The organism is Deefgea salmonis (assembly GCF_020531905.1).
In the GTDB taxonomy this organism is placed as follows: domain Bacteria; phylum Pseudomonadota; class Gammaproteobacteria; order Burkholderiales; family Chitinibacteraceae; genus Deefgea; species Deefgea salmonis.
The window spans coordinates 1-230,686 of the sequence record NZ_JAJAWG010000002.1 but is presented as its reverse complement, the minus strand read 5'-3'; the positions used below and the strand labels follow the sequence as shown (position 1 = coordinate 230,686).

The 230,686-nt window shown below is 47.7% G+C and carries 203 protein-coding genes, 2 tRNA genes and 2 pseudogenes (1 of these 207 cut by a window edge); 99 read left to right on the top strand and 108 right to left on the bottom strand.

All coding sequences use genetic code 11. The features are described 5' to 3' along the window. The 3 genes and pseudogenes from htpG to LG219_RS04755 all read left to right on the top strand — a co-directional run. Nucleotides 1–791, top strand: partial view of a molecular chaperone HtpG gene (htpG, locus tag LG219_RS04765; RefSeq protein WP_226763396.1) — the final stretch only. Its footprint begins 1,111 nt before the window's first position; only the last 791 of its 1,902 coding nucleotides appear in the window; the start codon falls outside the window, past its left edge; its stop codon occupies nucleotides 789–791. A gap of 728 nt (nucleotides 792–1,519) precedes the next feature. Then, nucleotides 1,520–1,615: pseudogene (locus LG219_RS15560) on the top strand (PEP-CTERM sorting domain-containing protein); the annotation flags it as partial. A 442-nt stretch (nucleotides 1,616–2,057) separates the two neighbouring features. Further along, complete coding sequence (locus LG219_RS04755; RefSeq protein ID WP_226763394.1) at nucleotides 2,058–2,564, top strand: FxDxF family PEP-CTERM protein; 507 nt, start codon at nucleotides 2,058–2,060, stop codon at nucleotides 2,562–2,564. Nucleotides 2,565–2,625: 61 nt separating this feature from the next. Here LG219_RS04755 and LG219_RS04750 read toward each other — a convergent pair whose 3' ends face one another. The 21 genes from LG219_RS04750 to LG219_RS04650 all read right to left on the bottom strand — a co-directional run bounded on the left by LG219_RS04750 (nucleotide 2,626) and on the right by LG219_RS04650 (nucleotide 27,894). Further along, nucleotides 2,626–3,915 carry a phenylacetate--CoA ligase family protein gene (locus tag LG219_RS04750; RefSeq protein WP_226763393.1) on the bottom strand — a complete coding sequence of 430 codons (1,290 nt, stop codon included), beginning with the start codon at nucleotides 3,913–3,915 and terminating at the stop codon, nucleotides 2,626–2,628. Between the two features lie 84 nt (nucleotides 3,916–3,999). Next, nucleotides 4,000–5,247, bottom strand: coding sequence for a UDP-N-acetyl-D-mannosamine dehydrogenase (wecC, locus tag LG219_RS04745; protein WP_226763392.1), 1,248 nt, complete (start codon nucleotides 5,245–5,247; stop codon nucleotides 4,000–4,002). Then, nucleotides 5,240–6,370 carry a non-hydrolyzing UDP-N-acetylglucosamine 2-epimerase gene (gene wecB, locus LG219_RS04740; protein ID WP_226763391.1) on the bottom strand — a complete coding sequence of 377 codons (1,131 nt, stop codon included), beginning with the start codon at nucleotides 6,368–6,370 and terminating at the stop codon, nucleotides 5,240–5,242. The genes wecC and wecB overlap by 8 nt, the downstream gene beginning before the upstream one ends. Continuing rightward, nucleotides 6,370–7,125, bottom strand: coding sequence for a WecB/TagA/CpsF family glycosyltransferase (locus LG219_RS04735; RefSeq protein ID WP_226763390.1), 756 nt, complete (start codon nucleotides 7,123–7,125; stop codon nucleotides 6,370–6,372). The genes wecB and LG219_RS04735 overlap by 1 nt, the downstream gene beginning before the upstream one ends. A gap of 7 nt (nucleotides 7,126–7,132) precedes the next feature. Further along, nucleotides 7,133–9,118 (bottom strand): heparinase II/III family protein, encoded by a 1,986-nt coding sequence (locus LG219_RS04730; RefSeq protein WP_226763389.1) that lies wholly within the window; start codon nucleotides 9,116–9,118, stop codon nucleotides 7,133–7,135. Further along, nucleotides 9,118–9,933 carry a glycosyltransferase family 4 protein gene (locus tag LG219_RS04725; protein ID WP_226763388.1) on the bottom strand — a complete coding sequence of 272 codons (816 nt, stop codon included), beginning with the start codon at nucleotides 9,931–9,933 and terminating at the stop codon, nucleotides 9,118–9,120. Before LG219_RS04725 ends, LG219_RS04730 begins: the two co-directional genes overlap by 1 nt. Before the next feature lie 247 nt (nucleotides 9,934–10,180). Beyond that, the gene (locus LG219_RS04720; protein WP_226763387.1) at nucleotides 10,181–11,506 is read right to left on the bottom strand and encodes a phenylacetate--CoA ligase family protein; all 1,326 of its coding nucleotides are present in this window, start codon (nucleotides 11,504–11,506) and stop codon (nucleotides 10,181–10,183) included. Nucleotides 11,507–11,675: 169 nt separating this feature from the next. After that, the gene (locus tag LG219_RS04715) at nucleotides 11,676–13,889 is read right to left on the bottom strand and encodes a heparinase II/III domain-containing protein (RefSeq protein ID WP_226763386.1); all 2,214 of its coding nucleotides are present in this window, start codon (nucleotides 13,887–13,889) and stop codon (nucleotides 11,676–11,678) included. Between the two features lie 17 nt (nucleotides 13,890–13,906). Continuing rightward, on the bottom strand, nucleotides 13,907–15,115 hold the full coding sequence (locus tag LG219_RS04710; protein ID WP_226763385.1) for a glycosyltransferase family 4 protein: 1,209 nt from the start codon (nucleotides 15,113–15,115) through the stop codon (nucleotides 13,907–13,909). After that, on the bottom strand, nucleotides 15,106–16,428 hold the full coding sequence (locus tag LG219_RS04705) for a flippase (RefSeq protein WP_226763384.1): 1,323 nt from the start codon (nucleotides 16,426–16,428) through the stop codon (nucleotides 15,106–15,108). Before LG219_RS04705 ends, LG219_RS04710 begins: the two co-directional genes overlap by 10 nt. Next, the gene (locus LG219_RS04700; protein ID WP_479431129.1) at nucleotides 16,422–17,438 is read right to left on the bottom strand and encodes a glycosyltransferase family 2 protein; all 1,017 of its coding nucleotides are present in this window, start codon (nucleotides 17,436–17,438) and stop codon (nucleotides 16,422–16,424) included. The genes LG219_RS04705 and LG219_RS04700 overlap by 7 nt, the downstream gene beginning before the upstream one ends. After that, on the bottom strand, nucleotides 17,428–18,111 hold the full coding sequence (locus LG219_RS04695) for a glycosyltransferase family 32 protein (protein WP_226763382.1): 684 nt from the start codon (nucleotides 18,109–18,111) through the stop codon (nucleotides 17,428–17,430). Before LG219_RS04695 ends, LG219_RS04700 begins: the two co-directional genes overlap by 11 nt. Nucleotides 18,112–18,114: 3 nt before the next feature. Then, on the bottom strand, nucleotides 18,115–19,635 hold the full coding sequence (locus LG219_RS04690) for a hypothetical protein (RefSeq protein ID WP_226763381.1): 1,521 nt from the start codon (nucleotides 19,633–19,635) through the stop codon (nucleotides 18,115–18,117). After that, the gene (gene epsI / locus LG219_RS04685; protein WP_226763380.1) at nucleotides 19,628–20,299 is read right to left on the bottom strand and encodes an exosortase-associated protein EpsI, B-type; all 672 of its coding nucleotides are present in this window, start codon (nucleotides 20,297–20,299) and stop codon (nucleotides 19,628–19,630) included. Before epsI ends, LG219_RS04690 begins: the two co-directional genes overlap by 8 nt. A gap of 13 nt (nucleotides 20,300–20,312) precedes the next feature. Next, nucleotides 20,313–21,197: an exosortase B gene (xrtB, locus tag LG219_RS04680; protein WP_226763379.1), complete on the bottom strand. Its 885-nt coding sequence runs from the start codon at nucleotides 21,195–21,197 to the stop codon at nucleotides 20,313–20,315. Then, the gene (gene epsG, locus LG219_RS04675) at nucleotides 21,194–22,060 is read right to left on the bottom strand and encodes a chain length determinant protein tyrosine kinase EpsG (RefSeq protein WP_226763378.1); all 867 of its coding nucleotides are present in this window, start codon (nucleotides 22,058–22,060) and stop codon (nucleotides 21,194–21,196) included. The genes xrtB and epsG overlap by 4 nt, the downstream gene beginning before the upstream one ends. Beyond that, on the bottom strand, nucleotides 22,057–23,430 hold the full coding sequence (epsF, locus tag LG219_RS04670; RefSeq protein ID WP_226763377.1) for a chain length determinant protein EpsF: 1,374 nt from the start codon (nucleotides 23,428–23,430) through the stop codon (nucleotides 22,057–22,059). The genes epsG and epsF overlap by 4 nt, the downstream gene beginning before the upstream one ends. 29 nt (nucleotides 23,431–23,459) lie before the next feature. Beyond that, nucleotides 23,460–24,251 carry an SLBB domain-containing protein gene (locus tag LG219_RS04665; RefSeq protein ID WP_226763376.1) on the bottom strand — a complete coding sequence of 264 codons (792 nt, stop codon included), beginning with the start codon at nucleotides 24,249–24,251 and terminating at the stop codon, nucleotides 23,460–23,462. Continuing rightward, entirely contained in the window at nucleotides 24,251–25,150 is a 900-nt protein-coding gene (locus LG219_RS04660; RefSeq protein ID WP_226763375.1) for an EpsD family peptidyl-prolyl cis-trans isomerase, read from the bottom strand. Before LG219_RS04660 ends, LG219_RS04665 begins: the two co-directional genes overlap by 1 nt. A 31-nt stretch (nucleotides 25,151–25,181) precedes the next feature. Then, a complete protein-coding gene (locus LG219_RS04655) occupies nucleotides 25,182–26,654 on the bottom strand; it encodes an undecaprenyl-phosphate glucose phosphotransferase (RefSeq protein WP_226763374.1) in 1,473 nt (490 codons plus the stop codon). 28 nt (nucleotides 26,655–26,682) lie between these two features. After that, a complete protein-coding gene (locus LG219_RS04650) occupies nucleotides 26,683–27,894 on the bottom strand; it encodes an outer membrane beta-barrel protein (RefSeq protein ID WP_226763373.1) in 1,212 nt (403 codons plus the stop codon). Between the two features lie 712 nt (nucleotides 27,895–28,606). Between LG219_RS04650 and LG219_RS15555 the strand changes: the two are divergent. Further along, nucleotides 28,607–28,687 (top strand): annotated as a pseudogene (locus tag LG219_RS15555) (PEP-CTERM sorting domain-containing protein); the annotation flags it as partial. A gap of 83 nt (nucleotides 28,688–28,770) precedes the next feature. On the opposite strand, the gene LG219_RS04640 reads toward LG219_RS15555, so the two are convergent. Beyond that, nucleotides 28,771–30,003 (bottom strand): DUF1615 domain-containing protein, encoded by a 1,233-nt coding sequence (locus LG219_RS04640; RefSeq protein WP_226763372.1) that lies wholly within the window; start codon nucleotides 30,001–30,003, stop codon nucleotides 28,771–28,773. A 355-nt stretch (nucleotides 30,004–30,358) separates the two neighbouring features. On the opposite strand from LG219_RS04640, the gene LG219_RS04635 reads away from it, so the two are divergent. The 7 genes from LG219_RS04635 (at nucleotide 30,359) to infA (ending at nucleotide 36,761) form a co-directional block, all read left to right on the top strand. Further along, complete coding sequence (locus tag LG219_RS04635; protein ID WP_226763371.1) at nucleotides 30,359–31,267, top strand: ribokinase; 909 nt, start codon at nucleotides 30,359–30,361, stop codon at nucleotides 31,265–31,267. Further along, nucleotides 31,264–31,662, top strand: a complete 399-nt coding sequence (gene rbsD / locus LG219_RS04630; RefSeq protein WP_226763370.1) for a D-ribose pyranase — start codon at nucleotides 31,264–31,266, stop codon at nucleotides 31,660–31,662. Before LG219_RS04635 ends, rbsD begins: the two co-directional genes overlap by 4 nt. An 8-nt stretch (nucleotides 31,663–31,670) precedes the next feature. Then, complete coding sequence (locus LG219_RS04625) at nucleotides 31,671–33,146, top strand: sugar ABC transporter ATP-binding protein (protein ID WP_226763369.1); 1,476 nt, start codon at nucleotides 31,671–31,673, stop codon at nucleotides 33,144–33,146. Beyond that, entirely contained in the window at nucleotides 33,143–34,081 is a 939-nt protein-coding gene (locus tag LG219_RS04620) for an ABC transporter permease (protein ID WP_226763368.1), read from the top strand. The genes LG219_RS04625 and LG219_RS04620 overlap by 4 nt, the downstream gene beginning before the upstream one ends. A 144-nt stretch (nucleotides 34,082–34,225) precedes the next feature. Beyond that, a complete protein-coding gene (gene rbsB, locus LG219_RS04615; protein WP_226763367.1) occupies nucleotides 34,226–35,158 on the top strand; it encodes a ribose ABC transporter substrate-binding protein RbsB in 933 nt (310 codons plus the stop codon). Nucleotides 35,159–35,216: 58 nt separating this feature from the next. Continuing rightward, on the top strand, nucleotides 35,217–36,257 hold the full coding sequence (locus tag LG219_RS04610) for a LacI family DNA-binding transcriptional regulator (protein ID WP_226763366.1): 1,041 nt from the start codon (nucleotides 35,217–35,219) through the stop codon (nucleotides 36,255–36,257). 240 nt (nucleotides 36,258–36,497) lie between these two features. Continuing rightward, the gene (infA, locus tag LG219_RS04605) at nucleotides 36,498–36,761 is read left to right on the top strand and encodes a translation initiation factor IF-1 (RefSeq protein ID WP_027469097.1); all 264 of its coding nucleotides are present in this window, start codon (nucleotides 36,498–36,500) and stop codon (nucleotides 36,759–36,761) included. A gap of 208 nt (nucleotides 36,762–36,969) precedes the next feature. Here the strand turns inward: infA and LG219_RS04600 are convergent, their stop codons facing one another. Next, nucleotides 36,970–38,577, bottom strand: a complete 1,608-nt coding sequence (locus tag LG219_RS04600; protein ID WP_226763365.1) for an ABC-F family ATPase — start codon at nucleotides 38,575–38,577, stop codon at nucleotides 36,970–36,972. 280 nt (nucleotides 38,578–38,857) lie between these two features. On the opposite strand from LG219_RS04600, the gene LG219_RS04595 reads away from it, so the two are divergent. The 4 genes from LG219_RS04595 to LG219_RS04580 all read left to right on the top strand — a co-directional run bounded on the left by LG219_RS04595 (nucleotide 38,858) and on the right by LG219_RS04580 (nucleotide 42,455). After that, nucleotides 38,858–40,372 carry a cyclic-di-GMP receptor FimW-related protein gene (locus tag LG219_RS04595; protein ID WP_226763364.1) on the top strand — a complete coding sequence of 505 codons (1,515 nt, stop codon included), beginning with the start codon at nucleotides 38,858–38,860 and terminating at the stop codon, nucleotides 40,370–40,372. A 64-nt stretch (nucleotides 40,373–40,436) separates the two neighbouring features. Continuing rightward, nucleotides 40,437–40,526, top strand: a tRNA-Ser gene (locus tag LG219_RS04590). 296 nt (nucleotides 40,527–40,822) lie between these two features. Continuing rightward, on the top strand, nucleotides 40,823–41,959 hold the full coding sequence (locus LG219_RS04585) for an ImmA/IrrE family metallo-endopeptidase (RefSeq protein ID WP_226763363.1): 1,137 nt from the start codon (nucleotides 40,823–40,825) through the stop codon (nucleotides 41,957–41,959). Next, nucleotides 41,931–42,455 carry a DUF4411 family protein gene (locus LG219_RS04580; protein WP_226763362.1) on the top strand — a complete coding sequence of 175 codons (525 nt, stop codon included), beginning with the start codon at nucleotides 41,931–41,933 and terminating at the stop codon, nucleotides 42,453–42,455. The genes LG219_RS04585 and LG219_RS04580 overlap by 29 nt, the downstream gene beginning before the upstream one ends. A gap of 136 nt (nucleotides 42,456–42,591) precedes the next feature. Here LG219_RS04580 and LG219_RS04575 read toward each other — a convergent pair whose 3' ends face one another. The 11 genes from LG219_RS04575 to LG219_RS04525 form a co-directional block, all read right to left on the bottom strand. Continuing rightward, entirely contained in the window at nucleotides 42,592–43,611 is a 1,020-nt protein-coding gene (locus tag LG219_RS04575; RefSeq protein WP_226763361.1) for a tyrosine-type recombinase/integrase, read from the bottom strand. Between the two features lie 47 nt (nucleotides 43,612–43,658). Beyond that, a complete protein-coding gene (locus tag LG219_RS04570) occupies nucleotides 43,659–43,904 on the bottom strand; it encodes a DUF4224 domain-containing protein (RefSeq protein WP_035853486.1) in 246 nt (81 codons plus the stop codon). Between the two features lie 84 nt (nucleotides 43,905–43,988). Next, nucleotides 43,989–45,299, bottom strand: coding sequence for a type II secretion system protein GspD (locus LG219_RS04565; RefSeq protein WP_226763360.1), 1,311 nt, complete (start codon nucleotides 45,297–45,299; stop codon nucleotides 43,989–43,991). After that, a complete protein-coding gene (locus LG219_RS04560) occupies nucleotides 45,296–46,363 on the bottom strand; it encodes a zonular occludens toxin domain-containing protein (RefSeq protein WP_226763359.1) in 1,068 nt (355 codons plus the stop codon). Before LG219_RS04560 ends, LG219_RS04565 begins: the two co-directional genes overlap by 4 nt. 4 nt (nucleotides 46,364–46,367) lie before the next feature. Next, nucleotides 46,368–46,682, bottom strand: coding sequence for a DUF2523 family protein (locus tag LG219_RS04555; RefSeq protein WP_226763358.1), 315 nt, complete (start codon nucleotides 46,680–46,682; stop codon nucleotides 46,368–46,370). A 7-nt stretch (nucleotides 46,683–46,689) separates the two neighbouring features. Next, on the bottom strand, nucleotides 46,690–48,252 hold the full coding sequence (locus LG219_RS04550; RefSeq protein WP_226763357.1) for a hypothetical protein: 1,563 nt from the start codon (nucleotides 48,250–48,252) through the stop codon (nucleotides 46,690–46,692). A gap of 399 nt (nucleotides 48,253–48,651) precedes the next feature. Continuing rightward, a complete protein-coding gene (locus LG219_RS04545) occupies nucleotides 48,652–48,894 on the bottom strand; it encodes a hypothetical protein (RefSeq protein WP_226763356.1) in 243 nt (80 codons plus the stop codon). Between the two features lie 48 nt (nucleotides 48,895–48,942). After that, nucleotides 48,943–49,170 (bottom strand): hypothetical protein, encoded by a 228-nt coding sequence (locus LG219_RS04540; protein ID WP_226763355.1) that lies wholly within the window; start codon nucleotides 49,168–49,170, stop codon nucleotides 48,943–48,945. A gap of 39 nt (nucleotides 49,171–49,209) precedes the next feature. After that, entirely contained in the window at nucleotides 49,210–51,021 is a 1,812-nt protein-coding gene (locus LG219_RS04535; RefSeq protein WP_226763354.1) for a replication endonuclease, read from the bottom strand. 1 nt (nucleotide 51,022) lies between these two features. Next, a complete protein-coding gene (locus tag LG219_RS04530; protein ID WP_226763353.1) occupies nucleotides 51,023–51,277 on the bottom strand; it encodes a hypothetical protein in 255 nt (84 codons plus the stop codon). Nucleotides 51,278–51,280: 3 nt separating this feature from the next. After that, nucleotides 51,281–51,598, bottom strand: coding sequence for a hypothetical protein (locus tag LG219_RS04525; RefSeq protein ID WP_226763352.1), 318 nt, complete (start codon nucleotides 51,596–51,598; stop codon nucleotides 51,281–51,283). 374 nt (nucleotides 51,599–51,972) lie between these two features. On the opposite strand from LG219_RS04525, the gene LG219_RS04520 reads away from it, so the two are divergent. Further along, complete coding sequence (locus LG219_RS04520; RefSeq protein WP_226763351.1) at nucleotides 51,973–52,581, top strand: hypothetical protein; 609 nt, start codon at nucleotides 51,973–51,975, stop codon at nucleotides 52,579–52,581. A 2-nt stretch (nucleotides 52,582–52,583) separates the two neighbouring features. Continuing rightward, entirely contained in the window at nucleotides 52,584–52,862 is a 279-nt protein-coding gene (locus LG219_RS04515) for a hypothetical protein (protein ID WP_226763350.1), read from the top strand. Between the two features lie 45 nt (nucleotides 52,863–52,907). Here the strand turns inward: LG219_RS04515 and LG219_RS15550 are convergent, their stop codons facing one another. Together LG219_RS15550 and LG219_RS04505 are read right to left on the bottom strand one after the other, a co-directional pair. Beyond that, complete coding sequence (locus LG219_RS15550; RefSeq protein ID WP_226763349.1) at nucleotides 52,908–53,135, bottom strand: EexN family lipoprotein; 228 nt, start codon at nucleotides 53,133–53,135, stop codon at nucleotides 52,908–52,910. Between the two features lie 353 nt (nucleotides 53,136–53,488). Further along, nucleotides 53,489–54,466 carry a hypothetical protein gene (locus tag LG219_RS04505; protein WP_226763348.1) on the bottom strand — a complete coding sequence of 326 codons (978 nt, stop codon included), beginning with the start codon at nucleotides 54,464–54,466 and terminating at the stop codon, nucleotides 53,489–53,491. Between the two features lie 281 nt (nucleotides 54,467–54,747). On the opposite strand from LG219_RS04505, the gene LG219_RS04500 reads away from it, so the two are divergent. From LG219_RS04500 to LG219_RS04455, 10 genes are all read left to right on the top strand, one after another. Beyond that, nucleotides 54,748–55,236, top strand: a complete 489-nt coding sequence (locus tag LG219_RS04500; RefSeq protein ID WP_226763347.1) for a toll/interleukin-1 receptor domain-containing protein — start codon at nucleotides 54,748–54,750, stop codon at nucleotides 55,234–55,236. 235 nt (nucleotides 55,237–55,471) lie between these two features. Further along, nucleotides 55,472–55,561 (top strand) — tRNA-Ser (locus LG219_RS04495). A 167-nt stretch (nucleotides 55,562–55,728) separates the two neighbouring features. After that, nucleotides 55,729–56,748: a methionine ABC transporter ATP-binding protein gene (locus LG219_RS04490; RefSeq protein WP_226763346.1), complete on the top strand. Its 1,020-nt coding sequence runs from the start codon at nucleotides 55,729–55,731 to the stop codon at nucleotides 56,746–56,748. Continuing rightward, on the top strand, nucleotides 56,742–57,410 hold the full coding sequence (locus tag LG219_RS04485) for a methionine ABC transporter permease (protein ID WP_226763345.1): 669 nt from the start codon (nucleotides 56,742–56,744) through the stop codon (nucleotides 57,408–57,410). The genes LG219_RS04490 and LG219_RS04485 overlap by 7 nt, the downstream gene beginning before the upstream one ends. Nucleotides 57,411–57,573: 163 nt before the next feature. Then, entirely contained in the window at nucleotides 57,574–58,350 is a 777-nt protein-coding gene (locus LG219_RS04480; RefSeq protein WP_226763344.1) for a MetQ/NlpA family ABC transporter substrate-binding protein, read from the top strand. Nucleotides 58,351–58,478: 128 nt separating this feature from the next. Beyond that, nucleotides 58,479–60,299 (top strand): adenylate/guanylate cyclase domain-containing protein, encoded by a 1,821-nt coding sequence (locus tag LG219_RS04475; RefSeq protein ID WP_226763343.1) that lies wholly within the window; start codon nucleotides 58,479–58,481, stop codon nucleotides 60,297–60,299. After that, nucleotides 60,296–60,811, top strand: a complete 516-nt coding sequence (locus LG219_RS04470; RefSeq protein ID WP_226763342.1) for an SH3 domain-containing protein — start codon at nucleotides 60,296–60,298, stop codon at nucleotides 60,809–60,811. The genes LG219_RS04475 and LG219_RS04470 overlap by 4 nt, the downstream gene beginning before the upstream one ends. After that, nucleotides 60,808–61,680 (top strand): M48 family metalloprotease, encoded by an 873-nt coding sequence (locus LG219_RS04465; RefSeq protein ID WP_226763341.1) that lies wholly within the window; start codon nucleotides 60,808–60,810, stop codon nucleotides 61,678–61,680. Before LG219_RS04470 ends, LG219_RS04465 begins: the two co-directional genes overlap by 4 nt. Before the next feature lie 187 nt (nucleotides 61,681–61,867). After that, nucleotides 61,868–63,175 carry a Xaa-Pro aminopeptidase gene (gene pepP / locus LG219_RS04460; RefSeq protein WP_226763340.1) on the top strand — a complete coding sequence of 436 codons (1,308 nt, stop codon included), beginning with the start codon at nucleotides 61,868–61,870 and terminating at the stop codon, nucleotides 63,173–63,175. A 126-nt stretch (nucleotides 63,176–63,301) separates the two neighbouring features. After that, nucleotides 63,302–64,471, top strand: a complete 1,170-nt coding sequence (locus LG219_RS04455) for an FAD-dependent monooxygenase (RefSeq protein WP_226763339.1) — start codon at nucleotides 63,302–63,304, stop codon at nucleotides 64,469–64,471. 240 nt (nucleotides 64,472–64,711) lie between these two features. Here LG219_RS04455 and metE read toward each other — a convergent pair whose 3' ends face one another. Then, on the bottom strand, nucleotides 64,712–67,081 hold the full coding sequence (metE, locus tag LG219_RS04450; RefSeq protein WP_226763338.1) for a 5-methyltetrahydropteroyltriglutamate--homocysteine S-methyltransferase: 2,370 nt from the start codon (nucleotides 67,079–67,081) through the stop codon (nucleotides 64,712–64,714). A 96-nt stretch (nucleotides 67,082–67,177) separates the two neighbouring features. Between metE and LG219_RS04445 the strand changes: the two genes are divergently transcribed. Together LG219_RS04445 and LG219_RS04440 are read left to right on the top strand one after the other, a co-directional pair. Next, nucleotides 67,178–68,098 (top strand): LysR family transcriptional regulator, encoded by a 921-nt coding sequence (locus tag LG219_RS04445; RefSeq protein ID WP_226763337.1) that lies wholly within the window; start codon nucleotides 67,178–67,180, stop codon nucleotides 68,096–68,098. A gap of 453 nt (nucleotides 68,099–68,551) precedes the next feature. Beyond that, entirely contained in the window at nucleotides 68,552–69,115 is a 564-nt protein-coding gene (locus LG219_RS04440; protein ID WP_226763336.1) for an ankyrin repeat domain-containing protein, read from the top strand. Nucleotides 69,116–69,383: 268 nt separating this feature from the next. Here the strand turns inward: LG219_RS04440 and LG219_RS15505 are convergent, their stop codons facing one another. Together LG219_RS15505 and LG219_RS04430 are read right to left on the bottom strand one after the other, a co-directional pair. After that, entirely contained in the window at nucleotides 69,384–70,061 is a 678-nt protein-coding gene (locus LG219_RS15505; RefSeq protein ID WP_226763335.1) for a 4'-phosphopantetheinyl transferase family protein, read from the bottom strand. A gap of 236 nt (nucleotides 70,062–70,297) precedes the next feature. Beyond that, nucleotides 70,298–73,870, bottom strand: coding sequence for a DUF748 domain-containing protein (locus LG219_RS04430; protein ID WP_226763334.1), 3,573 nt, complete (start codon nucleotides 73,868–73,870; stop codon nucleotides 70,298–70,300). A gap of 173 nt (nucleotides 73,871–74,043) precedes the next feature. Here LG219_RS04430 and LG219_RS04425 point away from each other — a divergent pair, with 173 nt between their 5' ends. From LG219_RS04425 to LG219_RS04405, 5 genes are all read left to right on the top strand, one after another. Beyond that, nucleotides 74,044–75,264, top strand: a complete 1,221-nt coding sequence (locus LG219_RS04425) for an STAS domain-containing protein (RefSeq protein ID WP_226763333.1) — start codon at nucleotides 74,044–74,046, stop codon at nucleotides 75,262–75,264. Nucleotides 75,265–75,338: 74 nt separating this feature from the next. Continuing rightward, a complete protein-coding gene (gene hslV / locus LG219_RS04420) occupies nucleotides 75,339–75,911 on the top strand; it encodes an ATP-dependent protease subunit HslV (protein ID WP_226763332.1) in 573 nt (190 codons plus the stop codon). Nucleotides 75,912–76,048: 137 nt separating this feature from the next. After that, a complete protein-coding gene (locus LG219_RS04415; RefSeq protein ID WP_226763331.1) occupies nucleotides 76,049–77,017 on the top strand; it encodes a biotin--[acetyl-CoA-carboxylase] ligase in 969 nt (322 codons plus the stop codon). Further along, on the top strand, nucleotides 77,014–77,760 hold the full coding sequence (locus LG219_RS04410; protein ID WP_226763330.1) for a type III pantothenate kinase: 747 nt from the start codon (nucleotides 77,014–77,016) through the stop codon (nucleotides 77,758–77,760). The genes LG219_RS04415 and LG219_RS04410 overlap by 4 nt, the downstream gene beginning before the upstream one ends. Next, the gene (locus LG219_RS04405; protein ID WP_226763329.1) at nucleotides 77,757–78,521 is read left to right on the top strand and encodes an SPOR domain-containing protein; all 765 of its coding nucleotides are present in this window, start codon (nucleotides 77,757–77,759) and stop codon (nucleotides 78,519–78,521) included. The genes LG219_RS04410 and LG219_RS04405 overlap by 4 nt, the downstream gene beginning before the upstream one ends. A gap of 119 nt (nucleotides 78,522–78,640) precedes the next feature. Here the strand turns inward: LG219_RS04405 and LG219_RS04400 are convergent, their stop codons facing one another. The 8 genes from LG219_RS04400 to thiS all read right to left on the bottom strand — a co-directional run bounded on the left by LG219_RS04400 (nucleotide 78,641) and on the right by thiS (nucleotide 85,092). Beyond that, nucleotides 78,641–79,471 carry a transglutaminase domain-containing protein gene (locus LG219_RS04400; RefSeq protein ID WP_226763328.1) on the bottom strand — a complete coding sequence of 277 codons (831 nt, stop codon included), beginning with the start codon at nucleotides 79,469–79,471 and terminating at the stop codon, nucleotides 78,641–78,643. Nucleotides 79,472–79,643: 172 nt separating this feature from the next. Beyond that, nucleotides 79,644–80,270 carry a hypothetical protein gene (locus LG219_RS04395; RefSeq protein WP_226763327.1) on the bottom strand — a complete coding sequence of 209 codons (627 nt, stop codon included), beginning with the start codon at nucleotides 80,268–80,270 and terminating at the stop codon, nucleotides 79,644–79,646. Beyond that, on the bottom strand, nucleotides 80,263–81,552 hold the full coding sequence (locus LG219_RS04390) for a flagella assembly protein FlgT middle domain-containing protein (protein ID WP_226763326.1): 1,290 nt from the start codon (nucleotides 81,550–81,552) through the stop codon (nucleotides 80,263–80,265). The genes LG219_RS04395 and LG219_RS04390 overlap by 8 nt, the downstream gene beginning before the upstream one ends. Continuing rightward, nucleotides 81,549–82,103 carry an LPP20 family lipoprotein gene (locus LG219_RS04385; RefSeq protein WP_226763325.1) on the bottom strand — a complete coding sequence of 185 codons (555 nt, stop codon included), beginning with the start codon at nucleotides 82,101–82,103 and terminating at the stop codon, nucleotides 81,549–81,551. The genes LG219_RS04390 and LG219_RS04385 overlap by 4 nt, the downstream gene beginning before the upstream one ends. A gap of 163 nt (nucleotides 82,104–82,266) precedes the next feature. Beyond that, a complete protein-coding gene (trmB, locus tag LG219_RS04380; protein WP_226763324.1) occupies nucleotides 82,267–82,989 on the bottom strand; it encodes a tRNA (guanosine(46)-N7)-methyltransferase TrmB in 723 nt (240 codons plus the stop codon). A gap of 108 nt (nucleotides 82,990–83,097) precedes the next feature. Continuing rightward, nucleotides 83,098–83,562 carry a GNAT family N-acetyltransferase gene (locus LG219_RS04375; RefSeq protein ID WP_226763323.1) on the bottom strand — a complete coding sequence of 155 codons (465 nt, stop codon included), beginning with the start codon at nucleotides 83,560–83,562 and terminating at the stop codon, nucleotides 83,098–83,100. A gap of 107 nt (nucleotides 83,563–83,669) precedes the next feature. Beyond that, nucleotides 83,670–84,461 carry a thiazole synthase gene (locus tag LG219_RS04370; RefSeq protein ID WP_226763322.1) on the bottom strand — a complete coding sequence of 264 codons (792 nt, stop codon included), beginning with the start codon at nucleotides 84,459–84,461 and terminating at the stop codon, nucleotides 83,670–83,672. Nucleotides 84,462–84,888: 427 nt separating this feature from the next. Next, nucleotides 84,889–85,092 (bottom strand): sulfur carrier protein ThiS, encoded by a 204-nt coding sequence (gene thiS, locus LG219_RS04365; RefSeq protein WP_226763321.1) that lies wholly within the window; start codon nucleotides 85,090–85,092, stop codon nucleotides 84,889–84,891. 222 nt (nucleotides 85,093–85,314) lie between these two features. Between thiS and LG219_RS04360 the strand changes: the two genes are divergently transcribed. Beyond that, nucleotides 85,315–85,659 carry a DUF4870 domain-containing protein gene (locus LG219_RS04360; RefSeq protein ID WP_226763320.1) on the top strand — a complete coding sequence of 115 codons (345 nt, stop codon included), beginning with the start codon at nucleotides 85,315–85,317 and terminating at the stop codon, nucleotides 85,657–85,659. Nucleotides 85,660–85,723: 64 nt separating this feature from the next. Here the strand turns inward: LG219_RS04360 and LG219_RS04355 are convergent, their stop codons facing one another. From LG219_RS04355 to LG219_RS04280, 17 genes are all read right to left on the bottom strand, one after another. After that, the gene (locus LG219_RS04355) at nucleotides 85,724–87,907 is read right to left on the bottom strand and encodes a RelA/SpoT family protein (protein ID WP_226763319.1); all 2,184 of its coding nucleotides are present in this window, start codon (nucleotides 87,905–87,907) and stop codon (nucleotides 85,724–85,726) included. Nucleotides 87,908–87,916: 9 nt separating this feature from the next. Then, complete coding sequence (rpoZ, locus tag LG219_RS04350; RefSeq protein WP_173533297.1) at nucleotides 87,917–88,126, bottom strand: DNA-directed RNA polymerase subunit omega; 210 nt, start codon at nucleotides 88,124–88,126, stop codon at nucleotides 87,917–87,919. A 70-nt stretch (nucleotides 88,127–88,196) separates the two neighbouring features. Continuing rightward, on the bottom strand, nucleotides 88,197–88,811 hold the full coding sequence (gmk, locus tag LG219_RS04345; protein WP_226763318.1) for a guanylate kinase: 615 nt from the start codon (nucleotides 88,809–88,811) through the stop codon (nucleotides 88,197–88,199). 225 nt (nucleotides 88,812–89,036) lie between these two features. Further along, nucleotides 89,037–89,249, bottom strand: coding sequence for a hypothetical protein (locus tag LG219_RS04340; protein WP_226763317.1), 213 nt, complete (start codon nucleotides 89,247–89,249; stop codon nucleotides 89,037–89,039). A gap of 17 nt (nucleotides 89,250–89,266) precedes the next feature. Then, nucleotides 89,267–89,923, bottom strand: a complete 657-nt coding sequence (locus tag LG219_RS04335) for a hypothetical protein (protein WP_226763316.1) — start codon at nucleotides 89,921–89,923, stop codon at nucleotides 89,267–89,269. Nucleotides 89,924–89,981: 58 nt separating this feature from the next. Further along, nucleotides 89,982–90,116, bottom strand: a complete 135-nt coding sequence (locus LG219_RS15385; RefSeq protein WP_255588046.1) for a hypothetical protein — start codon at nucleotides 90,114–90,116, stop codon at nucleotides 89,982–89,984. Between the two features lie 744 nt (nucleotides 90,117–90,860). Further along, a complete protein-coding gene (locus LG219_RS04330; protein ID WP_226763315.1) occupies nucleotides 90,861–92,729 on the bottom strand; it encodes a DUF927 domain-containing protein in 1,869 nt (622 codons plus the stop codon). Further along, nucleotides 92,729–93,823 carry a toprim domain-containing protein gene (locus LG219_RS04325; protein WP_226763314.1) on the bottom strand — a complete coding sequence of 365 codons (1,095 nt, stop codon included), beginning with the start codon at nucleotides 93,821–93,823 and terminating at the stop codon, nucleotides 92,729–92,731. The genes LG219_RS04330 and LG219_RS04325 overlap by 1 nt, the downstream gene beginning before the upstream one ends. Beyond that, nucleotides 93,816–94,121 carry a hypothetical protein gene (locus LG219_RS04320; protein ID WP_221022246.1) on the bottom strand — a complete coding sequence of 102 codons (306 nt, stop codon included), beginning with the start codon at nucleotides 94,119–94,121 and terminating at the stop codon, nucleotides 93,816–93,818. Before LG219_RS04320 ends, LG219_RS04325 begins: the two co-directional genes overlap by 8 nt. A 146-nt stretch (nucleotides 94,122–94,267) precedes the next feature. Beyond that, nucleotides 94,268–94,510 carry a hypothetical protein gene (locus LG219_RS04315; protein ID WP_226763313.1) on the bottom strand — a complete coding sequence of 81 codons (243 nt, stop codon included), beginning with the start codon at nucleotides 94,508–94,510 and terminating at the stop codon, nucleotides 94,268–94,270. Then, nucleotides 94,503–94,955: a hypothetical protein gene (locus tag LG219_RS04310; protein WP_226763312.1), complete on the bottom strand. Its 453-nt coding sequence runs from the start codon at nucleotides 94,953–94,955 to the stop codon at nucleotides 94,503–94,505. The genes LG219_RS04315 and LG219_RS04310 overlap by 8 nt, the downstream gene beginning before the upstream one ends. Then, nucleotides 94,952–95,767 carry a phage antirepressor N-terminal domain-containing protein gene (locus LG219_RS04305; protein ID WP_226763311.1) on the bottom strand — a complete coding sequence of 272 codons (816 nt, stop codon included), beginning with the start codon at nucleotides 95,765–95,767 and terminating at the stop codon, nucleotides 94,952–94,954. The genes LG219_RS04310 and LG219_RS04305 overlap by 4 nt, the downstream gene beginning before the upstream one ends. Then, the gene (locus LG219_RS04300; protein WP_226763310.1) at nucleotides 95,767–96,057 is read right to left on the bottom strand and encodes a helix-turn-helix transcriptional regulator; all 291 of its coding nucleotides are present in this window, start codon (nucleotides 96,055–96,057) and stop codon (nucleotides 95,767–95,769) included. The genes LG219_RS04305 and LG219_RS04300 overlap by 1 nt, the downstream gene beginning before the upstream one ends. 126 nt (nucleotides 96,058–96,183) lie before the next feature. Then, nucleotides 96,184–97,029, bottom strand: a complete 846-nt coding sequence (locus LG219_RS04295) for a DUF6387 family protein (RefSeq protein ID WP_226763309.1) — start codon at nucleotides 97,027–97,029, stop codon at nucleotides 96,184–96,186. A gap of 96 nt (nucleotides 97,030–97,125) precedes the next feature. Then, entirely contained in the window at nucleotides 97,126–97,692 is a 567-nt protein-coding gene (locus LG219_RS04290) for a tyrosine-type recombinase/integrase (RefSeq protein WP_226763308.1), read from the bottom strand. 15 nt (nucleotides 97,693–97,707) lie between these two features. After that, complete coding sequence (locus LG219_RS04285; RefSeq protein ID WP_226763307.1) at nucleotides 97,708–98,400, bottom strand: tyrosine-type recombinase/integrase; 693 nt, start codon at nucleotides 98,398–98,400, stop codon at nucleotides 97,708–97,710. Between the two features lie 193 nt (nucleotides 98,401–98,593). Beyond that, a complete protein-coding gene (locus LG219_RS04280) occupies nucleotides 98,594–99,448 on the bottom strand; it encodes a YicC/YloC family endoribonuclease (RefSeq protein WP_250647183.1) in 855 nt (284 codons plus the stop codon). A gap of 175 nt (nucleotides 99,449–99,623) precedes the next feature. Between LG219_RS04280 and LG219_RS04275 the strand changes: the two genes are divergently transcribed. From LG219_RS04275 to eco, 3 genes are all read left to right on the top strand, one after another. Beyond that, the gene (locus LG219_RS04275) at nucleotides 99,624–100,592 is read left to right on the top strand and encodes a serine/threonine protein kinase (RefSeq protein WP_226763305.1); all 969 of its coding nucleotides are present in this window, start codon (nucleotides 99,624–99,626) and stop codon (nucleotides 100,590–100,592) included. After that, nucleotides 100,589–101,497, top strand: a complete 909-nt coding sequence (locus LG219_RS04270; RefSeq protein WP_226763304.1) for a PP2C family protein-serine/threonine phosphatase — start codon at nucleotides 100,589–100,591, stop codon at nucleotides 101,495–101,497. Before LG219_RS04275 ends, LG219_RS04270 begins: the two co-directional genes overlap by 4 nt. A gap of 156 nt (nucleotides 101,498–101,653) precedes the next feature. After that, a complete protein-coding gene (gene eco, locus LG219_RS04265; RefSeq protein WP_226763303.1) occupies nucleotides 101,654–102,127 on the top strand; it encodes a serine protease inhibitor ecotin in 474 nt (157 codons plus the stop codon). A gap of 62 nt (nucleotides 102,128–102,189) precedes the next feature. Here eco and LG219_RS04260 read toward each other — a convergent pair whose 3' ends face one another. The 3 genes from LG219_RS04260 to LG219_RS04250 form a co-directional block, all read right to left on the bottom strand. Continuing rightward, nucleotides 102,190–103,407, bottom strand: a complete 1,218-nt coding sequence (locus tag LG219_RS04260) for an HD-GYP domain-containing protein (protein WP_226763302.1) — start codon at nucleotides 103,405–103,407, stop codon at nucleotides 102,190–102,192. A gap of 176 nt (nucleotides 103,408–103,583) precedes the next feature. After that, entirely contained in the window at nucleotides 103,584–104,276 is a 693-nt protein-coding gene (locus LG219_RS04255; protein ID WP_226763301.1) for a DUF1345 domain-containing protein, read from the bottom strand. Nucleotides 104,277–104,284: 8 nt separating this feature from the next. Then, nucleotides 104,285–104,752, bottom strand: coding sequence for an RrF2 family transcriptional regulator (locus LG219_RS04250; RefSeq protein WP_226763300.1), 468 nt, complete (start codon nucleotides 104,750–104,752; stop codon nucleotides 104,285–104,287). A 200-nt stretch (nucleotides 104,753–104,952) separates the two neighbouring features. Between LG219_RS04250 and LG219_RS04245 the strand changes: the two genes are divergently transcribed. The 7 genes from LG219_RS04245 (at nucleotide 104,953) to LG219_RS04215 (ending at nucleotide 113,361) form a co-directional block, all read left to right on the top strand. Next, complete coding sequence (locus LG219_RS04245; protein ID WP_226763299.1) at nucleotides 104,953–105,972, top strand: putative 2-aminoethylphosphonate ABC transporter substrate-binding protein; 1,020 nt, start codon at nucleotides 104,953–104,955, stop codon at nucleotides 105,970–105,972. A 258-nt stretch (nucleotides 105,973–106,230) separates the two neighbouring features. Next, complete coding sequence (locus LG219_RS04240) at nucleotides 106,231–107,331, top strand: putative 2-aminoethylphosphonate ABC transporter ATP-binding protein (protein ID WP_226763298.1); 1,101 nt, start codon at nucleotides 106,231–106,233, stop codon at nucleotides 107,329–107,331. After that, nucleotides 107,328–109,022, top strand: a complete 1,695-nt coding sequence (locus LG219_RS04235) for a putative 2-aminoethylphosphonate ABC transporter permease subunit (RefSeq protein ID WP_226763297.1) — start codon at nucleotides 107,328–107,330, stop codon at nucleotides 109,020–109,022. The genes LG219_RS04240 and LG219_RS04235 overlap by 4 nt, the downstream gene beginning before the upstream one ends. Nucleotides 109,023–109,433: 411 nt before the next feature. After that, nucleotides 109,434–110,567, top strand: a complete 1,134-nt coding sequence (locus LG219_RS04230) for a 2-aminoethylphosphonate--pyruvate transaminase (RefSeq protein ID WP_226763296.1) — start codon at nucleotides 109,434–109,436, stop codon at nucleotides 110,565–110,567. Between the two features lie 11 nt (nucleotides 110,568–110,578). Next, nucleotides 110,579–111,406, top strand: a complete 828-nt coding sequence (gene phnX, locus LG219_RS04225) for a phosphonoacetaldehyde hydrolase (protein WP_226763295.1) — start codon at nucleotides 110,579–110,581, stop codon at nucleotides 111,404–111,406. Further along, nucleotides 111,403–112,806 (top strand): FAD-dependent oxidoreductase, encoded by a 1,404-nt coding sequence (locus LG219_RS04220; protein WP_226763294.1) that lies wholly within the window; start codon nucleotides 111,403–111,405, stop codon nucleotides 112,804–112,806. Before phnX ends, LG219_RS04220 begins: the two co-directional genes overlap by 4 nt. A gap of 210 nt (nucleotides 112,807–113,016) precedes the next feature. Further along, complete coding sequence (locus LG219_RS04215) at nucleotides 113,017–113,361, top strand: hypothetical protein (RefSeq protein WP_226763293.1); 345 nt, start codon at nucleotides 113,017–113,019, stop codon at nucleotides 113,359–113,361. A gap of 3 nt (nucleotides 113,362–113,364) precedes the next feature. Here LG219_RS04215 and phnF read toward each other — a convergent pair whose 3' ends face one another. After that, nucleotides 113,365–114,075, bottom strand: a complete 711-nt coding sequence (gene phnF, locus LG219_RS04210) for a phosphonate metabolism transcriptional regulator PhnF (RefSeq protein ID WP_226763292.1) — start codon at nucleotides 114,073–114,075, stop codon at nucleotides 113,365–113,367. Nucleotides 114,076–114,391: 316 nt separating this feature from the next. Between phnF and hdeA the strand changes: the two genes are divergently transcribed. The 9 genes from hdeA to LG219_RS04165 all read left to right on the top strand — a co-directional run bounded on the left by hdeA (nucleotide 114,392) and on the right by LG219_RS04165 (nucleotide 124,829). Continuing rightward, nucleotides 114,392–114,724: an acid-activated periplasmic chaperone HdeA gene (gene hdeA, locus LG219_RS04205; protein ID WP_221022221.1), complete on the top strand. Its 333-nt coding sequence runs from the start codon at nucleotides 114,392–114,394 to the stop codon at nucleotides 114,722–114,724. A gap of 232 nt (nucleotides 114,725–114,956) precedes the next feature. Beyond that, nucleotides 114,957–115,889, top strand: a complete 933-nt coding sequence (locus tag LG219_RS04200; protein WP_226763291.1) for a LysR family transcriptional regulator — start codon at nucleotides 114,957–114,959, stop codon at nucleotides 115,887–115,889. A 578-nt stretch (nucleotides 115,890–116,467) separates the two neighbouring features. After that, the gene (locus LG219_RS04195; protein WP_226763290.1) at nucleotides 116,468–117,616 is read left to right on the top strand and encodes an ABC transporter substrate-binding protein; all 1,149 of its coding nucleotides are present in this window, start codon (nucleotides 116,468–116,470) and stop codon (nucleotides 117,614–117,616) included. A 124-nt stretch (nucleotides 117,617–117,740) separates the two neighbouring features. Continuing rightward, nucleotides 117,741–118,748 carry an ABC transporter ATP-binding protein gene (locus LG219_RS04190; RefSeq protein WP_226763289.1) on the top strand — a complete coding sequence of 336 codons (1,008 nt, stop codon included), beginning with the start codon at nucleotides 117,741–117,743 and terminating at the stop codon, nucleotides 118,746–118,748. Beyond that, entirely contained in the window at nucleotides 118,745–119,686 is a 942-nt protein-coding gene (locus tag LG219_RS04185; RefSeq protein ID WP_226763288.1) for an ABC transporter permease, read from the top strand. Before LG219_RS04190 ends, LG219_RS04185 begins: the two co-directional genes overlap by 4 nt. After that, nucleotides 119,676–120,503 (top strand): ABC transporter permease, encoded by an 828-nt coding sequence (locus LG219_RS04180; protein ID WP_226763287.1) that lies wholly within the window; start codon nucleotides 119,676–119,678, stop codon nucleotides 120,501–120,503. The genes LG219_RS04185 and LG219_RS04180 overlap by 11 nt, the downstream gene beginning before the upstream one ends. A gap of 41 nt (nucleotides 120,504–120,544) precedes the next feature. Continuing rightward, entirely contained in the window at nucleotides 120,545–121,969 is a 1,425-nt protein-coding gene (locus LG219_RS04175) for a gamma-aminobutyraldehyde dehydrogenase (RefSeq protein ID WP_226763286.1), read from the top strand. Nucleotides 121,970–122,101: 132 nt separating this feature from the next. Beyond that, nucleotides 122,102–123,388, top strand: a complete 1,287-nt coding sequence (gabT, locus tag LG219_RS04170; RefSeq protein WP_226763285.1) for a 4-aminobutyrate--2-oxoglutarate transaminase — start codon at nucleotides 122,102–122,104, stop codon at nucleotides 123,386–123,388. Then, nucleotides 123,375–124,829 (top strand): NAD-dependent succinate-semialdehyde dehydrogenase, encoded by a 1,455-nt coding sequence (locus LG219_RS04165; RefSeq protein WP_250647181.1) that lies wholly within the window; start codon nucleotides 123,375–123,377, stop codon nucleotides 124,827–124,829. The genes gabT and LG219_RS04165 overlap by 14 nt, the downstream gene beginning before the upstream one ends. 73 nt (nucleotides 124,830–124,902) lie before the next feature. On the opposite strand, the gene LG219_RS04160 is transcribed toward LG219_RS04165, so the two are convergent. From LG219_RS04160 to LG219_RS04150, 3 genes are all read right to left on the bottom strand, one after another. Continuing rightward, nucleotides 124,903–125,271 carry a DUF779 domain-containing protein gene (locus LG219_RS04160; protein ID WP_226763284.1) on the bottom strand — a complete coding sequence of 123 codons (369 nt, stop codon included), beginning with the start codon at nucleotides 125,269–125,271 and terminating at the stop codon, nucleotides 124,903–124,905. A 34-nt stretch (nucleotides 125,272–125,305) separates the two neighbouring features. Further along, nucleotides 125,306–126,502, bottom strand: coding sequence for an NO-inducible flavohemoprotein (gene hmpA, locus LG219_RS04155; protein WP_226763283.1), 1,197 nt, complete (start codon nucleotides 126,500–126,502; stop codon nucleotides 125,306–125,308). Between the two features lie 126 nt (nucleotides 126,503–126,628). After that, nucleotides 126,629–127,675: a sensor domain-containing diguanylate cyclase gene (locus LG219_RS04150; RefSeq protein ID WP_226763282.1), complete on the bottom strand. Its 1,047-nt coding sequence runs from the start codon at nucleotides 127,673–127,675 to the stop codon at nucleotides 126,629–126,631. Nucleotides 127,676–128,132: 457 nt separating this feature from the next. Here LG219_RS04150 and LG219_RS04145 point away from each other — a divergent pair, with 457 nt between their 5' ends. Then, nucleotides 128,133–130,340, top strand: coding sequence for an OsmC domain/YcaO domain-containing protein (locus LG219_RS04145; protein ID WP_226763281.1), 2,208 nt, complete (start codon nucleotides 128,133–128,135; stop codon nucleotides 130,338–130,340). A gap of 193 nt (nucleotides 130,341–130,533) precedes the next feature. On the opposite strand, the gene ssb is transcribed toward LG219_RS04145, so the two are convergent. The 3 genes from ssb to LG219_RS04130 form a co-directional block, all read right to left on the bottom strand. Then, nucleotides 130,534–131,049: a single-stranded DNA-binding protein gene (ssb, locus tag LG219_RS04140; RefSeq protein ID WP_226763280.1), complete on the bottom strand. Its 516-nt coding sequence runs from the start codon at nucleotides 131,047–131,049 to the stop codon at nucleotides 130,534–130,536. A gap of 58 nt (nucleotides 131,050–131,107) precedes the next feature. Further along, nucleotides 131,108–132,502, bottom strand: a complete 1,395-nt coding sequence (locus LG219_RS04135; RefSeq protein WP_226763279.1) for an MFS transporter — start codon at nucleotides 132,500–132,502, stop codon at nucleotides 131,108–131,110. Between the two features lie 391 nt (nucleotides 132,503–132,893). Continuing rightward, nucleotides 132,894–133,841, bottom strand: a complete 948-nt coding sequence (locus LG219_RS04130; protein ID WP_226763278.1) for a phosphotransferase — start codon at nucleotides 133,839–133,841, stop codon at nucleotides 132,894–132,896. Nucleotides 133,842–134,043: 202 nt separating this feature from the next. On the opposite strand from LG219_RS04130, the gene uvrA reads away from it, so the two are divergent. Continuing rightward, nucleotides 134,044–136,899 (top strand): excinuclease ABC subunit UvrA, encoded by a 2,856-nt coding sequence (gene uvrA, locus LG219_RS04125; protein ID WP_226763277.1) that lies wholly within the window; start codon nucleotides 134,044–134,046, stop codon nucleotides 136,897–136,899. Nucleotides 136,900–136,963: 64 nt separating this feature from the next. Here uvrA and LG219_RS04120 read toward each other — a convergent pair whose 3' ends face one another. The 3 genes from LG219_RS04120 to LG219_RS04110 form a co-directional block, all read right to left on the bottom strand. Further along, nucleotides 136,964–138,961, bottom strand: a complete 1,998-nt coding sequence (locus tag LG219_RS04120; RefSeq protein ID WP_226763276.1) for a type IV pilus assembly protein FimV — start codon at nucleotides 138,959–138,961, stop codon at nucleotides 136,964–136,966. A gap of 382 nt (nucleotides 138,962–139,343) precedes the next feature. Beyond that, a complete protein-coding gene (locus LG219_RS04115; protein WP_226763275.1) occupies nucleotides 139,344–140,480 on the bottom strand; it encodes a PilT/PilU family type 4a pilus ATPase in 1,137 nt (378 codons plus the stop codon). A gap of 12 nt (nucleotides 140,481–140,492) precedes the next feature. Next, on the bottom strand, nucleotides 140,493–141,536 hold the full coding sequence (locus LG219_RS04110) for a type IV pilus twitching motility protein PilT (protein WP_226763274.1): 1,044 nt from the start codon (nucleotides 141,534–141,536) through the stop codon (nucleotides 140,493–140,495). Between the two features lie 88 nt (nucleotides 141,537–141,624). On the opposite strand from LG219_RS04110, the gene LG219_RS04105 reads away from it, so the two are divergent. Genes LG219_RS04105 through LG219_RS04090 form a run of 4 tightly spaced genes read left to right on the top strand, consistent with a single transcriptional unit; the run spans nucleotide 141,625 to nucleotide 144,091 of the window. Continuing rightward, entirely contained in the window at nucleotides 141,625–142,320 is a 696-nt protein-coding gene (locus LG219_RS04105; protein WP_226763273.1) for a YggS family pyridoxal phosphate-dependent enzyme, read from the top strand. A gap of 49 nt (nucleotides 142,321–142,369) precedes the next feature. Further along, complete coding sequence (proC, locus tag LG219_RS04100) at nucleotides 142,370–143,185, top strand: pyrroline-5-carboxylate reductase (protein WP_226763272.1); 816 nt, start codon at nucleotides 142,370–142,372, stop codon at nucleotides 143,183–143,185. 25 nt (nucleotides 143,186–143,210) lie between these two features. Further along, nucleotides 143,211–143,798, top strand: coding sequence for a YggT family protein (locus LG219_RS04095; protein ID WP_226763271.1), 588 nt, complete (start codon nucleotides 143,211–143,213; stop codon nucleotides 143,796–143,798). Next, on the top strand, nucleotides 143,798–144,091 hold the full coding sequence (locus tag LG219_RS04090) for a DUF167 domain-containing protein (RefSeq protein WP_226763270.1): 294 nt from the start codon (nucleotides 143,798–143,800) through the stop codon (nucleotides 144,089–144,091). Before LG219_RS04095 ends, LG219_RS04090 begins: the two co-directional genes overlap by 1 nt. Before the next feature lies 1 nt (nucleotide 144,092). On the opposite strand, the gene LG219_RS04085 is transcribed toward LG219_RS04090, so the two are convergent. Continuing rightward, entirely contained in the window at nucleotides 144,093–144,506 is a 414-nt protein-coding gene (locus tag LG219_RS04085) for an FxsA family protein (RefSeq protein WP_226763269.1), read from the bottom strand. On the opposite strand from LG219_RS04085, the gene cutA reads away from it, so the two are divergent. Genes cutA through LG219_RS04070 form a run of 3 tightly spaced genes read left to right on the top strand, consistent with a single transcriptional unit; the run spans nucleotide 144,505 to nucleotide 146,876 of the window. Then, nucleotides 144,505–144,840: a divalent-cation tolerance protein CutA gene (gene cutA, locus LG219_RS04080; RefSeq protein WP_226763268.1), complete on the top strand. Its 336-nt coding sequence runs from the start codon at nucleotides 144,505–144,507 to the stop codon at nucleotides 144,838–144,840. The two genes, LG219_RS04085 and cutA, sit on opposite strands and share 2 nt — an antisense overlap. Further along, nucleotides 144,841–146,388 carry a protein-disulfide reductase DsbD gene (dsbD, locus tag LG219_RS04075; RefSeq protein ID WP_226763267.1) on the top strand — a complete coding sequence of 516 codons (1,548 nt, stop codon included), beginning with the start codon at nucleotides 144,841–144,843 and terminating at the stop codon, nucleotides 146,386–146,388. It begins immediately after the preceding gene. Beyond that, nucleotides 146,385–146,876, top strand: coding sequence for a TlpA family protein disulfide reductase (locus LG219_RS04070; protein ID WP_226763266.1), 492 nt, complete (start codon nucleotides 146,385–146,387; stop codon nucleotides 146,874–146,876). Before dsbD ends, LG219_RS04070 begins: the two co-directional genes overlap by 4 nt. 37 nt (nucleotides 146,877–146,913) lie before the next feature. Here LG219_RS04070 and LG219_RS04065 read toward each other — a convergent pair whose 3' ends face one another. Beyond that, nucleotides 146,914–147,219, bottom strand: coding sequence for an ArsR/SmtB family transcription factor (locus LG219_RS04065; RefSeq protein ID WP_226763265.1), 306 nt, complete (start codon nucleotides 147,217–147,219; stop codon nucleotides 146,914–146,916). 192 nt (nucleotides 147,220–147,411) lie between these two features. On the opposite strand from LG219_RS04065, the gene gpmI reads away from it, so the two are divergent. The 5 genes from gpmI to hemG all read left to right on the top strand — a co-directional run bounded on the left by gpmI (nucleotide 147,412) and on the right by hemG (nucleotide 155,790). Further along, the gene (gene gpmI, locus LG219_RS04060; protein WP_226763264.1) at nucleotides 147,412–148,944 is read left to right on the top strand and encodes a 2,3-bisphosphoglycerate-independent phosphoglycerate mutase; all 1,533 of its coding nucleotides are present in this window, start codon (nucleotides 147,412–147,414) and stop codon (nucleotides 148,942–148,944) included. A 120-nt stretch (nucleotides 148,945–149,064) separates the two neighbouring features. Continuing rightward, a complete protein-coding gene (locus LG219_RS04055; protein ID WP_226763263.1) occupies nucleotides 149,065–150,432 on the top strand; it encodes a murein hydrolase activator EnvC family protein in 1,368 nt (455 codons plus the stop codon). A 50-nt stretch (nucleotides 150,433–150,482) separates the two neighbouring features. After that, nucleotides 150,483–151,934, top strand: a complete 1,452-nt coding sequence (locus LG219_RS04050) for a S41 family peptidase (RefSeq protein ID WP_226763262.1) — start codon at nucleotides 150,483–150,485, stop codon at nucleotides 151,932–151,934. 549 nt (nucleotides 151,935–152,483) lie between these two features. Beyond that, complete coding sequence (locus LG219_RS04045; protein ID WP_226763261.1) at nucleotides 152,484–155,153, top strand: DUF2339 domain-containing protein; 2,670 nt, start codon at nucleotides 152,484–152,486, stop codon at nucleotides 155,151–155,153. A gap of 76 nt (nucleotides 155,154–155,229) precedes the next feature. Further along, the gene (gene hemG, locus LG219_RS04040) at nucleotides 155,230–155,790 is read left to right on the top strand and encodes a menaquinone-dependent protoporphyrinogen IX dehydrogenase (protein WP_226763260.1); all 561 of its coding nucleotides are present in this window, start codon (nucleotides 155,230–155,232) and stop codon (nucleotides 155,788–155,790) included. A 17-nt stretch (nucleotides 155,791–155,807) separates the two neighbouring features. Here the strand turns inward: hemG and LG219_RS04035 are convergent, their stop codons facing one another. Further along, nucleotides 155,808–156,551 (bottom strand): LOG family protein, encoded by a 744-nt coding sequence (locus tag LG219_RS04035; RefSeq protein ID WP_226763259.1) that lies wholly within the window; start codon nucleotides 156,549–156,551, stop codon nucleotides 155,808–155,810. 334 nt (nucleotides 156,552–156,885) lie between these two features. On the opposite strand from LG219_RS04035, the gene LG219_RS04030 reads away from it, so the two are divergent. The 3 genes from LG219_RS04030 to LG219_RS04020 all read left to right on the top strand — a co-directional run bounded on the left by LG219_RS04030 (nucleotide 156,886) and on the right by LG219_RS04020 (nucleotide 160,428). Continuing rightward, on the top strand, nucleotides 156,886–157,833 hold the full coding sequence (locus LG219_RS04030) for an HDOD domain-containing protein (protein WP_226763258.1): 948 nt from the start codon (nucleotides 156,886–156,888) through the stop codon (nucleotides 157,831–157,833). After that, nucleotides 157,820–159,895, top strand: a complete 2,076-nt coding sequence (locus tag LG219_RS04025) for a putative bifunctional diguanylate cyclase/phosphodiesterase (RefSeq protein ID WP_226763257.1) — start codon at nucleotides 157,820–157,822, stop codon at nucleotides 159,893–159,895. The genes LG219_RS04030 and LG219_RS04025 overlap by 14 nt, the downstream gene beginning before the upstream one ends. Before the next feature lie 134 nt (nucleotides 159,896–160,029). Next, complete coding sequence (locus LG219_RS04020; RefSeq protein ID WP_226763256.1) at nucleotides 160,030–160,428, top strand: YidB family protein; 399 nt, start codon at nucleotides 160,030–160,032, stop codon at nucleotides 160,426–160,428. Nucleotides 160,429–160,552: 124 nt separating this feature from the next. Here LG219_RS04020 and LG219_RS04015 read toward each other — a convergent pair whose 3' ends face one another. Next, a complete protein-coding gene (locus LG219_RS04015) occupies nucleotides 160,553–160,957 on the bottom strand; it encodes a GtrA family protein (protein WP_226763255.1) in 405 nt (134 codons plus the stop codon). A gap of 165 nt (nucleotides 160,958–161,122) precedes the next feature. After that, nucleotides 161,123–162,067, bottom strand: a complete 945-nt coding sequence (locus LG219_RS04010) for a glycosyltransferase family 2 protein (RefSeq protein ID WP_226763254.1) — start codon at nucleotides 162,065–162,067, stop codon at nucleotides 161,123–161,125. Between the two features lie 463 nt (nucleotides 162,068–162,530). Between LG219_RS04010 and LG219_RS04005 the strand changes: the two genes are divergently transcribed. Then, nucleotides 162,531–166,370: a phospholipid carrier-dependent glycosyltransferase gene (locus tag LG219_RS04005; protein WP_226763253.1), complete on the top strand. Its 3,840-nt coding sequence runs from the start codon at nucleotides 162,531–162,533 to the stop codon at nucleotides 166,368–166,370. A gap of 137 nt (nucleotides 166,371–166,507) precedes the next feature. Here the strand turns inward: LG219_RS04005 and LG219_RS04000 are convergent, their stop codons facing one another. After that, nucleotides 166,508–167,167: a LysE family translocator gene (locus LG219_RS04000; protein ID WP_226763252.1), complete on the bottom strand. Its 660-nt coding sequence runs from the start codon at nucleotides 167,165–167,167 to the stop codon at nucleotides 166,508–166,510. 259 nt (nucleotides 167,168–167,426) lie between these two features. Between LG219_RS04000 and LG219_RS03995 the strand changes: the two genes are divergently transcribed. Then, entirely contained in the window at nucleotides 167,427–167,726 is a 300-nt protein-coding gene (locus tag LG219_RS03995; RefSeq protein ID WP_226763251.1) for a YkgJ family cysteine cluster protein, read from the top strand. Between the two features lie 48 nt (nucleotides 167,727–167,774). Here LG219_RS03995 and LG219_RS03990 read toward each other — a convergent pair whose 3' ends face one another. Then, the gene (locus LG219_RS03990) at nucleotides 167,775–170,585 is read right to left on the bottom strand and encodes a M16 family metallopeptidase (RefSeq protein WP_226763250.1); all 2,811 of its coding nucleotides are present in this window, start codon (nucleotides 170,583–170,585) and stop codon (nucleotides 167,775–167,777) included. A gap of 303 nt (nucleotides 170,586–170,888) precedes the next feature. On the opposite strand from LG219_RS03990, the gene LG219_RS03985 reads away from it, so the two are divergent. From LG219_RS03985 to LG219_RS03975, 3 genes are all read left to right on the top strand, one after another. Beyond that, nucleotides 170,889–172,928, top strand: a complete 2,040-nt coding sequence (locus LG219_RS03985) for a site-specific recombinase (protein ID WP_226763249.1) — start codon at nucleotides 170,889–170,891, stop codon at nucleotides 172,926–172,928. Beyond that, a complete protein-coding gene (locus LG219_RS03980) occupies nucleotides 172,925–173,509 on the top strand; it encodes a 2OG-Fe(II) oxygenase (RefSeq protein WP_226763248.1) in 585 nt (194 codons plus the stop codon). The genes LG219_RS03985 and LG219_RS03980 overlap by 4 nt, the downstream gene beginning before the upstream one ends. 100 nt (nucleotides 173,510–173,609) lie before the next feature. Further along, nucleotides 173,610–174,080 carry an outer membrane lipoprotein gene (locus LG219_RS03975; RefSeq protein ID WP_226763247.1) on the top strand — a complete coding sequence of 157 codons (471 nt, stop codon included), beginning with the start codon at nucleotides 173,610–173,612 and terminating at the stop codon, nucleotides 174,078–174,080. Nucleotides 174,081–174,183: 103 nt separating this feature from the next. On the opposite strand, the gene metF is transcribed toward LG219_RS03975, so the two are convergent. Beyond that, nucleotides 174,184–175,020, bottom strand: a complete 837-nt coding sequence (gene metF, locus LG219_RS03970) for a methylenetetrahydrofolate reductase [NAD(P)H] (protein ID WP_226763246.1) — start codon at nucleotides 175,018–175,020, stop codon at nucleotides 174,184–174,186. Between the two features lie 233 nt (nucleotides 175,021–175,253). On the opposite strand from metF, the gene LG219_RS03960 reads away from it, so the two are divergent. Next, on the top strand, nucleotides 175,254–176,960 hold the full coding sequence (locus tag LG219_RS03960; protein ID WP_284691519.1) for a chitinase: 1,707 nt from the start codon (nucleotides 175,254–175,256) through the stop codon (nucleotides 176,958–176,960). A 106-nt stretch (nucleotides 176,961–177,066) separates the two neighbouring features. On the opposite strand, the gene LG219_RS03955 is transcribed toward LG219_RS03960, so the two are convergent. The 4 genes from LG219_RS03955 to LG219_RS03940 all read right to left on the bottom strand — a co-directional run bounded on the left by LG219_RS03955 (nucleotide 177,067) and on the right by LG219_RS03940 (nucleotide 183,822). Beyond that, nucleotides 177,067–178,209, bottom strand: a complete 1,143-nt coding sequence (locus LG219_RS03955; RefSeq protein WP_226763245.1) for an HD-GYP domain-containing protein — start codon at nucleotides 178,207–178,209, stop codon at nucleotides 177,067–177,069. Next, the gene (locus LG219_RS03950; RefSeq protein WP_226763244.1) at nucleotides 178,206–181,196 is read right to left on the bottom strand and encodes a hybrid sensor histidine kinase/response regulator; all 2,991 of its coding nucleotides are present in this window, start codon (nucleotides 181,194–181,196) and stop codon (nucleotides 178,206–178,208) included. Before LG219_RS03950 ends, LG219_RS03955 begins: the two co-directional genes overlap by 4 nt. Continuing rightward, a complete protein-coding gene (locus LG219_RS03945) occupies nucleotides 181,193–182,338 on the bottom strand; it encodes an FIST signal transduction protein (protein ID WP_226763243.1) in 1,146 nt (381 codons plus the stop codon). The genes LG219_RS03950 and LG219_RS03945 overlap by 4 nt, the downstream gene beginning before the upstream one ends. Nucleotides 182,339–182,586: 248 nt before the next feature. Then, nucleotides 182,587–183,822 (bottom strand): multifunctional CCA addition/repair protein, encoded by a 1,236-nt coding sequence (locus LG219_RS03940; RefSeq protein ID WP_226763242.1) that lies wholly within the window; start codon nucleotides 183,820–183,822, stop codon nucleotides 182,587–182,589. 93 nt (nucleotides 183,823–183,915) lie between these two features. Here LG219_RS03940 and cysK point away from each other — a divergent pair, with 93 nt between their 5' ends. Further along, nucleotides 183,916–184,848, top strand: coding sequence for a cysteine synthase A (gene cysK / locus LG219_RS03935; RefSeq protein WP_226763241.1), 933 nt, complete (start codon nucleotides 183,916–183,918; stop codon nucleotides 184,846–184,848). Between the two features lie 187 nt (nucleotides 184,849–185,035). Here cysK and LG219_RS03930 read toward each other — a convergent pair whose 3' ends face one another. From LG219_RS03930 to LG219_RS03920, 3 genes are all read right to left on the bottom strand, one after another. Next, a complete protein-coding gene (locus tag LG219_RS03930; protein WP_226763240.1) occupies nucleotides 185,036–187,225 on the bottom strand; it encodes a PAS domain S-box protein in 2,190 nt (729 codons plus the stop codon). Nucleotides 187,226–187,377: 152 nt separating this feature from the next. Then, nucleotides 187,378–188,904, bottom strand: a complete 1,527-nt coding sequence (ilvA, locus tag LG219_RS03925; RefSeq protein ID WP_226763239.1) for a threonine ammonia-lyase, biosynthetic — start codon at nucleotides 188,902–188,904, stop codon at nucleotides 187,378–187,380. 194 nt (nucleotides 188,905–189,098) lie between these two features. Further along, entirely contained in the window at nucleotides 189,099–190,670 is a 1,572-nt protein-coding gene (locus LG219_RS03920; RefSeq protein ID WP_226763238.1) for a response regulator, read from the bottom strand. Nucleotides 190,671–190,935: 265 nt separating this feature from the next. On the opposite strand from LG219_RS03920, the gene hslU reads away from it, so the two are divergent. Continuing rightward, nucleotides 190,936–192,258: an ATP-dependent protease ATPase subunit HslU gene (gene hslU, locus LG219_RS03915; protein WP_226763237.1), complete on the top strand. Its 1,323-nt coding sequence runs from the start codon at nucleotides 190,936–190,938 to the stop codon at nucleotides 192,256–192,258. Nucleotides 192,259–192,493: 235 nt separating this feature from the next. Here hslU and LG219_RS03910 read toward each other — a convergent pair whose 3' ends face one another. Then, on the bottom strand, nucleotides 192,494–193,438 hold the full coding sequence (locus LG219_RS03910; RefSeq protein ID WP_226763236.1) for a hypothetical protein: 945 nt from the start codon (nucleotides 193,436–193,438) through the stop codon (nucleotides 192,494–192,496). 320 nt (nucleotides 193,439–193,758) lie between these two features. Here LG219_RS03910 and nrdD point away from each other — a divergent pair, with 320 nt between their 5' ends. The 10 genes from nrdD (at nucleotide 193,759) to lnt (ending at nucleotide 205,712) form a co-directional block, all read left to right on the top strand. Further along, complete coding sequence (gene nrdD, locus LG219_RS03905) at nucleotides 193,759–195,912, top strand: anaerobic ribonucleoside-triphosphate reductase (protein ID WP_226763235.1); 2,154 nt, start codon at nucleotides 193,759–193,761, stop codon at nucleotides 195,910–195,912. Nucleotides 195,913–196,345: 433 nt separating this feature from the next. Further along, nucleotides 196,346–196,813, top strand: a complete 468-nt coding sequence (gene nrdG, locus LG219_RS03900; protein WP_226763234.1) for an anaerobic ribonucleoside-triphosphate reductase activating protein — start codon at nucleotides 196,346–196,348, stop codon at nucleotides 196,811–196,813. Between the two features lie 170 nt (nucleotides 196,814–196,983). Next, complete coding sequence (locus LG219_RS03895; protein ID WP_226763233.1) at nucleotides 196,984–197,511, top strand: REP-associated tyrosine transposase; 528 nt, start codon at nucleotides 196,984–196,986, stop codon at nucleotides 197,509–197,511. Nucleotides 197,512–197,753: 242 nt separating this feature from the next. Then, nucleotides 197,754–198,221, top strand: a complete 468-nt coding sequence (locus tag LG219_RS15380; RefSeq protein WP_284691518.1) for a pilin — start codon at nucleotides 197,754–197,756, stop codon at nucleotides 198,219–198,221. A gap of 663 nt (nucleotides 198,222–198,884) precedes the next feature. Next, complete coding sequence (locus LG219_RS03880; RefSeq protein ID WP_226763232.1) at nucleotides 198,885–199,262, top strand: hypothetical protein; 378 nt, start codon at nucleotides 198,885–198,887, stop codon at nucleotides 199,260–199,262. Between the two features lie 532 nt (nucleotides 199,263–199,794). After that, nucleotides 199,795–201,138 carry a tRNA (N6-isopentenyl adenosine(37)-C2)-methylthiotransferase MiaB gene (gene miaB, locus LG219_RS03875; RefSeq protein ID WP_226763231.1) on the top strand — a complete coding sequence of 448 codons (1,344 nt, stop codon included), beginning with the start codon at nucleotides 199,795–199,797 and terminating at the stop codon, nucleotides 201,136–201,138. Nucleotides 201,139–201,339: 201 nt separating this feature from the next. Next, on the top strand, nucleotides 201,340–202,302 hold the full coding sequence (locus tag LG219_RS03870) for a PhoH family protein (protein WP_226763230.1): 963 nt from the start codon (nucleotides 201,340–201,342) through the stop codon (nucleotides 202,300–202,302). 393 nt (nucleotides 202,303–202,695) lie between these two features. Beyond that, on the top strand, nucleotides 202,696–203,172 hold the full coding sequence (gene ybeY / locus LG219_RS03865) for an rRNA maturation RNase YbeY (protein ID WP_226763229.1): 477 nt from the start codon (nucleotides 202,696–202,698) through the stop codon (nucleotides 203,170–203,172). 62 nt (nucleotides 203,173–203,234) lie between these two features. Beyond that, nucleotides 203,235–204,083 (top strand): CorC family transporter, encoded by an 849-nt coding sequence (locus LG219_RS03860; RefSeq protein ID WP_226763228.1) that lies wholly within the window; start codon nucleotides 203,235–203,237, stop codon nucleotides 204,081–204,083. A gap of 165 nt (nucleotides 204,084–204,248) precedes the next feature. Next, on the top strand, nucleotides 204,249–205,712 hold the full coding sequence (gene lnt, locus LG219_RS03855; RefSeq protein ID WP_226763227.1) for an apolipoprotein N-acyltransferase: 1,464 nt from the start codon (nucleotides 204,249–204,251) through the stop codon (nucleotides 205,710–205,712). An 88-nt stretch (nucleotides 205,713–205,800) separates the two neighbouring features. Here the strand turns inward: lnt and LG219_RS03850 are convergent, their stop codons facing one another. Genes LG219_RS03850 through LG219_RS03835 form a run of 4 tightly spaced genes read right to left on the bottom strand, consistent with a single transcriptional unit; the run spans nucleotide 205,801 to nucleotide 207,659 of the window. Beyond that, nucleotides 205,801–206,358, bottom strand: a complete 558-nt coding sequence (locus LG219_RS03850) for an RDD family protein (protein ID WP_226763226.1) — start codon at nucleotides 206,356–206,358, stop codon at nucleotides 205,801–205,803. A 7-nt stretch (nucleotides 206,359–206,365) separates the two neighbouring features. Continuing rightward, on the bottom strand, nucleotides 206,366–206,749 hold the full coding sequence (locus LG219_RS03845; RefSeq protein ID WP_226763225.1) for a DUF3106 domain-containing protein: 384 nt from the start codon (nucleotides 206,747–206,749) through the stop codon (nucleotides 206,366–206,368). Then, nucleotides 206,746–207,096: a DUF3619 family protein gene (locus LG219_RS03840; RefSeq protein WP_226763224.1), complete on the bottom strand. Its 351-nt coding sequence runs from the start codon at nucleotides 207,094–207,096 to the stop codon at nucleotides 206,746–206,748. The genes LG219_RS03845 and LG219_RS03840 overlap by 4 nt, the downstream gene beginning before the upstream one ends. After that, nucleotides 207,093–207,659 (bottom strand): RNA polymerase sigma factor, encoded by a 567-nt coding sequence (locus tag LG219_RS03835; RefSeq protein ID WP_250647179.1) that lies wholly within the window; start codon nucleotides 207,657–207,659, stop codon nucleotides 207,093–207,095. Before LG219_RS03835 ends, LG219_RS03840 begins: the two co-directional genes overlap by 4 nt. A gap of 397 nt (nucleotides 207,660–208,056) precedes the next feature. Here LG219_RS03835 and ilvB point away from each other — a divergent pair, with 397 nt between their 5' ends. From ilvB to ilvC, 3 genes are all read left to right on the top strand, one after another. Next, nucleotides 208,057–209,817 (top strand): biosynthetic-type acetolactate synthase large subunit, encoded by a 1,761-nt coding sequence (ilvB, locus tag LG219_RS03830; RefSeq protein ID WP_226763222.1) that lies wholly within the window; start codon nucleotides 208,057–208,059, stop codon nucleotides 209,815–209,817. A 12-nt stretch (nucleotides 209,818–209,829) separates the two neighbouring features. After that, nucleotides 209,830–210,321: an acetolactate synthase small subunit gene (ilvN, locus tag LG219_RS03825; protein ID WP_027468347.1), complete on the top strand. Its 492-nt coding sequence runs from the start codon at nucleotides 209,830–209,832 to the stop codon at nucleotides 210,319–210,321. Between the two features lie 218 nt (nucleotides 210,322–210,539). Then, nucleotides 210,540–211,556: a ketol-acid reductoisomerase gene (gene ilvC, locus LG219_RS03820; RefSeq protein WP_226763221.1), complete on the top strand. Its 1,017-nt coding sequence runs from the start codon at nucleotides 210,540–210,542 to the stop codon at nucleotides 211,554–211,556. Nucleotides 211,557–211,932: 376 nt separating this feature from the next. On the opposite strand, the gene LG219_RS03815 is transcribed toward ilvC, so the two are convergent. Next, nucleotides 211,933–212,457, bottom strand: coding sequence for a hypothetical protein (locus LG219_RS03815; protein ID WP_226763220.1), 525 nt, complete (start codon nucleotides 212,455–212,457; stop codon nucleotides 211,933–211,935). A gap of 301 nt (nucleotides 212,458–212,758) precedes the next feature. Next, nucleotides 212,759–213,601 (bottom strand): archaetidylserine decarboxylase, encoded by an 843-nt coding sequence (gene asd / locus LG219_RS03810; RefSeq protein WP_226763219.1) that lies wholly within the window; start codon nucleotides 213,599–213,601, stop codon nucleotides 212,759–212,761. Nucleotides 213,602–213,716: 115 nt separating this feature from the next. On the opposite strand from asd, the gene pssA reads away from it, so the two are divergent. Both pssA and LG219_RS03800 read left to right on the top strand, forming a co-directional pair. Then, nucleotides 213,717–214,493: a CDP-diacylglycerol--serine O-phosphatidyltransferase gene (gene pssA / locus LG219_RS03805; protein WP_226763218.1), complete on the top strand. Its 777-nt coding sequence runs from the start codon at nucleotides 213,717–213,719 to the stop codon at nucleotides 214,491–214,493. Nucleotides 214,494–214,620: 127 nt separating this feature from the next. Next, nucleotides 214,621–216,423, top strand: a complete 1,803-nt coding sequence (locus tag LG219_RS03800; RefSeq protein WP_226763217.1) for a 2-isopropylmalate synthase — start codon at nucleotides 214,621–214,623, stop codon at nucleotides 216,421–216,423. A 371-nt stretch (nucleotides 216,424–216,794) separates the two neighbouring features. Here LG219_RS03800 and LG219_RS03795 read toward each other — a convergent pair whose 3' ends face one another. Both LG219_RS03795 and wrbA read right to left on the bottom strand, forming a co-directional pair. Next, entirely contained in the window at nucleotides 216,795–217,166 is a 372-nt protein-coding gene (locus LG219_RS03795; RefSeq protein ID WP_226763216.1) for a DUF2069 domain-containing protein, read from the bottom strand. Beyond that, on the bottom strand, nucleotides 217,163–217,765 hold the full coding sequence (gene wrbA, locus LG219_RS03790; RefSeq protein ID WP_226763215.1) for an NAD(P)H:quinone oxidoreductase: 603 nt from the start codon (nucleotides 217,763–217,765) through the stop codon (nucleotides 217,163–217,165). The genes LG219_RS03795 and wrbA overlap by 4 nt, the downstream gene beginning before the upstream one ends. Nucleotides 217,766–217,832: 67 nt before the next feature. Here wrbA and LG219_RS03785 point away from each other — a divergent pair, with 67 nt between their 5' ends. Beyond that, nucleotides 217,833–219,068: a YihY family inner membrane protein gene (locus LG219_RS03785; RefSeq protein WP_226763214.1), complete on the top strand. Its 1,236-nt coding sequence runs from the start codon at nucleotides 217,833–217,835 to the stop codon at nucleotides 219,066–219,068. Here the strand turns inward: LG219_RS03785 and aroB are convergent. The 7 genes from aroB to LG219_RS03750 form a co-directional block, all read right to left on the bottom strand. Beyond that, nucleotides 218,999–220,087: a 3-dehydroquinate synthase gene (gene aroB / locus LG219_RS03780; RefSeq protein WP_373314836.1), complete on the bottom strand. Its 1,089-nt coding sequence runs from the start codon at nucleotides 220,085–220,087 to the stop codon at nucleotides 218,999–219,001. The genes LG219_RS03785 and aroB overlap by 70 nt on opposite strands. Further along, on the bottom strand, nucleotides 220,087–220,602 hold the full coding sequence (locus LG219_RS03775) for a shikimate kinase (protein ID WP_226763212.1): 516 nt from the start codon (nucleotides 220,600–220,602) through the stop codon (nucleotides 220,087–220,089). Before LG219_RS03775 ends, aroB begins: the two co-directional genes overlap by 1 nt. A 67-nt stretch (nucleotides 220,603–220,669) precedes the next feature. Next, entirely contained in the window at nucleotides 220,670–222,754 is a 2,085-nt protein-coding gene (locus LG219_RS03770; RefSeq protein WP_226763211.1) for a type IV pilus secretin PilQ, read from the bottom strand. Beyond that, nucleotides 222,751–223,275 (bottom strand): pilus assembly protein PilP, encoded by a 525-nt coding sequence (locus LG219_RS03765; RefSeq protein ID WP_221022141.1) that lies wholly within the window; start codon nucleotides 223,273–223,275, stop codon nucleotides 222,751–222,753. Before LG219_RS03765 ends, LG219_RS03770 begins: the two co-directional genes overlap by 4 nt. 21 nt (nucleotides 223,276–223,296) lie before the next feature. Next, nucleotides 223,297–223,926 (bottom strand): type IV pilus inner membrane component PilO, encoded by a 630-nt coding sequence (locus tag LG219_RS03760; RefSeq protein WP_226763210.1) that lies wholly within the window; start codon nucleotides 223,924–223,926, stop codon nucleotides 223,297–223,299. Next, on the bottom strand, nucleotides 223,923–224,408 hold the full coding sequence (locus tag LG219_RS03755) for a PilN domain-containing protein (RefSeq protein ID WP_226763209.1): 486 nt from the start codon (nucleotides 224,406–224,408) through the stop codon (nucleotides 223,923–223,925). Before LG219_RS03755 ends, LG219_RS03760 begins: the two co-directional genes overlap by 4 nt. Nucleotides 224,409–224,509: 101 nt before the next feature. After that, the gene (locus LG219_RS03750; RefSeq protein ID WP_226763208.1) at nucleotides 224,510–225,583 is read right to left on the bottom strand and encodes a pilus assembly protein PilM; all 1,074 of its coding nucleotides are present in this window, start codon (nucleotides 225,581–225,583) and stop codon (nucleotides 224,510–224,512) included. Between the two features lie 143 nt (nucleotides 225,584–225,726). Here LG219_RS03750 and LG219_RS03745 point away from each other — a divergent pair, with 143 nt between their 5' ends. The 4 genes from LG219_RS03745 to LG219_RS03730 all read left to right on the top strand — a co-directional run bounded on the left by LG219_RS03745 (nucleotide 225,727) and on the right by LG219_RS03730 (nucleotide 230,493). After that, complete coding sequence (locus LG219_RS03745) at nucleotides 225,727–228,024, top strand: penicillin-binding protein 1A (protein WP_226763207.1); 2,298 nt, start codon at nucleotides 225,727–225,729, stop codon at nucleotides 228,022–228,024. A 253-nt stretch (nucleotides 228,025–228,277) separates the two neighbouring features. Next, nucleotides 228,278–228,886, top strand: a complete 609-nt coding sequence (locus LG219_RS03740; protein WP_226763206.1) for a nucleotidyltransferase domain-containing protein — start codon at nucleotides 228,278–228,280, stop codon at nucleotides 228,884–228,886. A 9-nt stretch (nucleotides 228,887–228,895) separates the two neighbouring features. Next, nucleotides 228,896–229,639 carry a flagellar brake protein gene (locus LG219_RS03735; RefSeq protein WP_226763205.1) on the top strand — a complete coding sequence of 248 codons (744 nt, stop codon included), beginning with the start codon at nucleotides 228,896–228,898 and terminating at the stop codon, nucleotides 229,637–229,639. Then, complete coding sequence (locus LG219_RS03730) at nucleotides 229,639–230,493, top strand: NAD(P)H-hydrate dehydratase (protein WP_226763204.1); 855 nt, start codon at nucleotides 229,639–229,641, stop codon at nucleotides 230,491–230,493. The genes LG219_RS03735 and LG219_RS03730 overlap by 1 nt, the downstream gene beginning before the upstream one ends. Nucleotides 230,494–230,686: the final 193 nt, after the last annotated feature.

Here is a 230,686-nt window from a genome sequence, read left to right as displayed (position 1 = left end):
CAGAACAAGCCAAATACGCTGCATTTTGGACTGAGTTTGGCAAAGTACTCAAAGAAGGCGTTGGTGAAGACCTTGGTAACAAAGAACGCATCGCCGCGCTCTGCCGTTTTGCTTCCACCCTCAATGACAATGCCGAGCAAACCGTATCGCTCGCTGACTACATCGGCCGCATGAAAGAAGGCCAAGAGCAGATCTACTTCATCACCGCCGATTCGTATGCCGCAGCGAAAAACAGCCCACATCTGGAAGTGTTCCGCAAAAAAGGCATCGAAGTCTTGCTATTGTCTGATCGCGTTGATGAATGGGCATTTAGCGGCTTAACCGAATTTGAAGGTAAAAAACTCCAGTCGGTCGCCAAAGGCGAGCTCGATTTAGAGCAATTTACCGACGAAGCCGAAAAGCAAGAGCAAGAAGCCGCTGCCACCGAGCTGAAAGACGTGATTGAGCAAATGAAAGCCGTGCTTGGCGATGCGGTCAAAGACATCCGCGTAACCCATCGCTTGACCGACAGCCCAGCTTGTTTGGTGGTTGAAAATCAAGACATGAGCGCGAACTTGGAGCGTTTGCTCAAATCAGCGGGGCAAGATGTAAAAGGCAGCAAGCCAATTTTGGAAGTCAATCCGACGCATCCATTGATCAACAAGCTCAAATCTGAAGTGGCCAGTGCGCAGTTTGGCGATTGGACTCAGCTGATTTTTGACCAAGCTTTATTGGCCGAAGGCGGTCAGCTCGAAGACCCTGCTTCATTCGTAAAACGCTTGAATGGCTTGATGCTGGCGATGCAAAACTAAACGCATGGATTTGTAGTTAACCAGCCCCAAAAAAACCGGCGAAATTCGCCGGTTTTTTTGTTATTACATCGACCCAAAACTAAAATCGTTCCACAAAAATAAATTACAAAAAATTTACTATTAATTTTATATTAATTAAAAATAACTTACACCATTGCTTTGACTTTGCGACAGTATGCGATTAGCATTTCATTTCAAGTAAATATTGTTAATAATCAATTAGTTAGAATATTAACATGTACTGATTTTAAAATCCTCAATGAGATTTGAATATGAAATTAATCCATATCGCAGCCGCAATCGTCATCAGTTCAGCAGTCAGCTTAAGTCAAGCCGCCACCCTCAATTTAACGCCTGCAGAACAAACCGTTGATCAGCAACTCGTGACGCTATTTAGCAGCAGCCACGATACGACAAACTTCACTAGCTATGGTTTTTTTAATATCGCACACACTGGGGACTATCAGCTGACGTTCAAAATTGACGGCGCGCCAGACTCAGGCAAGCTGATCAGTGCGCTTTCATTGATTACTCAAGTCAATTGGACAGGCACCAACCCCAATTTCACCTCTGCACCCCATCTGATTGCAACATTTCAAGATGCAATGATTGGTACTTCCTCTTGGGCTCGCACCTATAGCTTTAGCGCAATTGAAGATGCCAAATTTGCTTACAACACACAATTCACGTTCACCAATCCTAGCTTTAAGGGCGGAACGATGAGCGCGACAGTCACACCCGTGCCTGAGCCAGAAACGTATGCCTTAATGGGTTTGGGCTTGCTCGGGCTACTCGCTGCACGCCGTCGTCAACAAGCGCACTAACTAGCAGTACAACTCAACACAGCGCTAGCAATACGCTAGCGCTGTTTTTTATGCCGCAAACGATAGCCGCAGAAATATCAGTCATAATCAATCCAATTTGGCCAAAAGTAATTAAGCAACACCCTCAGATGAAAATAATTGCTCACGAATAAGGGATTGAAACTGGTAGGCGCTGGCTTGCCAACGAATGCAATGCTTTGCTAGCTGAGCAAATGCGACGAAGAGTCAAAAGTATTTCTCTTAACCACTTAACGCATTAATACACTACTGCTCATTCAATTGCGGCAAGTAATAAAAATGAAATCAATTGTACCCAAAATACAGGTATAAAAATAAATTCACACCGTACTGAACTAAACGCTTTGAGCTAAAGACATCACCAGTTAAAATGCCAACTATTAACATACTTTCAATTTAAGTAATCTATTATATAGGTATATAAATGAAAAAAATTAGCCATTTTGTATGCGCTGCAATCATTGGTCTTACTGCAATATCTAGCCAAGCAGCGGTCACAAAAGTGACATTAAATCAGGGTAGTGAGTTTAGTGCTGAGCAAAAAATCAATAAGAATTCTGGCGATGAATGGATCTATAACTCAATTAGCTTTAAAGTAACGGATCAATCGCCAATTTTGTTTAGCTTTTTTACTGAACAAAAAGCCAATAATGTTGGCAAAGGCACATTTGATTGGTTGTCGGTAAAACTACTGGAAGGCAGCAAAGTAATTAATACTCAATTCTTTGGAGCAACAGGGCAATTTTTATTTAGCAATACATTTTCAGCCAATAAAAACTATAAATTCCAATTTAATGGTATTAGCAGCAACTACACGGGTAATTTAAACTACACCGTTACTGCCGTGCCAGAGCCAGCCACCTATGCCTTAATGGGATTAGGACTAATTGGTCTACTCACTGCTCGCCGTCGTAGAATCAAAACTGCATAATTTTAATTGTAAAAACCCTGTTCAAATTGAGCAGGGCTTTTTTCATCACTCAGCAACAGCATCAATCGAAAATCACCAAGTTGATTTTTCCTGCTTGCGTGCGCTCTAACTTTTCTTTTACGACAATTTCAACATCAAACCACTCACCCCAAAGTGCTTTCTGCCGGTTCGTAATGAATTCGATTGCGCCATCAATATGTACATCCATTTTTAATACAACATACAGTATAATGCAGCCCGATTTGGGTTGCTTAATCTGAATTTGGCTAATATATTGCCAAGGAACATCGTCAACAATAAGGCTTGGTATTTTTAATCCGTTTTTAGCTATTAAATAATGCTGCTGTCTACCATCTATACGTATTTTATTGTCAGATGTTATTTTTACATAATCCTGCGTTTGATAACGAATTAAGGGCATAACCTCATTCCACAATGACGTACCAATAATTTGAGTACCTAACTCATCATCAATAAATTCATTCACGCTATACAACTCATCGAATGTATAACTCATACCATCATTTTCTTCATACGTTGAAAATGCCAAATTAGTTCTTTCTGACAAACCATAATTTGCAGATATTTCGCCTATATAAACATCTTTCATCATTTTCAATTGAGAATCTAACACCGGTTCTGATGCCAACAAAACAGCTTTGACTTTAATCTTTACGTTAATTGAGTCGAGTAAACAAGCAAGTTGATATATACAACTTGGATAACCATGAATAAAGTCAGGTTTAAACTTTAAAATACTCATGGCAATCTCATCTATATTATTTTCTGAAATATGCGTTGGAGATAGCATTAACCGACTACCTTGCATGAAGGTCGGTTTTTTACTGCTGGATCTTAAAGCATCTTGACCAATACGAACCGTCCTAGAAGACTCGACATTAAATCCAAACTTACCCCAGTAGTGCGAAAAGAAAGCTTTTTCAATATCTGCCGCTTTTTTATTGCGATAAACTTCAACACCAAACCCAGACGAACCACTTGATGATGATTTAGATAGAAATGATTTTGTATACTGTTTATTCACAAAATCATTTTTATGCGTAATCAAATCACTTTTAGAAATTATTGGAAATGATTTTAGCATCACAAAAGGATCGTTGTGTTCAATATCCGCCAATGAAATAGCAACATTGTTTTTATAGAAATTGACATCTCTTAAACAAACTAACAAAACGTGCTTCAACTGGGCCTCTACCAAGGCGCTGATCTGAATTTTATTATTAGAGGCCAAAATAGACTTAATCGAAAAATATTCTTTTGCATAAAGTAGGCGATCTGGAATATAGCACCGAGCTTCGTTATAAATATTTTTAAACACTTTGGCCAACATTTAATGCCTCGCAAATTTGCCCCGTTATATATTTTGCTACTATAGAGCAATCCAACTGAAAAGCGGCTGGATTGCTGGTATCAATTATTTATTCGACCAAAATCCACGGGTATCAATCACGATGCAACGTTGTAATTTCTCGGCACGAATGCGGCCAAAATGCTTATGATCAACCAACAGAATAATAATATCGGCTTGATCAATTGCAGTTTGTGTATCGACCAATTCAACCTTGCCTTGTAATTTCTTCGGCAAGGTATCAACGTGTGGCTCAACCGCCAAAATACGACCGACGCCTTTTGCTGCCAATTCAGCCACAATGCCGACCGAAGGGCTTTCACGTAGATCGTCAATATTAGCTTTAAACGCCAAGCCCAAGCACGCAATCACGGGCGCTTTAAACTTGCTCGCCGCCTCTACTACCTGTGTCACCACATAATGCGGTTTAAAGTCATTCACTTCGCGTGCAGTGCGAATAATGCGTGCTTCTTCTGGCGCTGAATCCACAATAAACCACGGATCAACGGCAATGCAATGACCGCCAACGCCTGGACCGGGTTGCAGGATGTTCACACGTGGATGACGGTTGGCTAGCTTAATCAATTCCCAAGGATTAATCGCCAATTTATCGCAAATAATTGACAGCTCATTCGCAAATGCAATATTGACATCGCGGAATGCGTTTTCAGTTAGCTTCGCCATTTCTGCGGTGCGGCAATCGGTCAGCAGGCATTCGCCTTTCACAAAAATATGGTACAAATCAGCCGCCATTTCTGCGGCACGCTGGGTCATACCGCCCACAATACGATCATTCTCAACCAGCTCACGCAGCACATGGCCTGGCAAAACACGCTCTGGGCAATACGCCACTTGCACATCCGCTTCTTCGCCAGCTTGTTGCGGAAAGCTTAAGTCTGGGCGTGCTTGGGCCAACCAGCCAGCCAGCTTCTCAGTAGCGCCAACGGGCGACGTCGACTCCAGAATCACCAAATTGCCCTTTTTTAAGAAAGGTGCAATGGCTTTACCAGCCGCCTCGATGTAGCTCAAATCAGGCTTAGTACCTTCGGTAAAAGGCGTAGGCACCGCAATCATAAAGGCATCAGCTTCTGATGGCGTAGTTTGCGCTACCAACAAGCCTTCATTCACCACGTGATGTACCAAACCATCTAAATCGGGCTCAACAATATGAATTTTCCCACGATTGATGGTATCAACCGCGTGTTGATTCACATCGACACCAATTACTTTAACGCCACGACTGGCAATCACAGTTGCCGTCGGCAAGCCGATATAACCCAAGCCGATCATTGCTACAGTTTGATACTTAGCCATGCTTAAAACTCCCAGTTGCAAGAATATCGTTAATTCGTTTTGCTGCTAAACCATCACCATATGGATTATGTGCGCGTGACATTTGCTCATACGCGGCAGGATTGTCGAGTAACTCGGTCGCTTCTTTCACAATCAGCGCTTGATTCGTACCCACTAACTTCACCGTACCGGCATCGACCGCCTCTGGGCGCTCGGTGGTATCGCGCATGACTAATACCGGCTTACCCAGAGATGGCGCTTCTTCTTGTACCCCACCACTATCGGTCAAAATCAAGTTGGCACGCGTCATCAAATATACAAACGGCAAGTAATCTTGTGGCTCAATCAAATGCACATTCGGCAAACCCGATAAAATACGGCGCACCGGCTCTTGTACATTTGGGTTCAAATGCATTGGATAAAGAATCTCTACATCCGGGCGTTGCGCCAACTCGGCCAATGCCGCGCAAATATTCTCAAACCCTTGACCAAAATTCTCACGGCGATGGCCGGTTACCAAGATCAGGCGTTTTGTCGCATCCAAGAATGGGAATTGCGCGGCTAATTCAGCATTTAATTCGCTATCGTTTTTAATCCGCGCCGCCACATCCAGCAAAGCATCAATCACCGTATTGCCCGTTACATGCACATGAGCGGGATTGACAGCTTCGCGCAGTAGATTATTTTTCGACGTTTCAGTCGGCGAAAAATGCACGGCACTAATCGCACCCGCAATTTTGCGATTCATTTCCTCTGGCCAAGGCGAGTAAATGTTGCCAGTACGTAGGCCAGCTTCTACATGACCAACAGGTATACGCTGGTAGAAGGCAGCCAGACTAGCCGCCATCGTGGTACTGGTATCGCCATGCACCAAGACAATGTCCGGCTGCCATTGGGCAAACACACCGCGCATGCCCAATAAAACTCGGCTGGTAATATCAGTCAAATCTTGCCCTTGCTGCATTAAATCCAAATCAAAATCAGGCTTAATCGCAAACAAAGCTAGGACTTGATCCAGCATTTGCCGATGCTGCGCGGTAACGCACACCTTGGCATCAAAACGCGCATCAGCCTGCAAAGCCGCCACCACGGGTGCCATCTTGATCGCCTCTGGGCGAGTGCCAAATACAACTAGAACTTTCATTATGATTTACCCATCGCTTTTGCAAAAACGGCCTTGCCCAATAAGACAAAGAAATACATATCTTCGATAAAGTAACGTTTAAACATTCGGCGCGGTTCTTGCAAAAAGCGATAAAACCATTCCAGCCCAGATTTTTGCATCCAAACAGGCGCCCGCTGCGTTTTACCCACCATGACATCAAACGTACCGCCCACGCCCATCGCAAACGGCACTTTCATTTGCGATTGATACTTACCTAAAAATTGCTCTTTCTTTGGCGAGCTAATCGCCACAAACAGCAAATCAGTTTTACTCAGGGTAATGGCATCCACAACAGACTGCTCCTCGCCTGCAGACCAATACCCATTGCGATAGCCAGCAATCTGTAGGTTCGGGTACTGAGCGGTAAATTTATCCACCACGCCTTTAACCACCGCCTCTTTGGCACCCAAAAAATAAACCCGCCAGCCCTGCTCGGCCGAATAGCGCATCAGCTCAACAAACAAATCAACGCCAGCCACCCGTCCTTTTAAAGGAATGCCCAATAATTTAGACGCCCAAACCACTGGCATACCATCGGCATTAATTAATGCACAATCATTAATAATTTGACGTAATTCGGGGTCTTTATCAGCCTTTACGACTTTATCTGCATTAATTACGACATGTTGATTCGGCATTCCCGATTCAATTAACTCACCAATTCGTACTAATGTTTCTTGCATGTTTAAGTTATCAACAGAACAACCTAAAATTTCTAAACGAGTATTTTTCATATAATAATTAACCAATTTCTAAAAATTCAATTTTAAATTCTGTAATCCAGATTGATTTACCTACATGGTTTGCAATACGACAATCTAAACGAGTCGCAGGCTGCTTTTCTCCATAACGCTCAGAAACCCATCCCGCAATTGGGCTCAATGCACCACGCTGAGCAATCAAAGAAAAATCAGCACCAGACACAGTGGCCACAATGTTAAATTTTGGCGAACGAATCGCCCATCCCGCATCAGCGCAAACGACCTCAAGATCTGGTGCATGCTGCCAATTGATAGAAATCGAGCAAGGCGAAGCGGCATCAATTTCATCAAACACCCGCACAATCTGCTCGGCATGTGAGTATTCAACACGTCGCAGATGAGCCACTTTGCTTTCCAATCGCTGATAACCATCCTGAGACGCACACCAAGTCGTCAAGCCATCACCAAATGTAAAATCATGCAGTACCGATTTGGCCTGCTTTACCCACATAAATTTACCGCCACTAACCGACTGATCTTGCCCGTTAATACAGACCGTATTGTGTGCCGCAGTACCGCGAAAATAATCACGCCATCCGCCTTCAGCGTGATAACTGTACGTACCTGAATCAACCAGCACCGGCATGCCGCCAACAGAAAGTAATATAGCTAAGGCATCAGCATGCCCATGAGCAGCGATACCCAGATAGCCTAATGGCCCCGAATCCAGTGTTAACTTAACCTCTGATGGCATACCCCAGTCAGAGCCAATCACTGCATACCCACCCTCAGCAAACAAGCGCGGTACGGCAAGCAGATTGGCATTGCGTTTAGGTTTTGATAAAGGAAAAGACAGCCACCATTTTGCCGCTGCTGAATGACAACCTAATGTCTGCCACGGCGCACACCCAAAAATTTCACCACAGACTTGCAATAAATGATCAAACGGTGATGTCGCTGAATCGCGCGCTAACTGCGTGACATAGCCATCATCCGCATCACCAATGCTAGGAACATTGCCAGCCACATCTCGCACAGCAGCAACCCACTCGCCCATTGCATACAAGCGCTCCCAATAGTCCGCAGAGAATGCATACGGCGTAGCCTCTACAGAGCGCCCAGCCCAGAACAAAAATTCAAACACAAATTGCTGGTAAGACATGGCTTGTTCGCGATTGACGCCATCAACGCCGTTTTGCAACAGTGCTTGCTTTAGCAGGTTGTCCTTCGCGAAATCTCGCCATTGGCTGCATTCGGCCCAGAAAGGCCAAGTCATGCAAGCCACCAGCAAGCCAGACAACTCACCAATTAAATGATTATTGGCAGATGAATGTTGAGATAAATGATGCCGAATAAAAAATAAGGATTGATATATATGCGCCAACCAATCCGATTTGAGTTTATGACCCACTTCACCAGCCCACAAAGCAGAATCATCTTGCCCGACTAATTGCCAAATAATCGACCAATTAATCAAGCGAATTGCTGTTTCAAGGCTGCTCGACCAATGCGGCCCATTCGGATAGGGAGCATCTTTTAGCCAAGATGCGAAGCAGTCCTGCAGCGCCGAAATGTAGCGTAAATCTTGTGTTAAAACCCAAGCCTGCGCCAAAGTTACTAATTCAAGATGACGGGCTGGCTCCCACAAATATTTGATATCCCCAACGACGTTACGTTGACTAATTGCTAAGCGCAAACCGAAGCTGACTGGAGCACGAATACCTGTTAAAGGATCAACTTGCCAATCAGGTGGCATACCCAATGGTAATCGTTGCCCAAAGACATCCCACCGCCCAGCCAACAAATGCGCTGCTGAATTCAAAATTGCAGCACATTCATCAGAACTTAGATGCTCAGGCTTTTGAATCCAGGGCGCAGTTGCCACAACGCGTTCGGGTGCCTTTGAATGAGCCAGCAGTAATCCCTTCTCTTGCAATAATTTACGAGAATGCGCTGCAACACGATGCAGCACCTCTGGCAAACTCATGCAACGCAATCGATTCATATACCAATCTAAAGTAGCCATCACTGCACTTCCAACAAGCGGTTGTAGAGTTGTGTCAATTCATTAGCAACAACCTCAACATCAAATTTCTCCGCCACGGTTTGCTGCAATTTCCGTGCAATTTGCCCACGCAAAGCATCATCGGCTAATAAATGATTAATTTTATTGGCCAAATCAATCACATCGCCTGGCTTAACAATGCAATCGGCAACGCAGCAAGCAAGTGCCTCGGGAATCCCACCCACATCGCTAGCAATCACCGGCAAGCCATGGGCCATTGCTTCTAAAATAGACATCGGCAAACCTTCGTTATACGAAGGTAGCAATAATAAGGTCGCTGAATTAAGCAGCCGCTCTTTGTCCTCGCCAACCACCCAGCCCAAGAACTCAACGTGCGCATCGACTTTTAAATCGACCGCCAATTGACGAGCAGTTTCAATTTCACCGGTGCCACCAATTTTTAATTGAACGGAGGGATTTAATTTAATTACATCAGGCATGGCACGAATCAAATCAAATGTACCCTTAGATTCGGAAACATTCCCAAGGAATATCAATAAATTAGCAGCGCGCTGTTTAGAAATTTGCTTAGGAACAATAATCGGATTGTAGATAGTGACCACATTAGCGCTTGCACACATTTTATGTAATTTTAATTGCCACTGATTAGACAGTGCCACAAAAAAATCGGCATGACTAAGGATGTCACGAATCATCATTTTTTGAATTGAATTGCTACGCTCTCGATAAAATAAGTCGAATTCACCACCATGCAAATGAACTACGGTTTTAATCCCAAAAACTCTAGCCACCACAAAAAAGGCATACTTGCGCATAAAACTACCATAAGATGCCATTTTTAAATGCAATATACTGACCTTCCCAAGGCAGCAATATGCAAAAAATTTCAGCCATGCACATAAAAATACCAAGCATTTTTTCAGCGCGCTACCAGCTACATGCGATGCAATATATTGAATATTATTTTTTTCAAAAACCCCTGCTTTTTGATAGGTACACACTACCGAAGCAATTCCCCCTTGCCCATGTAGATCAGTACCAACCATAATTATTTTTTTCATATTAATTCTTCATCTCGTTCACAACCCACCTAAACTTGCCAGACAGTGTATTTGGCAAGTCATCTCTGAGAATAATATTGATTATAATGTGAGCATCAACTAATTCAGCGATATTACGTATAAGCAATTGCCCATCTACATCAGAATATCGACAATCTGGAACAATCCTGACTTCCCAAATAGCAGATGTTATTTGAGCCACCTGTGATTTCAAAATATTTTTAACACCTTTAAACGCAAAAGTTAAGACCGATGGACTAATTGGCGCGCCACTTCCACCAAATATCTGATCTTCGTATTTTCCGACAATAGGCTCAACAACAGGAAAAACACTACCACATTGACAGGCTATTTTTTTCCACTTAGTTCTATCGGATAATTTATAACGAATCAAAGGCATTGCTTTATTATGGAAAGTAGTACCAACTACATAACCATAATCATCTGTTGCAATATCATTATCATCGACAATTTCAACCAAAGAGTATTCGCTATTAACATGCATTTCACCATGTTCACATTCAGTTACAAAAGCAACACGCTCGGCCATACCGTACATATCATAAGATTTACCCTGCAAGCGAGATTCAATAAGTGCTCTTTGATGTAAATACAATGGCTCCGAACTGGTAAATATGATTGGAATAGATAAATATTGATTTTTCTCTTCCAAATATTTAGCCAAAGTAAATGCAGTAGAAGGATAAGCCTGCAACATTTGAGGAGAAAAATCCCTTAACTCATTTATAATTGCATCTATACATGCCGCAACCAAATGACGTGAAGAAATTAACAACTGATTATTATATCGATTAAAAAACCAAAACGGGGGTGTACTACTATTTAATTCAACAATATGATCACCGCGTAATGAAGCACATCTCTGCCCAAGAACAAAACCACACTCTTGCCAATGACGTTTTACAAAGTAATTCTCAATAAGCACAGAATATAGATCGCGAAATATCACAAGTGGCGATCCAGTGGTACCACTGGACTTCCCTACTGAATGCCATCGTTTCGGCTTAGCCTGATAGGGATAATACATAGTCGGTTTTTCTAGTAGATCCGCCTTGGTGACAATTTGAAATTTACTAATTAAATCCGCCAAAGAGCCGTGATTACCCTCTTTTAAATCAACCTGAGTATAAGCAGGTAAAGTTTCAACAGCACGAACTAGACTTTTATTCAACATTTTAAATTGATAATCAGACGAGCTTTTCACCGTAGGCTGCGACCCCAAAACCTTACGCAAAACAAAATCTGCAATAAAGCCATCTCGAACAAGGTATCGAAAAAAATACTTTAATTCTTTTTTAACGTGCATAAAAATCACTTATTAAATTGACTATGAATTGAGTTGATTAATCTTATCCTGATCGATCTTTTTAACCCAACACCTATGCAGACTATAAAATCAATTATTTCTAGCATTTGACTTTGCGATGACGCTCTGCATATCAGTTACAACGACTGCATTACCTTGGCCATCTGAGTTAGAAGTTAATTTCTTTACTATCAAGTATCAATTTTGACTGGTCAAAATCAAAACTATAGCTTGGCTTTATCAAGCAATTTAGATTAATGATATGAACAAATTGTTGTTCAAGCATTAAACTCGAAGATACCCGCAGATGCCAAACAGGGGGAATTGACTTCATTTCAGGCGGAACATCGTAGCCACTCGTTTGAACAGCATTCGTTAATTCTGGCCAAACCGTATTAATACAAATCGGTTTACCTTGATTTGGCAAAACGTATTGCTTTGGTAGCGAAAGATCAAATGCCTCATTCGCATGCAGATTCCATTCAAATTGTCGCGCCACGGGGGATTTCAGCTTATCCCAAACCACGATTAAATTTTGATCACGTAAATACCAAATTCGGCGCAATGCTTGGCTTAATTGCCCGCCATAGGCTTGCATAGCATCGCCTTCGACCATATCGATCTTGTCTGCAAATTGATATTGAGTAATTTGGCCTTTTGCCAATGTACTCGCATTAGTATCATGGGTAATTTGCCCTTGGCCACCATCAAACGTGATCCCGTTATGGGCCTTAGTATGTCGATACCATTGATGCCAATGGGCTGATCCATACCAATCATAAATACCACTATCGACCAAGATCGGCCGGCCTTGATCCACTAAAGTAAACGTATTTTGATCGCCGTGGCTGTGATTAAAACTGCCATATGGACTGGATTTAAAATACAAAGACGTGCGATTTCGATCTGCCAATTCGCTGTGCATTGCTGCCCAGCCTATCGTTGGAAAATAGTACGAATTAATACTAGGCAAAGCGGTTGCAGCACTTTCAATCGGTAAGGGCAATGGTGCTGAAAGCAAAGTACTAGCACTTTCATCGCCAATTAAATTTCGATAATACCAAGCCGCTAAGGGTGTATTAAATCGGCTCGCGTAGGCTTTCATTAACGGGAAATAAGGCTTAGTTTCGGCCCCATCCCCAAAAACATGGCTAGGCGAGCCTGGCGGTAGAAAATAAGCAAAGTACGACAGCATCCCTTTTGACCACGGTTTGTCATAAAAACTAATACCCGAAGCAATCGCGATGGGATCCCATAGCTGTAAATAAAAATCGGCAGAATATTCAGCATAAGCGGAGCCATTAGCAAATCCCCCCTCTTCACCACCAAATGGATTTATATATTGTGCATACGCATGGAATGTATCGCGAAACCAAATATCGGCCTCGGGCGCATCACCCACCAATAAGGTCGAAATCGCGGCCACATAGCCCAGATTGGTAGAACCATGCGAATCAAATGGCGTCTGATCCAAGCGCCAATTGTAATTGGCTAAATCACGATAGATTTCCCAAGTTCGGGCCTTGGCGTTGTTCAACCAAGCGATACGCGTTACTGCTGGTAAATCACTCGCTAGTAAATCAATACTTTGTACCAGTGCCCATGCGATAGCTCGCGTTGCTTGATCTTGATTTTTATAACTCGTCGACCCTTTTAAATCGAGCGCGACTAAAGCATTCCCTCGGCGAATCGCCTCGGAAAAATAATTAGGATTGCGTGTAATTTGCCAGAGTAATGCACTATTGCGTAACTGACGTGATTCGGCTTCTGCACGGTTACGAATATTAGCTTGCGATGCCGCCCAAGCAGAACTATCTACGCTGCTCGCAATTAGTGGTATATCTGTATCTTTTAAAATCGGACTTTGTATTTGTAAATCAACATTATTTTTTAAACTCGATACAGAATTAGTGCGCTCAGTATTTATTTTTAAGCGCCAATCGTCGACGCCTGCAGAATGAATTGGCAATGACTTCGGACGAGACTTTGCTTTCAACCGACTCAAAAGTAGCGCATTTTCTGGCACTAAAAACACATCTGCATTAGCCGCTAAAGTAAATTGACGCCAATCGCTCCAAACGGCACCCGCATCTTTCGTACGAACTCGCCAAGAATACGTATCCGCAGGGAATAACTGACTAGGTAACAGCCAATTCCTCATCACATTAAATGAATAATTAATACCACGACCACTTAGCAATTGAACCTCATAGCCAGTAGGAATACGAGCAGGCTGTGGCCAACGAAATTGTGGTGGATTTTGCTTAATTTCAGCTTGATGAACAGGAAATGCAGTAACAACTAGAGGATCAGTTGTCTCAATCCAATCTGCAAAGCTAGCAGGAAGAATAAATACAAAAAACAACGCAATAATATTTTTCACATTCATTCCTTATTAATTTATTTACATACCGAAAGTAAATTCTGATAGCACTTAAAAATAGAATGAGAAATAACATTATAATTTCTATTATTACGCACATAATTTTTAGCATTGACAGACATGACATGTAATTTATTTTTATCGGAATACAATATTTCAATAGCCGAAACAAATGACTCAACCGTCATAGGTACGCACAAGCCGGCAGCGCTTTGATTAATAACCAATTGTTGATCGGGGATATCATTACCAACACAAGGAATACCACAAGCCAGATACTCAACTGCTTTTGTTGGCGATGAGACATCAAATAATTTTCCACGGGGTATTGGTGATAAACCAACATCAACACTAGCAAGCAGCGATATACCCTCAAGCTGCGGCATCCAACCAGATATTTCAACTTTTCCTTGCAGGCCTTTACGGCCAATTTCTTCACGTAACCAAACACGATCAGACTCTGTTACACCATCACCAATAATCAGTAATTTAATATTTTGAATCTTGCAACTGGCGGCAAGTAAAACATCCAATAGGAAATCAGACTGCCTCGCTTTAGAAATTGATCCCAAATATCCGAGAACAAACGAATCGTCGTCACAAGCTAGATGCGGTTTAGCCACAGGCTCAGAGAACATTTCAAGATCAACCCCCATCGGAACCGCGTGCATTTTGGCAATAGAAAATCCACGACTTGCCATTTCTCGCTTCATTGCCTCACTTTGCACAAAAATAAGATTCGCCGTCTTTGGCAGCAGCTTATAAAAAAACCAATTTGCCAATTTATAACGCAGCATAAAAGCGAAAGACTTCAACTTACTTGCGCCCTTCAATGATTGCCATGACAACTCATAACCTTCAACAATTGGAAAGGAAACCCAATAAACGAAAGGTTTATTCCATAAAAAAGACGAAAGCCACGCAGCTGGCAACAATCGAATACGATCACGAACCTGAATAATATCGGCCGTACGGCCATACAATAAAAGAAACCAAGACTCTAACAGCATACAATAAAAGGTCTTTATTATGCCCTCGCCATCAGTCGCTGAAACCGATACGTCGCCAGCATTCCATACAATAGGACTCAGATTTTGAGATTTAGAGCGGCCGACCAAATGCGTGGAGATTCCTTTATCAAATAAATATTTACCAAAAAGAATTTTTACATCAACACGGAACGGTGGTAGCGCATCTCGCATGGCAAATAATATTTTCAACCCCATACAATGCTCTTTCCTCTAATGATTCGCAACATAACGACAAATGCTTGATTTTGCATATCAGCCAAATCTTTAAATATTGGTAACATACGATACAACACAACTTGCATTAACACATATGAGCATAAGGTAGCAATTGCAGCACCTAATGCCCCCCAAAGAGGAATAAATAAATAGTTAAGCATAAAATTAACCAGTAATAAAAAAAATGACTTCCATATCATTTGTTTTTGTCGTTGCTGAGCCAAAAGATATTGGCCTGTTGGCGCATCAAAAAAAATCAGAATCGCCATAAAAACATGAACATATAAAATGGGCAAAGCATCAGCATATTGCTCCCCAAGCAAAAAGGGAATGGCGTACTGTCCCAACACTAATACGCCAACAACAGGAATAAATGACAACAAGAAAAGATAAGCCATTATATTTGAAATATTTTGCTTTAATACTGCTTCATTCTCAATATTAAAAATATACTTCGGCGATAGAGAGTTCATAATAATAGGTGCAAACGACCACCAAATCTCAGAAAATCGTAACGCTGCAGAATACATTCCAACTTGTGAAAAATTAGTAAACCAGCCTAGCATTAATTGATCCGTTCTAGCGCTGAGTGAACCGACTAATGATGCAAGCGCAATTGGGGCACCTTGTCGCAGCATTAATACAATGCTACTCAACCTATATCGCCAAGTGCTAATTTTGCCACCATAAATTTTATACAATAAAAATAACGAAGCACAAATAAGCGCCGACTCAATTAAAATAGCAAAGCCAAACCAAATCAATTCAAACGCACCAATAACTAATATTATTCTAAATATTGCTGCTAAAATTCTAATTATATTTTGCGCCATTACAGGTTTTGCAACATCAAGCTTACTTTGAAAAAACAAGAAAATTCCTGCTGGCATCTCAGCAAATGGAATTGCCAAGCTCATAAATATTACCAATTTAACCAGCAATAAATCATTGCCATGCGTGATTAAAATTCCCGCAATTGCTAGAACTCCAGCTAAAATAGAACCGAACAATCTAATTGCAAAGGCAGCCCCCATGAGCTCGCCCTCACTTCCTTCTTCACGAACTAAATTCCTAATTACGTTCTCACCAACACCAAACCATGCAATGGCATTAAACAAAGAAACCCAGGCCAAAGCAAAGGTATACATTCCATATTGGCTAGGGCCTAAATATCTAGCAATCCAGAGCCCAACAATCACCCCCGAAAACATACGAATTATTTTTTCGCTAACAAGCCATAGCATCGATTTTATGCTTGCTGAATTCATTTTGTTTTTTATGCTACTTAGCATTTACGCACCAAGGCTTTGAATGCAAAACGAAATAAGTCTAGATTAACCACAAAACGACTTGGATTATTCTTGAAATACTCAAAAATAATTCGTAATCCCAAGTTGGAAGCATTATGTTTACAAACCGACATCCAAATACTATTTAGTGTTTTATCTAATGAGGACTGATCATAAATATGAAAACTTAAATTTGCCGCCTTAATTTTATTTAGCCAGTCGCAGCAGTTTTGCAAAAGTTCTACTGATGGTGGTAAGTTAAACCACTCTAAGTATCGATGAATGATTAGTTCATCTGGGGAGGCGTTGATATTCAGAGACCTTAGTTCAGCTAGAGTAATCATATCTAGACAACGTGACAACTCAGTTTTTTTCTCTTTAGATGTATTCGTTGAATGTACACGATAGAAAGTGAGTACTTCAGGAAGATTAACTAGATTATTATTTTTACTTAACTGAATATACAAGGCATAATCTTCTGCATAAGGTATGTCTAGGTCAAACAAATTATTTTTTAATAGATTTGAGCGAATCATAAACGAAGAGGTATTAATGCATATTTTAAATAGCAATAGTGCTTTTATTTCTTTTGCTTGCGTTGGATATCTCCATGGTTTGCCACGAATAGCACCATTGGAATCAATCGACTGCACAAATGCGCCGACGCCTGCCGCACTTGGCTCCACTTCTAAAAAACAAACTTGTTTTTCTAGTCTTGTTGGAAATGCAATATCATCAGAGTCTAAAAAAGCAATATAATCACCATTTGAATTGGAAATTGCAAAGTTTCGTGTATAAATCAAGCCTTTATTTACAGAATTAATATAGAACTTCACCCGAGCATCAGCATAACGTTGCACTATTTCTGAAGTAGCATCGGTAGAACCATCATCAACAACTATCAATTCGAAATTGCGGTAAGTCTGAATTAATACACTATCTATCGCTGCTTCAATATACTTTGCTGCATTAAATGCGGGCATAATTATTGAAACCAAGGGTTTACTTGTCATTGAATATTTTATTTTTAATGTTGTTAAATCGGAACTTTATTCTGCTACGCAAGGTTTTAGTTTCATCTTTCCATGACCCTGCCCACCGATGAATCCCATACGCATTAGGGAACTCTTCATTTTCTCTATGCGTCTCATTCCAGTTATAAGGGTAGAAATATTCACGTGGAAATAATGTTAAATCATTATTAAAGCCATAATTTAAAATTATATACGTAAAAAATCCTGGTCCTGTTTCTCGAGTTGGAACAGTAAGGCCAATCACTTTGGGCATACTTATGATACATTGTTCCATCAGCTTCGATTTTTTCTCTGCCCCAACAAGTCCTATCGAAACAGAGCGGCCATCTTCTGAGCACGAAAAATTTTTAACATCTTCAAGCAAAAATTCAATAGGTTTTTTACATTCAAAATCAGTATCAATATAAACACCACCTAATTCATATAAAATTTCATACCGTAAAATATCAGCCATTTGTGCATAATTTTCACATTGGTCTAGTTGTGAGATAAATCTAGACTTAAACGGCAAATTATCTAAATTCCATAATTGGTATGACCAATCTGGATGTAGCTGCAACCAAGAATCACGATATTTAGCATATTTTTCAGGCAAATTAGGATTTTCTTTATTGATCCATATTTGATGAAATATTTTAGGTATGTGCTGCACGTATTAAATCCTTTTATATATATTATTGCCGTACAAAATGGTACCCACTACAAAAGCCAACAGGATTTGAATCGTAGGAGAATCAATCGCATCACGATTATAAATATATAGCACCACAACAATAAATATAAACATTGAGCAAACTTTAAGTACGGGGCTCAGAGCCTCATTTGAATTGCGTTTTGAGACTCCAAAACCAAGCCAAGCAATTTGTAAGTTAAAAGCAACCATTGCCAAAACGCCTAAAATTCCTAACTCCCAAAGTAAAATCGATAGCGTACTGGTTGAAAGCGTAAATGGGTATTTCATTGCTAAAGTACCAGCACCCAGCGTTTGACTTTCCCTAGTAGTAGCTGCACCGTTTCCAAATAATGACGTTAAATCAAGTAGATTTTGATTATAATAAAACCAACGTTCTATCGCACCCAAGCGGGAAACCTCACGAGTAATAGGATTGTAAAATCCAATATCTTTTTCCGCAAAGAACATATAGTCAATATACCGACCTATATTTACATCTGAATATCCAGATTCAGATGAATACATAGCAGCATACGTATATAAAATAGATAATAAAATCAGAAATATAACCATCAGTACAAGTAAAAATCGGCTTGGTGATTTTAATATCTCACGCCAATTTAATATTAAAAATCCTATTGGTAATAGTAGCAAAACAATCTTCACCTCTGCTAATGCAATTGACACTACAGAAAAAATTACCACAATAGAACTTGATAACAAGCTAAGTTGTTTTTCTTTATAAAATTCAATCGCTAAAAAAATAGAAAAAAATAAGAACAGCGCTAAAGCAGCACTAGCACCTCCAGTTAAGTAATTCCCACCAAAAGTACCAACAACGACATCCCAACTTGCACCATTACGACCTACCATGTAAAAGCGCTGAAACAATGCCAATGGCAATTGCAAAACAGCAATCGCCAAAATCATTTTGAATACATTCACTAATTTATTACTATCTAGGAACCCCAATACCACACAAAATGCAACAACCCAAGGCAGCATATAATTTTTAATGATTAATGCTATACCACCTATATTTGCACCATTGGCAATCCAAGACAAAATAGCAATTACAAAAAAAACCAGCAACAAAAAGAATTTTCCAAATTTTGTATTGTTTTCATCTGCGCTCAAGCATGGCACAGCTCTATTTGTCCAAGCCAAATACCATAACACTCGAAGCAGCAATACAAAACAAAAAATATAATTCAACCAAAATGCTTGTGAGAATCCAAGCCAAAATGAGATTTGACCTGTAATCAAAACAGGAAAAAACAATGTAGAAATCAATAGAAAACGAATGGGAATATAACAGCTAGCAAGTAATGAGAAAAATACACCTACTAACAATGCTACATAAATAGGCATAAAACTTAACCAATAGCCTACATACATAGAAAATACGATTGACATGACAAATACAGCTAAAACTGATTTACTCCACCCTGCTGGTTTCATTACTTCGAGAAAATAAGCCTTTAATATATTATGACTATTCACTGGTAACTCCAAATAGCCTTTCCCTTGATTTTACAGTTAGTTTTTTATACAGATCAGTAACAAATAATTCTTGCGTTTTATATTCCAGATTGCGATCATCTCCAATAGTTGAAATACGTACAAGAAGACCATCTGGCACTGTTCTCGACAAAGCATATTTTAATTGTATTAATTTAGTAGAATCACCAGGCAAGGTTAAATAATTACCAGTTACCGTCCAATATAAAATAGGTTCATGGCGCTCGCCACTTACAGCATAAATTCTATTTACAGGCAATTCTTTATCACCTACATTGAGTTTAATTGAATCAATTTTATCTACAGTAAATCCTTGCGCGGGATAACAAACCTCTGGTAAATGCACACCCATTGCATCACTTTGATCAGCAACATAGGCCAAGCTAACCATAACCCTTTGTCCAGCTGTATTTACATATGTTTTGCTCGCCACATCAGAGTATATTTTTTTTATTGTGTCTTGGATTGCTTGGTTTTCAATCACATTCACTTGCTGCTTATCAACACGCCAAGCGCCAATCGTATCGGGTAGAGTATCTACTAATAAAACACTTCTTTCCTCCGACATTTTTTTATTCGGCTTTATATAATCAACAATAAAAAAAGAGAAAATCATTAATCCGCAAAGTAATGCTTGAAGAGTCATTTTAACTTTCAATTTATTCACCTCGCTCTTTTAAAAAAACGCCAAGAATTTTATCTAAAGTAAACATCCCTATTAATGCAATCGCAAACAATGCCATTCCCGCAAAATCATGAATAAAGCCCTGCCCTGCTGCATCACCAAAATGGTAGGTTACTAATATTAACGTCATTACACGGATAATATTGGCAGCAAAAGCAATTGGGATAATAGAAAGAATCAATAAAGTATTGCGAATTTTGCTACTGTGATTGGTGATATACACATACAACGAGCCCACCGCCAATAGGCTAAACATAGAATGCATGCCCGAACAGGCATCAGCAACGAGTAATTGATAGTGTCCAATAGTAATTAATACACCGCTACGCGCTACGGGATAGCCTGCAGAATATAATAACACTTCGGCAATATGAGATACTTGCCCTTTTAATGCCCCTGTTAAAGCATCCACAATCGAACCGGGTAAAGGAATCAAAAACAACATAAATACGATAGCAAACCAAGCGATTGATAGCGCGCGCCAACCCTTACTAACCAGTAATAAGCCACAAGTTAATGGAATAAATGCACCAATTTCAAAAATCAAAATCGATTGAGAACGACCTAGTATATAGATGAATAATGCACTTATAACGAACATAAATCCAAGAATAGGATTTGGAGTTGTATTTATTTTCGCAATTTTATCTTTTACTTGCCAAAACAACCAAATAACAATGGCCAGAATAATTGGCCCATGGGCTTGATCATCACTTTTCCAGGTGCTATTGACTAGGTTAATAATGGTTGAAATTGACAATACCAAAAAACCTAGCAATATTAGAAAATTCTGTTTTAAAAAAATGGCCAAATTAAATTGGCCATTTTCAATGACTGTATTGCTATTTTCCATCATCATTCTTCCTGAGATAGAACACAACCGAGCAAAGTCGCACTTGCTGATTGCAATTGTAATTTAGCGGATTCTAGCCCTTTTGCCGGTGTTTGATTGCGGCTGGCCACCAAGATCGTACCTTTAACACGTGAAGCAACTAATTGCGCATCTGCGGCATCTTTTAATGCGCTAGTACAATAGATCACTACGTCATAGGCTTGTGCTAACTCAGCAACGATATTACTAAATACGTCTCTTGAGAGTAGTTCTTGTGGATTAGGCGCAGTCGTACCAGCCGTTAAGATCGATAAATCCCTAAACTCACTAATGCGTTGTACTGCCTCTAAACCACTACGACCGACTAAGATATCACTCAGGCCTTTACGGTTTTCTACCGCAAAGAGTTGGTGCTGCACGGCATTGCGTAAATTAGCGTCAACCAACAAAGTGTGTTCACCCAATTGCGAGAATACAATCGCTAAATTGGCGGCCAAGATATCGCAGGTGTTATCGGCATCGTAGGAGGCCAATGCCACCGATTTATTTCCGCCTTCTACCCAACGTAATAAAATTTGGCTGCGTAAGCTACGTAAAGCTTCAACTCGCGAATCAAATGGTGAATAAGCCGCAACCAACTTTTGATCGACGGCACTTTGCCCTGCGACGAGATAGGCATATTCAAATTGCTGCGCCAATACATCTTGGATGTCATTTTCGGTAACAAATCCCAGCTTGATGGCGGCTTCCCCAAAACGTCCACCAGTTTCTTTCTGTAGTCTTAAAATCTTTTCAGCTTGTTGCGCATTAATTTTGCCATTAACCAATAATTGCTGGCCGATATTGCCTTTGATCACTTCATTGGCGATTGGATCAGGGATAGCATTCATGCTGGGGCTCCTACTTTAAAACCAAATCGACGTTTCTTTTTGGGAGGCAATAAATCAGCTAAAACTGTCAGCCCTAACATTGATTCGATATCATCTTTAGACCGAATACGCCGATCAGCTAATTCAGCTAACATTGCAAATCCAATCGCCAATAATCCGCCGACAATAATCGCCAAAATTAAGTTCAGCATCGTTTTTGGGCTGGAATGTTTCATTGGCTCAGGCGCTGATTTGATAATAGAAATATTACTTTGATCAGAGCGGCTTTCGAGCATGGTTTGACTAAAGCGTTGCAATGCTTGGTCGTAGCTGCGCTGAGCACTATCCACATTGCGCAGCAACACATCGATTGCGGCGCGCTGCGATTTTAAGTCTAATACTTTTTCTTTTTGTGTTTGCAATGCAGTATTGAGTGAGGCTTGGCGTGAGGCCGAATTGCCTGCAGCACTATTGAGGCCACCGGCGTATTGCCCCATCAGTTCATTAAGCTGGCTGCGCGTTGCATTGAGCTCAGCCATTGCTTGTTGGTTATGCGGATGATTGGCACCATTTTTTTCCGACAGTTGATTGTATTTGGCCTCTTGCACCGCCAGCTGGCCTTTCAACTGCTGAATCAATGGATTGTTTAATACATCCGGTGCAACATTACCGCCACGAGCACGTGATTGTGCGTCAAAGGTTTGCGATTGCGCCCCGACCACTTGACTAGATAACTCATTGAGGCGTTGAGTTTCAACATCTAAACGCTCGTCTGAACCCACAATGCCATGGGTTTGCTGATATTCAGAAAGTTTATTTTGCGCTTTTTCTAAATTACTTTGTAATGATTTAAGCTGCTCTTGGAAAAACACATTATTTTGCTGCGCAGCGTCTGTTTTAATATCAATCGTGGTGCGGATATACGCTTGTGCAAAATTATTCGCCAATGCTGCCGCAAATTTAGGGTCAGTCGAGGTGTATTCCAAATTAATGATATTACTTTCTCGGCTGGGCTTTACTGTCAAACCTTTTAGCAATGACTCGGCAAACCAATTGCGAATATCACCTCTGCCATTGGTGGCTGCTTGAAATTGCGCTTGCGCCTCGGGCAACTGAGCAAGACCTAAAGTATCCACCACCTTCAGTGCCGTATTTTGACTAGAAATCATCTCGACTTGGGTCGCCATATAACTGGGAGCCATATAGCCAACGATCTGTTGCCCAGTCACTGGATCGGCCGCTTTTACATCCAGCGCTAATGTAGCTTCTGCGGTGTATTGCTTAGGGAGCAATACACTGACAACCAACGTTGTCAGTATTACGACAAAGAACACCGAAATTGCGATCCATTTTCTAGCGCGCAGGATATTTAATAATTGTTCAAAAGTCATCGAATTTACTCAGCAGTGATAGGGCGCGATTAAAACCAGCTTTCTTGCACATAAACGGTATCGCCTTCACGAATGAAGTCGGAAAGTTTTGCCGAAAGTTTTTCTATTTGTCCTTCTGCTGTAACACGATGAATTTGCAGGCTGCTATGCGACGCACGTGGATTAAATCCACCAGCGAGTGAGAGCGCTTGCATCAAGGTCATTTTCGGCTCTAAGCGAAAAGCGCCGGGGCGGTTAACCTCGCCATACACATAAAATTGCTGTGCTCTCGGTATATACACCGTATCGCTATTCATAATTTGAATGTGGCGTTTTTCAGGATTAGCTAATTGCGTCAATTTGCTCAGCTCATACTCAATGCGTTGCTCGCCACGCAAGATCACCACCTTGTCACCGCCATTTGGACTTATACCGCCCGCGATCGCCAGTAAATCAATGATATTAGTGGCACTATCGAGCGCATATCGGCCCGGTTTATTCACTTCGCCCAATACCGCCACCCTTTGGCTGCGGTATTGCACGATTAAAACATTGACATTGGGCTTTTTAATGAAATTACCTTCAATTAATTTTTTAGCAATTAATGTCTCAGCTTGCGTGTAATCTAAACCCTCTAGTTTCACCACACCAATTAAGGGAAAAGCTAAAGCCCCTTCATTATTGAGCTGAACCTCAGTGGTTAAATCGGGGTGGTCATAGACTTGGATTTTCACCACATCGCCTGAGCCCAAAACATAGTCACCTTTCGGTTGGGCCCAAGCAATCGCAGTCAGCAGACTTAGCAAGCCAAAACACAGCAGCATGCCCAATTTTTTAAACATTATTTCAATCCTTTTAATCCAGCTTTAAGACTGTCATCGACTGCCGAGGCATTCATTGCACCGGTAGCAGGAGCCGCCACAGGAGCGGAAGCAAATTTTTGTAAGTACTCAATTTTTGCCGCAGCTCGTAAAGCTTTAAGTTTGGTTTTTGCGCTTTCTTGTGCGGCATTAGTGCTTAAATAACGCTTAATTAATGGCTCTGCCTCAACCGGCGTGACAGGCGCTGCTTGGCTATCTTTTAATTGCAAAAGCATTATTTTGTCACCTTCATTCATCGACAAAATATCGCCTTGCTTCATTGCGACAAATTTAGGTAGCATTTGCATTGGTAGTTGCTCTGCTGCGCGCCGGCCTTCATTGATTTCAAATGGAATATTGGCGGCATCTAAGATGGCTTTTACTTTCATCGGCGTTACAGCAGTATCTAGCTGAGCAATAATTGCATCATTTAACTTAGCCTTGTCCAATAAAAACATTACAAATTCATAGTTTTTTCTATCCGCGAATAGGCCTGAATTTTTTGCATAAAAATCATCAACTGCCGCTTTGCTTGGTTCCGCTGGTTTACCCATCACACGCTCTGCGGCGGCTTGCGCTAAAATTTGGCGTTTAGCCGCTTCAATCGCTTGAACAATATTTGGTTCACGGTCCAGCTTTAATTCGCTGGCTTTATTGAGCAGTAATTCTTGGTCAATCAGTTGATCTAATACTTGTTGTTTTTGTTCAGCAGTCGCTTGTGGAATTTTGCCTAATACAAAATTTAGTTGGTGTACAGTAATCTCAGCATCATTCACTTTGGCGAGGACTTGGCTAGGTGATTTCTTTTCTTCTTTATCGTTACATGCCGTGAGTAAAAATAGCGTTGAAAGCGCAAGGACTACTGTGCTTAATTTTTTCATTATTCATTCCTCAAAGTTTAAAATGTTATTTTCAAAAAGCATTTTTGTCTCGGAACATGCCAGTCGCCGTCCGCCAAATAATCTTTAAATCAAGCCAGACAGACCAATTTCTTAAATATTCTAAATCGTATAAAATTCGGCCTTCCATCTTTTCTAAAGTATCGGTTTCCCCCCGAAAACCATTCACTTGCGCCCAGCCAGTAATGCCCGGCTTCACTTTATGACGAATCATGTAACCTTTAATTAATTTTCTGTATTGCTCGTTATGGGCATTCGCATGTGGTCTTGGACCAACAATACTCATTTTTCCCTGTAATACATTAATAAATTGAGGCAGTTCATCCAGTGATGTTCTACGAATAAATCTACCGATCGGTGTAAGTCGCATATCGTTTTTTTTAGCTTGAATCACTTGATCGCCATCTTCCATCACGGTCATCGAGCGAAACTTATAGACCAAGACACTCTGACCATCTTCACCATAACGCTTTTGTTTAAAAAAGATAGGTCCTGCAGAGGTAAGTTTGACTGCAATAGCGACGACCAACAGAACCGGCCAAATCAACAGCAAAATCAGCAACGACAGTACAATATCTGTAATCCTCTTTACTAAGCCGTTAAGCCCTAGAAAAGGACTTTCACAAATAGCCACCACCGGTAAACCAGCGACATTATCAAACCTAGCATTAATCAAATCAAAAACAAACAAATCCGGAATAAAATAAATCGATGCGGTACTATCTTTTAAATAATCAAGCAATTCCATCACCCGCGGCTGCGCCGTCATTGGTAATGTAATATAAATTTGATGCACTGTATTTTCACAAATATATTCTGGAAATACGCTCAGATCGCCAATGATCTCTTCTGAATTAATGCCATCTAATCTTGAAGCATCTCTATCCTCAAAAAAACCTAGGAATTCCATTTTAAGAAATGATTGCTGTTGAATATTTTTTGCCAGCATTTGGCCCGGCTTATTCGCGCCAATAATCAGTATTTTTTTAACATTATTTTGAACTGGGTGCAGTACAAACAATCTAAATAGAAAATGCGTTAATATCAAAACTAGAGGCGCTACAACTGCCCATGTTAGATAATAAGGTGGGTACATATAAGTGCTAAATCCGGATACTTGCCCGATAAAAAACAAGCTTAATAATACACACCCCCATTCAAGCGAAAAACGGCATAAGCCTAACAATTGTCTAGAATAACCAGGAACAAATAAAAATATACCATCTAGCAAAATTGCCGTAAGCAAAAAAGCTAACACGCCGAATACAAATTCAACGCCATCAATTGCAATTTCAAAAGGTATAGCGAGCGCATAAAGCGTAGCCACAACGATAAATGGATCTAAGCAAAGCTTAAAAAAACCAATGACTGGCGACGAATTACTAAACTCGCGAAAACGATCACCTAACAAGCTGGGTGCCTGTAAAGTTTGATCGCCACTCTGAACCGGCTTTAATAGATTTTTTTCAGGAACATCTTGATGCAAAGCAGTTACATCCTATTAATCATATCAATCAGAAATTGTATTTTAACGACACACCAACTTGCTCGTCGTTATAATCAAACTGGTTAATTTTTTCATTTCTTAATTCAAATTGCACATAAGATTGAATCATCATGCTGCGCAACACTTGATAATCGTAGGACACTCGAAAAGTGTCATAAACAGAATCTTGCGTCACAATACCAATAGATGTTTCTATTTTTAACTGCCGATAGTTATATCGTGCGCCCAGTTTTGATTTATCTGCGAAATCCCAATTCGCAGATAAATATGCAGTTCGTTCCAAATCACGGCCAATCACATTGCTTCCAAATGATTCAAAATTTTGTCCGGCACCTGTTTTTAAAGTTGTTTTTTCTGTTAAAGCCCACATTAAATCAATATTTGCGGTTGGTTTTTTATTTTTAGTGCCATTAAATTGTGATTTCCATTGACTATATCCGGCCGTTAAATTGGCATTAAATTTATCGGATACTGGCCAATTCAGCCCCAAACTTGTATTTTGATCTGAATAGCCGCGCAAATTAGCGGGGATAAAAAATAAGGGCTCTGCATAATTGTATTTAGACCAGTTGTGTAGCAAGGTCAGAGCGAATCCTCGATCTGAGATATACCGCAAGCCACCGCCAAATTGTCGGTCATTCGCATTTTGATACTTTCTTACATCATGGTTTTCTTCGGTATACGATGCGTTCGCAACTAAAGCCCAATTGCTCAATAACCGCCAGTTGCCATTCCAATTGGCCCGGTTGGTTTTGACGGTATCAACGACGGCTACACGTACGTCGTCAAACGAGGACAATTGACTGCTCGATGATACGGATAAATTGCCATTCCATTGATTGCCCACGACCCAATTCCAGCCTAGGCCCACGTCCCAAGCAGGGCCATTGAGCTCATCAAAAACCAAATAATTCGCCTGTGAAAAATCAGCCGTTGCATAGAAATTTTGCCGACTCACAGGCAGATCAAGCCGTCCCCCGACGCCAACGGTAAAACTTGAGTCACTTTTTTGCTGGTGTTGACGTGTTGAATTATTTTGTTGCGTGTCCGATAGCCGAAATACGTTTGAGTCATAAATATAAGCAATATTTGTAAATAATTTGACCGTATCCTCAGGGTCAGAAGCAGCTTGTGTATTCCCGATGGCCAGTACACTCAATAGCAACAAATTCTTTTTCAACATTACCGGTTTATTCCAAAAATAGAGCGCCAGATACATTATCAACACAAAATTATTACGATTAGATTACTTGCTTTCAAGTCAACCTATGACTATACCACCGTCATTAATTACTGTGTAATTAAATAAAGTCGTGCTTATTTAGTAATTTATTATGTCTAATATTTCTTCAAGCTTATTTATGTTGTGCTACAAGCTTACCTTCAGCGCCATTGAACATTAAAATTTACGTTAACTTGCACAGTGCTTTCACAACAAATCAATCTGTGGCTCGTATAAATCTTGCTGATTTTGGGCTTAAATTCGTCGTTTTTAGTCGTATCAACCCGCAGCGCTCAGTCCTGAAAATAGTTAGTCATATTCGCTAACCCATTGACCCAAAATAGATATCGCCAATTCGATTATTTGCATCGATCAACAAAATGAATATCATCCATACAGAATGCATACAAGCTAATGAAATTTAATTTTATAGCCTTACTTTGGCTAGTTTGCTTAAATTCGCATGCATCAATCGTGCAATACAAATAGGTTATTGACTTACCATTGATATCAGTCTTGCCGGGTGAACAGCAAAATGACTATGCCGCGATTGAGTCGCTATTTACCAACACGACAATGTCTGCACAGGATGCTTTGTCAGGTCGTTTGGTTTCTTTTGTCGACTCGCCCACTATTGCAGGCGCGTCCGAGCGAAGCGCGGCATCTGCCGCTTTTTCTGCGCAGAACAACTCAACCCTAACTCCAACCAGAACCTGAAACCTATGCGCTGATGGGTATTGGACTGTGTGCTCTATTGGCGGCACGCCGCAATCGTAATTCGCAAACATAATTCAACCTGCATAAAACGCAGGCGTAAAAAAAGAAGGGATATCCCTTCTTTTTTTACGCCCTAATCACGCTGCTGAGCCGGTATCAGCGCCGTGCCATACAAGTTTCATAACGCCATAACACGCGTTTAGCAAACCATTCAGTGGTTAGTTTTCGGGTGATTTTTGGGCTTTTTAAATCGATTTGCGGCAATGCAGCGCGCGGGTAAGCCTGACCGTTTTTTTCTGCGAGTGCATAAGTCTTTTTATACAATTCGGTTTGGCCAAACCCAGATAATTTTTCTAGTTTTAGATCCCGCAAAATCGCTTCATTACTCATGCCTAATTGCTTGGCAAGTCGATAAAGGGCCGCTTGCGTGCTGCTGGTGCCTGTCGGCGTGCCATTGCTATAGCGGAGTAAATCGCCGTCTTGTTCTAAGGCTTGTCCCGTGAGTTTAGAAACCAGCTGCTGAAATGCGGTATTACGACTGGCATAACGTCCGGCGTTATAGTCTGCAAAGCGATACACCATATCCGTATAGGGCGCTGGGTATTGCAGCAAAATGGCTAGACCGAAATACGTCCCCCCTCGGCGGGTAAACACTTCATTGCGAACGCTACCTTTCATTGCATACGGATAAGGCCATGCCTTAACGTGGCCTTGCGCAAATTCAACGCTCACTTGCATTGGACCGCCAGTACGAATCGGGTTTTTCATATTCAGAGGTAAATTAAGATTTTCAGCTTCATCAGCCAAATCCTCAAATAAAGCATTCATTTCTCGTTCAGTACGCAGCGTATCAATGCGCTCTTTATAGCTTTTTCCTGTGGGCGATTTTTTCAGCAATGCAGTTTGTACCGCAATCAATGGAATGTGATATTTGGCAGCTCGCTCGCCAATCGCGCTCCAGACAATTTTAGGCAATCCCGGCACCGTTGGATCGCCCTGCCAGCTTGACTCTTGCTCAATGGTTGCTGCGGCCGCGCAAAAATAAGCGGCGGTATACGGCAATTTTAACGCCGTAAAAGCATCCAAAATATCGGCCGACCACCCTGCTCGCTCTGGCATTTTGGCCGGCAGTAATTGATTTAATAAAGCGCGAGCTTCTTGCACATTCAATGGTTTTACGGTTGAAACTGGGGCAGGAATTAATGTCGGCTCGATCACGACGACGGGGATCGGGCTTGCCGTGGGGGTCGGCGTTGGCAAGATGGTTGGTGTGGTGAGCGCAGTCGGCGTTGCAGTCGGCATAGGCATCACATTTTGCTGCGGTGAAGGTGTTGCACATGCCGCCAAGGCCATGCTGATGGCTAAAGCCCCCAGACTACGTAAATTCATGTTCTAACTCATTTTATTTTCTGAATCGCGCAGCTTAAAAAATCTGCCTCACAACAGCAAGCAAAAATACAAATGGTTACCCGAATTTAAGCGCCAAACACCTCGGAAGGGCTTAAAAACGCTGGCTTTTAGCTGTATTGATTTCACCGACACCGCAGCGAAAACTCAGCACATTTGTCCTTTTTTCTATTCTTTTTTGAATCACCTACAGGCTTACCGCACTAGGGATGTAGTGTATTTATTTTCACTACATTAGTTTGATATAAATCAATTTTGCGCTGCTGATTACGGTTTAGCATACCAAATCGATGAGAAATTCATCACCTAATCCGATTAGCATCGTTGCGGAGGCATCATGAGTCAGGTGTTAGTGGTTGGTAGTATCAATATGGATTTAGTCGTTCATGTCGCACAGTTTCCCCGTCTAGGCGAAACGCTGTTTGGACAGTCTTTTGCCACCTATCACGGTGGTAAAGGCGCGAACCAAGCGGTCGCAGCTGCGCGATTGGGGGCGCAAGTGACGATGATTGGTCGCGTTGGTGACGATGCCTTTGGTCAAGAACTCATCGCAGCACTCGCCGATGAAGGCATCAATACCGAATGGCTTTGTCAAAGCAAAAACCAAGCAACAGGCATTGCCGCTATCACCCTTACCGGTAGCGACAACGCCATTATTGTCGTTCCTGGGGCCAATGCCGATCTAAGTCCTGCCGATTTACTCGCCGCTGAAGCGGCATTTATCAATGCCGATGTCGTACTAGCCCAACTTGAATCACCAATGGCCACCATTGAGATGGCAGCGCAACTCGCCGCACGTCACAACAAACCTTTTATTCTCAATCCAGCACCAGCAATGCCTTTATCCAAAGCATTGCTAGCGCAAGTAAGTTTACTCACGCCCAATGAGTACGAGCTTGCGGCCGCATTAGCCCTTCCTGAAGCGGATTGGCGAGCAAGCTTGGCGGCGCATCCAGGTCAAGTGTTAATGACCGCCGGCCAAGACGGTGCGTATTACACCAATCCACAAGGCGAACTTCAGCAGCAAACCAGCTTTAAAGTAACGGCAGTCGATACCACCGGTGCAGGAGACACGTTTAATGGCGCATTGGCCGCGTTCTGGCATTTGGGCTTAGCTCAAGCCAGCAAAATGGCCTGTGCCGCAGGCGCTTTATCGGTGACTCAAGCCGGCGCCCAAGGGGGCATGCCCACTTTAGCGCAATTGCAGGCCTTTTTGGCCGCCAATGATGCCAAGGAGCTGGTATGAAAAAACATGGTCATCTCAACCGAGACATCAGCCGGGTGCTGGCCAGCATGGGCCATACCGATTGCATCGTCATTGCCGATTGCGGCTTACCGATTCCACCGCATGTTGAATGCATCGATTTATCAATTGAACTGGGCAATCCAGCTTATTTCACCGTATTGGATAGCATTTTGGCCGACTTTCAAGTCGAACGGGCGGTCCTTGCCAGTGAATGCCAAAGTCTCAACCCCACCGTCGCCAGCCAAGCTGAAGCCATGCGCCAACAAGGCATCAACATTGACTTTGTGCCGCACGAACAATTCAAACAGTTAAGCCACCATGCACGCGCCATTATTCGTACCGGTGAAGCCAGCCCTTACGCCAATATCGTGCTGTATTCCGGTGTTATTTTTTAGGGGGCGGCATGTTGATTAAAATGAGTGGCATCAGCAAAGCTTTTGGCCCAGTCAAAGTGCTGGAAAACGTAGAGTTCTCACTTGAGCGCGGTCAAGTCCATGCCTTAATGGGTGAGAACGGTGCGGGCAAATCAACACTGATGAAAATCTTATGCGGCGTGCACCACGCCGATCAAGGTCAAATCGCGGTGGATGGTCAAACGGTCAAAATCCATAGCACCAATGACGCAGAACAGTACGGTATCGCAATTATTCACCAAGAACTCAATCTTATTGCCCAATTATCGGTGATGGAGAATATGTTTTTGGGCCGTGAGCCGCAGCGCTTTGGCGTGATCAATCGCCTAAAAATGCGTGAGCAGTGCTTGGAATATCTCAAATTACTGGGGATTGAAAATCTCGACCCTGACCTTGAGGCCGGACAATTGTCGATTGGTCAGCAACAAATGGTCGAAATCGCCAAAGCGCTCTCGCTCAATGCCCAAACGCTGATTATGGATGAGCCCACTGCGGCCCTTTCTGAGCGCGAAACTGAAAAACTATTTGCCATTATTGCCGATTTGAAATCCCGCGGCGTTGGCATTGTTTATGTCTCACATCGAATGGAAGAGATTTTTAAAGTTTGCGACAAAATTTCAGTATTGCGCGACGGGCAATTTGTTGGCGAGCGCGAGATCGTCAAAACCAATTTTGATGAAATTGTTCGCATGATGGTCGGCCGTGAGATCGGAGATCGCTTTCCAGTACGCCAAGCGCAACTCGGAGAAGTCCGGCTTAAAGTCAGCGATTTAGCCGACGCTAGCATCAGCGGTATTAATTTCGAAGTGCGGGCCGGAGAAGTCCTCGGTATTGCGGGCCTGATGGGGGCCGGCCGCAGTGAAATTCTGAAAACCATTTTTGGTATTAATCCAAAACGGGCCGGTCGCATCGAGCTCGATGGTCAAGCGCTGATTTGCAATCAGCCCAGTGACGCTATTGCCGCCGGCATTGGTTTTGTCACCGAAGATCGAAAAAGCCAAGGTCTCGTGCTGGGCATGTCAGTCCGTGAAAACGCGACCCTCGCCAATTTAGCAGCGCACGCTCGCTATGGCGTGATCAATCATACGAAGCAAATGCTCGTGGTACAGCGCGAAATCGACCGTATGCATATACGAACTCGCGACGCCGAGCTAGAAGTGCAATCGCTCTCGGGTGGCAATCAACAAAAAGTCGTGTTTGCCAAATGGCTGGGGATTGCGCCAAAAGTATTACTGCTGGACGAGCCCACTCGTGGTGTTGACGTCGGTGGTAAAGCCGAGATTTACCAAATCATTAATGAATTAGCGCAATCAGGTGTTGCGATTGTCATGGTCTCGTCTGAGCTCCCTGAAGTATTGGCCTTAAGTGATCGAATTTTAGTGATGCACCAAGGCCATCAGGCTGGCATTTTTAGCCAAGCATCCGCCGAAACCATTATGACTGCAGCAACTGGAGGTTTGAAATGAACGTACAACAAAAAGCCACACTCCAAAAACTAGGCCCATTTTTGGCGCTCTTGGTGCTAGCCACAGGCTTGGCCATTACCAGCCCTGATTTTCTGACTGTTGGTAACTTACTCAATGTATTTCGCCAAGTCTCGATCAATGCTTTGATCGCTTTTGGGATGACGCTGGTCATTTTACTCGGTGGCATTGATCTATCGGTCGGTTCGATTTTAGCGCTGTCATCGGTCCTTACCGCATTGATGCTCAGTCATGGGATTGATCCGGTGGTCGCAACCAGCGTAGGGGTTTTGGCCGGCGCCGGTATGGGGATGCTCAACGGACTGGTGATTAGCAAAGGCAAGGTTGCGCCGTTTATTGCTACGCTGGGCATGATGACGATTTTACGCGGCCTCTCTTTGGTCTTTTCTGATGGCCGCCCAATTTCGGGTTTACACAGCGACTTTTTTGCCATGCTCGGCGGTGGCTATGTTGCCGGCTTAATTCCAGTGCCAGTGATTATCATGCTGGTGATGTTTGCGGTGTTTTGGTTTGTCCTTAAAAAGACCGTATTTGGTCGTCACGTCTATGCCGTCGGTGGCAATGAAGAAGCGGCGCGGCTTTCTGGGATCAATACCGATCGCATCAAAATTTGGGTTTACACCTTGTCCGGCGCAATGGCGGCAACGGCCGGGATGATTTTGACCTCTCGACTCAGCTCGGCGCAACCGACAGCAGGGACTGGCTATGAATTGGATGCGATTGCGGCAGTGGTCTTGGGCGGCACCAGTCTGACTGGTGGTCGTGGCTGGATCTTCGGCACTTTAGTCGGCGCCCTATTAATCGGGATTTTGAATAACGGCTTGAACTTGCTTGGCGTTTCATCGTTTTACCAGCAAGTGATCAAAGGCGTGGTGATTTTGCTCGCCGTCTTACTGGATCGCGCGAATAAAAAATAATCGCCTAGAGGCCGGTTGGGTTGAATATGAATTTAATCGGTTTTGTGAAATCAATAAAAATAATAGCAGTATTGCCCTACAACCAATAACAAGCAGTGCATAAGAAGCAATACCCCGTAGTTTTTCTTTTGATTGGAGTCAAACATGAAACGCATTCTTTCCCCACTTTTAGTTGGTTTACTCGCGGCAGGTTTAATGGCTTGTTCTAAACAAGGTCCAGACACACACGCGGCAAGTGAACCTGCTGCGGCCGCTTCAGGCGCAGTCACCATCGGCCTGGCGATTTCAACCCAAAACAACCCTTTCTTTGTTGCATTACGTGATGGCGCAGACACCGAAGCCAAAGCCCAAGGCGTCACTTTAATTACAGTGGATGCACAAGACGATTCGGCAAAACAAATCTCGAATATCGAAGATTTGATTCAGAAAAAAGTCCAAATCATTATGATTAACCCAACCGATTCAGATGCGGTTGCCGGCGTCGTTAAAGAAGCGATGAATGCCGGCATTAAAGTGATTTCTCTAGATCGCAATGTCAATGGTGCTGACGTTAGCGCGCATATTGCATCAGACAATAAAGCCGGCGGTAAAATGGCTGCCGAGTACATCCTGGAAAAAATCGGCAATAAAGGCAATCTGGTTGAGCTTGAAGGCATTCCGGGTTCTTCAGCGGCACGCGAGCGCGGTCAAGGCTTTCATTCGGTCGTAGATGGCCATGCCGATGTCAAACTCGTTGCCAAACAAACCGCAGATTTTGACCGGGCTAAAGGTTTATCGGTCATGGAAAACATCTTGCAAGGCAATAAAAACCTCACCGCCGTTTTTGCTCACAACGATGAAATGGCCTTAGGTGCATTTAAAGCCATTGAAGCGGCAGGCTTAAAAAATGTCATCGTCGTTGGTTTTGATGCCACCCCAGATGCCGTAAAAGCCGTCAAAGCCGGTCAATTGAGCGCAACAGTGCAACAAAAACCCGAACTTATTGGTAAAATGGGCGTCGATACCGCAATCAAATTAAGTAAAGGCGAAGCTGTTGAAAAATCGATTCCAGTTCCACTGGCATTAGTGACTCAATAACGCTTCACCGCAACAAGATCAGCCGATACCCAGGTGTCGGCTTTTTTATGGGATGAGCATGACCGCTTTTCAACGCCTAACGATGGCGGATATTGCCCAACTGGCCGGCGTTTCTAAAACGACGGCCAGTATGGTACTCAATGGCCAAGCGGAACAATACCGCATCGCTGCCAGTACCGTGGCACGAGTGCGACAAGTTGCCGCTGAGCATCATTTTCAGCCTTCGGCATCGGCACGCTTATTGCGCTCACGCCGCAGCGGCACTTTGGGTTTAGTGGTGCCAGAACTCACCAACTTTGCGCATGCCCTGCTCGCTCAAGCTCTCGAGCCCTTATGTCGTGATGCTGGATTTCAACTGTTTGTAGTCAGCAGTAACGATCAAGCCGACATGGAAACCAAAGCCGTTGAGCAACTATTAGCCCGCCAAGTCGATGGACTGATGCTGGTACCGTGTACCAACAATGCCAAGCTCTACGCCAAATGGGCCAAGCGTTTACCGCTGGTGTTGGTCGATCGCCGCGTAATTGATAGCAATTTGCCTTTTGTAGTGAGCAACGCCGAAGAACAAGTGTTTACTTTAATCGAGCATACACTCGCGCAAGGCGTGACCGAGATCGCCTATTTTGGTGGACAAATGCTGCTGTCTCCCAGTATTGACCGACTCGCCGGCTACCAACGCGCTTGGCAAGCTCGGCAACTCCCAGTCAATCAAGCGCTCATTTGGCAACGTGATTATCAAAATCAAAGTGGTTACGCCATGATGAATGAGTGTTACACCCTTTTAGGGCGCTACCCTGAAGCGATTTTTACCGCCTCGATTTCATTACTCGAAGGCGTTTTAGCCTTTATGAATGAACACGATCACTTTAACAATGCGCCCCAACATTTACTGAGTTTTGATGATCACCGTTTGCTAGACTGCATGCCACTCCCGATCAACACCGTCGTGCAAGATAGCGCCCAACTGGCCGCCCAAAGTTTACAACGCATACAGGCCTTACTCGCGGGCGAAACGGTGGAATCAAGTTGGGTCGCCGCCCATATCAACTGGCGGCAAAAAGTAGAGTTGGCTGTTGCAGCAGGCAAAATACCTGTATAGTGTAGGGCTGTTCGTGAACCGCCCTTCTGTAGATTGGCCGTAACACGCAGGCAAATAAGTTGCTAACGCCTTATTTGTTACAAATTAGCCTATGTCCGGCATCTGATCGTTCGCAAGTTCGGCTATTCCCGCATAGATCACACTCCCGCATTGCGGGAGACTGCCGAGGGCGACCTTTGATAGGTATTGCAGCGGCAGGCTCCGTATTCAATTGCTTATGTGCAAGAACTGGAAAAGTAAATGTCAAAAGAAGACGTTGTAGAAATGGAAGGTGTAGTGGCCGAGGTTTACCCGGACACTCGCTTTCGTGTCACCCTGACCAATGGTATCGAAATCACGGCCTATGCCTCAGGCAAAATCCGTAAAAACCACATCCGCATTATCGCGGGTGACCGTGTAACGGTTGAAATGTCACCTTATGATTTAACCAAAGGCCGCGTGAGCTTCCGCCATAAAGATGATCGCCCTGCTCCTGCGCGCAATAACCAATTCCGCCGCCGTTAATTAATCGGCTAGGTATATTGCTCCAGCACTTATCAAACAAGTGCTGCAGGGTAATACGTCATTAAAAAAAACGAACCCATGGGTTCGTTTTTTTTATGCCTACGATGTGGATTTTTATAATGACCGCCACCGAGACAATATAATTAATTCAACACATAAAAAAGCCCGATGACTCCAAAGAGCATCGGGCTTAATCTCGCTAGAGCACTTAGGTCGCTAAGCCACGGCTTTCTAAGTATTCTTCATAGCCACCCAAGAAGTGATTGAAAGTGCCATCCCCATTGAGTTCCAAAATTTGCGTGGCAAGTGACGATACAAACACGCGGTCATGCGACACGAAAATCAAGGTGCCTTTATACAAATCCAAAGCCATATTCAAAGACTCGATCGACTCCATATCCATATGGTTGGTCGGTTCGTCCATCAGCAGCACATTCGGCGTTTGCAAAATCAACTTACCGTACAACATGCGGCCTTTTTCACCACCGGACAAGACTTTGACCGATTTTTTTACGTCGTCGCCACTAAACAATAAGCGCCCTAAAATCCCGCGAATCACTTGCTCTTCAACGCCAACTTCAGCCCATTGGCGCATCCAATCAAACAGCGTCATGTCTTCAGCGAAATCTTCTTCGTGATCCTGAGCAAAATAACCAACGTCAGCTTTTTCGGCCCACTTCACCGTACCCGCATCCGGTTTCAGTACCCCAACCAACATTTTCATCAACGTTGATTTACCTACACCGTTACCACCAATCACCGCCAAACGATTACCCGCTTCAAAAATCAGATTCAGACTTTGGATCAATGGCTTGTCGAATGATTTTGACAAATTAGTCAATTCAAACGCTTGGCGATGCAGCTTTTGCTTCTCATCCACATCAAAACGAATATACGGATTTTGACGACTAGATGGCTTCACTTCCACCATGCCATCTTTAATCTTATCGGCCAATTTCAAACGACTGGTTGCTTGACGACTTTTTGATTTATTCGCCGCAAAACGCTGTGCAAACGCTTGCAACTCAGCAACACGCTCTTTGGCTTTGCTGTTGTCAGTCAAAGTGCGTTCACGTGCTTGCGTTGACGCCAGCATGTAATCGTCATACGTACCCGGATAAATACGGATTTCACCATAATCAACGTCGGCAATATGCGTACACACTTGGTTCAAAAAGTGACGATCATGGGAAATAATAATCATCGTTGAATCGCGCTGATTGAGCGTGTCTTCCAGCCATTGAATGGTGTGAATATCCAAGTTATTGGTCGGCTCATCGAGCAGCAATACATCTGGATTTGAGAACAAGGCTTGTGCGAGCAATACGCGCAATTTCCAACCCGGCGCCACATCGGACATCGGGCCGTTATGCAACTCAATTGGAATCCCTGCGCCCATTAACAAAGCACCCGCGCGCGCTTCAGCGGTGTAGCCGTCATACTCAGCCACTTTGCCTTCCAGCTCAGCAGCGTGCATATAGTCGTCTTCGGTGGCTTCAAGATTGGCGTAAATCGCATCACGCTCGTGAATCGCCGCCCACAATTCGCCGTGTCCTTGCATCACCACGTCGATGACACGCAAGTCTTCAAAAGCGAATTGATCTTGCTTCAATTTACCTAAGCGGATACCTGGATCGAGTGCCACATTACCTGCTGTAGGCTCTAAATCACCACCGAGAATTTTCATAAAAGTCGATTTACCGCAACCATTGGCGCCAATCAGACCATAGCGATTACCATCGCCAAACTTAACAGATACCTTTTCAAACAGTGGCTTAGCGCCAAACTGCATGGTGATGCCATTCGAACTAATCATTGTCTTTTACGCTTTCTCGCCAACATGACTATGCCAGCAAGGTGTAAGATGGTGGGTAGCGCTTTGGCAAAATAACGGCCAAAGGCTCAAAGTACTCTATTTTAGCACAATGCATAAAGACTACGATCACCGTCGAATCAGGCCAATCCAAAGGTGCTGCTTTTTCACGGTTGTTTCACCGAGTGATGACTAATATCTATACTTCATTACGTTTTATTAGTATGTATTGTCTTTACTGACGCAAAAATCAAAAACACCCGAATTAGCCAGGAAACTCATCATGTTCGATTTCAAAAGTCTCATTAATGCCTTACTCGGAAAGAATAAAAACGAAGGTGTTTACGACCTAAAGTCTGCCACAGTCATGATGAATGAATTGCCTGAAAGCGATATTTTGCAAGCCCAAATTGAAATCATCAAAGCGCTACAACAAATCAATGGTAATCCTCGCACCAATATCAAAGAACGATTCAAAACCATTCCATATTTAGATGAAAAAGCACGTGCGCTACAACATCACCTCGTAGCGATTTACCAAGGTAAATTACTCGATGACGATGCCAGCCCGAGTCAAGTCCTACCCAGTTTGCTGGCATTTTGGAACGAAATGGGCGACGGTTATCGCCTCTGTATTAAACAAGCCAGTGCCAGTATTCCACGCGGCCTGGATAAAGATTTGCCGCTCTTTACTTTACGCGGCTTAATGTATTTTGCCGAACAAGCACGTTGGTCTTATCTACGTTATCTCGAATTAGATAGTCGAACTTGGCGCAATTTGAATCGTCTGTATTTATTTGCCGAGCAAAAAGGCTTTGCCACTCAGCCTTTACAGCCCTACCCCAACGCAGAGATCACCGATATTCGCCGTGAATTTATGCAGTTATTAATGCTATCGCTTGCCATGCCCGAAAAGCTGCAATCGGCACAAATTGAATTAATCACTCAGTGGCTTAAGCGCTGGGCCAGTCGTGTTGATCTTGAAAATCAAATCAAGCCCAATCGGCAACTCTTTGCGATCAATATTGCCGGCTCAACCCCGCCAAAACGACTTCGCCGCGACATGGTCGGTGAAAATTGGCGTTATTGGTTTACAGAAACGCTGACTCTGCACATCAAAGACACCATTGAAAAACTGCAGCAAGGCACAGACCCGCTTGATTTAGGCTTACCGGCCGAATCAGCGCAAATTGCCAATTTAGATTTGATGCAACACCTAATCAATCTATGGTCGCGTGACACCCCCACCCCAGTACGCAAAGCCGAGCGTCATACCAGCCAAAAATCAATTCAAGTCACCCGCGGCCTTGACGACGTCATCGAGCGCTTAAATGGCGGTACAAGCCAAGCCAAGCCCGCAAGCTGGACTTTAGACAATGAAAGTAGCACCGGTGTTGGCATCAATTACCAAACAAGTCGAGATGATCAACTCGAAGTTGGTGAAATTGTCGGACTTGACGGCATTGGCCAAAGTGCCGTCTCAATCGGCATCGTTAGGCGCATCACCAAAAAGCGCGATGGTCAGGTTAACGCGGGGATTGAAACGCTATCTCAAACCCCCATTGTCGTTGAACTAACGCCGCTATTGGGTAATCGCAGCTTTTTAGGGATTTACTCACCAGAGAACGCCGCCATTCATCAGGCACGTTTTTTAGTGATCCCTCATGCATTCTTTGCCGATAACCGAGAATTTCGCTTAGCCGCACAAGGCAAAAGCTATCGCATTCGCCTCACGCCGGTGATTGAGCATACCGCCAGTGCATCCTTGGCTAATTTTGCTGTTTTAGAAAAATTATAAAAACTTTCAAAAAAAGCGAGACAAACAGCGAAATGCTTGCTATGATGCGCACCTGTTCAAGAACGGAAGCGTGGCTGAGTGGTTTAAGGCAGCGGTCTTGAAAACCGTCGAGGATGTGAGTCCTCCCAGAGTTCGAATCTCTGCGCTTCCGCCAAAAATTCGAATTAAAACAAAGCCCTAGAGAAATCTAGGGCTTTGTTTTTTGCGCACCGAAGTAAATGACTGTTCCGCATAAAACCATTTATTCCGCAAAGCTGCATTTAATCGCCAGATTTACTAGCTTTGTCTCTACAGCGCAACCCGATCTCATAACCTCTCAGATGCGGAAGCCCTCCGATTTAGTTGTAAACAAACAACCTGTGTGACAGCTCGTTGTAAAACTCAACAAAATACAGCCCATATACTAATAAAATTGAAGTTCAAAGCAAAAATCGCTACTATTTAAGTCAAATGGAAACTATACAACTCTCTCCAGTTGTTCTCGAATGGGCTGCTGCTCAAGCAGGATACAGCCTGGATGAACTCGCCAACAAATTATCCAAAAAAGCTCCTGAGAAAATTCTAGATGGGATTTTGACAAACGCCCAAGTAATCAAGTTTGCGAAAACCACTGGCACAACTTTAGGATATTTGTTCTTGGACGAGCCACCAAGTCCGCGCAAACTACCAGTTGCCGACTTCAGGACAACTATTGACCCCACTCCTTTAAGCAAAGACTTTTTTGATACTTTTGATGATATTGAGTTCAAACAATCATGGTACCGTGATTACTTAATGTCTAACGGAGTAAAACCGCATCAATTTGTTAAAAAGTATCAAAATACAAAAATTGATATTTCCATCCTCGCCCAAGAAATTTGTGCTGAATTAGATTTCAAGCACGAGGATAGGATGAGCATAAGAAATGCAGAAGAGCTGTACTCACTTCTAGTAAATCGTTGCGAAAGAATTGGCATTCTAGTGTTTAAAAATGGTGTAGTTGGCAATAACACTTCCAAACATTTATCTGTGAGTGAATTTAGAGGCTTTGCTTTAGCTGATGAAGTGGCGCCCACTATTTTTATCAATGGAGCAGATGCACCTGCTGCGTGGGTATTCACATTAGCACATGAGCTAGCACACATCTGGAAAGGTAATTCTGGAGTTTCTGATGCAAGCCCAATCTCTGAAAATCAAGAAGAACGATTTTGTAATGCTGTTGCTGCGGAAATACTTGTCCCCACGATACAGTTCAAAATCCAATGGGACAGTGCACAATCTGAAAACGCATTAGAAAAAATAGATCAAACAAGAAGAGTGTTTAAAGTAAGCAATCTTGTCATCGCACGAAAAGCCCTAGATTTAGGTTATATTACTTATACTACATATAATCAAATCTACAACCTAGCTAAGCAAAAAAAACAAACTAGTAGCGGCGGGGATTTCTACGCCACATTAGCGGTTAGAAATAGTAAGTTATTTTCAAAACAAGTTTCGAATTTAGCTATTTCTGGGGCAATAACCCTTGGACAAGCTGGACGCCTTTTAAACACAAACCCAAATAATGTAGTCAAATTCTATGCAAAACAAAACACGGTATCTGTTTGATTCCGACGTATTAATTTCGTCTGCTAGGCTTCATTACAACCCCAATTATTGTGAGTTATTCTGGGGATGGGTGGCAGAAGGGCATAAAGCCGGCCTATTCTTTAGCATTGACAAAGTGAAAACAGAGCTTTTGGATGGGGAAAAAGATCCGCTCAAGATTTGGGCTGAATCAAACACCTTGAACAATTTTTTTCATCCTAGCATTTCTTCACTTCCAATATGGAGATCACTGAGTACACATGCAAACGACCCGAAAAAAGAATTTCAAGAAGGTGCGAAAACAAAGTTTCTAAATGTGAATAAAGCTGATGCGTGGCTCATTGCATACGCAGCTCACATTGGTAACTATACAATCGTGAGTAACGAGGCATCTGCACCAAATGCAAAAAGAGAAATAAAGCTTCCAGATGCAGCTGCTTGGGTCGATGTTAAAACAATCAAGCTCTTTGATCTTTTAAAAATTCACGCAACTAATAATTTTACGTTCAAAACTTAGCCACTTTTCATAAAGCAAAGTAATCACTCGCCCCCAATTCAAAATACGGTCGCTTTGGGTATATCAGATCAGCACAAAGACCGACCTGATATTCACCAAGCTTTGTTGTTAAAAACAAATAGATAAAATCAATTCATCAACGAGTCGGCTCAACCAATTTACCCACACGATTACGCACGTAAGCACTAGTCATGTTTTGCGTGGTATGAGCAAGTAAATCTTGCGCGGCACTCATACCGGAATCCATTTCTTTTTCCGTTCCAGCTTTCGCTCGCAGATCGCGGAATTGCCAAGTTTGGCCGCTCAACTCACGCGCACGATCAAATTTATGTCGAAGCATTGATTCGGTTAGCGGTTTGCCATCGTCATCGATTAACAGCTTCAAACTTCGGGTTTTATAGGCCTGCTTACGTTCCATGATACGTGCAATCACTTCGGCCAACAGTCCTATTACTGAAATACGAAGTTTGGCACCCGTTTTGTTTTGCTTGACCCACAACACACCGTCTTTCACATCCGTTTCGGACATTTTCAGAACATCTGCCGGACGCTGACCAGTTAGCCAGGCCAAATCCATTGCATCACGCAATACAACATCGGCCTGTTGGTAAACCGCCTCATAAGCGGCATCATCGACATATACATCACGGGCATGTTCACGATAGCCTGCAATTCCTTGGCATGGATTCGGCTTATTGGTATAGCCCCATGAGCGTGCATAATTCCAGATATGTGAGAACAGTGCTTTTTCACGATTGGCGCGCACTCGGCCATCCCCTGCCGAATCATCTTTGCCAGCCTTTTTTAATCTCTCTTTTGTCTCTGCCACCCGCCAATCAAGAAACTGCCGAATATTAAGTGGTTCAATTTGATCCAGTGGCGCAGGCGGATCATCAAAAAATGCCAATAATTTTTCGAGCTGCGTTAAATTGTCTTTTTGAGTTCTCGGTGCTTTTTCTGGCAGAACATCACGAATATACCGTTCGGCAGCATGGCGAAAAGTAATCACGATGACTTCGGTACGCTCAGCTTGCTCTAGCTCCGCCCATTTCAAAACAGCAGTCACATAGTCATTGCCCAACGGAACTTCACGGCGCGGCTTTCCGCCTGCATCGTAGTAATACCAAACTTTTTCACCTCGATGACGCGCGCGCATTCGAGGAGGCAAGTTTTTATTTCTTGTTGGCACTCTGCCCATCGCTTCTATCTCGCCCCAGCAGAAATAACACGCGGTGACCACGCCGCTGTTGTCGAGACCCCTGCTCCGTGTTTCGAACCTTCAATAGCGGCACGAGTGACAACCGGTACACCTCTAAAATTCAACCAGTAAGGGATGCCAACACTACGCAGCCATTCGCTTTGCAATACTTCACGCGCTTTTCCACGCTGCCCAGTTTTGATACCTGTTAGCTGTATCAATTCTTCACGAGTTAAAAATAAACCGCTCATGCCATCACCCTTTTTGAAATCGTGTTCATATTTTCAGTACGCATATCGTTGTAGGCACGCCAACGTATAAATAATTGGCGGTACTTATAACTTTGTGGCTTGTAGTAACAACAACACTTCGGTGCGATTGCTGCTTTGGCTGTTGTTACGCATAAACTTCGGAAAAAAAGACAGCCCTGATGTTCCTTGGCTATCCTTGTCTGTTGTCAGGCCACCAAGCACAATTAACTCGCCATCCTCCGCTGTCACAGTGGTAGATAAGGCTCGCTTGGTCAGTGTGGGCGAGTTGTTCACGCCTGTTTCTGTCTTGGCAAAATCGCTAATTTGCTGATCGACTGTCATTTCGACCATCGCGCCGCGTACCACTGGGCTAAGTGAGAGAATCACACCGGAAGACCGATATTCAATGGATTGAACTGCACCGCCACCACCTTGCGGATATGTCACAGCGCCTAAAATTGGTACGTCCTGACCAACTGTGAGCCGAGCTTGCGAGCCTGATTTGACCCGAATTCGTGGCGTTGAAACGACCTTAAAGCGCGAATCCCCAGCGAGCGCCGACAATGCCAAGTCAAAGTTAGCTGCTTTAAAAGTGATCGAATTATTAAGCGCAGCAGCATCACCGCCTACGGATACGCCGAGTTTTCCTCCAAGTAAATTTAACGCCATGGAGAAAGCAGTGCCTTCGGTGTTGCCTGTCGTCACTTCGTAAACCACGGCTTTGACTGCAACTTCACCGCTAGCCGTATCGACCATCGGCAAGATTTTTTTTAGCTTTGCTATTTCATCCGCCGATCCTTGAAAAATCAGCGTATCACTGTCTTGGTCTATCATTGCTGCCGCTGACGTAGGTGGCACAGGCATAGAGCCGCTCTCAATCTTTGCACCAGCAGGGGCGCGAACTGCTCTAGACGTTGTAAAGCCACCGGAAATAAACAGGGGTGTCAGAATATCCGCTAAGTATGAAAGTGAACGGTACTGCGGGTGGTAAACGAAATACTCTTTGTTCACCGCTTCTTTTTCCGCCGCTGGCTTAATTTTTACGAAATCCACTCCGTTACGTGATTCAATAACGAAACCTAAGGTATCCATAAAATTGCGTAAAAATGTCCGAAGGTCGCCTTTGCTGGCATCAAATCGGAATGAAACTAAGCGATCATCCCTAAGCACAGCGGGGTCAATCACATACGGTTGTTTGAGGGCTTCGGCATATACCAAGCTGATGACTTGCGACACACTGATTTGCTGAAAGTCGAACTTAGTCGACTTTGGCAAACCCAGCATGGCCAAATCTGGAATAGCGCCTTCTGGCAATTTAGCTGCTTGCGCCATCGTGCAAAAAGTCATCAGAAGGACTAATAAACTTTTTCGCGTACGCGAAAATCTCATACTCATTTTGATTGCCCCACTGGTACGCCTGCCGCTTTATCCATCGAGCCTGACCAGCGTGTAACGGCTTCGCCATCAATATGACCAACAATAGCCACTCCTTCGCCATTGAACATTGAAGGCGATTCGACTCTTATGCGGCCAGCCTGATCCGCAACAACAACCCAGCTAACATCATCAGCTTGCAACGTACCAACTACGCGCCATGAGCCTGAGAAATTCTGTCTATCTTGCTGCGGTAGAGTTTGCGTTGACGCCGACGCCACAGCCGAAGTTTTAGCCGGCGCACCTGGCACAGCTTTTGCCGCATTATTCGGATGAAAAAACCGCCATGCTCCCCAACCGCCGATACTCATCATCACCACTACGCCAACTGCATATAGCCACAGAGTTCGATTGGCCAACAGGTTTTGCCGCTTGTCGATGGCTTTTTCCGAGCCTTGGCCGCCGGTATAGCTCTGATACAAAGGAAAAATCGCCGGATCATATTTCTTCTGCCGGTCGTCAATGCGTGTTTTGGCGTTGAGCTTCCAGCCCTCATAAATCTCAACGCGATAACGTTTGGTGAAACCCAACGACTTGTGTTTGTGCATCCGAAACGTGAACTCGACGACGTTCTTGACAGAGCGATGCAAGCCTGTAATGTCTTGCGTCATCAACACCACGTCGCAGGCCACCGCTGTTTCAAGGTGAACATAGTGGCGATGCATACGGAAAAACTGCATGTGCTCATGACTGAGCTTGCCGTTATCCGTACCCCAAAAACGCCAAGCCTCATCAATTGCGACCAGATCACCGCCCAGAACCACGGATTCCAATTCTGGCTTTTCTTCATCGGGGAAAAATTGCGCCTGTAAAATACGCTCGTTCTCGATATGAATAATCCGACCCAGCTTATCTATTTCGGTATCGCGCTGATTCACTAGGTATTCATGAATCCTGTCTTCATTAATTCCAGCCACATTGGTAACAACACGCCGACCATGCTGAACTGCGTCCAGAATGACCGATGAAACCACCTCAAATGATTTGCCTGAGCCTTGCAATCCTACGTATGCATTGATCGCCATCGCGTTAACCGATTACCGGAATACGGCGAATAATGAAACGCGTGGCATAAGCTGAAATCACCGTTGATAGCCCCGTCGAAACGCTAAATAAGTCGAGGAAATACCAGACTGATGCAGGAATGCCAGAGAACGCATTGGATAGCGTCGAAGCCTGTGTAGCGCCTGGATAAAGCTGGCTTTCCACCATCACATTGACGAATTCTTTCACGATGAAGAACAGTGCAAAAAAAGTCACAAATTTGACAATGACTGAGCGCAGCATGAAACCCAACATCGTGCGCAACGCTGACATTAAAATACCGAACAGAGCAGCAGGCATAACGACCTCAGGCAGAAAGAAGAATAAACAGGCCAACCAGAAGCCAAACTACAAGCATGACGGCGGCTAATTCCGAACGAAACTGTTCGGCAATCGTGCACTGAGCATCCATAACAATCGAACGGCCAAACAAATCAAAAGTAGGTTTAGGGCATTGCGATACATGCGATGGAGCCTGATAACTTCGTAACTCAGGAAAAAGCGAGGTCAATGGACTTAGGATCGTAGCCGCATCAGGGGTATCTTCTAATGTTGGATCAGGCACACCTGGATCTTCGCCAAGGTCTGGACGACCAGAGGGATTTGTTCCCGGATTCGTGCCCGGATTAGGATTTGGTATTGGATTACTGTTCGAATTTGCCGTAGGTGAAATTGGCACACCATTAGGATCTGTCGCCGGATTCCGAGCTGGGCGCAACATATCACCAAGTGTTGGCATGGCGTTTGGGTTGGCCGCTTGCCATGTAGCGACATCCGCAGTTGTAATCGGCTGGGTAACGCTATATGGAAGCCCTTTATAATTTGAGTCTTGAGCAGCACGAAGCCACGCTTCATTCGTAATCTCAGCCAATTGGCTAGCCGGAACGGGGATGGCTTTTTGGGCTTCAGTTAAATTAGGATAAGCATCTGTTAAATTGGTATATGTTTGGGGGATTGGCGCGTTTGTCCCTACTGTCCAATCAAATAGTTGCTTCGTTTCCGTGGTGATAACGGGCATGCCAACGATCTCAACCCCCGACGCATTTTTAACCGGCGGCGGCGTTGTTGAAACTGTATAAGTACCAAATAAATCTTGTCCGCCCCCTGAGCGAAGCAAGAAAAAAGCACCATTAAACGATTTAGTTACTCGTTGACCAGAATACCCGTCATATCCTCCGCCATCGCTAATTCGCTTCGTATCAGCCTTCATAAAACGGGATACTTCAGACAAGGTGTATGCAATAACAACGAAATTACCATTGCTCAGCATTAAAGGTGCATCGACCCAATATTCTGCCGGTGCGGGTGGGTATGAAAGACAGTCCCCGCCATTCGAACAACTACCGCGATAAACTAACAATCCAGATGCTAATGCCATCGCACCAAAACTTTCGCTAGATCCTGAACTTGCGGGTGGTATATATGCAGGTTTAATTGGGGTACTTTCAGTCTGAATAACGACAGATGAACCTGACTGATTAATACTTACTTTTTGCAATGCATCATTTGTAAAATAGTAAGCGCCCAACGCAGTAATTCCGAGCCCCGCCGCTATCGTTAGCCATACAGGAGCTCCAGCAATTGCTAACGCACCAGCTGCCACTGTAGATGCCACATTTACGGCTGTCATTTGCTTGCTAATCCCTGCCATAGTTGCGGCAAAAACCGGCTCGTTTGCGGCTCTTGCTAACCAAACGGCATCATTCGCAGCAATCCCTTCCGCTGCTGCGATACGATTAGCGACAATCCCTGCCACAGCTCGATTGACGACGTAATTCTCAACTGGTGCCAAGACCGCATTGGCCGATACTTGCTGCGCCAACATCGAAATCAAGCATAAGCACAGCAATGTACGTTTCCACAGTTTCATAATCCTTACACCTTCAAATTACTAATTAGAAATCCCTTTAACCACCGCCCAACCGCAGGCAATACCCCAAACGAACATAATCAAATACCAGAGCTCATTAATCGTCATGGCTATCGCCTAAATTTGCAGGAGAAATAAAGCGGGATACTTTCGAAAAAGAAAGTGTGCAAATAACGTAGAAAGAAAAATACAAAAACGAAAGGGGCTTGCCAGCGTGGGTACTCCAAATAAACATGCTGGTTTTCGATGGAAAAATCTTCATACAGAAAAATCGAAATGACAGCGCCTAAAGCAAAAATTAGTAAGGCGATCAGCGTAATTACTGCAATAAGAATATCCATAATCCCTCCAAGCCCAAAGAGGGGGAGACATAAGCCTCCCCTGAAACCACCAGAACGATTAGCCGCCTTTAATCATGCGTAACACGGTTTTGGCACCCTTAATGGCGATATACACACCAGCCAGAAGGCCAGAAATTGCCAGCAATGCAGTAATGGTCGTACTGAAGTCCACCGCAGAAGTGAGCGATGACAAATCAGGAGCAGTGCTTGCAGCATTTGCCGCAGGCGTCATGACAGCCCCCAGACCAACCAGTACGGCAACAGCGGCAGATTTAGATTTAGCGATTACGTTTTTAAACATTTTTATCTTCCTTTCAAAAATTCGGGAAAGCGCCCGTTCGCATACGTTTCAGCCTCGGCGAATCATGCCGAGCACTAATCCGATTCCATGAGAAACGAAATACAGACCTACCACGGTTGAAAATGCCAACGCCCAAATACCGGACGCATAGCCATAATCAAAAGGCGCTGTAGCCGCTTCAAAATTGTTTTGCTGTGATGGATCGATGACATACGCCTGCACCACTTTCGTGGTTTGCCCTGCTGGGCAGGGAACACGAGCTGGCGTACCAGGCATACACACGACTACATTTACAACTTGCCCAAGCGCCATGCTTTATCCATCCAGTCTTATTGCTTGAGCAGCACCTCGACTAACGCCGCTCTGCTCAAACCGTGGAATAAAAATCTGATTTTCTTTAAAGGCAAAAACATCTAGTTCGCGGAGGCTCGGCGTTCCGCCGATCTGGCCGACCGTACAGTTATTGACACGAGTCCAAGGCTCGCTGCGCTCGCATGCTGGAGAAAACTCCACCGTCCATTCATGAATTCGCGAGCGCACAAAGTCACCATCAATGCGATCAACCACGCCTGTAATTTTTGAAGTGCTGGCTTCGCCGTATTTATTGAGTAAATTGGTATCGCGCACGAGGCCTAGTGGCAAATCACACAGCTTCAAACCTGTGCCGCCAAGTACTCGGACGTATTCAGCCCAATCGCCTTGATCGGCAGCCGCAGAAGCCCGTTCCAGAACGTCAGAATCAAATGATTCTTCTTGGCGAGCCACGCGGCGCAGTTCACGCCACAGCGTTACAGGTGCGACGCCAATCGGTTGAAATTGGCGAATACCCCAGATTGATGCCCACGCCTGCACACGTTCTGCCGCAGTAATAGCCTCAAAACCATCATGGGTAACACCGATGCTCTCCCCGTTGGTTTGTTTGCCATCGATGTTTTTTGAAATGTATTTAGCGATGTAACCAGCGGCGCTACCGCGTTTCCAATCAATTTGAATAAACTTGATGCGGCGCTGCCATTTGATTTTGCCGCTGACGGGGTTGATCAATTCTTGCTGATCTTCTTGCGTGAAATAGCCACGAAACAGCTCAAGCATAGTTTTGACTTGTTCTGCTTCAACGAACAGAAGAAGGTGCCAGTGTGGGCAGCCATCGTGATGCGGTTCAGCAATCCGAAACCCGTATGCATGAATTCCGCGTCGGTGCAGTGCCGCACGAACACGCGCGTACACTCGAGACAGATACGCCTGGCCATCTAATGGCGTTAATATCAATGGTGTTGAAACGTCAAAGTTTGAATTGGGTACAGCTTTCTTTTTGCCTAGGCGCTTAAATGCATGAAAACGGCTTGGGCATGTGGCAGTAATAAAAACACCGACATGGCCAAGGTCACGTGCAATACGTTCTTGTCCTGCAATGCGCGTCATTAATTCGGAACGGCGAATCGCAGGATTTGAAACACTGGTATCAGCAAGGTCTTGCAACGAAAACGTATCGCCAGCCTCATTGGTCGCCTGCAAGTTTTGCAGCAGAGTTTTATTACGCTTCCGTTGAGCACGGAAACGATAGACACTTTCGTCGCTGGCATAAGCCCCCGCCTGAATATTGATTAGACCCAAACGAATTGCTTCGGTCTCCAATCTACGAGCGGTGCTACGGCGTATCACACGACGCCAGTAATATTCATCGGTCAAACGTCGAAGTAATGTTTCCTCGGTCACACCTGCCTTGCCTGTCTCTGGTAGGTCAGACAAAGCAACGTCATACTGCTTGGCAAATTCAAGCGCCCGAGATAGCAGTACCTTTGAATCATTTGTTAAAGGCGGATACTTAAGTTGAGAAATAATCGCATCAGCAACTTTTTTCGCCTGATTACGTATTTCTTCATCATTAGCCGCCAGGTTAAATTTCCCAGCAACTGATTCAATATGGTCTCGATATTCTCGAACCAAAATATTTCCAGCAGCGGCGGCTCGGGTGTCACTACCTTCGGTTTTAAAAACAATGTCGTTATGCTTCCGACGAATAACGCGAGCAAATGCTGGTGGCACTTTTGCCAGGCACTTGTCTACAAACCATTTGTCTTGCTGGTAATAGCGTTGGCGGTATTCGACGGAAGAACGAAGTTCCACATTAAGCCCCTTGCTTCACACGATAAGGAACAAGCGGATCAGGCAGGCCAACGACTTTGGCAATGGCCTTGAGACGTACCTGATCTTCTGTGTTCAACTCAATAAAATCCGGCGTGATTGAGCCAATCAGTGTTGAAACAAAAGCTCGGTCTGCCAGCAAGCGTGAAGATGGATGAGGCGCAGTAACAAACTCGATATACACCTCAGCGGCCATTTCGAGCGATTCCAGCAAGCGTGGGATTTGCATCGAATTCATGGCTTATTCCTCGACAGCTGAATAAACGTTAACGGTCGGGCGGCGGGTTACTTTTTCGCCGGTTTCTTTGTCGAGGTACTGGAAACTCTTGGCGCGATAACCGCCGCAAGTTACAAGTGCTTCTATCGTGTCGCCTGCTTGTCCCAAGCGTTTTTTCGAGCGAATTTCTACAGAATTTGGCGGCGTATATTGATCGACAGCAGGGAGAGTCACTTCGGTATATGTGAAATCATCCGCACGGCGTACGGAGTGGATTCGGCCAAAAAGCAAAGCTTGATTTGGTTTGAGTGATAACTTTTGATTTTCTTGAGGTGTGCTCATTTTTGATTCCTTTGTTGGTATGGGACGACATTAGAAAATTTAATTTGTAAAGTTCATCACTTCGATTTGCCGTCCGTCCTCGCTAGCTGCGGGCGGGCGGCAACTCAAAGCTGCTGAACAGTGAACAACTTGCTGCTTAATTCAAAAATCACACGTTCGTTAATTTTGATAACAACAACCGGTTCAGTAACGTTCGGTGCTGGTTTCTTAACGTGGATAGGTACAAGTAAAATGCGTGTATTTCTCAAAAATGACTCAGATGAGGTTCTTTGCAAATGACAATGCATAGACCATAATCACCTGAAGCACTCTGTACGGACAAAAAAGACACAACGAGTACCATTGGTACTCATAATTAACCAATGGTACTTATCATGTCAAGCGAAAATATTAGTGCGCGCTTTAAAACTGTGATCGACGCAACCACAAATGAAGCAAGGAAATTTAAGGAGCTTGAGGAATATTCAAATATTCAATCAGTTAGCTGGAGAAAGGCTTACTCAGGTGGGCAGCGGCCAACAGCAGAAATGCTAGAAATTCTGAGCAGGCGTAACCCTGAATTTGCATTCTGGCTTGTCAGTGGTATTGATGACTCCGTGACCGGACATGTCAGCCCAACGAAAAATTTGCAGAATGCAACAACGACACTTTTAACTGCAAAATATCTAAAAAAAAGAATTGAAATTAATGAACTCGTTCATCAACACAATAATAAGAACGCGATCGACCACAAAGGAAACAATAAAGAATTAGTTGACAGTGCGATTGATGAAACCATTGAAAAAATAATTCAATGCATTTTCAAGGAATACCCAGAGGCTGTAGGTACAATAGAAGGGAAAATGGATATTTTTGAAACAATAAATATTAACGAGAACAATATAGACTTAGTTAAAAATGAGTTAGAGACAACTTTGATTGAGTCAAACAAAAACATCGCAACAATCCTTGAAAAAAGAATTGAAACAATAAAAAATAAATAAAAATGACTCTATATGCCAGCAAAGCAATACGCTTAACAGAGAAATACAACGAAGAAATACACGAAAACTTAAATCCATACCTTGAGGTTATTTTTAGTTATATATGGATATATGCAGAAAATGGAGCTTCGCAATGCGAAGTTCCATTAAAGTTTCATGTATTAAGCTCTTTAGAGAACAGCGAGATAGAACTAATTAAAAAAGAGCTTCAGCGGATTGGCTACAAAGCCGAACACGACCAAAACTCTTTAAAAGTCACATGGATTGAAGACAATAAGTGATCTCACCTAGATCAGCTCTATACTATACCAAATAAAAATCACAAATCAGTTACTAAGAAAATTTTTCTTGAATAATTTTTTCTTTGCTTCTTTTGCATTAATACAGTCGGCATTAGCTGAATATTTAGCTGGGTCATTGCTACATTTCTCAATAGTCTTGCTCAATTCCTCTTTATTTTCTGACTTCATCCAATAATTAACATCATGGCTAGAACTTTCTGCGAAACATAGAGCAGTCCCTACCAGTGTAATAAAAACAAAAATGTATCTCACTGCATTCCCCTTGTTTTTTAACGAATGAAACAACAAAGAAACGCTAACACAAAATGCAGGAGTAGTAAGTATACAGAAACAAAACAGGGGAAACCGTATGTTATTACTTACAAAAACCACTGTAAATCTGTTTTAAATTAATAGCGAAAAACCCCTTAGGGCGCAGCCCCAATCCCTGCTCTAGCTTGCGAGGCGGCGGAGTCAGGGGGTAAAAACGAGCACCCTACCTCCACCTAAAGCTTGGAGTCGTTTCGTGAGCATCAAGGGGCTTTCGCGGCATAAAAAGTGGCAAAAATCCGCCACATTTATTCCACGTCCCCTTGACCCTCAATCCACTTGATTAAATCAGTGGATCACATTACTTCGATAATTTGCCGTTTGAATTTTGGTTGTAGTGTCAGTTTATGGGTGACAAAAGTCGTGATGCGAGATGGGTAACGTGGATTCTTCTGCTGTATTTCAATTGCTTCTACGTGTTTTAAAAACCCAAACATTACTATTTCTGAATCGACAGCAAATGTATTAAGCCAATTTCCGTCCAAATGCGCGATACTTACCTCGAATACATCTAGGCGATCAGGATTATCCGTGTGCCGATACAGTGATTTGCAGTTGAGAAAACTGCTTTTGTACTTCGCGTCGGGTTTAGGCGAATGATGTGATTTTACCACCCCTGCCAAGGCAACTGGATGTGAGCTTTCACTACCTGATTTGATCTGTTGCCAAGCATCACCATAACGTTCCTGTTCAAAGAAAAATTGGTTCCAAGGGATTTTTTTGCTACCCAGACGCAGGGTTATTTCTGCTGCAAGTACAGCATCGGATTCACACAATGCGCGCAACTTAACAAGATCAGCTGTTGTACGGAGATAGCTAGACAGCTTATCTTCGGTTTGTATGAAATGAGTTGTTGTCGTGCCATTTGAAGCATTCGAGAGGGGAGAGCTCGCAGGCATAGGCTTAGTGCCTGAAAGACTAGCTCCTCTCAATCCATCGTGTAATGTTAGTAAGCGAAGTTCACGCTTGCCATTATCTAGTGCATTAATGAAATCCTGATCAGATTGCGCTACGATTGCCGTAATCTGTCCAAGCGCGTCGTAGCGACATCCAGAACGATGCTCTGAGCCGCTTGTTAGGCCAATATAAGCGGGAACATCGATAGGTTCGATTCTGTTAGAACGATTTTGTTGGTAGCGAGAAACAAATCGAACCGCGCAACCACAAGGTTGGTGGTCGCAGAATAGGTCGGGAATGGTTTCTTGTTGATCATGTAAATTCTGTAGAGCTTCAACAGAATATGAATTTCCCTTACGATCTTTTGCAGATCGCATTTTGATACCCTTTCCCATATCAATCCAATTTGTGTAAGATTTACAGCATCATATCTCGTTAAATGGATTTCGACATGGCTAGATGCACAGCACCTGTACGCGGACATAGTTCAGCGGCCGCACGAGCGGCCTGCCCTGCATGCAGTTCCCACCGTAGCTACAGCTATGGCAGCTCGTCATATTCTACGCCGAGCAGCAGCGGTGCTAGTTATAGCAGTAGTGGTGGTGGTAGCAGATCCAGCACAAATTCTAGGCCACGCTGGTCAAGAGCGGGATCGTCCGTGTCGTATACATCTGCTCAAGTGCTTTCACTCACGCCAATCCGCCAAACCGTTGAGATGCGAGCAGTAGAGCAACCTGATCTTCGTGACGTATTTTTGTGTCACGCGTGGGATGACCGACAGGGAGTAGCCAAAGAGCTGCACGATTTGCTTGAGGCTGCTGGTGTTAATGTTTGGTTCAGTGAGAAGGATCTTGGCCTCGGCGTGCCAATGATGCGTGCAATTGACAAAGGCTTAGCGAATTCGAGAATCGGGCTTGTGTTGGTTACCCCTGCGCTACTGGCTCGCCTCCCAAAAGAGGGCGTCGCCGACAAAGAACTTTCTGCGCTTCTTGCTGGTAATCAGCTCGTTCCCATCGTGCACAACACAACTTATGCCGCTCTTCGCAATGTTAGCCCATTGCTCGCCTCCCGAAGTGGCCTAGACACTCTAGAAGATTCAATGGAGGTGGTCGTTGCAAAAATCGCCGAATTGGTTGCTATTGTCTAGCGCTTTACCATAAAGGACAGGGTTGATGACAAAAGAGGCCATCTGCTCAATTTACGATCAGTACACCGCTCCAACGTTCCGCAAAGCGGAATAGCTCCAATGTATTTCAAGCCCTGTAGCTGGTCTGATTTTTTGTGTTTGCGGAACAAGCATTTATCGAATAAATGTCAAAAAGCCTATAATTAAAACGAGACAAGCGCAGAAAGACTTGCTATTATTCGCCCCTCTAAAGAACGGAAGCGTGGCTGAGTGGTTTAAGGCAGCGGTCTTGAAAACCGTCGTGGATGTGAGTCCACCCAGAGTTCGAATCTCTGCGCTTCCGCCAAAAATTTAAAACCCACTGACTTGTCAGTGGGTTTTGTTTTTTCTAGCGCGGATTTTCCCCCGCGTAATGACGCGCAACATTGCGCTTAAGTTCACACATTTACCTTGCCGTATTGAATCGAGCGATTGAATACTACGCCAGTCCATTCAGCGGCCAATAGGTTAGCCATGATCCAGTTAAAAAACTTAAGTAAATCTTATCGTGTCGACGGCAAAGACATCCCTGCCCTCAAGCGCATTGATCTCAATATTGAGGCTGGCGAAATTTTTGGGGTGATTGGTCACTCTGGCGCGGGTAAATCCACACTGATTCGTTTGATCAATTTACTCGAGCGCCCTAGCGGTGGCACCGTTTTGCTCGGCGATATCGACCTCACAACGCTTTCTACGGCAGAACTGCGTTTAGAGCGGCAAAAAATTGGCATGATTTTCCAGCATTTCAATTTGCTGTCGGCCAAAACCGTCGCCAATAATATTGCCTTTCCATTGCAAGTGGCGGGTCGGCTCAATAAAACCGAAATCCAACAGCGCGTAGCCCAATTGCTGGAGCTGGTTGGCTTAAGTGAGCACGCCGACAAATATCCAGCTCAACTCTCTGGAGGTCAAAAACAACGCGTCGGTATTGCCCGTGCTCTGGCTAATAATCCTAAATTATTACTGTGTGACGAAGCCACCAGCGCACTTGATCCGCAAACCACGCAATCGGTGTTGCAGCTGTTATTAGAAATCAATCAAAAGCTCAAGCTAACGATTGTTTTAATCACCCATGAAATGGATGTGATTCGCACCGTTTGCGATCGTGTGGCGGTGATTGATGGTGGTGAAACTGTCGAAATGGGGCCGGTAACCCAAGTCTTTTTGCACCCTAAACACCCAACCACACGCCGCTTTGTATTTGAAAGCGAACACGTAGACGAAAACAAACAATTTGAAGACTTTGCCCATGTGCCCGGCAAGATCGTTAGACTGACTTTCATTGGTGAATCAACGTATAAATCGCTACTGGGCGATATGGCGCGCGATTTTGGCATTGATTTTTCAATTTTGGCGGGTCGCATCGAGCGCATCAAAGGCACTGCATGTGGCCAACTGACCCTGGCGTTTACCGGCGCTGACAGCGGTATTGCCGCCGCCTTAGCGCGCTTTACTGCCGAAGGCATTGATTTTGAGGAGTTACGTGCATGCTAAATGAATTGATGAGCAATATCGATTGGAGCGAAATTGGCTACGCCACGCTCGATACTTTAGCTATGCTCGGCGGCTCGCTGCTGTTTACGCTCATTTTGGGCTTGCCACTGGGCGTATTACTCTTTTTAACCGCTAAACGCCAATTATTAGAGCAGCCTTATGTCTACGGCGTGCTGTCTTTTTTGGTCAATATTCTGCGCTCAGTGCCGTTTGTGATCTTACTGATCATTATGATCCCCTTCACCGTACTACTGACTGGCACATCACTCGGTGTTGCCGGTGCCATTCCGCCTTTGGTCGTTGGCGCAACGCCATTTTTTGCGCGCTTGGTCGAAACCGCTTTACGTGAAGTGGATCGCGGCATTATTGAAGCTACACAAGCCATGGGCGCTAATACGCGGCAAATCGTGTTTAAAGCCTTATTGCCTGAAGCGATGCCCGGCATGATGGCCGCCGTCACCGTCACCGCGATTACTTTAGTGTCGTATGCGGCGATGTCGGGTGTCATTGGCGGGGGTGGCTTAGGTGACTTGGCGATTCGTTTTGGTTATCAGCGCTTTCAAACCGATGTGATGGTGGTGACTGTGGTGTTGCTACTGGTCTTGGTGCAAGTATTGCAAATGATCGGCGATCGCCTAGTGATTCATTTTAGTCGCAAATAAGCTGCGCTTGAATTAGTAAAGAACAAACCGTTCTATAAAGTTCATCGCAAATAACTTACAATGATTTTCATCTTGTGCCGCAGCGGAAAACCCTGATCCCACGGCACAACTAAACACTGCACAATCTACCTGTAAGTTTAATTATTTTGCTTGGATGCTAAAGATGAAAAAAACACTCACTGCTATTGCCCTTGCTACGCTGGCTTTTTCTGCGCACGCTGCTGACAAACTCTCGATTGGTGCGACTGCAGTACCGCACGCTGAAATTCTCGAGTTTGTTAAACCAACGCTCGCCAAACAAGGCGTTGACTTAGAAATTAAAGTCTTCACTGATTACGTACAGCCGAATGTACAAGTGGCCGAGAAACGCCTTGATGGTAATTTCTTTCAACATCAGCCGTACTTGAATGAATTTAACAAAGGCAAAGGCACTAATCTGGTGAGTGTGGTCGGTGAACACATTGAGCCATTTGGCGCTTACTCAAGCAAAGTTAAAAAATTAGCTGATCTAAAAAATGGCGCGACCATTGCCATTCCAAATGATGCTACCAACGGCGGCCGGGCTTTACTCTTGCTCGACAAAGCTGGCGTGATCAAGCTCAAAGACAATAAAAACATTTTGGCGACCAGCAAAGACATCGTGCAAAACCCGAAAAAACTGAAAATTCGCGAGTTAGAAGCTGCCACCTTGCCACGTATTTTGGGTCAAGTGGACGTAGCTTTGATCAACACCAACTACGCACTTGAAGCCAAATTGAATCCACTCAAAGACGCTTTGATTATCGAAGGCAACGACTCACCGTATGTCAATATCTTGGTGGCGCGTCCAGACAATAAAGACAGTGCGGCAATGAAAAAACTCGGCGCGGCTTTGCATAGCCCAGAAACCAAGAAATTTATTTTAGAAAAATACCAAGGCGCAGTGATTCCAGCGTTTTAATTGGCCCTAAGCCATTGAACTAGATCCCAATGGCGGTATTGTTTAAAATAAACCACAAAGAGGTAAAGCCACGCTTTACCTCTTTTTCCATTGTTAAAACCAAAGGCTTACTGTGATATCGCAACCTTATGCTGCGTAAACATCCGTATTTCGCGCTATGGGCCTTGTTGGCCGGCCTCATTGTGCTCGATTTTGTTGGCGTGCAATTTGGCCAAATCGCCGATCAACGTGTTGGCGACGTGTTACAACGCCAATTGGCAACACAACGCCCTGCGCATGCAGATATTGTCGTCGTCAATATCGATCAAAAAAGTCTGGAAGAGCTCGCCGCCGATGCCGGTCGCTGGCCTTGGCCACGCTCGATTCATGCCGAACTGATTGATTACATCGCCGCACAAAAACCGCAAGCCATCGTTTTCGATTTATTGTTTAACGAGCGCGATGTGTTTCGTCCAGAACATGATGAAGCCTTACGCACTGCCGCCCAACAAGCAAACAAGGTTTATTTTCCCTATCTCACTTTAAGTGATGGCGAAGCGACGCCGATCAAAGATCTACCAACGCAACTGGGTATATTGCCACAAGCCATATTTGATAAAGACGCCAAGGCAATACTGCTACTACCTTGGGTCCTTAACCCCGAGCAATGGCAAGGTGGCACCATTAATTTTAATGCCGATAGCGATGGCATTGGCCGTTACTATTCGATTGATCAAAACATCGCCGGCTGGCAAATCCCATCACTCCCTGCGCGCTTGGCGCGAGATTTTAATTGGCCAATACCACAAACTGAGCGCATGCGAATTCATTGGCAAACGCAGCGCCAGCATATCTCGTATTCCGATCTTTATCAGGCCGCCAATCGCGAGCATTCAAACCGCTCGATGAATGAATTTACCGACAAAATCGTCATCATCGGCACTGCGGCACCGGGCCTACAAGACTTACGCCCAACCACGATGGGGCCGCTCTATCCTGGCGTGGATATTTTGGCGACGGCCATCGACAACCTAAAATACCAAGATTGGTTGATCGAATCGCCACGCGCGCCGTATGGCTTACTTGCCCTATTGCTTTGCGGCCTACTCGCTTGGGGATTTACTCGCGGCATCCATACCCTGCGCTTAGCGCTCGCTCTGAGCGTAAGCAGCGGTTTAACGCTCGGCTTGATGTGGTTGGGATTGACTCACAATTATTATTTGCCGCTGATCTCATCTTTATTGTGGGCTTGGGCTTATTTTTGGCTGGCGGCGCTGATCGCGTATTGGGCGGAAAAAAACTCGCGTGAACATGCCGTGGCGCTGTTTTCTCGATTTTTGGACGCGCGCGTCGTCAAGCAACTGATTGCCAGTGGCGATATCGATTTAAGCCAAGTGGCTCAATCAAGAGAAATCACCGTGTTGTTTTCCGATATTCGCGGCTTTACTTCGCTATCCGAAAAACACGATCCAGCGGCGGTGGTGCAATTACTCAATCAATACTTTACCTTGCAAGTGGACATCATTTTTAAGCATGGTGGCACGCTGGATAAATTTATTGGTGACGCCATCATGGCCTTTTGGGGCGCGCCGGCCAACGATGCAGAGCATGCTCAGCACGCCGTGGCCGCGGCGATCGAAATGTCGGCGGCGCTGGACGCGTTTAAACAACAATTAAGCGATATTGAACATTTTGAGATTGGCATTGGCCTACACACCGGCCCCGCCGTGGTTGGCCTGATTGGCTCGGCATCGCGCTTGGATTACACGGCGATTGGCGATACAGTGAATCTAGCATCTCGAATCGAAGGGCTCACCAAAGGCTGCGCGCGAATTTTAGTCTCAGATGCCACTCGCGCCGCATGTGACGCCAGCGCGGCCCCCTTTGAATTTATTGGCCACGGCCAGCATTCGGTCAAAGGCCGTGAGCAAAACGTTTTATTATTTGAACCCAAGGAGAAAGCACTTTGAAGCCTCTCGTTTGCGCCCTGCTCTTACTGATCGGCCACGCCGCTGTCGCCGATAGCGGTACCGTCATTCGCAATAGTGATTTACGCGAAAAACCTTTTTCCGACTCACGCAGCATCGCCACTTTAAGTAGCAATAGCAAAATTGAGATCCAAAAAAATCAAGGCGCGTGGATGCAAGTTAAAACCCCTCAAGGGCAAGTGGGCTGGATTAAACTGCTGAACGTTCGTACCCAATCAGGTACGCGCAATAATGGCCTATCCACCCTCGGCAATGTGATCAAAACCGGCTCGTCAGGACAAACCGTGACCACCGGCGTGAAAGGCCTGTCTGCCGAACAAATCCAAACCGCAGAACCGAATATGGCTGAAGTGAATAAAATGGAAAGCTATTCAAGCTCGAATGCAGAAGCCAGCCGACTCGCCAGACAAGCCCAGCTCAGCCCGAAAAAAGTAGCCCCGCTGAGCAATAGCAACACCAGCGTCAATACGCCAAATACCGGGAGACGTCCATGATCCGCCGCCTATGTCTTAGCCTGGTCGCCGCTGGCGCGCTCTGCGCCCCAGCACACGCATTTGATTTAAACGAGCTGAGTAAATACCTCACGCCAGAAAACATCGAATCGGCGACCAAAATCATCAATAACACGGTTGAAGCCAATCAAGTGGTCGGTCCGCGCCAAGAAGTCATCATGGGCCAAAATGTGATGGCCACCTTGCTCGGCGCCGCGCCTTTAGTCAAAGATGCCGCGCTGCAACGGTACGTCAATCAAGTCGGCACTTGGATTGCTGCGCAATCGGCGCAACCGCAGCTCAATTGGCATTTTGGCGTGATTGATAGCCCCAATATCAATGCCTTTGCTGCACCCGGCGGCTATGTCTTGATTACCCGGGGTTTGTTAAATCAATTACGCAGCGAAGCAGAACTGGCGGCGATTTTGGCGCATGAAATCAGTCATGTGATCAATAAAGACCAAATCGAAGCGATGAAAAGCACTAATCGCGGTGCGATTACCGAAGAACTCATCACCGCCGTACTCAATCACAAAGTCCAAGGCGAACGGCTAGATCTCGCCAAAAAAGCCACCAAAGCCGCCACCGAAGGGCTGTATATCAAAGGGCTATCCAAAGACACCGAATATGCGGCTGATCTCAACGGCATGCTGCTGGCCGCGCGCGCCGGCTACAACCCTTATGCCATGGTGAGCATGCTGCAAACCTTGGGTAATGTGAGCCCAGCGGATAGTGCGGTGGCGCTGTTTTTTAGCACTCATCCTAGCCCGCAAGATCGGATCGATCAGATCGACAGTAAGATCGGTGATCAACTCGAAGCTTACGCCAATGGCGTTGATAACACCGCTCGATTTAGCAAAATTTCTCGCTAAGTATCAAGGGTCTGTTAACGTTTGGTTTGCCGCGAAAATCGCTCCAGCGCGGCGGAAAACCAAGCGTCAACAGACCCTAGACGTTTGCTTTCCAGCATCTGTCTTTGCTTGGTAAAAATTGACGGCCGTGCATCGTGGCACGGCCGTATAATTACCCCCTGCCCTGAAGGCTTCACTCGGAGTTTGTATGTCTGCATTGATTAACGCTTGCACTACCCGCCGCGCCAACCTCGCCGCTCGTTTAGAACCCGGCATTGTCATCGTACCGAGCAGCCAAGAGATTCTTCGCAATGCCGACAGCCATTACCCATTTCGCTTTGGTTCGGGCTTTTACTATTTAACTGGCTTTACTGAGCCCGACGCGGTTTTGGTGCAAGTCATCAGTAAAGATCAAGTGCAAAATATCCTGTTCTGCCGCGCCAAAGACATTGAGCGCGAAATCTGGGATGGTTACCGCTTTGGCCCGGCCGCCGCTGCCGAGCAGTTCGGTTTTGATGCCGCCTACCCCATTGAAGAGCTCGATATGCGGATGGCAAAACTCATCCAAAATCAGCCGCGCATCTATTACCCACTGGCCAAAGAAATGCGCTGGGATCGCCGGATCAATCGCTGGTTGAGCGATGTGCGTGGCCTCGCGCGCACTGGTGTCAGCGCGCCGACAATGATGCTTGATGTGCGCGCAGCGCTGGATGAAATGCGCTTAATCAAAGATGAGTATGAAGTAGGTATCTTGCGCCAAGCAGCTAAAATAAACACTCAGGCGCATATACGTGCCATGCAATTTGCCAAGCCAGGGCAAATGGAATATCAAGTCGAAGCCGAAATCTTGCACGATTATTATCGCCAAGGCAGCCGCTCTCCGGCGTATAACAGCATCGTTGCCAGCGGCGCCAATAGTTGCGTGCTGCATTACGGCGAAAACAATGCGCGCATGAATGACGGCGATTTATTGCTGATCGACGCCGGTTGCGAAGTCGCCGGCTACGCCAGCGACATCACCCGCACTTTCCCAGTCAACGGAAAATTCAGCCCAGCACAACGCGCCGTGTACGAGATCACCCTTGCCGCGCAAGAAGCCGCCTTGGCGAGCATTTACGCTGGCAGCACTTGGAATGCACCGCACGACGCCGCCACCCGCGTGTTGGCGCAAGGCATGCTCGACTTGAATTTGCTCAAGGGCTCGCTCGATGAAGTCCTCGAAACAGAAAGCTATAAGCAATTTTATATGCACCGCACTGGCCACTGGATGGGCTTGGACGTACACGATTGCGGCGCGTATAAAATCGATGGTGAATGGCGCAAACTAGCAGCGGGGATGGTGCTGACGGTTGAGCCGGGCTTTTATATTCGCCCCGCCGCCAATGTACCCAAAGAGTTCGAAAACATCGGCATTCGTATCGAAGACGATGTACTGGTGACTGCTGACGGTTATGAAAATCTCACCGCAGCCTGCCCAAAAACCATCGCCGACATTGAAGCGATCATGGCAAAATAAGCCACGCAGCCAGCCCAAGACCGCCGCGTTGGGTGGCGCGCTTGGGCAATCATCCATGCACTGCTTATTATTTATTGTTTTCTGTTGGCACTTTAAAACACCAGACCAAACCGCTTTAGGAATCTCATGCTGATCAGCAAACTTCCACCGCATGTTGACATTGTGATCGTTGGCGGCGGCCCAGTTGGTGCCTTACTCGCTCAGCGCCTTTACGCCAGCGGGCACGATGCGCTATTGGTTGAAGCCAAATCATCGATTGGCAATGATCCACGCGCCTTAGCGATTGCCTATGCCAGCCAACAATGCCTGGCCGCTAGCCAGCTGTGGGCCGACTCACTTGCCGCAACGCCGATTACCCAAGTGCACGTTTCACAAGCAGGGACTTTAGGCCGTACCGTGCTCAATGCCGCTGAGCTGAACTTGCCGATGCTCGGCAGCGTGGTGAAATACCAAAATCTGGCGCAATTCGCGCTCGATCAACTCAGCACCGGTCCCGCTCGTTTGGCGCTCGCCAGCAAAGTCACCCACATTCAGCGCTTAGCGCGCTTTGCACAACTGACTTTAGCCACCCCCAGCGGCGAGCAAAAAATATCCTGCCGCTTGGTGATCTTGGCCGATGGCGGGCAGTTACTTAATCAACTGCCGGAAATTCGCCAAACGATTAAATCTTACGAGCAGCATGCGGTGCTTGCCACGCTAACGCCCAAGCAGCCGCATAAGGGTATTGCCTTTGAGCGCTTTGCCGATGATGGCCCGCTGGCATTACTCCCCACCGGTAATGACTACACCTTGGTGTGGACGCAAACACCGGAACAAGCGGCTGCGCGTTTAACGCTATCTGATGCCGATTTTATTGCCGAAGTCGAACAACGCTTTGCCGACCGTGTCGCTGGATTTGCTGCGGTGACCGGCCGCGCTAGCTGGCCGCTGGCATTAAAAACCGTCAATTCGGTGGTCGGCCAGCGCGTGGTGCTGATTGGCAATGCCGCGCAAACGCTGCATCCGGTTGCTGGGCAAGGCTTAAATTTAGGTTTACGTGATGCCACCACGCTTGCCGATGTATTGGCCGCCACACCAGCGCGAGCACTGGGCGAAGCGGCCAGTTTGGCGCGCTACGCCAAATTGCGCTCGCGCGATGCGGGTCTGGTGACTGTCGTCACCGATCAATTAATTACGCTATTTGATTCTTCATCATTGCCGCTCAAACATGCCCGCAGCTTGGGCTTATTGGCCATGGACCAATGCGCTTGGCTGCGCCGAGGCTTTGCCGAGCGCATGGTATACGGCGCGCGCTAAGCAAAAATCCACCGCGCAAACGGTACCGCGCTTCACTTCAACGTAAAACAAGCCGACGCAGAGGCGCAGAGACGCAGAGACGCAGAGCAAACCATCAGCAAATCACAGCTTTAATCACCGTATTTGCTACCGGTTTAAGCTCTGAATTTGCCTTTCTCTGCGCCTCTGCGTCTCTGCGTCAAAGCGTTTTTCTAAGTGAGCAGCATGACAGCCCAAACGGTAGATTTTTTGGTTACAGCGTCAGACTGATTCAACCTCAGTCGCACCATGACAAGCACAAGCGCCCTGCGCCGCTACGCTGGTTGACGAAGCGTCAAACACCAAGGTTTGCCCCGCCGCAATCGCCGCTCGCGCTTGCTGCGTCGCCAGCAGCATATTATTTAATGCGGCCTCAGTCTCTGGCCAGCCGCGCGTTTTTAGCCCGCAGTCGGGGTTAATCCATAAGCGTTCCGCTGGCACCACTTCTAGCGCTTTGGCAATTAAACGCAACATTTCATTGACTGACGCCACGCGTGGGCTGTGAATATCGTACACCCCCGGGCCGATTTCATTCGGATACTGAAAGCTGCCAAACGCCTCGAGTAGCTTCATATCTGAGCGGCTGGTTTCGATGGTAATCACATCGGCATCCATCGCCGCGATCTCCGGCAAAATATCGTTAAATTCCGAATAGCACATATGGGTGTGAATTTGCGTGGCATTGCCCACGCCGGATGCCGACACGCGAAACGCTTGTCCAGCCCAAGCCAAATAACTCGCCCATTGGGATTTTTTCAGCGGCAAACCTTCGCGAAACGCTGGCTCGTCAATTTGGATCATCCCAATGCCAGCGGCCTCAAGGTCTTGCACCTCATCGCGAATCGCCAAGGCAATTTGTTGGCAAGTTAAGGCGCGCGGCTGATCATCGCGCACAAACGACCATTGCAAAATCGTCACCGGCCCGGTCAACATGCCCTTCATCGGCTTGTCAGTCAGGCTTTGCGCGTAAGTCGACCACGCCACGGTCATTGCTTGCGGCCGGCTCACATCGCCAAACAAAATCGGCGGTTTCACGCAGCGGCTACCGTAGCTTTGCACCCACGCCAATTGCGTAAAGGCAAAGCCGGCCAATTGTTCGCCAAAATATTCAACCATATCATTGCGCTCGGCCTCGCCATGCACCAAAACATCAATGCCCAGCGCGTCTTGCTTTTGCACTGCCAAAGCGATTTCGGCCTGCATCGCCAATTCATAATCGGCAGCGCTTAACTTGCCTTGTTTAAACGCAGCGCGAGCAGCACGAATCTGGCTGGTTTGTGGGAAAGAACCAATGGTGGTCGTTGGCAACAGTGGTAAATGAAAACGCTGTTGCTGCGCGGTTTGGCGCTCAGCAAATGGCGCGTGGCGTTGATCAAATTGCGGCGGTAAATTGGCCAAACGCTCAGCAACCGCCGGATTATGAATCCGCGTCGAGGCGCGGCGCGCCGCTTGTGAAAACGCATTCAGCGCCAAAACATCAGCCACATCGCTGCCGTTAATGGCTTTTTTAAGTACGCTCAGTTCAGCCAATTTTTGCTTGGCGAACGCTAGCCACGATTTTAATTCGGCATCAAGTTGCGTTTCTTGCGCTAAATCGACGGGGCTATGCAATAAAGAGCACGATGGTGCCAACCAGAGGTATCCGCCTAGCGCCTTTGCTGGCTCAGCAATAGCGGCCAATACCTTGTTTAAATCGCTAGCCCAAATATTACGGCCATCAATCACCCCCAAAGACAGCACTTTATTTTTGGGCCAAATCGCCGTAAACGCCGCCAATTGCGCCGGTGCACGCACCAAATCCAAATGCACCCCAGCCACCGGTAAATCCGCCAATAATTGCGCATGCGACTCAACCGAATCGAAATACGTCGCCAATAAAATTTGCGTGCCTTTGCCAGCCAGCTCTTGATACGTTGGCGCAAATGCCGCCTGCCATTCTAACGGCAGCTCTAAAGCTAAAATCGGCTCATCCAGTTGCAATAAGCGCACGCCTTTGGCCGATAGCTTTTCAATAATGGCGGTATAGCGCGCTAGCACTTTAGGCAAAAGGTCTAGCTTGTTATACCCGTCTTTCGCTTTGGCTAACCACAAAAAGGTCAACGGGCCGGGCAACACCGCTTTCACTGCGTGGCCTTGGGTTTGCGCGTCTTCAATTTCATGAAAAAACCATTCAACACCGCCATCAAACGTACTCTCGCTTGACAGCTCAGGCACCAAATAATGGTAATTGGTATCAAAATACTTAGTCATTTCCAGCGCTGGCTGCTCGGCATTGCCGCGAGCCAAGGCAAAATACTGGCTTAAACTCAGGCGTTTAGGATCAAAACCAAAGCGCTCTGGCAAGCAGCCCAATAAAGCGGCGGTATTTAAAATCTGATCGTACCAAGCAAAATCCCCCACGCTGACCCAATCGAGATCGGCTTCGCTTTGCCAAGCCCAGTGGCGACGACGCAAGGTCTGGCCGACTTTGACTAATTCGGCTTCAGAGATTTCGTCGCGCCAGAATTTTTCTAAGGCAAATTTCAATTCGCGCTCGGCCCCAATACGCGGAAATCCTAAAATATGCGCTTTAGCAGTATGAGTCGTAGTCATCACAAACACCTCTTTCTATGAATAGTATTTGCATCATACGACGCAGCTAGTTATGATTACAGTTCATTATTTTCACACCAGCCATGAGAATTACTAATGCAGTCACTCCTCGAATTGCGTCACCTGAAAACCATTCTTGCAATTCAAGACAGCGGCAGCTTAACGCGCGCTGCTGAACGGCTGCATTTAACCCAATCGGCTTTATCGCACCAAGTGCGATTACTCGAAGACCATTACGGCCTGCCGCTGTTTGCGCGTAAATCAACGCCACTTAAACTCACAGCCGCCGGTGAAAAGCTGGCTTTATTAGCACAAACGGTGTTGCCAACCATTGCTAGCACCGAGCGCGATATTGCGCGTTTACGCGAAGGCCAAGCTGGGCAATTACGCATCGCGGTCGAATGCCACACCTGTTTTGATTGGTTAATGCCAGCGATGGACCAATTTCGCCAACATTGGCCTGAGGTCGAGCTCGATATCGTCTCGGGTTTTCATGCCGATCCGGTACAGCTGTTATTTGAAGATCGCGCCGATTTGGCGATTGTGTCGGAAGTCGAGTCCCACGCCGATTTAAGCCATTTACCGCTCTTTAGCTACGATATGGTTGCGCTACTGGCGAGCGATCATGCGCTGGCGAATAAGCCGTATTTAGACGCCGAAGATTTTGCCAATGAAACGCTGATTACTTATCCCGTGCCCGATGAAATGCTCGATTTATTGCGCAAGGTACTCAAACCAGCCGGTATCAACCCCAAGCGCCGCCCTACTGAGCTCACCGTGGCAATGCTGCAATTGGTCGCTAGCCGCCGAGGGATTGCGGCATTACCGCGCTGGAGCGTGCAGCATTATTTAGAGCGCGGTTATGTCGTAGCCAAACCGATTACCCAGCAAGGGCTGACGTCAGAGCTGTATGCCGCCATGCCCAGCGAGCGCAGTCATAGCGTGTATTTAGCCGATTTTGTAGAGATTATGCGTAACGTGAGTGTGCAAACCTTGCCCGGCGTGAGTCTGCTTTAAGGTGCGACAAGCTGCGGAAGTACACCGAGTTAAATCTGCCGTAGGGCGACAATGAGCGCAGCGAATTGCGCCGAATTAGCCGTAAATAAACATCGCAACTCACGCATTGATTCAGTGGGTTGAGAGGCGGCAGCCGAACCAAAGCAAATGCTCAATGATAATGGGTAGGTACGATTAGCGTAGCGTAATCGTACGCATGCCATTCCTCCGATTACGCTGCGCTAATCGGAGCTACGATGCTCACGCATCGATTCAGTGGGTTGAGAGGCGGCAGCCGAACCAAAGAAAATGCTCAATGATAATGGGTAGGTACGATTAGCGTAGCGTAATCGTACGCATGCCATTCCTCCGATTACGCTGCGCTAATCGGAGCTACAATGCTGCATATTATTCAGCGGTTGCAATAAAAGGTGGCGATCCATATAAAAACGCTCAGAAGGAGTCTTGCGATAAATGCAATCAAAAATAAAATGGTGGGCTTTTTTTGCGGTGACGTTGACAATTGTATTCGGTGCTTGGCTTGCAATTAAACCAAGCAAAGAATATGAGTTATTAATCGCAATTCAATCAAAAAATAAAGTTGCAGCAAAAAAAATGCTCCTTAGTGGTGATATTGATATGAATGCTAAGTTGGGCGGGGATAAGCGTACATTTTTGCACGCAGCAGTAGAACAGCATGACTTTGAAACATTAAAACTATTGCTGAAATTAGGGGCTGTGGTTGACGCAACAAATTCGCATAATGAGACACCACTATATATCGCGGCATACCAACAAGATACAAATATGGTTTCATTGCTTTTGAATAATAGAGCAAACCCTAATTTTGCAGATTCAGAGTATGGCTATTATCCTTTGTTTTTTACTGTAAAAAATAAAAATACAGCAGCATCTTCCATCTTATTACGGCACGGGGCATCCCCATGCATACAAACTAAGAGTGGTCTTACGGCATATAGTCAAGCGGTTCAAAAAAATTTAAATGAGCTTGTTGCTGAAATGCCTGCTTGTAAATAAACACGGTAAATTGAATTTGTATGGCGCTGCGCCTGCGCATCTCGTATGTTGGGGTGTTGCAGTTATGGCTGACGGCCAACGTTGACCGCGATTGTTGGGCTACGCAAGCTCAGCACCAACCTACAAAAACCTTCTGTTCTGGGCTGACAACAACCTGTCCCCCAGTCTAACCCAGTCGTTTCAACCGAGCATTAACCCTAGTTTGCTGGTGGATAAATCGAGTCAGATTTTGCACAAACTCGCTTAGCAAACCCAACGTCAACAAACCCTAAGCAATCTCAAGCAATAACTGCCAATCATCCGCTGGATTAAGCTGCTGCCATACTTGCGGCGTATCGCTGGCTAAAGCCAATAAAACATTGGGTTTCACCTCCCAAACTTGCAAATACCACCGATGTGCATCCGGGCTATGGCAAGTCCATTGGCCTTGCTCGAGCAATAAGACAAAGCGCGCTAAACCGCCCACAAGGCCCAGCCCCAAAGCTTTGAGCAAAGCTTCTTTGGCCACCCACAGCGTATAAAAAGCGCGCAACTGCGCTGCATCTTTCAATGCGGCCAGCCACGCGGTTTCGCGTGGGTCGAAATATTGCTCGGCAATCGCCAAGCATTGCCGACGGGCGCGTATGGTTTCTAAATCGACGCCAACCCGCCCCTGCCCCAAGGCCGCCGCGCAAAAATTTTGCCCATGACTCCAAGACAATCCGCCCGAAAATGGCCAATCGACTGCCACAGGGCGGCCTTTATCGTCTTGGCTTAGCGCCAATTGGCGGTGATTTTTGTGCAATAACTGCTGGGCTAAAGCGCGGGCGGCCAAAAATTGGCCACGGCGGGCCTGATTTTGTATTTGCGATAAACGCGCCAATTGCCGCGCGTTCAGTTGATCAATGGTGCTCGAAAAATCAGCCTCTGGATCGATAGACTGAAATTGAAAATATGAACTTAACACAGCTTAAATCCCAAACTTAAACGCGGCCCCGCCATAAAACCAAGCGGGCTATAAAAGCGCAACCGACGACACCAAATCGGCACAAACCTCTGGCGTACTTGCATTGCTTTGTCATACAACGACGACGTATTGGCAAACAAGATTGACGCAAGAAATACATTCAATCATCAAGCAAAAAGCGGATTTGCCAGCAGCTTGATTGCTGGCAAATCCGCTTTAATACCAGCAATTGATATTTATTTAAGTTTAAATTGCACTCGAGATAATGAGCCCTGATCGGCCGCCAAATCGCTTTGCGTGGCATTGATTTTGGCCTGAGCGATAAATAATCGCGCATTATCCACCCCTGCCGCTTGTAATGCCGTTTTAACCTGCTGCGCACGGCGCATGGCCAAAGCTTGCAATTGCTCATTGCTAATCAGCGTATGGGCCAAAATGAGTTTTTCCATTTCAGCCGGAGGCAGTGATTTATTTAAACCGAGTACATTGGTCGGTTTATCGAATTTTTCATTTTTATACACTTGTGTGAGCAGCGCATCGCGCTCAGCAGCGCTAATCACTAGATCGGTATCTGAATCGATCGATTCGGATTTTTCACCCAATTGAGCGGCTTTGATCTTCAGCATTTTTTTATTTAAATCTTGCAGCCGCAAACCGGCAGTATCACTCTCTAGGCTCGCCCAACCGACAATATCTAGATTCAAACTTGGCCTGTCGATTAGGGCTTGCGACAAATTACCAATCACCACCTGCGCCTGATCATTCAATTGTGCGCTACCCGAAGCAAAATCAATGTGCGACAAACGCGGGCCATCACTAAAAGCATCAGATAATGCATCAAAAGGTGAGGTCACCACTTTTTCCAGCACATTCACCAGCGCCTGCCAGATAATGCTGCCCAAGCTAAACTGCGGATCATTGAGTGAACCTTGAATCGGCAAGTTTAAATTAATTTGTCCTTTGCGATTAGTCAGTAAAGACAAAACAAATTTAACTGGCAATTTAGTCGCCGTCGCGCTTTCAACGGCTGGCCCTAAAGTCAATTGATCTAAAAATATTTTATTACTGGCAGTTAATTTCTGATTTTCAATCAAATACGACACATCCATCGACATCTTGCCTTTTTCGATGCCATATCCGGCGTACTTAATGGCAAAAGCCGATGCATTGGTTAATTCATAACCTTTAACGCCACCTTTTAAATCAATAAATAATGTTTTAGACAGCGGATTTAAACTACCTTGAATCTCAACCGGTGCCACATAATCCATACTACCGCGTAAATTTAATGTGGCTCTATCGTTTTCATTACTGGATAAACCACCAATCACGCCGCCCATTTCGGTTAAATTAGCGGAAAAATTCGGTTTAATAAATAAATCGGTATATTGAATCTGCCCGTTTTTGAGCGTGACTTTATTAATCTTAATCGGAACACCCAAACCGCTACTTTCGGCTAAGGTTTTCTCGGCCTCGACGGGCGCGCTGGCGGTCGCCGAGCTGCGCTCAGTTGGGCGCTCAGTTGTGACTGAGACTTGCCCGGCATCTTTTACCATCACATCTTGTAGATTTAAGCGACCATCAGCCGATAAAATTAAGCGCGAATAAAAATCACTTAAAGCGATTTCATTGATATCAATATTCAGCGGTGATAACTGCGCTTTGATGCCGCCAATATAAAAGCTTTTCCATTTTAAAAAGTCGCTACCGGTTATTTTATCCAAGGCATAGACATTATTTGCACTCAAATTACCGGTATAGGATGCCGATAGTTTGGGCTCTAAAGCCAAACGTAAATTACCTTTGGCGTTTAAAAATCCACGCGCTAAAGAAATATTAACGTATTGATTAAAATACGGCTGGCCATACGCAGCATCAAAATTGGCTAAATCTAAATCTAAATTCGCTGAAAACGGCTGTGGTACCCATGAACCTGCCACTTTGATTTTGGCGCTACGCCCACCTTGGCCCTGCAAACTCATGGTGGCGCGTGAATTGGGGCGACTATCTACATTATTTAAATTTAATGCGATATTTTTCCAAATCAGGGGTTTACTATTGGTAATCCGTTGATCATTATATTCAACCTTCCAATCTTGCCATTGCCCAGATTGCAATAAAAAAGACCACTCAGGATGTTGTTTTGCTGGCGCTGGTTTTTTATCCTTGGACTGAGCAAACAATTGCGCGAGGTTAATTTCGCCATCTTTTTGTTGTTCAATATTTAAATTACCATTTTTGCTCAGTAGATTGCCCACTTGAATGGCTTTACTTGCTGAGTCGATACTCGCCTCAGTCAATTGCAATTGCTCGATACTTAAAGCTGGTTTTTTGGCTTTCGCGGCAGTTAAAGTAAAGCGCTCAATATCCAGCTGCAGATTTTTTAATGCATATTGCATGGGCTCTGCATGCAACTGAAGTTCGGTGGCAAAACCGACCGTCGCCGCTAATTGCGCAGGGAATTGGGATTGATAATAGCCGGCATAATCGGCAATCTGAATTTGCGAAGCGTTGATTTTTCCCGATAATTGCAGCGGCGAAGCCTGCACGGCTAATTCTGCGGCCAAGCTGGCTGCTTGCGGTGTTTTTGCACTCAATTGTACGGGGAATGATGCTGGATTTTGATTGGAATAGTTTTTAATATTTAAATGAATCGATTCCAATGCCGTACTGACCGCAGGGCTGACCGCTTGATCGTGCCAATGGAGCTGGCTATCGCTTATATTGAGCTCTGCAACTTCAAATAAGGGCGATTTTTTTTTGTCTTGTTCCGGTACTGATTTTGCATCGGCCGTTTCTTGATGCATCAAATTTTGCCAATTCAACAAGCCAGCTGGATTGCGCGATAATCGCACATCTAATCCACGCACATCAATCACACCAAAGCGATATTGTTCAGCCAGCGGTTTTAAATTTTTAAGCTCAACGCTGAGCTGATCAAGCGCAATAAAATCCTGACCATTTTGCGTTAATACCGTTGGATTGAGTTGTAGCTGACCATTAAATAATAAATCGGCTCGATCTTTTTGCTGCCGAAAAACCATTTCAACATCGGCGCTCATTGAGGCTTTGGGCACCAAAATCCCTTGGGGCAAAGGAATATAGGCTAAAAATGGCGTGAGATCTTGCTGCTTAATCTTAATTTTAAGTACAGTATCTAGACTATCTTCAAACGGTTTACTTTCCCCCATTAACTCAAACGGATGACCATTAAAACGCGCCGATAAATGCGGCTGAATATATTCATTAATTCGTTGTGGTAGTGTGGATAAAAATGGTAATGAAAAATTAAGTTGGTCGAGTGTTTGATTTACGCCAACCACACGATCGTCTAAACGTAAATCACCATCAATAATGCGGATATTATTCAGCGAGAATCGCGGCAGCGGCTCATCAGTTTTAGTCGTTTTGGATTTTTTGGGGATTAAATCAGAGAAATTATAGCGATCGGCACTCAGGCGAATCAAACTGACTTTCGGTGCTTCTAGCGTAATATCGCGAATCACTGGCGCCATTCGCCAGATTGAGCGCCATTCCGCATTGATTTGTAATGATTTAAAACTCACAAATGGACCATATTGATCACGGATTGCCACATCAGCTAAATTAAACTGCAATGAATAAGGATTAATTGTCAATTCACCAATTTTAACTTGCCGGTGTAATATTTGACTGGCATGATTTTCTAACCATGGCCGAAGCAAAGGCGGCATTGCCCAATGACCTAATGCGCCAAGTAATAAAATACTCGCGAGTAGATAAATGGGGAGGCGAAGCCAGCGGCTGTACTGAAAAAATGATTTAGGCATATTGGATTTAAATGTGATCATCACAAAGAATTAGCGAATATTTTGCTTGTAAATAAGGCCCTAGGTCGCGCATCATTCGTTCACCTATACTGGCTGAAAAGAGTTTCATTGAAAATGAATATTAGCAGTAAAATATAAGTGATTTGAGTGATTTCACCAACAGGATATCAGCAGTGTTTTCGTTTTTTCGTAAAAAAGATCAAGATGGCAATGAGGTTTTAACGCAGACCGCACCGATTACGGTGACGGCAAGCCATGAAGGCACTGCAAGCCATCGCCCTTTGGGTCCGGAAACCATCATCCCTTTCGCGGCCGAGACCACTGAACCGCAACACGACGTTCAGCAATACGATTTATCACTATTAAAAATCGAAGTTCAATCCAATCACGATAGTTTGTCCGCCGCTGAAGAGCAGGCGGCCATGCTACACGCAAACAACCAACTTGCCGCAGCGATCCATATTTTAGAGGCCGATCGCCCTGAATTTATCAATCAGTGCCGACTAGAACCTTGGTTAATGCTGTTTGAGCTGTATCAGCAACAAGCTCAGCGCGAAGCTTTTGATGCTTTAGCGCTTGAGTTTGTGATGACTTTTGAAAAAACCCCGCCAATTTGGCGTCAGCATAGCCAGCATCAGCCTCAGCTGGCGAGCACTTCCGCATATTATGCTTTCCCTGCCAAATTAGGCATCGAAACCATAGAGAAAGAAGCCAAGCAATTTTTGGCGCTGCGTAAAAAAAATCCAAATATTCGTGTTGATTTTAGTAAGGTGCAAAAAATCGATGCGCTGGGCGCGGCTGAATTAGTCGCGGTTTTACCACGGCGCAACAAAGAGCAAGGTCAGTTGCAATTGATTGGCGCACAAAATTTAATCACGCTGATTAGTAATAAAATTGAAGTGGGTCGACGTATTCCTGCCGAAGCCCCATTCTGGCTGCTGTTGATCGAAATACATCAGATTTTAGGTCAGCAAGAAGCATTTGAAAATTTAGCCGTTGATTATGCAATTACCTATGAGGTGTCTCCGCCGTCTTGGGACATTGCCCAAGCGCCAAAAGACAGCCAACAAATTGCGCTCGATGAAGCCAAGGCCCGCGCTGAAGTCGCCAATGAAGCCAATCAAGAAGCGCAACTCATCGGCATCATTACCGCCGAGCATCCGCAGTTGATCCAAAAAATTGCACATTTAGTCAGCGATCAAGGCATAACAACGCTGGATTTTTCGCGGATTGATCGAATTGATTTTGAATCTGCTGGGCACATTCTTAATTTAGCGATGACCTGGTTACAGCAAGGTAAGCAAATTCAAATCATCAATATTAATGAATTGGTGCTGGGCTTACTACGGGTGATGGGCATTGCCGACATGCTACAAATGGAAAGACGCAAATAATCCCAAGTTGGCTTGCTTTTCAGCCAACTGATGCCATCTAGAACCCAAATTTAATCAAAAACTAGGAGTTCAACATGGAACAATTTGACGGCACAACCATCGTCTCAGTACGTCGCGGCAAGCACGTCGCCGTGGGTGGCGATGGCCAAGTCACTTTGGGCAATGTGGTTATTAAAGGCACCGCCAGAAAGGTGCGTAAGCTGTATCACGATCAAGTAATCGTCGGCTTTGCTGGCGGCACGGCCGACGCCTTTACTTTGTTTGAACGCTTTGAAGCCAAATTAGAAAAACACCAAGGCCATTTAACCCGTGCGGCGGTTGAGTTGGCCAAAGACTGGCGTACCGATCGGATGCTGCGTCGACTCGAAGCGATGCTGATTGTGGCCGACCCAACAGCCACCTTGGTCATTACCGGCAATGGTGATGTGCTTGAGCCCGAAGAAGGCATTGCGGCCATTGGCTCCGGTGGCGCATTTGCACAAGCGGCAGCGACCGCGTTGTTGCAAAACACTGATTTATCGCCGGAAGTGGTCGTCAAAAAAGCCCTCGAAATTGCCGGGAATATCTGTATCTATACCAATCAAAACCACACGATTGAAACCATGGGTGGTAGTGAAACGGCGATGATTGCTGCGCCAAACCGCTAAAATAGTCGAACGCTGGGTTAGGCAAAACGACAAACTCAGCGTCAACTGAATCCCCATTGGATGTCAATCGATCAACTCGCATCGCGTGCTCATTGATCTAAGCGCACGCTCGCGTCAATCTGCAGTAAAATCGCCCCATGCACGATACCATCAGCCTCCTGCGCGAGCTTAATGCGCACGACTTTACCTCCGGTGCCGAAATTGCCCAACGCCTCGCCATTTCACGCGCCAGTGTGTCGCTGGGGCTCTCCAAAGCCGAAACCTATGGCGTTCATCTCGTGCGTCGCCACGGTGTTGGCTACCGCCTTGAGCAGCCAATTGATTGGCTCGACCAAACGCTTATAGAGGGGTATTTGCAGCCAGGCAGCATTGCCAAAGTTGTTGTGAGCAATACCCTCGGTTCGACCAATCGGCAGTTATTGCTTGATCCGCAGCACGGTAAATTACTCGTCACCGAATGGCAAGACGCAGGCCGCGGTCGTTTAGGTCGACCGTGGATGGGCGTGCTCGGTGGCAGCCTGTTGTTTTCTTTAGCGTGGCGCTTTGATGGCGGCTCGGCGCAATTGGCCGGTTTACCACTGGCAGTGGGCGTTGCGGTGGCCAGCGTATTGCGCCAAGCGGGCGTTACAGCCATTGGGCTAAAATGGCCGAATGATTTATTGCTGCAATTACATGCCAACGAGTGGGCCAAAGTGGGCGGTATTTTAATCGAAATGCAAGGCGATGCTCTTGGTCCTTCGCATGTGGTGATCGGCATCGGGCTCAATATCGCCCAGCCCGACGCCAATCAACTTGACCAAGCAGCTGCCAGCTTAATGTCCGCAGGCTTAAATTGCGGACGCAATGAATTACTCGCCCGACTGATGAATCAATTAGAAACCACGCTCAATCAATTTAGCCAAACCGGTTTTTCGGCTTTACGTCCCCAATGGGAAGCACTTCATACCTGGCCCAATGAATTACTCAATGCGATTGCGCCTAACGGGCAAATTAAGACTGGGTATTTCGCTGGACTTAGCGCCGACGGTTCTTTACGGCTCAATACCCCAGAGGGTGAAAGCCTCATTCATACCGGCGACGTGAGCTTAAGACGGGCCGCATTATGAAGCAAATCGCCTATTTATTGCTCGATTTGGGCAATAGCCGAATCAAATGGCGACACAGCGCATCTGGGTGCAGCGGCGTTGCCCATAGCTGCAGCGAGCTGTGGCAGCAAGTGGCCGATTTGCCCGCTGGCGCGCAAATATTAGGCTGCGCAGTGGGTGCTGCTGATTTGCAACAGCAAATCGATCAACTCTTTGCCCAGCACTGGCACGTGTTACCGCAGTGGCTGCAAGTCACTCGTCAGGCGCTGGGGATTATGAATCACTATCCACAGCTTCACGAGCAAGGTCCTGATCGTTGGGCGGCAGTTTTGGGCGCGCACCAGCACTATCCACAGCAAAACCTATTGGTTATTTCGGCGGGCACCGCCATTGTCATCGATACCTTACTGGCCAATGGCGATTATTTAGGCGGCAGCATCGCCCCGGGGCTGGGTCTGATGAAATCGGCGCTACATCAAGCCACTGCCCGCTTGCCGCACGCACGCGGCACGCTACAAGCTTTTCCTCAATCGACACTGGATGCCATCGAAACCGGTTGTCTGCGCGCCATCATCGGCTCCATCGAGCAAGCATTGAGCGCCGCAATCGCCCATGGTCATCCCATCGACCAAGTGATTGTATTCGGTGGCGATGCCGCCTATTTACAACCCTTACTTCACGCCAAGGCCATCGCAATGGATAATCTAGTGCTCGATGGTTTAGCCGCTTTACTCGCTGCAAGCGATGGGAAATTAAATCCATGAAATGGTTATTTATTGCACTCGTCATCGTCAATTTAGCGGTCTATGGGGTTTCACAACTCGAAACGCCGCCGTCTTCTATTGAACTCACTCAGCGCGAAAAAAATGCCAGCGCGGTGAAAGTCGTCACTGGGCAATTAGGCCAAACCACGGCAGTCAACATCGCCAGTGAGCCCCAAATTGCGAGTGCGCCGCAAGCGACACCGAAACCGAAACCGAAACCGACACCGACACCAACCGCATCACCGATCCCCACTGCGTCAGCCACGCCGAGCAGCAAACCGACACCAACGCCTGTGGCCGATATTGGCCGTTGCTGGCGCTGGGCCGGGATTACGGGTGAACAAATCGACAATGCACGTAGCAAAATTAAAACTCTTAATTTAATCGCCAGCGAAACCGCCAGTGGCGAAGCCAGCAAAGTCTGGGTATATATGCCGCCATTGGCCAGCTTAGAAATCGCCAAACAAAAAGCCGCGCAACTGGCCGAAATGGGCGTGACGGATTATTTTGTCGTTAACAATGGTGGCCGTTGGCAAAACTCGATTTCACTGGGCGTATTTAGTAATCGTGAAGCGGGTGAGCGCCATTTGGTTGAGCTCAAAGCGCTGGGCGTTAAATCGGCGGTAGTGCGAGAAAAAGACGATACCTTAAAACAAGCGAGCTTTAGTTTTAAAAGCCTCAATCCACAGCAAAGTGATAAATTGGCTAAACTCAGCGCGCAATTTAGTGGCTCGGTATTACGCGAAAACAAATGCAAATAAATTGCTAAGTCAGCATCGGCTTATCACGTTCTGCTGCGCGTATTTAAACAAAAAGGCATAAATGTTTAGGTTTATGCCTTTTTGTTTATAACAGAATCAATCTAAATCAATAACAAAAACTAAATGATTTTAATTCGATCTTTATCTGGATAAAAATCTGCCAACACATGCGTCATGGTTGCGGCAGAAATAGGATGTTTTCTTTGAAATACTTTAGGCGATTTAGCGCCAATTGGCATTAAGCGAATTTGCGTTGAACTGGCATTAAAATCATAGCGATGCTCTAAACGCGTCGTAAAATAATACAAATACGGCTTAATCCATTTTAAATAATGTTTAGCTTTAATCGGTGTCGTCGACTGCAAACGCAAATGATGATCGCCTTGATGAATCGCTTGCGCAAGTTCCAGCGCATTCGCCGCTTGCTGATTGAGCATGGGCATAATATTCCATTGCGCGTCAGCCATTACCCATTTGGCTAAATCATGTAAATACACTTCAGTCACCACATGGCCAGCGCTTGAACGTTTGTGCTCAACATCCTGCGTCATCAAACTCAGTATTCTTGCGGGGAAACCCAAGGCAGCCAAGGCCGTCGCCAACACGGTGGCGTATTCAACGCAGCGAAACTGCTGCCCTTGCGCGGCCTCTTCCACAATGCTCATCGCATCATTTTGGCTGGGGGTATTTTGGCCATTATGCTGCCAAAGATGATGTACCCAATGCATCACTCGCCGCAAACGCGCGGTATCCGTTGCCGCTGATTCAATCAATTCATCTAATGCATATTTAATTCTAAATTGAGTTAGATATTCATCTTGATCACCAGCAAAATGCGATTCCAATTCAGAAAATGACTGAAAATCAAAATCAATACGAGGCGTCATTGGCACAAGCAGCGCGCTTATTTTTTTAAACAATTTAAAACGCTGCAATTTATTGCGTAACATTGAATACCCTCAATGAAATACAGAGACGGAGACAAATTGACAACCGAGTTTAATACAGAGCAACAGCGATTGCACCATCAACAGCCAATCTCAATTAATCACTATAAAAATACAACAATAAAAAAGCAGCGTAAAAACGCTGCTTTTTTATTGGCATAAATCGAGATTAAAATTAAGGGTAACTATAATATTGCCAGCGCTGTTCTGAGTTTTTTTCGGTATAAAATTGTGGCGACGCTAATTTGCGTCCCGCAACAGGCATTTCGGGCTCTGGGACTTTAGTCGCCTCGGCGTCTTGCCCCCAAGCTGGACGATTTTTTGTCGCCGAACTCATCCCTTTCGCAGGCGGCAAAATGGCATAACTTGGCATTTGCGAAGCCGGTAACACCCGCACAAAACCCGGCGTTGCCGTATACGACTTAACATGCGCACTGGATTTGGCGTGCGTTTTGGACTTTGCCGAACCATGCGACGACGGCGCTTTGGAGCGAACCACTGGGCGATACACCGATGCTGAGCCATACTGCGGCGCAACATAGCGCACCACCGGTGGCGGTTTAACCGGCATCACTTCAGCCGCCGCCGGTTCAGCAGCATGCCCGCCTTCGGGTTGGGCAATTTTAATCGGCGTACTCATTTGCTGAGGCACCGCATGCCGCGATTTTTCTGCAGGTTTTTCTGCCCCCGCCGGCGCATGCGATTCAGCGGCCTTAATCGGTTTAGTTTCCGCTTGATGTGCAGGCTCATTGGCCCACAGCACGGTGGGCATCAACAATAACAGCAGTGTTTTTTTAATCATTATTTCGCTCCGGTCCAACAAAACGAACATAGTCACCCGGCTCAACTGTCAAGCCGTCGATTTTTCCCATGGCAAATAAAGGCTGCACTTGTTGCACCGTGAATGTGCCGCCTTTTTGTTCTGGCATGCCTAAACGCATCGTCGGCGCGAAATTGGCCGAATCAATCGGCATTGCCGTCGGCGAAACCCGATACACCTGCAGGGTATCGCCCGGACGCATATTAGATGTATAGCCTGCATCGATATACACCGTGTTTTTCTCTACACGGGTAATGCGTGCCGAAAAGGGAATACAGCTCAAATCTTGTGACACTAAAGTACCAGCTTCTTTGAGTTTATCCGTCACCAATCGGCCATAATCAGTCGCAGCAAAACCTGCGGTGCCCAAAGCACTACTCAAATTTTGCACCACTTCGCCACTGGCTTGACCTGCAATGCGATGCCGGTTCACCAAAGCGCCCGACACGCCATCAAAAACAAACAGCTCTAAATCAAAACGGCGTGCGGCCGGCACGGCTTTGACGCCAACTTGAGCGAAATTGAGTATCGGCAAGCTAGCGACTGATTTTTTTTCATAAGGGCGCAGATCAGAACCATACGCAAGGGTGTAACGCTCGCCGAGCAATGTGGTATCGCGCACAATGCCGCCGACAATAAATTGCACTGAATACTGCTGCGCCAAGGCGCGCACTCGCTCAGGTTGCAATAAAGGATCAACAAATTGCGGCAGCACATCAAACACCGCCACATTGGGCGCGCGTTGCGGTAAAAACTGCTGACTATCGTATAACTGGCGAACCAACTCGATTTGAATCCCTTCTGAGAATCGATCTAAATCTTGCGTTTGCGCTGGATGCTCGATCCAAAAATGCGAAATTAAAACTTTACGTCGTAAATCATCTAAATCACAGCGTTCAACTTGTCGTGCTGTATTGCGCCGAGTCGATGCCACAGGCTTGGTCGGCAACGGGCTAACCATGGGCGCTGGGGGAGCAATATCCAGTAAAACGTGTAAAAAACCATTGCTTTGCCACTCGCGCAGCAATTGATACTGACCTTGCGGCGTACCACTGATTTTGCTGGTTTCACCCCACTGCCCCGCTTTTTTCACTGCTAAGCTGGTCACTTGCGCGCCATTAAACAGCGCGGCATTTTCTAGCGCGTCTTGCACCGCCAAAACTCGCGCCGCAGCCAGCCCATCCAAACCAAGCGGCGCAATGCCTTCAAATTCGGCAGCCCATACGGCTTGGCATAGCAAGCATAAAACAATTAATTTTTTCACAAGGAGAGGTAGTAATTCTGCGAGGGTGAAATTTGCGCCGCTAAGGGCTGCGGCACCACCGACATAGGTGTTGGCGCGGCAGGCGCATGCACTGCTGCTGGCGGCGCAATGACCGCCTCTTTCACCGGCGGCGCCGCGCGATAAAAATCACCACCGAGTGTTAATTCTAAAATGGTTTCAAAAGCACCATCGGGCAATGGCGTAATGCTGACAATTTTTGCACCACGCAAATAAGCCTCGACATAGGCTTTATAACTATCGCTGGTCAGCGCCATCGCAGAAACGGTGCTGCTACCAACGATTTTAATCCCGGCAACGGTTTCCGCTAATGATCGATACGCATCGAGCTTAGCGGCGCGCATCGCTAATAAGTGTCGCTGTGCTTGGCTTAAACCTTCACCAAGCGGCATTGCGCCATGGCCGACTGCCGTTACCTTACTGGGTAAAACGGCGGGCGGCATTTCATCGCCCGCCATTTTTCCCGAGCTAGCGCAGGCTGTTAAACCGAACAAGACCATCAGCAAAACAAAAATAAATTTTAATTGGTGCATATTGCGCTCCCGCCCATCCGATGAGATTAACTCTAGCAAGCCTAGCGACAGGCGCTAGTTCTTTTATATCGGCAGAAAGTGGATTTTCTATAGCGGAGCAACTGCATATTGGTTGACGCTAGCCCTGCGTGGTGTTGCAAGCCCAGCGTCAACCGATCCAAGCTTATTTTTTCTTAAACACCAAATCCCAAACACCATGGCCTAATTTAATGCCTCGGTTTTCAAACTTAGTCAGTGGGCGGTATTCTGGACGCTCTGCAAAGCCAGTTGGGCTGCTGGCGGTATTTTCTAGCGTTGGCTCGGCACTTAACACCGCCAACATTTGCATCGCATAATCTTCCCAATCGGTGGCCAAATGCAAATAACCGCCCGATTGAATTCGCGACACCAATTGTGCAACAAATTCAGGCTTAATTAAGCGACGTTTATTGTGGCGCGATTTATGCCATGGATCTGGAAAGAAAATATGCGCGCCCGCCAAACTATCCACCGGCAGCATGTTTTCTAACACTTCAACCGCATCGTGTTGCACGATGCGCAAATTGCTTAATGACTGCTCACCGATCAATTTTAATAAGCTACCCACGCCTGGCGTATGTACTTCAACACCTAAAAAGTCGGTCTCTGGCCGCTGCGCAGCAATCTCTGCGGTTGCCGTGCCCATACCAAAACCGATTTCTAAAACGCGCGGCGCATTGCGACCAAATGCTTGCTCTAAATCCAGCGCATTTGGGCTGTAGTCAATGCAAAACTGCGGACCAAATTCTTCTAAAGCCCGCGCTTGACCGCTCGACAAATGGCCTTGGCGTAAAACAAAGCTACGAATGCGGCGTTGTTTGAGCGCATTGTCTTCGCTTTCAATGGCGGGATTTTGTTCGTTTTCCATGCTATTTCCTTATGCTTTACCGGATAAAAAATGCCGCGGCATCGGTTTAGCGGCGGCATTTTTATTGAATACGCGTATGGTAAAACGACTGGCCGATTTCACCAAGCTTTACCCATACTCAACAGCGCAAACGGCCAAGGAATAATTACGAAATTCACGATCAAGTTGATACGCCAATGATTCATACAAAGCTTGCGCTCGGATGTTGCTGTGCGCGGTAGAGAGTTCAAGTCGTGCCGCACCAACGGCTTTGGCATGTGCGGCGGCTTTTTGCATTAACTGACGTGCCACACCCTGCCCACGCGCCGCTTCAAGCACATACAAATCATTGAGCAGCAAAATTCGCTGGCATAGCGATGAACTAAACAAGGGATAAAGCTGGATAAACCCCTGCACCGCCCCAGCGTCGCCCTCCGCCAGCAAAATCACAGACTCGCCCAAAGCCAAGCGCTCGCCTAAAAATTGCCGCGCTAAAGCCAAATCACTGGGCATTTGATAAAACACCCGATAAGCATCAAAAACCGGAACCAGCGCATCCAGATCATCTAAATTAGCGTAGCGAATTAAGCGCATATGCATCTCAAATAAAAAAGGGTATTGGCTTGCAGCATACGATTAGCGATAGCTGCAAGGCAATACCCTGATTACTCAAAAATTCAGAACAGCGTGTTCTCTCATTTTTATTTCGCGGCAGCAATCATCCCAGTTACCGGACTGGATGGATCGGCGCTGTACAATTTGCGCGGAATACGCCCCGCCAAGAAGGCGTCGCGACCAGCTTGGACCGCCAATTTCATCGCTCTGGCCATCCGAATCGGATCGCGCGCACCGGCAATGGCGGTATTCATCAAAATCCCATCGCAACCGAGCTCCATGGCAATCGCCGCATCCGAAGCAGTACCCACACCGGCGTCGATCAACACTGGCACTTTGGCCGAATCAATAATCAGCCGCAGATTCCATGGATTAATAATCCCCATGCCCGAGCCAATCAACGACGCTAACGGCATAATCGCGCAACAACCGATTTGCTCGAGTTCTTTGGCAATAATCGGATCGTCCGAGGTATACACCATCACATCAAAACCATCCGCAACCAGGATTTCTGCCGCTTTTAAGGTTTCACGCACATTGGGATACAGCGTATTGGGGTCACCCAAGACTTCGAGCTTGACTAATTTATGGCCATCGAGCAATTCACGCGCCAAACGCAAAGTACGCACCGCGTCTTCACTATTGTAGCAACCAGCAGTATTGGGTAAGTAAGTGTATTGCGATGGTGGCAAGGCCGCTAATAGCGACGGCTGACTGGCATCTTGACCAAGATTGACGCGGCGAATCGCCACCGTCACAATTTCAGCGCCCGACTCATCCACTGCGGCGCGCGTTTCTTGGAAATCTTTATATTTACCAGTGCCAACAATCAGGCGAGATTGATACGTTTTACCGGCAATTTGAAATACATCAGACATAGTACACCCCTGCGTTGCAATGAATTATTTTTCGCTCAACATCCAAGCCAGCAATCAGCGACATGGTTTTTGGTCAAGCGGCACAGATATTTTTGGCAATGCTCAGATTACGTGTTGATGGTTTTAAGTGCCTGCGGCACGGCTGTTTGCAGTCGCAGTCAGTGGCGGAGCCCTCTTTCTTTGACTCGCCAAAGAAAGAGGGGGAAAGAAAGGCGCCCCGGGCGCGCCCAGCTCCGCTGTGCCCTCGATCGATCGTGAGCCAAACGATAAAACCGTTTGGCTCCCTCCTCACTCGGTGCGCTTGGACGGGGTTTTAAGCCCCAGACCAACGAGCGCGGCACAGCATCAACACCAAATCTGAACATTGCCATATTTTTAAATGTATTGGCTTATCAGCCTTATTTAATAAAGCCTACAGAGCAATACCTCAACCCCCACCGACAGCAACAACCATTTCAAGCACGTCGCCATCAGCCAGCCAAGTTGCCGAGTATTGGCTTTTAGCCACAATCTCACCATTGCGCTCAATCGCAATCCGCTTACCCAGCAAATCTAAGGCCAGCACTAAGTCAGTAATGCTCAGCACAGCAGGAAAGGTTTTTGCCTCTCCATTGATAGAAACTTGAATCATAATTGAGCCTTAAATGCAAAGATGCTGTCAGTTTATCATGCTAATCGGGTGTATTTTTGACGCCGCGCAGCTCTAGCAGTCAATCCAGCTAAAAAATGAGCATCTGTGAGCGAAGACATTATTTGATTGTGAATTTTGACCAAGTCGCCAAGAATTAGTAAGTTTATAGTATGCTCAACCCTTCAATTTACCGCCCAAAACGCGAAAACAAGGTTTGCTCTTATGAATGAAATCGAAATCATCCCAGCGCCTAGCCGCGAAAGCCAGAATATCATTCTGCTGATTTGGCTCGGCACTTTCTTTTTTGGTTTTATCCCGTCATTGATTATTTATTTAGTCAAACAAGACGATGCGGCAGTGACCGATCAAGCCAAAGAAGCACTCAATTGGTCAATCACCACCCTGCTCGGCTACGCCGCAGGCGGGATATTGACGTTTGTTTTAATTGGTTTTTTAATTTTTCCGGTCGTAGCCGTTTGCCATTTTATTTTTTGTATTTTAGGTGCAATCAATGCTAGCAAAGCTCAGCCCTATCGACTGCCATTTAATATTCGTTTATTAAAATAAATTAAGTATCAGACGCAAAAAAAAGCATTCGATTGAAATCGAATGCTTTTTTTATGTCAGTAATTTACAGTGCGCGAACGCGTTGCAAACGATAGACCACCGGCAAACTGCGTAAGCTTTTGAGTACGCGCGCCAAGTGCAAACGATTACTCACTTGCAAAGTAAATTGCACACTCAAATAACGATCATGTGAATCGACCATATCGCCCATCGCCACCGCCGAAATATCGGCATCGGCAATCGCAGCGGCCAAGGCCGCCAAAGTCCCGCGCTCATTCTCTGCTAAGACCTTCACCGGCACATCAAACATCCGAGCCACTTCAGGGTCCCAATCGACATCGATCAATTTATCCGCGTCGATTCGGCCTTTAGAAACTTGTGGGCAATCATGCGTATGCACCACCAAGCCTTGATCTTTTTTCACAAAACCTAAAATCGGATCGCCAGGAATTGGATTGCAACAGCGCGCAAATTGAATCGCCATGCCTTCGGTGCCACGAATCGACACCGACATTGGTTTTTTGCCTTGGCGACCGTCTTCCGACCAAGTACCCGCTAATTGCAATAAGCGCTTGGCGACCACCACACCTAATTTTTGCCCCAAACCCACGTCGGCCAGCACCGAATCACGCGATTTTTCACCACTTTCGCGTAAGTATTTCTCCCATACTTCATCACTGACTTGCAAAGGCTGATGCAAGGCCGAAAAAGCTTGATTAAGCAGTCGCTCACCCAAATGCACTGATTCATCAAAGCGCATGGTGCGCAAGAAATGCCGAATTTGCGAGCGGGCTTTACCGGTGGTGACAAACGCCAGCCAGCTTGGATTAGGTTTGGCATGTGCCGCCATTACGATTTCGACGTGATCGCCATTTTTAAGCTTATTACGCAACGGCACTAGCTCGTGATTGACCTTGGCAGCAATACATCGGTTGCCAATATCGGTATGCACGGCATAGGCAAAATCAACGCAGGTCGAGCCATTTGGCAGGCTTAAAATCGTGCCTTTGGGGGTAAATACATACACTTGATCCGGGAATAAATCGACTTTGATGTGCTCAAGAAACTCAACCGCATCGCCACTTTCAGATTGCAGCTCAAGCAAAGACTGCAGCCATTGATGGGTTTTTTGTTGAACTTCAGAAAAACCTTCATCACCGCTTTTATACATCCAGTGACTCGCTACGCCTGCATCGGCAATGCGATGCATTTCACTGGTGCGAATTTGCACCTCAATCGGCGTACCGTAAGGGCCAAATAATGTGGTGTGTAAACTTTGATAACCATTGGTTTTAGCAATGGCGATGTAATCTTTAAACTTACCCGGAATCGGCTTATAGAGCGCGTGCAAAGCACCTAAAGTCAGATAGCAATGCGCAACGTCTTTAACAATCACTCGAAACGCATAAATATCCAAAACTTCAGAAAAGCTCAGATGCTTTTCTTGCATTTTGCGATAAATCGAAAACAGGTTTTTTTCTCGACCTGTCACCACCGCGTCAATTTGCTGGGCTTGTAATTTATTTTGAATTGAATCGAGGATTTTTTGTAGCACTTCACGGCGATTGCCACGAGCTGCTTTTAATGCTTTGGATAAAACATAATATCGCCGCGGATGAATGTATTTAAACGCTAAATCATCAAGTTCTTGATAAACCGCATTCAAACCAATGCGATTGGCAATCGGCGCGTAAATTTCCATCGTTTCGCGCGCAATGCGTTTTTGCTTATCCGCCCGCATCGAATCCATCGTACGCATATTATGCAAACGATCCGCCAGCTTAATCAGCATCACGCGCAAATCACGCGCCATGGCCAAGAGCATTTTACGGAAATTCTCGGCTTGAGCTTCTTCTTTGCTTTGAAATTCCAACTTGTCGATCTTGCTCATGCCATCAACAAGCTCGGCAACGGCTTTGCCGTAACGCTCAGTCAATTCCAGCTTAGTTACGCCACTGTCTTCCATCACATCGTGCAACAGGGCTGCGGCTAAAGCCTGCGCGTCCAATTTCCACAAAGTAAGAATGCCAGCTACGGCTAAGGGATGCGAAATATAAGGTTCACCAGACTGACGCATCTGACCGCGATGCGCCGCCTCGGCAAACAAAAAAGCCGAGAACAACATCTCTCGGTCTTCATTTTTGAGGTAAGCCGTTTTTTCATTTAAAAATCGGCCTGCCTCCTCAATCACTTCCGGTGCATCAATTAACGCCGGGACATCCGCTGAAGTGATAGAGAGATTCTGCATCGTTTACAATTAAGAACGAGTACGAGTCAGAATATCAACACCGACCAAACCGGCTGACATTTCGCGCAATGCCAACACGGTTGGTTTTTCACGGCCGTTGTTTTCTACTTGCGGGGTTGAACCGTTTTCGATTTGACGCGCACGAAATGCAGCCGCCAAAGTCAGATCAAAACGATTAGGAATGCGATCAAGGCAATCTTCAATAGTTACACGTGCCATAGGGTTTATCTCCGAGTGCGGCTAGCCCGTGGATGGGCGAAACCGCGTATTATATCACTTACTGCGAAAATTAGCCTTTTAAGCTTGAAATCAAGGCGGTATGGCGCTCAGACTGGCGCGCTAAGGTCAATCGTTGTGCACGTACTACGGCAATCATGTCACGAACCGCATCATCGATATGCTCATTCACAATCACAAAATCAAATTCATCAACGTGATTGACCTCTTCTTTGGCCACCGCCAAACGGCGCGCAATCACTTCATCACTGTCTTTGCCACGACCACGCAGTCGATTTTCCAAGGTGGCTAAGCACGGTGGCAAAATAAAGATGCCGATGGCTGCAGGAAATAAACGACGCACTTGCTCGGCGCCCTGACAATCGATTTCTAACAAAATATCTCGGCCATTGGCCATGACTTCATTAATCCACAACTGCGATGTACCGTAATAATTGCCATACACCTCGGCAAATTCTAGTAACTCACCCGCCGCAATCATTCGCTCAAATTCAGCGCGATCGACAAAGTGATAGTCTTTACCATTAATTTCACCGTCTCGTGGCGGGCGAGTGGTAAACGAAATCGAGAGTTGAACTTGACTATCAGCAGCGAGCAAAGCCGCCACCAAGGTCGTTTTTCCTGCACCTGATGGTGCAGTCACCACCAGTAAATTGCCTTTGACCATTTTTTAAATCCTTTACCAGCTGCAAACAAGTCGCAATAGTTTATTCGATATGCACTTGATTGCTAAGTATCACACTCAAACCCGCATTCTAGCTAGGCTCTGTAAATGCATATTTATCACTGGGTACAAGCTTGGGTACAACCCACGGCGCGACACCCAGTATTCGAGGTTAATTTTAGCTTAATTGCAAATATCTCGCGCCAACAAAAAAACCACCATGGGCGATTATTCTATGCTTGTTGGCAAATCTTGTAGCCTTTCACTTTCATACTTTTCAATAGCCTCTCGCCTTCGCTTTCTCATTCGTTCGCGGCTTGCTTCGCGTACCCCTTCAAATGTGAGATAGGGACGTTCATCTAGCTCAGCAAAATATACGCCGTTCAGCGACTCAAGTTCTTGCTGCGTTAATAACTCTTCTAATTTTGAGCTGCCAACCATTATGCAATTCCTTCGTTTTACTGTTTACCCGATTTTTCGTTACTCACCAAATCTGGAATTAAAGCAATTATTTTAGCAATTACTTCATTGCTGATTTCTTTAGCTGCCAGAACTGAGATTAGCTTTATTTGCGCTCTCGATAATTGATTTGAGGTACTTTTATATTTTGGCTTGCTGGGCTGGGCTGGCTGCATTTCGATCAAGGATTGATGATTCACCGCTAGTGTTGCCAATGCTTCGCTCAACCAAGGGTCTAGCAAATTATCACGTAATCGCCAGTACAATCGCGCAGCTTTCATGTGACTATGATTCGGCCAATAGGTTTTGCCTGCGGCTCTAAAGTTGATTTGTTGAATTGCACCAGTCCATTGCAACACGCAATTCTGTCGATATTCAAATGGCAGCGCAATACAACCATCATGCTTGCAAGGCATTAGCTCTGGGATTGTTTCAGCTAACTTATCAATGTGTATCGGCCTCCCTGTAAAGGCTGCACGAATAAGGGCTGCTTGGTGAGGGGGTAGAACGTTAATAGTGTCGATAACATGCGCCGCCACTTCATCAGGATTTCTTCCTTGGCCTGTCGGATTATGACTCATCCAGCGCGAATAGGCGGTAATGCCTTGACGGTGGTATGCCCATGCAATAAGAGATTGAATTGTGCGCCATTTCATCCTCTCATGATTGGCAAATAAATGTGGTCAGTAGCGCTGCGTAACAAGTTTTTGCTGTTTAACGTGAAATAGCTGTTTTTGCTCGCTTAGTTTGGCGAAGGAGAAGTTCTTGTACGATCATTTCAAGTAGCTTTTTTTTCATTTCTGGCGTTTGCGCGTTAAGTTTCTTGCGGATTTGTTCCTTGTTCATCATTGAGTCACCCCTATAATTTTTGCTCTCAAATTCAAGCTATTTTAATCGAATGTCGAGTTTTTCTTAAAATGCATAATTCATCAGACCACATCTGGTATGAAGTAACCCACAGCAAAAAGCAATTTACTGGGATGATGATTTTTTATTGCTTACTTGTAACAAAAGGTAGTTTGAAAGACAGAGAAAATCCGTATTATCTGTTACAGTCAATGCCTCTGTTACAGTACAAATCCCTTAAGGAATGCGGCTTGTAGCTGTAACAATGCTCATTACAGTCACTGTTACAAGTATTTGTTACACACCAAATAATCAAAGTAAGCTTAGCAATAACTACGCTTTTTTGTCATTGCTTCGACCACTCCAAAGAATATCTCCTTTACAGCACCAGCAACTCACCAACTGGATGTTCATTTTCACTAAAGCAGAACAATCCTCATTCGTTCCCAATTAAACAAATATACATCCATACAGCATTACAATTTCTGATCTCTTTATAATAATGCGAAAGCCCCGAAAACACCGAAATCCCGAAAACACCGCCAGCTACCCAGCATAAATACTGGCATCTTAAGTTTTCGGTTATTTTCGGAAATTGCATAAACTTTCGGTGGCCTTTGGTTAACCAAAACTTCGCTCATCGACAAAACGAAAACTTAGATCAAAACGAAAACCCACCGAAAACAAGTAAATCCAATCAATAATAAGGTTTAAAGAGTTATATTTTCGGGGTTTCGGAGTTTTCGGTTATTTTATCGCGTGTATAGCCACATTACTGCTGACCTCGTTTACGTTATCTTCGCAAGGCCGTAACCTCATTTTGTAGCCATTACCCATGCTTTTACCGATAGTCGTTGTCCAAGCATCGCGGCCTGTGGGTCTTTCCAGCATTCCCGCCTCATGCAAGACCTTTATGGCTTTCTTTAGCTCATAGCCTTTAATGATTTCATCCTTAAATGCGTGGGGTAAAACATAAAAAATATCTTCTCCAGCATGAATCCGCTTGTAGCCCATCATGTTTATTGTATTTGGCTCTTTGTCGGTCATTGGTAGCGATACAAACCGTGCAAACTGATTTGCGGCCAATATTCCGTTCGCCTGCTCGATCAGCCTTTCATCATCACGGCTCGCCAGACCAAACACTGCAAGCCAGCGCTGCCACGTCACACCCACAGCCTTAAATGACTCCTCGCACGTCCATCCGGTTAGTCCGGCATCAGCGGCCATTTCTAGCGCCGCAGCGAGTATGGCAAACTTGCGGGTCGCACGGCGCACAGTAGGCGCGGCTTGAGGCGGCAAGACGGCCAACATGCGAGTTTCCGCCGATTTAATCCGCAGGTTTACTGCGCCCTTATTAGCAATCAGCCACGCCACAAATTCACGGCCAAGCGTGCCGTAATGCATTCGCGCCGCTTCGGTTAATTCAATGGCAAATTCACCACCATCTTTGCGGCCATGAATGCAGTCAAATGCTTTGAATTGCCCAGTATCAGCCGGAATATCCAGCATCCGTATTTCTTGCCCGCCGCGCACAGCATGACCGCCTTCATTCAGAAATTGGCTCATTGGAATTTCACCCGTCGAAACCAAGGTCATTAGCCAAGTTCGCTTGGCGCGGTTGCCGCCGTCTTTGCGGCCTTGGGTACGAGATACGCCGTTGAGCATGGTGTAAATGATGCTGCCCATCTTGCGGGCATCCCCCGCGCCGATTTCATCCAAGTACAGCATCATGCTATTGGCAAATTCAGCAGAATTCGTTAAACCAACCCCCGTACCATCCCACGATTGCACCAGCTTGGCCGGATTACCCCAAATGCTCGCCGCCACATCGCCACAAGTAGATTTACCGCTCGATGTTTCGGTATGTAAATGCAGGCCAATCCCATCACGCGCCCCGATCAACTCCAACACAGCACCAGCCAGCGCGCACGCTACCGCCGTCATGGGCAGTGGGTTATCTTTAACTAATGCGCCCACGGTGTCGCGCCATGCTTGACTGGTAACTTTGGGTGTAAATGCCGGCCGATACGTTGCCGCCGCAGGATAAAATAAGCGGCTATCGGGCTCACCAATCACTTCGCCGGTCGGTAGTACAAACGCGCCTTGTTGCCAGCCACTTTGATTCGCTATTGTGTAGCGCTCTTTGCTACCGTGGTTATGCAAATAATCAGCTAACAAGTCTTTATCGGCGCGTTTACTGGTTACTGCCAAGCCTTTGCTATTGAGCAATTGCCAGCCCTCACGCTCGCCAATTTGGCTACTAGGTAGGGCGATAACCTGCTCGGCTCCGGTAATGCAATCTTCCCAACTCAACAGGCGGTAATGGTCGCCGTAGGTATCAACGCCTTGCCCAATGATGTCGAACTCACGGCAAAGGCGTACAGCTGCGGTATGCGCTGTGCCATCTTTATCGTGTTTGACCCCAACATGCACCAGCTCACCGCGCTGAAAATCATAGAATGGCCTGACTTCACCAACTAATTCAGCTTTGCTGGGCAACACAAATTGCACAACGCTATCAGGGCTCGCTAACTCCGCCGCGCTGGGTTTCTGTTGGGTTTTAGTTTGGGTTTGTGGCGACTCGCTGGCTTGAATGGCTTCAATTTCGTTTTTCATCACGCCACCGCCGCATTGTCATCATTCAGCACATCCAGCCAATCCGTACCCGCTTCTGGCGGTAGCATGACTTTCACCGTACGGCCTTCGCCCACCAGCCGTGCCGCCAAGATGTACGCGGCTTCTTTGCCTGCATTCTTGCCCTTGTGGTCGGGTAAATCGTTGTCGCCGTAAATCACTACCTCGCGCACGCTATCCGGCAGCACCACGGTTTTAAGCATTGCCACATTAATGCACGACCACACCGCCAGCCCTGTGAGCTGATGCACCGCCAAGGCGGTTTCTATACCCTCAGTCAGCGCCAAGCGGCCATCATCGCCAATCGGGTGCAAGCGACACGCCGCGCCACTGAGAGCGCCATCATGGGCAAGCTGTAGCTTTTTGCTGGCTAATGCCTTGCCCGTTTCATCGTGCAGCACCAACTTATGCCCTTTGGGTTCAAGGTAAATGCGGTGCAGCCCTGCTAACGCGCCGTTTGGCTTTTGGATTTTGGCAATCAATGCCGGTGTGGTTTTTAATCTTTTGCTGCTACCGTTTGATTCATGCCAATAGTCCAGCGCAGCAATGTGTCGTAATGGGCTATCGGCCTGAGTCGGTAAATAGCGCCCAGCTAGGCCACGATTCAACAAATAAAGCCCCGCCATATTGCTTGAGCTGAGCGCCACACCCGAATCAAACAACGCTTGTCGTTGCGCCGTGCGGTCTTGGGTTTTGAATTGGGTTTTAAGTTGGGTTTCTGTTGGCTTATGTTTGGGTAATTCCGGCAAAGTAAAAGTGGTACACGCGTTATGCTGCTGATCCATACCCAGCACTCGCCCAACGGCTATCACCGCCTCAGGGAAACTCAGGTTGAAAACGTGCATCACCAAGGCGAAACCATCACCACCGCCCGAATCCATGCCACGGCAAGCAAAGCGTCCATAGTCAGCACCAGCACCGCGCGCGGTAAATTGAAAGCGATCATCGCCGCCGCACGCTGGGCAAGGATGATTTTTACCGTCTAGGGACTTGGCAGGGATAGCCATGCTTTGCAAAGTCTCCGGCCAACGCCCCGCAGCAGCCGCTTTAACTTGCTCGCTGAATGATTTACGCATGGTTGCGCTCCCCAGTAGCCGCCACGGCCTTGCTGGCCTGTACGACCAGTGATAGGTAATGCGTCGCAAGCTGGCAATGGGTTTCAAGTTGCTGCTTGGCAATGCCTTCATTCAGCAGCTCAAGTACCAAGCTTAACAATTCACCGCACGACATAACACGAACGGTTGCAGCTTCTAGGTCGGCACTCACCGGCACTAGCGTAGCAAGGTCAAATGGCTGTTTCATTAGGTTCTCAATCAGTGCTGCGTGGTTTTGAGTTTGAGCAGCGCCGCCGCCCAGAATATTGGTCGTAGTCATTTGATGGATTTCCTATGGCTTAGCGGTTTTTTTTGGGCTTGGGGGGCTTGGGGCGCGTGTCGCGGGTATAGCTCCGCATCAGCAGCAAAGACGCGGCGCGACGACTGGCGAACGCGGTCTGTTGAATCCCTGAGTTTCGGCTCGGTTTACACATGGTGATTCACCCTCTTACCGTTGACGGCCTCAACCACTGCCCCCAGATAATCTAGCGCCATCAGGCCGTTATAACGGGATTCGGGGTCTTGCTGATTTAGTTCGAGTAAATGTAGGGCGCAGCGTAGACACACTTCCAGCGTGCATTCTGAGGTCGTGGCGGCTTCGCCAAGCAGCGCAGCGGCAGCGGTATCTGTGACGGGAATGAATTGCTCTAAGTCGATGGGTTTACGCATGGTCACGCCCTCCGATCACTTGCAGCAGCACCAGCGCAGCAATGGATAAGGCGATTACGGCAATAGGGGTATTACGCTCTACGGCAAGCGTGATAATGGCTACAAGGGAATACGTTAGGAAGGTACGGGCGAGTTTCGGCATGGTGAATGCACCTTTGTGTGAGGGTGAATTCCTACCTTTCGACGCCAATCGAAGGAGGTAGGAACGTAGCGAGGTTGGCGTATCGGCCACAAAGAAACCGACGCTACCGAAGTAGCCCCCACCACGCCCCACCATTGAAGGTGCAACTGTGGTGTGAACGGGCATAAAAATACCGCTTTGCAGCGGTGTACCCGCTTTGTGATTCGAGACGCCAATCTCGACCGCCTCAAGTGAGGCAGCGCCGCCATTATCAAGACCTGCGTGCTGGCTGGCAAGTACTTTTTGCTGTGCAATCGGGTTCATGCGGCAAGCTCCACATTGATTTCAATCACCAGCACTGGCTCAGGGAAAGCAGCTCTGACTTGCGCGGCGGCAACCTTGAGGGATTCCCCACGGTAAAACGTTTTCCGCAGAATGTGCGCTGCGGCCTTGAGGCGCTCTAATGCTGTTTTAGGTAAATCCTTGCGCGGCAAGTCGGGCAGCTTGGAAACACCAAACACCGCCTTGTTCAGTACTGCTTGAATCTGTCCATACATGCGCGGGTCGGGGTCAGCACCAGCGACCTTGCCATACATGTTGGCGTATTCAGCTTTAAATACCGCCAGCGTGTCAGCAACTTGAAACGCCATCTGTGCGGCGGCGGTTTGTTGCTCGGCCTTGCCTGTTGTCCAGTACGAAAACAGCGCTTTGGTGCATTCGTCTTGGTACGTCAGCAAGGCTTGCCGTACTTCTGGCTTCACTTTGTTGCTGTTGATTGAATTGAGGAAGGCGGGCACTTGTTCAAGTGGCAAAGTTACCATCTCTTGTGGTCGGCCTGCTGTATCGTGTGAGGTCATATGACCCCACGTCCAACGTGGATTGTTCGCCATCTTACGACGCTGGGTTCTTGAATCAATCCCAAACGCTTCACACAAATGGCGAACTGAAACCCGCAATTCGTCACCGCAAGAAAACGCCTCAATGCCGCCCAGTGCGAACGGGATAAGGTGACTTTGCGTAATGGTGGTTTTCTGACGCTGTTGCTTTGGTTTTGGCGCAGGCTTAATATCTGCACCAGCTCTTGCCCGAGCCCCAAGGCCGTCTTGCTGTTGATTCAGTGAGGCGGCTTTTTTCATTACTGCGCCCCCCCTTGCTCATCAAGCCACTGGCGCACGGCCTCACACTGCCACGCGGTCACGCGCTCAGATAGCTTGGTCGGCGCAGGGAACGTAGCCATACGAACGCGCCGCCACAGTGTTGATGCTGAAAACGGGATGATTTCAAGTAATTCACGCTGACGGATAAAGCCCGTTGCTGGTAATGCGCCATACGCTGTCAGCATTGGCGCTTGCACCTTGCTTATCGGAATGGATTTGCCGCGAGAATCGGGCTTGAGAACTGTTTGTGAGGTGGTGCGTTGTGGCATGTTGCGTCACTCCTTTGGTTGGAATGACGCAAATATAAAAGCTGTCTAATTGGAATTGAAGTCAAGCAAAATACGGCCAATCATACCGGTATGATTTTTCGTTAAATCCATACCGGTACATTGTTCTCATGCGTATGAAATTTGCCCCTCTAAACATGCCAACACATGACTATTTAACATTCTCTCAGCCTCGGGTTTTACAGTCTTACGAATTCGTTCCCCAGGGCTAAAGTCTGCGTGAGGAAATAAAATTTCCCCAGATTGATGTTGTTTTAATTGTGTTTTTTTTGTTTTGTTAACCAGTTTATCAAACAACGTAATGTCAATATATTGCAATACACGAAGATCTCGCCAACGTTTGATATCACCATCTCCAAAACTTTCTTCGCCAATATCTTGAAAAGCTAATTCGGCTCTAACTTGTTTTAGCCACTGACGCAACCCTTTGATAATTAGCTCATCAGAAGCAAGAAGATTAATGCGAGCCAAAACCTCGCTACCGATAGCCTCTGCCACATCTTCAAAGCGGTCTATTCCAATTAAATGCACCGGACGATTTGTCAATGCATCCAGTTTTGACCGGCTCCCCGCTCCCGCTAGAAAGTCATACGCATCAATTTCAAGAGCGGCAACCTCGGCTGAAAAAAATAAATCTCCAGCATGAGTCGCCAAACTATCCGCAGTAAGACTTTGAACTGGCGAGTAATCATATTCGTATAGCTGTGCGTTCACTCCCTCTTCCTTAAGTTTCATTCGCTCACAATAGGACGTTAGAAACTCAATTCTTCTAGAAAGAATACGTTCCCGCTCCTCATCAGAAGCAAACTGATCCGGAATCCTCCACGAGATCCACCAATCTGAGCGATATTGAAATTCACTGAGCCAATTTTCAAGGGTAAAATTTGCTGTTATGGCATCGTATGCATCATTATTTAGCCAAGAAAATTGCTTTTTTGTTTCTTCAGATAGCATTCACGCTCCCTCGGCGTAATCCCTATGATTGATTACCGCGCCAGCGGGTAAGGGCTACCCGTTTTCTCTCCGTCGAGATAGGCGCGGCAAACTCGATTAAGCGGCTTTACGCTTTTTGTCTTTTAGATTCACCACTTTGTCATTCCCGCCCTGCTCCAGCTCTCGCATTAAGTCCGCCCACTTAATTAGCGCGTCTTTGCGTTCGTCAAAGTAATCATGCCGATCATACGTGCCGTGTACGCCTTTGATTTTGTGATTCAAGCATCGCTCAGCAGTGATTACGTCCACGCCCAGCGCAGCCAATTGAGTACGCGCAGTGCGGCGTAGATCATGCACGGTAAATGCCTCCACATCAGGCATGTGTGGTTTGAGCTTGCCCATGGCTGTGCCGATTGTTCCTTCGCAAATATGCGGTAATCCACGGTGCTGCATTTTTCTTGCCGGCAAAATATACGGACTAGCACCAGATAGGCGCTTCAACTCGCGCAGCCATTCCACAGCACACGGCGGCAAAGGCACATCTAAGCCCTTCCCTGTTTTCACATCGTCGCGCATGTGCCAAATTGCCGCATCCAAATCAAACTCATCCCATTGCGCCGCACACAGCTCCATCTTGCGGCAGCACAGCACCAGCAGTAGCTTAATGGTGATTTCGTTTTGCACACTAAAGCCTTTGGCCTACTTCATGGCGGCAAACAACAAGGCCAACTCGGTACGCGACAATGCACGATCTCTGGCTTCCATTTCACCACCAGCGTCTTTCGTGCGAAATGCCGCGGCAGGATTCACTGCGATCATGCGACGACGTATGGCGTAATCGAATATGTTTTGCAGCATCCGCAATGCTTTATTCGCAATACTGGGCGCTCCACGTTTGCGGACGGCTTCAAGAATGTCATCCACATGCAAAGACGTGACCGCCTCGATTTTTAATGCGCCGATAAGTGGCCGGATATTTTTTTCATATTGATTGATCGGGATATTTGGATGTTTAACGCGCCCGATGATTTCACGGTTTAAATATTCCTCAGCCAGCTCATTGACCGTAATCGAAGCGCGTTCGGCCTCAATGGCCGCGACAGCCTCGACAATACGTGCGGCTTTTTCACCTTGTACGTCATAGCCAAGCTGCACGCGCGCGGCCAACTCACGCGCCCGAGCTCTAGCTTCCGACAAACTCATATTCCCATAGTTACCGATGACCATTTTTCGCGGTGTCCCAGCAAAGGAATATCGAAACAACCAACGCGGCACTTTGTCATTCTTTCTAAAACTCAAAACTAAGCCGGCAACAATCGAGTCAGCACGTCCTTCAAAGCGAATATCGCCCGTAATCAGCGCCTTAATCCCAACATCCGTAAACTTAGTCATAACCCTATACCCCACCCCTGTATGAAAACACCTTGTACCCAAAGCTTGTACCCAAAATTGGCTTTGGGTACATGTTTGGGTACAAGCTAAACGTGAGATTACGCCGCATGGCGTGACACGTCAAGAAACAAAAAACCCAGCATTTGCTGGGCTTAGAGGGGAAAAATGCTCTGTCATGACACATCAAAAAACACTACTCAATGTTCTGCACTTGTTCACGCATTTGCTCGATCAAGACTTTCAGTTCCATCGCCACTTTGGTGGTTTCAACAGAGACCGATTTCGAACCTAAAGTATTTGCTTCACGGTTAAGCTCTTGCATCAAGAAGTCCAAACGCTTACCGGCATTGCCGCCTTTTTGCAAAATTCGGCGCAATTCGGCGATATGCGTTTGCAGACGATCAATTTCTTCCAGAATGTCCACTTTTTGCGCAAAGATCACCATTTCTTGGCGAACTCGGTCGTCGTCGCCACAGCCGATAGCCTCAACGAAGCGTAACGTCAGCTTGGCTTCGTAGTCACTGATAATTTGTGGCAATAATGGTTTTACGCCAGCAATCAAGGCATCCATCGCCTCAACGCGTTCTAATAAAATCGCCGCTAATTTTGTGCCTTCGCGTGCGCGACTGGCTAAGAAATCAGCCAAAGCCACATCCAGCACTTCAAGCGCAGTCGTTTGCAAGAGTTCCGTCGGTAATGCATCCGATTCAATGACACCGGGCCAGCGTAAAATATCAGCCATGCGTAAATCACCGGCACTGGCTTGATGCTCTTTGACTTGATCGGCCAAACGCAGCAATTCTGCAACTAAAGCGTTGTTTAAGCGCAACTGCGTGTTGGCCGCTTCGCGAACATTAAAATTCAAACGACATTCTAATTTGCCACGATTAAGACGCCCGCTGAGCTTCTCGCGAATGGCTCCTTCTAAAGCACGAAATTCCTCAGGCAATCTTAGGCTTAGATCTAAAAAGCGATGATTGACGGCGCGTAATTCAACCGACAGAACACCATGCGATAATTCTCTTTGGGCACTTGCGTATCCAGTCATGCTATAAATCATATTACTTCCTTCTTTAATACGCGCCGCTTTACACTTACGGCAGTAGGGCTGACACTAATGGACTATTGACGCTTGATTCACCGCGAAATTGCGTAAGCTGCGGCAAAAAACCAAATATCAACAGGCCCTAGACTATTCACTCAGAGTATAACCAAAACTAAGCATGGCCACCCCAAGCAATCAACCGCTCGCACGCGGATACCAATTACAGAACTACACCATCGCCAAGCTTTTATCTGCGGGGGGCTTTAGCATTGTTTATTTGGCTCACGATGAACACGACTACCCCGTCGCAATCAAAGAATACTTACCCAATTCTTTGGCACTACGCAAAGAAGGTGTTGCGGTACAGGCTGTCAGCGAAGAACACATTGCACTGTTTCGACATGGCTTGAAATGCTTTTTTGAAGAAGGCAAAACACTTGCCCGAATTCAGCACCCCAATATTGTTCGCGTGCTGAATTTTTTCCGCGCCAATGACACCGTGTATATGGTGATGGAATATGAGCGCGGCCGGACTTTACAAAAAGAAATTCAAATTAATCATGAACGCGAAGGCGTTGATGAAAAACTCATTCGCAGTGTATTTTTTAATTTACTCAATGGTTTACGTGAAGTTCATTTAAATAAATTACTGCACTTAGATATTAAACCGGCCAATATTTATATTCGTAAAGATGGCTCACCGGTTTTACTCGATTTTGGCTCGGCGCGCCAATCGCTCACTGCTGAGCAATCTCGACTGACGCCAATGTATACCCCCGGCTTTGCTGCGCCTGAGCAATATCGCAAAAAAGAACAATTGGGCCCTTGGACTGATATTTATGGCATTGGTGCATCGATGTTTGCCTGCATCGCAGGGACTGCGCCTCAGGCGGCAGATGGCCGAGAAAAAGACGATAAAGTGCAACGTTTAGAGCACGCCTATGGCGATCGATATTCGCCTGAGTTATTAACACTGATTCATCAATGTCTTGAAATTGATCATGAAAAACGCCCACAAAGCGTATTGCAAATCCAAAAATTACTGCTTGAACCGGGCTCAGTGCCGCGTAAAAAAGGCAGCCTTATTCATATGATCAAGCGAAAATGGACTGAATTGATTCGCCCCAAACGCGGAGATCAAACATGAAATTTACCGTTTTCCAAGAAAGCCGCAAAGGTGGCCGCCAATACAATCAAGATCGTTATGGCTATTCATATAGCCGTGATGCCTTATTATTAGTCGTCGCCGATGGCATGGGCGGCCATTTACACGGTGAAGTGGCCGCGCAAATCACCGTTGAATTACTCAGCGATCAATTTCAAAAAAAAGCTGCGCCAATTATTCATCATCCGAATGATTTTTTGCATGATGCTTTATTGCGCTGCCATGATGCCATTTATAACTACGCCATTACTCACCACCTGATTGAAGTGCCGCGAACAACCCTTGTCGCCTGTATTATTCAAGATGGCATGGTGTATTGGGCGCATGTTGGCGACTCGCGTTTTTATCTAATTCGTAATGGCCAAACGATTGCTCAAACCAGAGATCATTCTAAAGTCAGAAAATTAGTCGATGCTGGCATCATTACTGAAGAAGAAGCGTTACACCATCCAGAAAAAAACAAAATCTACAATTGTCTAGGCGGTAGTTTATTACCTGAAATAGAAATTGGCAGCAAAATGAGTCTCAATGATAGCGATGCGATTTTATTATGCACTGATGGCTTTTGGGGTTCGTTAAGCGCCGAGGAAATTAATCATTTTCTGTCTTCATTTCCCGTGTTATTTTCGGTACCACAACTGATGGATCGCGCTGAATTACGTGGTGGACCCAACAGCGATAATCTCACCGCGCTGGCAATTAACTGGCATGACAATCATGAGTTTGGCGATACCGAGGCGTTTGTTTCTACTCAAAATCTAGACATCAATACCATTAGTACGCATATTGATGAGCAAAGCTTTATGACTGCGCCAGAAATTAGCGAAGATGATATTGAAAAAGCCATTGCAGAAATCCAAGCGGCGATTAATAAATACTCAAAATAAAGTGATGCACTTCATGGATTAACTGTGAATAGTTGCTACTTTTCAGCCAATAGATTCCTTATGATAGTTAAAATTTTGTCATCTCGAAAGCCGCAGTTTAAACCGATCTTTTCAATCAGTTTATTTCGAGTAAAAAACAACTACAGGAACATTATCATGAAACTTCAGCATGCCATTCTTGCCTTGAGTGCAATCACTTGTGCTGGCGCTTTTGCGGCCACCCCAGATCCAATGCAAGCATTTCCAGCGGCAGAAGCTGGTTTTGTGCGTAAAGTCATTCAATTGCCTAAAGTTAAAAACCCAGAGCTTTATCGTGTGCAATTATTGGCAGGTAAAATGATGGAAGTCGATTGCAATCAAACTCGTTTAGCCGGTGAGCTAAAAGAAGAAACTGTACAAGGCTGGGGTTACAATTATTGGGTGTTGCCAGAAGTAAAAAGTGGCATTAGCACAATGATGGCTTGCAATCCGCAAGAAGCTAAAAAATCAGCTTTTGTGGCCGTGTATTCAGAAAAACTCTATCGCTATAATGCCAAACTACCGGTAGTCGTTTATGTGCCAGAAGGCATCGAATTACGCTACAGAATCTTCTCGGCAAAAGAAAAAACGCAAACGGCCATGGATAAATAATCAAATTTAAGCCAATCACAATCCAAGCATTGCCTTAAACAATCCATCCATAGATGGCGGGTTTAAGGCAATAAGAAACGGGCGATGTTGATCTGCCATTTGGCGGGATCTTCATGGCCCATTATTTTATCTGCGCCACCTTGGCCCATTGATTTAGATAAGTCAATAATGGTCGGCGTAATATACGTATTGGCTTTGCTACTAAAAATAACTTTTAATTTTGGCTGCAATAAGCTGCCTTCATTTTGCTCAATGACAATTCCCAAACGCCCTGATTCTAATCGCACCAAAGAGCCAACAGGATAAATGCCAATGGTACGCATAAACGCTTGTACCAATTCAGGATTAAAATGAAATTTACTCCATTCCCAAAGTTTTCTTAATCCTTCTGTTGCCGGCATTCCAACGTGATAACAGCGGTCAGACGTAATGGCGTCATACACATCCACCACGGCGGCCATTTGCGCCATTTGGCTAATTTGATTGCCCGGTAGTTTATGTGGATAACCGGTACCATCCATGCGCTCATGATGATGCAAAGTAATCTCCAGCGGAATCGCTTCCATATCATCAATTTGCCGCAAAATATTCCATCCTTCCTCGGGATGACTGCGCATAATATCAAATTCGGCTTCAGTTAAACGCCCAGGTTTATTTAAGATTTCATTCGGAACTTTCATTTTTCCGGTGTCATGCAATAAGCCACCAATACCAGCCAAACGAATTAAATTGCGATCCATTCCCAATGATTGAGCAAAAGTCACCATTAAGGTGCAAACACTGACCGAATGCAAAAAAGTGTATTCATCTTTATTTTTAATCGCCAATAAACCGACTAAAGCACCGCTATTTCTTAATACCGATTCAGTAATATCCCCCACCACATTGGCCACATCATCCATTTGAATGGCTTGGCCCATACGCACATCACGCATGACGGTTTTTACCGCATTGGTCGCTTGCTGGTGGATTCTATGCGCCCGACCTAATTCTTCGGCGTATGAAACTTTAACAATCATCGGTGGCGCTTCGGCAATGCGTAATAAATCGGCATCTAATTCGGCGTTGACTTCTTCTAATGTCGGCGCATCGGCCAAATCGAGGCCACGAGCGGTATCAATATAAATTTCACGCACGCCAGTGGCGGTAATTATGGCGATTTCTTCATCGGTTTGAATCACAAAACGGTTACGCACAAAAGGATGATTCATCCAATCCACGTTTAAATCATGGATATACATGCCCGGTTTGATGTATTCAGCGGGAATTTTTTTTATCATGGGAATCGCACTGGCTAAGATTGATTCATGCTAGTACAGACTGATGCAAGTAGCACGAAAACAAACCCTATAGCAAGCTGACGCACACTCAGAATTTATCTATGAATAGTTGGGATTTGAAGGCAATTTTGCCCAAAATCCGGCATTTCCCACCCCAAAATACGGACGGAATACCGCTATACCAGCAAACTGGCACCAATATTGACCGACAAGCCCAAGATCACCATATTGAAAACAAAAGAGAGAATAGATTGCAATAAAACCAAACGGCGCATTGCGCCACTGCCAACCCCGACATCGGCGGTTTGCGAAGCCACGGCGATGGTAAAAGAAAAATACAGAAAATCGGGATAAGTGGGTTCAGCAGGCTGCTCAGCAAACAGCAATAAAGGGCTTCGTCCTTGGTGTTGGTAATATAAATGAGCGTAGTGAATCGCAAATGACGTCGGCACTAATAACCAAGAGCCCGCCACGGTCATAAATGCCAAGAGTAATGGCGCATACTTAAACCACGCCTTAAGCTGATTATCCAGCGCTAAACCCAAAACAATCGCCACCAAACTGGCCACTGCCGCCAAACAGACAAAGGCCAGCACTTGCTTAGCGTTTTCGTCTTGCACTTTAGCCACCGCCCGAATGTGTTTGCCCGGCGCGCGAAACATTAAAATCGATAGGCTAATCAAATACAGCCACGAACAGGTATTCCAAGCCAACAAAAAGCGCATCAGCAGCGAAAAATCAGCCGACAACGCAAAAAACATCATCACCCCTGCGATCACCGAAAACATCAGCCGAGGGCGCGCAACAAATAAATGTCGCAGCAGCGCAAATTGCCCCTGCGGCTTGGCTATATCGTTTTCACACGCCATGGATTTACCTATGCCTTTTCGCTTGGACGATGCCGCTCAGGCAAGGCCACATGAAATACCGCATTAAGCTCAACTGGATTGAGCACCAATTGCGCCAAACAATAGCCATCTAGTACCGAATAAAAAGCCTCAAGGGCCTCACTTAAAACGCCGCGCAAACGGCAAATGCCATCAATGCTACACATCGAATGCGCATGATCAAAGCATTCCACCATCGGACTATCGGCCTCACTTAAACGCACCAAGCGCCCAACGATGATTTGCTCTGCGGGCACGGCCAAACGCATGCCGCCGCCCTTACCGCGCAAGGTTTCTAAAAAACCATGCCGAGATAAAAAATTCACCACTTTCATCAAATGATTATCCGAAATACCGTAAGCGTTGGCGATTTCGCTTCGCGTCACAATTCCCCCATTTTGTACCGCCACATAAATCAACGTGCGTAAGCAATAGTCGGTAAATACATTCAGACGCATTACGCCTCCTTGCGAAAAATTGAGAATCCATAATACACAGAATCGGCCATTTGCCGAGCGAAAGATCAAGCGCCAGCAACAATCAATTGGATTTGCCCGCAATGCCACACGCACAAAAAATTCATCTAGATGTAATCGGTTTGTCACGTTGCGCTGAGCATAATAGCGCCACTTTAAACCCACGCAATAAGGCTTGTGCAATGAAAACCCTCACCTCGCTGTCGCTCGCTCTGTCGCTACTCTTGACGGCACCACTGGCTTTAGCTGAAACCACTCTGACGGTATATACCGCGCTGGAAGCCGATCAGCTCAAAGCGTATCAGACCAAATTTGAAGCCGAAAATCCAGACATCAAAATCAAATGGGTGCGCGACTCTACCGGCATTATTACCGCAAAATTACTCGCTGAAAAAGCCAATCCACAAGCCGATGTGGTGATGGGCCTAGCCGCATCGTCATTATTGATTTTTGAAAAAGACGGCATGCTACAACCTTACGCGCCTAAAGGCGTAGAGCTACTCAGTAAAGCCTACGTGGATGATCGCACGCCACCAGCTTGGGTAGGCATGGATGTATGGGGCGCGGCGATTTGCTTTAACACCGTTGAGGCGGCCAAACAAGGCATTAAAAAACCCGAAAGCTGGAAAGACCTGACCAAGCCTGAATACAAAAATAAAATCGTTATGCCCAATCCCGCTTCAAGTGGCACCGGTTATTTTGACGTGAGCGCATGGTTGCAAATGATGGGCGAAAAAGAAGGCTGGGCGTATATGGATAAATTGCACGATAACATCGCGCAATACACCCACTCCGGCTCAAAACCTTGCAAGCAAGCCGCTGCCGGCGAATTCCCCATCGGTATTTCATTTGAATACCGCGCGGCCAAAATCAAAGAAGGCGGCGCGCCGATTGATTTGGTGTTTCCAAAAGAAGGCCTAGGCTGGGATTTGGAAGCCACCGCAATTATGAAAGGCACTAAAAACCTCGATGCGGCAAAAAAACTCGCCGATTGGTCAGCATCAAAATCGGCCAACGAGCTGTATGAAAAGAACTTCGCCATCGTCGCCATGCCAGGTATTGCCAAACCGAATGCGCATATTCCTGCTGACTACGAACAACGCTTGATCAAACAAGACCTACGCGTTTCGGCCGCCATGCGCGACAAAACCCTCGCCGAGTGGACCAAGCGCTACGACAGCAAATCAGAGCCGAAAAAGTAAGCCAGTAGCTTGGCGGCAGGTGTTCCGATTGAGTGTTGATGGTTTTAAGTGCCTGCGGCACGGCATCAACCTCAGTATGAACACCAGCAAATTGCATAGGTATCTCCATGTATCTCATTTGAAATATGAGATACATGGAGATACCCCTACAAATCATTTAACCCGCGCCACCGCGCAACAACATCCTGTACCAGCAAGTGTAGGGCAGCATTGTTTTGGGTCTACTGCATGAAAGGCCAGCCACCGTAAGGACTTCGTATGAACCGAGCACCCGCCATCGCCACCCAGCACGCTGAATTGACCATTCATGGCGTGAATAAAAATTTTGGCGCATTTAGCGCTTTGCGCGATATCTCGCTGGCCGTGAATAAAGGCGAATTTGTTTGCTTATTGGGGCCGTCTGGCTGCGGCAAAACCACTTTGCTGCGCATCATTGCCGGGCTTGAATCGTGTGATCGCGGGCTAATCGCTCAAGCGGGCCGCGATATCACCCACGCCGCCCCCAATCAACGCGATTACGGCATTGTGTTTCAATCGTATGCACTGTTTCCCAATCTCACGATCGCACGCAATATCGCCTATGGCCTCAAAGGTCGCTCTGAAGATCAGCAACGCCGCGTCAGCGAATTACTCAATTTAATCGGCCTTTCGGCTTTGGCCGAACAGTATCCGTCACAAATTTCTGGTGGCCAACAACAACGCGTTGCGCTGGCGCGCGCTTTGGCTACCTCACCGAATTTACTGTTACTTGACGAGCCGCTCTCGGCGCTCGACGCACAAGTTCGCACGCATTTACGCGGCGAAATCAAAGCGCTGCAGCAGCAACTGGGCATCACCACCATCATGGTGACGCACGACCAGGAAGAAGCGCTCACCATGGCCGACCGGATCGTCGTGATGAATCACGGCGTCATCGAGCAAATTGGCACGCCAGCTGAAATCTATCAACACCCTGCTAGCCGTTTTGTCGCCAGCTTTGTCGGCCATTGCAACTGGCTCAACACCCTTGCGGTCAGCCCGCATCAGGTGCAATTAGGTCGGCACACGCTGGCCACGCATCGCGCCAATGCTTTGGTGCAAGGCCAACACTACGATGTGTTTATTCGCCCAGAAGACATTGAGCTATTGCCGCAATGGCGCAATGATCCGCAAGTGGGTTTAGGAAAGTTACTGCAGCTTGAGCTGTTAGGCAGCGTTTACCGACTGCGGCTGTTGGTCAATGATTGGGATGGCATTGAGCTCGAAGTCATTATTAGCCATCGCGAAATGGCGCAATTGCGCCTTGCCGAGCAGCAACTGATTCCGATTTATTTGCCTGCCGACAAGCTGCGCTGCTTTTTGCCCGAGGTGAGCGCATGAACCCAACCCTCACCCTCGAAGCACCGCACGCGCGCTGGCGCAATGAATACTGGGCCACGCTGATTGCTGGCGGCATTGTGCTGATTTTGCTACTGATTTTAGCTGGGCCCTTATTGGCGATTTTAAGCCAAGCTTTGTTTGATCCTAAAACTCAGCAATGGGGCTGGGGCAGTATTGAAGCGGTACTCGATTCGCCCAGCTTGCTGCAAAGCTTATTCAATAGCGTCAAATTAGCGCTAATGAGCACGCTGATTGTGATTCCACTGGCGTATTTATACGCCGCCGCGCTCACCCGCTCGGCCATGCCGGCCAAAGGCGTGCTGCGAATGTTGGCCTTGATTCCGCTATTAGCACCGTCGCTGCTACCGGGGATTGCGCTGGTGTATTTATTTGGCAATCAAGGTTTGCTGAAGTCGTGGTTTCCTGACGGCAGTATTTATGGCTTTTGGGGGATTGTGATCGGCCAAGTGTTTTTTACTTTTCCGCACGCAATGATGATTTTACTTACCGCTTTGCGCGTTGCCGATGGCCGCTTATACGAAGCGGCGAGCGCGCTCGGCGCAGGCCGCTGCCGGCAATGGTTCAGCGTCACTTTGCCTAGCGTTCGCTACGGCGTGCTGTCGTCGGCAGTGGTGGTGTTTACCTTGGTGATGACTGATTTTGGCGTGGCCAAAGTCATCGGCGGCTCGTTTAATGTGCTGGCGCTTGAAGCGTATAAGCAAGTGATCGGTCAGCAAAACTTCTCGCGCGGCGCAGTCATTGGTTTGCTGCTCTTGGTGCCGGCGGTCTTGTCTTTTGTGCTGGATCATTACGCACAAAAAAAGCAGCAAGCGCTACTCACGGCGCGAGCGCAAACGCTGCATATCAAGGCCACCCCATGGCTAGATCGCTGCGCTTTATTGTTTTGCCTCGTCGTCAGCGGCGCCTTGCTACTGATCCTTGGCACCGCCATCGCGGCGGCGCTGATTAAGCAATGGCCGTATCAAATGCAACTGTCTTTACAGCATTTTAATTTTGACGATATGGACGGTGGTGGCTGGAGCGCGTTTAGCAATAGCTTAAAAATGTCGGCGTATACCGCACTATTTGGCTCGATTTTGGTGTTTACCGGCGCGTGGCTCACCGAAAAAGTCGCCACTTGCCGTGGCTGGCGACCCATCTTGCATTTATTAGCCATGCTGCCGATGGCAGTACCAGGGTTGGTGCTGGGTTTGGGTTATGTGTTCTTTTTTAATCATCCGAGCAATCCGCTCCATGCGCTCTACGGCACGATGTCGATCTTGGTGCTGTGCTCGATCGCGCATTTTTACACCACCGCGCATCTCACTGCCGTCACCGCACTCAAGCAACTGGACGCAGAGTTTGAATTGGTCGCCGCCTCGCTCAAAGTGCCGTTTTGGATCACCGCTTGGCGAGTGACGCTGCCGATTTGCCTACCAGCAGCCCTAGAAATTGCGCGTTATTTCTTTATTGCCACCATGACCACCGTCTCGGCAGTGGTGTTTATTTACACCTCCGACACCATGCTGGCCTCGGTGGCGGTGCTCAATATGGACGACGCTGGCGATACCGCCGCTTCAGCAGCGATGGCGACATTAATCGTCATCAGCTCCGCCGCCGCCTGCGCTGTTTTTGCAGTGATCAGTCATTTTTTACAACATCGCAGCCAACGCTGGCGGCGACAAGAATGAGGAGGCAGGGCTCAATCTCAGCGTAGCAACGGTTTGGCTTGGCTTAGGTATTCGTGGTTTTAAGTGCCTGTGGCACGGTACCTGATCAGCGCGCAAACCCTTTGGGTTTTGTTCAGATTTGATGTTGATACGTTAAATCACAGTCGTTTGAGTCGCGGGACTGTAGCTCCTTCCCCCTTGATGGGGGAAGGCTGGGATGGGGGTGTTGAGCTGCACGCCGTAGTTTCACCCTCACCCTAACCCTCTCCCATCAAGGGAGAGGGAATGCCGCGATGCTTTAACCAGCATTAACACCTGATCAGAACCAGTAGGTATTTAACTACCAGCTTTATTAAATATTAATCACACAGCAATACCCCAGCGCTTTATGCGCTTTTTTCGGGGATAAAAATTCATCTAGATGAAAGGACTATGATGCGCCAAGAAAAAATCTTACTCACCCCCGGGCCACTGAGCACCAGCTTGGCAACGCGCACCGCAATGCTCAAAGACTGGGGCTCATGGGATGGCGACTTTAACGCCCTAACCGCATCAGTGTGCGCTGATCTATTGGCGATTGCCAACGGCCAAGCGCAGCACTGCTGCATTCCATTGCAAGGCTCGGGCACTTTTGCCGTTGAAGCGGCTATCGGCACGCTGGTAAATAAGAGCAGCAAAATACTGGTGCTCGACAACGGTGCTTACGGGCAAAGAATGCATAAAATCGCGCAGAAAATCGGCTTAAATGTCGCGACACTGCGCTGGCCAGACGGCGTGCCTGTCGATCCAACTGCGCTCGATGCGGCGCTGAGCGCTGATCCCAGCATTGGTTACGTGGGCCTGATTCATTGCGAAACCGCCACCGGCCTTTTAAACCCCTTAAGCGAGATCGCCGACATCGTCGCCGGCCATGGCGCTGAGCTGATTGTGGATGCGATGTCGTCATTTGGCGCGCTGGACATTGATTTAGCACAGATGCCGATTTGCGCGCTCATCGCCGCCTCGGGCAAATGTTTAGAAGGCGTTCCCGGCATGGGTTTTGTGATTGCCAAAACCAGCGCCATCGCGCTAGCCCATGGCAATAGTCCATCGCTGGCGCTCGATTTGGCTGATCAATACGATTATTTACAGCGCACAGGGCAATGGCGCTTTACGCCGCCGACTCATGTGGTGGCGGCATTACGCGCCGCGATTGACCAGTATCAAGCTGAAGGCGGCCGCCCTACTCGCTTGGCGCGCTATACCGCCAATGCCAACGTATTAATCAGCGCATTAGGCCAAGCCGGTTTAGCTTTATTTTTAGCGCCAGAGTTACAAGCGCCAATTATTTTGACCTTCCACGCACCGCGCCATCCCGAATATCAATTTGCCGCTTTTTATCAAGCAATGAGCCAGCGCGGATTTTTACTCTATCCGGGCAAACTCACCACGGTAGAAACCTTTCGCGTTGGCTGCATTGGCGCCATTGACCCCGCGCAGTTGCAACAAGCCGCGCACGCCATCATCGACGTCCTCACTCAATTGGGTTGGTTAAACAGCCAACCTAATCACTCAACTATCCAATAAGGAAATCCAACATGCTCAACACACACGCTTATACCGGTCCTTTGCAAGCGGTTATTTTTGATTGGGCTGGCACCGTGCTCGATTTTGGCTCATTCGCCCCCACCCAAGTCTTGGTTGAAGCTTTTGCGCAATGTGGCATCACGCTCACCATGGCCGAAGCACGGGGTCCAATGGGCTTAGCCAAGTGGGATCACATCAAAGCCGTTGGCCAAATGCCAAGCGTAGCTGCGCGCTGGCAAGCTCAATATGGTCGCGACATGAACGACGCCGACGTGGACCAGATTTATGCGCTGTTTATGCCGCTGCAAATTGCGCATGTGGGCGAGTTTTCGCGACCGATCACTGGCGCCATCAGCACCATTAACCAATTGCGTGAGCGCGGCCTTAAAATCGGCAGTTGCACCGGCTACCCACGCGCAGTGATGAACGCGTTACAGCCAATCGCTACGCAATACGGCTTTACCCCCGATTACACCGTTGCTGCCGATGACCTTAAAGCCGGCGCACGCCCGGGGCCATGGATGGCGCTGGCCAATGTGATTGAGCTCGGCATCAGCCATGTTGCCGCCTGCGTTAAAGTCGACGACACCGTGCCGGGCATTGCTGAGGGTTTAAACGCGGGCATGTGGACCGTCGGTTTAGCCATTAGCGGCAATGAAGTTGGCCTCACAGAAAAAGAATGGCTGGCGCTCACGCCCAGCGAGCAAGCGCCGTTGCGCGAACAAGCCACGGCCAAACTCAGCGCCGCTGGCGCGCATTTTGTCATCGACAGCATCGCTGATTTACCTAGCGTGATCACGCAAATCGAACACGCATTAGCCCAAGGCCAGCGGCCATGAGTGAGACTTTTCAACCTTGGTGGTTTGCCGACGCGCTAGCGCAAGAAAACCGCCCGCCACGGCCAAGCTTGAATGGCAAGCGCCACGCTGATGTGTGCATTGTCGGCGGCGGCTATACCGGTTTGTGGACGGCGATTTTACTCAAACAACAGCAGCCCGAGCTGCAGATTGTCATCATCGACAAAGGCCTGTGCGGCAGTGGCGCATCGGGGCGCAATGGCGGTTGCGTGCTAACTTTAGCCCCCAAATTAAGCACGCTGACGCGGCTATTTGGTGCCGCTGAAGCCGTCAAAATTGTCAAAGCCTCAGAAGCCGCTGTTTACGCGATTCGGGACTTTTGTGCGCAGTATCAGCTGCAAGCCGATCTGCGTATTGACGGCGCGCTGTATACCGCCACTAATCGCGCACAAAGCGGCAGTATGGATGGCGTATTGGCGGCGCTCAACGCGCATGACATCAATAGCTGGCAGACCTTACCGCGCGATGAAGTACAAAAAATCGCCGGTTCAACTCGGCATTTATCCGGAGAATTTTCGCCAATTGCGGGCAGCGTGCATCCGGGACTGTTGGTACGCGGCATGGCGCGCGTTGCCGAATCCTTGGGTGTGCTGATTTATGAAAACACCGCCATGCAGCGCATTGAATACGGCCAGCCTGCGCGCGTGATCACCACCGATGGCGAAGTGGTTGCCCAGCAAGTGGTGTTGGCGATGAATGCGTGGATGGCCAGCCAGTTCCGCCAATTTGCGCGCAGCATTGCGATTGTGTCGTCCGATATGGTGATTACCGAGCCCTGCCCCGAAGCAATCCAAGCGCTTGGCCTCACGCATGGCGCGGCGATTTGCGATTCGCGGATATTTGTTCATTACTATCGCAGCACCAGCGATGGCCGTTTAATGCTGGGCAAAGGCGGCAATACCTTTGCTTTTGGCGGCAAAATGCTCGCCGAATTTGACCAAGCTAGCCGCTACCAAAACCAGCTAAAACAAACGCTGCACGACTTTTTCCCGCGTTTGGCTGAGGTGCCAATTGCCGCCTCGTGGAATGGTGCGTCCGATCGTTCCGTCACCGGTTTGCCGTTTTTTGGCTATCTGGATCAACAGCCCAATATTTGCTACGGCTTTGGTTATTCTGGCAACGGCGTGAGCACGTGCTATTTGGGCGGGCAAATTTTAAGCAGTATGGTGCGAGGGGAAAAAGACGGTTGGGCGCAATGCGCCTTGGTCAGTGGGCCACTGGGTTACTTTCCGCCCGAGCCAATACGCTGGCTAGGCAGTATGTTGGTACGCAACGCCATCCGCCGCAAAGAAGCCTGCGAAGACAACGATCAACGCCCGATGTTTTTTGACAAAATCCTCGCCCGCTTTGCCAACGCCGCCGGAAAGTCGGACAAAGCCTAAATCACCCATGGATCTACCGCGTGAGCAAATCTTAACGATTTGCACACCCTACCGGGGTATTTACTGCCATCGCATTGTATTCAATACTCATGGCAATATACCCATACAGAGGGGGCAAACGGAGTTTGCGCACGCGGAAGTTGCGCTAAAGCAAGCGTTGCGGCAAGGCCTGTGGCACACTCGAGCTGACTTTGCACCCACAGACAGATCATGAATCTTACTACCGCCAAAACCATCGTCACCCACTGGGATCAACCGATTATTCGCCAGCTGTTTTGGTATTTGATCATTCCGGCGTATGTCGAAATCCAGCGCGCTGATCCAGCTGGGTTTGCTTATCGCAATGCCAATGGCATAGCCTATCGCTGGTTGTTTTTATGGCAATTGGCGCTGTCGGTGCTGATTTTAATCGCGGTGAATACCGTCACCGCCAGTTGGCCAAGCGCGAGTTTGGCCGGCCATTTGGCGCTGACCATCAAGCTCATTACCGCTTATTTTATTGCGATGTATGGCGTTTGGGCTTTGGCGTATTGGTCGATGAAAATCCCGCGTTAGGAATTATATTTCTGGCGTAATCACCAATTGAATCGCATTGGCGGCAAACCGCGTGATGCCGTATTCAATCACTTGCCCGTGATCGTCTTGATAAACACTCTCGACATACAGTACCGGCTGGCTTTTGGGTTGCGCCAATTGCGCGGCGACTTCAGCGCGCGGAATTCGGGCAGTAATTTTGGACGATTTTCTGTTCATACTGGCAACACCAGCGGCGCGCAACGCTTCACTCATCGCGCCATGCTCGGCCAGCAGCAGATTAAAACCAGCAAAGCGTGGCAAAGGCAGGTATTCGGTGCAAACGCCAACCACTTGTTCGGCAACAAAATCCAGCGCTTCGATTTTTAACACTTCACTACCGGCGGCAATTTCGAGTTGCTGGCACACCTCATCACTGGCAATGATGACGTCACTGCGTAAAATTTGGCTTGCGCCACTCAAGCTTTGCGCTGCCAAGCTGTGCGAAAAGCGCCCACGCCGTCCCATTTGATAATCAATTAAATCTTCTTGCACAAAAGTGCCGCGCCCTTGTTCGATCCGCACCAAGCCTTGGCTTTCTAAAGCTTGCACCGCACGGCGTACAGTATGCCGGTTCACGGCAAAGCGCTGCGCCAAGATCGGCTCCACCGGCAATTGGCCGCGTAAGGTTTTTTGGGCGATTTCTTCAGCCAGCAAGGTGGCAATTTGTTGCCATTTAGGCGGCGTCTTTGGCATAGTTATCCTCTTCAGTCTGCGCCATTATACGGTGCGAAGATGACGTCTAGACGAAACAAAAATGACAACACCATCGTCGATTTTTAACCACGCGCTGTCATCCACCCAAAGTGGCAGCCCATCGCACAGAAGCAATCCAGTCGCTCAGACTGCGATTTTTTTGCTTAGCCAAGCGCTTAAACGGGTAAAAATCACATTTTCACGACGCTATCGCCGCCCATCGTCTAGTCTACAGGCAGGCAGCGCCCGTTTCTGGTCTGCCCTTTTCGATGAACTTTGTTGCTGAATATTTCTTTTTTTAAATAAGGATGTTGCGATGAAAAAACTAACCCTCACTGCTGCGGTATTAATCGCTATTGCTGCACAAGGCGCTGTTGCGGCCACCGCCAGCAGTACGGCGAGTGCCAAAAAACCCGTGTCTAAATGGATGTGCGAAGACTTTCTCGCTATCGATGAAAGCTATCAGCCTAAAGCGGTGTATTTTGCTGAAGGCTTTAATAAGAAAAACAAACCGGTTGATTCAGTGATGGACGTCGATGGCATTGAAAAAATTGTGCCAATGGTGATTCAAGAATGCAAAAAAGATCCTAAATCGTCGTTCTGGAGCAAAGTAAAATCTAGCTGGGCGAAAGTCAAAGCCGATATGTAATCGCGATATGTCATCGCAATAGTCATCGTAATCGCACTGCAAAAAAAGCCAGATTTTGTCTGGCTTTTTTTATGGCCGCCACTAGGCCAAATTTACGACAAAATTTATCGCGACTGACCCAACTTGCCAAGCCAGCCCAGCGGCATAAAGTGCTTGTGATAGCATCATGCTCACAACGTTTGAGCGATACCCGTTTGAAACACGCCAACCCTTCACGCTGCTTGGGGACAAGATGAGTTTTTCGTTTCGCAATGTTCGGTATTTTATTGCAGTGGCCGAAGCGGAGTCGGTGACCCGCGCAACGCAAACACTGAATATTTCTCAATCGGTGATTACCGAAGCGATTAAATCACTCGAGGCCGATTTGGGCGTGCCACTGTTTCAGCGTCATGCGCGCGGCATGGTGCTGACCCATGCTGGGCATCAATTTTTGCGCCATGCGCATGAAATTTTGGCGGTGGTGCGTAACGCGCAACAAGCGCTCAATGCGCGGCCCGATGCGATGACTGGCCAGCTTAATCTGGGCGTAACCGGTTTAATGTCGGGGTATTTTTTATCGTATTTACTCGATCGTTTTCGCCGCACTTTGCCCAAGGTCGAAGTGCGTATTGTTGAAGACGAACGTGGTTATCTCGAGCATTTGCTAGTGAATGGCGAGCTGGATCTCGCCATTGTGCTGACGTCCAATATCGAAAACCGCTTGGCACTGGAAGTCGAAGTATTACAAGTTGCGCCGTGGCGAATTTGGCTGCCTAGCAATCACCCGCTATTAGAGCTGGGGAGCATTAATTTAAAAGAAATCGCCAATGAAGCGATGATTATGCTCAAGCTCGATGAGCTTGACGACAACACCACCGCGTTTTGGCGCGCCGCTGGATTAAAGCCGCGCGTGGCCATGCGAACGCAATCGGTCGAAGCAGTACGTAGCTTGGTGGCCACCGGGGCGGGTTTATCGATTTTGCCCGAAATGCTGTATCGGCCATGGTCATTAGATGGTGATCGGCTGGAGGTGCGGCCGATTCAAGAGAGCATGCCGGTGCTTGAAATCGGTGTGGCATGGCGACGTGGTAGCCCGCTGTCTGAAGCGGCACAAAATTTCTTACTGATTGCCAGAGAATTCGCCCGCTCTCGCGGGCTACCTGCCGCGCGGATTGATCCGTCCTAGGGTCTGTTGCATTGATTCCACATTGATTTGCAGTATCGACTTGGCACTTTGCAATCCAAAAAAAAGAATTCTGCTGCTGTGCGTTCTAATAAATCGATGGCACAGCACTAAGCACCCCCTGCCGCTACGGCGGGCATTACGCAGCGCAACACGGCAGTTTAACGCCCAACAACTCCGCACAGCGAAAGCCAAGCATTGCCCACGCCAGCAAGATCAGCCGATCACTACGCTAAAACCAAACCTAAATATATTGCAGGTATATCAATAGAAGTAATACATATCAAAAGCTAGATCTATATACCCAATAAAAAATTAAAAACTAATTCACTTCAACCTTGCGAGCAATACACCGCAATTGACTTTGAATTGATGCATTAGCCTCAAGACCAACGCCGAGCAGCTACCGCATTCGCGATGCAAAACCACCCTGCCAAGCCGCGCTGACTCATTTGCCGCTGCCGCAACCCCAATATGGCCAGCCACGCTATCGGTTTTTTCGATAGTGTCGATTGGCAATGCCAACTAGTCGCGCCCCAGGCATTGCCTACAATCAGTTAACCACCTCTTGGAGCGCCATCATGAAACGGTTTAGCCCGATTGCTATCAGCCTATTAGTCGCCAGCTCATTCACCATTGCCAATCCACCAAGCAGCTTGGGTAAACCCGAAGGCAAGCTCAATATCATTGCTTGGCCCGGTTATATCGAGCGCGGCGAGTCGGATAAAAAATACGATTGGGTGACGCAGTTTGAAAAAGAAACCGGCTGTAAAGTCAGCGTAAAAACCGCCGCCACCTCCGATGAAATGGTCAGCTTAATGAATCAAGGCGGTTACGATTTAGTCACCGCCTCAGGCGACGCCAGTTTGCGACTGATTTACGGGAAGAAAGTCCAAGAAATCAATCCCGCGCTGATTCCCAACTGGAATACGCTCGATCCGCGTTTAAGCAATGGCGCTTGGCATACCGTTGATGGCAAACACTATGGGGTGCCTTATCAATGGGGCGCGAATTTCTTGGCCTATAACAGCAAAATATTTGCGGGCAAAGCGCCAGACAGCTGGTCAGTGGTATTTGAAGAGCAAAAACTCCCCGATGGCAAAAGCAATAAAGGCCGAATTCAAGCCTACGACGGCGCCATTTATATCGCCGATGCCGCGCTGTATTTAATGCAGAAAAATCCAGCCTTAGGCATTAAAGATCCGTACGAGCTCAATGAAAAACAATACCAAGCAGTGCTCAAATTACTGCGCGCACAAAAGCAGCTTAGTCATCGCTATTGGCACGATGTCACCGTACAAATGAATGATTTTAAAAACGAAGGCATAGCCGCCAGTAGCGCTTGGGGCTACCAAATCAATGCACTGCAGGGAGAAAAATTCCCGATCGCAGCGGTGATTCCCAAAGAAGGCGCTACCGGCTGGGCCGATACCACCATGCTGCATAGCGAAGCAAAAAACATTAGCTGTGCTTACAAATGGATGGCGCATTCACTCAATCCAAAACTGCAATCGGGCTTGGCCGAATGGTTTGGCTCAAATCCGGTGGTGAGCAAAGCCTGTACCGAAAAAGCCCCCGGCGGCAGTGATTTTTGTAAAAGCAATGGCTTTGAGCGTTTTGGGCAAATCGCTTTTTGGAAAACACCTCAAGCGCAATGCCGCAGCCAAACGCAATGCGTCCCTTATAGCCGCTGGACCAAAGACTACATCGCCATTATGGGCGGTCGTTAGCGCGCTATGACTCGGCTTGTTAGGCAAGCCGAGCGCCTCGCTGGTTTTTTCAATGGATGGTGCACCATTCGCCGCCCGATACACGCGGCGGCGCATCGGGCTGCGCCACCCGCAAGGACAAAATATGCACATTGCCGTCGAATTTCAGCAGGTGAGTCGTCATTTTGGCGGCGTGCGCGCGGTCGATGAGGTCAGCGTACAAATCATGGATGGCGAGTTTTTCTCAATGCTCGGGCCTTCTGGCTCAGGCAAAACCACGTGTTTACGACTGATTGCCGGCTTTGAGCAAGCCAGTGCCGGAGCCATCTTCATTCACGGCGTGAGCGCGCAAGGTTTGCCGCCCTATCGGCGTGACGTCAACACCGTATTTCAAGACTATGCGCTGTTTCCACATATGAATATCCTCGATAACGTCGCCTACGGGCTCAAAGTCAAAGGCATTGGCCAAGCGGAGCGCTATCGGCAAGCCGAAGCCGCTTTAGAGATGGTGGCGCTGGGCGGATTTGGCGCCAGAAAACCCGGCCAAATGTCAGGCGGACAGCGCCAGCGTGTGGCGCTCGCCCGCGCCTTAGTTAATCAACCCCGGGTGTTATTACTTGACGAGCCATTGGGCGCGCTCGATTTAAAACTACGCGAGCAAATGCAGTCGGAGCTCAAAGCGTTACAAAAACAACTGGGCATTACGTTTATTTATGTCACCCACGATCAAGGTGAAGCCTTGTCGATGTCCGATCGGGTAGCGGTTTTTAATCAAGGCAAAATCGAGCAAATTGATACGCCAAAAATGCTGTATTCCCAACCCAAAACTGTGTTTGTCGCTGATTTTGTCGGCACAGCCAATGTCATTCGCGGCGCACTGGCCGAGCAAATCACAGGGGCGACGCAGCCATTTGCGGTGCGCCCAGAGCAAATTCGCCTTGGCGCCAGCACCAGCGAGCCACAATTAATTGGCCAAGTGGCCGACATTCATTACCTTGGTGCGAGCAGCCGTTTGGCTTTGCAAGTCAGTAGCGGCGAGCGCGTTTGGGTCACGCTGGCGAACGATAGCGCCGTTATTCCAGCAATCGGCAGCGCGCTCACCGTGCATTGGCCTAAGCACAGCATGGTTTTACTCAACGAGGCCGCATCATGAGCAGCCCAACTCAATTCCCAAACCAATGGATGCCATTACGCCAGCTCTCAGATTTATTTTGGCGCCAACCCAAGCTACTGTTGCTGGTGCTGCTTTTGCCGCCCTTGGCTTGGTTTGGCATTGTCTATTTAGGCTCTTTGCTGGCCTTGTTATGGCAAAGTTTTTATACCTTTGATGACTTCACGATGGCCGTCACGCAGCAATTGACCTTGGCCAACTACCAAGCGCTATTTGATGCAGCCAATTACGACGTGGTACTGCGTACTTTGGTAATGGCGTGTGCGGTGACCTTGGCGGCGGCCATTTTGGGGTTTCCGATTGCCTACTATATGGCGCGCTACGCCAAAGGCTGGCAAAAAGGCGCGATGTATGTGGCGGTAATGCTGCCGATGTGGGCGAGCTATATCGTTAAAGCCTATGCGTGGACAGTGATTTTGGCCAAGGGCGGCGTGGTGTACTGGTTTTATAACCAGCTGGGTTTAAGCAGCGTCATCGATGCCTTATTGGCGCTACCCAGCATCGGTGGCAACTCTTTGTCGACGTCCAATCTAGGGCGTTTCACCGTATTCACCTATATCTGGCTGCCTTTTATGATTTTGCCGATTCAGGCATCCATCGAGCGCATTCCCGCCAATTTAATCCAAGCCAGCGCCGATTTAGGCGCCACACCACGGCAAACGTTTTTCACGGTGATTTTGCCATTGGCGTTTCCTGGCGTTGTCGCCGGTTCGATTTTTACGTTTAGCCTCACGCTGGGCGATTACATCATTCCACAATTGATTGGCCCATCGGGTTTATACATCGGCACCATGGTGTATACGATGCAAGGCTCGATTGGCAATATGCCGCTGGCCGCCGCGTTTACCGTCGTTCCGGTGTTGATTATTGCGCTCTACCTGACCATCGCCCGCCGCTTAGGAGCTTTTGATGCGCTTTAATCCCACAGATACCAATACCCCTCGTGCGCCGTGGTGGTTAACCACACTGGCAGTTGGCGGTATTTTCTTTTTGCATTTTCCGATCATCATGGTCGCGCTGTATGCGTTTAATACCGAAGAATCAGCGTTTAGCTTTCCTTTGCAAGGATTTACTTTGCGCTGGTTTATTGCCGCTAGCGAGCGCAGCGATTTACTCGATGCAGTTTGGCTGTCGATTCAGATTGCACTCATCGCTACCGTATCGGCCTTAGTGCTAGGCACAATGGCGGCTGCAGCGCTATACCGCCGTAATTTCTTTGGTAAAGAAGCCATTACGCTGGTGCTGATTTTGCCGATTGCGCTGCCCGGCATTGTGACGGGGATTGCGCTGCTTTCCGCCTTTCGTTTAGCCGATATCGAAACCGGCTTTTGGACCATCGCCATCGGCCACGCTACGTTTTGCGTGGTGGTGATTTATAACAATGTCGTCGCTCGCCTGCGCCGTAGCGCGTATAGCCTCATCGAAGCGTCGATGGATTTAGGTGCCGATGGCTGGCAAACCTTTCGCTATGTGTTACTGCCGCAACTCGCAACCTCTTTACTCGCCGGTGCGGTGCTGGCTTTTGCTTTGAGCTTTGACGAAATTATCGTCACCACCTTTACCGCGGGCCAACAACAAACCTTACCGATTTGGCTACTCAATCAGCTGGGGCGTCCTCGCGATGTGCCAGTCACCAATGTTGTGGCACTGGGCATTATGTTGCTCACCACCCTGCCGATTTTATTGGCTTGGCGATTAACCCAAGGCACTGAAGACACCGCCGGTGCCAGTAAATAATGCGGCCAGCAACCACAATCCGCCCCACAGGAGATAGCGCGATGAATAAACAATTACTCATCAATGGACAGTTTCAGCTTGGCGAAGGTGCTGTTGAAGAGATTCTCAATCCCGCCACCGGTGAAGTCATCGAGCGCATTGCCGAGGCGTCTTTAGAGCAAATCCAAGCCGCCGTGTCAGCCGCCAATGCCGCCTTTCCCCATTGGGCGCTGATGGTGCCCAAAGATCGCAGCATGCTGTTACTGCGATTGGCCGAGCGCGTTGAGGCGACGGCCAGCGAATTTGCTCGCTTAGAGTCGCTCAACTGTGGCAAGCCCTATTTGGCGGCGCTCAATGATGAAATCCCCGCGGTTGCCGATGTGTTTCGTTTTTTTGCTGGCGCGATTCGCAATCAACACGGCGCGTTAGCGGGCGAATATTTACCCGGATTTACCAGCATGATTCGTCGCGATCCTTTAGGCGTTGTTGCCAGTATCGCGCCGTGGAATTACCCACTGATGATGGCCGCATGGAAAATCGCGCCAGCGATTGCCGCTGGCAATACGGTGGTGATCAAGCCCTCAGAGCAAACGCCGCTCACTACGCTCAAATTAGCGACACTGATCGCTGAAATCTTGCCGCCCGGCGTGGTCAACGTGATTACTGGCCGTGGCGATAGCGTTGGCAGTCCGCTAATTAACCACCCCGCAGTGCGCATGATTTCATTAACTGGCGACGTCTCAACCGGCGGGCGGTTTTTGGAAGCCGCAGCCAAAACGGTGAAACGCACCCATCTTGAATTGGGCGGCAAAGCGCCAGTGATTGTTTTTGACGACGCGGACTTAGACGCCGTGGTCGCAGCGATTCGCAATTTTGGCTATTACAACGCCGGACAAGACTGCACCGCAGCGTGCCGCATTTATGCCGGCGCCAAAATCTACGACAAACTCGTCGCTGAGCTCTCCAGTGCGGTCGCCAGCATCAAGTACGGCGAGCAGCATTTAGACGGCGTTGAAATGGGGCCGCTGATTTCCGAGCGACAACGCAGCCGCGTCGCCAGCTTTGTCGAACGCGCCGCGCAATTGCCGCATATTGAAGTCACCGCTGGCGGGCGAGCGGTTGAAGGGCGTGGCTTTTTTTACCAGCCGACCGTCATTGCCGGCGCTTTGCAAAACGATGAAATCGTGCGCCGCGAAGTCTTTGGCCCGGTGGTGTCGATCACCCGCTTTACCGAGCCAGAACAAGCGCTCGCTTGGGCCAATGACTCCGATTATGGCTTGGCCAGCTCGGTCTGGACGCGCGATGTGAGCCATGCCATGCAATTTGCCGCCAAACTGCAATACGGCTGCACTTGGGTCAATACGCACTTTATGTTGGTCAGTGAAATGCCGCACGGCGGCATGAAACGATCTGGCTATGGCAAAGACTTGTCGATGTATGCGCTGGAAGACTACAGCTGTGTGCGTCATGTGATGGTGAAGCTGTGAATCAAACAGCATGGCGGTGCGCGATACGAATGGCGTGCTCAACATCAAAATAATCCATCAGGTATATCCATCTAAGCCATATTTTATAAAGCCAACAAAGCAATACCCATAGGTAAGAACTAGGAGATCGCGATGAGTAACAATCAAACCCTGCGCCAACGCCAAGCTGCGGCCACACCGCGCGGCGTGGGCGTGATGGCGCCATTTTTTATTGAACGCGCACTCAATGCCGAGCTGTGGGATGTGGAAGGTCGCCGTTTTATTGATTTTGCCGGCGGCATTGCGGTGCTCAATACCGGGCACTGCCACCCCACTGTCAGCGCCGCAGTGCAAAAGCAACTCGCCGCCTTTACCCATAGCTGTTATCAAGTTGTGCCGTATGAATCGTATATTGCGTTAGCGGAACGCATTAATGCTTTAACACCGGGGACGCACGCCAAAAAAACCGCTTTTTTTTCTAGCGGCGCAGAAGCAGTCGAAAACGCAATCAAGATCGCCCGTGCCGCCACAGGTCGCAGCGCGGTGATTGCTTTTACCGGCGGCTTTCATGGCCGAACGATGATGGGCATGGCGCTAACCGGTAAAGTCACGCCGTATAAAGTCGGCTTTGGCCCCTTCCCCGGCGAGGTGTATCACGCGCCTTTTCCACAAGATTTACACGGCGTGAGCATCGAGCAATCGCTGCAAAGACTCAATGAGCTGTTTAAAGCCGATGTCGATCCGCAGCGCGTGGCGGCGATTATTTTTGAGCCGGTGCAAGGCGAAGGCGGCTTTTATATTGCGCCGCCAGATTGGCTACGCGCGCTGCGGCAATTGTGCGATCAACACGGTATTTTGCTAATTGCCGATGAAATCCAAACCGGCTTTGCCCGCACCGGACAATGGTTTGCGATGCAGCATTACGATGTATTGCCCGATTTAATGACGCTGGCCAAATCATTAGCCGGCGGTTACCCATTATCCGCCGTGTGTGGCCGCGCCGAAATCATGGACGCACCCAGCCCAGGTGGCCTAGGTGGCACCTATGCTGGCAACCCACTGGCCATTGCCGCCGCACACGCGGTATTAGATGTGATCGAGACAGAACAACTCAATCTGCGCGCCAATCAACTCGGTGATCGACTCCAAGCGCGCTTGCAAATCATCGCCAGCGCCGTGCCGCAGATCGCGCAAATCCGTGGCTTGGGTGCGATGGTGGCCATAGAATTAATTGACCCCGCAACCGGTGAGCCTGACGTTGCCAAAACCAAGGCCATTCAAGCGCACGCCTTAGCTCAAGGTTTAATTCTGCTAAGCTGTGGTACTTACGCCAATGTAATCCGCTTTTTATTTCCACTGACCATCGAAGACACGGTCTTTGCTGAAGCGCTGGATATTTTAGAAGCGGCACTAAAGGGGAATACCGATGTTGCAACTTGATGATCCAACCCTGCTGCGCGAACACGCACTGATCGACGGGCTGTGGCAATCGGCCGACGATGGCGCTACGCTGGCCGTGACTAATCCGGCGAATAATTCGCTAGTGGCCTTGGTGCCTTGCATGGGCGTTGCTGAGACGCAACGCGCCATTTTTGCTGCGCAAGCGGCACAAATCGAATGGCGCGCGCGGTCGGGCAAAGAGCGATCGATTATCTTGCGCCGCTGGTTTGATTTACTCATGCAGCATCAAACCGATCTCGCCAAAATCATGACCGCCGAGCAAGGCAAACCCTTGGCCGAAGCCAAAGGCGAAATCGCCTATGCCGCCAGCTTTATCGAATGGTTTGCCGAAGAAGCCAAGCGGCTCGATGGCCATGTGTTGCAGCATCCACAAGCGGATAAACGCATTTTGGTCCTCCGCCAAGCCATTGGCGTAACAGCAGCGATTACCCCGTGGAATTTCCCCGCCGCCATGATTGCGCGTAAAGCCGGACCAGCGCTGGCTGCGGGCTGCAGCATGGTGGTTAAACCCGCCAGCCAAACGCCACTCACCGCTTTGGCCATGGCCGAGCTCTCATTACGCGCCGGCATTCCGGCTGGGGTGTTTAATGTGATTACCGGTAAGGCCAGCGACATCGGTGGCGAGCTCACGCGTAATCCAATTGTGCGAAAACTCAGCTTCACTGGCAGCACTGTCGTCGGCAAAGCCTTAATGGCGCAATGCGCCGCTACCATTAAAAAAGTGTCGTTAGAGCTGGGTGGCAATGCGCCATTTATTGTGTTTGAAGATGCAGATCTGGATGCCGCAGTGGCCGGGGCGATGATTGCCAAATTTAGAAATGCCGGACAAACCTGCGTCTGTGCCAACCGGATATTGGTGCACGATGCGGTGTATGACGAATTTAGCCACAAGCTGCGCGTCGCAATGCAAGCCCTCAAAGTGGGCAATGGCATGGATTCAGACGTCATGCTCGGACCTTTGATTGACGATAAAGCGATTGCTAAAGTCCAAGAACACCTGAGCGATGCACTCGAGCATGGCGCACAGCTCTTGCTCGGCGGCGGTCTGGATGCTTTAGGTGGCCGTTTTTTCCAACCGACTTTGCTCAGCCATGTCACCACCGCGATGAAAATCGCCCACGAGGAAACCTTTGGCCCGGTGGCACCGCTATTTCGTTTTTACAACGAGCGCGAAGCGATTGATTTGGCCAATGACACCGAGTTTGGCTTAGCTGCGTATTTTTATAGCCGCGATATTGGCCGAATTTTCCGCGTTGCCGAAGCGCTGGAGTCCGGCATGGTGGGCATCAATACCGGCTTAATCTCGAATGAAGTCGGCCCATTTGGCGGCATCAAACAATCCGGTCTAGGCCGAGAAGGCTCGCGCTTTGGTCTCGATGATTATGTTGAACTCAAATATCTATGTATTGCTGGCTTGTAAGTCGCTAAAAAGCACTTGAATTAACCCAAAAAACCATCAGGACCAGTAAGCCCTGATGGTTTTTTTTAACCAGTTAATCCGCTGCAAATGTCACTGGATGCGCAGTCAGCCATTGCCATTCATCATCAGTAAACAAGCGAGAACGCGTTAAAAATCGGCGGCCGGTGCCACTTTCTAAAGAAAACATCCCGCCCATTCCTGCCACCACATCGATGTTTAATTGCGTGTGCTGCCAGTATTCAAACTGCGAAGCACTCATATAAAACGGCGCAGCGCCAATATCGCCCAGATATACATCGCCAGCGCCAACCTGAAACTCAGCACGCGAAAAACACATCGGTGCGCTGCCATCACAGCAGCCGCCCGATTGATGAAACAACAAAGCACCATAGCGCTGCGCTAGCGAATCAATTAACTGCAGCGCATGGCGTTTTGCAGTCATGCGCTGGGAAAATACGGCTTTAGCGCTGCGTCAATTAAACGCTCACGCCGCCCGTGCCAAATGCTTCGGCATGAATTCGTTCACTCTGTACACCCAATGCCTGCAGCGATTTAATCTGTGCCTGCATAAACGCCAAAGGGCCACACAAATAATAATCGGCATCCGGCAAAATCACCCGATCAGCGAGCTTGGCCAAATCAATTGGGCCAAGGTGATGGCTGGCTGCGGGATCGGCTTGATCATAAAACACCGTCGCGGCGAAATTAGCCTTGGCTGCAGTCAATTGCTGCACCTGCTGTTTAAAAGCATGCACTTCCGGATTGCGGCAAGCATGAATCAAGCTCACTTGGCGCGCACTGCCTGTGGCATGCAAATGCTGCAGCATCGCCATCATCGGGGTAATCCCAACGCCACCACTCATCAATACCACAGGGCCACTGCGCTCGGTATGCAAGACAAAATCGCCGGCCGGTGGTGCCACATCAATCACATCGCCCACTTCAATCGTGCTGTGCAATAGGTTCGAGACTTGGCCGATGATTTGCTGGTTTTGCTCACGCTTGACTGAAATGCGCAAATAATCTTGCCCCGGCGCATCCGACAAACTGTACTGCCGTGGCTGCATCAATTGCCATTCAGGCACAAACATCCGCACCGAAATATATTGCCCTGGCAAATAATCCGGCACGGTGCCGCCATCGGCTGGGCGCAAATAAAATGACGTGATTTCACTGCTTTCGACTACTTTTTTTGCCACCACAAAACCGCGCCAGCCGGTCCAACCGCCGTTTTTAAATGCCGCTGCGGCATACAATTGCGCTTCTTCGGCGATCAGCACATCAGCCAGTTGGCCATAAGCGGCCGCCCAAGCGGCAATCAACTCATCGGTGGCCGCAGCGCCCAACACCTCACGGATCGAAGCCAATAAATGATGGCCGACAATCGGATAATGCTCAGGGCGAATGCCCAAACTAATGTGTTTATTGGCAATGCGCGTGAGTACTGGCGCTAATACGCTGGGGTTATCGATGTGTTCGGCATACGCCGCCACCGCCATCGCCAAGGCTTGTTGCTGGGCACCAGACTGCTGATTACCTTCGTTAAAAATCTGCTTGAGTTCAGGATTATGCTGAAACATACGTGCATAAAAATGCGTGGTGAGCGCCACCCCATGCTGTTTAAGAATCGGCGCGGTGGCACGAACTAAATCACGATCAGTCAAATCAAGCATGGTTATTCCTACATCAGTTCATAAAGATGCATTTATTATACATATTTATAAGCATAAGAAAAGACACGGCACTGCGGTATTTTTCCGAGACCATCCATCGCAAGACTAAATATAAGGATTTATGCTTTAGTGTTTGACTGATTGAGCGATTTCAACTCGCCCTCGGCCCTGCTTTTTGGCCAGCAATAAGGCATCATCGGCCCGCTGAATGAAATCATTCGCACTGCATGATGCCTCGGCCGCCATGGTGGCCAAGCCAATGCTGGCCGACATAACAATCGATTGCTGATTGATCAATAAGGGCGAATTTTGAATCAAACGCAAAATCGCATTGGCTTTTTCAATCGCATGTTCATGCTGGATATCGGGCAAGACAATAATAAATTCATCGCCGCCATAGCGACCTAAATGATCATAAGAACGTAAGCAAAACTTAATCATTCGCACAAATTCAATCAATAACTGATCACCGACCGGATGGCCGTACTCATCGTTAATGTGTTTAAAATAATCCACATCCACCATCATCAAAGCCAAAGGCATATGACTGCGCCCAGCGCGCGCCATTTCGCGCTTAAGCAAATCCATAATGGCACCACGATGCCAAATATTGAGTAAAGGATCGAGCAACGAAGCGCGTTTGACTTCACATAACTCGTCGAACATCATTTGCTGCGATTCGCTCAGCTCTCGGGTTAAAAATACTTGCTCGACCCAGCTACCTAAATCCTTCAGGCAACAGCGCTCATCGTCAGAGAGCTCACGTGGGCTGTGATCAATAATGCATAAGGTACCGACATTATGCCCATCGGCATTTTTTAACGGCCGACCGGCATAAAAAATAACGTAAGGCGCATCCAGCACCAGCGGATTATCGGCAAAACGAATATCTTGGCGCGCATCGGGAATCACAAATAAATCATCGCCCAGAATGGCATGGCCACAAAAAGAAATATCCCGCCCAGTTTCTCTCACCGGCAAGCCCATGCACGACTTAAACCATTGCCGGTTTTCATCAATGAGCGACACCAAAACAATCGGCACATTAAACACCCGCTTGGTCATGCGCACGACGCGATCAAACCCCTCTTCATCGGGCGTAGACAGCAATAACATCTTACGCAATGAAGCAATTCTATCGTCTTCATTACTCGGGATGGGGGCGGATAACATGCAAACTCCAAGACTCAATTAATCAATAAATGAAATAGTAACTCGATCAACGGTAACAACTAAAAATGATGCCCGCGTATTTCACAATGCAAGGTGCTAAATCAATGAATGCTTAATTTTTACAATTAAGATCGGGCATTCAATCATTAGCCATTACAAAAAACAAGCCAATAGCTTACAAGTCGGCAAAACAAACACAAATATCGCAATGCAATACGCCAGCCCATCGACGTTCAGTCAGTGCATTGACCATCATCGGCTTAAAATCGTTCATTTTTCAATGCATTCGTTGCAAAGCAATCCACAACGGCGATCAGCGAACAATCTGCTCAAAACTTCGATTGGCTTTCAGTTTGACCTAGCCAGTGAGCGGTATTACTGCGAAGCGCAGGACTAGGGCAGCAAAAATCCGGATAATGCGGCCTAAATCACTATGCGCTATTTAAGGAACTCTTCCATGGAAATTAAGGTTAACTTTCTCGATAAGCTTCGTCTTGAAGCCAAGTTCGATGACTTCACCGTCGTGGCCGATCAGCCCATCCGCTATAAGGGCGACGGCTCAGCACCGGGACCGTTCGACTACTTTTTGGCGTCATCGGCGTTGTGCGCGGCGTATTTTGTCAAGTTGTACTGCGAAACACGCGGCATTTCGACCGAGCATATTCGTCTATCGCAAAACAATATTGTTGACCCAGAAAACCGCTATCAGCAGATTTTTAAGATTCAGGTTGAGTTACCCGCCGATATTTCAGCCAAAGATCGGCAAGGCATTTTGCGCTCGATTGAACGCTGCACGGTCAAAAAAGTGGTGCAAACCGGGCCCGAGTTTGTCATTGAAGAAGTCGAAAGCCTCGACGCCGATGCACAAGCTTTGCTAACGCTCAATCCAGAGGCGGACGCCGCCACCTATATCGTTGGCAAAGATCTACCGCTCGAGCAAACCATCGCCAATATGTCTGGCCTATTGGCCAAACTCGGCATGAAGATTGAAATCGCCTCATGGCGCAATATTGTGCCCAATGTGTGGTCACTGCATATCCGCGACGCGCACTCGCCCATGTGCTTTACCAATGGCAAAGGCGCGAGCAAAGAAAGCGCCTTGGCCTCGGCCTTGGGTGAATTTATCGAGCGACTCAGTTGCAATTTTTTCTACGCGGGGCATTTCTTTGGCACAGACATCGCCAATGCGCAGTTTGTGCATCACCCGAGCGAGCGCTGGTTTCAGCCTGGGCCCAACAATGCATTGCCAACAGACATCCTTGATGACTATTGCCTGCCGATTTTTAACCCCGATGACGAATTACTCGGCTCACACCTGTTTGACACCAACTCCGGCAATACCGCACGCGGCATTTGCTGCTTACCATTTGTGCGCCAGTCAGACGGCGCAACGGTGTATTTCCCGAGTAATCTGCTCGAAAACCTGTTTGTGAGTAATGGCATGAGCGCCGGCAATACGCTAGCGGAGGCGCAAGTGCAATGCCTATCAGAAATCTTTGAGCGCGCCGTCAAACGTGAGATTTTAGAAGGCGAAATCACGCTGCCGGATGTGCCGCCCGCAGTGATTGCCAAATACCCGAGCATTTTAGCGGGCATTCAAAGCCTCGAAGCGCAAGGTTTTCCAGTTATCGTGAAAGACGCGTCGCTCGGCGGCGTGTATCCGGTGATGTGCGTCACGCTAATGAACCCGCGCACTGGCGGCGTATTTGCCTCATTTGGCGCGCACCCGAGTTTAGAAGTGGCGCTTGAACGTAGCCTGACTGAACTGCTGCAAGGCCGCAGTTTTGAAGGCTTAAATGATTTGCCGCGCCCAACCTTTGAAAGCCAAGCACTGGCTGAACCGAATAACTTTGTTGAGCATTTCATTGATTCGAGCGGCATTGTGTCTTGGCGTTTTTTCAGTGCCAAAGCGCAGTACGAATTTGTGGAGTGGGATTTCGCCAGCCAAGGCGACAACGCCAATGCCGATGAAGCGGCCACCTTGTTTGGCATTTTGGCCGACATGGGCAAAGAAGCCTATATGGCGGTCTATGACGATTTGGGCGCCACCGCCTGCCGTATTTTGGTCCCCGGCTATTCAGAAATTTATCCGGTGGATGATCTAGTTTGGGACAACACCAATAAAGCACTGCTGTTCCGCGAAGATATTTTGAACCTGCATCGCCTAAGCGATGTGCGTCTGGTGGCCCTGCTGGAGCGTTTAGAAGACAACGAGCTGGGCGATTACTCGATGATTGCGGACTTGATTGGCATTGCTTTTGATGAAAATACCGTCTGGGGTCAACTCACCGTACTTGAACTCAAACTATTGATTCATCTGGCCTTGCATCAATACCCTGAAGCGCATGAGCTGGTCGGCGCTTTCTTGCAATACAACGACAACACTCTGGATCGCGTGTTGTTCTATCAAGCAATGAATGCGGTGCTTGAAGTTGAAATGGACGATGAAATGGCACTGGCCGACTATGAGGTTAACTTTCGCCGCATGTTTGGCAACGAAAGGATCGACGCCGTCATCGCCTCAATCAACGACACCAGTCGCTTTTACGGCTTAACCCCGACCAGCATGCAACTAGAAGGGCTAGATCGCCACCAGCGCGTGATCGACAGCTACCAAAAACTACACACCGCACGCGCAACCGCAGCGGGAATGTCAAACGCTTAAGCCTTAGGCATATTCTATAGGTATATGACTGCAAGCATTATTAAATAATAGCTACAGCCATATACATGCATAAACTGTTAAATAGATAGCGGCAAATATTGGCGACATCTATCGATTGGCCATAAAAAATCCCCTCAAAACATTCGAGGGGATTTTTTATGGCTAAATTAACGACTCGCTAAACCGACTCGGTTCAGAACGGGATATCGTCTTCAAAGTCGTCAAAATTACGCGCCGGTTTCGCAGCTGCTTGTGGTGGTGCTTGGCGTGGGGCTTGTTGTTGCTGTTGGGCTGGGGCGCTGTATTCTTGGTTGAAATCATCGCCACCGCCTTGTTGGTTGTAACCACCACCGGCGTTACCACCAGTATCACCACGCCCGCCGAGCATTTTCATTTCATCGGCGATAATTTCAGTGGTGTAGCGATCAGCACCGGTTTGCTTATCTTGCCATTTGCGAGTTTGCAAACGACCTTCGATATACACGCTGCTGCCTTTTTTTAAGTATTGACCGGCAATTTCAGCCAAGCGGCCATACATGCTGATGTTATGCCATTCGGTTTTTTCTTGTTTTTGGCCGGTTTGCTTGTCTTTCCAGCTTTCAGTGGTGGCAATCGAAAAATTACATACCGCGTTGCCGTTGGGCATAAAGCGTGTTTCTGGGTCTTTACCCAAATTACCAATTAATAATACTTTATTTAATGAGGCCATTTATTTGCTCCAGTTTTTTAAATCAATTCAATTTTTACGACGCCATGCGCCGCATCATTTATGTCGTAGCGATATTGGTTTCAGCGATGAGTCGATCCACTTCCGCTTCGTCATAGCCCGCTTGCATCACTTTGAGCAGGGCGACACGCTCGTCGATCAAAACCACGGCTTCTTTTACACCGTCAATGGCGCCTAGTTTAGCAGACAGTCGCCCTACATCGCCTGACCATTGCTCACCAATGTGGCACATTTTGGTTTTAACCGGCAGCGGCGCTTGCATTCCCCAAGAGACTAAAAGCCAAACGGCCATGAGTAATGCGCACAGCGCAAACACCGGCATTGGGCTTTGAAATTCTTGGTATAAATACCCAGCTAAAGCCGAGCCCATAAACATACTCGCCGCTTGGCAGGTATTGTAAACGCCCATCGCAGTGCCTTTGGCAGCGGTGGGGGCGATTTTAGAAATCAACGACGGTTGGGTGGCTTCTAAAATATTAAAGGCAATAAAATACACCCCCAGCCACACCACAATCCACGTTAAGCTCGGCATCCACAAGGTCATGCCCAGCTGCGCGACAAACATCAGGGCGATGGCAAATAAAAACACTTCTTTGAGGTGATTTTTTTTCTCACCATAAATAATCGCCGGCACCATTAACACAAAGCCGATCAACACAACCGGCAAATACACCCACCAATGATGAGCCACATCGATGCCACCAATTTGATTGAGCAACAAGGGCATCACGGTAAACATCGCCATTTGTGAGGCATGCAGCGCGAAAACACCGTAATTTAAGCGCAGTAATTGCGGGTCTTTTAATACTTGCGGTAAGCGGCTGGTATTGGTTTCGGCATCTGAATGAAAGCGCGACACGGCCGGATTGGGGACTACTTTCCACACGCCCACCAAGGCCGCAATCGTCAGCCCGGCAGTGAGTAAGAAAATCCCCGGCAAGCCAATCCATTCGGCGAGTTTGGGCGCGGCCACCAGAGAAATAGCAAAGGTTGACGCAATCGAAGCGCCAATCATCGCCATCGCTTTGGTGCGATGCTCTTCGCGGGTTAAGTCCGCCAATAGCGCAGTGACCGCCGCCGAAATCGCCCCTGCGCCCTGCACTGCACGCCCGACAATCAGCCACGCAATATGGTCCGCCATGGCACACATGATCGAGCCAACGGCAAACAAGGCCAAGCCAATGTAAATGACTTTTTTGCGGCCAACGCGATCCGACCACATGCCAAACGGCAATTGCAACAAGGCTTGCGTTAAGCCATAAGCGCCAAAGGCCAAACCGACCATGGTGTGATTTTCACCGCCGGGTAAATGCCCGGCGTAAACGGCAAACACTGGCAAGATCAAAAACATGCCCAGCATGCGAAGCGCATACAGCCCAGCTAGGCTGCTGGCGGCGCGTAATTCTAACGCCGACATAGTAGGAGAAGCAGACATCAGCAGCCACATCAACAAAAGGAGGATCGATTTTAACAGCTCAGCCTCAGGATGGCAGTGTTTGCTTTGCGATTGATCAAGAATACCTTCAGAGTATCCAAATCAAGCCCAGCCATATTCAAAGGGTATATCACCAAAGCGCATTAAATTCAAAGCCTACAGCTCAATACCTATGGGTTAATATCCTAAGGCCTGTTGACGTTTGATTTGCCAGCCGCGTTTACGCGGCTTTTGGTCTGAGGCCAAGCACACAGCGCCGCGTCATCATTTTACGCTAGCGCTTTGTAACGCAGCATCCGCCACCAACGTTCAACGACACCACCGCGCTATCACCGCGTACACCGCAGCCATCGCCATCGCCATCGCCATCGCCATCGCCAAGAATTGAAGCTTAAGCTGATGCTGGATGTGCGGTACTGGCGACATCGGCCACGCTTTGAAAATCGGCATCCACTTGCGCCAATTGTGCGAATTTATTTGCAAACCACGTTGCATCGTACCAAGCGACATTTTGGCTATGCTTTACATCGTCCCACAAAGAAAAAAACCAGCGCCGCGCCGCAAAGCCATCGGCTAATGGCTGCTGCTCGATATAGCTTTCCAATAAACGCCAATCAGGAAACGCATCCGCCAAATGAAAAATATCCTGCTCACGATGGCGAAATGCCACATCACACGGATCAATGGCAGCAATCGGTAAGCCGCTGGCGTCATATAAAAAATTACACGCGTGCGGATCATCGTGGCACAGTGACGATGGCCCTGTAATCGGCGCCAATACGCGTTCACGCTCAGCCCACAGCTTGGCAAACGCGCTGCGTAATTGAGTAGAAAACGGCGAATTCTCGGCATTCAAGCCAGCCAACAACGGCCGCGTCCACGATTCAAAAGCAGGTAAAAATGCCAAGGTGAATTCGCCATTGGCATGTTCAAAGCCACGCGCATCACTCACGGCATGCCACGCCAACATTTGCTCAACAATCCGCTGCGCCGTTGGTGTCGGATTTGGCAAAGGATTAGGCAACTCCCAAGCTGGAATACCCAATAAGCGCGGCATCAACAAGGCGTCGAGCTTGCCATGCTCGCCCAAAATCTCGCGATGCACTAAAACCTCGGGCATCGGCAACAGACTATGCGGGCGTAAGCGATTCAAGGCCACAATTTCAGAGGCCAAACGCCCTGCTTGCCGAGAAAACTTAACGACAAATTCACCCTGTTCGGCTTGCAAAAATACGACATGGCCATAAAAAGACGGAATTTCTTGTGTCACTTGTAAATTAACTAGGCCCGCTTGTGCAGCAAAAGCCAATGCCGGCGCTTGATAGACGGAAGTTTCCATCGCAAGAAGTCTCAAATAGATGGGTTTAGGGTATATTACTTGATTGCCTTGCGTATCTCGACAGTGAACGTGGGCTTTAATCAAAAGGTCTCCCAATCGCAACGCCGATCAAAAGAACGATGAGCGATCGATCGGCACCACCCCGCCCTTGCGATGATTAAAGTCCCCTTAAATTGGTGCGCTGCTTCAAAAGAGACTGCTAATGTATCGTGCGACTGAACAAACTGACATCCCGATGATCCGCATTCGCGGAGCCCGTACCCATAACCTCAAAAACGTCAACTTAGACTTGCCGCGTGGCAAGCTGATTGTGATCACCGGCTTATCTGGGTCGGGTAAATCGTCGTTGGCTTTCGACACTTTGTATGCCGAAGGACAACGCCGCTATGTTGAATCGCTCTCGGCGTATGCACGGCAGTTTTTGCAATTAATGGAAAAACCCGATGTCGATTTGATTGAAGGGCTGTCGCCAGCCATTTCGATTGAACAAAAAGCCACCAGCCACAATCCGCGTTCCACCGTGGGCACGGTGACCGAGATTCACGATTATTTACGGCTGTTATTTGCCCGCGTTGGCACGCCATTTTGCCCTGAACACCAGCAAGCGCTGCAAAGCCAAACCGTCAGCCAAATGGTGGATCATGTGTTGGCGCTGCCCGAAGACAGCAAACTGATGATTTTAGCGCCAGTGATTATGGGCAAAAAAGGCGAAAACGCCGACTTGCTCGAAGAGCTGCGCGCGCAAGGTTTTGTTCGCGTTCGCATCGACGGCGAAGTGTTCGAGCTCGACGAAACGCCGAAACTGGACAAAAACAAAAAACACACCATTGACGTCGTCATTGATCGGCTGAAAGTACATGCCGACATTCAGCAACGACTTGCCGAAAGCTTTGAAACCGCCTTGCGCCACGCCGAAGGCCGCGCCATTGCGGTTGAAATGGACACCGGCAAAGAGCATTGGTTTTCGGCCAAATTTGCTTGCCCGATTTGTAGCTACAGCTTGCCTGAACTCGAACCGCGTTTGTTCTCGTTTAACAACCCAATGGGCGCTTGCCCTTCCTGCGATGGACTCGGTCACCGTACCTTTTTTGATCCCAAACGCGTCGTGGCGCATCCTGATCTGAGCTTGGCCGCCGGCGCAGTAAAAGGCTGGGATAAACGCAATCAGTTTTATTTCCAAATGCTGATGAGCATTGCCGAACATTACGGCTTTGATATCAATACCGCGTGGAATGAATTAAGTAGCGAAGTGCAAGACGCGATCTTGCAAGGCTCGGGGCGCGATGAAATCGCGTTTATGTATACCAATGAACGCGGCAATAAATTCGAGCGCGCCCATGCTTTTGAAGGGATTATTCCGAATTTAGAGCGCCGCTACAAAGAAACCGATTCAATGGCGGTGCGTGAAGAGCTCGCCAAATATCAAAATAATCAAGTTTGCCCAAGCTGCAATGGCGCGCGGTTACGCACCGAAGCACGCCATGTGCAAGTTGGGGGTATTACCCTGCACGCCATATCCAAAATGGCTTTGCGAGATACACTGCTGTTTTTTACTGGTTTACATTTAGAAGGCGCCAAAGCGCAGATTGCCGAAAAAATCGTCAAAGAAGTCAGCGAACGACTTGGCTTTTTGGTCAACGTGGGCCTCGACTACCTGTGCCTTGAACGCAGCGCCGATACCCTATCGGGCGGCGAAGCACAACGCATTCGCTTAGCCAGCCAAATTGGTTCTGGCCTTACTGGGGTGATGTATGTGCTCGATGAGCCCTCCATTGGTCTGCATCAGCGCGACAATGACCGCTTAATCGGCACTTTGATTCATCTGCGCGATTTGGACAATACGGTAATTGTCGTCGAGCACGATGAAGACGCGATGCGAGCTGCCGATTGGCTGATTGATATGGGCCCGGGCGCTGGCGTACACGGTGGCGAAGTCATCGCCTACGGCAAGCCTGAAGACGTGTTTAACAATCCGAATTCTGTCACCGGCCAATTTATGACTGGCAAACGCAAAATTGCGATGCCCGCCACCCGCCGTGTGCCGACCGAAGGCCGCTGGCTGCATATCAAAGGCGCCAGCGGGAATAACTTAAAAGACGTCGATCTGGATTTGCCGCTGGGCATGATGGTGTGCATTACCGGCGTTTCTGGCTCGGGTAAATCCACGCTGATTAACGACACTTTGTATGCGATTGCCGCCCGTGAACTCAATGGCGCTGGGATCGAATCGTCGCCATATCACAGCGTGCACGGGCTTGAGCATCTAGACAAAGTCATTAATGTCGATCAATCGCCAATTGGCCGCACCCCGCGCTCGAACCCTGCAACGTATACCGGGCTATTTACGCCGATTCGTGAGCTGTTTTCTGGCGTGCCGATGAGCCGCGAACGCGGTTATGGGCCGGGGCGATTCTCGTTCAACGTTAAAGGCGGTCGCTGCGAAGCGTGCCAAGGCGATGGCGTGATTAAAGTCGAGATGCATTTCTTGCCCGATGTGTATGTACCGTGTGATGTGTGTCATAGCAAACGCTATAACCGTGAAACGCTGGAAGTCTTGTACAAAGGCAAAAACATTACGGAAGTATTGGAAATGACGGTGGAAAACGCGCTGGCCTTCTTTAGCGCCGTGCCCACCGTCGCCAGAAAGTTGCAAACCTTAATGGACGTGGGCTTGGGCTATATTCGCCTCGGGCAAAGCGCCACCACGCTCTCGGGCGGCGAAGCACAGCGCGTGAAATTGGCGCTGGAGCTCTCCAAACGCGACACCGGCCGCACCTTGTATATCTTGGATGAGCCGACCACGGGTTTGCATTTTCACGATATCGACCTGCTGCTGACCGTGGTGCAGCGCTTGGCAGGCCATGGCAATTCAATTGTCGTTATTGAGCATAATCTGGACGTGATTAAAACCGCTGACTGGGTAATTGATTTAGGCCCTGAAGGCGGTGCAGGTGGTGGACAAATTATTGCCACCGGTACACCTGAGGAAGTCGCTAAAAATCCACATAGCCATACGGGGTATTACCTTGCACGCTCTTTAAATAAAGCGCCAGAGTAAGATACCCAATCAAAAAAAACCGCCAACAATCGATTGGCGGTTTTTTTGTCTTTCAATTTGCTGATTAGGGCTGGCCGTAGTGGCTGAGTAATTTATCCAGCCATTTGGACGCACTTAAACGCTGCGGCATGGTGCCTTTATACAAGAGCATTTCTAAGCGTTCAAACGCTTCACGGCGTTGATCGGCGGCAATTAAGGCGGCAATCTCTTGCAACGTTGCATCATCAGAAACAAAGTCTTTCGCCGAAAACTGCCGGCGCGGGTGAGCGATTGATGGCGTATTCGTCTCGGGGTCGCGATCTTGCTGAGCGGCAAAAACGCTCAGCTGATCCGCGCCTCGTTCATGGGCGGTGGGCAACAAATCTAAATCAAAATGAAACGCATCGTGATCGCCACTCACAATTGGGGGATTGGATTGCAGCGGCATCACGCCTAAAGTCTGCGCTAAATTGGCATTATGAATCACCGTCGTTGGCGCCGCGACGCTGGGCGCTGATCGCGCATCGATCGATTGATACAAAGGATTATTAGCGTCGATTTTCTGTCCCATGCTTTGCACCTGCTGCCACAATGAATCGCTGGCAAAATGCAAGCGAAACGCCACCGCACGTTCTTGAAACGCTTCCAGCATCTGTTCTTGCGCAAAGACTTCTAATAGCTTCATCCACAAAGCCAATGAATGCGGGCGATCAAGTACTTCGGCACTGAGTAACTGAATCGCTTGCGCCGTCATGCCGTAGTCCAGTAATAACTGCGCTTCTTCTGCCACTGAAGCCGGCGAAACAACGTCCACGCCATGCCAATCGGTGTTGTCATACTCTGGCGCGGGCGTCGGCGCGGGCGTGGCAAAGCCACTGGTTCGTGTTTGCGAATGCGGAAAATGACTCGGCGTTCTTTGCGCCAAGATCGTCGTTGGATTGCCATGCAAAGTGGCAATTCCCAGCGCCGAGTACGAATTATCGGCGGTAACGCGCAATCGTTGCCGCCAAATCACCACCAAAATCGCCAGCAAGGTCAAGCCCAAGAACAACCACCATTGCCAAGAAAACGAAGCATCATCTTCCATTTTGGCCGCGCCTTTGGCTGGCGAATTGGTGGTATTAACCCGATTTAATTGTTGCTCTAATTGAACGATCTGATCTTTGAGTTGCAGCATTTGTGCCGCTTGTTCGTCCGATTCAAGCGACAATAAACGCTCTCGCAAACGCAAAATTTCTGCTGGTGACAAGTTATTTTTTTGTTTTAAATCCAGCGTCGGCAATGATAAGCGCAAACGAAATTCATCCGCGCTCGCCGTCGCGCTCGCAGCAGATTCAATCGCATCGACGGCAGTACTGGCAGGCGATAAGCTAAGCCTCGCCTCGGCTGGCAAAGTCTCAATCCGCGGTGCTGCCGGTGCTTTTGCTTTGGCTATCGGTGCTGGCAATTGCAATCGCCATTGATTTCCCAAGCGCACCGTCGAGCCTTGTGGCAAATCTGGGTTCAGATCAAAAATACGCTCAACAAACTGAGCGCGTTGCTGCGCTTGATTCGGATAATAACGGCGCGCGATATTGGCGACGGTATCGCCCTCTTCAGTCCACCATACCGCGCCTAAACGTGGCAAAGTACGTAGATTGATGGGGGTAGTGATCGGCTGATGGCGTTTTTTATTGGCGGCTTGGTATTCGTGTGGATCGAGTAGCACACTGTAATCACGCTGAAAAACTCGGTTTTCTTCTCCCGGGCATTTGACCCTAACCGCTAAATTCAGTAGTGGCTCTTGCCAAGCATCAAGGCCATAAATCAAAACGCGGCCGCCTGCACCATCTTGCTGAAAAACCAATTTGGCACGGCGCAATACATTTTGCTCTTCGCCGCCATGCAAGCCAACGAGCCGAAAACAGGCGCTACTGAGTTCTTCTTCCTCTGATGCCGCCACAGAGATACTGGCCGAAAATTTTTCACCCAATGCAGAATACACTCGGATATCGCCCAACATTGCAGCATGCACCCCACCCGCAAGCATACACATTGCACTCAGGGCAAAAATAAACGGAGATAAACGCAGAAGGCGATGCAATTTTCTTATCATTATTTTTTCATAGGAACATCTAATTACAAATCAATCAATACCGTAGCACGGTAAAAATAATAACACGATACCTCAAACAATCATTCTAAAAAACCAAGTAACCCATGCGAAATAAACCAGCCAAGCCTCACGATGTCGATCTTCAGCTTTGATCAATTCGAGAAAGCAAAAAGAGCACGATCAGTCGTGCCCTATTACCTATATCTTGGCGTATTTTAATAGAAATAAGCGTAATGCATTTGTTATTGCTCAGTTTAAATGCAAATCGTTGATATCCACAGCCTCAGTATGGCGATATCCAGTTCTGCGGCGCAATATAAAATTGCGCCGCAGCAGGATAAAAATAATGCCAATCGATTAAGGCTTAAATTTATACAATATCAAGATGATCTAAACCCGACAAAACGTCACGATTTTTCGATTCCGTGCCATTTAATTTGATTTGCAAGCGTAAATCATTCACCGAGTCGGCATTACGCAAGGCGTCTTCATAGCTAATGCGATTGGCTTCAAATAAATCAAATAGCGATTGGTCAAATGTTTGCATACCCAGCTCACGCGATTTTTTCATAATTTCTTTAATCTCGTGAACTTCGCCTTTAAAGATTAACTCGGAAATCAATGGCGAATTGAGCATCACTTCAACGGCGGCAACGCGGCCTTTACCGGATAAATGCGGCACTAAACGTTGCGATACAAAGGCCTTTAAGTTAAGCGATAAATCCATCAATAACTGAGAACGGCGCTCTTCAGGGAAAAAGTTAATAATCCGATCCAGTGCCTGATTGGCCGAGTTGGCGTGCAAGGTCGCCATACAAAGATGGCCGGTTTCGGCAAAAGCAATCGCGTAGTCCATGGTTTCACGATCGCGCACTTCGCCAATCAAAATCACATCCGGCGCTTGGCGCAAGGTGTTTTTCAGCGCCGCCATCCAAGAATCAGTATCTACGCCCACTTCTCGCTGCGTAATAATCGAATTTTTATGCTCATGCACGTATTCAATCGGGTCTTCAATGGTAATGATATGGTCATAGGCATTTTCATTCCGATGCCCAATCATGGCCGCCAACGACGTTGATTTACCTGAACCCGTCCCGCCAACAAAAATCACTAAACCGCGCTTGGTCATCGCAATATCCCGCAATACTGGCGGCAGGTTTAATTCTTCTAATTTGGGAATTTCTGAATTAATCGTCCGTAACACCATGCCAACACGGCCTTGCTGCATAAATGCATTCACCCGAAAACGCCCCATTGAGCCGGGGCTAATCGCGAAATTACATTCTTTATTGGCTTCAAAGTCTTCGGCTTGACGATCATTCATAATCGCCCGCGCTAATTCTTTGGTGTGTTGTGCAGTGAGTTGCTGATTTGAAACAGGGGTCACTCGACCATCGATTTTCATTGCTGGCGGAAAATCAACGGTGATAAATAAATCCGAAGCATTTTTACTGCGCATATGCCGCAATAAATCATGCATAAACTTGGCTGCTTGTTCTTTTTCCATAATCGACTGAAATTAACCCTTAAAATTATCTGGAATCGCCGCTTTACCACGCGCATCGATAATTGACACCACATTACGTTGCACTAGATTTTGCAGACATTGATCCAAGGTTTGCATGCCATATTGGGAGCCGGTTTGAATCGATGAATACATTTGCGCAATTTTATTTTCGCGGATTAAATTTCGAATCGCCGGAATCCCGATCATGATCTCATGCGCGGCAACGCGGCCTTGTCCATCTTTGGTTTTTAATAAGGTTTGCGAAATCACCGCACGCAATGATTCAGACAGCATCGAGCGAACCATTTCTTTTTCTGCCGCAGGGAAAACGTCAACAATCCGGTCAATGGTTTTTGCGGCCGATGTGGTATGCAAAGTACCAAACACCAAATGCCCGGTTTCTGCGGCGGTGAGTGCCAAACGAATGGTTTCCAAATCGCGCATTTCACCGACCAAAATCACATCCGGATCTTCCCGTAAGGCGCTGCGTAATGCATTCGAAAACGACATCGTATGTGGGCCGACTTCACGCTGATTGATGAGGCATTTTTTAGATTGATGCACAAACTCGATTGGGTCTTCCACCGTCAAAATATGGCCATATTCATTGTCATTAATGAAGTTAACCATGGCCGCGAGTGTGGTTGATTTACCCGAGCCTGTAGGGCCGGTGACTAATACCAAACCACGTGGGTTTTGTGCGATGTCCTGAAAGACTTTGGGACAGCCTAATTCTTCAAGTGATAAGACTTTGGATGGGATCGTCCGAAATACCGCGCCAGCGCCGCGATTTTGCACAAAGGCATTCACCCTAAAGCGCGCTAAGTTAGGAATTTCAAAGGAAAAGTCACATTCGAGGGTGTCTTCGTAAATTTTTCGCTGGCCATCATTCATAATGTCGTACACCATATCGTGGACGTCTTTATGCTCCATTGCCGGTAAGTTAATGCGCCGAACGTCGCCATGAACCCGAATCATCGGTGGCAAACCAGCGGAAAGGTGTAAATCGGAGGCTTTATTCTTTACCGAAAAGGCTAAGAGTTCTGAGATTTCCATTTATAATTCTTCCTCTTATCCATCAAATTGGCCCAACAAAAGCCCATCATTAAGTATGGGCTTGGGCTTTTGAGTTAATTTTCCCATTATGGCAACGATTTTTACTGCATTGCAAGACGTACAGGCGAGGATTGACACTGCGTGCACAGCTGTCGGGCGAAACCCCGCAGCAGTGAAGCTGTTAGCGGTGAGTAAAACCTTTCCTGCTGCCGATATTCAAGCTCTCTATCAATTCGGTCAGCGCGCATTCGGTGAAAACTATGCGCAAGAACTGGCCAATAAATGCCAAATTCTGGCGGAATATAACGACATTGAATGGCATTTTATTGGTCCTTTGCAGAGCAATAAAACCCGTTTAGTCGCTGAAAACGCCGCGTGGGTGCATACAATTGAACGCTTTAAAATTGCCGAACGTTTGTCTGCTCAACGACCGACACATTTGCCACCAATTAATATTTGTCTGCAAGTGAACGTCTCGGGCGAAACAACAAAATCAGGCGTCGCACCAGAGCAAGTCTTGGCTTTGGCTGAGCAAGTGGCCAAATTACCGCAACTTTGCTTACGTGGCTTGATGTGTATCCCTGAATCAAGCCATGATTCAGAGATACTGGCACAGCAATTTTTAGTTTTAGTGCAATTAAAAGCGCAACTCCAAGCACGCGGATACGCCTTAGACACCCTCTCGATGGGGATGTCGAACGATTTAGAGTCGGCCATTGCCGCTGACTCCACTTTAGTGCGTGTTGGTAGCGCCATTTTTGGCCAGCGACATTATTCATCATGAACGCCGTACGATGCTCAGGCACACGGTTTGATCAGGACAGCAAATAACCATGAAAATTACTTATATCGGCGGTGGCAATATGGCCAGCGCGATGATTGGCGGCATGTTGTCACAAGGCTTTAAAGGGCAAGACATCCACGTGGTTGAGCCCGATGCCAATAAACGCGCAGAACTTGCGCAGCAATATGGTATTAGCTGCAGCGCACCGGATGAAGCGTTGCCAGCCAGCCAAGCGATTATTTTCGCCATTAAACCGCAACAATTTCGGGCAGTTGCACAAAGCATCTTGCCGCAACTGAACACAGCGTTAGTGATTTCCATTGCCGCTGGCATTCGCGCGGCGACCATCAGCCAATGGCTAGCGGGCTATCAACGCATTGTTCGCGTGATGCCCAATACTCCGGCTTTAGTTCAAGCGGGGATTTCTGGGGTGTATGCCACAGAACACGTCACCGAAACGGATAAGGCCTTAACCACGCGTATTTTAGCGTCCATTGGTGAGCAAGTTTGGGTTAACGATGAATCACAAATGGATGGGATTACCGCGATTTCTGGCAGTGGCCCGGCGTATGTGTTTTATTTAATGGAAGCGTTGCAAGCAGCGGCAGTAGCGCAAGGCTTTGATACCGACATCGCCAATAAACTGGCCTACCAAACTTTTGCTGGTGCGGTCAAACTGGCGCTAGCTAGCCCAGATGACGCCGGAACTTTACAAGTCAAAGTGACTTCTAAAGGGGGAACGACAGAGCGAGCGATTCAAACCTTGCAAACGCACAATGTACGCGCAACATTGATTGCCGCCGCCGCCGCAGCTGCAGCGCGCTCAGTCGAGCTAGGTGATGAGCTCGGCCGAAACCCAGAATAATCAGAATAATAAATTAGGAGGCTTTATGCTCACCAGCGTACTCGATTTTTTACTACGCAATGTACTCGATTTTTTTATTTTACTGCTGCTGGTTCGATTTTATTTACAAGCAGCCCAGGTTTCATTTCGCAATCCGATCGGCCAATTTGCGCTGGCGCTCACCAATTGGATTGTGCTACCGATTCGCCGTTTTATTCCGCCATTTAAAGGCTATGACAGCACGAGCTTAGGTTTGGCTTGGCTGTTTGCGCTGGCCATGCATGCCTTACTTTTGGCGATTAGCCCTTGGCCGTTTAACTTTATGTCGGGCAATTCAATTTTAGCTTTGGCACTGATTGCGACACTTGAGTTATTCAAAATGTCGCTCTATCTATTGTTTGCCGCCGTAATTGGCCAAGCCTTAATGAGCTGGCTATCGCCTTACAATCCATTTATGGCGATTTTAACCGGCTTGACTGCGCCGTTTTTACGGCCGATTCAAAAAGTGATTCATCCGATTGGTGGGATTGATATCACACCATTTATTCTTATCTTATTCATTCAGCTCCTACTCAATGTGTTTGTCGCACAAATGGAGCCGATGATTCTTCAACAAGTCGTGGTAACTGCATAATGGCGCACAATCGCTGGTTCACTCAAAACGGAACAACCCTCATTTTACGTTTACACGTACAAGCCAGTGGCAAAAAAACCGAATGTCTTGGTTATTATGGGGATGCCTTAAAAATCAGAGTGGCAACGCCACCTGTTAGCCACAAAATGAATGTGTGTTTGGTCACTTGGCTGGCTGATCAATTTGGCGTTCGTCCACAGCAAGTGGGGCTCAGTAGTGGTGAAAACACACAAAATAAAGTTTTCACCATCACTGGAAGCAAGGTATCGCCCGAGAAGCTAAACCCAGCTTAGCTTAGCGATCAATACGTGGCGTGGTATCGACCGGATCAACTCGGCGATACTCGGCCTCAATGATGCCATCGTCTGGCCTAGGCTGGCCGATGGTGGATTTGTTTTTCCACGGCAAAAGCAAAACCAAAGCGATTGCATCGCTGATTAAACCCGGAATCAGCAACAACACCGCAGCAATAAAATAGCGCGCAATGCCTAGTAAACTATTAATTCCGACTTGGCCAGTGCGAACATCGTGCATCAGCTTTAAACCGACTGCCAAGCGGTGATGACGTAACATCAAAATACCCAAGCAAAATGATGCGATAACCCAAATCAGCGTCCAAAAAGTGCCGATGGTATCGGCAAGCCAAATCAAAGACATGACTTCAAGAAAAGGATAAGCCAACAGGCATCCGAACAAAAGGTAAGGCATGACAACTCCAACTGAAATTTTAATCGTGTGGTGCAACTGCCCCGATCTTGCCACTGCCAAGCAATTGGCATCGGGTTTGGTTAAAGAAAAACTGGCGGCTTGTGTGAATGTTTTACCTGCAGTGGAATCGATTTACCATTGGGAGAATAGGTTAGAAAATGCGATAGAAGTTCCGCTGATGATCAAAACCACCCGCGCCAATTATTGCCAACTTGAAAACTGGTTACAAACTCATCACCCTTATACAATCGCTGAAATTATCGCCACTCCCGTTACCGCAGGCTTACCTGCTTATCTCGATTGGGTTCGTACCGCTACCGCTGAGAGCAACTAAATGCATCGATTTTTAAGCTTCATTGTTTTAATCTTCATTTCTTTCGGCTCGCAAGCCCAAACCGAGCTATTGGCTCCGGATCAAGCATTTGTTCCTAAATTGATTCAGCTCGATCCGCAAACTTTAGCCGCCGATTTTACCGTGGCACCACAATATTATTTGTATCGTGATCGAATCAGTTTTGCCGCGAACGGTCACGAGATCGAAACGGTATTTCCCCAAGGGGAGATCAAAGAAGACCCAAGCTTTGGTCGAGTTGAAGTCTATAAACACGATACCCGCATTGTGCTGAAATTCAAACAAGCCGTCGACGCAACGCTCCCTATTATCTTCAAATATCAAGGTTGTGCCGATGCGGGAATTTGCTACCCGCCACAAACCCAAATTTTACAAGCTGGGAAAAATACCCAAAACAAAGCCATTACCAACTTATTTGGCAATAACAACTCGGTCAATACTCCAGAAGAACCAGATTATTTTGCGGGCAGTTTTCTCGGTACGCTGGGCGTGTTTTTTTTGGCCGGCATTGGCCTGGCACTCACCGCCTGCATGTATCCGCTAATCCCGATTGTATCGGGCATTGTCATTGGCCATAACGCCAAACAAATTAAGCCGCAACGCTGGCAAGCCTTTGCTCTGACCTTTATTTACGTGCAAGGCATGGCACTGGCCTATACCGCGATTGGGATTGCGGCAGCGGCAACCGGTACTTTATTAGTGGTGTTCTTGCAGCAACCGATTGTGATTGCGGCCTTTGCCTTGTTTTTTGTCATGATGGCGCTGGCCATGCTCGGCGTTTTTCATCTGCAACTCCCGCAAGGCCCGCATAATTTTATCAATAACCTTGCCAATCGCTTACCCGGTGGCCGCTGGCTATCGGTGTTTGTAATGGGGCTATTGTCTGCGTTATTGGTGGGTCCTTGCATTGCGCCACCACTGGCTGCAGCACTAGCTTATCTAGGTACAACGGGTGATTTACTCCTCGGTGGCGCAGCACTGTATGTGATGGCGCTCGGACTCGGCGTGCCGTTACTGCTCATCGGGGCATTTGGTTCAACCATCTTGCCGCGACTTTCTGGTCGCATCATGCGTGGCATTAAAATCGCTTTTGGGATTGCACTACTGGGGATGGCGCTGTGGGTATCGCGCCCATTGTGGGAAGTGTATCTGCGCCCAGCGGCGCACCAGCTTAACTTTACTACTGTGGCCTCATCGAGCCAGCTCGATCAAGCGCTACTGGCCGCACGAGGCAAACCTGTCATGGTCGATTTTTATGCTGATTGGTGTGTGAGCTGCATTGAATTTGAACGCGAAACATTAAGTGATAAAGCCATACAAGCCAAACTAGAAAAAATCGTATTGATTCGGGTCGATGTCACTCAAAATAGTCGTGATGATGCGGCCCTTTTGGCCCGCTTTGGTTTATACGGGCCGCCTGCGTTGATTTTTTACTCATCAACTGGGCAAGAATTAAAACCGCGCGTCATCGGCTTTCAAAATTCTCGCGACTTTCTGCAAACACTCAATCGCATCGAGCTTCAGCAATGAAAAAAGCCTTAATCGCGCTGCTCTTACTGCATGCCACCAGTTTTGCCGCCAATGACCTCGCTAATATCCAGTTAAACGATTTGGCTGGGCAGCCGCAAGCACTATCTCAGTGGCAGGGTCGACCGCTAGTGATTAATTATTGGGCAACATGGTGCGGCCCATGCCGCCAAGAAATACCTGACCTCATTGAACTACAAAAAAAATACCAAGGAAAAGTGCAGTTGATTGGCATCGCGATAGATGATGCCGCCGCCGTTAACGCTTTTATACGGCCGCTGAACGTGAACTATCCAATCTTAATCGGTGGCAATAGTGCCATGGAGATGATGCGCAGACAGGGCAATTTGCATGCTGGCTTGCCCTTTACAGTGATTTTCGATGCCAGAGGACAAAAAATCGCCGTACAATTAGGCCGAATCAAGAAAGAACAGCTTGATCGCGTATTGAGTTCATTCAGTCAACCGGCTTCAATATCTAAGGTATATTAATCCAGCCTTTATTAAATAAAGGCTAGAGTCATATACCTTAAAAACCGCAAAATACGTCGCGCATCATCGCCACCACATCCAAAGTGCGCTGATCGCCGACGCGGTAATAGACCCGGTTAGCGTCTTTACGCGTTCGCAGCACGCCTTTTTCGCGCATCAAAGCCAAGTGCTGAGAAATATTCGATTGCGTAGTACCCACACGCTCAACGATATCTTGCACGCTCACTTCCTGATCGGCCAATACGCATAAAATTTTCAAGCGCAGCGGATGCGACATTGCCTTCATCGCTCGTGAAGCCTGATCAATATGCTCATCGCCCATTAATGCAATAGAATCCATCATGTCTCTTATCTTTTTTATTAAATCTAACTTTATGTTTTCTGCTTTCCATCAGCAAAAAGACCAAACGCACACGGCATAATACCTGCATAGGTTAGAATACTACCTACTATTGAATTTGATTCCAACCGCACTCACCTATTAATTGCGCGCCAAGCAATTCCATTCTTCTATTTAAACCTCAAGGATCGAGATATGACGCAAAAAATCACGCCTGTACTACTACTTATTTTAGATGGCTTTGGTTACCGTACCGGCGGCAATGACAATGCGATATTACACGCTCGTAAACCGCATTTCGATCGTTTGTTTAGCCAATACCCATTTACCACCATCAACGCCTCAGAACAATTTGTGGGTTTACCTGCTGGCCAATTTGGTAATTCAGAAGTCGGCCATTTAAACATCGGCGCTGGCCGTATCGTACAGCAAGACATTAGCCGCATCGACTGCGATGTCGCCGAAAATACACTGAAAGATAATCCGGTATTCAAAGCCGCGATGGACTCAGCCAAAAACAATCACAAAGCGCTCCACATCATGGGCCTAATGTCCGATGGTGGCGTGCATTGCCATGAAGCCCACGTCTTTGCCTTAATCAAAGCTGCACACGAATACGGCGTACAAGATATTCGCGTTCACGCCTTTCTTGATGGCCGCGACACCCCTCCGCGTAGTGCCGAACGTTATATCGACCGCCTGCAAGCCATTTGCGATACCAATGGCGCAAAAATCGCCGGCATCGTCGGTCGTTACTGGGCGATGGATCGTGACAATCGCTGGGAGCGTGTTGAACCAGCGTACAAACTGATTGTGGATGGTGTTGGTCTTTACAGCGCACCAACGGCAATCGAAGGCCTGAAAGAAGCTTATTTGCGCGATGAAAACGATGAATTCGTTTCTGCCACCGTGATTGGCGAGCCAAGCCAAATGGCCGATGGCGATGCGGTAATCTTTATGAATTTCCGTGCTGATCGTGCGCGTCAATTAACCACCGCCCTCACCGCCAAAGACTTCCAAGGTTTTGAACACCCACAGCGTCAACCGCAGTTTGGCTATTTCTGCACCGCCACCGATTACGGTTCGGCTTATGACCTCCCTGTGGCATACACCAAACCGAAAGTACAAAACGGCTTTGGCGAATATGTGGCGAGTTTGGGCTTAAAACAATTACGTATTGCCGAAACCGAAAAATACCCGCATGTAACTTACTTCCTCTCTGGCGGCGAAGAAAGTGAATACGCCGGAGAAGATCGTATTTTGGTGCCATCGCCTAAAGTGGCCACTTACGACTTAAAACCAGAAATGTCTGCGCATGAAGTGACCGAAAAATTGATTGGCGCGATCAACAGCCAACAATATGCCGCCATTATCTGTAATTACGCCAATGGCGATATGGTTGGCCATAGCGGTATTTTTGATGCGGCAGTCAAGGCCGTTGAAACCCTCGATCATTGCGTTGGCCAAGTTGTAGATGCCATGCTCGCCGCTGGCGGTGAAGTCATTATCACGGCCGATCATGGTAATTGTGAAATGATGTATGACCGCGATTCAAATCAACCGCATACCCAACACACCACTGATGTGGTGCCATTTTGCTATATCGGTCGTAAAGCGCGTTTAAGTGCGGGTGGTGCGTTAAAAGATATCGCGCCTTCGCTATTGGCCATGATGGGCGTGTCGCAACCAAGCGAAATGACAGGCCATTCTTTGATTCAGTTTTTGTAAAAAGTCGCAAAAGCGGCGTAATTCAGCCTGAATCACGCCGCAATTTCAGCTAAAGGTTTAGTCGTTGCAATGAATCGAGTACAGTAGCGGTTCTGATCATTCTTTACTCGAGTCGATGTTGTGTTGCGACGACTATTCTTTATCCTAACGACCAGCATGGTCGGCCTTGCTGTAGCTGCGCCCAAAGCGCCCAATACCAGCAATACCCAAGAACAACAAGCCGAACTGCAAGAATTGCGCGGCCAAATCAAATCGCTGCAAAAAGACCTTTCAGCCAACGAATCCAACCGCAATGAAGCCGCTGATGCGCTTAAAAATGCGGAAAGCTCGATTTCCGAAGCCAATCGCGTCCTTAGAGAATTAGATAATCAACGCCAACTCACCGCCGATGAGCTAGCCAAACTCAATTTAGACATTAGCAATACACGCAATCACATTCGCGAGAGCCAAAAACGCCTCGGTGATTTACTCAGTAGCCGCTACAAAACCGGCAATGTGGATGCTTGGCGCTTGCTACTCAACCAAAAAGACCCTAGCCAAGCCACGCGTGACTTAAGCTACTACCGCTATATTGCCAAATCCCAACAAGAACTCGCCAAACAGCTCGAAGTTCAACTCAGTGAGCTCAATCTGCTGGCCAATGAAATTCAAGAAAAAAACCAATCCTTGCAAGAAATCGCCAGTGACAAGCAACGCCAGCGTCAAGCTTTGGTTTCACAGCAACAAGAGAAAAAACAGCTATACAGCCAACTCTCAGAGACCATCAGCAGCCAACGCAATCAAATTCAAAAATTAGCCGCCGATGAAAAGCGCATCACTCAATTGATTGAACGCTTAAACGCCATTATCAAACAACAAGAAATCGCTAGAGCCAAAGCGGCAGCCAAACAAGCCGCAGCGCGCAAAGCGGCACAGATCGCAGCGAAAAAGGCTGCAGAAAAAGCCAAAGCCGAGCGCGCGGCACAGCAAACCAAATTGGCGCAAGCGGCCAAAGCCGCCGGCAAACCGGTACCAACACCGCCGCCCGAACCTAAGAGCAAGCCTGAAAGTGACAATGAAGTTAATAATACCGTGCCAGACGCTAGCCAAGCGGGGCTTGCATTTGCGACACTCAAAGGCAAGATGCGTTTACCGGCCAAAGGCGAAATCATTGGCCGATTTGGCGCGCAACGCGGTGAGGGTGGCAGCTGGAAAGGTTTATTTATTCGCACCAGCACCGGTGAATCGGTGCATGCCGTCGCCACAGGGCGCATTGTTTTTGCTGATTGGTTGCGTGGTTTTGGTAATTTGATGATCATTGATCATGGTGGTGGCTACATGAGCCTCTATGGTGCTAATGAAAGTTTGCTGAAACGTGTTGGCGATTCGGTGAAAGCTGGCGACCTTATTGCCAACGCAGGCAATAGCGGCGGAATGGCAGATTCCGGCGTATACTTTGAAATACGCCAAAACAGCCGCCCGCTTGACCCTGCGGCTTGGGTAAAATAATTATTTAGAGGCCTTAATGAGCCTTAACGATTCAAAACAGGAATAATCGGATGTCGCACAAGCCTTACAGTCGCTGGAAAAAAGTCAGCCTTCTCGCTGCAGGCGCTGGCCTCGGCGTAGCTCTTAGCCTTTCATTCAATGCATCGGCAGATAAAGATTCCGTAAGCAATCCATTACCGATTGATGAGCTTCGTGCCTTCTCAACCGTTTTTGGTGTTATTAAGCAAAGTTATGTTGAGCCCGTTGAAGACAAAAAGCTCATTAATGAAGCCATAAAAGGCATGGTGGCCGGGTTAGATCCACACTCAAGCTATCTGGATGAAGCCGCTTTTAAAGAGCTCAAAGTCAATACCCAAGGCGAATTTGGCGGTTTAGGTATTGAAGTCAATATGGAAGACGGCTTAGTGCGCGTAGTTTCGCCAATCGAAGATACGCCCGCCTATCGTGCAGGCGTAAAACCGGGTGACTTTATCGCCAAAATTGGTGACACCCAAGTGCAAGGTTTAACCCTTAATGAAGCCGTGGCCAAAATGCGCGGTAAAGTGGGCGAACCGGTCACCCTCACCTTGCTCCGAAAAGGCGAAAGCAAACCGATCGTCGTGACGCTAAAACGCGCGATTATTAAAGTGCAATCGGTTAAATACAAACTCGCAGAACCAGGCTATGGCTATATCCGCGTAACACAATTCCAAGAACATACTAGCGAAAACCTCGGCCAAGCCATTGAAGCGCTTTACAAAGAAAACAAAGCGCCACTCAAAGGCATTGTGTTGGATTTACGCAATGATCCAGGTGGCTTACTCGATGGCGCAGTCGGCGTTTCAGCCGCGTTTTTACCTAAAGACGCTTTAGTTGTTTACACCGAAGGTCGTGTTGCTGATTCTAAAATTCGCTTAACTGCGAATCCGCAGTTTTATCAGCGCGATAGCAAAAAAGACTTTTTCAAAGACCTACCTGCTGACATCAAAAATGTACCGCTGGTGGTGCTGGTCAATGGTGGCTCAGCCTCGGCCTCAGAGATTGTTGCCGGTGCCTTGCAAGACCATAAACGCGCTTTAGTGGTTGGCACGCAAACGTTTGGTAAAGGCTCGGTACAAACGATTTTGCCGATTGATGCCAAGAGTGCGCTCAAGCTCACTACTGCACGGTATTTCACGCCAAACGGCAGATCAATTCAGGCCAAGGGCATTACCCCTGATATTATCGTTGAAGACGCAACACTCAACGGTAAAGAAGACTTTGGCTTACGCTTGCGTGAATCTGATTTGGGCAAGCATTTAGATAATCCAAGTGATAAAGACGCCGGCAAAACTGAAGCTACGCCAGCGGTCGTTAAAACCGAAATCAAAAAACCAGCCAAAATTAATGCCAGTGGCGTTGATCCGGATGAAAATCCGCGTGAACTAGTTTCTAAATCGGACTTCCAATTGCAGCAGGCGCTCAATGTGCTCAAAGTGCAGCAATTAATGCTCAATAAAGACAAGCCCAGCGTGAAAAAATAATTCGCGCCTAGCAAAAAGCCACTCGATTGAGTGGCTTTTTTTTCGTCAATAAGGTCAATTACACAAGGAATCTAGCATTCAGATAAAGTAATGCCCCGTTGTTCAGTACGGGGCATTGGGGCCTTACTCTCGTATAAGTCAACGTGTTCAAAGCGTTAACTTGAAATCATCATACCGAGCAAAAACCATCGCTTCTCTGCATTTTTGCCATAATTAGAGTGTACTAATTTACAGAATAAACGCATATAAAAGCGAGTGCGCTATTTATTTTTACGAAAAACATAAACGCTGAATGTAAAAATGCCCCGCTGTTCAGTACGGGGCATTCGGTGGTTATATCTTTTGGTAGCGTGTTCAAGGCGCATCCCATATATGGATATTACGCCACCCAAAAACAAAATTCGTTGTATTTTTACCACCAAAATAAAAAGTTCTTTACTTTGAAAAAATAGACTTTTTCTTCATATAGAGCGACATTAGACTCATTAACTTTTAACCTCGAAACGACACCTTACACTACCCCACACGACTTCATTGGCAAAGGTTTTTATGCTGCGGTTTTTTCTTGTTGTAATCGGTTTCATTTTGGGCTGGCAATTCTTTGAATGGCCTTTAGCACTGGTCCTCGCGGCCATCGCTTATGCGATTGGCTATGTCATCGAGCGCCCCAATGCAGCAGTCCCTAATTGGCAGCAACAATTACAACAACTACAAGATCGCATCCAAAAACTCGAATTCGAAGTGCAACAATTGCGGGCTCAGACTGAGCAAACCACGGTCGCCGAGATCACTGCAATCCCAACCCCAACCCCAACACCAACACCACCTCCGGCCAAAACGATCGCAACGGTCTCTGGCGACAATACCCGCGAGAGCACTCAATCGATGGCCCTACCCGGCTGGTTCTCCAAAATAACGTTACAACTGCAAGCCTGGCTTTTCGGTGGCAATACCGTTGTTCGGCTGGGGATTGTCATCTTATTTTTTGGCGTTGGTTTTTTGCTCAAATACGCCAGCGATAATCATTTACTGCCCATCGAATATCGGCTGTGTGGCTTAGTGCTCGGCGCCAGCGCCTTACTGGGTATTGGCTGGCGTTTACGCTTTAAAAACACCGCCTACGCCTTAATCTTACAAGGCGGCGCAATAGGCATTCTGTATATGACGACGTTTGCCGCGCTCAAGCTGTATCAACTCTTGCCCGAGTTACTCACCCTTACTTTACTGGTGATTATCGGCATCGTTTCGGCTTACTTAGCACTCAAACAAAATGCGCGCTCATTGGCAGTAATGGGCATTTGTGGAGGCTTTTTAGCGCCGATTTTGGTTGCTAATGGCAGCGGCAATCATGTCATGCTGTTTAGTTATTACGCGATTTTAAACGCCAGTATTTTTGCGATGGCATGGTTTAAAGCCTGGCGCTCGCTCAATTTAATCGGATTTTTCTTTACCTTTGCCATTGCGACGCTTTGGGGCACGCTGACTTATCGCAGTGCGTTTTTCAACAGCACTGAGCCGTTTTTGATCTTATTTTTCTTATTTTATGTCGCCATCACCGTCTTATATGCGCGGCACCAACCCAGCCCAAATCCATCGTCAACCGATGCTACTTTGCTATTTGGCACGCCCATCGTCTGCTTTGCCCTGCAAGGGTGTTTGCTGCAAAACACGAGTTACGGCTTGGCCTATTCGGCGGTGGCGCTGGCTTTATTTTATTGGGTTCTGGCATATGCCTTACGCCGCCATAGCGGACTTAAACGCATTGGCGAATCATTTACTGCTCTTGGAGTTATTTTTGCCAGCCTCGCAGTGCCGCTCGCTTTTGATGCACATCTAAGCAGCGCCATTTGGGCAATCGAAGGCGCTGGCGTGGTTTGGATCAGTGTTTTGCAACAGCGCCGCCTGCCACTGGCGTTTGGTTTATTACTCCAAATGCTCGCGAGTATTGGCTTTTTAATTGATGGGCATTATTTTGGCGCAACGCCCATCTTGAATGCCGGATTTATCGGCGGCAACATCATTGCCATCAGCAGCTTATTCAGTGCCTGGTGCTTACAACGCAACGTTCAGTCGCACTGGCCACAGGCGCAAAACAAATTACGCATTGTCGGCTGGCTGTTTGTGCTGGGTGGTTGGCTATGGTGGCTGGGCACGTATGCCGCAGAGATTGATCGCTTTGTGAGCTGGCAGCAGCAAAATCAAGTCATGCTGCTGTTTGCGCTAATGACCAGTCTGATTTTTAACTGGATTTATTGGCGCGGCTATTGGCACACCGCACGCTGGCCAGCTCAAGTCTTACCGATTGGGCTAGTCCTGATCGCCTTAGATCAAATGGGCTATTTCTTAAGTCATCTGGTTTGGCCTGTCGCTTTGCTAGTCAATTATTGGCTGCTGCATCGCTACGACAAAGATCGCTCAATGCCACGCTTTACCGCCAGCCTACACTTAATCAGTCTCTGGCTAATCATGGGTATATTCGTACATGACTTTAATTTAATAGTTAACAGCCATATACCCAATGGAACGTGGTCTATTTCAGCGTGGGCATTACTCGCGACTCTCGCTCTACTGCTATTGATTAAATTAGGCCTCCGCTGGCCGATTCATGATTTTAAATTGATCTATTGGCTGATTGGTGCGCTGCCCATCACTGGTTTTTTATGGCTATGGGGTTTTGATAGCGCACTGGCCAGTGGCGATACCCAAACCGGCTTTTATCTACCGCTATTGAATCCGATCGATTTAATGCAGTGCGTGGCATTGGCCAGTTTGGCTTTATGGTTACGACAGTTAAAAGCCACTTGGCCTGATTATCCATGGCCAAATCGCGCCATCTTCGCAGCAGCAGGAATGTCTATTTTTGTCTGGCTGAACGCGGTTTTATTGAGAACACTGCATCACAGCCAACACATTGCGTATCAATTTGATGCGCTGATGCATTCAATGCAAGTGCAAATGAGCTTAACCATTTTCTGGACCGTACTCGCCTTAAGCTTGATGCTGCTGGCAACGCGGCAATTAAGACGTGATGTATGGCTAGTCGGCGCCAGCTTATTGACGGTCGTCGTCGTTAAGCTTTTTGTTTTTGACCTGTCGCAAATCAGCGGCATTGAGCGCATCGTTGCTTTTATCGCAGTCGGGATATTGCTGCTGTTTATGGGTTATTTTTCACCACTACCGCCGCGACAAGAGCGTAGCAGCGGGCAAAAAAGCCCCTAAATCGGCCAGTCAACGCAGCTCAAAATAAGGCGACGCGAACGAGCCGAACTGATGCCGCTCAATATCGAGCGTCGTCTTGTCACTTATACTTGCGCGGATGAAACCGACTTTAATTCTTTACGCCAGCCGCGATGGCCAAGCCAAACACATTGCGCAAACGCTGCAGCAACATTTAGCGCAACAAGCCGTGCATAGCGAACTCGCCGACTTAAAATCACCGCCCAATATGAGCAAAAGCTGGCAAGCGATCATCGTCGTCGCCTCCGTTCGCTACGGTCGGCATCACGCCGAAGTGCAACAATTTTTTGAGCACCACACACTGCTTGCGCCATTGGCGGTGATGTCGGTCAGCTTAAATGCCCGCAAAGGGGATGGCACACCGAATGGCTATTTAAAAAAACTACTCGCGCAGCACCACCTGCAGCCGTTTACCGCAATGTCAGTCGCTGGACGTTTGGATTACCCGCGTTATGGCTGGCTAGATCGGCAGATGATGCGCCTGATCATGAAAATGACAGACGGCCCGAGCGATGGAAAATGCTGCGTTGAATACACCAATTGGCAGCACGTTGCCGACTTTGCCGACACCGTGCGTCGTTATGTCCAACAAGAAGCGGCGAGCGCCAAACCGCTGTAGCCGTTTGGCGCTTAAGATTAACGCGGTGGCGAAGTTCGAATTTGCTTGAGCTCGCCATCGACTTGTTGCCAGCGCGCATGATGCTCACGAATTAACTGCACCGCGTCTTCGATCGAATCCACCACAATCGGAATTTGCATATCCACGGGACTGGCCAAACCGGCGTTATTGTCGACCATATGTCGCTGCGCCCAATCGACCAGCTCATGCCACATTTCGCCGACCAAAATAATCGGCGTATCGTAGAGTTTTCGCACCTGAATCAACTGCCAAACCATCGACAATTCAAGCAAAGTGCCAATCCCGCCGGGCGTCACAATAAACGCATTCGAGCGCATAATAAAATGATGTAAGCGCGAAAAAAACGTTTTATGTTCAAAAACACGCCCCACAAAATCATTCACATTCTGCTCAAAATCCAAATCAATCCGAATCCCCACCGACGCCTCTGGCTTATTGGGCGCACCTTGACTCGCGCCTTCATTGGCCGCTTGCATTAAGCCTGGACCACCGCCGGTTACAATATGGCAGCCCATGGCAGCCAGTTGCGAAGCCAACTGCTTCACCGCTTCATACGCTGGCGTATTGTCTTCAATTCGGGCCGAACCAAAAATGGTCACATGATAATCTGGCGTATGCGCGGGCCGCAGACGCGATAAATCATCCACCGCATCCCAAAGCTTTAAAACCGCTGAACCCACAATATCCAGCGCCTCTTCATCGTCAATCGTGCCGATGGGTTTGTTATATTCATTAATCATGATGAGTCACTTCCGTTACGCGCCGTCAGGCTGCAGACGCTTTATCTTAGTTTGAAAGTCGCTCACTGCAGGCGCTAAAACCAAACCGCCGGCAATCCCTTACTCACACCTGTACAAGGTCATTAGAAATACGATATCGACACGCGCTTGTGCCAATACGCCGGCCGCAAGAACAAATCCATCGCCATGATTCAAATGGCTTGCCGTCGAATAAGCCCATAGAATCTACCACTCGGTGTCAATAAAAACAAAAGCAAAATACAAAAAAGTAAATCTTGCCGTAAGTAGATCCAAGTCCTAGCCTTAAAAAAACACATTGTTGAGAACGCAGTCGATGATTTTTTTTGAGCTAGTTTGGGATACACAGCAAAATTGGACTGGACTCTTTGCCCATCACGCACAACATGCTGCCGATGCGCTCAGCGAGGCCTGCCACACCTATGAATTACATAGCTTGCCGTGCATGCTACTCGAAGAAACTGCCATACCAACCCCGTCTCCATTGATCGCATTAATCCGTGATGAACACGGTATTGCACTGCCACAAGGCGGGCATCTGTATTTTAACGTGCAACATACCGCAGACTTAAATCAGCTCAAAGCCAATGATGCCGTTTGCGGGCCTTGGTTTACCGAAGCATCAAGCCATAGCAGCACCAGCAATCCAAGCCGACCCGTGCTACTTGAAGTGCTGAGCTTGATCGTCAGCGATGCTGAAATTTCCCAACTTGAAACCGCACTGGCTAAAGCCCCACAACTGATGCTGAACTTACTGCGTTTAGTCAACTCAGTGGGTATGGGGAGCGCAACGCCCGCACGCAGTATCCGCCAGGCCATTACCCTACTGGGGCGTCGCCAACTGCAACGCTGGCTACAACTACTGATCTATGCCGAGCAATACGGTGAAAACAGCAAGCCCGCTCTTTTGATAGCCGCAGCGCTGCGTGGCAAACGCATGGCGCAATGGGCCGAGCACGGCTGGCTTGGCAATACACCCGCCGACGAAGCTTTTTTATGCGGCATGCTGTCGCTGCTGGATCGACTGTTTGGTGAGCCTTTACAGCAATTACTCGCGCCATTGCCACTGGATGAAAATTTACGCGCAGCATTGATCGATGGCGATGGTGTTTTAGGCGCGGCCTTGGCGCAACTTGGCGCACTCGAAGCCGGCGATGCGCAGCACGCCCTACTCAGCCCCTTGCTCGCCAAGCAGCAAGCGTGGGTCAATAGTGAAATTCAAGCCATTGCTTGGGTGCATCGCTTAGTCCGTGAGTCGCTGTAAGGTGTCCACGCTCAATGAACTGGGCCCCAGCAGCTTGATTGTTAATGATCTGGCTGCCTCCTTAATTACTCTGGATTTACAAGGCTATATTACCGGCTGGAATAAAGGCGCTGAACAGCTATTTGGCTATACCGCCGACGATGTGCTGGGCCGGCATATTTTGATGCTGTATGCCGATGAAAGCGGCGACGACAGTGAGCTACTGCATGCCGTGATGATGAGTGGCCACGCGCAAATGGAAGTTTTACGCCGCAAAAAAAATGGCGCGGTATTCTGGGCCAATATTCACCTGACGCTCATTCGTAATGACGAGCAAAAACCCATTCGCATGATTGGTTACCTAACCGACATCACCGAACAATTGGCCGTCGAAGAAAAAAACCAGCTGTATAGCCACATTCTCGAGCAAGCGCCTGATGCGATTGTGATTACCAATTTGCGCTTTAGCTGTGTGGGTTGTAATGCGGCGTATCACCACATTACTGAGCGAAAATTAGAGCAAACGCTGGGGCAACTGCCCAGTTTTATGCTGGCGCAGCAAAGAGAATCGTCAATTTTGCAGCAGATGTACGATTTACTGGGACGTATTGGTCACTGGGAAGGTGAGCTTTGGGATGAGCGCGGCTCAGGCGAGCGCTATCCGATTCATTTGGCCATCAGCGGCGTTAAAAATAAACGAGGCGATCTGACGCATTATTTTGCGATTTTTTCCGACCTGACAGAAAAAAAACACGCCGAAGCTCAATTGCATCGCCTCGCCTATTTTGACCCGCTGACCAACCTCCCCAATCGCACCATGCTCTTTACTTTGCTTGAGCAAGCGCTCAGCGAGGCGCGCCGCAATCATCATCATGGCGCTTTATTGTGCTTTAACATTGCCCGCTTTAAAGCGCTCAACGACTCTTTTGGCCATACCGCCGCCGACCAAGTCTTAATCGAAGTTGGCCAAAGAATACGCGCTAGCTTACGCGATGAAGACGTGGTTTCGCGCTTTGCGGCTGATGAGTTTTATATTGGCTTATTTGATATTCGCCACCGTGATGATGCGGCGATGGTGGCGCAAAGAATTTTGCTTAAAATTAGCCAGCCTTTTGTCCTCTCTGACGAAGAAATACTCCTCAAATCGTATATCGGCATCAGTATTTATCCGGACGATGGTCGCGACGCCGAAAAGCTCATCAATCAAGCCGCCGTGGCCCTGCATCGCGGTAAACAAGCGCAGCAAGATTTATTGTTTTATTCGCCCGAAATGAATCAACGCTCAATGGCGCGTTTAAAGCTCTCTAGCGAATTGCATCATGCCTTAGAGCGCAATGAATTAAAGCTATTTTACCAGGCACAATACGACACGCAAAATACCCATATTGTGGGCGCTGAAGCTTTAATTCGCTGGCAGCATCCGATTCGTGGTTTTATTTCTCCCGCAGAATTTATTCCTTTTGCCGAAGAAACCGGGCTCATTGTACCGATTGGCGAATGGGTGTTATCCGAAGCCATTGGGCAATTAGCGCAATGGGATCAAGCTGGAATCGAGCTCAATCGTTTATCGATCAATTTATCAGCGCAACAATTTAAAGCCAATTTAACCGAGCTCTTACTGAGTAAACTAAAACAACACCAAATTCAAGCCCAGCGTATTGAACTAGAACTCACCGAATCCATGCTGATGAAAAATGACGAGGCGACACTCAGTCTCTTGCTGAATCTAAAAGCCGCAGGGTTTTCTTTGGCGCTTGACGACTTTGGCACGGGCTATTCCAATTTATCGTATTTACAACGCTTTACGCTCGACTACCTTAAAATCGACCAAAGCTTTATTCGTGGTCTGCCCGATAATCCCGGCAGCGCTGGGATTGTAAACGCCATTTGCGGCATTGCCAGCAGTTTGAATTTACGCCTGATTGCCGAAGGCGTAGAAACCGCGGATCAATTAATCTTTTTACAAAAAACAGCGTGCGATCAAATTCAAGGTTATTTATTAAGCCGCCCAATTCCCGCCGATGAATTTGCCGTTTTATTTAAATGCAATTTTGAACACTATCAGTCCAAACCCACAATATAAATTGCCAATGCTTGGCTGAACTCGCACTAGCTAATCTAAAATTTAACTTGTTTTTATCGATCCCCTCCATAAGAATAAGTCGCAAGCAAGATCATGCGTTGCGCTCTTCACCTTCACTTTCATAGGAAAATATCATGGGTTTACTCGATTCTTTAGCTGGTCAATTTCTCGGTGGCAGCAATAGCGAAGGTGCAATGGGCATGCTCAGCACCTTACTTGAGCAACAAGGCGGCGTTGCTGGCGTGGTGGAAAAATTTCAAAATGGCGGTTTAGGTGAAATCGCACAATCATGGGTGGCCAGCGGGCAAAACCTACCGATCTCCAGCGAGCAAATTGAAGCAGTACTCGGCAATGAAACCGTCGCCGGCATCGCTGGTAAATTAGGCATTGATCCAGCCACTGCCGCAGGACAAATCTCGACACTCTTGCCACAATTAATCGATGGCTTAACGCCAAACGGCCAAATCGAAGCCGGCAGCCCTGATGTGATGGGTGCGGCGATGAATTTAATCAAAGGTAAATTGTTCGGTTAATTGCAGCTGATGTTCAGATTGGGTGTTGATGCTGTGCCGCAAGCACTTAAAACCATCAACACCCGAATCAAAAGAGCAAAAAATACGTGGGTATATAACTCCAAGTCATACTCTACAATACTAGCTACCCAATACCCCCTGCTCGCTTTTGTCGAAACGCCCACCAATGGCTACCGCTAAAATTCCATACCAAACCAATCCCCGTGGCCAATAATTGCGCTGGCCAATAGCCCCAAAGCCAATGCCCCACTAAGAGCACCATCAAGCCAGTATTGATACACCAGCCGATGCCGGTAATGGTGTAAAACTTACTGATGGCTTCTCGATGCGACTGACCATGCTGTTTAAACGTGAAGAAGAAATTTAATAAATAATTCGCCACCGAGCCCAGCGCATAGCCAATGCCTGATGCCACGGCCGCTTTGAGCGCCAATAACTCAACGCCCAGCCAGAGCACCAAATATTGAATCGCCGTGCCGCAAACGCCCACAGCGGCAAAGATGAAGAATTTTTTGACCGTGCGGTGCATCGATGAGCCCAATCCGTATTGGTGCAATATGGCGATGGCAAAGCGCCAAAGCCATAGACCGTACTTCGAGTACGACAAGGCAAGATCACGATGCAAAACCACTTTTGCGGCAGCTAAGCTCAGTGGACGCGGCTAAATCCAACGTCAACAGAGCCCAATTCAACATTATTCTTTCGGTGGAAAACCAATTCGATCTTGCACCACGTATAAAGGACGGCGTTTTATTTCGTTATAAATCCGGCCGATATACTCACCCAAAATACCGATACATAGCAATTGCACCCCGCCAATAAACAGAATCGCCACCATAATCTCGGCCCAACCGGCCACCCAATCGGTGGTGGTTAAACGCACAATCAGCGTATTGATAATCCCGATCAAAGCCAAAAATGACGCGACTAAACCAATCGTGATCGACAGCTGCAAAGGTTTGGTCGAAAAAGACAAAATCCCGTCGGTGGCAAAACGCACCATTTTGCGCAGCGGATATTTACTTTCACCAGCAAAACGCTCGGCGCGGCGATAAGGCAATGCCACCTGCTTAAACCCCACCCAGCTCACCATTCCGCGCACAAAGCGATCGCGCTCCGGCATGGCTTTGAGCACCTCGACCACCTGTCTATCCATTAGACGAAAGTCGCCAGTATCCAGCGGAATCGGCACATCAGAGAGTTGATTGAGCACCCGATAAAATGCTCTGGCGGTAATTAGCTTAAACGCCGATTCGCCAGGGCGATCAACCCGCGTGCCATAGACCACATGATAGCCGTTACGCCATAACGCAATCATTTCCGTAATGACTTCGGGTGGATCTTGTAAGTCGGCATCGATTAACACCACCGCGTCACCGCTGGCGGCATCAATGCCCGCGGTGACCGCGGTTTGATGACCAAAATTACGCGCAAAACCAATCACGCGCATCTCTGGGTTTTCGGCCTGTGCCGCGAGTAATAAAGCGCGAGTCCGATCTTTACTGCCGTCATCGACAAAAATAAACTCGCAATCCATATCCACCACCATGGCGCGAAACTCGGCCAAACGCCGCAGTGTTTCGGCAATGACCTCTTCTTCGTTGTAACACGGAATGACCACTGATAAACGTTGTTGCATGTCCCCTCCTGCGCTCAAATGGCGCTCAGCATAGGGTCTGTTGACGTTGCCAACCGTATTGATATGGCGAAAAACCAAATATCGACAGACTCTAAGGCTATTTTTAATTTTTATATTGTCAGACCAACGATTCACGACCTTACAGCATCACCGAGACCTTGGAAAGCCCAGTTCGCCTCAAGCAGAGTTGTGGTTTTGTTTTTTGCGAGTCCGCCGCGCAGAGTGATGCAATTACACGACAAAGCCAAGCCAGCAAACACTTTAGCGTTCACTGATATAGGGTGATTGATATTGCATTGCAGTATCGCAGCCAAACCATAGCGGGCTTCATTTTGTAAGAAAAGCGCGGTTTCTCAATCATGATGGCCAGCGATCCGCGCCAAATGATTCTGAATGCCGTGCTAGGCGTAAGGATTTAGAGTCGCTATAGTGCTCACTTTGCTTGAAACTGAGTCAGCCTGACATGCCTCGATCTGCTGCACCTATGCTCACCCGCCAATGGGCGATGATTATTCTGCTGGGATTATTACTCCCAATCCTCAGCAGCCTTGCGCATGCCGAAACTGCGGCCAATTTATTGCACAATGCCGACGCCGAAACGAGCAGCCCATCGGGCAACGCTGCGGGCTGGAATTTTGACCACTGGACGCAAGGCGAGCCCGCCAGTCAGGCCAGCCGCGACAGCACGGTCAGCCATAGCGGCAGCGCATCGCTCAAAATCAGCCTGCCGCAAGGCGATGATGGCAAGCTAATCCAAGCCGTGCCGGTTGAACCCAATACCTGGTATCGGTTATCGGCTTGGGTAAAAACCGCCGGCATTCCCAATGCAGTCAAAACTGGCGCTAACCTCAGCATCATTGACGCAATGGAGTTTGTTGGCGACATCAAAGGCGATCAAGACTGGCAACAGATCGTCGCTTGGGGCAAAACTGGCCCTGAGCAAAAAGAAATCAAAGTCGCCGCTCGGCTAGGCTTTTACGGCAGTTTAGCCACCGGCACCGTCTGGTTTGACGATATCAGCCTAAGCCAAAGCGAGCCGCCAGCGGGCGCAAAAATCATCAGCTTTACGCCGCCACCGCCAGCCCCTGCGGCCACTACCAGCCCCTCTGCGGCGCTGGTCAATAGCGTGGTCATCGGTGCGAGCTTGGCCTTTTTACTCTTAGCATGGCTCGCCATCCAAAACCGTAGCGCACTCAATCAACGCTTTGCTGCGTTGGCCGATGGCACGCGTTCTTGGCAGCAAACTGCGCCAGTACTGGCTTTAATCGCCCTGGTGATTTTGGCGAAAGCATGGGGCGCGGGGTCATACCTTGGCTACACCCAAGACGTTGGCACATTTAGCGCATGGGCGCTGGATATGTATAGCCGTGGCTTTGCTGGCTTTTATCAACCGGGTTATTTTGCCGATTATCCACCCGGCTATATCACCGTACTGTGGCTGGTTGGCGCGATCTCCAACACCTTTGGCATTCATTACGGCACGCCGGGATTTTTGGTGTTACTCAAAATGCCGGCCATGCTGGCCGATATCGCCGGAGTGGTGTTTTTACTCTACGTGGCGCGCGAGCCACATCGCGCATGGGCGCTGATCGCGGCGCTGTTATGGTTACTCAATCCTTTAGCCATCGTTACCTCCGCATTTTGGGGACAGGTCGACAGCATTTTTACGCTGATTTTAGCCGCGTCATTGTTAATGCTCGAGCGTCGCCGCATCGTCTTGGCTGCCAGTTTATACGCCGTTGCCGTGCTGTTTAAGCCGCAGGCTTTATTGGTCGGGCCGATTGCCTTGATCGCGCTATTGTCGCTGCGTGATCGGACTTTACAGCTCAAAGCGCTCGCTGCCGCCGTCGGCACTTTTATTTTGCTGTCACTGCCGTTTACCATTTCACGCGAACCCTTATGGATTTTCAGTCTGTATGGCGGCACGCTCGCCAGCTACAACTACCTCACGCTGAATGCATTTAATCTTTACGCGCTACTAGGCCAAAATTGGCTACCGAATGAAACGCTGTTTCTGGGTTTGCAAGTGAGTACTTGGGCTTGGGGGCTGACATTAAGCGCCTTGGCTGCCGTCTGCTGGGGCGTCATTGCCAGCCCGCAACGCGGCCCAGCCACTGGCCGATTCTTGTACGGCGCTTTTGCCATTTTTGTGCTGTTTTTTGTGCTTGGCCCCAAAATGCACGAGCGCTATTTATTCCCCGCAGCCTTTATGGGTTTAACGGCATTTTTGGTCATCGGTGATAAGCGCGTATTGTGGTTGGCCATTACCGCCAGCATAACAACCTTTGCCAATACGCTGGTGACGCTCGATATGATGTCGCGGCTACAAAGCTCGCAAGTCCCCAATAGCAATGGTTTTATGCTGCTCTGCAGTTTGCTGAATGTGATTTTACTGATCCAAACCTTGCGCATTGGCTACGATATTTTTTGGCGTGGCCAAATCAAAACATATACCGATACCGATCAAACTGAAGCCATCGATCCAGCCGCTCAGACACAACAGCAAACGCCGCGCGCTGATCTGGTCGAGCCATTACCTTTAGCGCCAGTGAGTCGTTCCGCGTGGTTGGCCTTGGCGGGAATTTGCCTGCTGTACAGCATTGCCGCCTTTACCTATTTGGGCAATTTTGCTTCTCCGCAAAAATTCTGGCAGCCCAATATTGGTACGGAATCGGTAGTATATGACTTGGGCCAAATCAAATCGGTCGCTAGCGTGCAATACCACCATGGTTTAGGTACGGGTGAATATGCACTCGCTTGGTCGACTGATGGGCAAAACTGGGTGAATCGCGCAGGGATTATTGTTGATAATCGCTTTGCCGAATTTCGCTGGCGCACCCTGCCGGTTAATCTGCCTGCGCGCTATTTGAAGGTCAATCTCAGCACCGGCGCCTTGCAAATGAACGAGCTGGCGCTGCGCGACCATCAAGGGCAATTACTGGCGCTACAGCAAATTAGCGGGCCAAGCCAAGCCAATGCCTTGATTGACGAACCAGACAAAACTGTCACGCTATCGACTGCGCTCAATGGCATGTATTTTGACGAGGTGTATCACGCGCACAGCGCTTGGGAAATCCTGCAAGGCATTGATGCCACCGAAAACACCCACCCGCCTTTGGGCAAAATCATCATCGCCATCGGCGTGGCGATTTTTGGCATGAATCCTTTTGGCTTTCGCTTTATGGGCGTGACCTTTGGGATTTTGATGCTGCCAGTGTTTTTTGGTCTATCGCGGCGGCTATTACGCTCCGAGCCATTTGCACTCTTGGCCACCGCGCTGCTGGCGGTCGATTTTATGCATTTCACGCAAACGCGAATTGCCACCATTGACACCTATGGCGTGTTTTTCATCCTCGCCAGCGCCTATTGGATGTTGCGCTTTATGCAAAATGAGCCAGCCAAAAACCACTGGCAAACCGACATCAAATCGCTATTACTCTGTGGCACGATGTTTGGCCTAGGCGCGGCCAGCAAGTGGATTGTGCTGTATCACGGCGTTGGCCTCGCGGCACTTTATAGCTGGCACCTATGGCGACAAGCCCAAGTCGCGCGCCAATTGCCACCGGCGCTACCCGATCAGCGCGGCTATGCACAATGGCTGATCCAAACGCTATTGGTTTCGGTACTGGGCTTTATTGTGATTCCGCTACTGATTTATACCGCTGCGTATATTCCGCTCATGCAAGCCACTGGCCAAGGCATTGGCGGCATGCTCGCCAACCAAAGCAGCATGTTGCAATACCATAGCCAGCTAAAAGCCACCCACCCCTTTAGCTCGTTCTGGTATGAATGGCCGACGATGGTCAAACCGATGTGGTATTACGGCGGCAGCGAATGGACTGGCCCGGCCAAAGTCTCCACCATTAGTGCTTTTGGCAACCCAATCACTTGGTATTTGGGCACCTTGGCGTTTTTAGTGCTGCTCGGCTGGCGCTTGCTACTGAGCAATGCCAAAACCAGCGCCGCACTCTGGACGCTCAGCGCGCAGCAAAAAATGGCGATGGGCTTTATCCTGATTGCCGGCTTGGCGCAGTTTTTACCTTGGGCGGTCATCCCGCGCAAACTGGTGTTTATCTATCACTTTTTTGCCTCGGTACCGTTCATTATTTTGGCGCTGGTGTGGTTGCTGCAAGCCGTGCAGCTCAACAATGCCAACCGCACTTGGGCCAAATATCTGCCGTGGAGTGTCTTTGGCGTCGCCCTGATCTTGTTTATCGCCTACTTCCCCGCCATCAGCGGCCTACCCGTCCCCCGAGGCTGGCTCGAATTCATCAGCTATGGACCGATTGCTTTGTATTTTTAAATGCTCAGCCCAATAAAAAACGACCTGCGGGTCGTTTTTTATTGGGCGTTGATCTTCACAAAAAAAAAAGATTGAAATTGCTAATTTTATTAAAACTTAAGGGCGTTGTCTTAATTAAGATCACATGTAAATTTCAATTATTTATTAGCCTTAAAAATAGCCGAATATATAAGAGTCAGACCAAAGGCACCTAAAATTACCCCCGCTGTTTTATCAACATAAAATGCAGAGCGATTAAATATGCTACGTATATCTTTATGCGATAGAACAAGAATAATAAATGCATCCCACAAGAAAACGATCAATGCCATCCAAACACCAAGTGCGATTTTAAACCCTAATCCAACATCACCATTCAAAACCAAAGTAAATAAACTAAGATAAAAAAGAGGATTTTTCGGGTTTAAAATTCCAGACAAAAAACCAGTAACAAATTCTTTTGCTATAGTTGATTCATTACTTTCTTTAACATCCACAGCATTAGCTAAAAAAGAATAATCACTTTTCTTGGCTTTGAGTGCCATAACCGCTAGATATATTAAAAACACTCCTCCAGCAAGCTTAATCGCCATCATAATTACAATTGAACTAGCCAAAATGGCCCCCACACCAATCAGGCATAAAGCGATATAAACTGCATTTGCTGACGCAATACCGATGGCGACCCCAATTGCAACTTGTTTTTTATTTTTAACTGCACTTTTAACCACCAGCAAAAAATCAGGCCCGGGACTAAGTAAAGCAATGAAATGGGCTAATGCAACAGTGGCAAATATGGCGAATAAATTAATTTCCATTTCAAATCCATTTAAAAAATTAATTATGAATCATGCGAATACTTGTCATTACATCAATATGGCTTGCGAAAAAAAATACGAACCGAAAGATGCATGAAAGGATTCAAACATTAAAGCACCATAGGAAAATTATCAACAACATCCGAAAACTACTTGCCATCATTACCATTGTTGCCACAAAAAATATTTTAAATTTCACGCAATCAAAAGCGATACGATTCCTCGACGCTAACTCCCCCCAATCACGTATCATTGCGCCATGTCCGAATTAAAAGATCAAAATACGATGCAATGTCGTGCTTACTGTGGGGCCTGTTGTATTGCCCCATCGATATCCAGCCCAACCCCCAAACACCCTCAGGGCAAAGCTGCAGGAGAAGCCTGCTTACATTTGCTGGCTGATTTTCGCTGTGAATTATTTGGGCTCGAATCGCGCCCAGCCGTCTGCGCTGGGCTGCAACCGTCATTAGAAATGTGCGGTGAGAACACCCCGCAAGCGATGTTTTATTTAACGCAGCTTGAAATCGCCACTGCACCGCAACGCCACTGTCGCCAATAAAAAAAGCCACTGCAATCAATCTGGCAGTGGCTTTTTTATTTTTACGGATTAATGGCTCGCCGCAGTCACCGTTTGATCGAGCACAGTTAAATCGGGCAAGGTTTTGCAGGCGTCGGCAGCCACAATCCATTTTTCCGGCACAAACCAGCTTTTGGCAGCCGCATCGACGTTGGCACGGGTCAAAATCTGCTCGGGTTTTGGATTCACCCAGCTCAAGTCATGGTTATAAACCCAGTGAAACATTTGCGAATACGCATACCAGTAGGGATATTTAGGTCCGTTATCAAGGCCTTTTTGCATGAATTCATGCATCGCTTTGAGCTCGGTATCGGTCACTGAGTTTTGACTGAGTTTTCGCAATTCCTGCGCGGCCAGCACTAAAGCCTGACCGCACTTTTCACGCGTTACGCTGTACTCCAAACCCAGTGTTGGGCCAAAGTATTGCGACATTTCACCCCAGGCATTTACGGTATAAGAATCACCGGCCTGCTCGCGCAATGTGGTCAACAAGCGCTGTTTAATCACATCGTTTAAGCCTTCTTGCAAGAAGGCATTCTGGGTATTGGCCGCTACGCCTTCTAGCGCAACGCTCCAGACAGTATACTTATCATCATGAAACGTAAATGTCTTCAGCGACTCTTTCAAGCGTTCACTGAGCACGGTGTTCGACAACGATTGGACTTTGGGTTCAATTTTGCTCGGTAACAAGGTCACTGCCGTTGGCTTGGCTGGCGGAATGCTGGCGATATAGCGCTCAACCAAGTCTTTGGCCTGCGCCAAATCGGCAACGCCGGTCAACACCATCCGCAATTGCGCTGGATTGCCGAACAGCTGCGCGCGTAATTGATCAAGTTTTTCGGTGCTAATCGCAAAATCACTCACACTACCCCAAGCACGATACGGCCATGCGGCACCAAATAGATTTTGGTTAAACCCCGGGCCATTGGGCCAATAGCTTTGATACGCTTGCGTGGTCGCCTTTTCTCTAGCGGTGTTATCGCTGCGCGGCTGAGCAAGGCTGAGATAAATCAGCTGCATCAAGGGCTCAAAAGAGCGCGTTGCTGCGCCACCACCAAAACCATGCTGGGCGGTTTCAAATATCGGTTGCAATTGCAATTCTTCATTACGAATCGCTTGTATCAATTGCGCGGTATTTAAATCCCCCACCCCTGCTTGCATCATATAGTTCGGCAAAATTTGAGAGACAAAGCGCCATTCTTTAGGCAAAGCCAAAGCACCACCAGCAAATCGACCATTCACGCCGATGCGCTCATCCGCCTGGCGCTGCGTTCGCACCAACACTTGCGCGCCATTACTCAGCGTCCACACGGTCACGCCACGCTCGGTCTGGGTCTGAACAATTTGCCCACGCGCTGGCTGCTCGCTCATCAGCGGCTTATCGGCTTGCGCCACTTGCGCTGGCAATGTTTCAGCATCGACAGCGGCGATCATGGCGGCTAGTTTTTCATCGTGCCAAGTATCGCCGTCGGTTCTGCTGCTCGAGTCTTTAGGGCGCAAGATCATTGCGATTTGATCGGGCGTCGTGACGACGCTTTGCCATGCGGCATTCACCGCCTGCGGTGTTATCGTTGCAGGGTCAAAAATAGCTTTTTGCTCAGCGACATACAAAGCAGGAATTCCAAATTTGGCCGAGCGTATCAGCGAATTAGCCCACGTCTCATTCGACACTGACATATTTTTGAGCACCAAAGCAAAGCTGGCAATGGCATCGGCCACCTCTGCATCGCTAAAGCCTGTTTCACGCGCACGGCGTACCTCACGATACAGCTGAGTTAATCCGTCACCGAGTTTTTCATTTTTTACGATGGTATATAAAGAAAAATAGCGTTCACGCCCCGCAACCCCGCTTTCATCAAACCATTGTGCCGAAGAAAAATGCTGCTCGTCCTTCGATGCTAATTTTTGCAACCGTTGTTGCATCGCTTGCATCGCAATATATTGCAAGTGCAATTGCGCTGCATCAGTCGCTGGCTGCTGTATAAAATTCCAAGTGATGCCAAATTCAGTATGTGGCCATGGTGGTGGACTAGCGCGGTAGCTGCGTACTTTGGGCGTGAGTGGCAAGGCCGGATATTGGCTGGCTTGATCGCCCATCGGCGCTTTAGCAAACAGCGTTTTAATCGTTTGCTCAATATTTTTTGGCACGTCACCGGCAACGACCAAAGTCATTTTTTGTGGCTGATACAGCTTGCGATACAAGGCTTCGATGCGTTCAGGCGGCAAATCGCGCACATCCTGTTCAAACCCGCCCGGCAGCCGATCCAAATGCGGGGAATGCGGAATGAGTACCGAATAAAAATTCCCCCAGCCTTGCTGATTGTCTTTGCGTAAATTAATTTCATCGAGCACCACGCCGCGCTCGGTGTTTAATTCTTCAGCATCAAACACAATGTCGCCATTGGCCCAATCGGCCATTAATTGCAGGCCACGATCTAAAGTCTCGGGCTTCACTTTAAAAAAGTAATTGGTACTTTCAATATTGGTATAGGCATTGCTGTCATTACCCCAGCGCATGCCGTTGCTATTAAACAAACCTTTAACTTCATCTTTACCAAAGTTTTTAGTTTGCCTAAACGCCATATGCTCAATCAAATGCGCGACACCGCGCTCGTCGTTGGCTTCGCCGAGCGAGCCGCTATTGACCAGTAAACGCAGCTCAACTTCGCTGGCTTGCCCAGCTTGTGGCGCAATCGGTTTGATTAAATAACGCAGACCATTGGGCAATTGCCCTTGAATCACACTGGGGTGCAGATGCGGAATTGGCGGTAGTTTTTCGACGGCACTAGCCAACGATGCCACGCTAAACAGGGCTAAAAATAGTAGGTTTGTTTTTTTCATGACAGCCTCAAGAAATTATGCCATCGAACTATACCCCTGTTAGTCTTTTCTTTCAGTTGAACTTATGTCAGCTTTGAGTTGAAGATCGCCCAGCGCCGGCGTGAACAATCCAGCAATCATCAGCCAAGCCACGCCTTAGGCGATTTAAGCGGCCATTGAGAGGCTTGAAAAAAAACAAGGTACAATCGAGCGCTTTACTCGGGCGGTGGTGCTAAGCAAGCACCGACCGAACGCCTCATCGTGCAGTTCAATCTATTTGAACTGCGGTGCGTTAGCCCCCAACTTCACGATGGAAAATCAGACATGGAACAAACCCTGATTCGAATGATGGACGCCAAAAGCGATCCACTAACGAGCCTAAAAGAACTCATTGACGCTCTGCGCCCGGGCAAGGCCATTGATGGTGTGACGGCAGTCAATAATGCACGCGCCTTGTGTTATTTGCTGGAGCAACATCCTGAATATCGGGTGGCGCTGCGTAAGCAGTTGTTTACGCTACTGGGCAGCACGCGCCAAGTTCAGCTGTATACCGATACCGGTATTTTATCCAATGAAAGCGTCTTTACTGCGATTGTGCGCCGCGTGGGTTCCAAGCTATTACCGCCGCCGGTTAAGCCCGAATACCTTAAAGATTTATTCGGGGTATTGTTCCCCAATACCAATGATTATGTATGGCTCAACGAGATACCCAAAGAAGTTTGGTTTGAAGTCGGCGCTGCAGCGCATTTAGAAGAATTGAGTTTAGCCGAGATTCCAACGCATATTCGCTTGCAGCAGCTCGAAGCGATTCAAGTTTTGTCGTGCCGGCTGTCGGCGATTGGTTTAGAGCCAGAAATCGTTTTGCACCATCCCGATGTCGAGCGCTTTGAATCGCCGTTTGTGCGTTTGAATGCTGAAGTTTTAAGCTATATCGAGCGCTATCGCGAAGACCTCACTGCGCGCCGCCCACCGGATGAAGATCATTCGCATATTTTGGTTTTGCTGCAGCAATGCGAGCAGATCATCGCCAAAGTGTGGAAAATGGCTGCCAAAAATGGCGCGTCCGTGAGCCTGACCTACCATTTGCTGCGGCTCAAGCAGCATATTGATCGGCTCAAAGTGCTGTTTGATTTGGTTGATTCGATGACGCCAGAAAAACACGGCCCCGCCTTACTCGGCTTGTTTCTGGAGCTGGTGAAAGCCGAAAACCGCAAATACAGCGTTCGCGATGTATTGCAAGAAAACACCGAATTACTCGCACTGCAAATCACCGAGCACGCCAGCCATACTGGCGAGCATTACATCAGTGAAAACCGCAGCGAATGGCTGCAAATGTTTCGCTCTGCGGCTGGTGCCGGGGTGATTGTTGGCTTTATGGCTTTGATTAAAATTTTGTCAGCCAAAGCGCATTTACCGCCTTTACTTGAAGCCTTTGCTTTTAGCATGAATTACGCGCTGGGCTTTATGCTGATTCATATCCTGCATTTTACCGTCGCCACCAAGCAGCCGGCGATGACCGCAGCTCGGATTGCGGCGGCCTTGCCAACGATAGAAAACAAAAAAAATGAAGCGTATACCGAGCTGATCGAGCTGATGATCAAGGTGATTCGCACGCAATTTATTGCCATCGTCGGTAACGTTTTACTCGCCATTCCTGTGGCGCTGGGGATTGCTTGGCTGTGGTGGTATGAGTTTGGCAAGCATGTGGTCGATACCACCAAGGCCGACAAAATGCTGCAAGAGCTGATGCCGATTGCGGGAATGGGGATTTTTTATGCGGCGATTGCCGGTTGTTGCTTATTTTTGGCCGGTTTGATTTCAGGCTATTACGACAATAAATCGCTGTATAACCAAATCCCGCAGCGAATTGCCGCGATGCCGCTACTGAATAAAATCTTGGGTGAATACCGTAGCCGCCACTTAGGCCAATATATTGAGCACAATTTGGGCGCGCTGGCCGGTAATTTTTATTTCGGGATTATGTTGGGCAGTATGGCCACGCTGGGCTTTCTACTCGGGCTGCCGCTCGATATACGTCACATTACCTTCTCTGCGGCCAACCTCGCGTATGCGGTATCGGCGTATAACTTTACCTTGGCTTGGCCGATTGTGGCTTGGGGCGCGGTCGGTGTTGCCGCCATTGGCGTGACCAATTTATTTGTCAGCTTTACCTTGGCGCTCTGGGTGGCGATGCGCTCACGTAAACGCCGCATGAGCGAGCTCAAACCCTTATGGGGCAAATTTTGGCGTCGGGCGATGAGCCGACCCATTGATTTGTTTATCGCGCCCAAATCCGCCAGCGAAACCACAAAAACAGTCAACGACGTGGCAAAAACAGCCAGCACCGAGGAGAAGCCAAAATGAGCGTCGATCTGGATATCGTGGCCGCCTTAACTGGCCCGGGCTATTTGGTTTTGCCCGACTTTTTAGACGCCAGCCATTTAGCGCAGTTAAATGAATTATTTAGCAGCCGAGAAGACGATTTTGTTGCCGCTGGCGTGGGCCGCGCTGCAGCTCAACAAGTGCGCCAAGACATTCGCGGCGATGCGGTACTTTGGGTTGAAAACGATGATCCGGCGATGGTGCAAGCCAATCAAAGAATGCGCGATTTACAGCAAACCCTCAATCGCGAACTGTATTTGGGGCTCGATGAATTGGAATGGCACTTTGCCCGCTACCCAGCGGGCAGTTTTTACCAGCGCCATCTTGACCAGCATCGGCATCAAGACAGTCGCGTGGTCACTGTGGTGCAATACCTCAACCAAAACTGGCACGAAGACGATGGCGGTCAATTGCGGATTTATTTAGACGATGAGCAAACCCTTGATGTCACGCCGTATGGTGGCACTTTGGTGGTGTTTTTATCCAATCGATTTGAACACGAGGTATTGCCCGCCAGACGAGAGCGGCGCTCGCTCACCGGCTGGTACCGCCGCCGCCCGTGAACCACACCACAGTCAAAACCAACCATGCCGAGTAAAATCGGTATGGTTTTTTTACGCAATCGCGCGTTGAAATCCCTCAGCGCAGCCCAAGGAGCATTGGATGAATACGCATTGGATTAAAATAGGCTTGCTCAGCGCCGCCTTACTCACGGGCTGCGCCAGCAATGATGCAGCCAACATCTATACGCAAAATGAAACCCTGCAAGTGGCGCGAGCGCGCAGCGGTCAAATCGAGCAAATTCGCGATGTTGAAGTCAAACCGGGCAAGCAATTGGGCATCGGAGGTGTGGCTGGCGGTGTGGTCGGTGGCGTATTGGCGGGCAATCACATCGGCCAAGGCACGGGCAGTGTGATTAGCAGCGTGTTTGGCGCTTTATTAGGTGGTTTTGTCGGCAATCAGCTCGAAGACAATGTACGCAGCAAAATGGCCAAAGAAATCACCGTGCGCATGCACGACAATGGCGAGCGACTGGTGATTGTGCAAGACGCCGACCCAGCGCTGCGCGTGGGGCAAAAGGTGGATGTGATTGCCAACGCCAACAACGCCCGAGTAGTGCCTGCCCAGCCCTAGGATCTGTTGAAATTTGATTTTCGGTCACAAACCAAACGTCAACAGCCCCTAGCAAGGGGGACGTCCGATGCGCAATGCCAAATCGGACGTCGTTAACGGCCAATTAATAGCCTAAACGCTGACACACCGTCGACACCGCGCCTGCGGCGTTGAGGGTGTAAAAATGCAAGCCCGGTGCCCCGCCCGCCAATAGGCGGTCCGATAACTCGGTCACAAAGTCCAAACCAAACGCGCGAATCGACGCGGTATCATCTGAGTAAGCCTGCAAACGCAGGCGCAACCAGCGCGGAATCTCCGCCCCACACATGTCCGAAAAGCGCTGTAATTGGCTGTAATTTTGAATCGGCATAATCCCCGGCACAATCGGGATATTCACGCCACGCGCTTGCACTTCATCCACAAAGCGAAAATACGCGTCAGCATTAAAGAAATACTGCGTAATCGCCGAATCAGCCCCAGCATTGACTTTATTAATAAAATTACGCACATCTGCTTCGGCATTGGGCGATTGTGGATGAAACTCGGGGTAAGCGGCGACTTCAATATGAAACCAATCACCAAATTCACTACGCAAAAAACTCACCAATTCATTGGCATAACGAAACTCGCCAAATTCCCCCATACCCGATGGAATATCGCCGCGCAAAGCGACGATATGTTTAATGCCATGATTTTTGTATTGCTGAACCACTTCACGAATATTGTCTTTAGTCGAGCCAATGCAAGATAAATGCGGCGCGGCGGCGTGGCCGGCGGCTTGAATATCGACCACGGCACGCAGCGTGCCTGCTTGCGTGGTGCCGCCAGCGCCAAAGGTTACCGAGAAAAATTCAGGATTAAATTGCGCTAATTGCCGGCGAGTCGTGGCCAATTTAGCCGCACCTTCGTCGGTCTTCGGCGGGAAGAATTCAAAACTAATCGGGCGCAAAGGATTCGTCATGGCAAAGCTGCTTTTTTACAATCGCAAAGGATGAATCTTACCACTGAGTTATCAACTTGATCATGAAGGGCATTCATAGTCAGATTAATCTTTTTATCATTGACTATAAAGCCGCAACACTATTCAGCCAGACGTTTATATACGTAAGAAAAGCGCTTAATATTCCTGTGGACTTGAGCATTCGACTCAGGCTTGGTGATTCAATACCAATACACAAACAGGAAGAGACGATCATGATACGAAATAAAATTCGCTTAGCCAGTCTGCTCGGCGCATTGCTATTTGCCGCCTCAGTTCAGGCCGCAACATGGCAAGAAGGTACAACGTATTCAGCCAATACCGTCGTCGATTACAACGGAAAAATCTATAGCGCTTTGGTGAGCCACACCGCCTATGTCGGTGCCGGCTGGAATCCAGCCGCAACACCAACACTATGGAAAGAAGTCGGCAACAGCGTTAACCCCGCCCCATCGGCAGGACCGACGACAAGCCCAAGCGCCAATCCAACGACGAGCCCAACAGCCACACCCACCACCAGCCCAGTCGCAAGCAATGCCCCAACCCCACCGCCGAGCAACGGTGTTGCCGCTTGGGATGCGAGCAAGGTGTATAACGGTGGCGCACGCGTTAGCGTCGGCACGGTCATTTATGAAGCCAAATGGTGGACCCAAGGCAATGTACCAGGGAGCGACCAATGGGGCCCGTGGAAATTAATTTCAGGTACACCAACAGCATCCCCGACAATCACAACCAGTCCAACGCCAACAACAACAGCCAGCACAACACCATCGGCGACCCCGACTGTTACTCCAACGATGACCCCCACAGCAACGGCAACGGCAACGCCAACCGCAACACCAACCGCAACACCAACCGCAACACCAACCGCAACACCAACCGCAACGCCAACCACCACACCAACCACCACACCAACGGTGACACCAACAACAAGCCCTAATCCGGGATTGTTGCCTAAGCATGTCGTCGTCGGTTATTGGCACAATTTTGACAACGGCTCAGGTGTGATTCGTCTAAAAGACGTGCCAGCCGAATACAACATCATCAATGTTTCTTTTGCGGAAGGGGATCAAAGTGCCGCCAAAGGCACGGCGGCATTTGTACTCGATAAGCTGTTTAACGAAGCGGATTTCATTGCCGACATTAAAGCCAAACAAGCCGCGGGCGTGAAAGTACAAATTTCACTCGGCGGCGCCAACGGCGTGATCGTGCTCGATAGCGCGGCAGCACGCGATCAGTTCATCAAAACCATGGGGGACATCATTGCGAAATACGGCTTTGACGGGATCGACTTGGATATGGAAAACAATCTGTCGATCACTGCCAGCGACGACTTTAAGAATCCAGTAACACCACAAATCGTGAACATCATTGCAGGGACCAAAGCACTAAAAGCACGCTTTGGTGACAAATTCATGGTAACGATGGCACCAGAGGTGAATTACGTCCAAGGTGGTCTAGGCTACTACGGCGGTACGTGGGGCGGCTACTTGCCAATCATCTACGGACTACGCAATGAATTAACGATGCTGCACGTTCAGCATTACAACACCGGCAGTATCGGTGCAACGGACGGGCGTCAATATTCGCAAGGCACAATGGATTTCCAAGTGGCGATGACCGATATGTTGCTCACCGGCTTTAATCTGGGTGGCGATGTGACTAAACCATTCCCAGCCTTGCGTGCGGATCAAGTGGGTTTTGGTTTACCCGCCACCACCAGTGCAGCCGGTGGCGGCTACTTATCGGTTGCCGAGACACAAAAAGCCCTCGATTGCTTGATGAAACTGCAAAACTGCGGCACTTACAAGCCGTTAAAAGCGCAGCCCGATTTACGCGGCATAATGACTTGGTCAATTAATTGGGATAGTAAGCAAGCCTACCAATTTGCCAAGAGCCATAGCAGCTATTTTAATAAATAAATCGCCACAATAAACTAAATCGGCCTCATCATGAGGCCGATTTTTTTATACAAAAATAAGATAACTCGCATAACAATCGCTTGAACCATCGGCATTTTATTGTTAATTAATGATTGGCCGAGCAAGTCATATCATTAATGTCTTCATCCAATGGATCAGCATATTCTTCGGCGATCGCGGCAAACTGTGTGGCAACAATTTGAAATGCATCGACTAAATCAGGATCAAAATGTTTACCGCGTCCTTCAATCATAATATTCATCGCCATTTCATGAGAAAACGGTGGTTTATACACCCGACGACTGCGCAAAGCATCATACACATCGGCAATGGCCATTAATCGAGCGCTCACGGGAATTTCATCGCCTTTGGCACCAAGTGGATAACCTGATCCATCCCATTTTTCTTGATGGCCATAGGCAATTTCACGCGCATAGCGTAAAAATAAGCTCTCGCCACCCAGCATTCTTTCTACTTCCAAAATAATATTTCGCCCATATGCGGGGTGATTTTTCATAATAATAAATTCTTCTGGTGTTAATCGCGCTGGTTTATGCAAAATCGCATCCGGTATCCCTACTTTGCCAATATCATGCAAAGGCGCAGATTTCACCATCCATTCAATACTGGTGCTATCAAGCTCATCAATAAAACGTGGATAATTCATTACGGTATTGGCTAATAACCGGACATACTCTTGCGTACGTTTTAAATGTAAACCAGTTTCTTCATCCCGCAATTCAGCCATCACCCCCATCGCCATAATAATGGCATCTTGCATTTTATAAAGTTCTTGAGTTCGCTGAGCCACCCGATCTTCTAATAATAAATTATGCTCTCGGATTGAATTTTTTAAATCTTGCATCAACAAAATATTTCTAACCCGAATTAAAACAATCGCAGGACTTAACGGCTTATGTAAATAGTCGGCAGCACCTACATTAAAACCATTGATCTCATCAATTTCTTGAGTTTTAGCCGTTAAAAAAATAACTGGAATATCAGCTGTTATTGTATTTTTTTTTAAATTTCGGCAAACCTCAAATCCATCCATACCCGGCATCATCACATCGAGTAAAATCAGATCTGGCAAGGGTAAACGCTCAGCCAAACGCAATGCTTGTTCACCATTATTGGCGATTCTCACTTTGTATTGATCTTTCAAAATCGCATTCAGTACAGTTAAATTATTCGGAGTATCATCAACTAATAAAATAGTTCGTCGATCAGGGAGCAGCACTTCACTCATGACAAACCCCTTGCCAACTGAATTTCTTTTAACCACCTTGTAGCCGCCAAGAAATCAAAATCATTCGCAATTGCACAGCCCAGTCGATCCAATAAACTGACGTCAACTATTGGTTCCAAATCATCACGTAATTTATAATAAATCTCGACCGCCTCACCATCACAGTCCTCTAACAATTCAAAAAGTTGCTTTATCAATAATTCAGTCTCAGATGAATTTGATAATGAATTTATCTGATTCAGCACCGGCGATTGATATGCAGCAGAAATGGCATCCAGCATTGCATCCAATGCACCATAAAATATGGCTGAATTTTTGGCGATTGATTGAGGATCTTGTTTTAAATTGGCTTCCAAAGCGATGGCCGCCTCAGTAAGTTGATGCATACCTAAAGTAGCCGCTACGCCCTTCATGGAGTGAATAAAAATACCCGCAGCGGTTAAGTCTTCTTTAAGTAGTTTAGCTAGAGTGGCACTGCCATTTTTATATTCATACAAAAATTGTTTAAATAGCTGAGTGTAGAGTTTTTTATCGCCCATAAATCGCTGCAAAACCTCTTGCGTATTTATCCCTGTAAATTGAGCGAGTTGATCTTCATTAAAATATTGCTCACTTATTTCAATGTCATTCAATATAATATTTTGTGTTGCGGCCCATTTAATCACGGTGGCAAACAAAACATCCGGGCGTATGGGTTTGGTAATGTAATCATTCATACCATTCTCGAGGCAGCGCTGCCTTTCGTCCGACATTGCGTGCGCCGTCATGGCAATAATGGGTAAATCAACAAAACGTGGATCACTGCGAATTAATTGTGTTGTTTGGTGTCCATCAAGCACCGGCATTTGTAAATCCATAAAAATAAAATCACACGGTAATGGATCAATGGATAACCAGCCTAAAGCTTCACCACCATGTTGAGCCAGCAGTACACTCGCCCCGGCGCCAGTGAGTAATTCCTGCGCCACTTGTTGATTGAGAGGATTATCTTCAACCAATAAAATACGCACACCTTTAAGATTTTTTCGGTGACTCATTGGATGATCAATTTCAATATCAACAGCAGTGCACTCTAGCCAAACGGTAAAATGAAAAGTACTGCCAATATTAACTTGGCTTTCAACCCACAGCTCGCCTTCCATCATTTCAACCAAACTTTTACAAATGGATAAACCAAGCCCTGTACCACCAAATTTGCGAGTGGTTGAGCTATCTGCTTGGGAAAAGGGTCTAAATAAACTATTCATTTGCATCGGAGTCAAGCCAATACCGCTATCTCGCACCGAAATGTGCAAACGAATTTTTTTTTCTTGTTGTGCGACAACTTCAACCGATAACTTTATTATTCCTTCTTGGGTAAATTTAATCGCATTACTCACTAGATTATTCAGGATTTGCCCTAGTCTGAGGGGATCGCCTAATAATGTTGCGGGGCAATTGGCTGCTAGCGTAATTTCTAATTCAAGTTTTTTTTCTTCCGCTTTAATTTCATGCAGCGATCGAACTTGGGTTAAAACTTGATCAAACCGAAATGGAATAAACTCCATTCTTAATCGGTCAGCCTCAATTTTAGAAAAATCCAGAATATCATTTAAAATATGCAGTAGTGATTCTGCGGCATAACTAATTTTACTAAGATAATCCCGTTGTTTATTATTTAACTCTGTCTGTAATGTTAAATGCGTCATCCCAATAATGGCATTCATGGGTGTACGAATCTCATGACTCATATTGGCTAAAAAATCACTTTTTAAACGATTGGCTTGATCTGCCGTTTCTTTGGCATTAATTAATTCGGTTTCTACCGCTTTTCTTAATTCAATATTGTCATAGACGGCAACAAAATGCGTAACTGCTGCGCTTTGATCACGAATCGGAGAAATCGAGACCGACATCCAAACTAAAGTGCCATCTTTACAGATATTACGTAAATCTTTATGCCACTCTTGGCCTTGTAAGACTTGCTGCAAAATTTTATTGTGCGCGACCGGATTGGGCACGCCGCCACCGAGCACCTCAACTGGGCTTCGGCCAAGTACTTCTGCGGAGCTAAAACCAAATGTTTGCTCAAACTTTGGATTAGCGTATTCAATACAGCCTTGTAAATTAGTAATTAAAACTGGATTGGGACTCGCTTCGATGGCGGCCGATAATTGCCGCACTTGCAGCGCTGCCTGTTTTTGCTCGGTGATATCAAATAAAATGCCATCAACATATTGCACTTTACCCAACGCATCGCGCAGCACTTGTCCGCGCTCATACACCCAATGCAAAACGCCTTGTGCATCATGAATCCGATATTCAACGCTATAGCGCTCACCACCAGCAGCGGCCGAAGCTGTCGCCCGATCTAGCAGCACCATATCATCGGCCAGTATCAGACTGTGATAACTGATCTGCGGTGATGATGATAAAAATAAATCGAGGGTATAGCCCGATAGCACTTCAATTTCTTTGTCGATATACTGCATACCCCAAGGGGGTTCAATTTCGCGGCGAAATACCACCCCCGGAATATTATTCACCAACGTCAAAAATTGCGCCGCTTGTGCCTGCAAGGCCAGCTCGGCCTGTTGGCGTGCATCGACTAACTGCCCCATCAAAATCGATAATTGCTCTAAGTCTGTGCTTACATTACTGGCAACAGGCAAACCTAAACTCTCTTGTAGCTGGCGGGCGGTGTGCCATAAAGCGTCAATCGCTCTTTGCCTGGTTGCACTCTCAAGGCGCAATGCATCATTGCTGCGCGTTAATTCATCCGAGCTAATTTGCAAACTGCGTGAACTCAATGCCAAATCGCGTTCGGATTGCTGATAGGCTTCATCAATTGCAGCCAATAATCGCCGCAAATTTTTCCCCAAAACATGGTTTGATGATTCAGGATGTTGAGCGGCCTCGGTTTCGATGGCACACAACTGAGCCTCGCACATTGCTTCATCAATCCACGCCAAATGGCGCTTTAACTGACGAGCGAGCAATCGATTCATCGTTGCGACTCACTGAGTATCGTGATGGTCATGGTTTGGTTGTGTAATTTGCATTCGGTTGAGCTCACAAATGGGCTAATTTCACCGTAAGAATAAAACCCTGCCAATGTCACATGCTGGCCAAACACATCGGCAACCGCTTCAATCTCTTCATCAATTCGACTGCCCATCACCAATTTGCGCCCCACACAGCTGACCAATAAGCCCAAGCTTTGATTGGCTGGCGTCACCATCGCTTGCGCGGCCTGCGCAGCGGCCTCTGCGCCCTCAATCAGCGCGTCATTACTGGCGTGCATCAGCCGCAAGTAGCCATCAGCAATAATATCGCCCGCCAAAATCAAGCTGCCATCGGCTTCATTCACGCCCAAAATGGTGCGCACGACGCCCATGGCTTGATGGTCTTGCCCGAGCATTTCAAAAGGAAACAACAAACCCGATGCAGGCAGTTGCGCGGCATATTCGCCTAAATAACGTTTGTAAACGTCCAGCGCAGGCTCAGCATCGAGCTCAAATAACACATTACCCACGCTACGCGTCACGCGCCGAGCAGGGCCAAATGGCTGCCAGCCGCCGAATGAGCCATGACCGATGTGTATCTCTGGCGGAATCGCCATGGCAACGATGCGATGACTGCTAATGCCTTCGTTGCTGAGCACCAAGGTTTGGCTAAATGCCGTGCCATCTCCAGCTAAACCGCCCATCACGGGTACTTTGGTCTGCAAGCTGGCCACCAAGCCTTGTAGTAAGGCACTGCCATTGATGTCTACCCCTTGGCCCAACACAATCACCCCGCCCAATGGCTGCTCATTGAGTGCGCTGGCCAATCGCTGGCCTGCCGCCTCGCTATCGGCCATGCCTGCCAATTCAGTTTCCACGCAGTAAGGTACACCCGCCTGCCAATGCACCGCAGTGATCACAGCGCAATCATCGTCAACGCCATCATTGGCAATTTCACCCGCAGTTGAGCAGCCCAATAAGGCGGCGACAGGGAAACACTGCCGCAAGCGCTGAAACCATTGTGGATCGGCGAGTAATGTACGGCTGGCAAACACCAGTAAAAAATGCGGCTCAAGCTGACTCAATATTGAAAATCTACTTTCAAATTCATTGAAATTACTGACTTTAATCTGAGCCACCTTCATGATATTGCCTCGCAACAAAGTTATTTCAGCTTAGCAAAGGCATTTCTTTTCGCCCAAAAAAAAGCACGCTCAAGTCAGCGTGCTATTGGGGTAGTAAATTTAATACTTAATTTTTTCTGACGAAAAACATCAGACCACCTAAATAAATTTCAGCGTCATTCTCGTTAGCGAGCCCATCAAGCAGAACTTAGCGAGCTGCCGATTTTAACTTGAAATCCCCAGCGCAATAGCTGTCAAACGGCACGCCATTAAGCGCCAGTGGCTGCGGCCAACAGCGCAGGCTTGGCTTGGGCAATCGCGGTAATTCGCGCTGCCTGTACTGCGCTGGCAATGTCTTTGGGTTGACTGCATTGCGCGGCAATCGCGCCGGCATCCACCGCCGCCACCACGTCGCGCAGCTGCAACAAAAAGACCTGCTGTGGATATTCGCAATCTTCAAACTGCCAACGCCCGCGCGCATCGGCCAAACACGCATCAAGCAATTGCTTAAATCGCTCGGGCCGGCGTAATGCATCGCAGCGCATAAATAAAGCGCAGAGCGTTTCGGGGCGTAATTGCTCGGCGGTATGTACTAGGGTATGTTCACGGCAGACTAAAACCGCCAATTCTTTACATTCAGTTGGCACTCGCAAGCGCTGGCACAGCGCCTCCACCAGCGGCACGCCGCGTGCTTCATGGCCGATATGGCGTGGCAAGACATCGGCCGGCGTGATGGCCTTGCCTAAGTCGTGGCACAGCGCGGCAAAGCGCGTGGCCAGTGGCCAGCCTTGCGCCGCGCAATAGTCCAGCACCAGCATGACATGCAGGCCGGTATCGACTTCTGGATGGTAATCGGCGCGCTGCGGCACGCCCCATAGCGCGTCGATCTCTGGCGCAATTTTGGCCAAAGCGCCGCATTCACGCAAAATGGCAAACATTAAGCTGGGCTGCGCTTCCATTAAGCCTTTGGCCATTTCTTGCCAAACGCGCTCAGCGACCAAATGATCGACCTCGCCATCGCCAACCATTTGCCGCATTAAAGCCATGGTTTCATCAGCCACCCGAAAGCCAAATCGCGCCGCAAATCGAGCTAGTCGTAAAATTCGCACCGGGTCTTCGGCAAAAGCGGGCGAAACATGGCGTAATACTTTGGCGGCTAAATCGGCTTGACCATAGTAAGGATCGATTAAGTTGCCGTGCTCGTCCTCGGCAATGGCATTGATGGTTAAATCACGGCGCAGCAAGTCTTCTTCTAAAGTCACATCGGGGCTAGCCTGCACTTCAAAGCCGGTATAGCCATGGCCGCTTTTACGTTCAAGGCGTGCCAGCGCATACTCTTGATGTGTGTTAGGGTGCAAAAAAACTGGGAAGTCTTTTCCTACCGCTTGATAGCCCAAATCGAGCATCGCTTGTGGCGTACTACCCACCACCACCCAATCAATGTCTTTGACTGGCAAACCCAATAAACGATCACGAACAGCGCCGCCAACACGATATATCTGCATTACTTCTTTCCTTAGGCAAAAAAGTGCTTTTCACTGCGCCCATAATACCGTCTACAATCTGCCGATTGCCGTTTAATTTTAGCTGGAGCTGCTATGAAGATCGCGAACAATGTCACCGAACTGATCGGCCACACCCCATTGGTTAAACTCAACCGCATTACCGAAGGCTGCTTAGCCACCTTGGTCACCAAGTTGGAATACATGAATCCATCGCACTCGGTTAAAGATCGAATTGCCGTGAGCATGATCGATGCCGCCGAAAAAGCGGGCTTAATCCAAGCTGATACGGTGATTGTTGAACCGACCTCGGGCAATACTGGGATTGGTTTGGCGATGGTGTGCGCTGCGCGCGGTTATAAATTGGTATTAACCATGCCAGAAACCATGTCAAAAGAGCGCCGCGCCTTATTGCGTGGTTATGGTGCTGAATTGATTTTAACCCCGGGACCGGATGGCATGGGCGGCGCGATTGCCAAAGCCAAAGCGCTCACCGAAGAAAACGCCAATTACTTAATGCCACAGCAATTTGAAAACCCGGCTAATCCAGAAATTCATCGCCAAACCACGGCGATTGAATTATGGGAAGACACCGATGGGCAAATTGATATTTTGGTTGCTGGCGTCGGCACCGGTGGCACGATTACCGGCATTGCCGAAGTGCTTAAAGCCAAAAAACCGTCGTTTCAAGCGATTGCGATTGAGCCCGAAGCCAGCCCAGTGTTGTCTGGCGGCGCCAAAGGCCCACATCCGATTCAAGGCATTGGCGCAGGGTTTATTCCTAAAGTGCTCAATACCGAGATTTACGACGAAGTGATTGGCGTCAGTAATGACGATGCCTTTGCCACCGCTCGCTTAATGGCAACGCAAGAAGGTATTTTGTGCGGCATTTCAGCCGGTGCGGCGGTCTGGGCGGCGTTACAAGTAGCCAAACGGCCAGAAAACGCCGGCAAGCTGATTGCGATTATTATTCCGTCGTTTGGCGAGCGTTATTTGTCGACCAAATTGTTTGAAGGTCTGGCTGACTAAACCCAGTCAAGTCACCAACAACATGGCCCGCCCAGCGTGATGTACGTTCAGTGATGAACATGGCGCTGGGCAGATTGAGTGTGATGGCGTGCCGTAGGTACTTACAACCATCGGCAGCAAGTCATCACTAGACCATCAACGTATTTACTTCAAACCTGCGAATATAAAAGCCTAGCCAGTTATACCCCTAAAAACCAAACACTTTCTCCTCTTCATCTTGCCAATTACTAATATCACGAAACACCAAAACAGCACCCAAAGTGCCCTGCGCATCGTCGCGAATTCGCGCGGCGCTTTCTTCAATAGAAAAATGCAGCCCAAGCTTATTGAGTAAAATACAGCGCCGAGCGCCGTAGCATTGCGCTGAATTTTGTAAAGCCAGCGCGGCTAAACCCGCTAGCGGCAAGCGGGTTTTGGCATCAATCGTTTGGTAAACCGCGTTGAGATATTGCCCTTGCGCCATTTCGGGCTCCCAGCCCAGTAAAGCCGATGCCACAGGGTTGAGATAATAAATTCGTCCGTTTAAGTCGGTGGTGACTATCGCATCGGACATCGACGCCAAAGTCGCTTGGGCACGCTGCTGCTCCGATAATAAGGCCGCTTGCGCCAAACGAATCGCAGTCACATTGCGGCCCACGCCTCGGTAACCAATGAACTCACCATTGAGATCAAAAACCGGTCGGCCTGAAACGCTGAGAAATAATTTTTGCTGATTAAATTCAGCTTGATACTCAAAATCACGATACGCTTGTTGCGCAATAATCATCGCTCGATGCGCCGCCCATTGCGCCGCCGACAATCCACCTTGACCCAACTCCCAACGACATTTGCCAATAAACAGCGCCGGATTAAGATCTAAATCAGTAAAAAAACCACCCGAAACCGCAGTAAAGCACCCTTCCCGATCTTGTTCCCAAAACCAGTCGTTGGCAATCTCCACCAGCATACTCAAGCGCTCAACTTGCTCACGCAGAGATTTAATCGTCGCCGAACTGGCGCTAATATCGCGCGCCTGCATCACTGTCCCCATCCATTGCAAGCGGTCATCGCGCAAGGGTTTGAGCATCAACTCGTACTGCCGCATTTGTGCATCGCGATCAATATGGCTGACCATGCGTTGCAGCGGCATACTTAATCGGCCTAATTCAGCCGCATCAAATACCGGATCAAAACCGCCCAGTAAACGACGATCATGCTCAGCCAAACGCAGCTCGGCAACGGCATTGGCATAGGTAATTTGACCGCGTGCATCGCGCAAGATCAAAGGGTCACTCACCGCCTCCAGTAAAGCCCGTATTTGTTGCGCCTGAGTTAAACCCAAACTGGGCTTATCCACGTCATCCCCCAGCGCTGGCGACTGCAAACGATGACGACGCTGTAATAAACTGGCCAGCAACAAACTGAAAACCAAGCCCAAAATCGCACACCATGCCATGAACTGGATTTGCAACAAACTCAGTGCACTGGTAATGGCTTGAAATTCAAATCGCCATTGTCGGCCCAAGACATTCATCGACGCTGTCGCCATCGGTGCGCCAGCATCTGATTCAAATTGCGGCGAGGTATAGCGTATTTTGCTGGTAGTTTCTGATCGATTTACCGCATCGATAGCACCCAGATCAACGACACGAAACGCCAAGCCGGCCGAGTCGGCCAATCGATTGAGTTCGGCAAAAAAAGGCTGGGTTTGCAGCAACACCATCGCGCTACCCAAATAATGACTCGACCTTAATGCTGGCGTTGGCCGGTTCAATACAGTGCGATAAATCGGCAAATAAAACACCAGCGATTCAGTGCGCACCAAGCTGGCGGTAAAACCATCACTCATCCACGGCTGGCCGCTCACTTTGGCTTGCTCTAAAGCGCGCTTTAGCGCCGCATCGTGCGCCAAATTAAATCCCAACCATTGTGATGTGGTGCTATTGAGTGGGCTGAGCATTTCAACAATCTGTAAAGGCTGATGGTCTTGCGAGCTGGCAACGTCAAATGCCGAATAAAACCGCGCAGCAAAGCGGGTACCGTTGCGGTTTTGCTCAATATATTGGCGCAAAAAATCCGCCGGAACGGAACGCACAAAGCCCATTGCCAACACGCCAGCGTTGATTTGGCGGGCTTGACTTTGTAATTGCAATTGACTGAACAACTCGGGAGACAACTGATTTTGCGCGATAAAAGCCGCTTGAATGAGGTGTAAATCAGACTGTGCGAGTAATAACTGCGTCTGAAATTGATGCAATAACTGATCTTGGCTTTGCTGCCAGCGCCAACGCGCCGAATCAATGGCCTGCCAATAATACAAGCTGATGCTCACTGTCGTGAGCAACACACCGAGCAAGAGCGTCGCAATAAAAACAGTGTATTTTTTTAGCTCAAACATAACACTCTATTGATTAGGGATGATGCTTTGCACTCAACACAAGGCAATACATCACTATAAAGTGAGAACGTTACAAAAGAACAGTGTCATCAAAAAATGGCAGGTGTCGTGCAACACCTGCCATAAAAATAACAATAGTTGTCAGATTAAAATCAATTTTCCGCGTCGGTACCCAAAAATAACTGATACGCCAAATTATGCGTCTCCAGCCAATACGGATAAGCCAAACGCGTTAGGAAGGCATTAAATTGCGCATCCTCATTGGGCGGCACCTGAATCCCAACTAAAACTCGACCATAATCTGCGCCATGATTGCGATAATGAAATAAAGAAATATTCCAGTTGTCGCTCATGCCATTGAGAAAATTCAACAAAGCGCCAGGGCGCTCAGGAAATTCAAAGCGAATTAAACGCTCATTGACCGCTTGCGGCGCATGCCCACCGACTAAATGGCGAATATGCAATTTAGCCAACTCATTGTCGGTTAAATCCACCGCGGCCAATTCATGACTCGCCAGCGTGGCAATTAAATCGACCACTTCTGAGCGATGCTGAATCGACAAGCCAACAAATACATGCGCTTCGCTTGCTTTGGCGTAGCGGTAATTAAATTCAGTCACATTGCGCGCGCCAATCAAGCTACAGAAGGTGCGAAAACTACCCGGTTTTTCCGGCACCGTCACCACCATAATCGCTTCGCGCTGCTCACCCATTTCGGCTTGTTCGGCCACATAGCGCAAGCGATCAAAATTCATATTGGCGCCAGAAGCAATCGCCACAAAAGTTTGATCTTGTACGCCTTCGCGCGCGGCCCAGGCCTTCATGCCGGCAATGGCCAATGCGCCAGCGGGCTCTAAAATCGAGCGATTATCTTCAAACACATCTTTAATCGCCGCGCACATCGCATCGGTATCGACCAAGATCACGTCATCAACAAATTCTTGGGCTAAGCGAAAGGTTTCTTCGCCCACTTGCTTCACGGCCACACCGTCAGCAAAAATCCCTACTTGCGGCAAAGTAATCCGCTCGCCCAATTTAAGCGATAAATACATCGCATTGGCATCGGTAGGCTCAACGCCAATCACTTTGACTTCGGGGCGTAAACGCTTGATATACGCCGCCATCCCCGCCAGCAAGCCACCGCCACCGACCGGAATAAACACCGCATCAATCGGATCAGGATGTTGGCGTAAGATTTCCATTGCCACCGTACCCTGCCCCGCAATCACATCGGGATCATCATAAGGATGCACAAAGGTCGCGCCCGATTGCGCCACCAACTTCATCGCGTGTTCATAGCAATCGGAATAAGAATCACCAATCAACACCACCTCAGCGCCACGGCGGGTGACCGCATCGACCTTGATGCGCGGCGCGGTGGCTGGCATCACAATCGTGGCGCGGCATTTTAAATATTGCGCGGCCATCGCCACGCCTTGCGCATGATTGCCCGCCGAAGCCGCAATCACACCACGCTCTAAATCAGCGCGAGATAACTGCACCATTTTGTTATACGCGCCGCGAATTTTAAACGAGAACACCGGCTGCATATCTTCACGTTTGAAATACACCGTATTGCCAATACGACGCGATAAATTCGGTGCATGCTCAAGTGGCGATTCAATCGCAACATCGTACACACGGGCAGAGAGCGTTCGTTCGAGGTAGTCTTTATTCATTGGCGCAAACCTTGGTTTAACCCAGTCCATGGCTCGGTACGCTGTGTCACCCCCCATCCCGCAGCACGACGAGCAAAAATCAAGCGGAGAACATATTGATGACACGACCCAAGTCATGGATTGAGAACGGCGAAAAAATAGGCGATTGATTATTTCAATCGCCTATTCTAACCGCAAATTCACAGCTTACACAGTTAGTCTGCGTAATCTCGATACGACATTCTGATTTCTTCAATTTTAGGTAAACAACGGAAAAACGCCGCCACCACCTCAGGATCAAAATGTGTTCCTGATCCGGCCTGTATTTCTTCTAATACCCGCTCTCGCGACCAAGGCGGTTTGTAGCAACGAGAATGCGCCAGCGCATCATACACATCGGCCAAAGCAATAATTCGCCCCGCAATATGAATTTGCTCGCCGACCAATTGCTGCGGATAACCGGTGCCATTCCACTTTTCATGATGCTGATGGGCAATCACCGCCGCCATTTTTAAAATACGTGGCTTAGATGCTTTAAGCATTTCATAACCAAGTTGAGCATGGGTATTCATCACCGCGCGTTCTTCGGCATCTAAAACCCCCGGTTTATTGAGTACCAAATCCGGAATCCCAACTTTGCCAATATCGTGTAAAGGACTGGCGATACGAATAATCTCAGCTTCTTCTTCACTCATGCCCAGCTCAATGGCCAGCGCATAAGAAAACTCAGCCATGCGGTGAATATGCTTGCCGGTGTCTTTTGAGCGATTTTCGATCACTTCTGACAACTGATAAATAATACTGCGCTGCGTTTCCTCGATCTCTTTATTGAGCATCAAATTTTCGTAGGCAATCGCGACATTCTTACAAAACATATCGATCAAATTCGCGTCAGGGTGCGACAACGCCACCGGACCATCAATAATCAATAGATTCACCGAGCCATACGGCGCTTGAAAAAATCCAATAAAGTGATCCGGGGCAAAAATACTGCGCCGCTCTGCCAAAGCTTCGTCAATAGAGGGTTTTAAGCGGCTTAACTCGGCATCGGCCAAGGTTTGCCCACAAAAAGCCTGATAGCCGCCGGTGGCGTACATAATAGTTAGATCGTCGCTTTGCGATAGCGCCGCCATGCCGCCAGTCACCACTACATACAAAGCATCTTGTTCAAAAAACAATAATGACTGCAATTGCTCGAGCACGCCTTGCGCGAATTTAATCACCGATTGTTGTTTAAAAATCGTTGTCGATGCATCGACGACTTTAATTAAGCCACGGCGATTGGCGTCTAATTGTCGGCGTTGATGCTCAATCAACATAATGTCGTTGTAAGAACGCAACGTACCCAGCACCGCGGTATACAATTTATCGCGGGTGAGCTCGGTTTTGGCTTTGTAATCATTGATGTCGTAGTTTTCAATCACATGTCGTTCTGGCGCAACACCGGGCTGGCCGGTGCGTAAAATAATCCGAATATGATGGTTGTGCAGTTTTTCACGAATATCTCTGGCGACATTCAAACCGGCGTCTTCTGACTCCATCACCACATCCAATAAAACCAAGGCGATATCGTCTCGCGTGTTGAGCATATCTAATGCTTCTGCACCCGAATAACACGACAATAAATTGAGCGGTCGATTTAAAAAATCAATATTGGATAAGGCCAATTTGGTTACATGGTGAATATCAGGTTCATCATCTACCACCAGTACATTCCACGGCTCTACCTCCGCATGCAGCGATAAATCAGTATCTTCTTCGAGCCAATTTTCATCATCAATCATCATGCGCCCCTGTTAAACCCCGTCGTGCGATCGCCTCTTACAACACACGCAAAAATTTTATATTTTAAAACCATTGTGAAATAAGGATATAAGCGAGCAAGCGTCATTTCCACGCAAGCTATACAAAGTAGATTAGTCAAAATTCAGGGAAATGCACTAGGTATCACACCGGTCATCACATCAGCGTCTCCTCCAAGTCACACTCAGACCTTTAAAAATCGCCAAATGCCCTGATGTGATTTACAACCGTATGCTTAAGGACTGTGCAATGACTCAAATGACCCCACAAGAAATTGTCCACGAACTGGACAAACACATCGTCGGCCAAGCCGCAGCCAAAAAAGCCGTTGCCATTGCGCTGCGTAATCGCTGGCGTCGTCAGCAAGTGGCCGAGCCGCTACGCAGTGAAATCACGCCCAAAAACATCTTAATGATTGGCCCGACTGGCGTCGGCAAAACCGAAATCGCCCGCCGTCTGGCCAAATTATCTGATGCGCCGTTTATTAAAGTCGAAGCGACTAAATTCACCGAAGTGGGCTATGTCGGTAAAGATGTCGACAGCATCATCCGTGATTTAATGGAAATCGCCATTAAGCAAGTTCGCGATCAAGCCATCAGCAAAAATCGCATCAAGGCCGAAGACGCCGCAGAAAACCGCGTACTGGATGTGCTATTACCGCCCGCAACGCAAGCCTATGGCGAAGTCAATGCCAATGATGGCATGAGCGAAACCCGGCAAAAATTCAGAAAAATGCTGCGTGAAGGCAAATTTGACGACAAAGAAATCGAAATCCAAGTCGCCGCCACCGCCCCGACAATGGAAGTCTTTGCGCCACCGGGAATGGAAGACTTTTCTAGCCAGATTCAAAACATGTTTAAAGGCGCAATGAGTGAAAAAACCAAGGCGCAAAAACTCAAAGTGCCTGACGCGCTCAAAGCATTGATCGACGAAGAAGCCGCCAAACTGGTCAATGATGAAGACACCAAAACCGAAGCGCTGCGCGCGGTTGAGCAAAATGGGATTGTGTTTATCGACGAAATCGACAAAGTCACCACCCGCTCCGAAGGACAAGGCGGCGAAGTCTCTCGCCAAGGTGTACAGCGAGATTTGCTGCCGCTAGTGGAAGGAACCACCGTGACCACCAAATACGGGATGGTCAAAACCGATCATATTTTGTTTATCGCCTCTGGCGCGTTTCATTTGGCCAAACCCTCGGACTTGATTCCAGAATTACAAGGCCGCTTCCCGATTCGCGTTGAGCTAAGCTCGCTCACGGTGGATGATTTTGCCACTATTCTGACCGGCACTGATGCCTGCCTCGCCAAGCAATACCAAGCTTTACTAGCGACTGAAGACGTTGAGCTGGTATACACCGAAGACGGCATTCGCAAACTGGCGCAAATGGCGTGGCAAGTGAATGAAAGCACCGAAAACATCGGCGCGCGCCGCTTGTATACCGTGATGGAACGTTTACTGGCCGATATTTCGTTTGACGCCAAGCGCGGCACGGTGACCATTGATGCGGAATTTGTGAGCAATAAACTCGCCAGCGTCGCCAGCAACGACGACCTTGCCCGCTTTATGCTCTAAATTACCGGCAAACGGCTTGAATTTAAAACTTCAACTATCAAGGTATTGCCTTCTAGCTATTATTTTTAAATGACTAGAAGGAAATACCCAACCATAAAGCAATGATAATTTGCCAACCGTAGGGTGGAATAAACGCAGTGCATTCCATCATAAGCTTCGCGACCAGGTGGAATGCGCGGTGCTTATTCCACCCTACAATGGCATTATTTTTTATATTGGCTGAAAGCTAATCCCCTCAAAAACTCATCGCAATACTCATCCCAGAGCCCGATACATTCGGGCCGAACATATAGCGCATCAAAAAGCGGGTTCGGGTGACCAACACCGAGTGGGCGCTGCTGTCGACTTCAAAGCCCAAGCCTACGGTAGATAAATAATCAAACCCCAATACCCCAGCTTGATCGCCGTAGTAATGCGAATGCGATGCTTCCAAGACATAACGTAGCGGACGGCTTAAAAAAGTCATGCCGGTTGGCGCGCGATAGCGCGTCCATAGATTGGCGGTTTGCGAGGTGGCACTGCCCGATACAGCGGCATCGGTTTTGAATGTTTTCAGATGCACTTGCGATAAACGCAGCTCTAAATCCACTTCGTATTCGGGCTTGACCAGCTCGTAATCGAGCATCAAAGCGCCGCCTAAGCCGTACACATTCATGCTGCCTTTATCAAAAAAATTAAACTCTTTACCCGTTTTATAATTAATCCACCAATTAGCGATTTTTAAATCACTGGCCACCGTACCCAGCGAAAAATTAAAAATCGGCCGCAACACCCAGTTTTCTGCCAGTGGAAAATCCCAGCCGATCCCGCCCGTGCCGCTCAATGAAGTCCACTTTAAAGGGATAACGCGTTCTTCTTCACCATTAGTGGCGACAAAAGTCGGGTCAAAACGGCTACCCGCGATTGCGCCCTCCAAATACAACGGCACTTCTTTACTCAAGGTGGCGCCGCCGCCCAATTGCGTCATCATTAATTTTTTATTTTCACTTTCTGTGCCTTTAATCGACAAACTGCTGGCAGCTAAATCCAAAATCACCGAATACGACATCAAAGACAACACCGCATTCGCGCTGCGCTGCACATTGCTATTGGGCAATAAATGCAGCTCTTTTTTATCTTTGGCCGACACCGCAGGCAGCCAACTAAAACCGAGCAAAACAACCAACAGTAATTTTTTCATAAACAGATCGTTCGTAGATATTGCAAAGAGATTTTCAGCATAGCATCAACGCTTGCCAGCCCAGTAAAGCCGTGCCAAGGCGCGGCATTAACACGACAAATAGCCCATTTTGGCAACACGGCAGACAAAAAAACCAAACATTGACCGCCATCAAAAACAGCTCATTATGTGCAGCAAGCAAAACAAAAACACCATATATTGTGTTTGCTTCGAGATAAAGCACGCCAAAACACAATAAACTGCAGGCCAAAAGCAAAAAGCCTGTCAGCCAATAATCTCAATACCTGTACCACTGATTACGCATCAAGGAAAAAACAGCAATGCTCAAAGTGATTAAACGCGACGGCACCCAAGCCGCCTACGACAGCGCCAAAATTTTTGAAGCCTGCCGCCGCGCTGCCACTGCGGCAAAATACCCGCAGCCAGACCAATTGGCCGAACAGATTACGGCGCGGGTCGAAGCGCAATGCCGCACTTTGAGCCAGCACAATGCCCCGAGCTGTTTATTAGATATTCCAACGATTCAGCAATGGGTCGAAGACGCCTTGATGCACGATTACCCCGAAGTGGCGCGGATTTATATCCAATATCGCTACGACAGAGATCGCACGCGCGCGCAAGGCTCTGAGCTACACGCCAAACTGATGGGCTTAGTGAATAAAACCGACAGCGAAGCCACCACTGAAAACGCCAATAAAGACGCCAATGTGTTTCCGGTGATGCGCGACTTGATGGCCGGCATTGTCTCGAAACAATTTGCCAGCACCTTTTTGCCCAAAGATATTTTAGAAGCGCACCACCAAGGCGATATCCATTTTCATGATTTGGATTACTCACCGTTTTTGCCGCTGACCAATTGCTGCCTCGTCGATTTAGAAGGCATGCTCAACAACGGTTTTCGCCTTGGCAATGCCAAAATTGAAAGCCCTAAATCCGTCGGCGTCGCTTGCGCGGTCACCGCCCAAATTATCGCCCAAGTAGCCAGCCATCAATATGGCGGCACCACCATTCCCAATTTGGACCAAGTGCTGGCGCCGTATGTACTGAAAAGTCACGCCAAAAATTTAGCCATTGCCCATGAATACGGCATTAACGATCCAGAACGCTACGCCACCGAGCGCACCGAAAAAGAAGCCTACGACGGCATTCAAGCGTGTGAATACGAAATCAACACGCTATTTAGCTCTAACGGTCAGCAGCCCTTTGTGACGTTCTCATTCGGCATGGGGACTAGCTGGGCCGAGCGGATTATTCAGCAGTCAATTTTGCGGGTGCGAATTAAAGGCCTAGGCAAAGAAGGCACCACGCCGGTATTCCCTAAATTGGTGTTTTTTATCGACGAAGGCATCAACCTCAAGCCCACCGATCCCAATTACGACATCAAACAATTGGCGCTCGAATGCACCTCAAAACGCATGTATCCGGACATTATCTCGGCCAAGCTCAATCGCCAAATTACTGGCTCTAGCGTGCCCGTATCGCCTATGGGTTGCCGCAGCTTTTTGCCCGCTTGGCGCGATGAACAAGGCCAAGAAATCCTTAACGGCCGCAATAATCTAGGGGTAGTCAGCCTGAACTTGCCGCGCATTGCGATTGAAGCGCAAGGCAATATCGAGCAATTTAATCAGTTATTACAGCAGCGCCTGCAAGTGTGCTTACGCGCACTCAATATTCGCATCCAACGCCTGCAAGGCGTCAAAGCCAATGTGGCCCCGATTTTGTATACCGAAGGCGCGTTTGGGATTCGACTCCAGCCGCAAGACGACATCATGACGCTATTTAAAGATGGCCGCGCATCGATCTCTTTGGGTTATATCGGTCTGCACGAAGTTGGCGTATTACTGTTTGGTCAACACCCTGCCGACAGCAGCGCCGCGCAAGCCTTTTTGCACAATGTGGTCAAAACCATGGGGGACGCCACGCAGCGCTGGAAAGACGAAACTGGCTTGGGCTTTTCGCTGTACTCCACGCCCAGCGAATCGCTGTGCTACCGCTTTTGTAAACTCGATCAAGAACGCTTTGGCGACATCAGCGACGTGACCGACAAAGGCTATTACACCAATTCCTTCCATCTGGACGTGTATCGCAAAGTCAATCCATTTGAAAAAATCGACTTTGAAACCGGCTATGCCGAGCTCGCGACCGGCGGCCACATTACGTATGTTGAGCTGCCCAATATGAAGCACAATCTATTGGCGCTCGAACGCATTTGGGATTACGCCATCGAACGGGTGCCGTATTTTGGCAGTAATACGCCGGTTGACGCCTGCGGCGTTTGCGGCTTTATGGGCGAAACCCTCGCCACCGCCAACGGTTTTGTTTGCCCCGACTGCGGCAACCACGACAGCGCCACGCTATCGGTCACCCGCCGAGTCTGCGGCTACCTCGGCAGCCCCAACGCCCGGCCGTTTAACAACGGCAAACAAAAAGAAGTCATGCGCCGAGTTAAACACCACGCGCAGGCGGTTGAGTGATTGGGGAGTTGGGAGTTGGGAGTTGGGAGTTGGGAAAAGTGTAGGTGCGAATAGCGCAGCGTATTCGCACGCATGAAGCGGCGGCTACAATGTAATATGCGGCGCTGGCGCGGCAATGCCTGCGATGATGCGACGCCCATCGCAGCTAACCGAAAAAAAACAGGCTTTGTTCAGGTGGGCTGTTGAAACGTTAAATCACAAGCGCTGGAGTGAATCGACTGCAGCCCCTTCCCCCTTGATGGGGGAAGGCTGGGATGGGGGTGTTGAGCTTAAAATATACTCGGTAGTATCACCCTCACCCTAACCCTCTCCCATCAAGGGAGAGGGAATGCCGCGATGCTTTAACCACCATCAACACGCAATCTGAACACGATCATAAACAACAGGTATATCCATCAACGCATTTTAAATAAATACTCACAACGACATACCCATGAATTACGACCGCTATTACACGCATGATCTCATCAACGGCCCCGGCATCCGCGTGACGCTGTTTGTCAGCGGCTGCCAACATGCGTGCGAAGGTTGCTACAACCCATCCACATGGGATAGAAAATCCGGCCAAGCCTTCACCGCCGACATCGAGCAACAGCTACTGCAAGCCTGCGAATCACACGACGGCCTTAGCCTCTCCGGCGGCGACCCGCTGCACCCCGCCAATCGGGACGCCATCCTCAAACTCTGCCAAGCCTTTAAACAACGCTACCCCGAAAAAAACATCTGGCTCTGGACCGGCTACGTCTTTGAAGACCTGCAAGACCTCGCCATCTTGCAATACATCGACGTGCTCATCGACGGCAAATTCGAACAAAACCACCCCACCAGCCAACCCTGGCGCGGATCCAGCAACCAACGCCTAATCGAACTCAAAAACTACCGTGGCCGTGGTGGCGATTAGATTTGGGATTTGGAAAAGCGTAGGTACGAATAGCGCAGCGTATTCGTACGCATGAAATCGCCGAAATAAAATGCATGTGCCACGACACGGCGGAGCCTGCGATTTCGCTGCGCTCTGTCGCAGCTACAATGCTAGAGTTTCTGTAATGCAAACTGTAGGCTTGAATATTGATGCCAAATTATCGTCGGGCTTTTGTTGCGGGTGGAACTTGGTTTTTTACCGTTAACCTGCTGCAGCGTCGTGGAAATGATTTGCTGGTACGAGAAATTGAAACATTACGGCATGTGGTGTGGCAGGTGCGCAAGCGTCATCCATTTACAATTGATGCGTGGGTTGTACTGCCGGAGCATTTGCACGCGGTGTTAACGTTGCCGCCTGATGATGCGGATTTTAGTCTGCGCTGGCGCTTGATTAAAAGTGGCTTTTCGCGCGCTTTACCCAAAACAGAGCACTTGTCTGTTGTTCGCCAAAAAACAGGGGAGCGGGGCATTTGGCAACGGCATTACTGGGAACACTTGATCCGTGATGAGCTGGATTATCAACGGCACGTTGATTATGTACATGTGAATCCATTCAAGCACGGTTTGGTCAAACGAGTGAGCGACTGGCCGTATTCTACTTTTCATCGCGCAGTGGCGGCGGGGATTTATCCGGCAGATTGGTGTGGGGATATGACGGCCGATGCAGCGGATGATTGATGGCGATGCCACATTCGTACGATTACGCTGCGCTAATCGTACCTACGGAGCTGAACCAATCGTGGCTACGAGCTCTTTCTAACGTAAAACTGCCTAAGCCAGTCAACTAAAGTGACGTTTTTCGTCAATAAATGCAAAAACATCACTACTTTCATGTCAATAAGGCTGATCTCAAAGCTGGCACAAGACTTGCTTATACCAATTCAAGTCATAATGGCTACCTAACTCATTGGAGAACTAACATGAACCGCACTATGCAACGCGCACAACAAGGTTTCACCCTCATCGAATTGATGATCGTCGTCGCAATTATTGGTATTTTGGCAGCAGTGGCCATTCCGTCTTATCAGGACTACACGCAAAAAGCAAAACTCACTGAAGTTATTCTTGCAGCAAGCACTTGCCGTACCGCCGTAACTGATGCCTACCAAAATGCAAATGAAGCGCCAGCAGCAGATTCTTTCGGTTGTGAAAGTGCTACCTCAACATCTAAATTTGTTAAGAAAATTGAAACAGATAAAGATGGTAAAATCACCATTACAACTCAGGGCCTAACTGCAAATGGTCCAGTTGAATTCACACCATATGATAATGCGGCAACACCAGTGGTTGCGGTATGGACTGCAAATGGCGGCACTTCAATTTCAACTTGGAAATGCTCATCTACCGATGCAACATTACAAAAATTACTACCTAGCTCGTGCAAATAAGTGCACGATATTTTTATACTTATAAGTCGTAACTTGGGAAGGTCATTTTTTAATTAATGCAAATAATTTAGATTCATTTAAATTAACGCTCACAAAATGCCCTATTTAAATATGACTTAATTGTATATTTGTTTTCAAAAAGCAACCCTTGGGTTGCTTTTTTTACGCTGTGAAATCAAAGAAATCAAGAATCAAAGGGGTCAGAGTAAATTGATTTGCGCTCCATTTAACTCAGGCCTGTAGGTATGCACGCGTAGCGTAATCGTACGAATGGTTCAAATTAAACCGCCGACAAATCTCGGCGGTTTAATTTGCCTGTGAAAGAAATCAAAGGGGTCAGCACAGTAGGTGCGATTAGCGTAGCGTAATCGCACGCATGAAATCACAGCAATCAATCTAGGGAATCACGCAGTGCAGCCGCCGATTTCGCTGCGCTCTATCGGAGCTACAATACAAATTTACACAAACACTCAGTTTAACCACCTCAAAGCTGACCATTTTCGTCACCAAAACTGCCGAAAATGGTAAAAATACCTATACGGCAAACAACATCAATCTAATTACCCACACCCCATTCAACCTTTCCACCCCACTCTCACATTAAAACTTCCCTGACAAATCTGGGCTTGTTACCATCAAGCGCATCAGTTAACGAGGTGGCGTATGCGTTTATTTTTGGTGGCTTTGTTATTGCTCAGCGCAATCCCGGCCTTTGCGGCGCGGATTTTGCCGGAAGGGGCTTATGCGCAGATGGATTATTATGCGCCGCCGGTGATTCGTTTGAATGGGCAGGATTTTTCGGTTTCGGCGGCGTTTCAGGTGCGTGATCAGCAAAATCGTTTGATCCCTGCGCAGCGTGTGCCGCGTGATGCGCCGGTTTGGGTGCAGCTCGAGGCCAATCGCAAGGATTTGGTATGGAAAGCGTGGTTGCTGTCACCAGCGGAGATTGATTTCCTTAAATCCATCGGCCGAATCAAAGAACCGCGCGGTGGTTTTTTGGGGATAGGCTGCTGGTTTGTTGACTGCAATGCGGTGCAATAGCAGTCTAGCTGCGATTAGCGTCGCGTCATCGCCCGTATGGCATCATTGCGAGCAAGCGCTGGCGGATAATGTGGCGCAGCCTTCGATTTTGCTGCGCGCTATCGGCGCAACTTCAAAAGAGCCGCGTAGGAGCTGGCTTGCCAGCGAAGATTTTCCTTATTGAGCTCGCATTCGCGGGCGAGCCCGCTCCTACCAAGGCCACGCTTTTTATGGGTTTCTGCAGCAAAGGCATAATCAGCAAAACCGTACTTCTACGCAGCTAACATAATTCCCCGCCGCAGATGACGACGGCAAACAGCCCAGTAGCTACGATAATGTGCGAGTGATTGCCGCGGCTCCCCCCGGTGTAACAAATCCCATGTCATAAGAGCGCCGCTTGCCGGTCGATTTGCGTTAAAATCACGCCCTAGCCTTTGCTGGCATTGTGCCCAGTGGCTCAAAGAAAATTCTTATTTTATTGCCTTCCAAGGGTATTGCTATGCAGCCCTTGTTGATAAAAGCAGTAAAACCAATACCCCTATAGAAGAAAGCCATGAGCAAAAAAGTATTTATTAAAACCTTCGGCTGCCAAATGAATGAATACGATTCAGACAAAATGGTCGACGTATTGCATGCCGCCGATGGCTTGGTGAAAACCGATAATGTCGAAGAAGCGGACATTATTTTATTTAACACCTGCAGCGTGCGCGAAAAAGCGCAAGAAAAAGTCTTCTCGGATTTAGGCCGCGTTCGTGAGCTTAAACTGGCCAATCCCAATATCGTCATCGGTGTCGGCGGCTGTGTGGCTTCGCAAGAGGGTGATGCGATTATCAAGCGCGCGCCGTATGTGGATATTGTGTTTGGCCCGCAAACTTTGCATCGTTTGCCCGAGCTGATTGCCGAAAAACGTAAGTCCGGCATTAGCCAAGTGGATATTTCCTTCCCCGAAATCGAAAAATTCGACCACTTGCCACCCGCTCGGGTTGAAGGCGGCGCGGCATATGTATCGATTATGGAAGGCTGTTCTAAATACTGCAGTTTCTGCGTGGTGCCGTACACCCGAGGCGAAGAAGTATCGCGTCCGTTTGAAGACATCCTGACTGAAGTCGCGCATTTGGCGCAGCAAGGCGTGAAAGAATTGCATTTGCTCGGCCAAAATGTGAACGCGTATCGCGGTGTGATTTTGGATGGTGAAGACGCTGGCGAAATCGCCGATTTGGCGACGCTACTTGAATACGTGCACGAAATCCCCGGCATCGAGCGCATTCGCTACACCACCAGCCACCCCAAAGAAATGACCGCGCGGATTATTGATTGCTACCGCACTTTGCCAAAGCTGTGTTCGCAATTACATTTGCCAGTGCAAGCGGGCTCGGATCGCGTGTTGGTGAATATGAAGCGCGGCTACACCACGCTGGAATACAAATCAGTAATTCGCAAATTGCGCGAAGCGCGCCCTGATTTGTGTTTCTCGAGTGACTTTATCGTCGGCTTTCCGGGCGAAACCGAAGAAGACTTCGAGCGCACGATGAAGCTAATCGAAGACGTCGGTTTTGATACCAGCTACAGCTTTGTGTACAGCCGCCGCCCGGGCACGCCAGCTGCTGATTTGCCGGATGATGTGCCAGAAGCCATCAAACTGGCGCGCTTGCAAAGAATGCAAAAACGCCTAGAGCAGCAAGCCGAAGCAATTAATCTATCGATGATTGGTAGCGTGCAGCGCGTGTTGGTGGAGCGTTTTGCCAAAAAAGACAAAACCGAGCTCGCTGGCCGCACCGACAATAACCGCATTGTGAATTTTGAAGGCAGCCCACGCCTGATGAATCAGTTTGTTGAAGTTCGCATTACCGATGCCTTCCCACGCAGCTTGCGTGGCGAAATCATAATTGCTGAGTGAGGTATGGAATCTATACCAAAGCACGGCAAGAACTGATATTTAAAAAAACCGTCATTCCCGCGAGTTGTTGGCGGGAATCCAGCTGCGCGGCTGGATCCCCGATAAAAACATTCGGGGATGACGATGTTCTTTAGAATTGCTATTTTCGGAAATTTTGTCGATCCATCTCCTAATCACCCGCCCTGCCCTTGAGAAAAACCTGTGCATACCGAATCCATCCATTTCACGCCCATCGATAATCTGCGTTTGGCCAATTTATGTGGCGCGCTGGATGAAAACTTAAAACAAATCGAAGTGGCGTTTGATGTCACGGTGCATCGCCACAATGAAGCATTTCGCGTCAGCGGCGAATTAAAATCAGTTCGTCAGGCGCTCGATGCGCTGGAATGTTTTTACGAAGACAGCGCCTCGCCGCTCGACGTCGATGCGGTGCAATTGGGCTTGATGGAAATCTTGCGTAATCCCAACGCGCAAATTATCGACCCTACCGTGCCGCAATTGCGCACCAAACGCGGTGATTTACGCGGGCGCACGCTGGGGCAAAATGTTTATATCAAAGCCATTGCCGACAACGACATCACTTTTGGTATTGGCCCGGCCGGCACTGGCAAGACGTATCTGGCTGTAGCCAGCGCCATTGATGCGTTAGAGCGAGATACCGTCCAAAGATTAGTTTTGGTTCGCCCTGCCGTTGAGGCCGGTGAAAAGCTCGGTTTCTTGCCGGGCGACTTGGTGCAAAAAGTCGATCCGTATTTGCGACCACTGTACGACGCGCTGTATGACTTAATGGGCGTAGAAAAAGTCACCAAGTTATTTGAAAAACAAATTATCGAAATCGCCCCGCTGGCGTTTATGCGTGGCCGAACGCTAAGCCACAGCTTTATTATTTTGGACGAAGCGCAAAACACCACGCCAGAACAAATGAAGATGTTTTTAACGCGGATTGGTTTTGGCAGCAAAGCGGTGATTACCGGCGACGCCACGCAAGTTGACTTGCCTAAGCATCAAAAATCCGGTCTCACCGATGCACAAGAAGTACTGCAAGGCGTGCGTGGCATAGGCATTCACCACTTCACCGCCGCCGATGTGGTGCGCCATCCGCTGGTGCAAAAAATTGTCACCGCGTATGAAAAACACCATTTAAAAACAAGCGCTAAACCTTGAAATTCCGACGCAGAGTCGCAGAGACACAGAGGAAAAACGAGTAAATCTTAGCTAATTCATTAGGGTCTGTTGACGATTGGTTTCCCGCCGCGCTGGAGCCCTTTGGGTTTGGCGGCTTTTGGCCTGATGCTGCGTTACCAAGCGCTGGCGTAGAATGACTACGCTGCGCGCTTCGTGCCTTGCCTCAGGCCAAAAGCCGCACAAACGCGGTTGGCAAACCAAATGTCAACAGACCCTAGAAACTCTTTTGCTTTTCTCCGCGTCTCTGCGACTCTGCGTTGCAAGGTTTTTGGAGTGACAAAGTAGAATTAGTTTTAACTCCAATTAGCGGTTTTCTCTGTGAGGCTCGGTGTTCTCTGTGATTCAAGATTTAGGTTTTAAGACCTCCAATCCATGAGCAAACTCGTGCAAATTATTACGATACAAAACCAAAGCCATGCCAGCCCCATTCCCCGTCGCAGCCTACTGAAAAAATGGGTGAGCGCCGCCTTGTCCGCGCAAATTGAGCACGCTGAAATCACGCTGCGCTTTGTCGATACCGACGAAGGCCAAAGCTTAAACCGCGATTATCGGCAAAAAGATTACGCCACCAATGTACTCACGTTTACTTTTGATGATGAATTACCACAGGTTGCGGGCCAGCCTTTAATGGGCGACTTGGTGTTGTGTGGCGCGGTGATTGAGCGTGAAGCGCAGCAGCAAGGCAAAGCTTTATTGGCGCATTATTGTCATATGGTGGTGCACGGTACGCTGCATTTACAAGGCTTTGACCATCTTGAAGAGGCCGAGGCCGAAGCGATGGAATTGCTCGAAACCCAAATTGTCACGCAGCTGGGTTATGATGACCCCTATCTGACCGAGCGTGAATAACTTCACTCATTGATCGCTGCGGGCGATTCCGCTGCGATTCACCCATAGGAGCAATACGCATTATGGACGACGTTCCGTCCCCGAGTTATAAGCCCAGCTTATTAGAAAGATTGACCCATTTCCTGTTACGGGAGCCGGAAAACCGCGGCGAACTGGTTGAAATTCTCCACACCGCTTTCGAGCGCCAACTGCTCGATGCCGATGCCCTCGGTATGATCGAAGGCGTGCTCAATGTGGGCGATATGCAAGTGCGCGATGTGATGGTGCCGCGCTCGCAAATGGATGTCATCGACATCAACGACTCCCCCGCCGAATTTATCCCCTTTGTCATTGAAACCGCCCACTCGCGCTTTCCGGTGATCGACGGCAGCAAAGACCATGTATTGGGCGTGTTGCTAGCCAAAGATTTACTGCGTTTTTATGCCAGCGACAGCGAATTTAATGTCCGCGAAATGCTGCGTCCTGCGGTGTATATCCCCGAAGCCAAACGCCTGAATGTGCTACTTAAAGATTTTCGGAATAATCGCAACCATATGGCGATTGTGGTCGATGAATACGGCGGCGTTGCCGGTTTAGTCACCATTGAAGACGTCATGGAACAAATCGTCGGCGATATCGAAGACGAATACGACGAAGATGAAGACGAAGACAATATGGTGCCAGATCGCAAAGGCCATTGGCGCGTCAAAGGCGTGACCGAACTGACTGATCTGAATGAAACCATCGGTAGCCGCTTTCCAACCGATGAATTTGACACCATTGCCGGGGTGATGATGGATTGCTTTGGCCATGTGCCTAAACGTGGCGAAAGTATCGATTGTCATGGCTACCGTTGCTTAATTTTGCGCGCCGATAGCCGCCGCGTGCATTCGATTTTGCTCGAAAAAATCACCGAGCATCACGAGGCTTAAGCTGGCTTGATACTGCGTTTGCCAGCCGTATTGATGCCAAGGCAAACCCAGTATCAACACCGACTCAATCTCCATGGATCACGATCAACTCAATGCATCGTGATCCAAACTGCCCCTGCTGCGCAAACGACTTTGCGACTTCAACACCGCCTTTAGACGCCAAAAATGCTTAAAAATCGCACTCTCTTGCTTCTGATTCAATGCTTGGCCGGTGCTAGCACTGTGGCCGCTTTTGCGCCTTTATCGCAATTTTGGTTGCTGCCGATTGCACTGTGGATTTTATTTACCGGTTGGCAAAACGCCGGTTCGGCGCGGCAAGCGCTATGGCCGGGCTTGGCTTGGGGGCTGGGGTATTTCGTTGCCAATGCCGGCTGGATTTACATCAGTCTACATACCCACGGCAAAATGCCAGCACCCGCTGCTGCGGGCGCGGTGCTGTTGTTTGCCGCTTATTTAGCCTTGTTTCCAATGTTAGCCGGTTGGCTCACGTGGAAAATACCCTGCCGCGATAGCTGGCGCTTTACGCTGATTGCGCCAACACTATTTATTTTATGTGAATGGCTGCGCGGTTGGCTGTTTACTGGATTTCCTTGGGCATCGGTCGGTAGCGCACAGATTGATTGGCTTGGCGGGCTATACCCTATCATTGGCAGTTATGGCGCGGGTTGGTTAATGGCCTTGAGTGTTGGCGTATTTTTATGGGATAAAAAACTCGCGCTCGGTTTGGCGATTGCACTATTCAGTAGCAGCCAATTACTGCAAAAAATCAATTGGACGCACCCCATCGGCGAGCCAGTGAAAGTGAGCGTTTTGCAGGGCAATATCGGGCAAAGCATGAAGTGGAATAGCGATTTTTATTTTGACAGTCTACAGAGCTACCTCACCCTCACTCAAGCCGCCAAAGGGCAACTGATCTTATTGCCAGAAACGGCGATTCCGTCGTTTTTTAACGAAATTCCTGCTGATTATTTGGCCGAGCTACGCCAAATCGCCCAGCAAAAATCCGCCACGCTGTTAATGGGCGTCGCCACGCGGGGCGCAGAGCCGCAGCAATACCAAAATTCAGTGGTGAATTTAGCCGAGCCAAACCAAACACAATACGCCAAATCGCATTTGGTGCCCTTTGGCGAATACATTCCGCTACCGTGGTTGTTTGGCTGGGCGTATCAAATGCTTGAAATGCCAATGAGCGGTTTTCAACGCGCACCACTGGCGCAAGCGCCATTCAATCTCAACGGCGGGCAAATCGCGGCCAATATTTGCTACGAAGACGTTTTTGGCGACGAAATCCGCATTAACGCCGCCAACGCCACATTACTGACTAACTTTACCAATATGGCGTGGTTTGATGGCTCTTGGGCGGCCGAGCAACACGCGCAAATGGCGCGCGCCCGCGCGCTCGAAAACGGTCGCTACCTGATCCGCGCCACCAACACGGGTAAAACGGCGATTATTGATGCCAAAGGCCGGATTGTCAGCAGCTTGCCCGAGCAAACCCAAGCGGTTTTAGAAGGCGAAGTGCGCCATATGCAAGGCCATACACCGTATCAATGGGCCGGTGATAAACCAGTGATTGGCTTGTTGGTAGCGCTGCTAGTACTGGCATTTTTGCGTAGTCGTCAAAACTAAAACCGGCATAAAAAAACCGTTGCACTGCTTCATACACCAGTGACAACGGTTTTTTCGTCGCTAAATGCCTGCGCTTTAGCCCAATAGACTACACAGCCTCATCCTGACTTGGCTGGGCGTATTTTGACGGCACTTCTTTGGGAAAAAACACCGTGCGGGTGTTGGCAAAACGATCGTAAATAAATTGCCGATCACCATCGAATAACGCCCAAATAAACGGCAATACAAATAAGCCGCCCGCAATATATAAGCCCAGTTGATATTCCGGCTGCTTACGCGCCAACAGATAAATCGGCAATAACGGCAGATAACAGGCGCTCGCCAGCGCAAAACGAATCAACACCGCTTTAGGCGTTAAATTGGCGCCGTCTTGCATCAGCAAGCGGCAGCGCCAAGTTTTCATCGCCAAGGTTTGCCCGCCGCGCAGCCAGCACCAGCCAAAATACAATAGGGTCACCAGCGTCAGCCACACAAAATTAAGTGCATTAAGCCAAGGATAAGCACTCAATTCGGTCACCGCTTGGCCAGAAATCAGCTGAAAGCCACCTTGAAACAGCCCTTCAGCAATCAGTAACAAGGCGGTGAGTAATAAAATCTCATACAAAAACGACACAAAACGGCGTGTTAAACCCGCGCTAATTAGCATATTGGCCCTACTCCGTCTTTGGTGAATTACAGCAAGCTTGGCTGGCTCGTCGTTGATGGCGATGTTGCATCAGTTTTTGGCGCTCTTCGGGCGACATCGCTTGCAAACGCTGGTAGTTTTCGCGCGCGCGCTCACGTTGCTCAGGGCTTAACGTGGCCCATCGATTTAAACGCGCCCGCATTTTTTCTTGATGATGCGGCGGCATTTGCGCAAAGCGCAAAGCCAAAAGCGAAAATCGTTGCTGATCTTCATTGGGCAAACCATCCCACTGCGTTTGCATGGCGCTTAATACTTCGCGTTGAGCTGGCGTTAACTCAGACCAAGCGGGCGCGGCCTGCGCCGCAGCACTCCAAACCAATACGGTACACAGCAATATCATCCATCGTTTCATCGTGGCGGCGCATCCAATAAAGTGGGGTCGAGTAAATCGTCCATTGCCACATCGCTACTTAATAAAGCCAAATCAATCGAGCTGGTCATTGGTTTGGCCTGCTGCTGTTGCACGAAAGTGACACTCAATAACAGCACCAGCAATACGCTGACCATGCTGATTTTAGGGTGGGCATTAACCAGCGCTAACACCTCGCTCGCGCGAGAATGTGGCATCCCCGCCTGTGCTACCGCCGCTTGGCGCGCCTGAATTAAACGGGCACGAATCTCTTCAGGAATCGGCGCATCCGCTACCTGCCGACTTAACTGTGCTAAATGCTGCTGCTTTGCTTCATTCAATTCATTCATAGGGTGAGCCCCTGTTGTTTAAGCCAATCGGCCAAGGTATGGCAGGCACGCGAACAATGCGTTTTGACACTCCCCACTGAGCAGCCCATCACTTGCGCGGTTTCTTGCACATCCATCTCCTCCCAATAACGCAGCAAGAAGGCTTCGCGTTGACGTGCTGGCAATAAAGCCAGCCCTTCTTCGATTAACGCCATATTTTGCTGCTGCAAAACCGTCTGTTCTGCGCTGGGATTGAGCTCGCTGCAGTGCGGCACATAGGACAGTGGATCGGCTGAGTCAGTTTCATCATCAGAATGAGACGAAAATTTAGAATACAAACTCACCCAAAATTGACGCAATTTATTCCGACGGAGAAAGTCTCGTATCGTATTTTGCAAGATAGTTTGAAACAACATCGGCCATTCAGACGCGGGCTTGTCAGCATAACGCGTGGCTAATTTGAGCATGGCATCTTGCACAATATCCAAAGCGTGCTCATGATCGCGCACGGCGTACTGCGCTTGCCGCCATGCACGGCGCTCGACGCTGGCTAAAAAATCATTTAATTGCTGCTGACTTGCCAAACTTGGACTCCAAAACAGGGACGCGTAAAACTGCTGCCAAATAGCCAGCAAAAACAGGGGATTGATACTAACAAAAGCAAAAATATTCAGCCAGAAAAACTTGCCAAAATAAAGCCTATCGTTTACCTTTAACCCCCTACACAAAGTCACTATAGCGACCGGTCGTTTAAACAGACGGCAGGGGCACTGGATCGACACCGCAAGCGCATCACACTTCGTTCTTGATGGCCACAAGCCAGTGAACTGCGGCAAGTCCAGTTAATAAAATGCCCGCTCAAATAGATGAGCTGATAAAGCTTACAAGCGCGGCATTGCCTATTGAATGCTCTTCAATAGTTGCCTGCTGCTAACTAGCAGCTTGCACCAACCGATCAACGATTGACTCAGGACTTATCCCATGCAGATCTCGGGCGCTGAAATTCTTGCGCGCTGTCTTGCCGAAGAAAATGTCGAATTTGTATTCGGCTATCCCGGCGGCGCGGTTTTGGAAATCTATGATGCGATTTTCAAACAAAATAAATTCAAACACGTACTCGTTCGTCATGAACAAGCTGCCGTTCATGCCGCTGATGCTTACTCACGATCCAGCGATAAAATTGGCGTCGCGTTAGTGACATCGGGCCCAGGCGCTACCAATGCTTTAACCGGCATTGCCACAGCGTTTATGGACTCGATTCCAATGGTGGTGATTTCTGGCCAAGTCGGTACGCCATCGATTGGCTCAGACGCCTTCCAAGAAGTCGATATGGTTGGCTGTTCACGCCCGATTGTGAAGCATAATTTTTTAGTCAAAGACGTTAAAGATCTAGCAACAACGATCAAAAAAGCGTTTTACATTGCCACCACAGGTCGTCCCGGCCCGGTGGTGATTGATGTGCCGAAAGATGTGACGCAAGCCAAAGCGGTTTTTGAGTACCCTAAATCGGTCTCGATTCGCAGCTATAACCCACCGGTGAAAGGCCATCCAGGGCAGATCAAAAAAGCAGCGCAATTACTCTCTGAAGCGAAACGTCCGTTCATTTATGTTGGCGGCGGCGCGATCTTGGGCAATGCCTCAGAAGAAGTCACTGAGTTGGTGCGCATGCTCAACGTGCCATGTACTAATACGCTGATGGGTTTGGGCGCTTATCCGGGATCGGACCCGCTGTTTGTCGGCATGCTCGGTATGCACGGTACTTACGAAGCCAATATGGCGATGCATTATGCCGATACGATTATTGCCATCGGTGCACGTTTTGACGACCGAGTAATCTCTAATCCGGCGCAGTTTTTGTCGCAAAACAAACGCATCGTACAAATCGACATCGATCCATCGTCGATTGCCAAACGCGTTAAAGTTGACGTGCCGATTGTTGGCGACGTGAAAGACGTACTGAAAGATCTGATCGCCGTACTTAAAGAAACCAACGCCCGTCCAAGCGAAAAAGCCTTGAATGCGTGGTGGGACCAAATTAACGAATGGCGTGCGCCGAAAAGCTTGTGGTATCCACAAGACGACGAAATTATTCAGCCGCAATTTGTGATGCAAAAACTATTTGAAGTCACCGGTGGCGATGCGATTATCACCTCCGACGTTGGCCAGCATCAAATGTTTACCGCGCAATATTATCAATTTAACCGTCCACGCCAATGGATTAACTCGGGCGGCTTGGGCACGATGGGCTTTGGTTTACCTGCCGCGATGGGTGCGCAACTGGCTAATCCGTATGCGGATGTGGCTTGTATCACCGGCGACGGCTCGATCCAGATGAATATCCAAGAATTGTCGACGTGCAAGCAGTACCACACGCCTGTGAAGATTATTAATCTGAACAACGGCTACTTGGGTATGGTTCGTCAATGGCAAGAGTTCTTCTACGGCACGCGTTATTCCGAGTCGTATGTCGATGCGCTACCTGATTTTGTGAAATTGGCTGAAGCTTATGGTCACGTTGGTATGCAAATCACTAAGCCAGCCGACGTAGAGCCGGCACTACGCGAAGCGTTTGCGATGAAAGAGCGCTTGGTATTTATGGATTTCTTAACCAATCCAAAAGCCAATGTGTTCCCAATGATCCAAAACGGCAAAGGGCTTAACCAAATGGACTTGCCGCCGCATATGCAATCAATGCAGCTCACGCCATTTGAAAACAACCGTGATTACGGCAATCTTTGCTAAGGAGAGATGAACATGCGCCATATTTTATCTGTCCTGATTGAAAACGAAGCCGGTGCGCTCTCGCGCGTAACGGGGCTGTTTTCGGCTCGTGGCTACAATATTGATTCACTGACGGTGCAAACCACCGAAGATCCAACCATGAGCCGCATGACGATTGTCACGCATGGCTCGGAAGATGTGATCGAACAAATCACCAAGCAGCTCAACAAGCTGATTGAAGTGGTTAAAGTGATCGACCTGAACGAGGCCGATCACATTGAGCGTGAACTGATGCTCATTAAAGTACGCGCCACCGGCAAAGATCGCGACGAAATGAAACGCATGGCGGATATTTTCCGTGGGCGCATCATCGACGTGACCGAAAAAACCTATACGATTGAACTGACTGGCACGGGTGAAAAGCTCAGCGCTTTCATCAGCGCGCTCGATCAATCAGCGATTTTAGAAACCGTGCGCACCGGTGCCTCTGGCATTGGCCGTGGCGAACGGATCTTGAAACTATAACGATTAGCACTGTAGGAGCGGGCTTGCCCGCGAAAGCAGTGTCAATACGGAGTGAAGTGGCTCTACAAACAGTGTCTTCGCGGGCAAGCCCGCTCCTACGAGAATGCGATTTCAAGCCAGCTGAAACCGCTAGCTAATTAAAAACTAATAAGGTATTTGCCTGTAGCCATTGACAGGTAAAACCTACAAACATATACCCATTTAACCAAGGAAATAAAATGAAAGTTTCTTACGATAAAGATTGCGACTTAAACATCATCAAATCGAAAAAAGTAGCCATCATCGGTTACGGTTCACAAGGCCACGCCCACGCTTGCAACTTGCAAGATTCAGGCGTTGATGTGACTGTTGGTTTGCGCGCTGGTTCTGCCACTGTTGCTAAAGCACAAGCACACGGCTTAAAAGTAACTGACGTAGCCACTGCTGTTGCTGGCGCTGACGTGGTGATGATTTTGACGCCAGATGAGTTCCAATCTGCATTGTACAAAAATGAAATCGAGCCAAACATCAAGCAAGGCGCAACTTTGGCTTTCGCGCACGGTTTTGCGATTCATTACAACCAAGTAGTGCCACGTAAAGACCTCGACGTCATCATGATCGCGCCAAAAGCACCAGGCCACACTGTACGTTCAGAATTCGTGCGTGGCGGCGGCGTTCCTGATTTGATCGCTGTTTACCAAAATGCTTCAGGCAAAGCGCTTGAAATCGCCATGTCTTACGCTTCAGGCGTGGGCGGCGGCCGTACTGGTATCATCGAAACTTCATTCAAAGACGAAACTGAAACTGACTTGTTCGGCGAACAAGCGGTATTGTGTGGCGGCGCGGTTGAATTGGTGAAAATGGGCTTTGAGACCTTGGTTGAAGCCGGTTACGAACCAGAAATGGCTTACTTTGAGTGCCTGCACGAATTGAAATTGATCGTTGATTTGATGTTCGAAGGCGGTATCGCCAACATGAACTACTCAATTTCTAACAACGCTGAATACGGCGAATACGTAACTGGCCCACAAGTCATCAACGAAGAATCTCGCAAAGCAATGCGCCAAGCACTGAAAAACATTCAGTCTGGCGAATACGCGAAACAATTCATTCTTGAAGGCCAAACCAACTACGCCTCAATGACTGCAGCCCGCCGCAACAACGCTGCACACGGCATTGAAGTAGTAGGTAACAAATTGCGCTCAATGATGCCTTGGATTCAAGCAAACAAAATCGTTGACCAAACTAAGAACTAACAATAGCGGCTGCAACGCGTCTGGGCTTTGTCACTGCGCGGCTCATGTACTCAACGTACACGTCGCCGCTAGCTTCGCGCCCAATCGCGTTTCGCTCGCTAAAATGATGCATCAAATAAAAAAACCGGCTTCACGCCGGTTTTTTTATTCATACCAATTCGTATATTCCTGACTCAACTCTTGGACATTAACCAATAGCTCGTAAGCCGCAATCGTAGGGGGCAATGAGCTTTAGCGAATTGCACCGGCTTTTACGTAAATTGAATCAATCTGTTTATAAAATGAGTAATGCTTGAATCACACTGGGTTGTTGCTCCACGTTTATTCGGCGCAATTCGTTTCACTCATTGTCCCCTACGCAGGCGCATCATCCGCATCAAACCAACGTCAACTCCGCCATTTTCGAGCGGGGCACGACCATCGATAGCGAAAATAAAATATCTGGGCAGTCGCCAAAAGCGTGTTCGATTTCTGGGTTAAGGATAAAGACCATGCCTTCGCTCACTGCAGTGGCTTGCTCAAGTGGATTACTCGCGCCAGTCATTCGCAGCACGCCCTCGCCTTGCAGTACCACATGCAAAAACGCGACGGGCTCGTTTTGCACCAAAAAGCCAATATCGGTATGCGGATCAAGCTGGGCATAGCCCATCAAATTGGCGTCGTGCATATATTCGGGCGCAAGGCCCAAACGATTTAATACGGCGATGCCAAATGCGGTTTTTTCCGCATCCAGCTGCCACGCATCCCCCGTCGGCAGGTTGGGATTGCCTTGCGGAAAATAGTGCACTTCAATCACGCCTTTGGCGGCAAACGCCGAACTGCGTGTTTGGCGAATTTCGCCAAGGTTTTGCTTAAGCGATTCAGGAATCGTAATCTGGCCTAATACTCGTACTGCACTCATTTACACCTCACTGGTAGCGAAAAAACCCAATACAAAATCTATACCTAGGATTTATGCATCTAAATAAAAATACCTGATTAGTCTCAACAAGACGCCGTAGGAGCGGGCTTGCCCGCGAAAGCAGTGCCAATATGAACGTGAATCGCTCTAATTTACCGTGTCTTCGCAGGCAAGCCTGCTCCTACAAACGCGCATTGTTGGCCTTAAGATGACTCAGTAATCCGAAACATAATGGGTATATAGATACAAGTATTACTAGTAAATAGCCACATGAACATACCCAAACAATAAACCAGCCAACTTAATCCGCCATCACCTCGCCCAAGCGTACACCGCGCCCTGCTTTCCAATCGGCATTAAACTCCAAATCGCTTTCAGGAAACAGCAATACCACGGTTGATCCAAGTAAGAAGCGGCCCATTTCTGCGCCCTGCTCTAGCACGATTTGCTGGTCGCGATAATCTTGGGTCCAGACTGATTTGCTGCGCGGCGGATTAACCACGCCGTGCCAAGTGGTGGCCATACTGCCAACAATCGTTGCACCCACCAGCACTTGCACAAAAGGCTGGCCGTTGTCGGCTTCAAACACGCATACCACCCGCTCATTGCGCGCAAACAAGCCATCAACGCCGCGCGCCGTGGCTGGATTTACCGAAAACAATTCGCCCGGCACGTAAGTCATTTCTAACAAACGACCACGGCATGGCATATGAATGCGGTGATAATCTTTCGGGCTGAGATAAATCGTGGCAAATAGGCCGTTATCAAATTGCTTGGCCAATGCCGCATTGCCAGCCAATAACGCCGTGGTGGTAAATTGCTTGCCTTTGGCTTGATAAATTTGCCCGTGCTCAATTGGGCCAAACTGACTAATTGCCCCGTCAACCGTACATAGCAGTTGCGCATTGGCCAGTGGCCGCACGCCGTCTTTTAAAGCGCGGGTAAAAAATGCATTAAATGTGGCATAAGCGGCAGGATTTGGATTGGCCGCTTCGGCCATATTGACTTGGTATTTGGCGACAAAGCGAGTAATCACGGCGTGAGTCAGGCGGCCAGCACGTAAACCGGCCAAGTAGCCCATCAATCGAGTCAACGCCAACTTGGGGATGACATACTGCAAAAGTACAAATAGACGCTCAGACACGAAAGTCACCTAGGACAAATAAGAGCGCGGATTATAACGTATCTACCTACATGCTACCGATGGCACGAGACGTCAGTTACAATGTTGCCTCAAATGCTATGCAATCGAGGCTTTCATGCAACTGCAATCCCCATCAAGCCGCGCACAAACCTTGCGCCGTCAAAGTATTTACTTACTGCCCAATTTGTTTACCCTCGCCGCACTGTTTTCTGGTTTTTATGCCATCGTGCAAGCTATGAATGGCCAGTTTGAATCGGCGGCGTTGGCGATTTTTGCTGCGATGATTTTAGACGGCCTGGATGGTCGAGTCGCCAGAATGACGCATACGCAATCTGAGTTTGGCGCGCAATTTGATAGCTTGTCCGACATGGTGTCGTTTGGCGTCGCCCCCGCTTTAATTATGTATGAATGGGGTTTGTCGGGCTTTGGCAAACTCGGTTGGGCAGTGGCCTTTATCTATTGCGCTGGTGCGGCGCTGCGTTTGGCGCGGTTTAATACCAATATCGAAGTGGTTGATAAACGTTTTTTTCAAGGCTTGCCCAGCCCTGCTGCAGCGGCCTTAGTCGCCGGTTTAGTGTGGATTAATATTGAATACCATGACGATTTATCGCCTTTGGTTGAACTACTGCCCTACGCTGCGCTGTGCTTTACGCTGTTTGCCGGTTTAACCATGGTGTCCAACGTGCCGTACTGGAGCTTTAAAGAGCTGCATATGCGCAAAACCGTGCCCTTTGTGAGTTTATTGATTGCCACCTTGATTTTACTCATCGGCGCATCCCGTCCGGCCTTGGTGTTGTTTAGTTTCTTTATCTGCTACGCCGCCTCAGGCTATGTGTATTGGCTGTGGCGTGTGATTAAACGTCCAAAACAAGCTGTAACATTAGACAAATAGTCTAATTTAACAATATAATGTAGAAAAAATAGCGGCCAATACAACAGATCGCTTTTTTTTATTTTCAATATTTGACACTAAGTCTAAAAATAGCTAATCTCAAGTCATCGCTGCAAAGGAGAACACTGTGTCATTAGACATCGACCGTCTAATCGCTGATTTTGGTGGACCCAGTACACTGGCCGATCAGCTCAATGCTGCTTTTCCAGCTGAGCCGGTATCCCGAGCTGCGATTTATAAATGGCGCGAACGCGGCAGCCTGCCACTCGCCCAAGTGAATAAACTGGCGCAATTGGCAAGTCAGCAAGGCCGGCAATTCAATATCCAAAATTATATGGGCCGTGATCAAACCACCGCCGCAGAAACTCAGGAGCACAGCATGACTCAACGCAGTAATGACCGCTTGGTGATTTTTGATACGACATTGCGTGATGGCGAGCAGTCTCCTGGCGCATCGATGACCAAAGAAGAAAAAATCCGTATCGCCCGCCAATTGGAAAAACTCGGCGTTGACGTCATTGAAGCCGGTTTTGCCGCCGCCAGCCCCGGCGACGCGGATGCGATTAAAACCATCGCTGGCATTATCGAAAACAGCATCGTCTGTTCTTTAGCGCGCGCCAATGAGCGTGACGTACGCGCTGCGGGTGAAGCGATTAAAGACGCCAAACGTGGCCGCATTCATACCTTTATCGCCACCAGCCCGATTCATATGGAACACAAGCTGCGTATGACACCAGATCAGGTGGTGGATGCCGCCGTGAAAGCTGTCAAAATGGCGCGTGAATACACCGATGATGTTGAGTTTTCGGCCGAAGACGCCTTGCGTAGCGATATCGACTTTTTGGCGCGGATTTTTGGCGCAGTGATCGAAGCTGGCGCAACAACATTAAACGTACCCGACACCGTCGGCTACGCCGTACCCCAACGCACAGAAGCCTTTTTCCGCGAATTGATTGCCAAAACCAAAGGTGGCGATAGCGTCATCTGGTCGGCGCATTGCCATAATGATTTAGGCATGGCGGTCGCCAACTCTTTGGCGGCGGTTTTGGGCGGCGCACGCCAAGTTGAATGCACCATTAACGGCTTGGGCGAACGTGCTGGCAATGCCTCGCTCGAAGAAATCGTTATGGCGACACGCACTCGCCACGATATTTTTAATGTTCAATGCAATGTCGATGCCACCCAAATCGTGCCAACCAGTAAATTGGTGTCAACGATTACCGGCTATCCAGTGCAACCGAACAAAGCCATTGTCGGCGCCAATGCCTTTGCCCACGAATCGGGCATTCACCAAGATGGCATTTTGAAATGCCGCGAAACTTACGAAATCATGAGCGCTGAATCGGTCGGCTGGAGCACGAATCGTTTGAGCTTGGGTAAATTATCTGGCCGCAATGCGTTTAAAACCAAATTGATTGAATTGGGCATCGAGCTGCAATCGGAAGAAGCCTTGAATGCCGCTTTTGCGCGCTTTAAAACTTTGGCGGATAAAAAACGCGAAATCTTTGACGAAGATTTGCACGCCTTGGTGTCCGATGAGTTGATTTCGATTGAACAAGAGCACATCAAACTTATTTCGCTAAAAGTCGTTTCCGAAACCGGTGAAACACCGAGCGCCGATATCGTCGTTAGCGAAGCGGGTATCGAGCGTCATGCGACGGCACACGGCGATGGCACAGTAGATGCCACCTTTAAAGCGATTGAATCACTGTTTAATAGCGGTGCAGAGATGCAGCTGTATTCGGTCAATGCAATTACCTCGGGCACGGATAGCCAAGGTGAAGTGACCGTCCGTTTGATGAAGGACGCCAAAATCGTCAACGGCCAAGGCGCAGATACCGACATTATTGTTGCCAGCGCCAAAGCGTATATTTCGGCCCTTAATAAAATCCACAACAATATCAATCGGGTGCATCCACAGCCGGTTTAAGTTGATGCGCTAAGCGCGATATCAACTGCGTTTTTGTCGTTGAGCAGCACACGCTGAATTAGGTACTGCTCAATGGCCAGCATTTGCGAATCACGGCAGCAATCGATACCACCCCCGTCGATTGCTGGAGGCAGCAACCACAAGTTGCGCGCGCTCAAGCTTTCAGTCTGGTGAACCTCAACCACAACTGAAGAAACCGAACGCATAAACTACAATGCCCCGCTGCGATCCAGCGGGGCATTGTTCTGTCTATCGGGCGACAATCCCTTCAAAGCTGAAAACCAAACTCAATCATCAGTCAACAATGGGTATATTCATCTATGCATTGAAATAAATACTATGCAGCCATATACCCACACATCAACTACCCATTAACTTTGCGCCAATAAACTCGGTCGAGAATACTTGGCATATAAAGTAGCACTCACAAAACTCACCACCGTCAACACGACTTGAATCGCTGCCAACCCTTGTGATAAACCTTGATCACTCCATGCGCGCATTACACCTTCCATAAAAAACACCAACACAAACATGGTGTACCACTGGTAGGTATAACGGCGGCCATGCAATAAACCGCGTAATGGCAAAAACAAAATCAGCGCTTTTAACACCACCCAAGAACCACCGGGCTTGAGCGGCGCGAGCCATAATTCCCATGCGGTGGTCAGCAAAATCATCGCCACCAAGGCAATCACGGTAATGGCTTGCAATGTCGGCAAATTGGCGGGACTTAATTTCATTCACTTATTCCTTTTAATTTCAGCGCGATCTCGGCCAATCGACGTCCTTGCGCTAAGCACAATACCCGTTCAGAGTCGGAAATCGCTTGATTTGATTCAGTCCCCGCCCAGTGACTCGGTCCATAGGGCGTGCCACCGGTCGTGGTCGACATCAATGCGGTTTCTGAATACGGCGTTCCAACAATCAGCATGCCGTGATGCAACAGCGGCAGCATCATCGTCAGTAATGTGGATTCATTGCCACCGTGTAATGTGCCAGAACTGGTAAAGACTGAAGCCGGTTTGCCAATCAAAGTGCCTTTGAGCCAGTCAGCGATGGTTGAATCCCAAAAATACTTCATCGGCGCCGCCATATTGCCAAAGCGGGTTGGGCTACCCAAAGCGAGGCCATCACATTCAAGCAAATCATCGAGCGTGACATACGGCGCACCGGCACTGGGGATATCGGCTTCGATGGCTTCACACACCGTCGAAATTCGCGGCACAGTACGTAAGCGCGCAGTACAACCGGCCGTGGCGTCAATGCCACGCGCAATCAGCTGCGCCATCTGACGCGTAGCACCGTGGGTTGAGTAATACAAAACAAGGATTTCAGTCATGATCTTAACAGGGCCGGCTTTCAGGATGCGCTATTATAATGGGATTCGCTTCTTATCGTTGCCTGCTATGAATTTTGCTAACACTTTCCCACAACTGGCCCGAATTAGCGGTTTTTCTCGCTTCGTCGGTCAACGTCTACTTAATGACCGTTGCCTAGAAACTGCCGGTAGCCTGACCTACACTACCTTGCTGGCGGTGGTACCCCTGTTTACCATTGCGATTACACTGATTTCGGCCTTTCCGATGTTCAGTATCAATGTGGGGAAATTTCGCAGTTTTATCCTCAATAACTTGGTGCCCGAAGCCTCCGGCAAAGTCATTGGGGTATATATGCGCCAATTTGCCGCCAATGCCGATAGCCTCACCACGATGGGCATGATTGGCTTATTGGCCACGGCGCTATTGATGATGTTTACCATTGAGAAAACGTTTAATTCAATTTGGCGCGTTAAACGCCCAAGAAAACTACTCTCGCGCACGCTCACTTATTGGGCCGCGCTGACCTTAGCACCGATTTTAATTGGTTTGAGTTTGTCGCTCACCAGCTGGATATCGCAAAATTCGGGCCTAGGTGGACTCAACATCCCCATGTTGCAAATCTCTTCATGGCTGCTGATGTTTATTACTTTGGGATTACTGTATCTCACACTCCCCAATTGCTTTGTCCCGCGTTCGCACGCCTTAATAGCCGCCCTCTTAAGTAGTGCTTGTCTTGAGCTAATGAAGATGTTGTTTGGTTTGTATATCAAGCAATTCACCACTTACAACTTGGTTTACGGCACTTTTGCTAGTTTTCCGATTTTTTTGATGTGGTTGTATTTATGCTGGGTATTGATTTTGGCAGGGGCGGTATTGTCAGCGAGTTTGTCGTATTGGCATGGCAATGGCTGGCGCTGGGATAATCATCACGGCACGCGCTTTGAGCAAGCGGTACAGATCTTAGCCGCCTTAGCCCGCGCCCATCAAAGCGGCGAAGTGCTGCACATCGATCAATTACGCCGTAAAGTCGAACTAGGCATCGATGCCACACAGCAATTATTAGAGCAAATGACCGCCAAACTATGGGTTGAATCGACTCGGGATGGTGAATGGATTTTAGCGTGTAGCAGCCAGCGGATTAGTTTGCTGGCGGTATTTGAATTGGTGGTCAGCCCACTCAATAGTGAAGTCGATAGCGGGCTAGAATCTCGTCTAGAGTTAGCCCGCTCTGCTTTAGATCTATCGCTCGCCGATTACTTGCTAGATTCACAACCTGCCAGCAACGCGGCATCAATCGCGATCTCGGGCAATTCACCGATATAAGCGTCACCTAACTGGCGCAGCAAGATAAATTTGATTCGACCGGCATCGACTTTTTTATCTTGCGCCATTAAAGCCTTATAACGCTCACCACCCAAAGCGGGAGACACCACCGGCAAGCCGGCTCGCTGCAGTAGATTGATCACGCGATCCACGTCAGCAGCGTTTAAATGACCTAATGCCCGCGAAGCATATGCCGCGAGCATCATCCCCGCCGCCACTGCCTCACCATGCAACCAAACCCCATAACCCAAACCCGCTTCAATGGCGTGGCCAAAGGTATGCCCCAAGTTGAGTAAAGCGCGTTGACCGGTTTCTTTTTCATCAGCAGCCACAATTCGCGCTTTATTTTGGCAGCAGCGCTCAACGGCATAGGCGATTAAATCCACATCACGCGCCATTAAAGCATCCATGTTTTCCTCAAGCCAAACGAGGAACTCGAGATCGTCAATCAAACCATATTTAATGACTTCGGCCATGCCTGCCGAAAACTCGCGCTGCGGCAAAGTCGCTAGCGTACTTAAATCCGCAAGCACCAGCTTGGGCTGATAAAAAGCGCCCAGCATATTTTTACCCAAAGGATGGTTAATCGCCGTTTTACCGCCAACCGATGAATCAACCTGAGCGAGCAGCGTCGTTGGAATTTGAATAAACGGCACGCCGCGCTGATAGACCGCAGCGGCAAAACCGGTCATATCACCAATAACGCCACCGCCTAAGGCGATCAAGGTGGTTTTGCGCTCGGCACGTGCCGTTAATAACGCATCAAAAATTAAATTTAAGCTGTCCCAAGTTTTATATTTCTCACCATCGGGCAGGATGATCGACTGGCATTCAACACCGGCGGCCTGTAATTGGGCGACTAACCCCGCCAAGTACAATGGTGCAATGGTCTCATTCGTAACAATGGCGACGCGCTTTTGCGCGAGTAATGCCAGCAGTGGCTCGACGGATTGAAGTAAACCTTCGCCGATCAAAATCGAGTACGGGGCGTGGTCAATATCAACGTGTACAGTGCGGATCATGCCTGACGCTCCAATTCTTTTAGCAATAATTGCAAAAGGGAATTTACAGTTTGTTGGCTGGTATCGATTACCAGATCAGCGACTTCGCGATACAGTGGATCACGAAGTTCGTAGAGTTCTTTGAGTTTGCCTAAGGGATCTGCCGTTTGTAATAAAGGCCGATTTTTATCGTGGCAAGTGCGTGAATACAGCTCTTCTGCGCTAGCGCGCAAATAGATCACATAGCCATTACGCCGTAAATGATTCCGGTTAATTGGGTTTAAGATCACGCCGCCGCCCGTTCCCAATACAATGCCGTGTAGCTTGGAAAGTTCGGCGATGGTTTCTGCTTCGCGTTCACGAAACCCACCCTCTCCTTCGATTTCAAAAATCATAGGAATACGAGCGCCAGTTCGCGCTTCGATTTCATGATCCGAATCATAGAAAGTTTTCTGGGTTGCACGCGCTAGGGCACGCCCCACAGTCGTTTTGCCAGCCCCCATTAGGCCGACTAAATAAAAATTGCCTGGCATTCTCATGCCAGGCATTTTACTTGAATCTAAGATCCTTAGCGAGTCATCGACTCGCAACGTTGCGAGATTATCGCAGCGTTAAATCCGATTCCAATACGCGAGGCGTCAAGAAAATCAGTAACTCTCTGCGCTCTTTCTTGGTTGATCGATTCTTAAACAAATTACCCAACACCGGAATATCGCCCAAGAAAGGAACTTGAGTAATGGTATTGCCGGTGTTTTCGATATAAATACCGCCAATTACCACGGTGCCGCCGCTTTCAACCAAAACCTTGGTTTTGATTTGCTTAGTATTAATCGCTGGGCCATTTAAGGTTTCGGTCCCTCGGCTGTCTTTATTCACGTGCACATCCATAAATACGCTGCCATCTGGTGTAATTTGCGGCGTGACTTTTAATGACAAGGTAGCTTTCTTAAACTCAACCGTGGTTGCGCCATTTTGTGAAGACGTCGAATACGGAATTTCTTGACCATCTTCAATCACCGCCTCAACTTGATCTGCAGTGACTAAACGCGGACTTGAAACAATTTTCAACTTACCATCTTGCTCTAATGCACTCAATTCTAGCCCCAAAATCCCATCAGAACCGGCAATCAACATGGCAATTGAGCCTGGATTAAAACCGCCAATCCCTGCTGCAGGCAAACTCACTGAAGGCACATTGCCACCAATACCCGGCCCTGGAAACGTAGAACCGCCTGGGCTAGTGTAATCTTTAGTGGTTAATTTGCCACCCAAAGCCGTATCGCCTTTGGCATACAAACCATGCAACTTCACCCCAAGCTCACGCTGAAAGCCATCTTCCGCCTCAACAATCCGCGCTTCAATCATTACTTGGCGTACAGGTATGTCAATTTTGGTCAACAACTCGCGAATTTGCTCCAGCTTAGAAGGAATATCCTGCACCACCACTTGATTGGTACGTGGATCAATGACCGCTGAACCGCGTGGAGAAAGGATTTTCTGTTTTTCATCACTTAAAATCGTTTTCAACGCATCGGCTTTATGATATTTCAATTGGAAATATTCAGTACGAGTGGGCTCTAATTCAGAAATTTGTTTACGGTTTTCTAATTCAGATTTTTCTTTTGCTGCCAATTCATCCCTTGGTGCAATCCACATCACATTGCCGGTTTTACGTTGATCAAGCCCTTTGGCTTGCAAAATAATATCCAACGCTTGATCCCAAGGCACATCTTTTAAACGCAATGTTAATGCCCCACCGACTGAATCACTGGTAATAATATTTAACCCCGTAAATTCTGCGATGACCTGTAAAACAGTACGCACTTCAACATTTTGGAAATTCAAAGATAATTTCTCACCTTTGTAATTCGCTTTACTGGCTACTTTATCTTTGTTGGCACTGGCATCACGCACTTCAACTACAAATCGATTCTCAGTTTGATAGGCCGAATATTCCCAATTGCCCTTAGGCTCAATCAGCATTTTTACTGAATCACCCTGAGCGTGAGTTTCAATCTTTTGAATTGGTGTACCAAAATCAGTGACATCGAGTTGTCGTTCAAGATTTTTCGGTAAGCCAGCTTTTGAAAAATCAACCACCAGATTTTTGCCTTGCTGGCGAATATCAATACCAACATTAGGACTAGATAAATCGATAATAACTTTACCTTCACCAGCTGAACCACGTCGAAAATCAATCGCTTGAATCCCTTCTGATTTACTGGTGGATTTCGCATCTGAAAACTGCGTATTACTCCGAACAGGTGCGCTATTGACTGCGGTATTTGCAGCCGCTGCCGCATCAACCGTAATCAAATAAGAATTACCTTCAACGCTGGTTTCGTAACTGGCTTGCTTTTGTAAATTAAAAACTAAACGAGTCCGACCGGTTCCCTCGGCGACATTCACCGAACGCAAGGCGGCACCATTAACAGGATAAACATTTTTTCCTGTCTGGTTCGCTGTATTGGCAAAATCAAATGCAATCCGTGGCGGCGTATTCACCGAAAAGCTTGTTGGCGTTGGTGGTGCACTATTAAAGGTCACTTTAATAATTTGCTTATCGGCACTGACATTACTGACTTCAACATTGGTGATATTGGCCGCGTCGATTGCAAATGCAAATGGCGTTAACAAACATAAAGCAAAATAGCTTAAACGCGCTAGGCTCTTATTCATTTTCATTTTTTCTGCTCCGCATCATCCAAGCCCAAGACCGTCGTGCGTTCAACCCAATCGCCACCACTGTCTTCAACAATTTCTTTTAAGGTAATTTCAGTTTCAGAGACTTTAGCAACCATGCCAAAGTTTTGCCCCATATAACTACCTTGCTTAACTCGGTACAAATTACCATCAGGCGCACGAATAAGTGCTTGTACTGCAGCACCTTGTTGCAAAGTACCAACCATGCGTAGTTTTTCAAGGTCGTAATTTTCTAAGACCTCTTTGACTCGATTCATATTTGGCGCTAGACCACTGCCGTTGGTTTTTTTAGCCAATTCCATTTTACTAGTTCGGAATGGATCAGCAATTTCAAAAGCTTCGTAGGGAAATGCAACATACACCTTTGCCTCGGGCAAAGGCTCTATTTTCCCACGTAAACCTTTAGATTGTTCCACCATCCATTCTTTTAAATCACTATGTTCATCGCCAAAACAACCGGTTAATCCAGTGAGCAGCAATACATAAAGGAGCCATCTTTTCACAATATTTTCTCCGATAGACCTTTATTTTTTCTTTTTACGCGCTTCAGCTTCTGCTTGACGAATCGCCTGTAATTCAGCCTCATCCAATGCGCGATAGGTTTTAATTGTCGCTTCCATGGTTAGTAACTGATCTTTTGAACTCGTTAATTTTATATCACTTAAAATAACAATCCGTGACAACTGCGCAACATCACTCACAAATGCAGCCAAATCATGATAACTACCGGTGACTTTAATTGAAATCGGTGCCTCAACAAACTCTGCAGTTTTTACTTCAAGACCGGGTTTAAATAATTCAAATAATAAACCACGTCCCACACCGGCTTGATTGATTTCAGTGAGTAATGTTTCCATTTCAGAGCGATTTGGCAATTGCTTAAGCAAAGCACCAAACGATTGTTGTATTTCTAACAGCTGTTGTTTGTATTCAGCGAGATTAATCGCTCGCTTTTTCTTATCAATAAACTCAGTCTTTAATTGAATTTCTGTGGCCTGACCTGCATCGAGCTCTTCGACTTGCGCACTCCAAACATAAAAGTAGCCTGCTGCAATAGTCAAAACCAATACAACAATTAATGAGCCTAATTGAGCCTGTATTGGCCAATTTCCTGCATCTTTTGGATCTAAATTTCTTAAATCATCCAATGTCATTGCTGGCCTCTCTTCACTGAACTGGCGGCACTTTCTGCAGGCTCATCAACACGTGTTAATTTTATATTTAATGTGAAATCGGATAGTCGCTGATTACCAATCGAAGCAGATTTTACTTCGATCAATAGCGGCTGTTCAAAAATAGGAGAGTCATTCAGATTACGCATTAATGTGGAAACACGCGCATTCGATTGCGCATAACCTGTTAGCACCAATTGCTCATTGGTTTGCTTTACTTCTTTTAGGTATACGCCTTCAGGCACTTGCCGTGTTAATTGGTCAAGTAAATGAACCGTTTCTGTCCGATTCGATTGCAAACGCTCAACAATTTTTTTGCGATCAAGCAACGCTTGTTTTTCTGTTTTTAATTTATCAATTTCAGCGATCTCTCGATCAAGCTTGGCATTTTCTTCAGTCAAAAAATGATTACGCCCATTTTGAATATCCACTTTTGCCGAAAGCAACATATAACCAGCCAGCACCACCCCCACCGCCAACAAGAAAGACATAACGAGCATTGACACATATTGCCGTTGCCGCGCCACTCGCTTTTGTTCACGATGAGGCAATAAATTAATCCGAATCATACTGGGTCAAACCTCCGCATAGCCAAACCACAGGCAATTAGCAATGAAGGCGCATCCAGCTGAATTTGCTTACCTTTTACCTTGCCAGTTGACATACTAAAAAATGGGTTTGCTCGCATAGTACTTGCGACTTGAGTACGACTTGAAACGGCTTCATCGAGGCCATGAATCACACTGCACCCGCCCGCCAAAAGAATATGATCCACCGCGTTGTAATTACTTGATGTGTAAAAAAACTGCAACGAGCGAGAAATTTCAAGCGCCATCGTATCCATAAATGGCTGCAGTACATCTGGCTCGTAATTATCAGGTAAACCACCTTGTCGCTTGGCTTGCTCGGCCTCCTCGGCCGACATATTGAATTTTCTTTGGATTTCTTGTGTTAATTGATTGCCTGCATAGCCTTGATCACGGCTATAGATTGACTGGCCATCTTTAAAAATATTCATATGCATCGCCGTTGAGCCAATATCAACCACCGCAACGATTTGGTTTTCTCCACCATTGGGTAATTGTGGACGCATCAACTCAAATGCCGCTTGTGTTGCATACGATTCAACATCCAACACTACAGCCTTTAAGCCCGCATCTTCAATTGCCGCTACGCGCTCATCGACCTTGTCTTTCTTCGCAGCTGCAATCAAGACATCTACTTCATCTGGATTATTTGCGGCAATGCCAAGCACTTGAAAATCTAGATTAACTTCGTCTAATGAAAATGGAATGTATTGATTGGCCTCTGTCTCAACTTGGCTTTCTAGCTCTCGTTCACTCATGCCCGCTTGTACTAAAATCTTTTTTGTAATAACTGCTGAGGCTGGCAACGCTGCCGCAACATTTTTAACCTTGCTCCCCATCCGCCGCCAAGCATTTCGAATCGCAAGTGCCACAGCCTCGGAATTCACGATATTATTATCAGTCACCGCATCTTTAGGTAAGGGCTCAATAACATAGCGCTCAAGGCTAAAATTGCGCCCCGCTTGACTCAGCTCGACCATCTTTACGGCAGAAGAGCTGATGTCTAGACCGATAAGCGGTGGTGCTTTCGGTTTAAGAAAATCGAGGTTCAACGCAATATTCCCTATTGTAATTGGTAAAAAATCCTATCAGTGACACCTTACTCCTGTAAAGTAAGCTGACCCTTTATCTCTTTTTTTGCAACATCAGTACAAAACCCGTAAATTACCACTCACTGAATAATAGATTCATACTCATGGCAAAAAAAATAATTATTTCCCTGCTGGTACTTTCCTTTGGAATTACAATTATCGGCATAAGTTTAGCGGCTTTAGCGGTCATTGTGACCTATCCAAAGCTGCCTCCGCTCAATGCTCTGACGGACTATAAACCCAAAATTCCATTGCGCATTTTCAGCGAAGATAAGGTTTTAATTGGTGAGTTTGGTGAAGAACGACGTGCGTTTGTTCCCATCAATCAAGTGCCACCAATGATGATTAACGCGCTACTTGCGGCAGAAGATGAACGTTTTTATCAGCATGGCGGGATTGATTATCTCGGGGTGCTACGTGCCATTGTTGGCAATGTGCTTTCAGGCCATTCACAGTCTGGCGCAAGTACAATCACGATGCAGGTCGCTAAAAACTTCTATCTATCCAATGAAAAAACTTACACACGTAAATTCAATGAAGCGCTGCTTGCATTCAAAATTGAACACAATCTATCAAAAGATCAGATCTTAGAACTTTACATTAATCAAATCTATCTAGGCCAACGCGCTTACGGTTTTTCTTCAGCAGCGCAAACTTACTTTGGTAAAAACCTCAAAGACCTCACTGTTGCTGAGTTTGCTATGTTGGCGGGGTTACCCAAAGCACCATCAGCTTACAATCCGATTGTAAATCCCAAGCGCGCAACATTACGCCAAATGTATGTATTACGCAGAATGGCTGAACTCAATTTTATCGATGCAGCCCAATATAAGGCGGCGCAGACCGAGCGATTAGTTTTTAGTCGAAATAGCCAACAATTTCCTGTGCACGCTGAATATGTAGCGGAAATGGTACGGCAAATGATGTTTAAAAAATACCAAGAAGCGACCTACACACAAGGCTTTCAAGTTTTTACGACGATTAATAGCCAGGCACAAAACGATGCTTATAGTGCATTACGTAACGGTATTCTCGATTACGACAATCGTCACGGCTATAGAGGCCCAGAAGGCTTTATTGATGCTGCACTTTTGGCAAATCAAATTGATGAACAGCTCGATGAAGCACTCAACAATATCAAAGAAGCGGATGACTTACGTCCCGCCGTTGTATTGAGCAGTAATAGCAAAGAAGTCAACGCCTACTTACAAGGTGGCGAAAAAATCACCATCCAAGGCGAGGGTTTACGCTTTGCACGTAGTGCTCTATCTGACAAAAATACCCCCGCCAACCGAATTCGGCCAGGCGCCATCATTCGTGTCAATGCCACAGAAAAAGGCTGGGCGATTAAACAACTACCCGACGTCGAAGGTGCCATTGTCGCAATGGACCCACAAAGCGGCGCTATTCGAGCATTAGTCGGTGGTTTTGATTTTAATCACAACAATTTTAATCATGTGACCCAAGCATGGCGTCAGCCTGGTTCGAGCTTTAAACCTTTTGTGTACTCAGCCAGCCTGGAACGTGGCGTCACTCCTGCGACCATGATCAATGATGCACCTCTAGTGATTGAAGTCGGTGGGCAACGCTGGGAGCCGAAGAATTACGATGGTCGTTTTAGAGGCATGACCTCGGTGCGTAAAGCGTTAACACTATCGACGAACTTAGTGTCTGTACGCATCTTGCAAGCGATTGGCGCTGACTATGCGCAACAGCATCTGACTCGCTTTGGTTTTGACCCGAAACAACACCCCGCCTATCTCACCATGGCGCTCGGAGCCGGCAGCGTCACACCATTGCAATTGGCAGAAGGCTATTCGGTGTTTGCCAATACAGGCTATCGTGTTCGTTCATATTTTATTGATCGTATTGAAGATGCGCGCGGCAAAGTGCTAGCGCAAACACAGCCCGAAGTTGCCGGCAAAAATGCACCGCGCACGCTGGATGCACGAAACGCCTTTATCATGAATTCAATGATGGGGGATGTGATCAAAATGGGTACGGCGACGAAAGCAAAAGTGCTCGGCCGCAATGATTTAGCCGGCAAAACAGGCACCACCAATGATGCCTATGATGCTTGGTTTGCGGGCTACCAAGCTCAGCTCGTCACCATTACTTGGATTGGCTTTGATCAACCCAAATCACTTGGTGCGCGCGAAACCGGTGGGGGAGCGGCACTGCCTATTTGGGTGAATTTCATGGGTAAAGCACTCAAAGATATTCCTGAGTCGCCGTGGGTGATGCCCGATGGCGTCACTAGCCGTACTAGTGATACTGAGCGCGGCCCGATCACCGAGTATTTTTATCAAGAGTTTCAATCGACCAATCCACAGCTTGGCTTAAGTGGCGGCAGTGAAACTGAAGTCGCCCCAATTGATGAAATTAAAGAGCAATTATTTTAGTACCAACATTACGAAATATAAGCAGTGAACACCGATCAACTGATAATAATCAGTCACGTTAAATCACTGCAGTTTGGAATATTTAATCCTCAAAAAAATTCTATGTATATCGCTAGAAGCCAAGTCTAGATTAGGCTTTATCGATATACATAGGTGTATAAATTATGCTGTTGTTAGAGCATTGTCCTGCCATAATAATGTATTGATGCATTACTCTACTCTCCCTTGAACTCGTGCTACAAGGAAAGACGGTATGTCTATCACAACGACATTAATATCTTCCCAACGCGACAAAATTGCCCAACGTGCGGCACAATTAATCCACGCGGGTCACGCCAAAAATTTAGATCAAGCACGTCGTCAAGCCTGTCTTGAATTAGGCTTATCCAGCAAAGAGGTGGGCGCTTGCACAGTTGAAATAGAGGCCGAAATGGCGCATTATCAGCACTTATTTAGTCCCGATTTTGACGAAGATTTACTTCAACTACGTCAAAAATCCTTGGCTTTAATGGATTTTTTCCAGCAATTTGAGCCCTATCTAATTGGCTCGGTACTCAAGGGCAATGCCAATCAGCATTCCGACATCAATCTTTTGGTTTATTCTGACGATCCAAAAGTAATTGAAATTTTTTTATTAAATCAACAAATAGACTATTCAAGTAAAGAGAGAAAGACGCAATATCGCCAGACCGATTCGCCAACAATTGCTTTTTGGTTTGATCAAACAGAAGTACATTTACAAATATTACCCAGTGTCGCTCGTCATCAATACGCAAAAAAACATGAGCGCGCCAACTACCGACAACTTCAACAGCTGATTGCAAACTGTAAATCGACATACATTCTTGCATCAGAAGAATAGGATTATTTTATGGCTAACAATTCCTCGTTAACGCCAATTCGACTCAAAGATCCTAGCCCTTATTTAGTTCATGATGCAGATGAAATTTTTCTTATATTAACTCGCCTCGCTAAAAAGCCTGAATTGCTTTGCCTCTATGCAAATCAACAACATGATGTGTTTATTTTAAGCGCACTACTGCAAGTGGATCAGAACAATTTAATTTTTGACCTTGGCCGCGATGCCGAGTTAAACCAGCGTCTAGTTTCAGCAAAAACAATATGCTGTGTTGCGCACATCAATAGTATTCATTACCAATTTGATTTAATCGTAAGTACGGCCACACTGATTAATGAGCAAGCCGCCATTGTTTGTTTATTTCCAAAGCAAATGCTGAGTTTACAAAGAAGAGATTTTTACCGACTATCTATTCCATTATCAACCCCATTATCTTGCCTTATCCCTCTACAGCAAGGTGGTGATGTCGAGATTTCAATGTCAGATATCAGTCTTGGTGGCATTGGCCTACTCGGTTTTGTTACCGACATTTCACTCGACATCGGCAGTATTTTGCACAATTGTCGTATTGAGTTGCCACAGGTAGGGCTAATTACTGCAGATATTGAAATATGCACTAGTAATGAATTGATGATGAAGAATGGCATCCGCACCATTCGCAGTGGTTGTCGCTTTATTAATCTATCCGGTCCAGGACAAACCTTAGTACAGCGCTACATAAACCATGTTGAACGTAAACGTTTAGCGCGAGAATAATGACTATTCGACCCAGTTCTGACCTACTCCCCGCGCTCCAGCAATTAATACGACCAATAGATAGCCACAAGGGGCTCTACGGTAGCGTTGCCATACTCGGCGGTGCAACCGGAATGATTGGAGCTGCATTACTGGCTGGACGTGCAGCACTGCATTTAGGGGCCGGAAAAATATGGGTTGGTTTATTAGATGAACGATTACTCGTTGATCCAACTCAGCCAGAATTGATGATTGTCGCTGCGAATCAATTACTAAAACAAAAGCCAAGCCATTTACTCATCGGCCCAGGCCTTGGGCAATCCAAGCAGGCAATCGAGTTGTTGCATAGCGCCTTAATGAGCAGCTTGCCCTTAGTGCTTGATGCTGATGCATTAAACTTAATTGCACAAGAAGCTGAGTTTAAATCACTACTGCACACTAGAGCAGCAGAAACAATCATCACCCCTCATCCAGCTGAAGCTGCGCGTCTGCTGCAGTGCCCTACAAAAGCAGTACAAGCTCAACGCGAACAAGCAGTCAAAACATTGAGTAAAGACTTTTGTTGCCACACCATTCTTAAAGGCAGCAATACATTAATCGCCAATCAACATGAAGTCTGGATCAATACGAGTGGCAATTCAGCACTGAGCAGTGCCGGACAGGGTGATATATTGAGCGGGATTGTTCTCGCACTATTAGCCCAAGGCCTAAGCGCAATCCAAGCAAGCTGTTGCGCGGCCTATCTGCACGGTAGCGCAGCAGATTCATGGAGAAAAAAACATCCCAATGGCATTGGCCTAACCGCTAGCGAAACCTTTTTACTGGTGCGTGAAGAACTCAACCTACAATTAAACTTAAGCCAAGAACATTGTTAAATCGAGTTTTCGAACAAGATTAGCAACAAACAATAATGGTAGGTATATTCCTCAGTAGCTGATACAGCAAGGGCCAGAAGCAAATACGGCCCATCGGTATCTACGATAGCCCTCCAGCGCATAACCGCCGGACAGCAAAAAGCCCGACTCTTTCGAATCGGGCTTTCTGGTATGGGGAGTCTGGCAATGACCT

Coding starts and splice junctions, on each gene's coding strand:
- LG219_RS04755 (WP_226763394.1), top strand. CDS start 2,058: ATGAAAAAAATTAGCCATTTTGTATGCGCTGCAATCATTGGTCTTACT.
- LG219_RS04750 (WP_226763393.1), bottom strand. CDS start 3,915: ATGTTGGCCAAAGTGTTTAAAAATATTTATAACGAAGCTCGGTGCTAT.
- wecC (WP_226763392.1), bottom strand. CDS start 5,247: ATGGCTAAGTATCAAACTGTAGCAATGATCGGCTTGGGTTATATCGGC.
- wecB (WP_226763391.1), bottom strand. CDS start 6,370: ATGAAAGTTCTAGTTGTATTTGGCACTCGCCCAGAGGCGATCAAGATG.
- LG219_RS04735 (WP_226763390.1), bottom strand. CDS start 7,125: ATGAAAAATACTCGTTTAGAAATTTTAGGTTGTTCTGTTGATAACTTA.
- LG219_RS04730 (WP_226763389.1), bottom strand. CDS start 9,118: ATGGCTACTTTAGATTGGTATATGAATCGATTGCGTTGCATGAGTTTG.
- LG219_RS04725 (WP_226763388.1), bottom strand. CDS start 9,933: ATGCGCAAGTATGCCTTTTTTGTGGTGGCTAGAGTTTTTGGGATTAAA.
- LG219_RS04720 (WP_226763387.1), bottom strand. CDS start 11,506: ATGCACGTTAAAAAAGAATTAAAGTATTTTTTTCGATACCTTGTTCGA.
- LG219_RS04710 (WP_226763385.1), bottom strand. CDS start 15,115: ATGGGGTTGAAAATATTATTTGCCATGCGAGATGCGCTACCACCGTTC.
- LG219_RS04705 (WP_226763384.1), bottom strand. CDS start 16,428: ATGCTAAGTAGCATAAAAAACAAAATGAATTCAGCAAGCATAAAATCG.
- LG219_RS04700 (WP_479431129.1), bottom strand. CDS start 17,438: ATGACAAGTAAACCCTTGGTTTCAATAATTATGCCCGCATTTAATGCA.
- epsI (WP_226763380.1), bottom strand. CDS start 20,299: ATGACTCTTCAAGCATTACTTTGCGGATTAATGATTTTCTCTTTTTTT.
- xrtB (WP_226763379.1), bottom strand. CDS start 21,197: ATGATGATGGAAAATAGCAATACAGTCATTGAAAATGGCCAATTTAAT.
- epsG (WP_226763378.1), bottom strand. CDS start 22,060: ATGAATGCTATCCCTGATCCAATCGCCAATGAAGTGATCAAAGGCAAT.
- epsF (WP_226763377.1), bottom strand. CDS start 23,430: ATGACTTTTGAACAATTATTAAATATCCTGCGCGCTAGAAAATGGATC.
- LG219_RS04665 (WP_226763376.1), bottom strand. CDS start 24,251: ATGTTTAAAAAATTGGGCATGCTGCTGTGTTTTGGCTTGCTAAGTCTG.
- LG219_RS04660 (WP_226763375.1), bottom strand. CDS start 25,150: ATGAAAAAATTAAGCACAGTAGTCCTTGCGCTTTCAACGCTATTTTTA.
- LG219_RS04650 (WP_226763373.1), bottom strand. CDS start 27,894: ATGTATCTGGCGCTCTATTTTTGGAATAAACCGGTAATGTTGAAAAAG.
- LG219_RS04640 (WP_226763372.1), bottom strand. CDS start 30,003: ATGAATTTACGTAGTCTGGGGGCTTTAGCCATCAGCATGGCCTTGGCG.
- LG219_RS04635 (WP_226763371.1), top strand. CDS start 30,359: ATGAGTCAGGTGTTAGTGGTTGGTAGTATCAATATGGATTTAGTCGTT.
- rbsD (WP_226763370.1), top strand. CDS start 31,264: ATGAAAAAACATGGTCATCTCAACCGAGACATCAGCCGGGTGCTGGCC.
- LG219_RS04625 (WP_226763369.1), top strand. CDS start 31,671: ATGTTGATTAAAATGAGTGGCATCAGCAAAGCTTTTGGCCCAGTCAAA.
- LG219_RS04620 (WP_226763368.1), top strand. CDS start 33,143: ATGAACGTACAACAAAAAGCCACACTCCAAAAACTAGGCCCATTTTTG.
- rbsB (WP_226763367.1), top strand. CDS start 34,226: ATGAAACGCATTCTTTCCCCACTTTTAGTTGGTTTACTCGCGGCAGGT.
- LG219_RS04610 (WP_226763366.1), top strand. CDS start 35,217: ATGACCGCTTTTCAACGCCTAACGATGGCGGATATTGCCCAACTGGCC.
- infA (WP_027469097.1), top strand. CDS start 36,498: ATGTCAAAAGAAGACGTTGTAGAAATGGAAGGTGTAGTGGCCGAGGTT.
- LG219_RS04600 (WP_226763365.1), bottom strand. CDS start 38,577: ATGATTAGTTCGAATGGCATCACCATGCAGTTTGGCGCTAAGCCACTG.
- LG219_RS04595 (WP_226763364.1), top strand. CDS start 38,858: ATGTTCGATTTCAAAAGTCTCATTAATGCCTTACTCGGAAAGAATAAA.
- LG219_RS04585 (WP_226763363.1), top strand. CDS start 40,823: ATGGAAACTATACAACTCTCTCCAGTTGTTCTCGAATGGGCTGCTGCT.
- LG219_RS04580 (WP_226763362.1), top strand. CDS start 41,931: ATGCAAAACAAAACACGGTATCTGTTTGATTCCGACGTATTAATTTCG.
- LG219_RS04575 (WP_226763361.1), bottom strand. CDS start 43,611: ATGCGCGCGCGTCATCGAGGTGAAAAAGTTTGGTATTACTACGATGCA.
- LG219_RS04570 (WP_035853486.1), bottom strand. CDS start 43,904: ATGAGCGGTTTATTTTTAACTCGTGAAGAATTGATACAGCTAACAGGT.
- LG219_RS04565 (WP_226763360.1), bottom strand. CDS start 45,299: ATGAGTATGAGATTTTCGCGTACGCGAAAAAGTTTATTAGTCCTTCTG.
- LG219_RS04560 (WP_226763359.1), bottom strand. CDS start 46,363: ATGGCGATCAATGCATACGTAGGATTGCAAGGCTCAGGCAAATCATTT.
- LG219_RS04555 (WP_226763358.1), bottom strand. CDS start 46,682: ATGCCTGCTGCTCTGTTCGGTATTTTAATGTCAGCGTTGCGCACGATG.
- LG219_RS04550 (WP_226763357.1), bottom strand. CDS start 48,252: ATGAAACTGTGGAAACGTACATTGCTGTGCTTATGCTTGATTTCGATG.
- LG219_RS04545 (WP_226763356.1), bottom strand. CDS start 48,894: ATGTTTAAAAACGTAATCGCTAAATCTAAATCTGCCGCTGTTGCCGTA.
- LG219_RS04540 (WP_226763355.1), bottom strand. CDS start 49,170: ATGCCTGGTACGCCAGCTCGTGTTCCCTGCCCAGCAGGGCAAACCACG.
- LG219_RS04530 (WP_226763353.1), bottom strand. CDS start 51,277: ATGAATTCGATGCAAATCCCACGCTTGCTGGAATCGCTCGAAATGGCC.
- LG219_RS04525 (WP_226763352.1), bottom strand. CDS start 51,598: ATGAGCACACCTCAAGAAAATCAAAAGTTATCACTCAAACCAAATCAA.
- LG219_RS04520 (WP_226763351.1), top strand. CDS start 51,973: ATGTCAAGCGAAAATATTAGTGCGCGCTTTAAAACTGTGATCGACGCA.
- LG219_RS04515 (WP_226763350.1), top strand. CDS start 52,584: ATGACTCTATATGCCAGCAAAGCAATACGCTTAACAGAGAAATACAAC.
- LG219_RS04505 (WP_226763348.1), bottom strand. CDS start 54,466: ATGCGATCTGCAAAAGATCGTAAGGGAAATTCATATTCTGTTGAAGCT.
- LG219_RS04490 (WP_226763346.1), top strand. CDS start 55,729: ATGATCCAGTTAAAAAACTTAAGTAAATCTTATCGTGTCGACGGCAAA.
- LG219_RS04485 (WP_226763345.1), top strand. CDS start 56,742: ATGCTAAATGAATTGATGAGCAATATCGATTGGAGCGAAATTGGCTAC.
- LG219_RS04480 (WP_226763344.1), top strand. CDS start 57,574: ATGAAAAAAACACTCACTGCTATTGCCCTTGCTACGCTGGCTTTTTCT.
- LG219_RS04475 (WP_226763343.1), top strand. CDS start 58,479: ATGCTGCGTAAACATCCGTATTTCGCGCTATGGGCCTTGTTGGCCGGC.
- LG219_RS04465 (WP_226763341.1), top strand. CDS start 60,808: ATGATCCGCCGCCTATGTCTTAGCCTGGTCGCCGCTGGCGCGCTCTGC.
- pepP (WP_226763340.1), top strand. CDS start 61,868: ATGTCTGCATTGATTAACGCTTGCACTACCCGCCGCGCCAACCTCGCC.
- LG219_RS04455 (WP_226763339.1), top strand. CDS start 63,302: ATGCTGATCAGCAAACTTCCACCGCATGTTGACATTGTGATCGTTGGC.
- metE (WP_226763338.1), bottom strand. CDS start 67,081: ATGACTACGACTCATACTGCTAAAGCGCATATTTTAGGATTTCCGCGT.
- LG219_RS04445 (WP_226763337.1), top strand. CDS start 67,178: ATGCAGTCACTCCTCGAATTGCGTCACCTGAAAACCATTCTTGCAATT.
- LG219_RS04440 (WP_226763336.1), top strand. CDS start 68,552: ATGCAATCAAAAATAAAATGGTGGGCTTTTTTTGCGGTGACGTTGACA.
- LG219_RS04430 (WP_226763334.1), bottom strand. CDS start 73,870: ATGCCTAAATCATTTTTTCAGTACAGCCGCTGGCTTCGCCTCCCCATT.
- hslV (WP_226763332.1), top strand. CDS start 75,339: ATGGAACAATTTGACGGCACAACCATCGTCTCAGTACGTCGCGGCAAG.
- LG219_RS04415 (WP_226763331.1), top strand. CDS start 76,049: ATGCACGATACCATCAGCCTCCTGCGCGAGCTTAATGCGCACGACTTT.
- LG219_RS04410 (WP_226763330.1), top strand. CDS start 77,014: ATGAAGCAAATCGCCTATTTATTGCTCGATTTGGGCAATAGCCGAATC.
- LG219_RS04405 (WP_226763329.1), top strand. CDS start 77,757: ATGAAATGGTTATTTATTGCACTCGTCATCGTCAATTTAGCGGTCTAT.
- LG219_RS04400 (WP_226763328.1), bottom strand. CDS start 79,471: ATGTTACGCAATAAATTGCAGCGTTTTAAATTGTTTAAAAAAATAAGC.
- LG219_RS04395 (WP_226763327.1), bottom strand. CDS start 80,270: ATGATTAAAAAAACACTGCTGTTATTGTTGATGCCCACCGTGCTGTGG.
- LG219_RS04385 (WP_226763325.1), bottom strand. CDS start 82,103: ATGCACCAATTAAAATTTATTTTTGTTTTGCTGATGGTCTTGTTCGGT.
- trmB (WP_226763324.1), bottom strand. CDS start 82,989: ATGGAAAACGAACAAAATCCCGCCATTGAAAGCGAAGACAATGCGCTC.
- LG219_RS04375 (WP_226763323.1), bottom strand. CDS start 83,562: ATGCGCTTAATTCGCTACGCTAATTTAGATGATCTGGATGCGCTGGTT.
- LG219_RS04370 (WP_226763322.1), bottom strand. CDS start 84,461: ATGTCTGATGTATTTCAAATTGCCGGTAAAACGTATCAATCTCGCCTG.
- thiS (WP_226763321.1), bottom strand. CDS start 85,092: ATGATTCAAGTTTCTATCAATGGAGAGGCAAAAACCTTTCCTGCTGTG.
- LG219_RS04360 (WP_226763320.1), top strand. CDS start 85,315: ATGAATGAAATCGAAATCATCCCAGCGCCTAGCCGCGAAAGCCAGAAT.
- LG219_RS04355 (WP_226763319.1), bottom strand. CDS start 87,907: ATGCAGAATCTCTCTATCACTTCAGCGGATGTCCCGGCGTTAATTGAT.
- rpoZ (WP_173533297.1), bottom strand. CDS start 88,126: ATGGCACGTGTAACTATTGAAGATTGCCTTGATCGCATTCCTAATCGT.
- gmk (WP_226763318.1), bottom strand. CDS start 88,811: ATGGTCAAAGGCAATTTACTGGTGGTGACTGCACCATCAGGTGCAGGA.
- LG219_RS04340 (WP_226763317.1), bottom strand. CDS start 89,249: ATGGTTGGCAGCTCAAAATTAGAAGAGTTATTAACGCAGCAAGAACTT.
- LG219_RS04335 (WP_226763316.1), bottom strand. CDS start 89,923: ATGAAATGGCGCACAATTCAATCTCTTATTGCATGGGCATACCACCGT.
- LG219_RS15385 (WP_255588046.1), bottom strand. CDS start 90,116: ATGATGAACAAGGAACAAATCCGCAAGAAACTTAACGCGCAAACGCCA.
- LG219_RS04330 (WP_226763315.1), bottom strand. CDS start 92,729: ATGAAAAACGAAATTGAAGCCATTCAAGCCAGCGAGTCGCCACAAACC.
- LG219_RS04325 (WP_226763314.1), bottom strand. CDS start 93,823: ATGCGTAAATCATTCAGCGAGCAAGTTAAAGCGGCTGCTGCGGGGCGT.
- LG219_RS04320 (WP_221022246.1), bottom strand. CDS start 94,121: ATGACTACGACCAATATTCTGGGCGGCGGCGCTGCTCAAACTCAAAAC.
- LG219_RS04315 (WP_226763313.1), bottom strand. CDS start 94,510: ATGCGTAAACCCATCGACTTAGAGCAATTCATTCCCGTCACAGATACC.
- LG219_RS04310 (WP_226763312.1), bottom strand. CDS start 94,955: ATGAACCCGATTGCACAGCAAAAAGTACTTGCCAGCCAGCACGCAGGT.
- LG219_RS04305 (WP_226763311.1), bottom strand. CDS start 95,767: ATGAAAAAAGCCGCCTCACTGAATCAACAGCAAGACGGCCTTGGGGCT.
- LG219_RS04300 (WP_226763310.1), bottom strand. CDS start 96,057: ATGCCACAACGCACCACCTCACAAACAGTTCTCAAGCCCGATTCTCGC.
- LG219_RS04295 (WP_226763309.1), bottom strand. CDS start 97,029: ATGCTATCTGAAGAAACAAAAAAGCAATTTTCTTGGCTAAATAATGAT.
- LG219_RS04285 (WP_226763307.1), bottom strand. CDS start 98,400: ATGACTAAGTTTACGGATGTTGGGATTAAGGCGCTGATTACGGGCGAT.
- LG219_RS04280 (WP_250647183.1), bottom strand. CDS start 99,448: ATGACTGGATACGCAAGTGCCCAAAGAGAATTATCGCATGGTGTTCTG.
- LG219_RS04275 (WP_226763305.1), top strand. CDS start 99,624: ATGGCCACCCCAAGCAATCAACCGCTCGCACGCGGATACCAATTACAG.
- LG219_RS04270 (WP_226763304.1), top strand. CDS start 100,589: ATGAAATTTACCGTTTTCCAAGAAAGCCGCAAAGGTGGCCGCCAATAC.
- eco (WP_226763303.1), top strand. CDS start 101,654: ATGAAACTTCAGCATGCCATTCTTGCCTTGAGTGCAATCACTTGTGCT.
- LG219_RS04260 (WP_226763302.1), bottom strand. CDS start 103,407: ATGATAAAAAAAATTCCCGCTGAATACATCAAACCGGGCATGTATATC.
- LG219_RS04255 (WP_226763301.1), bottom strand. CDS start 104,276: ATGGCGTGTGAAAACGATATAGCCAAGCCGCAGGGGCAATTTGCGCTG.
- LG219_RS04250 (WP_226763300.1), bottom strand. CDS start 104,752: ATGCGTCTGAATGTATTTACCGACTATTGCTTACGCACGTTGATTTAT.
- LG219_RS04245 (WP_226763299.1), top strand. CDS start 104,953: ATGAAAACCCTCACCTCGCTGTCGCTCGCTCTGTCGCTACTCTTGACG.
- LG219_RS04240 (WP_226763298.1), top strand. CDS start 106,231: ATGAACCGAGCACCCGCCATCGCCACCCAGCACGCTGAATTGACCATT.
- LG219_RS04235 (WP_226763297.1), top strand. CDS start 107,328: ATGAACCCAACCCTCACCCTCGAAGCACCGCACGCGCGCTGGCGCAAT.
- LG219_RS04230 (WP_226763296.1), top strand. CDS start 109,434: ATGATGCGCCAAGAAAAAATCTTACTCACCCCCGGGCCACTGAGCACC.
- phnX (WP_226763295.1), top strand. CDS start 110,579: ATGCTCAACACACACGCTTATACCGGTCCTTTGCAAGCGGTTATTTTT.
- LG219_RS04220 (WP_226763294.1), top strand. CDS start 111,403: ATGAGTGAGACTTTTCAACCTTGGTGGTTTGCCGACGCGCTAGCGCAA.
- LG219_RS04215 (WP_226763293.1), top strand. CDS start 113,017: ATGAATCTTACTACCGCCAAAACCATCGTCACCCACTGGGATCAACCG.
- phnF (WP_226763292.1), bottom strand. CDS start 114,075: ATGCCAAAGACGCCGCCTAAATGGCAACAAATTGCCACCTTGCTGGCT.
- hdeA (WP_221022221.1), top strand. CDS start 114,392: ATGAAAAAACTAACCCTCACTGCTGCGGTATTAATCGCTATTGCTGCA.
- LG219_RS04200 (WP_226763291.1), top strand. CDS start 114,957: ATGAGTTTTTCGTTTCGCAATGTTCGGTATTTTATTGCAGTGGCCGAA.
- LG219_RS04195 (WP_226763290.1), top strand. CDS start 116,468: ATGAAACGGTTTAGCCCGATTGCTATCAGCCTATTAGTCGCCAGCTCA.
- LG219_RS04190 (WP_226763289.1), top strand. CDS start 117,741: ATGCACATTGCCGTCGAATTTCAGCAGGTGAGTCGTCATTTTGGCGGC.
- LG219_RS04185 (WP_226763288.1), top strand. CDS start 118,745: ATGAGCAGCCCAACTCAATTCCCAAACCAATGGATGCCATTACGCCAG.
- LG219_RS04180 (WP_226763287.1), top strand. CDS start 119,676: ATGCGCTTTAATCCCACAGATACCAATACCCCTCGTGCGCCGTGGTGG.
- LG219_RS04175 (WP_226763286.1), top strand. CDS start 120,545: ATGAATAAACAATTACTCATCAATGGACAGTTTCAGCTTGGCGAAGGT.
- gabT (WP_226763285.1), top strand. CDS start 122,102: ATGAGTAACAATCAAACCCTGCGCCAACGCCAAGCTGCGGCCACACCG.
- LG219_RS04165 (WP_250647181.1), top strand. CDS start 123,375: ATGTTGCAACTTGATGATCCAACCCTGCTGCGCGAACACGCACTGATC.
- LG219_RS04160 (WP_226763284.1), bottom strand. CDS start 125,271: ATGACTGCAAAACGCCATGCGCTGCAGTTAATTGATTCGCTAGCGCAG.
- hmpA (WP_226763283.1), bottom strand. CDS start 126,502: ATGCTTGATTTGACTGATCGTGATTTAGTTCGTGCCACCGCGCCGATT.
- LG219_RS04150 (WP_226763282.1), bottom strand. CDS start 127,675: ATGTTATCCGCCCCCATCCCGAGTAATGAAGACGATAGAATTGCTTCA.
- LG219_RS04145 (WP_226763281.1), top strand. CDS start 128,133: ATGGAAATTAAGGTTAACTTTCTCGATAAGCTTCGTCTTGAAGCCAAG.
- ssb (WP_226763280.1), bottom strand. CDS start 131,049: ATGGCCTCATTAAATAAAGTATTATTAATTGGTAATTTGGGTAAAGAC.
- LG219_RS04135 (WP_226763279.1), bottom strand. CDS start 132,502: ATGTCTGCTTCTCCTACTATGTCGGCGTTAGAATTACGCGCCGCCAGC.
- LG219_RS04130 (WP_226763278.1), bottom strand. CDS start 133,841: ATGGAAACTTCCGTCTATCAAGCGCCGGCATTGGCTTTTGCTGCACAA.
- uvrA (WP_226763277.1), top strand. CDS start 134,044: ATGTATCGTGCGACTGAACAAACTGACATCCCGATGATCCGCATTCGC.
- LG219_RS04115 (WP_226763275.1), bottom strand. CDS start 140,480: ATGGAAAAAGAACAAGCAGCCAAGTTTATGCATGATTTATTGCGGCAT.
- LG219_RS04110 (WP_226763274.1), bottom strand. CDS start 141,536: ATGGAAATCTCAGAACTCTTAGCCTTTTCGGTAAAGAATAAAGCCTCC.
- LG219_RS04105 (WP_226763273.1), top strand. CDS start 141,625: ATGGCAACGATTTTTACTGCATTGCAAGACGTACAGGCGAGGATTGAC.
- proC (WP_226763272.1), top strand. CDS start 142,370: ATGAAAATTACTTATATCGGCGGTGGCAATATGGCCAGCGCGATGATT.
- LG219_RS04095 (WP_226763271.1), top strand. CDS start 143,211: ATGCTCACCAGCGTACTCGATTTTTTACTACGCAATGTACTCGATTTT.
- LG219_RS04090 (WP_226763270.1), top strand. CDS start 143,798: ATGGCGCACAATCGCTGGTTCACTCAAAACGGAACAACCCTCATTTTA.
- cutA (WP_226763268.1), top strand. CDS start 144,505: ATGACAACTCCAACTGAAATTTTAATCGTGTGGTGCAACTGCCCCGAT.
- LG219_RS04085 (WP_226763269.1), bottom strand. CDS start 144,506: ATGCCTTACCTTTTGTTCGGATGCCTGTTGGCTTATCCTTTTCTTGAA.
- dsbD (WP_226763267.1), top strand. CDS start 144,841: ATGCATCGATTTTTAAGCTTCATTGTTTTAATCTTCATTTCTTTCGGC.
- LG219_RS04070 (WP_226763266.1), top strand. CDS start 146,385: ATGAAAAAAGCCTTAATCGCGCTGCTCTTACTGCATGCCACCAGTTTT.
- LG219_RS04065 (WP_226763265.1), bottom strand. CDS start 147,219: ATGATGGATTCTATTGCATTAATGGGCGATGAGCATATTGATCAGGCT.
- gpmI (WP_226763264.1), top strand. CDS start 147,412: ATGACGCAAAAAATCACGCCTGTACTACTACTTATTTTAGATGGCTTT.
- LG219_RS04050 (WP_226763262.1), top strand. CDS start 150,483: ATGTCGCACAAGCCTTACAGTCGCTGGAAAAAAGTCAGCCTTCTCGCT.
- LG219_RS04045 (WP_226763261.1), top strand. CDS start 152,484: ATGCTGCGGTTTTTTCTTGTTGTAATCGGTTTCATTTTGGGCTGGCAA.
- LG219_RS04035 (WP_226763259.1), bottom strand. CDS start 156,551: ATGATTAATGAATATAACAAACCCATCGGCACGATTGACGATGAAGAG.
- LG219_RS04030 (WP_226763258.1), top strand. CDS start 156,886: ATGATTTTTTTTGAGCTAGTTTGGGATACACAGCAAAATTGGACTGGA.
- LG219_RS04020 (WP_226763256.1), top strand. CDS start 160,030: ATGGGTTTACTCGATTCTTTAGCTGGTCAATTTCTCGGTGGCAGCAAT.
- LG219_RS04015 (WP_226763255.1), bottom strand. CDS start 160,957: ATGCACCGCACGGTCAAAAAATTCTTCATCTTTGCCGCTGTGGGCGTT.
- LG219_RS04010 (WP_226763254.1), bottom strand. CDS start 162,067: ATGCAACAACGTTTATCAGTGGTCATTCCGTGTTACAACGAAGAAGAG.
- LG219_RS04005 (WP_226763253.1), top strand. CDS start 162,531: ATGCCTCGATCTGCTGCACCTATGCTCACCCGCCAATGGGCGATGATT.
- LG219_RS04000 (WP_226763252.1), bottom strand. CDS start 167,167: ATGGAAATTAATTTATTCGCCATATTTGCCACTGTTGCATTAGCCCAT.
- LG219_RS03995 (WP_226763251.1), top strand. CDS start 167,427: ATGTCCGAATTAAAAGATCAAAATACGATGCAATGTCGTGCTTACTGT.
- LG219_RS03990 (WP_226763250.1), bottom strand. CDS start 170,585: ATGAAAAAAACAAACCTACTATTTTTAGCCCTGTTTAGCGTGGCATCG.
- LG219_RS03985 (WP_226763249.1), top strand. CDS start 170,889: ATGGAACAAACCCTGATTCGAATGATGGACGCCAAAAGCGATCCACTA.
- LG219_RS03980 (WP_226763248.1), top strand. CDS start 172,925: ATGAGCGTCGATCTGGATATCGTGGCCGCCTTAACTGGCCCGGGCTAT.
- LG219_RS03975 (WP_226763247.1), top strand. CDS start 173,610: ATGAATACGCATTGGATTAAAATAGGCTTGCTCAGCGCCGCCTTACTC.
- metF (WP_226763246.1), bottom strand. CDS start 175,020: ATGACGAATCCTTTGCGCCCGATTAGTTTTGAATTCTTCCCGCCGAAG.
- LG219_RS03960 (WP_284691519.1), top strand. CDS start 175,254: ATGATACGAAATAAAATTCGCTTAGCCAGTCTGCTCGGCGCATTGCTA.
- LG219_RS03955 (WP_226763245.1), bottom strand. CDS start 178,209: ATGAGTGAAGTGCTGCTCCCTGATCGACGAACTATTTTATTAGTTGAT.
- LG219_RS03950 (WP_226763244.1), bottom strand. CDS start 181,196: ATGAATCGATTGCTCGCTCGTCAGTTAAAGCGCCATTTGGCGTGGATT.
- LG219_RS03945 (WP_226763243.1), bottom strand. CDS start 182,338: ATGAAGGTGGCTCAGATTAAAGTCAGTAATTTCAATGAATTTGAAAGT.
- LG219_RS03940 (WP_226763242.1), bottom strand. CDS start 183,822: ATGCAGATATATCGTGTTGGCGGCGCTGTTCGTGATCGTTTATTGGGT.
- cysK (WP_226763241.1), top strand. CDS start 183,916: ATGAAGATCGCGAACAATGTCACCGAACTGATCGGCCACACCCCATTG.
- LG219_RS03930 (WP_226763240.1), bottom strand. CDS start 187,225: ATGTTTGAGCTAAAAAAATACACTGTTTTTATTGCGACGCTCTTGCTC.
- ilvA (WP_226763239.1), bottom strand. CDS start 188,904: ATGAATAAAGACTACCTCGAACGAACGCTCTCTGCCCGTGTGTACGAT.
- LG219_RS03920 (WP_226763238.1), bottom strand. CDS start 190,670: ATGATGATTGATGATGAAAATTGGCTCGAAGAAGATACTGATTTATCG.
- hslU (WP_226763237.1), top strand. CDS start 190,936: ATGACTCAAATGACCCCACAAGAAATTGTCCACGAACTGGACAAACAC.
- LG219_RS03910 (WP_226763236.1), bottom strand. CDS start 193,438: ATGAAAAAATTACTGTTGGTTGTTTTGCTCGGTTTTAGTTGGCTGCCT.
- nrdD (WP_226763235.1), top strand. CDS start 193,759: ATGCTCAAAGTGATTAAACGCGACGGCACCCAAGCCGCCTACGACAGC.
- nrdG (WP_226763234.1), top strand. CDS start 196,346: ATGAATTACGACCGCTATTACACGCATGATCTCATCAACGGCCCCGGC.
- LG219_RS03895 (WP_226763233.1), top strand. CDS start 196,984: ATGCCAAATTATCGTCGGGCTTTTGTTGCGGGTGGAACTTGGTTTTTT.
- LG219_RS15380 (WP_284691518.1), top strand. CDS start 197,754: ATGAACCGCACTATGCAACGCGCACAACAAGGTTTCACCCTCATCGAA.
- LG219_RS03880 (WP_226763232.1), top strand. CDS start 198,885: ATGCGTTTATTTTTGGTGGCTTTGTTATTGCTCAGCGCAATCCCGGCC.
- miaB (WP_226763231.1), top strand. CDS start 199,795: ATGAGCAAAAAAGTATTTATTAAAACCTTCGGCTGCCAAATGAATGAA.
- ybeY (WP_226763229.1), top strand. CDS start 202,696: ATGAGCAAACTCGTGCAAATTATTACGATACAAAACCAAAGCCATGCC.
- LG219_RS03860 (WP_226763228.1), top strand. CDS start 203,235: ATGGACGACGTTCCGTCCCCGAGTTATAAGCCCAGCTTATTAGAAAGA.
- lnt (WP_226763227.1), top strand. CDS start 204,249: ATGCTTAAAAATCGCACTCTCTTGCTTCTGATTCAATGCTTGGCCGGT.
- LG219_RS03850 (WP_226763226.1), bottom strand. CDS start 206,358: ATGCTAATTAGCGCGGGTTTAACACGCCGTTTTGTGTCGTTTTTGTAT.
- LG219_RS03845 (WP_226763225.1), bottom strand. CDS start 206,749: ATGAAACGATGGATGATATTGCTGTGTACCGTATTGGTTTGGAGTGCT.
- LG219_RS03840 (WP_226763224.1), bottom strand. CDS start 207,096: ATGAATGAATTGAATGAAGCAAAGCAGCAGCATTTAGCACAGTTAAGT.
- ilvB (WP_226763222.1), top strand. CDS start 208,057: ATGCAGATCTCGGGCGCTGAAATTCTTGCGCGCTGTCTTGCCGAAGAA.
- ilvN (WP_027468347.1), top strand. CDS start 209,830: ATGCGCCATATTTTATCTGTCCTGATTGAAAACGAAGCCGGTGCGCTC.
- ilvC (WP_226763221.1), top strand. CDS start 210,540: ATGAAAGTTTCTTACGATAAAGATTGCGACTTAAACATCATCAAATCG.
- LG219_RS03815 (WP_226763220.1), bottom strand. CDS start 212,457: ATGAGTGCAGTACGAGTATTAGGCCAGATTACGATTCCTGAATCGCTT.
- pssA (WP_226763218.1), top strand. CDS start 213,717: ATGCAACTGCAATCCCCATCAAGCCGCGCACAAACCTTGCGCCGTCAA.
- LG219_RS03795 (WP_226763216.1), bottom strand. CDS start 217,166: ATGAAATTAAGTCCCGCCAATTTGCCGACATTGCAAGCCATTACCGTG.
- wrbA (WP_226763215.1), bottom strand. CDS start 217,765: ATGACTGAAATCCTTGTTTTGTATTACTCAACCCACGGTGCTACGCGT.
- LG219_RS03785 (WP_226763214.1), top strand. CDS start 217,833: ATGAATTTTGCTAACACTTTCCCACAACTGGCCCGAATTAGCGGTTTT.
- LG219_RS03775 (WP_226763212.1), bottom strand. CDS start 220,602: ATGCCAGGCAATTTTTATTTAGTCGGCCTAATGGGGGCTGGCAAAACG.
- LG219_RS03770 (WP_226763211.1), bottom strand. CDS start 222,754: ATGAAAATGAATAAGAGCCTAGCGCGTTTAAGCTATTTTGCTTTATGT.
- LG219_RS03760 (WP_226763210.1), bottom strand. CDS start 223,926: ATGACATTGGATGATTTAAGAAATTTAGATCCAAAAGATGCAGGAAAT.
- LG219_RS03745 (WP_226763207.1), top strand. CDS start 225,727: ATGGCAAAAAAAATAATTATTTCCCTGCTGGTACTTTCCTTTGGAATT.
- LG219_RS03740 (WP_226763206.1), top strand. CDS start 228,278: ATGTCTATCACAACGACATTAATATCTTCCCAACGCGACAAAATTGCC.
- LG219_RS03735 (WP_226763205.1), top strand. CDS start 228,896: ATGGCTAACAATTCCTCGTTAACGCCAATTCGACTCAAAGATCCTAGC.
- LG219_RS03730 (WP_226763204.1), top strand. CDS start 229,639: ATGACTATTCGACCCAGTTCTGACCTACTCCCCGCGCTCCAGCAATTA.